The 227,994-nt window shown below is 69.3% G+C and carries 207 protein-coding genes, 2 tRNA genes, 2 pseudogenes and 1 riboswitch (2 of these 212 only partly in view); of the genes and pseudogenes, 85 read left to right on the forward strand and 126 right to left on the reverse strand.

Annotated features, from left to right (window positions below):
- The 7 genes in view from H7694_RS10420 to H7694_RS10450 are tightly spaced (at most 21 nt apart) and all read right to left on the reverse strand, a layout consistent with a single transcriptional unit that may run on beyond the window.
- Positions 1 to 57, reverse strand: partial view of a pilus assembly protein TadG-related protein gene (locus tag H7694_RS10420; RefSeq protein WP_193596445.1) — the 5' portion only. The gene continues 378 nt to the left of window position 1, outside the view; 57 of the gene's 435 nt are visible here — the first part of the coding sequence; it begins with the start codon at positions 55 to 57; the stop codon falls past the left edge of the window.
- Positions 54 to 491 (reverse strand): TadE family protein, encoded by a 438-nt coding sequence (locus tag H7694_RS10425; protein WP_193596446.1) that lies wholly within the window; start codon positions 489 to 491, stop codon positions 54 to 56. Before H7694_RS10425 ends, H7694_RS10420 begins: the two co-directional genes overlap by 4 nt.
- Positions 492 to 501: 10 nt before the next feature.
- The gene (locus tag H7694_RS10430) at positions 502 to 903 is read right to left on the reverse strand and encodes a TadE/TadG family type IV pilus assembly protein (protein ID WP_193596447.1); all 402 of its coding nucleotides are present in this window, start codon (positions 901 to 903) and stop codon (positions 502 to 504) included.
- Between the two features lie 8 nt (positions 904 to 911).
- Positions 912 to 1,097 carry a hypothetical protein gene (locus H7694_RS10435; protein WP_193596448.1) on the reverse strand — a complete coding sequence of 62 codons (186 nt, stop codon included), beginning with the start codon at positions 1,095 to 1,097 and terminating at the stop codon, positions 912 to 914.
- A gap of 21 nt (positions 1,098 to 1,118) precedes the next feature.
- Positions 1,119 to 2,057, reverse strand: a complete 939-nt coding sequence (locus H7694_RS10440; RefSeq protein ID WP_193596449.1) for a type II secretion system F family protein — start codon at positions 2,055 to 2,057, stop codon at positions 1,119 to 1,121.
- On the reverse strand, positions 2,054 to 2,911 hold the full coding sequence (locus tag H7694_RS10445; RefSeq protein ID WP_193596450.1) for a type II secretion system F family protein: 858 nt from the start codon (positions 2,909 to 2,911) through the stop codon (positions 2,054 to 2,056). Before H7694_RS10445 ends, H7694_RS10440 begins: the two co-directional genes overlap by 4 nt.
- Positions 2,908 to 4,050, reverse strand: coding sequence for a CpaF family protein (locus H7694_RS10450; RefSeq protein ID WP_193596451.1), 1,143 nt, complete (start codon positions 4,048 to 4,050; stop codon positions 2,908 to 2,910). Before H7694_RS10450 ends, H7694_RS10445 begins: the two co-directional genes overlap by 4 nt.
- Before the next feature lie 107 nt (positions 4,051 to 4,157).
- Here H7694_RS10450 and H7694_RS10455 point away from each other — a divergent pair.
- Together H7694_RS10455 and H7694_RS10460 are read left to right on the forward strand one after the other, a co-directional pair.
- Positions 4,158 to 4,239 (forward strand) — tRNA-Leu (locus H7694_RS10455).
- 67 nt (positions 4,240 to 4,306) lie between these two features.
- Positions 4,307 to 5,098 carry a DedA family protein gene (locus tag H7694_RS10460; RefSeq protein ID WP_193596452.1) on the forward strand — a complete coding sequence of 264 codons (792 nt, stop codon included), beginning with the start codon at positions 4,307 to 4,309 and terminating at the stop codon, positions 5,096 to 5,098.
- Between the two features lie 145 nt (positions 5,099 to 5,243).
- On the opposite strand, the gene H7694_RS10465 is transcribed toward H7694_RS10460, so the two are convergent.
- Complete coding sequence (locus H7694_RS10465) at positions 5,244 to 6,101, reverse strand: Ku protein (RefSeq protein WP_193596453.1); 858 nt, start codon at positions 6,099 to 6,101, stop codon at positions 5,244 to 5,246.
- A 67-nt stretch (positions 6,102 to 6,168) separates the two neighbouring features.
- On the opposite strand from H7694_RS10465, the gene H7694_RS10470 reads away from it, so the two are divergent.
- Entirely contained in the window at positions 6,169 to 8,661 is a 2,493-nt protein-coding gene (locus tag H7694_RS10470; protein WP_193596454.1) for an ATP-dependent DNA ligase, read from the forward strand.
- Positions 8,662 to 8,803: 142 nt separating this feature from the next.
- Here H7694_RS10470 and H7694_RS10475 read toward each other — a convergent pair whose 3' ends face one another.
- From H7694_RS10475 to H7694_RS10500, 6 genes are all read right to left on the reverse strand, one after another.
- Positions 8,804 to 9,724, reverse strand: coding sequence for a cation diffusion facilitator family transporter (locus H7694_RS10475; RefSeq protein WP_193596455.1), 921 nt, complete (start codon positions 9,722 to 9,724; stop codon positions 8,804 to 8,806).
- 96 nt (positions 9,725 to 9,820) lie between these two features.
- The gene (gene rdgB, locus H7694_RS10480; RefSeq protein ID WP_193596456.1) at positions 9,821 to 10,414 is read right to left on the reverse strand and encodes an RdgB/HAM1 family non-canonical purine NTP pyrophosphatase; all 594 of its coding nucleotides are present in this window, start codon (positions 10,412 to 10,414) and stop codon (positions 9,821 to 9,823) included.
- Positions 10,414 to 11,172, reverse strand: a complete 759-nt coding sequence (gene rph, locus H7694_RS10485) for a ribonuclease PH (RefSeq protein ID WP_193596457.1) — start codon at positions 11,170 to 11,172, stop codon at positions 10,414 to 10,416. Before rph ends, rdgB begins: the two co-directional genes overlap by 1 nt.
- Before the next feature lie 20 nt (positions 11,173 to 11,192).
- Positions 11,193 to 12,104 (reverse strand): glutamate racemase, encoded by a 912-nt coding sequence (gene murI, locus H7694_RS10490; RefSeq protein WP_227468068.1) that lies wholly within the window; start codon positions 12,102 to 12,104, stop codon positions 11,193 to 11,195.
- An 11-nt stretch (positions 12,105 to 12,115) separates the two neighbouring features.
- Positions 12,116 to 13,051 carry an N-acetylmuramic acid 6-phosphate etherase gene (gene murQ / locus H7694_RS10495; RefSeq protein WP_193596458.1) on the reverse strand — a complete coding sequence of 312 codons (936 nt, stop codon included), beginning with the start codon at positions 13,049 to 13,051 and terminating at the stop codon, positions 12,116 to 12,118.
- A gap of 40 nt (positions 13,052 to 13,091) precedes the next feature.
- Positions 13,092 to 14,567 carry a glycoside hydrolase family 3 protein gene (locus tag H7694_RS10500; RefSeq protein WP_193596459.1) on the reverse strand — a complete coding sequence of 492 codons (1,476 nt, stop codon included), beginning with the start codon at positions 14,565 to 14,567 and terminating at the stop codon, positions 13,092 to 13,094.
- An 85-nt stretch (positions 14,568 to 14,652) separates the two neighbouring features.
- Here H7694_RS10500 and H7694_RS10505 point away from each other — a divergent pair, with 85 nt between their 5' ends.
- Positions 14,653 to 15,972 (forward strand): nicotinate phosphoribosyltransferase, encoded by a 1,320-nt coding sequence (locus tag H7694_RS10505; protein ID WP_193596460.1) that lies wholly within the window; start codon positions 14,653 to 14,655, stop codon positions 15,970 to 15,972.
- 85 nt (positions 15,973 to 16,057) lie between these two features.
- Here H7694_RS10505 and H7694_RS10510 read toward each other — a convergent pair whose 3' ends face one another.
- The 3 genes from H7694_RS10510 to H7694_RS10520 form a co-directional block, all read right to left on the reverse strand.
- Positions 16,058 to 16,324 (reverse strand): DUF3039 domain-containing protein, encoded by a 267-nt coding sequence (locus H7694_RS10510; protein WP_067201268.1) that lies wholly within the window; start codon positions 16,322 to 16,324, stop codon positions 16,058 to 16,060.
- A gap of 89 nt (positions 16,325 to 16,413) precedes the next feature.
- Complete coding sequence (locus tag H7694_RS10515) at positions 16,414 to 17,979, reverse strand: hypothetical protein (RefSeq protein WP_193596461.1); 1,566 nt, start codon at positions 17,977 to 17,979, stop codon at positions 16,414 to 16,416.
- The gene (locus H7694_RS10520) at positions 17,955 to 19,166 is read right to left on the reverse strand and encodes an ABC transporter ATP-binding protein (protein ID WP_193596462.1); all 1,212 of its coding nucleotides are present in this window, start codon (positions 19,164 to 19,166) and stop codon (positions 17,955 to 17,957) included. Before H7694_RS10520 ends, H7694_RS10515 begins: the two co-directional genes overlap by 25 nt.
- 58 nt (positions 19,167 to 19,224) lie before the next feature.
- On the opposite strand from H7694_RS10520, the gene H7694_RS10525 reads away from it, so the two are divergent.
- The 8 genes from H7694_RS10525 to H7694_RS10560 all read left to right on the forward strand — a co-directional run bounded on the left by H7694_RS10525 (position 19,225) and on the right by H7694_RS10560 (position 26,126).
- Positions 19,225 to 19,851 (forward strand): hypothetical protein, encoded by a 627-nt coding sequence (locus H7694_RS10525; RefSeq protein WP_193596463.1) that lies wholly within the window; start codon positions 19,225 to 19,227, stop codon positions 19,849 to 19,851.
- 303 nt (positions 19,852 to 20,154) lie between these two features.
- Positions 20,155 to 20,847, forward strand: a complete 693-nt coding sequence (locus H7694_RS10530) for an NTP transferase domain-containing protein (protein ID WP_193596464.1) — start codon at positions 20,155 to 20,157, stop codon at positions 20,845 to 20,847.
- Between the two features lie 109 nt (positions 20,848 to 20,956).
- The gene (locus tag H7694_RS10535) at positions 20,957 to 21,943 is read left to right on the forward strand and encodes a hypothetical protein (protein ID WP_193596465.1); all 987 of its coding nucleotides are present in this window, start codon (positions 20,957 to 20,959) and stop codon (positions 21,941 to 21,943) included.
- Between the two features lie 78 nt (positions 21,944 to 22,021).
- Entirely contained in the window at positions 22,022 to 22,327 is a 306-nt protein-coding gene (locus tag H7694_RS10540) for a hypothetical protein (RefSeq protein ID WP_193596466.1), read from the forward strand.
- Positions 22,328 to 22,435: 108 nt separating this feature from the next.
- Positions 22,436 to 22,981, forward strand: coding sequence for a hypothetical protein (locus tag H7694_RS10545; RefSeq protein WP_193596467.1), 546 nt, complete (start codon positions 22,436 to 22,438; stop codon positions 22,979 to 22,981).
- A 26-nt stretch (positions 22,982 to 23,007) separates the two neighbouring features.
- Complete coding sequence (locus H7694_RS10550; RefSeq protein ID WP_227468069.1) at positions 23,008 to 23,814, forward strand: hypothetical protein; 807 nt, start codon at positions 23,008 to 23,010, stop codon at positions 23,812 to 23,814.
- A gap of 483 nt (positions 23,815 to 24,297) precedes the next feature.
- Complete coding sequence (locus H7694_RS10555) at positions 24,298 to 25,896, forward strand: acyl-CoA carboxylase subunit beta (RefSeq protein ID WP_193596469.1); 1,599 nt, start codon at positions 24,298 to 24,300, stop codon at positions 25,894 to 25,896.
- Positions 25,893 to 26,126 carry an acyl-CoA carboxylase subunit epsilon gene (locus H7694_RS10560; RefSeq protein ID WP_193596470.1) on the forward strand — a complete coding sequence of 78 codons (234 nt, stop codon included), beginning with the start codon at positions 25,893 to 25,895 and terminating at the stop codon, positions 26,124 to 26,126. Before H7694_RS10555 ends, H7694_RS10560 begins: the two co-directional genes overlap by 4 nt.
- A gap of 330 nt (positions 26,127 to 26,456) precedes the next feature.
- Here H7694_RS10560 and H7694_RS10565 read toward each other — a convergent pair whose 3' ends face one another.
- From H7694_RS10565 to H7694_RS10580, 4 genes are read right to left on the reverse strand one after another with little or no spacing between them, the layout of a single operon-like run.
- Positions 26,457 to 27,458 carry a hypothetical protein gene (locus H7694_RS10565; RefSeq protein WP_193596471.1) on the reverse strand — a complete coding sequence of 334 codons (1,002 nt, stop codon included), beginning with the start codon at positions 27,456 to 27,458 and terminating at the stop codon, positions 26,457 to 26,459.
- Positions 27,455 to 28,693 (reverse strand): sensor histidine kinase, encoded by a 1,239-nt coding sequence (locus H7694_RS10570; RefSeq protein ID WP_227468070.1) that lies wholly within the window; start codon positions 28,691 to 28,693, stop codon positions 27,455 to 27,457. The genes H7694_RS10565 and H7694_RS10570 overlap by 4 nt, the downstream gene beginning before the upstream one ends.
- On the reverse strand, positions 28,683 to 29,345 hold the full coding sequence (locus H7694_RS10575) for a response regulator transcription factor (protein ID WP_193596472.1): 663 nt from the start codon (positions 29,343 to 29,345) through the stop codon (positions 28,683 to 28,685). Before H7694_RS10575 ends, H7694_RS10570 begins: the two co-directional genes overlap by 11 nt.
- A gap of 31 nt (positions 29,346 to 29,376) precedes the next feature.
- Entirely contained in the window at positions 29,377 to 30,585 is a 1,209-nt protein-coding gene (locus H7694_RS10580) for a class I SAM-dependent RNA methyltransferase (RefSeq protein WP_193596473.1), read from the reverse strand.
- Between the two features lie 34 nt (positions 30,586 to 30,619).
- On the opposite strand from H7694_RS10580, the gene H7694_RS10585 reads away from it, so the two are divergent.
- Entirely contained in the window at positions 30,620 to 31,267 is a 648-nt protein-coding gene (locus H7694_RS10585) for a Maf family protein (protein WP_193596474.1), read from the forward strand.
- A 112-nt stretch (positions 31,268 to 31,379) separates the two neighbouring features.
- Entirely contained in the window at positions 31,380 to 33,164 is a 1,785-nt protein-coding gene (locus H7694_RS10590; RefSeq protein ID WP_193596475.1) for an acetyl/propionyl/methylcrotonyl-CoA carboxylase subunit alpha, read from the forward strand.
- 61 nt (positions 33,165 to 33,225) lie between these two features.
- Here the strand turns inward: H7694_RS10590 and H7694_RS10595 are convergent, their stop codons facing one another.
- The gene (locus H7694_RS10595) at positions 33,226 to 34,668 is read right to left on the reverse strand and encodes an NAD(P)H-quinone dehydrogenase (RefSeq protein WP_193596476.1); all 1,443 of its coding nucleotides are present in this window, start codon (positions 34,666 to 34,668) and stop codon (positions 33,226 to 33,228) included.
- 64 nt (positions 34,669 to 34,732) lie between these two features.
- Between H7694_RS10595 and H7694_RS10600 the strand changes: the two genes are divergently transcribed.
- From H7694_RS10600 to H7694_RS10610, 3 genes are read left to right on the forward strand one after another with little or no spacing between them, the layout of a single operon-like run.
- Positions 34,733 to 35,566 carry a purine-nucleoside phosphorylase gene (locus tag H7694_RS10600; protein ID WP_193596477.1) on the forward strand — a complete coding sequence of 278 codons (834 nt, stop codon included), beginning with the start codon at positions 34,733 to 34,735 and terminating at the stop codon, positions 35,564 to 35,566.
- A 5-nt stretch (positions 35,567 to 35,571) separates the two neighbouring features.
- A complete protein-coding gene (locus tag H7694_RS10605) occupies positions 35,572 to 37,239 on the forward strand; it encodes a phospho-sugar mutase (RefSeq protein WP_193599179.1) in 1,668 nt (555 codons plus the stop codon).
- The gene (locus tag H7694_RS10610; protein WP_193596478.1) at positions 37,236 to 37,502 is read left to right on the forward strand and encodes an HPr family phosphocarrier protein; all 267 of its coding nucleotides are present in this window, start codon (positions 37,236 to 37,238) and stop codon (positions 37,500 to 37,502) included. Before H7694_RS10605 ends, H7694_RS10610 begins: the two co-directional genes overlap by 4 nt.
- 25 nt (positions 37,503 to 37,527) lie before the next feature.
- On the opposite strand, the gene H7694_RS10615 is transcribed toward H7694_RS10610, so the two are convergent.
- Positions 37,528 to 39,444, reverse strand: coding sequence for a BglG family transcription antiterminator (locus H7694_RS10615; RefSeq protein ID WP_193599180.1), 1,917 nt, complete (start codon positions 39,442 to 39,444; stop codon positions 37,528 to 37,530).
- Positions 39,445 to 39,598: 154 nt separating this feature from the next.
- Between H7694_RS10615 and H7694_RS10620 the strand changes: the two genes are divergently transcribed.
- From H7694_RS10620 to H7694_RS10645, 6 genes are read left to right on the forward strand one after another with little or no spacing between them, the layout of a single operon-like run.
- Positions 39,599 to 39,922 (forward strand): PTS sugar transporter subunit IIB, encoded by a 324-nt coding sequence (locus tag H7694_RS10620; protein WP_193596479.1) that lies wholly within the window; start codon positions 39,599 to 39,601, stop codon positions 39,920 to 39,922.
- Positions 39,919 to 40,197, forward strand: coding sequence for an HPr family phosphocarrier protein (locus H7694_RS10625; protein WP_193596480.1), 279 nt, complete (start codon positions 39,919 to 39,921; stop codon positions 40,195 to 40,197). Before H7694_RS10620 ends, H7694_RS10625 begins: the two co-directional genes overlap by 4 nt.
- Complete coding sequence (gene ptsP, locus H7694_RS10630) at positions 40,194 to 41,849, forward strand: phosphoenolpyruvate--protein phosphotransferase (RefSeq protein ID WP_193596481.1); 1,656 nt, start codon at positions 40,194 to 40,196, stop codon at positions 41,847 to 41,849. The genes H7694_RS10625 and ptsP overlap by 4 nt, the downstream gene beginning before the upstream one ends.
- Positions 41,850 to 41,893: 44 nt before the next feature.
- A complete protein-coding gene (locus H7694_RS10635) occupies positions 41,894 to 43,981 on the forward strand; it encodes a PTS mannitol transporter subunit IICBA (protein WP_193596482.1) in 2,088 nt (695 codons plus the stop codon).
- Positions 43,978 to 45,135: a mannitol-1-phosphate 5-dehydrogenase gene (locus H7694_RS10640; protein ID WP_193596483.1), complete on the forward strand. Its 1,158-nt coding sequence runs from the start codon at positions 43,978 to 43,980 to the stop codon at positions 45,133 to 45,135. Before H7694_RS10635 ends, H7694_RS10640 begins: the two co-directional genes overlap by 4 nt.
- Before the next feature lie 54 nt (positions 45,136 to 45,189).
- Positions 45,190 to 45,909: a TSUP family transporter gene (locus H7694_RS10645; RefSeq protein WP_193596484.1), complete on the forward strand. Its 720-nt coding sequence runs from the start codon at positions 45,190 to 45,192 to the stop codon at positions 45,907 to 45,909.
- Positions 45,910 to 45,917: 8 nt separating this feature from the next.
- Here H7694_RS10645 and H7694_RS10650 read toward each other — a convergent pair whose 3' ends face one another.
- From H7694_RS10650 to H7694_RS10690, 9 genes are all read right to left on the reverse strand, one after another.
- A complete protein-coding gene (locus H7694_RS10650) occupies positions 45,918 to 46,784 on the reverse strand; it encodes a carbohydrate kinase family protein (protein WP_193596485.1) in 867 nt (288 codons plus the stop codon).
- Between the two features lie 10 nt (positions 46,785 to 46,794).
- On the reverse strand, positions 46,795 to 47,910 hold the full coding sequence (locus H7694_RS10655; protein WP_193596486.1) for an adenosine deaminase: 1,116 nt from the start codon (positions 47,908 to 47,910) through the stop codon (positions 46,795 to 46,797).
- Between the two features lie 17 nt (positions 47,911 to 47,927).
- A complete protein-coding gene (locus tag H7694_RS10660) occupies positions 47,928 to 49,247 on the reverse strand; it encodes a thymidine phosphorylase (protein ID WP_193596487.1) in 1,320 nt (439 codons plus the stop codon).
- Positions 49,244 to 49,642 (reverse strand): cytidine deaminase, encoded by a 399-nt coding sequence (locus tag H7694_RS10665; protein WP_193596488.1) that lies wholly within the window; start codon positions 49,640 to 49,642, stop codon positions 49,244 to 49,246. Before H7694_RS10665 ends, H7694_RS10660 begins: the two co-directional genes overlap by 4 nt.
- 8 nt (positions 49,643 to 49,650) lie before the next feature.
- On the reverse strand, positions 49,651 to 50,925 hold the full coding sequence (locus tag H7694_RS10670) for an ABC transporter permease (RefSeq protein ID WP_193596489.1): 1,275 nt from the start codon (positions 50,923 to 50,925) through the stop codon (positions 49,651 to 49,653).
- Positions 50,922 to 52,205, reverse strand: coding sequence for an ABC transporter permease (locus H7694_RS10675; RefSeq protein ID WP_193596490.1), 1,284 nt, complete (start codon positions 52,203 to 52,205; stop codon positions 50,922 to 50,924). Before H7694_RS10675 ends, H7694_RS10670 begins: the two co-directional genes overlap by 4 nt.
- A complete protein-coding gene (locus H7694_RS10680) occupies positions 52,202 to 53,728 on the reverse strand; it encodes an ABC transporter ATP-binding protein (protein ID WP_193596491.1) in 1,527 nt (508 codons plus the stop codon). The genes H7694_RS10675 and H7694_RS10680 overlap by 4 nt, the downstream gene beginning before the upstream one ends.
- Positions 53,729 to 53,824: 96 nt before the next feature.
- On the reverse strand, positions 53,825 to 54,931 hold the full coding sequence (locus H7694_RS10685; protein ID WP_193596492.1) for a BMP family lipoprotein: 1,107 nt from the start codon (positions 54,929 to 54,931) through the stop codon (positions 53,825 to 53,827).
- Between the two features lie 148 nt (positions 54,932 to 55,079).
- Positions 55,080 to 56,192: a mannose-1-phosphate guanylyltransferase gene (locus H7694_RS10690; protein WP_193596493.1), complete on the reverse strand. Its 1,113-nt coding sequence runs from the start codon at positions 56,190 to 56,192 to the stop codon at positions 55,080 to 55,082.
- Between the two features lie 151 nt (positions 56,193 to 56,343).
- On the opposite strand from H7694_RS10690, the gene sdhC reads away from it, so the two are divergent.
- The 7 genes from sdhC (at position 56,344) to H7694_RS10725 (ending at position 62,420) form a co-directional block, all read left to right on the forward strand.
- Positions 56,344 to 56,778 carry a succinate dehydrogenase, cytochrome b556 subunit gene (gene sdhC, locus H7694_RS10695; protein ID WP_227468071.1) on the forward strand — a complete coding sequence of 145 codons (435 nt, stop codon included), beginning with the start codon at positions 56,344 to 56,346 and terminating at the stop codon, positions 56,776 to 56,778.
- Complete coding sequence (gene sdhD / locus H7694_RS10700) at positions 56,778 to 57,221, forward strand: succinate dehydrogenase, hydrophobic membrane anchor protein (protein ID WP_193596495.1); 444 nt, start codon at positions 56,778 to 56,780, stop codon at positions 57,219 to 57,221. The genes sdhC and sdhD overlap by 1 nt, the downstream gene beginning before the upstream one ends.
- Before the next feature lie 19 nt (positions 57,222 to 57,240).
- The gene (gene sdhA, locus H7694_RS10705) at positions 57,241 to 59,046 is read left to right on the forward strand and encodes a succinate dehydrogenase flavoprotein subunit (RefSeq protein ID WP_193599181.1); all 1,806 of its coding nucleotides are present in this window, start codon (positions 57,241 to 57,243) and stop codon (positions 59,044 to 59,046) included.
- A gap of 2 nt (positions 59,047 to 59,048) precedes the next feature.
- The gene (locus H7694_RS10710) at positions 59,049 to 59,807 is read left to right on the forward strand and encodes a succinate dehydrogenase iron-sulfur subunit (protein ID WP_193596496.1); all 759 of its coding nucleotides are present in this window, start codon (positions 59,049 to 59,051) and stop codon (positions 59,805 to 59,807) included.
- Positions 59,808 to 59,907: 100 nt separating this feature from the next.
- Positions 59,908 to 60,753, forward strand: coding sequence for an exodeoxyribonuclease III (locus H7694_RS10715; RefSeq protein WP_193596497.1), 846 nt, complete (start codon positions 59,908 to 59,910; stop codon positions 60,751 to 60,753).
- A 9-nt stretch (positions 60,754 to 60,762) separates the two neighbouring features.
- A complete protein-coding gene (gene trpS, locus H7694_RS10720) occupies positions 60,763 to 61,770 on the forward strand; it encodes a tryptophan--tRNA ligase (RefSeq protein ID WP_193596498.1) in 1,008 nt (335 codons plus the stop codon).
- Between the two features lie 230 nt (positions 61,771 to 62,000).
- A complete protein-coding gene (locus H7694_RS10725) occupies positions 62,001 to 62,420 on the forward strand; it encodes a hypothetical protein (protein ID WP_193596499.1) in 420 nt (139 codons plus the stop codon).
- Between the two features lie 52 nt (positions 62,421 to 62,472).
- Here H7694_RS10725 and pth read toward each other — a convergent pair whose 3' ends face one another.
- Positions 62,473 to 63,054: an aminoacyl-tRNA hydrolase gene (gene pth / locus H7694_RS10730; RefSeq protein ID WP_193596500.1), complete on the reverse strand. Its 582-nt coding sequence runs from the start codon at positions 63,052 to 63,054 to the stop codon at positions 62,473 to 62,475.
- 118 nt (positions 63,055 to 63,172) lie between these two features.
- Positions 63,173 to 63,790 (reverse strand): 50S ribosomal protein L25/general stress protein Ctc, encoded by a 618-nt coding sequence (locus H7694_RS10735; RefSeq protein ID WP_193596501.1) that lies wholly within the window; start codon positions 63,788 to 63,790, stop codon positions 63,173 to 63,175.
- A gap of 186 nt (positions 63,791 to 63,976) precedes the next feature.
- On the opposite strand from H7694_RS10735, the gene H7694_RS17795 reads away from it, so the two are divergent.
- Complete coding sequence (locus H7694_RS17795) at positions 63,977 to 64,102, forward strand: hypothetical protein (RefSeq protein ID WP_264674903.1); 126 nt, start codon at positions 63,977 to 63,979, stop codon at positions 64,100 to 64,102.
- Between the two features lie 29 nt (positions 64,103 to 64,131).
- Here the strand turns inward: H7694_RS17795 and H7694_RS10740 are convergent, their stop codons facing one another.
- The 3 genes from H7694_RS10740 to H7694_RS10750 are packed head-to-tail and all read right to left on the reverse strand — an operon-like array spanning position 64,132 to position 67,403.
- Positions 64,132 to 65,148, reverse strand: coding sequence for a zinc-binding dehydrogenase (locus tag H7694_RS10740; RefSeq protein ID WP_193596502.1), 1,017 nt, complete (start codon positions 65,146 to 65,148; stop codon positions 64,132 to 64,134).
- 56 nt (positions 65,149 to 65,204) lie between these two features.
- On the reverse strand, positions 65,205 to 65,972 hold the full coding sequence (locus tag H7694_RS10745) for an SDR family oxidoreductase (RefSeq protein WP_193596503.1): 768 nt from the start codon (positions 65,970 to 65,972) through the stop codon (positions 65,205 to 65,207).
- Positions 65,973 to 66,014: 42 nt separating this feature from the next.
- A complete protein-coding gene (locus H7694_RS10750; RefSeq protein WP_193596504.1) occupies positions 66,015 to 67,403 on the reverse strand; it encodes a GntP family permease in 1,389 nt (462 codons plus the stop codon).
- A gap of 135 nt (positions 67,404 to 67,538) precedes the next feature.
- On the opposite strand from H7694_RS10750, the gene H7694_RS10755 reads away from it, so the two are divergent.
- The gene (locus H7694_RS10755) at positions 67,539 to 68,231 is read left to right on the forward strand and encodes a FadR/GntR family transcriptional regulator (RefSeq protein WP_193596505.1); all 693 of its coding nucleotides are present in this window, start codon (positions 67,539 to 67,541) and stop codon (positions 68,229 to 68,231) included.
- 67 nt (positions 68,232 to 68,298) lie between these two features.
- Here the strand turns inward: H7694_RS10755 and H7694_RS10760 are convergent, their stop codons facing one another.
- A complete protein-coding gene (locus tag H7694_RS10760) occupies positions 68,299 to 69,753 on the reverse strand; it encodes a gluconokinase (protein WP_193596506.1) in 1,455 nt (484 codons plus the stop codon).
- Between the two features lie 141 nt (positions 69,754 to 69,894).
- Between H7694_RS10760 and gndA the strand changes: the two genes are divergently transcribed.
- A complete protein-coding gene (gndA, locus tag H7694_RS10765) occupies positions 69,895 to 71,346 on the forward strand; it encodes an NADP-dependent phosphogluconate dehydrogenase (protein ID WP_193596507.1) in 1,452 nt (483 codons plus the stop codon).
- A 120-nt stretch (positions 71,347 to 71,466) separates the two neighbouring features.
- On the opposite strand, the gene H7694_RS10770 is transcribed toward gndA, so the two are convergent.
- A complete protein-coding gene (locus H7694_RS10770; RefSeq protein ID WP_193596508.1) occupies positions 71,467 to 72,174 on the reverse strand; it encodes a BBE domain-containing protein in 708 nt (235 codons plus the stop codon).
- 3 nt (positions 72,175 to 72,177) lie between these two features.
- Complete coding sequence (locus H7694_RS10775) at positions 72,178 to 72,699, reverse strand: FAD-binding oxidoreductase (RefSeq protein ID WP_193596509.1); 522 nt, start codon at positions 72,697 to 72,699, stop codon at positions 72,178 to 72,180.
- A 164-nt stretch (positions 72,700 to 72,863) separates the two neighbouring features.
- Between H7694_RS10775 and H7694_RS10780 the strand changes: the two genes are divergently transcribed.
- Positions 72,864 to 73,598: a response regulator transcription factor gene (locus H7694_RS10780; RefSeq protein ID WP_193596510.1), complete on the forward strand. Its 735-nt coding sequence runs from the start codon at positions 72,864 to 72,866 to the stop codon at positions 73,596 to 73,598.
- Positions 73,599 to 73,606: 8 nt separating this feature from the next.
- Positions 73,607 to 75,151: a sensor histidine kinase gene (locus H7694_RS10785; protein WP_193596511.1), complete on the forward strand. Its 1,545-nt coding sequence runs from the start codon at positions 73,607 to 73,609 to the stop codon at positions 75,149 to 75,151.
- Here H7694_RS10785 and H7694_RS10790 read toward each other — a convergent pair.
- The 6 genes from H7694_RS10790 to H7694_RS10815 all read right to left on the reverse strand — a co-directional run bounded on the left by H7694_RS10790 (position 75,145) and on the right by H7694_RS10815 (position 80,661).
- Entirely contained in the window at positions 75,145 to 76,635 is a 1,491-nt protein-coding gene (locus H7694_RS10790) for an FAD-dependent oxidoreductase (protein ID WP_227468390.1), read from the reverse strand. The genes H7694_RS10785 and H7694_RS10790 overlap by 7 nt on opposite strands.
- Before the next feature lie 118 nt (positions 76,636 to 76,753).
- Entirely contained in the window at positions 76,754 to 77,608 is an 855-nt protein-coding gene (locus H7694_RS10795; RefSeq protein WP_193596513.1) for an FAD:protein FMN transferase, read from the reverse strand.
- Between the two features lie 6 nt (positions 77,609 to 77,614).
- Positions 77,615 to 78,067 carry an FMN-binding protein gene (locus H7694_RS10800; protein ID WP_193596514.1) on the reverse strand — a complete coding sequence of 151 codons (453 nt, stop codon included), beginning with the start codon at positions 78,065 to 78,067 and terminating at the stop codon, positions 77,615 to 77,617.
- A gap of 46 nt (positions 78,068 to 78,113) precedes the next feature.
- The gene (locus H7694_RS10805) at positions 78,114 to 79,148 is read right to left on the reverse strand and encodes a ribose-phosphate diphosphokinase (protein ID WP_193596515.1); all 1,035 of its coding nucleotides are present in this window, start codon (positions 79,146 to 79,148) and stop codon (positions 78,114 to 78,116) included.
- A gap of 9 nt (positions 79,149 to 79,157) precedes the next feature.
- Positions 79,158 to 80,588: a bifunctional UDP-N-acetylglucosamine diphosphorylase/glucosamine-1-phosphate N-acetyltransferase GlmU gene (glmU, locus tag H7694_RS10810; RefSeq protein ID WP_193596516.1), complete on the reverse strand. Its 1,431-nt coding sequence runs from the start codon at positions 80,586 to 80,588 to the stop codon at positions 79,158 to 79,160.
- A gap of 1 nt (position 80,589) precedes the next feature.
- Positions 80,590 to 80,661 (reverse strand) — tRNA-Gln (locus H7694_RS10815).
- Between the two features lie 94 nt (positions 80,662 to 80,755).
- Here H7694_RS10815 and H7694_RS10820 point away from each other — a divergent pair.
- Together H7694_RS10820 and H7694_RS10825 are read left to right on the forward strand one after the other, a co-directional pair.
- Complete coding sequence (locus H7694_RS10820; RefSeq protein ID WP_193596517.1) at positions 80,756 to 81,250, forward strand: MarR family winged helix-turn-helix transcriptional regulator; 495 nt, start codon at positions 80,756 to 80,758, stop codon at positions 81,248 to 81,250.
- Between the two features lie 19 nt (positions 81,251 to 81,269).
- Positions 81,270 to 82,235: a pseudouridine synthase gene (locus H7694_RS10825; protein ID WP_227468072.1), complete on the forward strand. Its 966-nt coding sequence runs from the start codon at positions 81,270 to 81,272 to the stop codon at positions 82,233 to 82,235.
- 72 nt (positions 82,236 to 82,307) lie between these two features.
- Here H7694_RS10825 and H7694_RS10830 read toward each other — a convergent pair whose 3' ends face one another.
- The 4 genes from H7694_RS10830 to H7694_RS10845 form a co-directional block, all read right to left on the reverse strand.
- On the reverse strand, positions 82,308 to 82,970 hold the full coding sequence (locus tag H7694_RS10830; protein ID WP_193596519.1) for a methionine ABC transporter permease: 663 nt from the start codon (positions 82,968 to 82,970) through the stop codon (positions 82,308 to 82,310).
- Positions 82,970 to 84,013: a methionine ABC transporter ATP-binding protein gene (locus tag H7694_RS10835; RefSeq protein ID WP_193596520.1), complete on the reverse strand. Its 1,044-nt coding sequence runs from the start codon at positions 84,011 to 84,013 to the stop codon at positions 82,970 to 82,972. Before H7694_RS10835 ends, H7694_RS10830 begins: the two co-directional genes overlap by 1 nt.
- Before the next feature lie 126 nt (positions 84,014 to 84,139).
- Positions 84,140 to 85,051, reverse strand: a complete 912-nt coding sequence (locus H7694_RS10840; protein ID WP_193596521.1) for a MetQ/NlpA family ABC transporter substrate-binding protein — start codon at positions 85,049 to 85,051, stop codon at positions 84,140 to 84,142.
- A 41-nt stretch (positions 85,052 to 85,092) separates the two neighbouring features.
- Entirely contained in the window at positions 85,093 to 85,668 is a 576-nt protein-coding gene (locus tag H7694_RS10845) for a MarR family winged helix-turn-helix transcriptional regulator (RefSeq protein WP_193596522.1), read from the reverse strand.
- Between the two features lie 78 nt (positions 85,669 to 85,746).
- On the opposite strand from H7694_RS10845, the gene idi reads away from it, so the two are divergent.
- The 8 genes from idi to H7694_RS10885 are packed head-to-tail and all read left to right on the forward strand — an operon-like array spanning position 85,747 to position 92,909.
- Positions 85,747 to 86,316 (forward strand): isopentenyl-diphosphate Delta-isomerase, encoded by a 570-nt coding sequence (idi, locus tag H7694_RS10850; RefSeq protein WP_193596523.1) that lies wholly within the window; start codon positions 85,747 to 85,749, stop codon positions 86,314 to 86,316.
- Complete coding sequence (locus H7694_RS10855; protein ID WP_193596524.1) at positions 86,313 to 87,362, forward strand: polyprenyl synthetase family protein; 1,050 nt, start codon at positions 86,313 to 86,315, stop codon at positions 87,360 to 87,362. Before idi ends, H7694_RS10855 begins: the two co-directional genes overlap by 4 nt.
- Positions 87,359 to 88,231 carry a phytoene/squalene synthase family protein gene (locus H7694_RS10860; RefSeq protein WP_193596525.1) on the forward strand — a complete coding sequence of 291 codons (873 nt, stop codon included), beginning with the start codon at positions 87,359 to 87,361 and terminating at the stop codon, positions 88,229 to 88,231. The genes H7694_RS10855 and H7694_RS10860 overlap by 4 nt, the downstream gene beginning before the upstream one ends.
- Complete coding sequence (gene crtI, locus H7694_RS10865; RefSeq protein WP_193596526.1) at positions 88,228 to 89,775, forward strand: phytoene desaturase family protein; 1,548 nt, start codon at positions 88,228 to 88,230, stop codon at positions 89,773 to 89,775. The genes H7694_RS10860 and crtI overlap by 4 nt, the downstream gene beginning before the upstream one ends.
- Positions 89,772 to 90,125, forward strand: a complete 354-nt coding sequence (locus H7694_RS10870; protein WP_193596527.1) for a lycopene cyclase domain-containing protein — start codon at positions 89,772 to 89,774, stop codon at positions 90,123 to 90,125. Before crtI ends, H7694_RS10870 begins: the two co-directional genes overlap by 4 nt.
- Entirely contained in the window at positions 90,122 to 90,451 is a 330-nt protein-coding gene (locus H7694_RS10875) for a lycopene cyclase domain-containing protein (RefSeq protein WP_193596528.1), read from the forward strand. The genes H7694_RS10870 and H7694_RS10875 overlap by 4 nt, the downstream gene beginning before the upstream one ends.
- Positions 90,448 to 91,308: a prenyltransferase gene (locus H7694_RS10880; RefSeq protein WP_193596529.1), complete on the forward strand. Its 861-nt coding sequence runs from the start codon at positions 90,448 to 90,450 to the stop codon at positions 91,306 to 91,308. The genes H7694_RS10875 and H7694_RS10880 overlap by 4 nt, the downstream gene beginning before the upstream one ends.
- Positions 91,309 to 91,328: 20 nt before the next feature.
- Positions 91,329 to 92,909 (forward strand): SDR family oxidoreductase, encoded by a 1,581-nt coding sequence (locus tag H7694_RS10885; RefSeq protein WP_193596530.1) that lies wholly within the window; start codon positions 91,329 to 91,331, stop codon positions 92,907 to 92,909.
- A 17-nt stretch (positions 92,910 to 92,926) separates the two neighbouring features.
- Here the strand turns inward: H7694_RS10885 and H7694_RS10890 are convergent, their stop codons facing one another.
- From H7694_RS10890 to H7694_RS10910, 5 genes are all read right to left on the reverse strand, one after another.
- Positions 92,927 to 94,858 carry a heavy metal translocating P-type ATPase gene (locus H7694_RS10890; RefSeq protein ID WP_193596531.1) on the reverse strand — a complete coding sequence of 644 codons (1,932 nt, stop codon included), beginning with the start codon at positions 94,856 to 94,858 and terminating at the stop codon, positions 92,927 to 92,929.
- A 39-nt stretch (positions 94,859 to 94,897) separates the two neighbouring features.
- Positions 94,898 to 95,140, reverse strand: coding sequence for a heavy-metal-associated domain-containing protein (locus H7694_RS10895; protein ID WP_193596532.1), 243 nt, complete (start codon positions 95,138 to 95,140; stop codon positions 94,898 to 94,900).
- 151 nt (positions 95,141 to 95,291) lie between these two features.
- The gene (locus tag H7694_RS10900) at positions 95,292 to 95,981 is read right to left on the reverse strand and encodes a Crp/Fnr family transcriptional regulator (RefSeq protein ID WP_193596533.1); all 690 of its coding nucleotides are present in this window, start codon (positions 95,979 to 95,981) and stop codon (positions 95,292 to 95,294) included.
- Between the two features lie 45 nt (positions 95,982 to 96,026).
- Positions 96,027 to 97,850: an ABC-F family ATP-binding cassette domain-containing protein gene (locus tag H7694_RS10905; protein WP_193596534.1), complete on the reverse strand. Its 1,824-nt coding sequence runs from the start codon at positions 97,848 to 97,850 to the stop codon at positions 96,027 to 96,029.
- A 44-nt stretch (positions 97,851 to 97,894) separates the two neighbouring features.
- Entirely contained in the window at positions 97,895 to 98,437 is a 543-nt protein-coding gene (locus tag H7694_RS10910) for a DNA/RNA non-specific endonuclease (protein ID WP_193596535.1), read from the reverse strand.
- A gap of 2 nt (positions 98,438 to 98,439) precedes the next feature.
- Between H7694_RS10910 and H7694_RS10915 the strand changes: the two are divergent.
- Positions 98,440 to 98,655: pseudogene (locus H7694_RS10915) on the forward strand (sugar ABC transporter permease); the annotation flags it as partial.
- 267 nt (positions 98,656 to 98,922) lie between these two features.
- Complete coding sequence (locus H7694_RS10920; protein WP_193596536.1) at positions 98,923 to 99,390, forward strand: Lrp/AsnC family transcriptional regulator; 468 nt, start codon at positions 98,923 to 98,925, stop codon at positions 99,388 to 99,390.
- 39 nt (positions 99,391 to 99,429) lie between these two features.
- Here the strand turns inward: H7694_RS10920 and H7694_RS10925 are convergent, their stop codons facing one another.
- From H7694_RS10925 to rsmA, 3 genes are read right to left on the reverse strand one after another with little or no spacing between them, the layout of a single operon-like run.
- Complete coding sequence (locus H7694_RS10925) at positions 99,430 to 100,362, reverse strand: 4-(cytidine 5'-diphospho)-2-C-methyl-D-erythritol kinase (RefSeq protein ID WP_413782916.1); 933 nt, start codon at positions 100,360 to 100,362, stop codon at positions 99,430 to 99,432.
- 52 nt (positions 100,363 to 100,414) lie between these two features.
- A complete protein-coding gene (gene mgrA, locus H7694_RS10930; RefSeq protein ID WP_193596538.1) occupies positions 100,415 to 101,479 on the reverse strand; it encodes an L-glyceraldehyde 3-phosphate reductase in 1,065 nt (354 codons plus the stop codon).
- A 14-nt stretch (positions 101,480 to 101,493) separates the two neighbouring features.
- Complete coding sequence (rsmA, locus tag H7694_RS10935) at positions 101,494 to 102,336, reverse strand: 16S rRNA (adenine(1518)-N(6)/adenine(1519)-N(6))-dimethyltransferase RsmA (protein ID WP_193596539.1); 843 nt, start codon at positions 102,334 to 102,336, stop codon at positions 101,494 to 101,496.
- 93 nt (positions 102,337 to 102,429) lie between these two features.
- On the opposite strand from rsmA, the pseudogene H7694_RS10940 reads away from it, so the two are divergent.
- Positions 102,430 to 103,676: pseudogene (locus H7694_RS10940) on the forward strand (MFS transporter).
- 110 nt (positions 103,677 to 103,786) lie between these two features.
- On the opposite strand, the gene H7694_RS10945 reads toward H7694_RS10940, so the two are convergent.
- The 5 genes from H7694_RS10945 to rsmI form a co-directional block, all read right to left on the reverse strand.
- Entirely contained in the window at positions 103,787 to 104,371 is a 585-nt protein-coding gene (locus H7694_RS10945) for a GNAT family N-acetyltransferase (protein ID WP_193596540.1), read from the reverse strand.
- 22 nt (positions 104,372 to 104,393) lie between these two features.
- Complete coding sequence (locus H7694_RS10950) at positions 104,394 to 105,287, reverse strand: TatD family hydrolase (protein ID WP_193596541.1); 894 nt, start codon at positions 105,285 to 105,287, stop codon at positions 104,394 to 104,396.
- Positions 105,288 to 105,298: 11 nt separating this feature from the next.
- Positions 105,299 to 106,876, reverse strand: a complete 1,578-nt coding sequence (gene metG / locus H7694_RS10955; protein ID WP_193596542.1) for a methionine--tRNA ligase — start codon at positions 106,874 to 106,876, stop codon at positions 105,299 to 105,301.
- A gap of 192 nt (positions 106,877 to 107,068) precedes the next feature.
- A complete protein-coding gene (locus tag H7694_RS10960) occupies positions 107,069 to 107,806 on the reverse strand; it encodes a class I SAM-dependent methyltransferase (RefSeq protein ID WP_193596543.1) in 738 nt (245 codons plus the stop codon).
- Between the two features lie 8 nt (positions 107,807 to 107,814).
- Positions 107,815 to 108,630 (reverse strand): 16S rRNA (cytidine(1402)-2'-O)-methyltransferase, encoded by an 816-nt coding sequence (gene rsmI / locus H7694_RS10965; RefSeq protein WP_193596544.1) that lies wholly within the window; start codon positions 108,628 to 108,630, stop codon positions 107,815 to 107,817.
- Between the two features lie 47 nt (positions 108,631 to 108,677).
- On the opposite strand from rsmI, the gene H7694_RS10970 reads away from it, so the two are divergent.
- On the forward strand, positions 108,678 to 110,258 hold the full coding sequence (locus H7694_RS10970) for a dolichyl-phosphate-mannose--protein mannosyltransferase (protein WP_193596545.1): 1,581 nt from the start codon (positions 108,678 to 108,680) through the stop codon (positions 110,256 to 110,258).
- Positions 110,259 to 110,326: 68 nt separating this feature from the next.
- On the opposite strand, the gene H7694_RS10975 is transcribed toward H7694_RS10970, so the two are convergent.
- From H7694_RS10975 to H7694_RS11005, 7 genes are all read right to left on the reverse strand, one after another.
- Positions 110,327 to 111,241, reverse strand: a complete 915-nt coding sequence (locus H7694_RS10975) for a DUF808 domain-containing protein (RefSeq protein WP_193596546.1) — start codon at positions 111,239 to 111,241, stop codon at positions 110,327 to 110,329.
- Positions 111,242 to 111,314: 73 nt separating this feature from the next.
- On the reverse strand, positions 111,315 to 112,712 hold the full coding sequence (locus H7694_RS10980) for an amino acid permease (protein WP_193596547.1): 1,398 nt from the start codon (positions 112,710 to 112,712) through the stop codon (positions 111,315 to 111,317).
- 190 nt (positions 112,713 to 112,902) lie between these two features.
- Entirely contained in the window at positions 112,903 to 113,544 is a 642-nt protein-coding gene (locus H7694_RS10985) for a GyrI-like domain-containing protein (RefSeq protein WP_193596548.1), read from the reverse strand.
- Positions 113,541 to 115,340 (reverse strand): thioredoxin domain-containing protein, encoded by a 1,800-nt coding sequence (locus H7694_RS10990; RefSeq protein WP_193596549.1) that lies wholly within the window; start codon positions 115,338 to 115,340, stop codon positions 113,541 to 113,543. Before H7694_RS10990 ends, H7694_RS10985 begins: the two co-directional genes overlap by 4 nt.
- An 85-nt stretch (positions 115,341 to 115,425) precedes the next feature.
- Positions 115,426 to 115,998 carry an FMN reductase gene (msuE, locus tag H7694_RS10995; RefSeq protein WP_193596550.1) on the reverse strand — a complete coding sequence of 191 codons (573 nt, stop codon included), beginning with the start codon at positions 115,996 to 115,998 and terminating at the stop codon, positions 115,426 to 115,428.
- A 99-nt stretch (positions 115,999 to 116,097) separates the two neighbouring features.
- Complete coding sequence (locus tag H7694_RS11000; RefSeq protein ID WP_193596551.1) at positions 116,098 to 116,934, reverse strand: aldo/keto reductase; 837 nt, start codon at positions 116,932 to 116,934, stop codon at positions 116,098 to 116,100.
- 48 nt (positions 116,935 to 116,982) lie between these two features.
- Entirely contained in the window at positions 116,983 to 118,173 is a 1,191-nt protein-coding gene (locus H7694_RS11005) for a heparan-alpha-glucosaminide N-acetyltransferase domain-containing protein (protein ID WP_193596552.1), read from the reverse strand.
- A 61-nt stretch (positions 118,174 to 118,234) separates the two neighbouring features.
- Here H7694_RS11005 and hrpA point away from each other — a divergent pair, with 61 nt between their 5' ends.
- Positions 118,235 to 122,296, forward strand: coding sequence for an ATP-dependent RNA helicase HrpA (gene hrpA, locus H7694_RS11010; RefSeq protein ID WP_193596553.1), 4,062 nt, complete (start codon positions 118,235 to 118,237; stop codon positions 122,294 to 122,296).
- Between the two features lie 38 nt (positions 122,297 to 122,334).
- Positions 122,335 to 123,279, forward strand: coding sequence for a quinone oxidoreductase family protein (locus H7694_RS11015; RefSeq protein WP_193596554.1), 945 nt, complete (start codon positions 122,335 to 122,337; stop codon positions 123,277 to 123,279).
- 61 nt (positions 123,280 to 123,340) lie between these two features.
- Here the strand turns inward: H7694_RS11015 and H7694_RS11020 are convergent, their stop codons facing one another.
- Genes H7694_RS11020 through H7694_RS11045 form a run of 6 tightly spaced genes read right to left on the reverse strand, consistent with a single transcriptional unit; the run spans position 123,341 to position 129,675 of the window.
- Entirely contained in the window at positions 123,341 to 124,453 is a 1,113-nt protein-coding gene (locus H7694_RS11020; RefSeq protein ID WP_193596555.1) for an LLM class flavin-dependent oxidoreductase, read from the reverse strand.
- Between the two features lies 1 nt (position 124,454).
- Positions 124,455 to 125,294, reverse strand: a complete 840-nt coding sequence (locus tag H7694_RS11025; RefSeq protein ID WP_193596556.1) for an ABC transporter ATP-binding protein — start codon at positions 125,292 to 125,294, stop codon at positions 124,455 to 124,457.
- Positions 125,291 to 126,214 carry an ABC transporter ATP-binding protein gene (locus tag H7694_RS11030; RefSeq protein WP_193596557.1) on the reverse strand — a complete coding sequence of 308 codons (924 nt, stop codon included), beginning with the start codon at positions 126,212 to 126,214 and terminating at the stop codon, positions 125,291 to 125,293. The genes H7694_RS11025 and H7694_RS11030 overlap by 4 nt, the downstream gene beginning before the upstream one ends.
- Positions 126,207 to 127,124: an ABC transporter permease gene (locus tag H7694_RS11035; RefSeq protein ID WP_193596558.1), complete on the reverse strand. Its 918-nt coding sequence runs from the start codon at positions 127,122 to 127,124 to the stop codon at positions 126,207 to 126,209. Before H7694_RS11035 ends, H7694_RS11030 begins: the two co-directional genes overlap by 8 nt.
- Complete coding sequence (locus tag H7694_RS11040; RefSeq protein WP_193596559.1) at positions 127,121 to 128,155, reverse strand: ABC transporter permease; 1,035 nt, start codon at positions 128,153 to 128,155, stop codon at positions 127,121 to 127,123. Before H7694_RS11040 ends, H7694_RS11035 begins: the two co-directional genes overlap by 4 nt.
- A gap of 2 nt (positions 128,156 to 128,157) precedes the next feature.
- Positions 128,158 to 129,675, reverse strand: coding sequence for an ABC transporter substrate-binding protein (locus H7694_RS11045; RefSeq protein ID WP_193596560.1), 1,518 nt, complete (start codon positions 129,673 to 129,675; stop codon positions 128,158 to 128,160).
- A 119-nt stretch (positions 129,676 to 129,794) separates the two neighbouring features.
- Between H7694_RS11045 and H7694_RS11050 the strand changes: the two genes are divergently transcribed.
- From H7694_RS11050 to H7694_RS11090, 9 genes are all read left to right on the forward strand, one after another.
- Entirely contained in the window at positions 129,795 to 130,535 is a 741-nt protein-coding gene (locus H7694_RS11050; RefSeq protein WP_193596561.1) for an alpha/beta hydrolase, read from the forward strand.
- Positions 130,532 to 131,869, forward strand: a complete 1,338-nt coding sequence (locus H7694_RS11055) for an O-acetylhomoserine aminocarboxypropyltransferase/cysteine synthase family protein (RefSeq protein ID WP_193596562.1) — start codon at positions 130,532 to 130,534, stop codon at positions 131,867 to 131,869. Before H7694_RS11050 ends, H7694_RS11055 begins: the two co-directional genes overlap by 4 nt.
- Positions 131,870 to 131,913: 44 nt before the next feature.
- Complete coding sequence (locus H7694_RS11060; protein WP_227468073.1) at positions 131,914 to 132,969, forward strand: LLM class flavin-dependent oxidoreductase; 1,056 nt, start codon at positions 131,914 to 131,916, stop codon at positions 132,967 to 132,969.
- A 66-nt stretch (positions 132,970 to 133,035) separates the two neighbouring features.
- A riboswitch (TPP riboswitch) is annotated at positions 133,036 to 133,150 on the forward strand.
- On the forward strand, positions 133,145 to 134,923 hold the full coding sequence (gene thiC, locus H7694_RS11065; protein ID WP_193596563.1) for a phosphomethylpyrimidine synthase ThiC: 1,779 nt from the start codon (positions 133,145 to 133,147) through the stop codon (positions 134,921 to 134,923). (Overlaps the previous riboswitch by 6 nt.)
- Positions 134,913 to 136,217: an MFS transporter gene (locus H7694_RS11070; RefSeq protein WP_227468074.1), complete on the forward strand. Its 1,305-nt coding sequence runs from the start codon at positions 134,913 to 134,915 to the stop codon at positions 136,215 to 136,217. Before thiC ends, H7694_RS11070 begins: the two co-directional genes overlap by 11 nt.
- The gene (locus tag H7694_RS11075; RefSeq protein WP_193596565.1) at positions 136,214 to 137,197 is read left to right on the forward strand and encodes a Gfo/Idh/MocA family protein; all 984 of its coding nucleotides are present in this window, start codon (positions 136,214 to 136,216) and stop codon (positions 137,195 to 137,197) included. The genes H7694_RS11070 and H7694_RS11075 overlap by 4 nt, the downstream gene beginning before the upstream one ends.
- Before the next feature lie 2 nt (positions 137,198 to 137,199).
- A complete protein-coding gene (locus H7694_RS11080) occupies positions 137,200 to 138,111 on the forward strand; it encodes an NYN domain-containing protein (protein WP_193596566.1) in 912 nt (303 codons plus the stop codon).
- Positions 138,112 to 138,175: 64 nt separating this feature from the next.
- Positions 138,176 to 138,796, forward strand: a complete 621-nt coding sequence (locus H7694_RS11085; RefSeq protein ID WP_193596567.1) for a DUF4166 domain-containing protein — start codon at positions 138,176 to 138,178, stop codon at positions 138,794 to 138,796.
- On the forward strand, positions 138,793 to 139,746 hold the full coding sequence (locus H7694_RS11090; protein ID WP_193596568.1) for an epimerase: 954 nt from the start codon (positions 138,793 to 138,795) through the stop codon (positions 139,744 to 139,746). Before H7694_RS11085 ends, H7694_RS11090 begins: the two co-directional genes overlap by 4 nt.
- Before the next feature lie 149 nt (positions 139,747 to 139,895).
- Here H7694_RS11090 and H7694_RS11095 read toward each other — a convergent pair whose 3' ends face one another.
- From H7694_RS11095 to H7694_RS11105, 3 genes are read right to left on the reverse strand one after another with little or no spacing between them, the layout of a single operon-like run.
- Complete coding sequence (locus H7694_RS11095; RefSeq protein ID WP_193596569.1) at positions 139,896 to 140,288, reverse strand: PLD nuclease N-terminal domain-containing protein; 393 nt, start codon at positions 140,286 to 140,288, stop codon at positions 139,896 to 139,898.
- 48 nt (positions 140,289 to 140,336) lie between these two features.
- A complete protein-coding gene (locus H7694_RS11100; RefSeq protein ID WP_227468075.1) occupies positions 140,337 to 141,179 on the reverse strand; it encodes a sulfurtransferase in 843 nt (280 codons plus the stop codon).
- Complete coding sequence (locus tag H7694_RS11105; protein WP_193596570.1) at positions 141,176 to 142,105, reverse strand: aldo/keto reductase; 930 nt, start codon at positions 142,103 to 142,105, stop codon at positions 141,176 to 141,178. Before H7694_RS11105 ends, H7694_RS11100 begins: the two co-directional genes overlap by 4 nt.
- 107 nt (positions 142,106 to 142,212) lie before the next feature.
- Here H7694_RS11105 and pgi point away from each other — a divergent pair, with 107 nt between their 5' ends.
- The 3 genes from pgi (at position 142,213) to H7694_RS11120 (ending at position 146,234) form a co-directional block, all read left to right on the forward strand.
- Positions 142,213 to 143,895 carry a glucose-6-phosphate isomerase gene (pgi, locus tag H7694_RS11110; RefSeq protein ID WP_193596571.1) on the forward strand — a complete coding sequence of 561 codons (1,683 nt, stop codon included), beginning with the start codon at positions 142,213 to 142,215 and terminating at the stop codon, positions 143,893 to 143,895.
- A gap of 219 nt (positions 143,896 to 144,114) precedes the next feature.
- Positions 144,115 to 145,464 (forward strand): cytosine permease, encoded by a 1,350-nt coding sequence (locus H7694_RS11115; protein WP_193596572.1) that lies wholly within the window; start codon positions 144,115 to 144,117, stop codon positions 145,462 to 145,464.
- Between the two features lie 158 nt (positions 145,465 to 145,622).
- Positions 145,623 to 146,234, forward strand: a complete 612-nt coding sequence (locus tag H7694_RS11120; protein ID WP_193596573.1) for a flavodoxin family protein — start codon at positions 145,623 to 145,625, stop codon at positions 146,232 to 146,234.
- A gap of 100 nt (positions 146,235 to 146,334) precedes the next feature.
- On the opposite strand, the gene H7694_RS11125 is transcribed toward H7694_RS11120, so the two are convergent.
- Complete coding sequence (locus tag H7694_RS11125) at positions 146,335 to 146,511, reverse strand: hypothetical protein (RefSeq protein WP_193596574.1); 177 nt, start codon at positions 146,509 to 146,511, stop codon at positions 146,335 to 146,337.
- Positions 146,512 to 146,661: 150 nt separating this feature from the next.
- A complete protein-coding gene (locus H7694_RS11130) occupies positions 146,662 to 147,777 on the reverse strand; it encodes an acyl-CoA desaturase (RefSeq protein WP_319805281.1) in 1,116 nt (371 codons plus the stop codon).
- Between the two features lie 221 nt (positions 147,778 to 147,998).
- Here H7694_RS11130 and H7694_RS11135 point away from each other — a divergent pair, with 221 nt between their 5' ends.
- The 3 genes from H7694_RS11135 to H7694_RS11145 all read left to right on the forward strand — a co-directional run bounded on the left by H7694_RS11135 (position 147,999) and on the right by H7694_RS11145 (position 150,706).
- On the forward strand, positions 147,999 to 148,379 hold the full coding sequence (locus H7694_RS11135; RefSeq protein WP_193596576.1) for a VOC family protein: 381 nt from the start codon (positions 147,999 to 148,001) through the stop codon (positions 148,377 to 148,379).
- Positions 148,380 to 148,659: 280 nt separating this feature from the next.
- A complete protein-coding gene (locus H7694_RS11140) occupies positions 148,660 to 149,085 on the forward strand; it encodes a hypothetical protein (RefSeq protein WP_193596577.1) in 426 nt (141 codons plus the stop codon).
- A 286-nt stretch (positions 149,086 to 149,371) separates the two neighbouring features.
- Positions 149,372 to 150,706: a HEPN domain-containing protein gene (locus H7694_RS11145; RefSeq protein WP_193596578.1), complete on the forward strand. Its 1,335-nt coding sequence runs from the start codon at positions 149,372 to 149,374 to the stop codon at positions 150,704 to 150,706.
- A gap of 182 nt (positions 150,707 to 150,888) precedes the next feature.
- Here the strand turns inward: H7694_RS11145 and H7694_RS11150 are convergent, their stop codons facing one another.
- Complete coding sequence (locus H7694_RS11150) at positions 150,889 to 152,166, reverse strand: helix-turn-helix domain-containing protein (protein ID WP_193596579.1); 1,278 nt, start codon at positions 152,164 to 152,166, stop codon at positions 150,889 to 150,891.
- Between the two features lie 207 nt (positions 152,167 to 152,373).
- Between H7694_RS11150 and H7694_RS11155 the strand changes: the two genes are divergently transcribed.
- The 5 genes from H7694_RS11155 (at position 152,374) to H7694_RS17800 (ending at position 155,565) form a co-directional block, all read left to right on the forward strand.
- Positions 152,374 to 152,679: a hypothetical protein gene (locus H7694_RS11155; protein WP_193596580.1), complete on the forward strand. Its 306-nt coding sequence runs from the start codon at positions 152,374 to 152,376 to the stop codon at positions 152,677 to 152,679.
- 147 nt (positions 152,680 to 152,826) lie between these two features.
- A complete protein-coding gene (locus tag H7694_RS11160) occupies positions 152,827 to 153,336 on the forward strand; it encodes a hypothetical protein (RefSeq protein ID WP_193596581.1) in 510 nt (169 codons plus the stop codon).
- A 97-nt stretch (positions 153,337 to 153,433) separates the two neighbouring features.
- A complete protein-coding gene (locus H7694_RS11165; RefSeq protein ID WP_193596582.1) occupies positions 153,434 to 154,657 on the forward strand; it encodes an IS256 family transposase in 1,224 nt (407 codons plus the stop codon).
- Between the two features lie 390 nt (positions 154,658 to 155,047).
- Positions 155,048 to 155,431 carry a hypothetical protein gene (locus tag H7694_RS11170; protein ID WP_193596583.1) on the forward strand — a complete coding sequence of 128 codons (384 nt, stop codon included), beginning with the start codon at positions 155,048 to 155,050 and terminating at the stop codon, positions 155,429 to 155,431.
- A gap of 2 nt (positions 155,432 to 155,433) precedes the next feature.
- A complete protein-coding gene (locus tag H7694_RS17800; RefSeq protein ID WP_264674904.1) occupies positions 155,434 to 155,565 on the forward strand; it encodes a hypothetical protein in 132 nt (43 codons plus the stop codon).
- A gap of 85 nt (positions 155,566 to 155,650) precedes the next feature.
- On the opposite strand, the gene H7694_RS11175 is transcribed toward H7694_RS17800, so the two are convergent.
- A complete protein-coding gene (locus tag H7694_RS11175) occupies positions 155,651 to 156,955 on the reverse strand; it encodes a hypothetical protein (protein WP_193596584.1) in 1,305 nt (434 codons plus the stop codon).
- A 442-nt stretch (positions 156,956 to 157,397) separates the two neighbouring features.
- Between H7694_RS11175 and H7694_RS11180 the strand changes: the two genes are divergently transcribed.
- Complete coding sequence (locus H7694_RS11180) at positions 157,398 to 157,952, forward strand: hypothetical protein (protein WP_193596585.1); 555 nt, start codon at positions 157,398 to 157,400, stop codon at positions 157,950 to 157,952.
- A 260-nt stretch (positions 157,953 to 158,212) separates the two neighbouring features.
- Here the strand turns inward: H7694_RS11180 and H7694_RS11185 are convergent, their stop codons facing one another.
- The 3 genes from H7694_RS11185 to H7694_RS11195 form a co-directional block, all read right to left on the reverse strand.
- The gene (locus H7694_RS11185; RefSeq protein ID WP_193596586.1) at positions 158,213 to 158,563 is read right to left on the reverse strand and encodes a sulfate permease; all 351 of its coding nucleotides are present in this window, start codon (positions 158,561 to 158,563) and stop codon (positions 158,213 to 158,215) included.
- An 81-nt stretch (positions 158,564 to 158,644) separates the two neighbouring features.
- Positions 158,645 to 162,130, reverse strand: a complete 3,486-nt coding sequence (mobF, locus tag H7694_RS11190; RefSeq protein ID WP_193599184.1) for a MobF family relaxase — start codon at positions 162,128 to 162,130, stop codon at positions 158,645 to 158,647.
- A gap of 205 nt (positions 162,131 to 162,335) precedes the next feature.
- Entirely contained in the window at positions 162,336 to 164,579 is a 2,244-nt protein-coding gene (locus tag H7694_RS11195; RefSeq protein WP_193596587.1) for a glycoside hydrolase family 2 protein, read from the reverse strand.
- 75 nt (positions 164,580 to 164,654) lie between these two features.
- Here H7694_RS11195 and H7694_RS11200 point away from each other — a divergent pair, with 75 nt between their 5' ends.
- On the forward strand, positions 164,655 to 165,932 hold the full coding sequence (locus H7694_RS11200; protein WP_193596588.1) for a helix-turn-helix transcriptional regulator: 1,278 nt from the start codon (positions 164,655 to 164,657) through the stop codon (positions 165,930 to 165,932).
- A 24-nt stretch (positions 165,933 to 165,956) separates the two neighbouring features.
- Here the strand turns inward: H7694_RS11200 and H7694_RS11205 are convergent, their stop codons facing one another.
- The 21 genes from H7694_RS11205 to H7694_RS11305 all read right to left on the reverse strand — a co-directional run bounded on the left by H7694_RS11205 (position 165,957) and on the right by H7694_RS11305 (position 194,490).
- Positions 165,957 to 167,453, reverse strand: a complete 1,497-nt coding sequence (locus H7694_RS11205) for an MFS transporter (protein ID WP_193596589.1) — start codon at positions 167,451 to 167,453, stop codon at positions 165,957 to 165,959.
- Between the two features lie 132 nt (positions 167,454 to 167,585).
- A complete protein-coding gene (locus H7694_RS11210; protein ID WP_227468391.1) occupies positions 167,586 to 168,584 on the reverse strand; it encodes a Gfo/Idh/MocA family protein in 999 nt (332 codons plus the stop codon).
- 244 nt (positions 168,585 to 168,828) lie between these two features.
- Entirely contained in the window at positions 168,829 to 169,863 is a 1,035-nt protein-coding gene (locus H7694_RS11215; protein ID WP_227468076.1) for a LacI family DNA-binding transcriptional regulator, read from the reverse strand.
- 19 nt (positions 169,864 to 169,882) lie between these two features.
- On the reverse strand, positions 169,883 to 170,416 hold the full coding sequence (locus H7694_RS11220) for a gluconokinase (RefSeq protein ID WP_193596592.1): 534 nt from the start codon (positions 170,414 to 170,416) through the stop codon (positions 169,883 to 169,885).
- Positions 170,417 to 170,423: 7 nt separating this feature from the next.
- Positions 170,424 to 171,662, reverse strand: a complete 1,239-nt coding sequence (manD, locus tag H7694_RS11225; protein WP_193596593.1) for a D-mannonate dehydratase ManD — start codon at positions 171,660 to 171,662, stop codon at positions 170,424 to 170,426.
- Positions 171,663 to 171,682: 20 nt separating this feature from the next.
- Positions 171,683 to 173,596 (reverse strand): beta-glucuronidase, encoded by a 1,914-nt coding sequence (gene uidA, locus H7694_RS11230; RefSeq protein ID WP_227468077.1) that lies wholly within the window; start codon positions 173,594 to 173,596, stop codon positions 171,683 to 171,685.
- Positions 173,529 to 174,938, reverse strand: coding sequence for an MFS transporter (locus H7694_RS11235; protein WP_193599186.1), 1,410 nt, complete (start codon positions 174,936 to 174,938; stop codon positions 173,529 to 173,531). The genes uidA and H7694_RS11235 overlap by 68 nt, the downstream gene beginning before the upstream one ends.
- Before the next feature lie 4 nt (positions 174,939 to 174,942).
- The gene (locus tag H7694_RS11240; protein ID WP_193596594.1) at positions 174,943 to 175,764 is read right to left on the reverse strand and encodes an ATP-binding cassette domain-containing protein; all 822 of its coding nucleotides are present in this window, start codon (positions 175,762 to 175,764) and stop codon (positions 174,943 to 174,945) included.
- Positions 175,761 to 177,548, reverse strand: a complete 1,788-nt coding sequence (locus tag H7694_RS11245; RefSeq protein WP_193596595.1) for a dipeptide/oligopeptide/nickel ABC transporter permease/ATP-binding protein — start codon at positions 177,546 to 177,548, stop codon at positions 175,761 to 175,763. Before H7694_RS11245 ends, H7694_RS11240 begins: the two co-directional genes overlap by 4 nt.
- Before the next feature lie 29 nt (positions 177,549 to 177,577).
- Positions 177,578 to 178,519 carry an ABC transporter permease gene (locus H7694_RS11250; protein ID WP_193596596.1) on the reverse strand — a complete coding sequence of 314 codons (942 nt, stop codon included), beginning with the start codon at positions 178,517 to 178,519 and terminating at the stop codon, positions 177,578 to 177,580.
- Positions 178,520 to 178,572: 53 nt separating this feature from the next.
- Entirely contained in the window at positions 178,573 to 180,135 is a 1,563-nt protein-coding gene (locus H7694_RS11255) for an ABC transporter substrate-binding protein (protein WP_193596597.1), read from the reverse strand.
- A 136-nt stretch (positions 180,136 to 180,271) separates the two neighbouring features.
- Positions 180,272 to 181,627 (reverse strand): mannitol dehydrogenase family protein, encoded by a 1,356-nt coding sequence (locus tag H7694_RS11260; protein WP_193596598.1) that lies wholly within the window; start codon positions 181,625 to 181,627, stop codon positions 180,272 to 180,274.
- The gene (gene uxaC / locus H7694_RS11265; protein WP_193599187.1) at positions 181,624 to 183,030 is read right to left on the reverse strand and encodes a glucuronate isomerase; all 1,407 of its coding nucleotides are present in this window, start codon (positions 183,028 to 183,030) and stop codon (positions 181,624 to 181,626) included. Before uxaC ends, H7694_RS11260 begins: the two co-directional genes overlap by 4 nt.
- Before the next feature lie 193 nt (positions 183,031 to 183,223).
- Complete coding sequence (locus tag H7694_RS11270; protein WP_193596599.1) at positions 183,224 to 184,702, reverse strand: glycoside hydrolase family 43 protein; 1,479 nt, start codon at positions 184,700 to 184,702, stop codon at positions 183,224 to 183,226.
- Positions 184,703 to 184,788: 86 nt separating this feature from the next.
- A complete protein-coding gene (locus tag H7694_RS11275; RefSeq protein WP_193596600.1) occupies positions 184,789 to 186,585 on the reverse strand; it encodes a family 43 glycosylhydrolase in 1,797 nt (598 codons plus the stop codon).
- A 67-nt stretch (positions 186,586 to 186,652) separates the two neighbouring features.
- Complete coding sequence (locus tag H7694_RS11280; RefSeq protein WP_193596601.1) at positions 186,653 to 187,519, reverse strand: sugar phosphate isomerase/epimerase family protein; 867 nt, start codon at positions 187,517 to 187,519, stop codon at positions 186,653 to 186,655.
- A gap of 2 nt (positions 187,520 to 187,521) precedes the next feature.
- Positions 187,522 to 188,355, reverse strand: a complete 834-nt coding sequence (locus H7694_RS11285; RefSeq protein WP_193596602.1) for an SDR family NAD(P)-dependent oxidoreductase — start codon at positions 188,353 to 188,355, stop codon at positions 187,522 to 187,524.
- Positions 188,356 to 188,443: 88 nt separating this feature from the next.
- Positions 188,444 to 189,241, reverse strand: a complete 798-nt coding sequence (locus H7694_RS11290; protein ID WP_193596603.1) for an SDR family NAD(P)-dependent oxidoreductase — start codon at positions 189,239 to 189,241, stop codon at positions 188,444 to 188,446.
- 2 nt (positions 189,242 to 189,243) lie between these two features.
- Positions 189,244 to 190,473, reverse strand: coding sequence for a family 1 glycosylhydrolase (locus H7694_RS11295; protein ID WP_193596604.1), 1,230 nt, complete (start codon positions 190,471 to 190,473; stop codon positions 189,244 to 189,246).
- 38 nt (positions 190,474 to 190,511) lie between these two features.
- Entirely contained in the window at positions 190,512 to 193,175 is a 2,664-nt protein-coding gene (locus tag H7694_RS11300) for a family 78 glycoside hydrolase catalytic domain (protein ID WP_227468078.1), read from the reverse strand.
- 19 nt (positions 193,176 to 193,194) lie between these two features.
- Positions 193,195 to 194,490: an MFS transporter gene (locus H7694_RS11305; RefSeq protein ID WP_227468079.1), complete on the reverse strand. Its 1,296-nt coding sequence runs from the start codon at positions 194,488 to 194,490 to the stop codon at positions 193,195 to 193,197.
- 155 nt (positions 194,491 to 194,645) lie between these two features.
- On the opposite strand from H7694_RS11305, the gene H7694_RS11310 reads away from it, so the two are divergent.
- Complete coding sequence (locus H7694_RS11310) at positions 194,646 to 195,287, forward strand: TetR/AcrR family transcriptional regulator (protein WP_227468080.1); 642 nt, start codon at positions 194,646 to 194,648, stop codon at positions 195,285 to 195,287.
- Positions 195,288 to 195,298: 11 nt separating this feature from the next.
- Here H7694_RS11310 and H7694_RS11315 read toward each other — a convergent pair whose 3' ends face one another.
- Entirely contained in the window at positions 195,299 to 196,537 is a 1,239-nt protein-coding gene (locus H7694_RS11315) for an MFS transporter (RefSeq protein WP_193596605.1), read from the reverse strand.
- 180 nt (positions 196,538 to 196,717) lie between these two features.
- Here H7694_RS11315 and H7694_RS11320 point away from each other — a divergent pair, with 180 nt between their 5' ends.
- Positions 196,718 to 197,548, forward strand: a complete 831-nt coding sequence (locus tag H7694_RS11320) for a DeoR/GlpR family DNA-binding transcription regulator (protein ID WP_193596606.1) — start codon at positions 196,718 to 196,720, stop codon at positions 197,546 to 197,548.
- Here the strand turns inward: H7694_RS11320 and H7694_RS11325 are convergent.
- On the reverse strand, positions 197,539 to 200,229 hold the full coding sequence (locus H7694_RS11325) for an alpha-L-rhamnosidase (protein WP_193596607.1): 2,691 nt from the start codon (positions 200,227 to 200,229) through the stop codon (positions 197,539 to 197,541). The two genes, H7694_RS11320 and H7694_RS11325, sit on opposite strands and share 10 nt — an antisense overlap.
- Before the next feature lie 138 nt (positions 200,230 to 200,367).
- On the opposite strand from H7694_RS11325, the gene H7694_RS11330 reads away from it, so the two are divergent.
- The 3 genes from H7694_RS11330 (at position 200,368) to H7694_RS11340 (ending at position 203,486) form a co-directional block, all read left to right on the forward strand.
- The gene (locus tag H7694_RS11330) at positions 200,368 to 201,729 is read left to right on the forward strand and encodes an MFS transporter (protein ID WP_193596608.1); all 1,362 of its coding nucleotides are present in this window, start codon (positions 200,368 to 200,370) and stop codon (positions 201,727 to 201,729) included.
- Positions 201,730 to 201,911: 182 nt separating this feature from the next.
- The gene (locus H7694_RS11335; protein ID WP_193596609.1) at positions 201,912 to 202,847 is read left to right on the forward strand and encodes an alpha/beta hydrolase; all 936 of its coding nucleotides are present in this window, start codon (positions 201,912 to 201,914) and stop codon (positions 202,845 to 202,847) included.
- Between the two features lie 78 nt (positions 202,848 to 202,925).
- Entirely contained in the window at positions 202,926 to 203,486 is a 561-nt protein-coding gene (locus H7694_RS11340; RefSeq protein WP_193596610.1) for a MarR family winged helix-turn-helix transcriptional regulator, read from the forward strand.
- A 92-nt stretch (positions 203,487 to 203,578) separates the two neighbouring features.
- Here H7694_RS11340 and purU read toward each other — a convergent pair whose 3' ends face one another.
- The 11 genes from purU to H7694_RS11395 form a co-directional block, all read right to left on the reverse strand.
- Complete coding sequence (gene purU, locus H7694_RS11345; protein ID WP_193599191.1) at positions 203,579 to 204,412, reverse strand: formyltetrahydrofolate deformylase; 834 nt, start codon at positions 204,410 to 204,412, stop codon at positions 203,579 to 203,581.
- A 249-nt stretch (positions 204,413 to 204,661) separates the two neighbouring features.
- Positions 204,662 to 205,195, reverse strand: a complete 534-nt coding sequence (locus tag H7694_RS11350) for a hypothetical protein (protein WP_193596611.1) — start codon at positions 205,193 to 205,195, stop codon at positions 204,662 to 204,664.
- On the reverse strand, positions 205,188 to 205,463 hold the full coding sequence (locus H7694_RS11355; RefSeq protein WP_193596612.1) for a hypothetical protein: 276 nt from the start codon (positions 205,461 to 205,463) through the stop codon (positions 205,188 to 205,190). The genes H7694_RS11350 and H7694_RS11355 overlap by 8 nt, the downstream gene beginning before the upstream one ends.
- Positions 205,464 to 205,552: 89 nt before the next feature.
- Entirely contained in the window at positions 205,553 to 205,759 is a 207-nt protein-coding gene (locus H7694_RS11360; protein ID WP_193596613.1) for a DNA-binding protein, read from the reverse strand.
- Between the two features lie 31 nt (positions 205,760 to 205,790).
- Complete coding sequence (locus H7694_RS11365) at positions 205,791 to 207,104, reverse strand: tyrosine-type recombinase/integrase (RefSeq protein ID WP_227468082.1); 1,314 nt, start codon at positions 207,102 to 207,104, stop codon at positions 205,791 to 205,793.
- A 360-nt stretch (positions 207,105 to 207,464) separates the two neighbouring features.
- A complete protein-coding gene (gene nrdF, locus H7694_RS11370) occupies positions 207,465 to 208,445 on the reverse strand; it encodes a class 1b ribonucleoside-diphosphate reductase subunit beta (protein ID WP_193596614.1) in 981 nt (326 codons plus the stop codon).
- Positions 208,442 to 209,257, reverse strand: coding sequence for an NUMOD3 domain-containing DNA-binding protein (locus tag H7694_RS11375; protein WP_227468083.1), 816 nt, complete (start codon positions 209,255 to 209,257; stop codon positions 208,442 to 208,444). The genes nrdF and H7694_RS11375 overlap by 4 nt, the downstream gene beginning before the upstream one ends.
- Before the next feature lie 11 nt (positions 209,258 to 209,268).
- Positions 209,269 to 211,413: a class 1b ribonucleoside-diphosphate reductase subunit alpha gene (gene nrdE, locus H7694_RS11380; RefSeq protein ID WP_193596615.1), complete on the reverse strand. Its 2,145-nt coding sequence runs from the start codon at positions 211,411 to 211,413 to the stop codon at positions 209,269 to 209,271.
- On the reverse strand, positions 211,410 to 211,856 hold the full coding sequence (nrdI, locus tag H7694_RS11385) for a class Ib ribonucleoside-diphosphate reductase assembly flavoprotein NrdI (protein ID WP_193596616.1): 447 nt from the start codon (positions 211,854 to 211,856) through the stop codon (positions 211,410 to 211,412). Before nrdI ends, nrdE begins: the two co-directional genes overlap by 4 nt.
- Positions 211,857 to 211,910: 54 nt before the next feature.
- Positions 211,911 to 212,144 carry a glutaredoxin-like protein NrdH gene (gene nrdH, locus H7694_RS11390; protein ID WP_193596617.1) on the reverse strand — a complete coding sequence of 78 codons (234 nt, stop codon included), beginning with the start codon at positions 212,142 to 212,144 and terminating at the stop codon, positions 211,911 to 211,913.
- Positions 212,145 to 212,590: 446 nt separating this feature from the next.
- A complete protein-coding gene (locus H7694_RS11395; protein WP_193596582.1) occupies positions 212,591 to 213,814 on the reverse strand; it encodes an IS256 family transposase in 1,224 nt (407 codons plus the stop codon).
- A 155-nt stretch (positions 213,815 to 213,969) separates the two neighbouring features.
- On the opposite strand from H7694_RS11395, the gene H7694_RS11400 reads away from it, so the two are divergent.
- Complete coding sequence (locus tag H7694_RS11400) at positions 213,970 to 215,184, forward strand: MFS transporter (protein WP_193596618.1); 1,215 nt, start codon at positions 213,970 to 213,972, stop codon at positions 215,182 to 215,184.
- An 88-nt stretch (positions 215,185 to 215,272) separates the two neighbouring features.
- Complete coding sequence (locus tag H7694_RS11405; protein WP_193596619.1) at positions 215,273 to 216,433, forward strand: acyl-CoA dehydrogenase family protein; 1,161 nt, start codon at positions 215,273 to 215,275, stop codon at positions 216,431 to 216,433.
- 46 nt (positions 216,434 to 216,479) lie between these two features.
- Here H7694_RS11405 and H7694_RS11410 read toward each other — a convergent pair whose 3' ends face one another.
- The gene (locus tag H7694_RS11410) at positions 216,480 to 216,752 is read right to left on the reverse strand and encodes a metal-sensitive transcriptional regulator (protein ID WP_193596620.1); all 273 of its coding nucleotides are present in this window, start codon (positions 216,750 to 216,752) and stop codon (positions 216,480 to 216,482) included.
- Positions 216,753 to 216,786: 34 nt separating this feature from the next.
- Between H7694_RS11410 and H7694_RS11415 the strand changes: the two genes are divergently transcribed.
- The 3 genes from H7694_RS11415 (at position 216,787) to H7694_RS11425 (ending at position 218,712) form a co-directional block, all read left to right on the forward strand.
- Positions 216,787 to 218,088 carry a DUF445 domain-containing protein gene (locus H7694_RS11415; protein WP_193596621.1) on the forward strand — a complete coding sequence of 434 codons (1,302 nt, stop codon included), beginning with the start codon at positions 216,787 to 216,789 and terminating at the stop codon, positions 218,086 to 218,088.
- Between the two features lie 127 nt (positions 218,089 to 218,215).
- Positions 218,216 to 218,452 (forward strand): hypothetical protein, encoded by a 237-nt coding sequence (locus H7694_RS11420; protein ID WP_193596622.1) that lies wholly within the window; start codon positions 218,216 to 218,218, stop codon positions 218,450 to 218,452.
- Positions 218,449 to 218,712 carry a hypothetical protein gene (locus H7694_RS11425; protein ID WP_227468084.1) on the forward strand — a complete coding sequence of 88 codons (264 nt, stop codon included), beginning with the start codon at positions 218,449 to 218,451 and terminating at the stop codon, positions 218,710 to 218,712. The genes H7694_RS11420 and H7694_RS11425 overlap by 4 nt, the downstream gene beginning before the upstream one ends.
- Positions 218,713 to 218,764: 52 nt before the next feature.
- Here H7694_RS11425 and H7694_RS11430 read toward each other — a convergent pair whose 3' ends face one another.
- Complete coding sequence (locus tag H7694_RS11430) at positions 218,765 to 219,409, reverse strand: SDR family oxidoreductase (RefSeq protein WP_193596623.1); 645 nt, start codon at positions 219,407 to 219,409, stop codon at positions 218,765 to 218,767.
- Between the two features lie 157 nt (positions 219,410 to 219,566).
- On the opposite strand from H7694_RS11430, the gene H7694_RS11435 reads away from it, so the two are divergent.
- Positions 219,567 to 221,939, forward strand: coding sequence for a LamG-like jellyroll fold domain-containing protein (locus H7694_RS11435; RefSeq protein ID WP_193596624.1), 2,373 nt, complete (start codon positions 219,567 to 219,569; stop codon positions 221,937 to 221,939).
- Between the two features lie 73 nt (positions 221,940 to 222,012).
- Here H7694_RS11435 and H7694_RS11440 read toward each other — a convergent pair whose 3' ends face one another.
- From H7694_RS11440 to hutH, 4 genes are read right to left on the reverse strand one after another with little or no spacing between them, the layout of a single operon-like run.
- Complete coding sequence (locus H7694_RS11440; protein ID WP_193596625.1) at positions 222,013 to 222,912, reverse strand: agmatinase family protein; 900 nt, start codon at positions 222,910 to 222,912, stop codon at positions 222,013 to 222,015.
- Positions 222,893 to 224,095, reverse strand: coding sequence for an imidazolonepropionase (hutI, locus tag H7694_RS11445; protein ID WP_193596626.1), 1,203 nt, complete (start codon positions 224,093 to 224,095; stop codon positions 222,893 to 222,895). Before hutI ends, H7694_RS11440 begins: the two co-directional genes overlap by 20 nt.
- Positions 224,096 to 224,125: 30 nt before the next feature.
- Positions 224,126 to 225,898, reverse strand: a complete 1,773-nt coding sequence (hutU, locus tag H7694_RS11450) for a urocanate hydratase (RefSeq protein ID WP_227468085.1) — start codon at positions 225,896 to 225,898, stop codon at positions 224,126 to 224,128.
- Complete coding sequence (hutH, locus tag H7694_RS11455) at positions 225,891 to 227,447, reverse strand: histidine ammonia-lyase (protein WP_193596627.1); 1,557 nt, start codon at positions 227,445 to 227,447, stop codon at positions 225,891 to 225,893. Before hutH ends, hutU begins: the two co-directional genes overlap by 8 nt.
- Before the next feature lie 52 nt (positions 227,448 to 227,499).
- Here hutH and H7694_RS11460 point away from each other — a divergent pair, with 52 nt between their 5' ends.
- Positions 227,500 to 227,994 carry the 5' portion of an IclR family transcriptional regulator gene (locus H7694_RS11460; RefSeq protein WP_413782943.1) on the forward strand. Its footprint extends 300 nt past the window's final position, so 495 of the gene's 795 nt are visible here — the first part of the coding sequence; its start codon is at positions 227,500 to 227,502; its stop codon lies beyond the right edge, outside the window.

Consider the following 227,994-nt stretch of genomic DNA (forward strand, 5'->3'; position numbering starts at 1 on the left):
CAGGATGCTGCCGTCCTCATCCCCCGCGAGAGTGCGGAGATGACGGGTGAGTCTCATCCGCTCCCCCACAGTCTCGACACCCTCTGCGCGGACTGGGCCTCGACGGGGATCGCGGCGATCCTGTCGAGGCCGAACAGCGGCGGCATGAACGGCAGGCTCACCCGCGCGCTCACCGTGACGATCACGGTGCTCCCCGCGTCCGGGCAGACTGCGGCCGCGGGGCGGCAGGTGATCGTCACGTCCACGGCATCCTCGTCCATGTCGTACTCGCGGATCACCGAGGCCAGCACGGCGTCGCCGCGGGCGCCGGCGGTCGCGGCATCCGGCGCCTGCCCGATCACCCGCGCGGTGTGGCGCGCGGCGGCCTCGGCCCCCAGGGTCTGCTGCTGCACGGCGCCGAGCGCCAGTACGAGGTAGACCAGCGGCACGAGCATCAGCAGGCCGACGGTGATGAACTCCAGGGCCGCCGAGCCGGTGTCGTCGGCGAGCATCCCGGGTCGTTCAGTCGTCTCCGAAGGTCTCGACGGGCGCACGGGCCTCCACCTCCATCCCGAAGGGCACCCCGATCAATCCGAGCACGGGCAGAGTGGTGCGCACGCGCACGACGACGCTCTCGTGGCCGAGACTCGTATCCTGTCCGACCGCGACGTCCTCGGCGTAGGCGTCGCCCACCGCGCGGGTGATCACCGTGCGCGTCCGAGCCGCCCCCTCCTGCAGCGAGGTGTCGGCGAGCGCCGCGTAGTGGGCACCCTCCACCGCTGCGTCGTGCACGACGTTGCGTACGTACACCGCGAACGCGACCTGCAGCACCGCCAGCGTGAGCGCGGTCAGCAGCGCGCCGACGAGCACGAACTCGACGGGGCTGGACCCTCGCTGATCGGCGAGCGGCGGCGGCAGGCGCATGGCGGGTGTCAGATCCCGGAGACGCGCGAGATCGCCTGCTCGAACAGGTCGACCAGCGCGGGACCCGCGACCGCCCAGATCACGACCACCAATGCGGCCGTCATCAACGTCACGAGCACCCATCCGGGCACGTCGCCGCGCTCGTCCTCTGCGAGCGTCCTGCCGGCCGCGAGCCAACTTCTGATCTTCGTCATATCCGTTCCTTGCGTCAGGGCTCAGCTGAGGCCGAGCCGGAGGATGAAGAGCCCCGGGTACACCGCGAAGAGCACCGAGAGCGGGAGGATGAGGAACACGAGCGGCATGAGCATGAGGATCTCCTTGTGTCCGGCCTGCTCGATGAGGGTGCGCTTGGCCTCGTCCCTGGCGTCTGCGGCCTGGGAGTGCAGCACGCCGGCGAGGGGTGCGCCGTGCTCGAGCGCCGCGATGATCTGGTCGACTGCCCGCGAGAGTCCTGGCAGCTGCAGCCTCGTAGCGGTCTCGCCCAGCGCGTCTGCCAACGGCGAGCCGGTGTGCACGGCGAGCACCGCCTGCCGCAGCTCGGCGGTCAGCTCGCCCGTGCCGACACCCGAGACGCGCCGCAGTGCGTCCAGCAGCGACTCCCCCGCCGACAGGCACAGCGCGAGGAACTCGAGGGTGGTCGGCAGCTCGTCGGCGAGTCGGTCGCGACGGGATCGCGCCCGCGCGGTGAGCTGCATGTCGTAGCCGGCGGCGGCTCCCGCTCCGGCGAGCAGCGGCAGCAGCACGGCGGGCGGGGTCATGCGTCCGGCGACGGCGAGCACGACGACCAGCAGCGCGCCGGCCAGCAGCCCGGCGACACCCCAGGCGAGCTGACGACCGCGGAAAGCCGCAGGCGTCTGCGTGGCCCCGGCCTGCGCGAGTCGCTGGGCCAGCGCGTCGCCGCCACCCAGCATCCGCTCGAACCGGCCGCGAAGCCGATCCCACAGCCGACGACCGTCGACCGGCATGACTCCGACGCGGGGCAGGATGCCGGCCGGCAGCGCCTCGTCGTCGACCACGTCGCGCACGTACGGCGCGATGCGCCGCTCCAGCGGCAGCGCGCCCCAGCGCGGCAGCGCCGAGAGCACGCCCAGCACGCCGAGCCCGAAGGCGCCGCCGAGCAGCACCGCGAGCGCGAGGTCGGTGATCACCGTCATCCGAACCACCTCTCGGGCTCGGGGAGCCGGCCGATGCGCAGCATGATCCGGTAGGCGAGCACCGACACCACCGCGCCGATCACGATCACCAGCACGCCCTCGGCGCTCGCGTAGGCCTCGCGTCCCTCCGGACGCATCGCCAGCAGCGCGAGGATGACCCACGGGGCGACGGCGCCCAGCACAGCTGCGCCGCGGATCCACGACTGCCTGGCCTCGACCTCGCCGCGCAGCGCGGCATCCGCTCTGACCGATGACGACAGCGCCCTCAGCACCCCGGTCAGCTCGGTGCCGCCCACCTGCCTGGCCATGCGCAGCGTCTCGATGATGCGGTCAGCGATCGGGTCGGCGAGGGTCTCCTTCAGGCGGTCGAGGCTCGTCTCGAACCGTCCTGTCGCCCGCAGGTCGCGGGCGAACACGGCGAACGCCGGGCGGATGGCCGGAGGTGCGGAGTCCGCCAGACTCGCCACCGCATCCGGCAGCGAGAGCCCGACCCGGATCGCGGCCACGAGCAGGTCGCACACGTCGGGCCACAGCTGGCGGCGCGCCTTGCGCAGCCGCAGTCGGCGGCCGCGCAGGTACAGCACGGGGGCGGCGGCGCCCGCCAGCGCGGCGAGCACGGCGAGAACCGGCAGACCGGTGACCAGCCAGGCGAGGGATGCGGCGACGAGCGCGAGCGCCGTCATCACCACGACGAGCGTGCGGGCGGAGGCCCTGGAGTGTCCGGCCTCCTCGAGCAGTCTGCGGAGCCTCCCTCGCCGCGGGGCGCTGGCCGTCCGCTCCCGGGGCGGCCACAGCCACGGGGATGCGCACAGCAGCAGCCCGGCTCCGAGCAGCGCTCCCACCAGCAGCGTCATACGGCTCCGCCTGCCCGGTGGACCGTCGTGCTGAGGATGCGGCCGTCAAGGACTTCGCCGGTGGGTGCGATGACCTCTGTCACCCGGCGTGAGCCGTCGGGATCGCGCCGGCAGTGCACGACGTAGTCGATCGAGGTGGCGAGCGCCGGTGCGATGAACGCACGATCGATGTTGCGACCGGCGAGCAGCGGCAGCAGCGCGAGCTTCTCGAGCGCCTCCTCGGCGGAACTCGCGTGCACGGTGCCGGCCGCAGGCACGCCGGTGTTCAGCGCGAGCACGAGGTCGAGTGCCTCCGCGTCGCGCACCTCGCCGACGACGATGCGGTCGGGGCGCATGCGCAGCGCCTCCTTCACCAGGCGTCGCAGTGTGATCTCCCCCGTGCCCTCCAGGCTCGCCTGCCGCCCCTGCAGGGCGACGACATCGGGCCCCTCGACGGCGAGCTCGAACGTCTCCTCGACCGTGATGATCCGCTGCCCGTCCGCGCAGGAGGCCAGCAGCGCGCCCAGCAGCGTGGTCTTCCCCGCGTGCGTGGCGCCCGAGACGATGATGCTGCCGCCGTCGCGCAGCGAGCGGTGCAGCAGATCCGCGATCTCCGCCGGCACCGACCCCTGCTCGACGAGCGAGGCCAGGGTGCGGTGCTGGGGCAGGAACTTGCGGATGTTCACAGCCCACGATCCGCGCACGACATCCGCGATGGCGACGTGCAGGCGCGAGCCGTCGGGCAGGGACGCGTCGACGAACGGCTGGCTGACGTCGACGCGGCGGCCGGTGGACTGCAGCATCCGCTCGACCAGATCCCGGACGATCGCATCCGTGAGCCGCAGATGCACACGCTCGGTCGTGCCGCCGCGGGCGATGAAGATCCGATCGGGACCGTTCAGCCAGATCTCCTCGATCTCGGGATCATCCAGCAGCGGCTGCAGGGCGCCGAAGCCCGACACCGAGGCGAGGACGTCGCGGACGAGGGCCGCCTCGTCGTCGATCAGCGCCTCGCCGCGCTGCAGCGCGAGGTCGTTGTGCCGCCGCACCTCGGTCTGCGCGATGTGCCGCGCCTGATCGGGATCGGCCGACGGATCCGTGCGCTCGAGACGCAGGCGCCGCCGCACCCGCTCGGCGACGACGAGGGAGGGATGGGACACGCGGGCATCATGACAGAATCCGTGATCCGCGCGTCAGAGTTATCCACAGGCACTCGGGGCAGATCTACGGAAAACCCGTGCGGCGCCGTCGATAGACTGACTCACGCGCGGGAGTGGTGGAATCGGTAGACACGCAGGATTTAGGTTCCTGTGCCCCAGGGCGTGTGGGTTCGAGTCCCACCTTCCGCACAGACGCCGCTCGTGCCCCCGCACCTCGGCGCGCAGCACCGCCGAACAACGAACGACGGGAACCACCTTGCTCCAGACGATCATCCAGGCGCCGACGGCACTCATCCCCTGGCTGGACCCCGAGACGATCATCAGCGCCGCCGGCCCCTGGGCGCTGCTGGTGGTGTGCTTCATCGTCTTCGCCGAGACCGGTCTGCTCATCGGGTTCCTGCTGCCCGGCGACACGCTGCTGGTGATCTCCGGGCTGCTGTCGCACCCGATCGGGCAGTCTGAGCACGGCGTGTTCGGACTGAGCGTCTGGGTGGTCGCGCTGCTGATCGGGCTGGCGGCCTTCGTCGGCGGTGAGGTCGGGTACTTCATCGGCCACAAGGGCGGACCCGCGGTCTTCGAGCGCAGGGAGTCCGGGCTGTTCAGCCGCAAGAACGTCGAACGCACCAATACGTTCTTCGAGCGGTTCGGCGGCATCACGGTCATCCTCGCCCGCTTCGTGCCGATCGTGCGCACCTTCGCGCCGGTCGCTGCGGGTGTCGGGCACATGCCGTGGAAGCGCTATTCGCTGTACAACTTCATCGGTGCGGTCATCTGGGGATTCGGGCTGACCATGTTCGGCTACCTCATCGGCTTCATCCCGCCGGTCGCCGAGTTCGTCGAGAACTACATCGACCTGATCCTGCTCGCCGCCGTCGGCGGCACCGCGCTGGTCACGCTGTGGCACTACCTCAGCGAGCGCCACAAGGCGAAGAAGGCCGCGGCTGCGGGAACGGACGTCGACACGGATGCCGCCGAGGCGCGTGAGCTCAAGCTCGACGCCGAGGTGTTCGACCGTGCCCCCGACATCGACGGCGACGGCGAGCGCTGACAGCCGCTGGGCCGCCTGCGCTTCGCGCGGGAATCTGCGCTTCGCGCGGACGGAATCCCTGATCCGATCCGCGTCAAGCGCATTTCTCCGCGCCAAGCGCACGGCATCCGCCCCCGACGCAGTCGAACTCAGCCGGTCTTAGGACTCAGCCGGCCTTCTTCTTGCCGCCCGACTTCTTCCCGGACTCCTTCGCATCGGAGCCGCCGCCCTTGCGCGCAGCCTTCGTGCGCTCGACGCTGGCGCGCAGCGCCTCCATCAGGTCGATGACCTCGCCGCCTGCACCCTCACCCTCCTCGGCGAAGGTCTCGGCGACGTCGAAGGTCTCGCCGGCCTCGATCTTCGCCTCGATGAGCGTGCGCAGCTCCTTCTGGTACTCGTCGATGTACTCCTCGGGGTCGAAGTCGCTGGAGTAGCTCTCGACGAGCGACGCCGACAGCTCGAGCTCCTTGGCGCTGACCTTCACATCCTCGTCCAGCGCCGGGAAGGCGGCCTCGCGCACCTCGTCGGCCCACAGCAGCGTCTGCAGCACGAGCACGTCTCCGCGCACCCGCAGGGCTGCCAGGCGCGTCTTCTGCCGCAGCGTGAACCGCACGATCGCCGTGCGGTCGGTCTGCTCGAGCGTCTTGCGCAGCAGCACGTACGCCTTGGGCGACTTCGAGTCGGGTTCGAGGTAGTACGGCCGGTCGAGGGTGAGCAGGTCGATCTGGTCGCTCGGCACGAACTCGACCACGTCGATCTCACGGCTCTTCTCCGCCGGCAGCGCCGCGAGATCGTCCTTGGTGAGCACGACGGTCTGCCCGTCGTCGTCGACGTACGCCCGGTCGATGTCGGCATAGGCGACGGTCTGGCCGCACACCTCGCAGGTGCGCTGGTACCGGATGCGGCCGCCGTCCTCGTCGTGCACCTGGTGCAGCGAGACGTCGTGGTCCTCGGTGGCCGAATACACCTTGACCGGCACGTTCACCAGGCCGAAGGTCACGGCGCCCTTCCAGATGCTCCTCATCACACCAGTATCACGAGCCACACCCCGTCGGGCCAGCCTCTTGACCCTCGCCGACTAATCTGTGTGCATGGCAGCGAGCGGGCGGGTCGTGCAGGTCGACGGCCGTCGCCTGCGCGTCACGAACCTCGACAAGGTCGTCTACCCCGAGACCGGCACCACCAAGGGCGAGATCCTCGCCTACTACTCGCGCGTCGCCCCGGTGATGCTGCCGCATCTGCGGGGACGACCGGTGACCCGCAAGCGCTGGGTGGACGGCGTCGGCACGGCAGAGCATCCCGCCGAGAGCTTCTTCACCAAGCAGCTCGAGCAGGGCGCCCCCGACTGGGTGCGACGGATGCCGATCGAGCACTCCGACGGCCCGAAGGACTATCCGCTCGCCGATGACGTCGCCACCCTGGTGTGGTTCGCGCAGATCGCCGCGCTCGAGCTGCACGTGCCGCAGTGGCGGTTCACGCATTTCGGCGGGCGGGGACGGCCAGACCGCCTGGTGCTCGACCTGGATCCAGGCCCCGGTGTGGGCTTGCCCGAGTGCGCGGAGATCGCGCGGGTCGCGCGCGGCATCCTGACCGGTATGGGACTGGAACCGCTGCCGGTGACCAGCGGCAGCAAGGGTATCCATCTGTACGCGAGGCTGCCCACCACCGATGACGGCACCGGGCGCCAGACCAGCGACGAGGTCTCGGCGGTCGCGAAGGAGCTGGCCCGGCTGATCGAGGCCGACCATCCCGACCTCGCCACGCACGTCATGGCCAAGTCCGCCCGCGGCGGCCGGGTGTTCATCGACTGGAGTCAGAACAGCGCCTCGAAGACGACGATCGCGCCGTACTCGCTGCGCGGACGCGCCCGTCCGTGGGTCGCCGCCCCGCGCACCTGGGAGGAGCTCGACGACCCCGGCCTGCGGCATCTCGAGTTCGCCGAGGTGCTCGACCGGGTGGACGCCGGGATCGATCCGTTCGCGGCGCTCGCGCCGCCCAGCCCGGCGCTTGCCGCCTACCTCGCCAAACGGGATGCCGCGAAGACCCCCGAACCGATGCCGAGCACGGCATACGTCGGTTCGGGCGGGGCGCCGCGCTTCGTCATCCAGGAGCATCACGCCAGCCGCCTGCACTACGACCTGCGCATCGAGCGCGACGGGGTGCTGTTCAGCTGGGCGGTGCCCAAGGGCGTGCCCGAGACGACCGAGCGCAACCATCTCGCGGTGATGACGGAGCCGCATCCGATGGAGTACCTCACGTTCGAGGGTGAGATCCCGCGCGGCGAGTACGGCGCGGGTTCGATGACGGTGTGGGACACCGGCACCGTCGCGCTGGAGAAATGGCGCGATGACGAGGTCATCGGCACCTTCACGGGACAACCGGGCGGGCGGCTGGGCGCGGCACGTCTCGCGCTGATCCGCACCGAGGGCGAGGGTGAGAAGTCGCAGTGGCTGCTGCACCGCATGAAGGATCCGGCCGCTCGCCCGGTTCCTGAGCGCCCTTCGTCTCGCCCGGTTCCTGAGCGCCCTTCGTCTCGCACGGTTCGGGAGCGCCCTTCGTCTCGCTCCGCTCCCTCAGGAGCCGAGGAGCACGAAAGCGCCGTGCCGCCACCGCGGATCGAGCCGATGCTCGCCGAGGCGGGCACGCCGGCGCTCGCCCGATCGCTGGGCCCCTCCCCCTGGGCCGAGGTCAAGTGGGACGGCATCCGCGCCATCGGCACCTGGCAGACCACAGCATCCGGCGGCCGGTTCACGCTGCACACCCGCAACGGCAACGACGTCACCGCCCGGTACCCCGAGCTCACCGCCGACGGCGCTCCGCACCTGCCCGCGACCGGAGCCGTCGTCGACGGCGAGATCGTCGCCTTCGACGCGCAGGGGCGGCCGAGCTTCGCGCGGCTGCAGCAGCGCATGCACCTCACTCGCGGGCGCGACATCGAGCGTGAGGTGGTGCGTACCCCGATCGTCTACCTGCTCTTCGACCTGCTGCACCTCGACGGCCACGACCTCACCCGCGTGCCGCTGCGCGAGCGTCGCGAGCTGCTCGAGCAGCTCGCCGCCGGCCTCGACGCGCCGGTGCAGGTGCCGCCGGTGTTCGAGGATCTGGATGCCGCTCTGGAGCTGAGCCGGCAGCACGGGCTCGAGGGCGTCGTCGCCAAGGACCCCCGCTCGTCATACCGTCCCGGTCGTCGCTCGTCGTCCTGGCTGAAGCTGAAGAACACGCGCACGCAGGAGGTCGTGATCGTCGGCATCCGGCCCGGTCAGGGCAACCGGCGCGAGGGCATCGGCTCGCTGCTGCTCGCCGTGCCCGGTGACGACGGCGCACTCGCCTACGTCGGGCGCGTCGGCACCGGATTCAGCGATCGGATGCTGCGCGACCTGGCCGAACAGCTCGAACCGCTGCGGACGATGAAACCCGCGCTGGAGGTACCGCCCCCCGACGCTTCCGACGCGCTGTGGGTGCGTCCGGAACTGGTGGGCGAGGTCGAGTTCGCGAACTGGTCGCCCGGCGGCATCCTGCGGCATTCCCGCTGGCGCGGACTGCGCCCCGACAAGTCCCCCGGCGACGTGCGCCGCGAGCCCTGAGCCTGCCTGGGCCCCTGAGCCCGTCGAAGGGCCTGGGTCCCTGAGCGGGGCCCACGCGGCCAGAGGCTCCGCGCAGCGCGGAGCGGTGCGTGGAGGGGCCGTGGGGAGCGAAGGGCCTGGCCTGTCGAAGGGGCCAGAGACGTCAGGCGTGCGCGGCCTCGCAGTCGTCGTGATCCGCGGGCTCGAGCTGGAAGGTCGAGTGCTCGACGTCGAAGTGCTCGGCCAGGCACGACTGCAGCTCCTGCAGCAGCTGAGACGAGCGCCCTGCGGCCAGCGCCGCCGGATCGACCTTGACGTGCGCGGTGAACACCGGCGCGCCGCGGGTCAGCTGCCACACGTGCACGTCATGCACGTCGACGACTCCGGGATACACCTTCAGGTGCTCACGGATCTCGCTGACGGCCATGCCCTTGGGGGCCGACTCGGCGAGCACCGAGAAGACCTCGCGCAGCAGGGAGACCGCCCGCGGCAGGATCATCACCGCGATCAGCAGCGAGGCGATCGCGTCGGCGGGCATCCATCCCGTGGTCACGATCACGATCGCGGCGATGATCACCATGACCGAGCCGATGAGGTCGCCCATCACCTCGAGGTAGGCGCCCCGCACGTTGATGCTGGTCTTCTGCGCGCGGCTGAGCACCCACATCGAGACCGCGTTGGCGATCATGCCGACCACTGCGACGACGAGCATGAGGGGACCCGCGACCTCGACCTCGCCCGGATCGACCAGCCGCTGGATGCCCTGCACCGCCACGACGACCATGAGCACGATGAGGATGATCGCGTTGATCAGCGCCCCGAAGACCTCGGCCCGCTGGTAGCCGAAGGTGCGTCGATCGTCGGCCGGGCGTGCGGCGACCGCCGTGGCGATCAGGGCGACGACCAGCGCCGACGAGTCGGTGAACATGTGCGCGGCGTCGGCGAGCAGCGCAAGCGAGCCGGAGAGAATCGCGCCGATGACCTGCACCACCATGACGGTGGCGGTCAGGCTCAGCGAGATCGTCAGCAGGCGCCGGTGGCCGGCGTCGCGGAGTCCCCCGGGGGCGGGTGCGTGATCGTGCATGCCTCCAGGCTAGGCCGATGTCCCGGCCCCGAAGGCCCGTGTCCCGCAGTCGGGAACGGTAACGGTTCTCAACATCGCGGGTGAGGCGATCGGATGCTACAGATCGGCGAGCAGCGGGATGAGCGCCTGGAACGCGCGGGCGCGGTGCGACTGGGACTGCTTCTCGGCATCCGAGAAGTCGCCGACCGTGCGCTCGGCCGCCGGATCCTGCCCGTCGGGGATGAAGATCGGGTCGTACCCGAACCCGCCGGCGCCGGATGCCGTGCGCGCAAGACGCCCCGGCCACACGCCCTCGACGATGTGCTCGGCACCGTCGGCCGCGACCAGCGCGATGGTCGAGCGGAACTGCGCGGCGCGGTGCGGGTCGGCGATGTCGTGCAGCTGATCGAGCAGCAGCTCGAGGTTGGCGGCGGCATCCTTGCGCTGCCCCGCCCAGTACGCCGAGAACACTCCGGGCGAACCACCCAGGACGTCGACGCAGATGCCGGAGTCGTCGGCGAGCGCGGGCAGGCCTGTGTGCGCGGCGGCGGCGCGGGCCTTGATGAGCGCGTTCTCGGCGAACGTCACGCCGTCCTCGACGGGCTCGGGTCCGTCGTAGCCGACGACCTCGAGATCGGGACGGGTCGCTGCGACGATCTGCTGGAACTCGGCGACCTTGTGCGGGTTGTGCGTGGCGAGGACAACTTTCATCAGGCCTGGGCCCCTGAGCCTGTCGAAGGGTCCAGTGCCGCGAGCTGGTGCTCCTTCAGGGTCGCGCAGCCGTTCACGCCCAGTTCGAGCAGAGCGTCGAGCTCGCGCTTGTCGAACGGCGCACCCTCGGCGGTGCCCTGCACCTCGACGAACAGGCCGCGGCCGGTGACGACCACGTTCATGTCGGTCTCGGCGCGTACGTCCTCGACGTATGCCAGGTCGAGCATGGGCTCGCCGTCGATGATTCCCACCGAGACCGCGGCGACGGTGTCGAGCAGCGGCGTGGAGTTCTTGCCGATGAACTTCTGCGCCCGGCCCCACTCGATGGCGTCTGCCAGGGCGACGTAGGCTCCGGTGATCGCGGCGGTGCGGGTGCCACCGTCTGCCTGCAGCACGTCGCAGTCGATGACGATGGTGTTCTCGCCGAGCGCCTTGGTGTCGACCACGGCGCGCAGCGCCCGGCCGATCAGGCGCGAGATCTCGTGCGTGCGCCCGCCGATGCGGCCCTTCACGCTCTCGCGGTCGTTACGGCTGTTGGTGGCCCGGGGCAGCATCGCGTACTCGGCGGTGACCCAGCCCTTGCCCTTGCCGGTCAGCCAGCGCGGCACCCCGTTGGTGAACGAGGCCGTGCACAGCACCTTGGTGCCGCCGAAGCTGATCAGCGCGGATCCCTCGGCGTGCGCGGACCAGCCGCGCTCGATGGTGATCTCGCGGAGCTGATCGGGGCGTCGGCCGTCGGCGCGGACGATGTCTGACATGGGGTCCTCTCGGGTGGGGTTCAGGAGCGGTCGGCGGGCGCCGGGTCGACGGAGTCTGAGTCGGAGTCGGTGACGGCGGGTTCGGTGACGTCGGAGTCGAGCCCCGCCTCAGACAGGTCGGGCAGCGTGATGACGCCGGTCTGCACGAGTTGCACGTCGCGCACCTCCCGGCCCATCAGGCGGTTGGCGAGCACGGTGAAGTCGTCGGCGGACTGGCCTGTCGCCTCGTACACGTAGGCGGGCACGGCGTCGGGCGAGGCGAGCAGGTCACGGCGCACGAGCTGGCGGTACACGTCGGCGGCGGTCTCATCGTCGCTGGAGACCAGCGAGACGCCGTCGCCCATCACGTAGCTGATCGCACCGCGCAGGAACGGGTAGTGGGTGCATCCGAGCACGAGCGTGTCGACTCCGGCCTCCCGCAGCGGCGCGAGGTACTCCTCCGCGACCGCGAGCACCTCGGGGGTGCCGGTGATGCCGGCCTCGACGAACTCGACGAAGCGCGGGCAGGCGGCCGTGAACACCTCCAGGCGCTCGTTGACCTCGAGCATGTCCTGGTAGGCGCGCGAGCTGATGGTCCCGACCGTGCCGATCACGCCGATGCGGCCGTTGCGGGTGGTCGAGACCGCCCGCCGCACGGCGGGGCCGATGACCTCGACGACCGGCACGTCGTAGCGTTCCCGCGCGTCGCGCAGCATCGCGGCGGATGCCGTGTTGCAGGCGATCACGAGCATCTTCACGCCCTGCTCGACGAGGGTGTCGAGCACCTCGAGGCTGTACCGGCGTACGTCGGCGATGGGCTTTGGCCCGTAGGGCGAGTGCGCGGTGTCGCCGATGTAGAGGAAGGATTCCTGCGGCAGCTGAGCCCGGATGGCGCGGGCGACCGTGAGCCCGCCGACGCCGGAGTCGAAGATGCCGATGGGCGCGTCGTTCATGATGCTCAAGCCTAGCCCGCGGCTCCCGCGCCCCGGGTCGCGGCGAGCGCCTGGCGCAGGTTCCCGCCGGCCGCATCCAGAGCGCGGCGGGCGGTGTCGGCATCCGCGCCCGTCTCGACGATCGCGATCGCGAGCTTCACCGACCCGGATGCCGACTGCAGCGCCCGCGCCGCCTCGGCGGCGTCGCAACCCGTGGCATGCATGACGGTGCGCTCGGCGCGGGCGCGGAGCTTCTCGTTGGTGGACTGCACGTCGACCATGAGGTTGCCGTACACCTTGCCCGACTGCACCATCGCCAGAGTCGAGAGCGTGTTCAGCACGAGCTTCTGCGCGGTGCCCGCCTTCAGCCGGGTGGATCCGGCGACCACCTCAGGGCCGGTGACGACCTCGATCGGCGCGTCGGCGAGCCCCGAGATCTCCGCGTCCCGGTTGCTGGCCACGCTCACGGTGAACGCGCCCTGTGCCCGGGCGGCGCGCAGCGCGCCGACGACGTACGGAGTGCGTCCGGATGCCGAGATACCGACGATCACGTCATCCGGACCGAGCTCACGGCCGGCGCTCTCTCCCGCGCGGACATCGTCCTCGGCGTTCTCGATGGCGCGGTGCAGAGCATCCGCGCCACCCGCGATGAGCCCGGTGACCAGTGCGGGATCGGTGCCGTACGTCGGCGGGATCTCGCTGGCATCCAGTACGCCCATCCGCCCCGCCGTGCCGGCGCCGATGTACACCAGGCGCCCGCCGCGGCGCAGCCTGCCCACGATGCCGTCGACGGCCCGGGCGATGCTGTCGCGCTCGGCGGCGACGGCCTGCGATGCGACGACGCCCTGCTCGGCCATCAGCGCCACCTGATCGGCGGTGGCGAGCAGGTCGAGCTCGGCGAATGCCGGGTCGACCGCCTCGGTCGAGAACGTCTCGAGGGCGGATCGCAGGTCATCGCGGTCGGTCATGGTTCCTCTTCCTGATCGGTTGGTGCGGCAGCGGGCGTCTTCAGCGTGCCGGGCCCAGCAGTGCGCGGCGCGCAGCCCTGGCCGCCACCAGGCTCGCAGCGGATGCCGTGATCACGCCTCCGGCTCCGGCGACCGGGAGTCCGACGTTCACGGCCGGGATGTCGGGCCTGACGGCGCGGATGCGGTCGAGCGCCGCACGCTGTGCGGCATCCGCATCGAGCCGGTCGACGAGCACGACGGCCTGGTCGGCGCCCGCTGCCGCGGCGTCGATGCGGGCATCCGTCGCCGTCTCGGGCTCGAGCCGCACGAAGGCGCCGCCGGCGGCGATCGCGAGGGCGACATGGGATGCCGCGCTGTCGACGGCGAGACTGGACGAGCGACGCAGATCGATCACCGTGGTCGGGATGTCAGCGAGCGGGGCGATCTCACCGTCGATGCGCAATGCACGGTCGGAGATCGCATCGCCGTCGAAGGGCGTGCCGATGACGTCTGCGATCGGGGCACGCCCGCGGACCGCCTCGGCCATCGCGGCCACGCGCCTGGCAGCCTCCTCGACCCGCGACCGGGGCAGCTCTCCCGCACGGATCGCGGCGACCACCGCGTCCCTCGCGGATCGGTAGTCGCGCTCATCCTGGTCCGGCAGCATCGCCGCGCCGGGATTGGTCGGGTTGCCGATGCAGAAAAGATCGGCGCCCGCGGCGAGCGCGCGAACGGCTCCCCCGCCGATGCCGATCGTCTCGCGGATGGCGGCCATGTCGAGCGCGTCGGTGACGATCACGCCTTCGAAGCCCCGCTCGCGCAGCCCGCCCAGCACGAGCGGGTTGAGCGTCGCGGGAACGTCTCCCCAGTGCGACGCGCAGATGTGGGCGGTCATGATGGCTCTCACGCCCGCGCGCACCGCCGCGTCGAACGGCGGGAGGTGCACCCGCTCGATCTCGCCCTGATCGAGTGCGATCCGTGGCAGGTCGTGGTGCGAGTCGGTGTGGGTGTCGCCGTGCCCGGGATAGTGCTTGGCGCACGCGGCGAGCCCGGTGGACTGGATGCCGTCCACCGCCGCGGCGACGTGCCGGGAGACGAGTTCGGTCGTGGAGCCGAATGCGCGCACTCCGATGACGGGGTTGCGCGGGTCTGTGTTGACGTCGGCGACCGGGGCGATGACGACGTCGGCGCCGATCGCATCGACGCGGCGTCCGATCTCGCGGCCGGTCGCGCGAGTGGCATCCGTATCGTCGAGCATCCCGAGCTCGGCCGCTCCCGGGACTGTGGAACCGGTGCGCGTCTCGAGGCGCGTCACGCTGCCGCCCTCCTCGTCGATGCCGATGAGGGCGTGCGGGGCGATGCGGTGGATATCGGCGCTCAGCGCCGCAGTGTCGCCGTCGAGGTTCTGGGCGAAGTAGACGACGCCGGCGAGTCCGTCACCGAGAGCTTCCGCGAGCCATCCGGGCACATCGCCGCCGAGGAATCCGGGCCACAGCACTCCGTTGACCAGCCGCTCCAGCTCGTCGGCGTGTGCCATCGTCGGCTCCTCCTGCATCTCGGTTGCCGATTCTCCCGGCACGCTGATCAGTATTCCCGATCCGCCGCCTGGATACACTGGCCGGATGAGCTCCGCGTTCCTCACCGACCGCTACGAACTGACCATGCTCGCCGCGTCGCTGCGCGACGGAACAGCCGCGCGACCGAGCGTCTTCGAGCTGTTCTCGCGGCGGCTCTCCGGCGGTCGCCGCTTCGGCGTGGTCGCAGGCACCGGCCGCCTGCTCTCGCTGCTGCGCGAGTTCCACTTCGGCGACGACGAGCTGCGGTTCCTGCGCGACAACGACGTGGTGGATGCCGAGGCGCTGCGCTACCTGGAGAACTACCGCTTCACCGGAAGCATCCGCGGCTACCGCGAGGGCGAACTGTACTTCCCCGGCTCCCCCATCCTCACCGTGGAGGGCACCTTCGCGGATGCCGTCGTACTCGAGACGATCGCGCTGAGCGTGCTCAATCACGACTCTGCCGTGGCGACGGCCGCATCGCGGATGAGCATCGCTGCCGGTGATCGCCCGCTGGCCGAGATGGGATCGCGGCGCGCGGCCGAGCAGTCCGCCGTCGCCGCCGCCCGCGCCGCCTACATCGCAGGATTCGGCGCGACCAGCAACCTCGAAGCGGGCCGCCGCTGGGGCATCCCTACCATGGGCACCGCCGCGCACTCCTGGACGCTGCTGCACGACAGCGAGGAGGACGCCTTCCGCGCGCAGGTGGAGAGCCTGGGCGTGGAGACCACGCTGCTCGTGGACACCTACGACATCCGCACGGGCGTCGAGACCGCGATCCGCGTCGCCGGCACCAGGCTCGGCGGCGTGCGCCTGGACTCCGGCGACCTGCCGATCGTCGCGGGCGAAGTGCGCGCGCACCTCGACGAGCTGGGCGCCACCGAGACGCGGATCACCGTGACCAGCGACCTCGACGAGTACGCGATCGCCGCGCTCGCCGCCTCACCCGTGGACTCGTACGGAGTGGGGACGTCCGTGGTCACCGGATCCGGGTACCCGACAGCCGGGATGGTCTACAAGCTCGTGGCCAGACAGGATGCCGCAGCTGGCTGGGTGGCCGTGGCCAAGGCGTCGGCCGACAAGGGCTCGAAGGGCGGCCGCAAGTCGGCGTTCCGCAGCATCCAGGACGGCGTCGCCGTCTCGGAGACGATCAGCGTCGCCGACGGCTTCGAGCAGGTCCACGCGACCTCAGACCACCCGGGTTCGCGTGCACTGCAGGTCACGCTCGTCGACAACGGCGACATCGATGCGTCCTACGAGGGCGCGTCGGGTACGGCATCCGCTCGGGAGCACCACCTGCGCGTGCGTGAGGAGCTGCCGGTGCGCGCGCTGGCGCTCAGCAAGTCCGACCCGGCGATCCCGACGGTCTTCGTCGACGTCGCCTGACCGGTCCCTCTCGGCCCCTGGAGCTCTCGAAGTGCCTGGGTCCCTGAGGCTCTCGAAGGGCCTCAGCCCCCTCGCCTGACCGCTGTTACGCGACCATGCTCTCGTAGATCTCCTTGCAGGTCGGGCAGATCGGGAACTTCTCGGGGTCGCGCCCCGGGGTCCACTTCTTGCCGCAGAGAGCGCGCACCGGCTTGCCGGTGATCGCGGACTCGAGGATCTTGTCCTTCTTCACGTAGTGCGAGAAGCGCTCATGGTCGCCGGGCTCGAGGTTCTCCTCGCGGAGGAGCTCTTCGAGTTCGCGATCAAGTGTTGCCACGCCACCCTGATCGGGGCTGTCCAGCGGAGTACTCATGCCGTGATTCTAGTCGCCGTACGGCCGCCGGGATCGGTCGTCTCAGCATCCGGTCCGGTCATCTCAGCATCCGGTTCGGTATCTCAGCATCAGGTCGTCTCGACGAACTCCATCAGCCGCTCACCGCTGCGCTCGAAGATCGCCGCTCCGATCGCCGCGCCGCCGAACAGCACGAGAGTGCCCGTGATGGCGCCGGTCCAGAACGCGGCGGGCGCGTGCTGATCGCCCTCGACCATGGTCAGGCCGAACAGCCACAGCGTGGGCGCGCTGAACAGCAGCGCTCCGAGGAAGGTGCCGGCCGCTCCGAACGATCCGTGCGCCGACGAGCGCTGCGGCTGCTGGAACGGGCTGTCGCCCGGCCGAGACACGGCGTACGGCGCGACCACCGACGCGATGCTCGACATCCCGAGCCCCGTCAGCAGCAGCGCCGCCGCGACGCCGATGAGCGGCAGCAGCAGATCCCATCTGCCGATGTAGGCCAGCGTCACCGACACGGCGACAGCCAGCACCGGGATCGACACCAGCAGCACGGGGATCAGGCGTCCCAGCCGGTCGGGCAGGCCGCGCACTCCGCTGGCGATGTGGATCCACAGCGCGGTCGAATCGTAGGCGACGTCGTTGTGCGGCAGCCAGCCGAAGAACAGCGCCATGAGCGGCACCGGTACGAGCGCCGCGATCCACAGCGGGACCCCGGCGACCATCAGCGGGAAGACGGTGAGCACCCCGGCGATGGGCACGACGATGATGTTGACGATGTAGCGCCGGTCGCGCAGCCAGTACACGAGGCTGCGAGCGCCGATGGCGCCGAACGCGTTGCCCGGCAGGGATCCGAACCACCCGAGTCCGGAGCGCTCGCGGGTCGCGTAGGGCCGCTCGGTCGTGGTCAGCAGGCGGCGGACCAGGTACGCCCACAGCGCGAGAAGCCCGCCCACCGTGGCGAGGGCGATCAGCCCGCTCGCCCAGGCTGCTGCCGTCTCACCCGCAGCGACATGGAAGAGGAAGGCCTGCGGCGCCGCCAGTGGCGAGAAGCCGATGATCGAGCGGGCGGCGTCGACGCCCGCGGGCACCTGACCATCCCACTCCAGAGATGCGAAGTAGGCGGCGACGGGGAACGCGACGACGATCACGGGGATGGTGAACAGCACGGTCAGCTCGCGCGAACGGCGCTCGGGCAGCGCGATCGCGCTGACCGCCATGCCGATCCGCGCGGCCAGCACGGTCGAGATCACACCGACGATGCCCGCCAGCACCGCGACCGGCCAGGGCGCGCCGGCGCTGACGGCGGCGATCACGAAGCAGGTGCTGACGGCGATGAGCGCGAAGCTGGGCACGCTGACCAGGGCGGCGAGCGCGAGGATCCACGGCATCCGCTTCTCGTCCACGCCGAACGGCGCGAACCGGCGCGGGTCGAGCTGGTCCGGGGTGCCGATGATCATGGGCGCCAGGAAGAAGGCGACGAAGGCGGCGGCGGCGCTGAGCACGGTGACGGTGCGGGCGGTCGCGAGCGGCGCGGCGCCGAGGCCGAGCACGGCGATGCAGACCGAGACGGTGACGGCGATGGTTGCGAGCAGGGCGATCGCGCTGCGACCGGGACGCTCACCGCGCAGGGCACCCGCGAGCAGGTCGAGCCTCAGTCGGAGAACGTGTGCAACCACTCCAGCCCCTCCACTTCTCCGCCGGTGCCGGACAGCTCGACGAATCGCGCTGCCAGGGTCTGGCCTGCCCGCACCTCGTCGATGGTCCCCTCGGCGAGCACCTCGCCGCCGACGATGACCGCGACGCGCGAGCACACCCGCTCGACCAGGTCCATGCCGTGGCTGGAGAGGATCACCGTGCCGCCGTGCGCGACGTACGAGCGCAGGATGTCGAGGATCACCCCGGATGAGACCGGGTCGACCGCCTCGAACGGCTCGTCGAGCACGAGCACCCGCGGGGAATGGATCAGTGCGCCGGCGAGCATGACCTTCTTGGTCATGCCGGCCGAGTAGTCCGACACGACGCGGCTGAGTGCCTCGGTGAGGTCGAAGGCGCGCGCGAGGTCGGCGACGCGCTTCTCGATCACGGCGCGGTCCAGGCGCCGCAGCTGCCCGTAGTAGTGCAGCAGCTGCCGCCCGGTGAGCCGGTCGAAGGTGCGCAGCCGGTCGGGCAGCACGCCCATGACGCGCTTGGCGCCCAGCGGATCGGCGCGCTGGTCGATGCCGGCGATGTGCACGGTGCCCTCATCGGGGCGCAGCAGGCCGGCGATGATCGACAGCGTCGTGGTCTTGCCGGCTCCGTTCGGGCCGACCAACCCGTAGAACGTGCCGGCGGGGACCGTGAGGTCGATGCCGTCGACGGCATGGGTCTCGCCGAAGCGCTTGACGAGCCCGCGGATGCGGATCGCGTCGGTGCGCGGCGCGGAATCCTCGTCCGTCGCCTCCGGCGCGGGGACGCCGGATACGGCGTCGTCGAGTGCGGTGGCGTCCGCGGATGCGGTGTCGTCGGATGCTGTGGCATCCAGAGCCGTTTCGTCGATCGCGATGTCGGCCCGTGCAGCGTCAACGGGTGCGGCTTCCTCCGCGGCAGCCTCGTACGGCGCCGTCGTCGTGATCGCGGCATCCGCTTCCGCCTCTGCGGACGTCGCGTCCTCTCCAGCCGTCTCGGCGACCGCCGGTTTCCCGGCGACATCCTGCGCAGGCTCGGCTGCGGCCGGGCCTGTCTCGGCAGCGGCATCCGGGACGACAGGCGGAGCGGCTGCCGCCCTGGCGGCAGATCCGCGTGGAGGACGCGCCTCGGTCGGCGTCGCGGCGCTGTTCGACGCCGCCGTCAGCCGACGCGCGGGAGCCGTCGATTCATCGGTCACGGATTGAACATCGAGCTGCTGGACCGGGGCGATCGACGATGCATCCACGGCATCCGTCGTGCTGGCTGCTGCCGTCTCAGCGGGGGCGGGCTTCGTCGTGCGCTTCGCGGGGGTCTTCCGGGCGGGCGCGGGTTCCGGCGAGGTCGTCTTCGCGGCAGTGGTCCGCTTCGCCGGCGTCTTCCTGGCCTGTGCGGACTTCTCACCGGATGCCGTCGCGGGCGTGGCCGTCTTCTTGGCCGCCGCGGTCGACTTCGCTGAGGTGGTCGACTTCGCTGAGGCGGATGACTTCGCGGACGCGGATGAATTCGCGGCCGAGGCGGTCCTCTTCGTCGCAGTGGCCGTCTTGTCCGCGTCGGCGCTCTTGGCGTCGGCCTTCACTGCGGTGGATGCGGCCGCGGCCTTCTTCACCGCCGCCGTCTTCGCCGCGCTGGTCGTGGCGGTGCGCTTAGCGGCGGCGGTCTTCGACTCGCTCGCTGCGGACGCGGCCTTCTTGGCCGCGGCGGTCTTCGCCGCCGTCGACTTCGCGGCAGCCGACTTTGCGGCGGGTGACTTCGCGGCGGGTGACTTCGCGGTCGCCGGCTTCGCGGCGGGCGACTTCGCAGGAGACTTCTTCGCCGCAGGCTTCTTCGCAGCCGGAGCCTTCTGGGTTTCAGGCGCCTTGACGGCATCCGCATACTCGTTCTGAGTGTTCTCGATGCGGTCGTCTCCAGAGGCGAGATCAGCAGTCACAGGTATACGGTATCAAGCAGATAACGATCATCCCGCGACGGCATCCGCACTGCGTAACAGGCGGCGTGGCGGCGCGACGATCGACCTCGAAGCGGAGGGTGCAGACCCTGAGCGGAAGGTGTGCAAACGATCACGAAACGGCAACGGCGACGCCGCAGCCCCGGATGCTCACAGGTGCCATCACTAGCATTGCCCTGGCACGAAGAGGTGTCCCGTCGATGAATCGACAGTGAACACAAGTTCTTTCTAGGAGAAAATCGTGACTCTTCAGACCGTCATCCTGGCCGCAGGCATGGGCTCGCGCCTGGGCCGTGCGCTGCCCAAGCCGCTCACCGAGCTGAGCGACGGCCGCACGATCATGCAGCAGCAGCACGACAACATCCGCAGCGCCTTCGGGTCCGAGGCCCGCATCACCGCCGTCGTCGGCTACCGTGCCGAGACCATCATCGAGGCGTTCCCGACCGCGAAGTACGTGCACAACGAGCGTTACGACGTGACCAACACCTCCAAGAGCCTGCTGCGCGCGCTGAGCGTGACCGGCAAGAGCGGCGTGCTGTGGATGAACGGCGACGTCGTCTTCGACCCGCGCATCCTGGGCCGTGCGATCGAGTTCATCGAGCGCGATCAGTCGTTCGTCACCGTCAACACCTCGAAGGTGAGCGACGAAGAGGTCAAGTACACCGTCACCGCAGAGGGCTTCATCAAGGAGCTGTCGAAGACGGTCAAGGGCGGCCTAGGCGAGGCCGTGGGCATCAACTACATCTCGTCGGCCGACAAGGCGGCGTTCGTGCGCCAGCTGCAGCGCGTCGACGACCAGGACTACTTCGAGCGCGGTCTCGAGCTCGCGATCGCCGAGAACGGACTGCTGCTCGAGCCGATGGACGTCTCCGACCTGTACGCGGTCGAGGTCGACTTCGCCGAGGACCTCGAGCGCGCCAACCTCTTCGTCTGACCCTCTGGATCCCTGAGCCCGCTGGGTCCCTGAGGCTCTCGAAGGGCCGCCTCCCCCTCCGGGAGGCGGCTTTCGGCTTTCTCGCGGGCACCGCGCATAGGATCACCGCATGCCCGAGAAGGTCCACAAGCTCCACATCCTCCCGGACGAGACCGCGCCGAGCGCGCCGGTCCCGCCCGCAGGCGGCGAGCGCCCCTTCTCCGTCCGCGGCATCGAACGGGTTCTCGCGGTGCAGCGTCCGCTCGTGGTCGCGCACATCCGCAGTATCCGTCTTCGGTCTCCGGATGCGACGCCGCAGCAGATCGTGAGCATCCTCGAGACCCGGTATCTCGCCGCCGTGACGACCGGCGGAGCCGCGGTCGGCGCGACGGCGGTGATCCCCGGCATCGGCACAGGCGTCACACTCGCGCTGTCCGGCGTCGAGACGGTCGGCTTCATGGAGTCGACGGCGCTGTTCGCGCAGTCGGTGGCCGAGGTGCACGGCATCGCGATCGAGAACCCCGAGCGGGCCCGCGCGCTCGTGATGACACTCATGCTCGGCAAGGAGGGCGTGGATCTCGTCTCGCAGCTGGCGAGTCAGGCGGCGGGCAAGGGCGGAAACCGTGCGTCTTACTGGGGCGAGCTGGTGACGAAGTCGCTGCCGCGTGCGGCGATGGGCCCGCTGGTGGACCGGCTGAAGTCGGCGTTCATCCGGCAGTTCGCCTCGCGCGGCGGGGCGTCGTTCATCGGCAAGGCGCTGCCGTTCGGCGTGGGCGCGGTGATCGGCGGAGCCGGCAACCACCTGCTGGGCCGTCGCGTGCTGAACAACTCGCGTCGCGCCTTCGGTGCAGCGCCAGCGGTGCTGCCGCCCGAGCTCGAGCCCGTTCCGGGCAGTGAGAAGCTCGAACGGCGGATGCTGGACGGCGCACGCGTGGTCGGTGGCGGACTCGTGACCAGTCTCGGTCGAGGAGCGAGCGCGGTGGGTCGCGGTGCGGGCGCGTTAGGCCGCGGCATCGGGGCGGCGGGGCGCGGGATCGGCGCGAAGCTCGGCCGGTCCCGGGATTCGGATGCCGATGGCGATGGCGATGGCGATTCGTCCTCCACATCCGAGGGCTGAGGGCGACTTCTCCACAGCATCCGCCGTCGAGGTCGCTGCAGGCCCGTCCGCGTCGGCGCACGTCCTCAGCATGGTGGGATGCTGCACCCGATCGACCCGTCCCAGTCGCCTCCGCCGTCCGCCTACTGCGTGCCGTGGGTGATCACCCGGCGTGACCGCGCGCATCCGGTGGTGATGAACGCGGGGCGCGAGGCCGTCGACTTCGTGCGCGTGCTGCGCAGCGACGCATCGCAACAGGAGCTCGTCGACCTGTGGGGCCAGGTGCTGCCCGCCGAGACGGTGGAGCTGTGCCTGTGCGAGTCCGACCTCGACGCCGTCGTCATCACGATCGCCTGGTTCCGCCAGCACGACGGCCTCGAGTACGTCTGGCGTTTCGTCGTCTGATGCTTGGGTCCCTGAGCCTGTCGAAGGGCCTCGGGCTGTCCCTCTCGTGGGTACAAGGCCTGTGGAAAACTCCTGCGCGGAACCGCCGGTTCGGGCTACCGTGGCCGGGTGACTCTCGCCGCATCGTCCGTCCGCGCCATCGGGGTGCTGTCCACCGGGCTGCTGGCCCTCGGAATGCTCGCCGCCTGTGCCCCAGCGCCGGAGCCTGAGCCGGAACCGACAGAGACCGCCCTGTTCTCATCCGATGAGGAAGCATTCGCCGCGGCCGAGGAGACGTATCGGGCATACACGGATGCGCAAAACGATGCTCGCCAAGGCGATGCGGACCCTAACGACTACCTGGTCGGCAGTGCTCTGGAAGGCGCAATCGATGGGAAGCGTGCGCTCGAAGAGGCCGGTCTGCAACTCGACGGTTCGGTCGGGCTCGCAGAGTTTCGGCCGATACCGGAGTCGATCGATCCAGGTCGCGAGGAGCTTGTCGCCATCGTGTGCCTCGATCTTACGGCGCTGCGAACGCTGAACGATCAAGGTGAAGACGTCACCCCAGCGAACCGGCCCGACGTCATCGCCATGAATGTCACCATGCGCTGGACGAAGACCAGCTACATGATCTCCGAAGAGCGCGACGAGGATAACGCACAGTGCGCCGCTTAGCAGCTCTTCTGAGCGCGGTGATCGTATTGTCCGGCACGGTAGTGCTGACCGTCGCGGCGCCTGCTCATGCTGGCGACACCTGCACGGCCGAGGTCAAACAGGCCCTCGGATACTGCCCGACTGGTACCACGAATGGCGACTTCGTCGAGGTAATAGCTTCCAAGTCGTCGCGGGGGCAAGGGGGCGGCAAGCACGCCACCCCCGTGGTCAACATCGACAACTACACCCCGCCGCCTCCGCCGCCCTCGCCATTCGAGGTGTGTCTCGACGCGTGGGAGAAGAACCGCTCCTGCTACGCACCGCTGGAGCCGACCGAACCGGGAGAAGAAGCTCCGGAACCGGTGGAGATTCCCCCGATCACGATCACCGACCTCGCGTCCTTCGCTCCGGAAACCAGCCTCCTGACGGGAGAGCCCGAGAACCTCGGCGTCGCAGGGCTCCCCGCGAACTTCGTCGCCACCGCCGAACAGCACACCCAGCACGGCACGCTCTTCGGCTTCCCGATCAGCGTCCGGTTCACCCCTGCCGCCTTCACCTTCCACTACGGCGACGGCCAGACGCTCACCAACGACACCGGCGGGCAGAGCTGGGAGGCGCTCCGCCTTCCGCAGTTCACCCCGACCGACACCAGCCACACGTACACGGAACGCGGCACCTACACCGCTCGCGTCGACGTCGCCTACACCGCCGAGATCGACCTCGGCGGTGGCTGGTTCTCCATCACCGGTGAGCTCACCACGACCGGCGCCGGCCAGGACATCCGCATCTACGAAGCGCACACTGCGCTCGTCGCCCACACCTGCACGGAAGATCCCGACGGACCCGGCTGCTGAACGTCCGGGGGCTGGGGCCCTTCGACAGGCTCAGGGACCCAAAGTGGGTACGGCCCTTCGAGAGCCTCAGGGACCCAAAGTGGGTACGGCCCTTCGAGAGCCGCAGGGACCCAAAGTGGGTACGGCCCTTCGACAGGCTCAGGGACCCAGCGCGGGTACGGACCTTCGACAGGCTCAGGGACCCAGCCTGAGCACACGACGAGGGCGGAGTGAGGTCTCCCGGAGTGAGCATCGGGAGGGGCCCGCGCAGCGGGAAGGAGCCCGCTCTGCGAACGAAGGGAGACCTCACGCAGCCCGGGCACTCACCAAAACCCCGGGACCCTTCGGCAGGCTCAGGGGCCCAGCGGCACGACTCCGGCCCTTCGAGAGCCTCAGGGACCCAAGCCCGAGAGCCTCAGGGACCCAAGGCGAGAGGGCATCGCCAAAGGAACGACGGAGCCGTTGTGGACGACATCCAACGCCTCTCCGGCACCCGGCGATAGGGTGGAATCCGTGACGGACACCCCTGACCTCTCGACCACGGCCGCCAAGATCGCGGACCTCCGCGCCCGCTTCAACGAAGCAGTCGTCGAGCCGGAGAAGATCGCCCAGCAGAAGCAGCACGCCAAGGGCAAGATGACCGCCCGCGAGCGCATCGAGCTGCTCGTCGACAACGGCAGCTTCGTCGAGCTCGACGAGTACGTGCGCCACCGCACCACCGCGTTCGGCATGGACCGCAACCGCCCGTACGGCGACTCGGTCGTCACCGGCATCGGTACGATCCACGGCCGCACGGTCGCCGTCTACTCGCAGGACTTCACCACCTTCGGCGGCTCGCTCGGCGAGGTCTCGGGCGACAAGATCATCAAGGTCATGGAGTTCGCCCTCACCAGCGGCATGCCCGTCATCGGCATCCTCGACTCGGGCGGAGCCCGCATCCAGGAGGGCGTGCTGGCCCTCAGCAAGTACGGCGAGATCTTCAAGATGAACACCCGCTCCTCGGGCGTCATCCCCCAGATCTCGATCATCATGGGCCCGGCCGCGGGCGGCGCCGTCTACGGCCCCGCCCTCACCGACTTCGTCATCATGGTCGACAAGACCAGCCAGATGTTCGTCACCGGCCCCGACGTCATCAAGACCGTCACCGGTGAGGACGTCGGCATGGAGGAGCTCGGCGGCGCCTACACGCACAACACCCGCTCCGGCGTCGCCCACTACCTCGCCGAGGACGAGGACGACGCGATCGACTACGCGCGCACCCTGCTCGGGTTCCTTCCCGACAACAACATGGCCGAGCTGCCGGCGTACGCCTCGGCCTTCGAGTTCGAGACGACGGATGCCGATCACCGCCTGAACACGATCATCCCGGACTCCCCCAACCAGCCCTACGACATCCACACGGTCATCGAGCACATCGTCGACGACGCCGACTTCCTCGAAGTGCAGCCGCTGTTCGCGCCGAACATCGTGATCGGCTTCGGCCGCATCGAGGGTCGCTCGGTCGGCATCATCGCCAACCAGCCCTCGCAGATGGCCGGCACGCTGAACATCGAGGCGGGTGAGAAGGCCAGCCGCTTCGTGCGCTTCTGCGACGCCTTCTCCATCCCGATCGTCACCCTCGTCGACGTGCCCGGCTATCTGCCGGGCACCGACCAGGAGTGGACCGGTGTCATCCGCCGCGGCGCCAAGCTCATCTACGCCTACGCCGAGGCCACCGTCCCGCTGGTCACCGTGATCCTCCGCAAGGCCTACGGCGGCGCCTACATCGTGATGGGCTCCAAGCAGCTCGGCGCCGACGTGAACCTCGCCTGGCCGACGGCCGAGATCGCAGTCATGGGCGGCCAGGGCGCCGTGAACATCCTCTACCGCGGCGAGATCAAGAAGGCCGAGGAGAACGGCGAGGACGTCGCCGCGGTCCGCACCCGCCTCGCCAACGAGTACACCTACAGCGTGACCTCCCCCTTCCTGGCCGCCGAGCGCGGCGAGATCGACGGCGTCATCGAGCCGGCGAACACCCGCGTCGCCATCGCCAAGTCGCTGCGCGCGCTGCGCGGCAAGCGTGCCGAGCTGCCGCCCAAGAAGCACGGGAACATCCCGCTGTGACCACCGAAGACACCGCCGGCGCCGAAGAGGCGCCACGCATCGAGATCACGCGGGGCACCCCCGACGAGGAGGAGCTCGCCGCCCTCATCGCGGTCGTCACCGACGCCTATATGCACGAGGCCGAGGAGGCCGTGGCCGAGGAGCCGCACGTCTCCGCGTGGCAACTCACGCGGCGCGGCCTGCGCCGTCCGCTGCGCCGCGACATCCCGTGGGGCCGGTTCTCGGGCTGATCCCCCGCCCGAGAGGCGTGCTCGGATTCGGGCGGATTTGTCCCCCGAAATACCTACAGACACGGCCCTTGCGAGTCGACAGACTGTTATCAACGCTTCGCGTTAGGCGGCTGCTCTGTCCCAGGGTAGACAGACGCATCACCGCCCCCTGCGGGACAGTTTTCGGGTAGCTGTTCCGCACTGGCGAGGGGCGGGCGGCTTCGCCGCCCCTCGCCCACTCTCACTCCCCGCCCCGCGCGGGTGAAGTCGAGACCGTCGCCGCCGAGCAGGCGTCGCCGAACAGGTAACCGCCGAGCGGATGCCGCTGAGCAACTCATGCCGCGACGCGACTCACTCCGCGACGCGACGGATCTCGTGCCAGAGGTCGACGGCGTCGTCGTCGTGCGCTCCACCGGCCGCCCGGCCCACGATGGTCACGGCGATGTGCTCGTCACGCCCGGCACGGATGATCACGCGGTTCGAGCGTGCCCGCGACAGCACGGCGGCGAGCTCATCGCGGATCTCGTTCAGCCGCGACTCCTCGGTGCCGTCCAGCCCGCCCTCCTCGAACACGGTGACCACGATCCCCCGCAGCCGGGCATCCGAGATCGCACGCCGGACGGCGTCGTTGAGCAGGCTCGCCCCGCGCAGCTCATCGCGCAGCGTGCCCTCGGCGAGACGCGCATCCAGACGCTCCTGCTCGGTCAGCTCACCGTGCGCGGCGACCGTGCGCGTGAGCACCGGTCCCGCGATCGCCAGGGCGCGCTGCGCACGCACCCGGCGCTCCCGCTGCCGCACGAGCTGCGTGGCGTGCCACGCCGACACGGCGCGCTGGATGTCTGCCAGCCGCTCGGTGTCGCGCACCGCCCGATCCCAGAACAGCACCAGCAGCTGCGCCACCACGACCCAGGTGATCGACCCGACCAGGCCCAGCGTGAACGCCTGCCCGATCCCCAGCGACAGCGACGCGGCGACGATGAGGATCGCGAGGATGCTCCAGCCCGCGAGCGGACTGCGGCGCACGATGCACACGACCGCCAGCAGACCTGTCGCACCGATGTACCAGGTCGCGAACGGGGCGCTGCGCATCGGGGGCTGCAGCGCCAGGCTGACCAGCAGGGGCACCGCCGCGCCTGCGAGCAGCGCGAGGACCACAGCGCCGATCGGCATCCGCACCTCGCCTGTCGGCGAGGCGAGCACAGCCGTGAGGATCGCTGCGAGATAGATCGCGATCGCGCCGACCATGAACAGCGGGGCGGTGGGCTGCTCGATCCACCAGATCGCCCGCGCCGCGAAGTACAGCGCGAACCCGAGAGCCAGGGCGGTCGTGATGCTGCGGACCGTGCGTCTCATGACGGCTCCCAGCTCAGCTCGACGATCGTGCCCTCGGCATCCGAGCGGATGTCGGAGCTGCCGGCGACGGCCGCCATGCGCGCGACGATCGAGGCGCGGATGCCGAGGCGGTCCTCGCCGATGGCATCCGGATCGAAGCCGGGGCCGGCGTCGATCACGGTGAGGGTGAGACGGTCGGCGTTCGCGGACTCGGCGATGATGTGCAATCCACGGCCGCCCGCGTGCGCGAGTGCGTTGCCGATGGCCTGCCGCCCCGCGAGCACCATCGCCCGTGCAACGCGGCCGGGGACGGCGGCGGGGCCGCCGCGCTCCTCGACGACGGCATCCGCCCCCTGCTCGGAGAGGGTGCGACGCAGTTCGGCGACGATCTGCGAGCGGTGCACCGGTTCGTCGTTGCCCTCCTGGGCGATCGACGCCTCGGTGTTCGCCAGGCGCGTCAGCGCCTCGCGTGCCATGGCCACGGCGAGCGTGCGCTCGCGCTCCGATCCGGCGCGCTCCGCGGCGATCAGCGCGGCGAGCACGCTGTCGTGCATGAGCGCCGCCATCGCGACCCGCTCCTCCTCCGAAGCGGATGCCGCCGCCGCGGCGGCGTAGGACTCCACCGCCTTCGCCCTGGCGTCATCGACGCCCGCAGCGATCTGGCGGAACATCCACGCCAGCGAGATGATCACCATGCCGAGGATGACCGTGAACGATACGTCGAACCCGGTGGTGATCCAGTACCCCTGCGTGAAATCGCCCTGCTCGAGACGCACGTAGCCGTACACGAGTGGCACGCCCAGCGCCCACGCGAACTGCAGCCGCGGCGGGAACGCCAGCATCGCCGCGACCACGCCGATGTTGACGAGGAAGAAGATCCAGGGCTGATTCGACGCCTCGCCCGCCGACCGGTCGACGACGACCGGCCAGAGCAGCAGCGCCAGCACGTACACCACGGCGAAGGTTCCGCTCGCCTGCCTCACCCAGCGTCCGGCCACGCAGGCCGCGATCATCCACAGCAGGGGCCCGAACACCATGATGAGGATCGCCAGGTGCGGGGCGTCCAGCCGGTTCAGGCGCGTGATCGCCCCGAGCAGCGCCTGCACGCCGAGCGCGGCGGATCCGATCGCCCCGACGATGGCGAGGATGCGCTCCATGCGCTGCCCGGTGAAGCGCTCCAGGCCGACCCCGACCTCGCCCGGCGAGGGGATGCTGTTCCAGGCCTCCCGGATGCTGCGGGCAGCCTCATCCGGCACTGGTGACCCCGTCGGGCGCGACGATGCCGTCCTCCATCGCACGACGCAGCAGGTCGACCTTGGTCGGCGCGGGGCGCCCCACCTCGACGTACTTCACGCGGATGCGGGTGATGTTCTCCTTGGCGGTCGAGTACGCGACGCCGAGCCGCTCGGCGACCGCCTTCAACGGCAGCCCCGTCGCGTACAGTCGCAGCACCTCGCGCTCGCGGGTCGACAGCTGGGCGTCGGCGAACTCACGGTCGCCGTCGACCGCACTGGCCCATTCCACGTTGTTCAGCGCGTCACCGCGGGCGACCGTGCGGATCGCATCCAGCACGTCGTCGAGTGCGGATGACTTGCTCACCACGCCCGCCGCACCGGCCACGAGCGCCTCGCGCACGGCCGCGGGCCGGTCGGCGACGCTGTGGATCACGACGCTCGCCCCGTCGGCGACGAGGGTGGCGACGTTCTCGGTGACGGTCGTACCGTCGCCCAGCGTCAGATCGAGCACGACCACGTCGGCCGGGGCCGCTCCGCTGGCGGCGCGCCAGGTCAGATACTCCTTGACAGTCGCCCCCGAGAAGACGACGTTCTGCTCGCCGTCGCGCATACAGGCGGCTTCGAGGCCCAGACGAACGGACTCGTGATCGTCGATGAGGGCGACTGTGCTCATCCCGTCAGCCTACCCAGTGCCCGTCGCCGGCTCAGCGCGTGAGCAGCGCGACGGCCTCGAGGTGGTGCGAATGCGGGAACAGATCGAAGGCTCGCAGGGATGCCGTCTGCCAGCCCAGCTCGCGGAACGTGCCGAGATCACGTGCCAGGGCGACGGGATCGCACGCCACGTACACGACGGCCTCGGGTTCGAGCGCGTGGATGGACTCCACGACCCCGCGTCCCGCACCCGACCGCGGCGGGTCGAGCACGACAGCGCCCGCCCTGGTGCCGTCGGGGAGCCCGGAGAGGAACCGGTCGACCCGCGCGGTCACCGCCTGCGCGTCCAGATCCGCGAGGTTCTCCGCGGCGTACGCGGTCGCACGGCGGTCCGACTCGACCGTGACGATGTCGGTCGCGCCCTGCTCACCGAGCGTGGCCGCGAACAGGCCGACACCGCCGTAGAGGTCGAAGTGCGTGGCGTCCTCGTCGACGCGGCCCGCGAGCGCCTCGGCGACCGCCTGCTGCAAGGTCTCGGCCGCGCGCGGGTGCACCTGCCAGAAGCCACCGGCGTCGACCTGGAATCGCCGGCCGCCTGCCCGCTCGAACACGGTCTCCTGCTTGCCGCGGCGGGCGCCCTCCGGTCGGGGCAGCACGCGTACCCGGCCATCGCCCGGCTCGACGAGGTCCACCCGGCCCGGCTTCTGCGCACGCAGCGCGAAGGCGGCCTCCGCCACCCCCGGACGCGCCAGCGGCAGCGTGGCGACGTCGATGACGCGGTGACTACGCGCGGCATACGGCCCGACGCGGCCGTCGGCGTCCACGTGCAGCGAGACCCTCGTGCGCCATCCGGTGCCGTCGCCCTCGTCGACCGCGGTGACCTCCGGGGCCGTCAGGCCCGGCCCCGCGAACTTGTCCAGCGCCTCCTGCAGCACCCGGCGCTTCAGCATCCGCTGCTCTCCCAGTTCGATGTGGCCGAGGTCGGCACCGCCGACCCGGTCCTCCGGGGCGCGCGAGACGTCGGCCTCGGCCCACACGTGCGGGCGACGGTGCGGCGACGCCTCGAGCACCTCGAGCGTCTCGGCACGCCAGAAGCTGCGCTTGTCAGCACGCTCATCAGGGTCGGTGATGCGCACCCGCACGCGCTCACCCGGGATCGCGTCGGGGACGAAGACGACCCGCCCCTCGTGGCGGGCGATGAAGGTGCCGCCGTGGGCGATGCCGGTGATGTCGAGGTCGAGCGTGGGCTGCCGGGAGGTCATCGTTCCAGGATCCCACACCGGATAGCGTGGGTTCATGCGCGTCTGCCTGGCCTCCACCTCCCCCGCCCGCCTCATGCTGCTGCGGCAGGCGGGCATCGAGCCGCTGACGCTGGCTCCCGAGGTCGACGAGGATGCCGTCGCCGCGGCCGCGGAGGCCGAGCGCGGCGCACCGCTGCCGCCGGACGAGCTCGTGCTGCTGCTGGCACGCGCCAAGGCCGCCGATGTCGCCCGGCGGCTGCCCGAGCGGCATCCGGACTTCGACGGGATCGTCATCGGCGGTGACTCGATGTTCGAACTGGACGGGCGGGTGCATGGCAAGCCGTACACGGCCGAGGTCGCCCGCGAGCGCTGGGAGCGGATGCGGGGAACCACCGGCGTGCTGCACTCGGGCCACTCGGTCTTCCGGGTGCGCCCGGATGCCGCAGCCACCGAGGCGACCGCGGTCGCGGAGGCGCGCGTCACCTTCGCTGCGGACATCAGCGATGCCGAGCTGGACGCGTACATCGCCAGCGGCGAACCGCTGCTCGTCGCCGGCGCCTTCACCGTCGACAGCCTGGGCGGGGCGTTCATCACCCGCGTGGAGGGCGACCCGTCGACGGTGGTCGGCATGTCACTGTCGACCCTGCGCACCCTCGCCGCCGAGCTCGGCGTCACCTGGACCGATCTGTGGACGTCTCCCTGAGACTGACGAACCGCCAGCACCACGCGGTACGTGACCTCCCGACGACAGATCCGCGTGTTTCTTGTGGAGAGTCGTCAAAAATGTGAGGCCCGCACTCGTTAGGCTGGCATTCATGCCCCAGATCGAATCGGCACCCCTCTCCAAGGTCCTCATCGCGAACCGCGGCGAGATCGCCGTCCGCATCATCCGCGCCGCGCGGGATTCCGGGATCTCCTCGGTCGCCGTCTACGCCGATCAGGATCGCGATGCCATGCACGCCCGCCTGGCCGATGAGGCCTACGCGCTCGACGGCTCCACCAGCGCCGAGACCTACCTGCAGATCGACAAGATCCTCTCCATCGCCCGCCGCTCCGGTGCCGACTCCGTGCACCCCGGCTACGGCTTCCTCGCCGAGAACGCCGAGTTCGCGCGCGCCGTGATCGCCGCCGGGATGACCTGGATCGGCCCCTCCCCCGAGGCCATCGAGGCGCTCGGCGACAAGGTCACCGCCCGTCACGTCGCCGAGAAGGTCGGCGCCCCGCTCGCACCGGGCACCCCGGGCCCTGTCGACACCGCCGAGGAGGTCGTGACCTTCGCCGAGCAGGTCGGCCTGCCGATCGCCATCAAGGCCGCCTATGGCGGCGGTGGCCGCGGGCTGAAGGTCGCGCGCGAGCTCGACGAGGTCGCCGAGCTGTTCGAGTCCGCCACCCGTGAGGCTGTCACCGCGTTCGGCCGCGGCGAGTGCTTCGTCGAGAAGTACCTCGACAAGCCGCGTCACGTCGAGACGCAGTGCCTCGCGGATGCCGCGGGCAACGTCGTCGTCATCTCCACCCGCGACTGCTCGCTGCAGCGCCGCCACCAGAAGCTCGTCGAAGAGGCGCCCGCGCCGTTCCTCACCGACGAGCAGAACGCGCAGCTGTACTCCGCGTCCAAGGCCATCCTCAAGGAGGTCGGCTACGTCGGCGCCGGCACCTGCGAGTTCCTCATCGGCGCCGACGGCACCGTGTCGTTCCTCGAGGTGAACACCCGCCTGCAGGTCGAGCACCCGGTCTCCGAGGAGGTCACAGGCATCGACCTGGTCCGCGAGCAGTTCCGCATCGCCGCCGGTGGTCTCATCGGCTACGACGACCCGACCCCGCAGGGCCACTCGTTCGAGTTCCGCATCAACGGCGAGGACCCGGGCCGCGGCTTCCTGCCCCAGCCCGGCCCCATCAGCGTGTTCAAGACGTTCGGCGGCCCCGGTGTGCGGCTCGACTCGGGCGTGACCGCGGGCGACACCGTCTCGGGCGCCTTCGACTCGCTGCTGGCGAAGATCATCGTCACCGGCCGTACCCGCGGCGAGGCGCTGGAGCGCTCGCGTCGCGCCCTCGACGAGTTCGAGGTCGCAGGGATGCCCACGGTGCTGCCGTTCCACCGCAAGGTGGTGCGCGACCCGGCCTTCACCGCGGAGAACGGCGAGTTCGGCGTCTACACGCGCTGGATCGAGACCGAGTTCGTCAACGACATCCCCGCCTGGGACGGCGAGCTCGACGATCCGGCGCCCGCGCTCGGCCGCCACACGGTCGTCGTCGAGGTCGGCGGCAAGCGCCTCGAGGTGAGCCTGCCCGACCGGGTGACCGCGCCCGTCGCCGGCACCGCCGGCCGCCCCGTCGCCGTGCCGCCCTCGCGCCGTTCGCACGCCGCGACCGCCAACGCGGGTGCCTCCGGCGACGCGGTGAAGTCGCCCATGCAGGCCACCATCGTCAAGGTCGCCGTCGAGGAGGGCCAGGAGGTCGTCAAGGGCGACCTGGTCGTCGTGCTCGAGGCGATGAAGATGGAGCAGCCGCTGCAGGCACACAAGGACGGCGTCATCCGCTCGATCGACGCCACTCCCGGCGCGACCGTCTCGGCCGGGCACCAGCTGCTCACCATCAGCTGACCGGAGCTATATGAGAAGAGGGGCCGCGCACGCGCGGCCCCTCTTCTCTAGTCTCAGAGTCTCAGATCACCATGTGCATCGCGCGGGTGGCGTCGGTGATGCTCGTCGACAGCGACGGGTAGGCCGCGAACACGCGCGAGACCTGGTCGACGTTCAGCCGTCGCTCGACGGCGATCGCGAGCGGGTAGATCAGCTCGGATGCCTTCGGTGCGACGATCACGCCGCCGATCACGGTGCCCGAGCCCTTGCGGGCGATCACCTTCACGAAGCCGTCCTTGATGCCCATCATCTTCGCGCGCGGGTTCGCCGCCAGCGGCAGCTTGAACGCCACACCCTCGACCACGCCGTTCTCGATGTCCTGCTCCGAGAAGCCGACGGTCGCGATCTCGGGAGCGGTGAAGATGTTGGCGGTGATCCGGCGCAGCTCGAGCGGGATCACGATGTCGCCGAGCGCGTGGAAGACCGCGGTGCGGCCCTGCATCGAGGCGACGGACGCCAGCGGGAAGAAGTTCGTGCAGTCGCCGACCGCGTACACGTTCGGCACCGAGGTGCGCGCCACGCGGTTCACGCGCACATGACCGGACTCGGTCAGCTCGATCCCGGCCTCCTCCAGGCCGATGCCGGCGGTGTTGGGGATGGAGCCGACCGCCATCAGGCAGTGGCTGCCCTCGACGGTACGCCCGTCGGCGAGCGTGACGGTCACGCCGTCGCCGGTGCGCTCGACCTTCTCGGCGCGGGCCTTGGAGAGCACCTGCATGCCGCCGCGCTTGAACACCTGCTCGAGCACCTTGGCGGCATCGCGATCCTCGCCCGGCAGCACCTGATCGCGGCTGGAGACCAGCGTCACCTTGGCACCGAGGTTCATGTAGGCCGAGGCGAACTCGGCACCCGTGACGCCGGAGCCGACGACGATGAGATGCTCGGGCAGCGCCTTCATGTCGTACAGCTGAGTCCAGGTGAGGATGCGCTCGCCGTCGGGCTTGGCCGAGTCGAGCTCACGGGGCGCTGCGCCCACCGACACCACCACGGTGTCGGCCTCGATGCGGTCGAAGTCGGTGCCGCCCGGCCCCGTGGCCACGACGATGGCGTTCGGCCCCTCGAGCCGGCCGTGGCCGGACAGGATGCGCACGCCCGCCTCGAGCAGGGTGGCCCGCATGTCCTCGGACTGCTGGCCGGCCAGGGCGAGCAGCCGCTTGTTGACGGCGGCGAGGTTGATGGCGATCTCGGGCTTGAGCGGCTTGCCGTGCTCGCCCTTCGCGAAGAACTGCACGCCCAGGTCGCTGGCCTCGGCGATCGCGACGGCGGCATCCGCGGTGGCGATCAGGCTCTTCGACGGCACCACGTCGGTCAGCACCGCGGAGCCGCCGACTCCGACGCGCTCGACCAGGGTCACCTCGGCACCCAGCTGCGCGGCGGCGAGGGCTGCCTCGTAGCCGCCGGGGCCGCCGCCGAGGACGGCCACACTCTGCCTGTTCGCGAAGGGAGTCTGAGACATGGACTCCATTCTTCCGTACTGGCAGCGGTCTTCCGTACTGGCAGCCGGGCCCGCACGTTCCTAGAGTGGACACATGCCAGACACTTTCGCGCACCCCCTCGACGACCCGAACGCGAACCCGTTCGACGTCGCCGCCCGAGCCGCCGATGACATCGCGCGGCTGACCGGGGTCGACCATCACGACATCGCCCTCACGCTCGGTTCGGGCTGGGGCAAGGCCGCCGAGCTCATCGGCGAGACCATCGCATCCGTTCCCGCCACCGAGGTCACGGGGTTCTCCAAGCCCGCCCTCGAAGGGCACGTGGGCACGCTGCGCAGCATCCGCACCCCCGGCGGGCGCAACGTCCTGGTCATCGGGGCGCGCACGCACTACTACGAGAGCCACGGCGTGCGCCGCGTCGTGCACAGCGTGCGCACCGCCGCCGCCACGGGGGCGAAGATCATGGTGCTCACCAACGGCGCGGGCGGCGTGCGCGAGACCTGGACGCCCGGTCAGCCGGTGCTCATCAGCGACCACATCAACCTGACCGCCGACTCCCCGCTCGAGGGGGCCACCTTCGTCGATCTCACCGACCTGTACGCGCAGCGTCTGCGCGACATCGCCCGCACCGTCGACCCGAGCCTCGACGAGGGCGTGTACACCCAGTTCCGCGGCCCCCACTACGAGACCCCGGCCGAGGTGCAGATGGCCAAGGCCATCGGCGGCCACATCGTCGGCATGTCGACGGCCCTCGAGGCGATCGCCGCCCGCGAGGCGGGCATGGAGGTGCTCGGGTTCTCGCTCATCACGAACCTCGCCGCCGGCATCCAGAAGACCCCGCTCAGCCACGACGAGGTCATCGAGGCGGGCCGTCAGGCGGAGCCGGTGATCTCGGCCCTGCTCGCCCGCGTGATCGAGGCGCTGTGAGCACCGTGGCGGGTGAGCGCCTCACGCAGGCGCGCGCCTGGCTGCGGCAGGATCCGGATGCCGAGACCCGCGACGAGCTCGCCGGTCTCATCACCCGTGCGGCCAGCGGCGACACCACCGCGATCGCCGAGCTCGACGACCGCTTCTCGACGCGGCTGTCGTTCGGCACGGCGGGGCTGCGCGGCGCACTCGGCGCAGGCAGCAGCCGGATGAACCGGGTTCTCGTCGCCCAGGCTGCGGCCGGCTTCGCCGGGTACCTGCTGCAGCGCTCGGGCAGCACGCCGACGGTCGTGATCGGCTACGACGGGCGCCGCAACTCGCGCCGGTTCGCCCTGGACTCCGCCGAGCTGTTCGCCGGCGCCGGACTGCGCGCGATCCTGCTGCCTCGGCTGCTGCCGACGCCGGTGCTCGCGTTCGCCGTGCGCCATCTCGGCGCCGACGCCGGGGTCATGGTCACCGCCAGCCACAACCCCTCGCAGGACAACGGCTACAAGGTGTACCTGGGCGGCGCGGATGCCGGCTCGCAGATCGTCGCCCCGGCGGATGCCGAGATCGCCGCGCACATCCAGCGCGTGGCCGATGCCGGCGACGTGGGGCTGCTGCCGCGGTCGGAGGGCTACGAGATCGCCGGCGAGGACGTGGTCGACGCGTACATCGCGGCGACCGCAGAGGTCGCCCGCGCCCCGTTCGGGGTGCAGGAGATGCGCTGGGTGTACACGGCCATGCACGGCGTGGGCTGGGAGACGTTCGCCCGGGTGCTCAAGAGCGCCGGGTACCCGGCCCCGCGCGTCGTCGACGAGCAGCGCGATCCGGATCCGACGTTCCGCACGGCCTCGTTCCCGAACCCGGAGGAGCCGGGTGCAATGGATCTCGCCTTCGCGCGCGCCCGCGCCGTCGATGCGGAATTCATCCTCGCCACTGATCCCGACGCCGACCGGCTCGCGGTCGCGATCCCCGACGAGACCGTCGAGGGTGGCTGGCGCCGCCTGACCGGCAACGAGGTCGGGCTGCTGCTGGGCCGCCGGGCCGCGCAGGCCGCTCAGGGCGCGCCAGGAGCGTCGCTGGCCTGCTCGCTCGTCTCCTCCCCCGGGCTGGCCGCGGTGGCCGCGCACTACGGCCTCGGCTTCCACGAGACGCTGACCGGTTTCAAGTGGATCTCGCGCGCCCCGGGCATGGTGTTCGGCTTCGAAGAGGCGCTCGGCTACCTCGTCAACCCCGGCACGGTGCGCGACAAGGACGGCATCTCGGCCGCCATCGCCATGCTCGGCCTCGCGGCCGACGCCCGCGTGCGCGGCACGAGCATCGCCGGGCTCCTCGCAGAGATCGGCGAGGAGATCGGCCACTTCGCGAGCGGCCAGGTCTCGATCCGCGTGGACGACCTGTCGGAGATCGCCGACACGATGCTGTGGCTGCGCACGCAGCCGCCTGCGGCATTCGGCACGCGCGCCGTGACCGGCGCCGAGGATCTCGCCGCAGGCGGCTCCGGCGTCCCGGCCGGCGACGTGCTGCGCTACCGGCTCTCCGACGGCTCGCGGGTGATCGTGCGTCCCAGCGGCACCGAGCCGAAGCTGAAGGTGTACCTCGATGTCACCGCGGCATCCGCCGCCGAGGCGACCGCTGCGGTCGCCGAGCTCGAGGCCGCCGTGCGGCAGCTGCTGGCGGAGCGGGGATGACCACGCTGCGCAGGCGGGTGAGGGTCGGCGTCGGCGATGGCGCGCACGCGCGCCCCGTCGCCGAACTCGCCCGCCTCGCGCAGGCGCACGGCTCGCCCGTGCTGCTGTCGACGGATGCCGGTGAGACGGCCGAGCTCTCCAGCGTGCTCGCCGTGATGGATCTCGCGATACGCGCCGGCGACGAGGTGACCTTCGAGGTCGCCGACTCCCCCGGGGCCCCGGCACTGCTCGACGCGATCGCGGCGGTGCTGCGAGCCCGCTGACGGGCCCCGCCTGATCGGGCGCTGCTCAGCCGTCGATCACGGCGACGAGCTCGTCGAGGAACGTGTCGAAGCCGGTCGAGCGGCGCACGATCCGCTGCACGCTGTCACGTTCGCTGAACACCTCGACGAACTGCTCGAACACGGTCTGGAACGCAGCCCGGTCGCCCTCGCTGAACGCGGCGAGCGCGACGACCTGCACGCGTCCGCTCCCCCAGGCGACCGAGCCGTCGGCGATGCCGATCGCGATGGCGGTGCGCTCAGCGGTCATCTGCAGGGCGTGGGGCACGGCGAGCGCGTCGGTGAATGCGGTCGACGACATGCGCTCGCGCAGGATGGTGTTCTCGACGTAGTCCTCGCCGATGCGGCCGGATGCCGTGAGCAGGGCGCCGAGGGTGCGGATGATCTGCTCCTCGCCGACGTCGGGCACCGGCACGAGGAACGCGTCGGCGGAGAAGTAGCGCTGCAGCTCCTCACGCAGGCGGCTCAGCCGCCGTGCCCGGCGGATGCGGGCGGCGGCCTGCTGCACGCGTTCGATGTCGGCCTCGGCCAGGAACGGGGTGATCCGCACGATCCGCTCGTCGCTGCCGGCGACCGGCACGGTGCTGAGCACCAGGTCGGTGTCGAGCGACGCCCAGTCGGGGTCGACGCTGGTGTCCACGCGCACGACCTCGATCAGCCGGCCCAGCGACCGGTCGACGCTCGAGCGCAGCAGGTCCTGCAGTTCGCGGTAGCCGGGGCAGACGATCGTCGCGGAGAGGATGGCATCCGCCGCCCTGCTGCGCTCCAGCCGCCCGCCCACGTGCATGGCGATGTAGGCGATCTCGTCCTCCTGCAGCGGGGCGCCCAGCCGGTCATGCAGTCCGCTGGCGATCGAGACGGCCACGTCGAAGATCATCGGATACGACGACTTCAGCGACTGGGTGAGCGGGTTGCGGGTCCACGCCTGCTCGCGCGAGCGCAGCAGCAGGTTCTGCACGTGCAGCGCGAGCCGCTCGATGAAGGCGTCGTCGACGAGGTCGACCTGGTAGTCGTGCGCGGCCTGCTCGATCTCGGCGCGGACCGCGTTCACGACCTCGGGGTCGACTCGGCTCGGCGCACGCCGCCGGCCCGGCTCACCCGGGGTGACGACGCGGGTGAGCACGAGGTTCGCGAGGTGCTCGCGGTCGCCGTCGCCGAGTGCGACGCCGAAGTGCTCGGCGGCCAGCCTCACGATGGTCTCGCCGACCGCGGCGACGGCGTCGTCGGCGGCATCCGCGCGCTGTTCCAGGGCCCGCCCCACGGCGACGCGCTCCGCCGCGATGGTGATGTGCAGCAGCACGTCGCTGATCGCGAGCTCGTTGACGTAGTACCCCAGCTCACCGAGCTCGCGCACGAGATCCGCCTTGAACGGGCCGACCGCGCGGGCAGGCACCGCCTCGGGGGCGAGCGCGCGCTGCAGGGCGTCGGCACGCAGCGGCCCGGCATCCATCTCGTCCTGCGCGAGCCTGCTCAGCAGCCGGCGCAGCGACTGCTCGTCACCGCGCAGCCGCACCACGTCACGGTCGCGCTCCAGCTGCACGCCGCCGCCGTCGAGCAGCGCGCGCACGCGTGCCAGATCGTTCTCGAGCGTGGTCTCGCTGACGTGCAGTGCCAGCGCGGTGTCGTACACGTCGATGCCGTCGGCCTCATCGATCAGGGTGCGGGCGAGCCGGTGCAGGCGCGCCCGCGGGGTGCCGAGATCGTCGGGCCGGCCGGCGGCATCCGCTGCCCCCGCGCCCGCGCGGTATCCGGCGGGACCCGACTCCACGGCATCCGAACCGGGGGTGCGGGCGTTCAGCGCCGCGACATAGGAGCGGATGCTGCGCGGGGTCACCCCGAGCTGATCCGCCAGACTCGCCGCGGTCGCCCAGGAGTCCTGCCGCAGGAGCACGGCGAGAAGCCGATCCTGGCGCTGACGCGACATCCGTCCGCCCTCCTCGTCGATGACCCGGGTGCTCTCCCATGATGCCAGCCGCGCCACCGGCATGCGCGGAAGGCCACGTTCCGCAGGGGCGGAAGGAACCTTGCTGGAAGGAACCTGTGAGCCGCCGACACACTGAGGGTGGAAAGGAAGATCGATGCGGATTCTCGTGGTGTGCGGCGCCGGGGCGTCGAGCACGTTCGTCGCACAGCGACTCGCCCGCGCGGCGACCCAGGCGGGACTCGCATGGTCCACCGAAGCCGGCACCGAGCACACCGCGCTGTCGGCGGTCGGTGTCGACGTCGTGCTGGTCGGTCCGCATCTCGCGGATCGCGCCGAGAGCATCCGCACCGCCCTCGCCGGGCACTCCCGCGTCATCGGCCTTCCCGACGACGCCTTCGCCGACCTCGACGGCAGCCGCACGCTGCTGCTCGTCCGCGACGCGCTTGCCGCGCCGCACGACCGGAAGGAAATCCCATGACCGCTCTCACCCGCACCGTGCGCGTCGGCTCTTCGCACGGTCTGCACGCCCGCCCCGCCAAGCTCTTCGCGCAGAAGGCGAAGGAAGCCGGCATCCCGGTGACCATCGCCAAGGATGCCGGCAAGGCCGTGAACGCCGCCAGCATCCTCGCTGTCGTCGCCCTCGGGATCGACTTCGGAGATCACGTCGTGCTGAGCGCCGAGGGCGCCAACGCCGAAGCCGTGCTCGACGAGCTGGTCGAGGTGCTCACCACCGATCACGACGAGGACGCATGAGCATCCTGCGCGGGGTCGGGATCGGACAGGGCGTCGCCTCGGGCCCGGTCGTGCGGATGGCCGAGGCGCTGCCCGCCCCGGAGAAGACCGACAGCACCGCCGGAGCGGACGCCGAGCGCGCCCGCGTGCGCGAGGCAGTCGCCGCCGTGGCCGCCGATCTGCAGCAGCGGGCGGACGCCGCGGGCGGCGCGGCGCAGGAGGTGCTCGAAGCCCAGGCGATGATCGCAGAGGACCCGACGCTCATGGACGAGGTCGACGCCCGCATCGACGATGGGGCGACGGCCGAGTGGGCCGTGCACGACGCCTTCGCCGGCTTCCGCGCCACCCTCGAGGCAGTCGGCGGTTACCTCGGCGAGCGCGCCGCCGATCTGGAGGACATCGCCCAGCGGGTTCTCGCGCACCTGAACGGCGTCGCAGCCCCCGGCGTGCCCGACCCCGGTCACCCGTTCGTGCTGGTGGCCCGGGATCTCGCGCCCGCCGACACCGCGCTGCTGAACCTCGAGCAGGTGCTCGCGCTGGTCACCTCCGACGGCGGCCCCACTTCGCACACCGCGATCCTGGCCCGCGAGAAGGGCATCGTCGCCGTGGTCGGCGCCGCCGAGGCCGCCGCACTCGCCAACGGGGCGACCGTCATCGTGGACGCCGCAGCCGGTACGGTCAACGACGCTCCGACCGAGAGCGAGCTGGCTTCGGTCGCGGAGCGGATCGCGGCGCGCGCCGCCGAGGATGCCGCACCCGCGGCGCCCGGGGCCCTCGCGGACGGCACACCGATCAGCCTGCTCGCCAACCTCGGCAAGCCCGGCGACGCGGCGGATGCCGTGGCGCGCGGTGCGGAGGGCGTGGGGCTGTTCCGCACCGAGTTCCTGTTCCTCTCGGCGGCGCAGGCGCCCACCATCGCGCAGCAGCAGGCCGCGTACACCGAGCTGCTCTCGGCATTCGAGGGCAAGAAGGTCGTCGTGCGGCTGCTGGACGCCGGCGCCGACAAGCCACTGGCGTTCCTCAACGACGCGCACGAGGAGAACCCCGCCCTGGGGTTGAGAGGACTGCGCGCGCTGCGCGCCAGCGAGGACATCCTGCGCGAGCAGCTCACCGCCCTCGCACAGGCGGATGCCGCCACCTCGGCCGACCTGTGGGTCATGGCGCCCATGGTCACCACCGTCGAGGAGACCGCGTACTTCACCGCCCTCGCGCGCGAGTTCGGCCTGAAGACGGCCGGGGTGATGGTGGAGGTGCCGGCGAGCGCACTGCTGGCCGACCGGGTGCTCGCGCACGCCGACTTCGCCTCGATCGGCACGAACGACCTGACCCAGTACACGATGGCGGCGGACCGGCTGCTCGGCTCGGTCGCCTCGTTCCAGGACCCGTGGCACCCCGCGGTGCTGCGCCTGGTGCGCGAGGTGGGCGAGGCGGGAGCCCGCACCGGCAAGCCGGTCGGCATCTGCGGCGAGGCCGCCGCCGACCCGCTGCTGGCCGTCGTGCTCGTGGGGCTCGGCGCGACCAGCCTGTCCATGGCACCCGCGGCGCTGGCCGACGTGCGCCGCTCGATCGCGCAGCACACCCTCGACGACGCCAGGCGCATCGCCGCGGCCGCCCTCACCGCCGACGACGCAGCCGGCGCCCGTGCCGCCGCGCAGGCCGCAGCTCCGAACTGAATCCCCTGTCCATCGACGACACCCGAAAAAGAAAGAGAACAATCATGACGACGACGTCAGCACCAGGAGCGGGCCTCGGCAGAGCCCGCGTGCACGTGCAGAGGTTCGGCACGTTCCTCTCCGGCATGATCATGCCGAACATCGCCGCCTTCATCGCCTGGGGCTTCATCACGATGCTCTTCATCTCCGCCGGCTGGCTGGGCGGATGGCATCCCGTCTCCGACCTGCTCGGCGGATTCGGCGACGCAGGCCAGATCAACTGGCCCGGCGCCATGACGGCCCTCGCCCAGGCTGAGGACGGCACGACCTTCCAGCAGTACGTCGGCCTGGTCGGCCCGATGATCACCTACCTGCTTCCGCTGCTCATCGCGAACACCGCCGGCCGGATGGTGTACGGCGAGCGCGGCGGCGTGGTCGCGACGATCGCGACCATGGGCGTGATCGTCGGCACCAGCATCCCGATGTTCCTGGGTGCGATGATCATGGGCCCGTTCGCGGCCTACGTCACCAAGTGGATGGACCGCATCTGGGAGGGCCGGATCAAGCCGGGCTTCGAGATGCTCGTGAACAACTTCTCGGCCGGCATCCTCGGCATGCTGCTCGCCATCCTCGGCTTCTTCGTCTTCGGGCCGCTGATCATCGGCCTGAGCGCCATTCTCGGCGGCGCGGTCGGCTGGCTCGTCTCGCTGCAGCTGCTGCCGATCGCCTCGGTCATCGTCGAGCCGGCCAAGGTGCTGTTCCTGAACAACGCCATCAACCACGGTGTCTTCACCCCGCTCGGCATCGAGCAGGTCACCGAGGCGGGCAAGTCGATCCTGTTCCTCATCGAGGCCAACCCCGGCCCCGGTGTCGGTCTGCTGCTGGCGTTCACCTTCTTCGGTGTCGGCCAGGCCCGCTCGTCCGCTCCGGGCGCCGCGATCATCCAGTTCCTCGGTGGCATCCACGAGATCTACTTCCCGTACGCGCTGAGCAAGCCGGCCACGATCCTCGCCCTGATCGCCGGTGGCGCCACGGGCGTGGCGACCAACATGATCTTCGGCGGTGGCCTGGCCTTCCCCGCAGCCCCCGGAAGCATCATCGCCGTGACGGCTGCCGCGTCGAGCCCCGCCGCGGGCGGCATCGGCAACCTGCTGATCGTGTACCTGTCGGTGGTGCTCGCAGCGACCGTGACCTTCCTGATCACCGCGGTGATCCTGCGCGCCTCGCGCAAGCGCGACCTCGCCGCAGAGGCGGCGGGCGCCGACACCTTCGGCGCGGCGATCTCGCAGACGCAGGCGAACAAGGGCAAGGAGTCCAGCGTGCTGGGCAGCCTGGGCGGCGCGACCGCCGGGGCCGCGACCACCGCGGTCGCGACCGCGCCGATCCGCTCGATCGTGTTCGCGTGCGACGCGGGCATGGGCTCCTCGGCGATGGGCGCGAGCGTGCTGCGCAACAAGATCAAGAGCGCCGGCATCGACGGCATCACGGTCACCAACGCGGCGATCGCGAACCTCGACGGCTCGGCCGACCTGGTCATCACGCAGCAGCAGCTCACCGACCGCGCACGCGCGAAGTCGCCGGGCTCGATGCACCTCTCGGTCGACAACTTCATGAACTCGCCGAAGTACGACGAGGTCGTACAGCTCGTCAGCGCGCAGGCGCAGGCTCCCGCAGGCGCGGCCGACGCCGGCGCCGCTTCCGCCGCGGCCACCGGCAGTGCCGGTGTGCTGACCCTCGACCGGGTGCGCATCCACTCCGGATCCGCCACCCGTGACGAGGCGCTCAAGGAGGCGGCCGACGCGCTCGTCGCGGCAGGCGCGGTCACGCCCGCGTACCTGCAGGCGATGCACGACCGCGAGCAGTCGGTCTCGACATTCATGGGCAACGGCCTGGCCATCCCGCACGGCACCAACGACGCCAAGGATGCCGTGCTCGGCTCGGCGCTGAGCGTGGTGCGCTACGACGGCGGAGTCGACTGGGACGGTGACCGCGCGACCTTCGTGATCGGCATCGCCGGCAAGGACGGCGACCACCTGCAGATCCTGTCGCAGATCGCCGAGCTGTTCTCGGACGAGGACGACGTGGCACGGCTGAACGCCGCCGCCACGCCCGAGGAGCTCTACGAGCTGCTGTCGGCGGTGAACAGGGCATGAAGGCCGTCCACTTCGGCGCCGGCAACATCGGCCGCGGCTTCGTCGGTCTGCTGCTGCACCAGGGCGGCTACGAGCTGGTGTTCTCCGACGTCGCCGCCCCGCTCGTCGACGCGATCAACGCGTCAGACAGCTACACGGTGCACGAGGTGGGCGAAGGCGGCGGCGACACGGTGGTCACCGGGTTCCGGGCGATCAACAGCGCCCAGGACCCGGAGGGCCTGATCGCCGAGATCGCGGATGCCGATGTGGTGACCACTGCGGTCGGACCGACCGTGCTGCGGTTCGTCGCCGCCCCCATCCTCGACGCCCTGCGGCGCCGGGATGCGGGGGCGGCACCGCTGCAGATCATGGCCTGCGAGAACGCGATCGGCGCCACCGATCTGCTCAAGCAGGAGATCATCGACCGCGCCGGCGAGGATTGGGAAGGCCTCGCCGGGCGGGCGGTGTTCGCCAACACCGCCGTCGACCGGATCGTGCCGGGGCAGCCCTCAGGCGCCGGCGTCGACGTCACCGTCGAGCCGTTCTTCGAGTGGGCGATCGAACGAGGGCCGTTCGGCGGGAACCCGCCGCACATCCCCGGCGCTCACTTCGTCGACGACCTGGCGCCGTACATCGAGCGCAAGCTCTTCACGGTGAACACCGGCCACGCCACCACCGCGTACCTGGGCGCCCAGGCCTGCATCGAGCGCATCTCCGACGCACTGGCCGACCAGGCGATCGCCGGCCGGGTCGCGGCGACGCTCGAGGAGACCTCGGCGCTGCTGGCTGCCAAGCACGGCCTCGATCCGCAGGAGCTGGCCGAGTACCGGGCCACGATCCTGCGCCGCTTCGCCAACCCGGCTCTGCCGGACACGGTGTGGCGGGTGGGACGCCAGCCGCTGCGCAAGCTGTCGCGGCATGAGCGCTTCATCGGCCCGGCGGCCGAGGCCGCCGAGCGCGGCCTGTCCGTCGATGCGCTGCTCGTCGCAGTGGGCGCCGCCCTCGCATTCGACGACGCCGAGGACGAGCAGTCCGTCGACCTGCAGCGCCGGCTGCGCACCGACGACCCGGAGGTGCTCGCCGCCGAGGTCACGGGGCTGCCGGCGCAGCATCCGCTGTTCCCGGCCGTCCGCGCGACGTTCGCCGCCCGCGCGGCGGAGGTGGCCGGGTCCTGATCGACTAGGCTCCCTGGGGACCTTCCGACCCGCGGATGGTCTCCAGGGAGCCGGATGCTTGTCGTCACCGCGATCGCGACCGTGATCGCCGCGATCATCCAGCGGGTCACCGGCCTCGCCTTCGTGCTCGTGCTGATCGGCCCGATCGTGCTCGCCTACGGCCCCGTCGAGGGCGTGACGATCGCGGTGTCCCTCGCGGTGGTCGCGTCGCTGTTCGCCGTTCCGGGCGCCTGGCGCGACGTCGACTGGTCGCGCACCCTCTGGCTGCTCGGCGCGGGACTGGCCGCAGCACCGCTCGGCGCGCTGACGGCATCCGCTCTGCCCGAGCCGCTGCTGCTCCTGCTCATCGGGCTGATCGGTGTGATCGCCCTCAGCGCGCAGCGTCTCGGCCCGATCGCACGGCACGTGCGCGGGCGCCCCGGCGCGATCGGCGCCGGCGCCGTGGCCGGGTTCATGCACGCCTCCAGCGGATTGTCGGGGCCTGCACTGGCGTCCTTCGCCCTGGGCGACGACTGGCCGCAGCGCCGGTTCGCGGCAAGCGCGCAGATCGTCTTCCTCGGCTACGGTCTCGTGTCGGTCGCGCTGCGTGGTCTGCCCAGCACGCCCGCGCCCGACCTGCTGATCCTGGCCGCCTGCACCGCCGGAGGGATGCTGCTGGGTGCTCTGGCGGCACGTCGCGTGCCGCTCGTCCTCGCCAGACGGGTCATGCTGCTGTGCGCGTGGGCGGGTGTGATCGTCGTCCTCGGGCGTGCGATCGCGTCGCTGCTCGGCTGAGCGGGAGGTCAGCTCCGCGCCGGATCCAGCACGGGATCGAGGAGCGGATGCAGGTGCCGGGTGGTCAGCACCTGCGAGGCGGCCTGCGCGCCGGCATGCAGCGCGGCGGGCACGGCGGCTCCGCCGAGCACGGCATCCAGAACCCCGGCGAGGAACGCATCGCCGGCGCCGTTGGTGTCGATGACCTCGACCGGCACCGCGGGCACGCGGTGCACGTCGCCGGCGGCATCCACCGCCACCGCGCCGTCGGCGCCGAGCGTGCACACCGCGAGCGAGGCACCGGCGTCGATCCGCGAGCGCAGGAACGCGACCGGATCGGCGAGCTTGTCGGCGTTGCAGAAGACCGCGTCGGCTGCCGCGAGGAACGGACGGTGGAACTCGGCCTCGCCGTCGTAGTCGTGCACGTCGACCCAGATCGGCCGTCCCGTGCTGCGGGCGAGTGGCAGCAGCCGCAGCGGCTCGGCGGCGAGGTCGAGCACCAGCACGTCGGCGGACGCCATCGCCGCGACGAGCTGCTCGTCATGCGCGGCATCCGCTTCCGACGGCGCGGCGAGGTAGAGCGAGACCCGCTCCCCCGCCCGGGTCATGAGGTTCAGGTGCTGCTCGGTCACCGCGGCGTCGCGCCAGCGCGCGTTCACGCCCGCAGCCGCCAGTGCGTCGCGCACCCGCAGCCCCGGCTCGTCGACGGCGCTGAGCGCGTACAGCAGCGTCTCGCGTCTGAGTGCGGTCAGCGTGAGCGCCTTCCCCGCGCTGGTGCCGCCGATGGTCTGCCAGGACTCCTCGGCGAACTGCATGTGCGGCACCGGCTCGGGCAGCCGGTCGAGCACGACCAGCGAGTTCCACGAGGCGGGTCCCGCGATGAACACCGAGCTCATAGTCGGCCGCTCAGCGCTCAAAGCCCTCGCCGATCATCTCCACCAGCTCCTCGCGCTCCTCGACGGGGAGGAAGGCGGCCGAGGCGGCGTTGAACTGGAAGGCCTCGAGGTCGTCGAGGTCGTAGCCGAAGGCATCGACGAGCAGCGCGAGCTCGCGCGTGAGCGAGGTGCCGCTCATCGTGCGGTTGTCGGTGTTGACGGTCACGGCGAAGCCCAGCTGGTAGAGCAGGTCGAAGGGGTGGTCGGCGAGCTCGTCGCCCCACGGCGCGATCGCCGCGGTCTGCACGTTCGAGGACGGCGACATCTCCAGCGGGATCTCGCGGTCGCGCACCCAGCGCGCCAGGTCGCCGAACTGCACCTGCACCTCGTCGCCCTCGCGCTCGATGATCTGCAGGTCCTCGGCGACGCGGACTCCGTGTCCCAGGCGCAGTGCGCGGCCGTCGATGAGCGCGGAGCGCACGGACGCAGGCCCCGCCGCCTCACCGGCGTGCACCGTCACCGGCAGGAACTCGGCGGCCAGGTGGTCGAAGGCGGCGCGGTGGCGGGATGCCGGGTGGCCGTCCTCGGGCCCGGCGATGTCGAACCCGACCACGCCGCGCTCACGATGGGCCACGGCCAGCTTCGCGATCTCGAGCGACCGGTCGGCGTGCCGCATCGCGGAGAGGATCTGGCCGACGCGGATGCTGTAGCCGGCGGCATCCGCCTCATCCTCGCCCTCCTCGATGCCGCGCTGCACGGCGGCCACTGCACGGTCGAGGCTCAGGCCGCCCGCGAGGTGCTGCTCGGGCGCCCAGCGCACCTCGCCGTAGATCACGCCGTCGGCCGCGAGGTCGGCGACGTACTCCCGCGCCACGCGGGTCAGCGCCGCCTCGGTCTGCAGCAGCGGCAGGACCAGGTCGAAGCCGGTCAGGAACTCCACCAGCGATCCGGAGTCGCTGCGGTCGGCGAACCAGCGGCGCAGGCCGGCGGCATCCTGCGCCGGCGTCTCGACGCCCGTGGCGGAGGCGAGTTCGAGGATCGTCTCCGGGCGCAGCCCGCCGTCCAGATGGTCGTGCAGGGAGATCTTCGGCAGGGCGCGCAGCGAGACGCCCTGCACCTTCCTGTCGCCGTTCGGCTCGATGCTCATGGTGTCCTCCGGTGGGGTCAGGCGGTGATGCGCTCGCGCACGATCGGGGGCCGCTGCAGATGGGTTGCTGAGCCTGTCGAAGCATGGCCGACCTCGTAGGCGCCGTCGAGCGCCTGCAGGGCGCGGGCGAAGCGGGCGTCGTCATCGGCCGACAGGGTGAACAGGGTCTGACCCGCGCTCACCCGGGCGCCGGGCTTGACGGCCAGGTCGATGCCGGCGGCGTGGATCACCGGGTCCTGGGCGCGGGCACGGCCGGCGCCCAGGCGCCAGGCCGCGACGCCGAACGGCAGCGCGTCCATCCGCGTGACGACGCCGTCGACCGCCGAGCGGACGACGTGGGTCTCGCGAGCGGTGGGCAGCGGCGCATCGGGGTCGCCGTCCTGCGCGCGGATCATCGCGTTCCAGCGGTCCATGGCGCGACCGTCGTCCAGCGCCGCCTCGACATCGGCATCCGGCTGTCCTGCCAGCGCGAGCATCTCGCGGGCGAGGGCGACCGTCAGCTCGCGCACGTCGCCCGGCCCGCCGCCGGCGAGCACCTCGACCGACTCGCGCACCTCGTTGGCGTTGCCGATCGCAAGACCGAGCGGCACGTTCATGTCGGTCAGCAGCGCGGTGGTCGCCACCCCCGAATCGGTGCCCAGGGCGACCATGGTGCGCGCCAGTTCGCGGGCCCGGTCGATGTCCTGCATGAACGCCCCGTTGCCGAACTTCACATCCAGCACCAGCGCGTCGGTGCCCTCTGCGATCTTCTTCGACATGATGCTCGAGGCGATCAGCGGGATCGCCTCGACCGTGCCTGTCACATCGCGCAGCGCGTAGAGCTTCTTGTCGGCGGGGGCCAGACCCGAGCCTGCGGCGCAGATGACCGCGCCGACCTCGCCCTGCATCTGCGCGAACATCTCGTCGTTCGACAGCGCCGCCCGCCAGCCGGGGATCGACTCGAGCTTGTCGAGCGTGCCGCCCGTGTGGCCCAGGCCCCGGCCGCTCAGCTGCGGCACGGCGACGCCGAAGACGGCGACCAGCGGCGCCAGCGGCAGCGTGATCTTGTCGCCCACGCCGCCCGTGGAGTGCTTGTCGACGGTGCGCTTGCCGAGATCGGCGAAGCTCATCCGCTCCCCCGTCGCGATCATCGCATCCGTCATCACGCGGATCTCGTCGCGCTCCATGCCGCGCTGGAAGATCGCCATCGCGAACGAGGCCATCTGCGCGTCGGAGACGTACCCGCGGGTGTACGCGTCGATCATCCACCGCAACGCCGCCTCGCCGACGGCGCCGCCGTCGCGCTTGGCGCGGATGACGTCGACGGCGTCGAACGGCTCGATCACCGGTGCATTCATCGGGCGTCCTCCAGATCGCGCGGCCCGAACGCGTCGGGCAGCACCTCGTCGATGGTGCGGATGCCCGACACCGTCTCCAGCAGCATCCCCGGGCTGGCGTGCTCGAACAGCAGCTGGCGGCATCGGCCGCAGGGCATGATCGTCTGCCCGTCGCCGTTCACGCAGGTGAAGGCGACCAGGCGCCCGCCACCCGACATGAAAAGATCGCCCACCATGGTGCACTCCGCGCACAGCGTGACCCCGTAGGACGCGTTCTCGATGTTGCAGCCCGAGACCACGCGGCCGTCGTCGACGAGCGCGGCCGCACCCACCCGGTAATGCGAGTACGGCACGTACGCCCGGTGCATCGCCTCCGTGGCGACCTGACGCAGATCGTCCCAGTCGATGTCGGTCATGCTCCTCCTCAGGACTTGATGTAGGGCTGGCCGTCAGCGGCGGGTGCGCGGGACTTGCCCACCAGCCCGGCCACGGCGAAGATCGTCACGACGTACGGCAGCATCAGCATGAACTGGCTCGGCACCGGCGAGCCGATGACACTCAGCACGCCCTGCAGGTTCGTCGCGAAGCCGAACAGCAGCGCTGCCAGGGTCGCCTTGATGGGATCCCACTTGCCGAAGATGACGGCGGCCAGCGCGATGAAGCCCGCGCCTGCGGTCATCTCGGGGTTGAACCGGGGAACCGAGACGAGCGTGTAGAACGCACCGCCCATACCCGCGATGGCACCGGCTATGAGCACGTTCATGTAGCGCGTGCGTGCCACGTTGATGCCGACCGTGTCGGCCGCCTGCGGGTGCTCGCCGACCGCGCGCATGCGCAGACCCCAGCGGGTGCGGTACATGCCGAACCAGACGACGAAGACGACGACGTACATCAGGTACACGACGATCGTCTGGCGGAACAGGATCGGCCCGAGGATCGGGATCTCGCTCAGCAGCGGCAGCGGCAGCACCGGGAACGGGGTGACGGTGTTCATGGTGGCCTGGTTCGGCGCGAGCACCTGGCGGAACAGGAACGTGGTCAGGCCGATCACGAGCACGTTCAGCACGACACCGACGATGACCTGGTCGACGTAGTAGGTGATGGCGAACACGCCCAGCACCAGCGCCACGAGCACGCCCGCTGCCATCGCGGCGATCAGACCGACCCACGGCGACCCGCTCAGCGAGCCGGCGATCGCGGCGGTGAAGGCGCCGGCGAGCAGCTGCGCCTCGATGGCGATGTTCACCACGCCGGCGCGCTCGCCGATCACGCCGCCCAGGGCGCCGAAGATCAGCGGCGTCGCCAGGGCCAGCGCACCACCGAGCAGGCCGACCATCGGCAGGGTGCCGGTGCTCCCGGCAGCCGCCCAGGCGAGGAAGCCGAAGATGACCGCGACGACGAGCACCGCGGTCAGCCACAGCGGAACGGTGCGCCGGCGCGAGACGAGCACGAAGGCGACGGCCGCGATGATCGCACCGATCACGACTGCGGCCCAGGCCGTACCGGTGCCCGGCACGACCAACTCGGGCAGCTGGATCGCGTCGCGGCCCGATGAGAACCGGAAGGTGGCATCGCCCGGACGAGGGACGAGGATCGGCAGCAGCGCGAATAGCACGGTGACGACGGCGAGGATGACCGGGGTCTTCCACGACACGACGGTCACGGCGCGCGGCTGCGCGTCGAGGGCGACGGCGCTCATGCCGACACCTCCTTTCCTTCTGCAGCCGCGGCGCGGCGCTGGGCGGCGCGACGCTGACGGCGCGAGGACGTGCCCGGCTGAGGCAGGCCGAACATGGCACGCACGAGCGGCGGAGCGGCGATGAACAGCACGATCAGCGACTGCACGACGAGCACGATCTCGATCGGCACGCCCTGCGACGCCTGCATCGTGAAGCCGCCGGTCTTGAAGGCGCCGAACAGCAGGCCGGCGCCGAGGATGCCCAGCGGACGGGAGCGGCCGAGCAGGGCGACGGTGATCGCGTCGAACCCGATGCCCGCGTCGATGCCGCCGCTGAAGCCCTTCGGCTCGGTGCCGAGCACCTGGCTGACACCGGCGAGGCCCACGAGGGCGCCGGCGATGACCATGACGAGGAAGTACGACCAGCCCACCGAGATGCCGGCGGTGCGCGCAGCGGCGGGGTTGATGCCCACCGCGCGGAACCGGAATCCGAGGCTCGAGCGCTCCAGGATCATCCAGGTGACGGCGACGGCCACCAGCGCGAGCAGGAAGCCGAGGTGCAGCTTGTACATCGGCCCGGCGATCAGCGGCAGCACCGCCGACTCGGCCATCGGCGCGGTCTTCGGGTTGTTCGAGCCCGGCGCCTGCAGCACGCCCTGCGTGGCGAGCATCCAGGCCAGCAGGTAGACGGCGATGTGGTTGAGCATGATCGTCACGATCACCTCGTGCGCCCCGGTGCGCGCCTTGAGCAGGCCGGCGATGCCGGCCCAGATCGCGCCCGCGACGATTCCCGCGAGGATCGCGGCGATCATGTGCAGCGGGAACGGCAGGTCCCAGGTGGTCGCCACGTATCCCGCGGCGGCGGCCGCCATCAGCATCTGACCCTGACCGCCGATGTTGAACAGGCCCGCCCGGAACGCCAGGCCGACGCCGAGACCGGCCGCGATCAGCGGAGTCGCGAACTTCAGCGTCTCGGTCAGCGGCCGGATGCCGATCGCGAAGGAGTCGGCGTTGAAGTTGTAGATCGAGCCGCGGAACAGCGCGGCGTACGCCCCGCCGACCGCGCTGCCGATGGCCGAGAAGGTGTCACCGGGGCGCTGGAAGAAGTACCCGGCGGCGGCCTGCACGTGGTCGTCGGTCGCGGCGATCATGATCGAGCCGACCAGGATCGCGGCCACGACCGCGAGCAGCGAGATGATCGCGTTCCCGGCGACGATCCGGTGCATCGCCTCGCGCCAGCGCGAGGGCGGCGGCGTCTCGGCACCGCCGCGCGGCGGTGCCTGTGTCTGTGCGGCGGTCATGCCTGCACTCCTTCGTTCACGGCGTCGCCGGTGATTCCTGCCATCATCAGGCCGAGCTTCTCGCGCGGGGTGTCACCGGGCACGATCCCGACGACGCGGCCCCGGTACATCACGAGGATGCGGTCCGCGAGGGCTGCGACCTCGTCGAGCTCGGTGGAGATCACGATCACGGGGATGCCCGAGTCGCGGGTCTCGACGATGCGCTTGTGGATGAACTCGATCGATCCGACGTCGACGCCGCGGGTGGGCTGGGCGGCGACGAACAGCGACAGCTTGCGGCTCAGCTCGCGCGCGAGCACCACCTTCTGCTGGTTGCCGCCCGAGAGGCGCCCGGCGTGCTGGGTGGGCCCCTGCGTGCGGATGTCGAACTCCTGGATCTTCTCGCGCGCGAACTCGTCGAGCGCGCCCAGCTGGAGCATCCCCCCGCGCACGAAGGGCTCACCGCCCGACCGGTCGAGCATGAGGTTCTCGGCGATGGTGAACTCCTTCACCAGCCCGTCGACACCGCGGTCCTCGGGGACGAAGCCGACGCCGGAGTCGAGGATGTCGCGCACCGAGCGGCCGCGCAGCTCCTCGCCGTCGAGGCGGATGCTGCCGCGCACACGGTCCTGCAGGCCGACCAGCGCCTCGGTCAGCTCGGTCTGCCCGTTGCCCTGTACGCCGGCGATGGCGAGCACCTCGCCTCCGCGGACCTCGAAGGAGACGTCGTCGACGAGCACGTTGCCGACTGGGTCGGTGACGGTGAGTCCCTCTACGACGAGGGAGTTCTCCTGCAGGTTCGGCGCCTCCTTGTGCACGGTCAGCTCGACCGCGCGGCCGACCATCAGCGAGGCCAGCTCGGCGTTGCTCGCGGTGGGCGATGCCTCGCCGACCACCTTGCCCAGGCGGATGACGGTGATGCGGTCGGCGACCTCGCGCACCTCGCGCAGCTTGTGCGTGATGAACACGATCGCGGTGCCCTGCGCCTTGAGCAGGCGCATCGTCGCCATCAGCTCGTCGGTCTCCTGCGGGGTGAGCACGGCGGTCGGCTCGTCGAAGACGAGGATGCTGGCGTCGCGCGAGAGCGCCTTGATGATCTCGACGCGCTGCTGCACGCCGACGGGCAGGTCCTCGACGACGGCATCCGGGTCGACGTCGAAGCCGAAGCGGTCGGAGATCTCGCGCACCTTCGCGCGGGCGGAGGCCAGGTCGAGCCGGCCCCCGAAAGTCGTGGTCTCATGCCCGAGCATGACGTTCTCGGCGACGGTGAACACGGGCACGAGCATGAAGTGCTGGTGCACCATGCCGATGCCTGCCGCCATGGCATCCCCGGGGCCGGAGAAGTGCTGCACCTTGTCGTCGATGAGGATCTGCCCCTCATCGGCCTGGTACAGGCCGTACAGCACGTTCATCAGCGTCGACTTGCCGGCTCCGTTCTCGCCAAGCAGGCTGTGGATCTCGCCCGGTTGGACGGTGAGATCGATGTGGTCGTTCGCCGTCAGCGCGCCGAACCTCTTCGTGATGCCGCGCAATTCGAGCTTCATGTGTCGATCCTATTCATCGCGGGTGACGTCGCCCAGACTGCGCCGGGCAGACGACAGCGGGGAGGCCGGTGGCGGCCTCCCCGCTGTGCAGTGACCTCAGTTGCTGAGGTAGGAGGTGACGGTGATGGTGCCGTCGATGATCTCCTGCTTGATCTTGTCGACCTGGCTCATCAGCTCGGCGTCGACCTTGTCCTCGAAGTTGTGCAGCGGCGCGATGCCGACGCCCTCGTTCTCGAGCGTTCCGATGTAGGCGTCACCGCTGAACTCGCCGTCAGCGCTGGACATGACAGCCTCGTACACCGAGATGTCCATCGCCTTGAGCACCGAGGTCAGCACGACATCCTGCGTGGTCGGGTCGGTGTTGTAGAGGTCGGCGTCGACGCCGACCAGCGCGACGTCGCGGCCCGACTCGGTGATCGCCTGCAGAGCCGACTGGTAGATCGGACCGCCGACGGGCATGATGACGTCCACGCCCTGGTCGAGGATGTTCTTGGCGACGGTCTTGGCATCCTGGTTGGCCTCGAAGCCACCCGTGAACGAGCCGGTCTTGCCGTCCCAGCCGATGACCTGCACCGAGGTGCCGTTCTCGCTGTTGTAGTGGTCGACCCCCTGCTTGAAGCCGTCCATGAAGATGGTCACCGTCGGGAACTCCATGCCGCCGAAGGTGCCGACCTTGCCTGCCTCGGAGTAACCCGCCGACAGGTAGCCGGCCAGGAACGCGGCCTCAGCCGTGTTGTACAGCAGCGGCTTGACGTTCTCGGCGTCCTTGTTGCCGTCGAAGTCGTTGTCGGCGGCGTCGTCGACGAGGATGAAGTCGGTGTCGGGGTTGGCGTTGGCCGCATCGACCGTCGCCTGCGACAGCGCGAAGCCGACCGCGACGATCGCATTGCAGCCCTCGGAGACCATGTTGTCGATGTTGGGGCCGTACTCGGTCTCGGCGTTCGACTCGGCCTTCTTGACCTCGACGCCCAGCTCGTCGGCGGCCTTGACGACACCCTCGTAGGAGAGCTGGTTGAACGACTTGTCGTCGAATCCGCCCGCGTCCGAGACGATGCAGGGGATGAAGTCGGAAGCCGCCTCGCCGCCGCCGCCGTTGTTGTCACCGCCGGGTTCGGTGGGGGCCTGGCCGCAGCCGGCCAGGGCGAAGATCACGCCCGCGGCGATCGTTGCGCCGACGAGCTTCTTGGTGGTGGAGATGGTCAACTCATGCCTCCCTCAGCGTGACCGCGGCCATCGCGGATCGATCAAAGTTACCGGTTGTTTCGACGTTTTTGCGTCCTCGTCCAGGCTGTGCTGGGGAAAGGTTACAAAGCCGAAACCAACCCGGCGGATGAGCAGAGGGTAGCGCTCATCAGAGCACGTCGCCCCTGCCGGTGAGCTTGAGCGATTCGACGACGCCCTTCACGCGCTGGGCGTGCTCGACCGTCGTCACCAGCAGCGCGTCCTCGGTGTCGACCACGACGATGTCCTGCACGCCGACCAGGCTGATCACGCGGGAGGTCTGGCTGACGAGGATGCCGCTGGCGGCGTCCGAGAGCACGCGCGCGTTCGGCCCGAGCACCGCGAGGTCGTTCTTGCGTCCGTGGGTGATGAGCTTGGTGAGCGAGGCGAAGTCGCCCACGTCGTCCCAGTCGAAGTGCCCGGGGATCACGGCCAGCCTCCCCCGCGCGGCGGCGGGCTCGGCGACCGCGTAGTCGATCGCGACCTTCTTCAGGTTCGGCCAGATGCGGTCCACGGCCGGGCCCCGCAGGTCGCGGTCGTCCCAGGCCTCGGCGAGTTCGAGCAGCCCCGCGTGCAGCTCGGGCTCGTTCGCCGCCAGCTCGTCGAGCAGCACGCTCGCCTTGGCGATGAACATGCCGGCGTTCCAGAGGTAGTCGCGATCCGCGAGGTACTCGCGTGCGGTCTCGAGGTCGGGCTTTTCGACGAAGCGCTCGACGAGCGTCGCCTCAGGCGCCCCTTCGACCACCAGCTCGCCCGCGCGCTTGATGTAGCCGAAGCCGACCGAGGGCTCGGTCGGCGGGATGCCGATCGTGACGATATAGTCCTGCCGCGCCACCTGCACCGCCTGCTGCACGGCCCATTCGAACACCTGCGTGCCGCGGATGACATGGTCGGCGCTGAACGAGCCGATGATGACGTCAGGGTCGCGACGGTGCAGCACGGCCGCGGCCAGGCCGATCGCCGCGGCCGACTCGCGCGGCTCGGACTCCAGGAAGACATTGGCATCCGTGATGCCGGGCAGCTGCCCCTCGACGGCGGCGCGATGCGCGCGGCCGGTGACGACGGCGATCCGGTCGGCCCCGGTCAGCGGCTCGAGGCGATCCCAGGTGTCGCGCAGCAGCGAGTGGCCGGAGCCGGTCAGGTCGTGCAGGAACTTCGGCGCGTCCGCGCGCGAGAGCGGCCAGAGCCTGCTGCCGATGCCGCCGGCCGGGATCACTGCGTAGAAGTCGTCGATTCGCCCCATGCGCTCCAACCTATCGGCATGCTCGCACCCGCTGCGGACCGCGCTAAGGGTCGCCTTCGTCGCACCCAGCGTTCTGACAGGAATAGGATGGATGAGGTCGGGCGTGCCCGGATGCACGGACCTGACGACGCATAGGAGCAGGGAGGACGACGTGTCCACGAGCACACGCTTGACACCGTCGATTTCGGAGACGACCTCGAAGTCGCCACGTGGCACGCTCTACCGGGGCAGTCATGGGATGTGGTCCTGGGTGCTGCACCGCATCACGGGGGTGGCGATCTTCTTCTTCCTCCTGGTGCACGTGCTCGACACCGCGCTGATCCGCGTCTCGCCCGAGGCGTACGACGCGGTCATCGGCACCTACAAGAACCCGATCATGGCGTTCGGCGAACTCGTGCTGGTCGCCGGCATCGCGTATCACGCGTTCAACGGGCTGCGCATCATCCTGGTCGACTTCTGGTCGAAGGGCGCCAAGTACCAGCGTCAGCTGTTCTGGATCGTGATCGGCGTGTGGGTTGTCGTCATGGCCGGCTTCGCGCCGCGCCACCTGTCGCTCGCATTCGCCGGCTTCGGAGGGGGTCACTGATGTCGACGCAGACCGTCGCACCCGTCGCGCGCCGTCAGCGCGGAGTCAACCTCGAGAAGTGGGGCTGGCTGTTCATGCGCGGCTCGGGCGTGCTGCTCGTCGTGCTGATCTTCGGCCACCTCTTCGTCAACCTCATGCTCGGCGAAGGCGTCCACCAGCTCGACTTCGCGTTCATCGCCGGCAAGTTCGCCAACCCGTTCTGGCAGTGGTGGGACGTGCTGATGCTGTGGCTCGCACTCATCCACGGCGCCAACGGCATGCGCACCATCATCAACGACTACGTCACGACCGAGAAGGCGCGCGTCGTGCTCGTGTGGGCGGTCGGCCTGGCCGCGGCGCTCCTGATCATCCTTGGCACTCTCGTGGTGTTCACGTTCGACCCCTGCGCGGGCGTCCTGGAGGACGGCTCGATGTGGGAGACCTGCCAGGCGCTGGGCAAGTAGACAAAGAAGGCAGATGACTGTGACAACGCAGACCCCTGACTCCGTCGTGCGCGACGGTGTGCACTACCACGAGTTCGACATCGTCATCGTCGGCGCCGGCGGCGCCGGCATGCGCGCCGCGATCGAAGCGGGCCCCGGTGCCCGCACCGCGGTGATCAGCAAGCTGTACCCGACCCGCTCGCACACCGGTGCGGCGCAGGGCGGCATGGCTGCGGCGCTGGCGAACGTCGAGGACGACAACTGGGAGTGGCACACCTACGACACCGTCAAGGGCGGCGACTACCTCGTCGACCAGGATGCCGCTGAGATCCTCGCCAGGGAGGCCATCGACGCGGTCATCGACCTCGAGAACATGGGGCTGCCGTTCAACCGCACCCCCGAGGGCAAGATCGACCAGCGGCGCTTCGGCGGCCACACCGCCGAGCACGGCAAGACCCCCGTGCGCCGCGCCTGCTACGCGGCCGACCGCACGGGTCATATGATCCTGCAGACGCTGTTCCAGAACTGCGTCAAGCTCGGCATCAACTTCTTCAACGAGTACTACGTGCTCGACCTGATCACGGTGAAGGATGCCGCGGGCGCGACCCAGGTCGCCGGCGTCGTGGCGTACGACCTGGCCACGGGCGAGCTGCACGTGTTCCACTCGAAGGCCGTGATCTTCGCCACCGGCGGGTTCGGCAAGATCTTCAAGACCACCTCCAACGCGCACACCCTCACCGGTGACGGCGTCGGCATCGTGTGGCGCAAGGGACTGCCGCTGGAGGACCTGGAGTTCTTCCAGTTCCACCCGACCGGCCTCGCCGGCCTCGGCATCCTTCTCACCGAGGGCGCCCGCGGTGAGGGCGCGATCCTGCGCAACGCCTCGGGTGAGCGCTTCATGGAGCGCTACGCCCCCACCATCAAGGATCTCGCACCGCGCGACATCGTGGCGCGCAGCATGGTGCAGGAGGTCGCCGAGGGCCGCGGCGCCGGACCGCACCGGGACTACGTGCTGCTGGACTGCACGCACCTGGGCGCCGAGGTGCTCGAGACCAAGCTCCCCGACATCACCGAGTTCGCGCGCACCTATCTGGGTGTCGACCCGGTCGTCGAGCCGGTGCCTGTCATGCCGACCGCGCACTACGCGATGGGCGGCATCCCCACCAACAACGACGCCGAGGTGCTCGCCGACAACAGCACCGTCGTCCCCGGGCTGTACGCCGCCGGTGAGTGCGCGTGCGTCTCGGTGCACGGCTCGAACCGCCTGGGCACCAACTCGCTGCTCGACATCAACGTCTTCGGCAAGCGCGCCGGCCGCAACGCAGTCGAGTACGTCAAGACCGCCGAGTTCGTGCCGCTGCCCGAGAACCCCGCCGGGTTCGTGCACGACATGATCGAGGGTCTGCGCTCCGGCAACGGCACCGAGCGCGTCGCCGTGCTGCGCAAGAAGCTGCAGGACGAGATGGACAAGGGCGCGCAGGTGTTCCGCACCGACGAGTCGCTCACCCACGTGCTGGGCGTCATCGAAGAACTGCGCGAGCGCTACAAGAACGTGCACGTCGACGACAAGGGCCGCCGGTTCAACACCGACCTGCTCGAGGCCGTCGAGCTGGGCTTCCTGCTCGACATCGCCGAGGTCGTCGTCTACGCCGCGCGCAACCGCAAGGAGAGCCGCGGCGGCCACATGCGCGACGACTACCCCAAGCGCGACGACGAGAACTACATGGTTCACACCATGGCCTACCTGGTCGGCGACGCGCACTCGGCCGACGCCACGGATCACATCAAGCTGGACTGGAAGCCCGTGGTGATCACGAACTACCAGCCGATGGAGAGGAAGTACTGAGCATGTCAACCGCCGTCGCCGAAGCACCCGTGAACGACTCGGGCGTGCAGTCCTTCCTGGTCACGTTCAACATCCGCCGCTTCGACCCCGAGGTCGACTCGGAGCCGCGCTGGGTGGACTACGACGTCGAGCTGTACCCCACCGACCGCGTGCTCGACGCCCTGCACAAGATCAAGTGGGAGCTCGACGGCTCGCTGAGCTTCCGCCGTTCGTGCGCCCACGGCATCTGCGGCTCCGACGCGATGCGCATCAACGGGCGCAACCGCCTGGCGTGCAAGACCCTGATCAAGGACCTCGACATCTCCAAGCCGATCTATGTCGAGGCGATCAAGGGCCTGCCGCTGGAGAAGGATCTCATCGTCGACATGGAGCCGTTCTTCGCCTCCTACCGCGAGGTGCAGCCGTTCCTCATCGCGAACTCCACCCCTGAGAAGGGCAAGGAGCGCCTGCAGACGATCGCCGATCGCGCGATCTTCGACGACACCACCAAGTGCATCCTGTGCGCCGCGTGCACGTCGTCATGCCCGGTGTTCTGGACCGACGGGCAGTACTTCGGCCCGGCCGCGATCGTGAACGCACACCGCTTCATCTTCGACTCGCGCGACGACGCGGGCGATGTGCGCCTGGACATCCTGAACGACAAGGAGGGCGTGTGGCGCTGCCGCACGACCTTCAACTGCACCGAGGCGTGCCCTCGTGGCATCGAGGTCACCAAGGCCATCGCCGAGGTCAAGCAGGCCATCCTTCGCAACGGTCGCTGACCCCTCTGCGGTCTTCACGCGCGCCCGGCTGACGAGTTCAGCCGGGCGCGCAGCCGTTCGTGCGGACGGCGATGTCCGTGCCCGTCGTTAGGCTGGAATCATGCCTCACCTGCGTATCGCCTCGGTCAATGTCAACGGGATCCGCGCGGCGGTCCGCAACGGGATGCACACCTGGCTGGATGCCGCGGACGTCGACATCCTCACCCTGCAGGAGGTCCGTGGCCAGGACGAGCACCTCGAGGATGCATTCCCCGGCTGGTCGATGCTGCACGACCCCGCCACGGCCAAGGGCCGTGCGGGTGTCGCGGTGCTGAGCAGGAATCCCGCCGTCTCCTCCCGCACGGCGCTGGGCGCGGATGACTTCGACTCGGCCGGGCGCTGGCTGGAGGCTGATTTCGAGATCGGTGGACGGCCGCTCACGGTCGTCAGCGCGTACGTGCACAGCGGGGAGGCCGACACCCCCAAGCAGGACGAGAAGTGGAAGTTCCTGGACGCGATGACCACGCGCCTGGGCGAGCTGGCCGCCGATGACGCACTCGCGCTCGTCACCGGCGACCTCAATGTCGGTCACCGTGAACTCGACATCCGCAACTGGCGCGGCAACCGCAAGAAGGCGGGGTTCCTGCCCCGCGAGCGCGCCTACTTCGACCGCTTCCTGGGGGCGGCGGGCACCTCGATCGCGGGCGTCGACGGCACCACCGGCCCCGGCCTCGGCTGGATCGACATCGGCCGCACGGCCCACGGCGAGGTCGACGGCCCGTACACGTGGTGGTCCATGCGCGGACAGGCATTCGACAACGACAGCGGCTGGCGCATCGACTACCACCTGGCGACCCCCGCCCTCGCTGCCCGCGCCACCGGCTACACCGTCGCCCGTGCCGCCAGCTACTCCGAGCGGTGGAGCGACCACGCCCCGGTGATCGTCGACTACACGTACGAACAATAGGATTGAACGGTGACTCAGAAACCACGCCTCTACTCAGGAATGCAGCCCTCCGCCGACTCCCTCCAGGCCGGCAACTACATCGGGGCGCTCCTGCAGTGGCGTGACATGCAGTCCTCCTTCGACGCCTTCTTCTCGGTGGTCGACCTGCACGCGATCACCGTGCCGCAGAAGCCCGACGAGCTGCGCGAGAAGACCCGCCGCACGGCCGCGCAGTACATCGCCGCCGGCATCGAGCCGTCGAAGTCGACCCTGTACGTGCAGTCGCACGTGCGCGCGCACGCCGAGCTCGCCTGGATCCTCAGCACCATCACCGGCTTCGGCGAGGCCGGCCGGATGACGCAGTTCAAGGACAAGTCGGCCCGGTACGGTCAGGACTCCACCTCGGTGGGCCTGTTCACCTACCCGGTGCTCATGGCGGCCGACATCCTGCTGTACCAGAGCGAGCTCGTGCCGGTCGGCGACGATCAGAAGCAGCATGTCGAGCTGACCCGCGACCTCGCGGAGCGCTTCAACAAGCGTTTCGGCGAGGCCTTCACGATCCCCCAGCCGGTGATCCAGAAGGACACCGCGCGCATCTACGACCTGCAGAACCCGACCGCGAAGATGTCGAAGTCGGCCGAGAGCGACGCGGGTGTGCTGTGGCTGCTGGATGACCCGGCCAAGTCGGCGAAGAAGATCATGCGGGCGGTGACCGACACCGAGGGTTCGGTGCGTTACGACCGCGAGAACAAGCCGGGCGTCTCGAACCTGCTGACCATCTACGCCGCCCTCACCGGCCGCCAGATCGGCGCCATCGAGGACGAGTACGCGGGCCGCGGCTACGGCGACTTCAAGAAGGGCCTGGCCGAGGTGGTCGTGGAAGAGTTCGGGCCGGTCCGCGAGCGCGCGAACGCGCTGCTCGACGACCCGGCAGAGCTCGACCGGCTGCTCGCCGTGAACGCGGCCAAGGCCGACGAGGTGGCGGACGCCACTCTGGCGGACGTCTACGACCGCGTCGGCCTGCTGCGTCGCGTCTGACCGCCCGTGCGCCCCGTCCTGAGGAGGATGCCGTGACCGATCAGCCGTTCCCCGCTCCGGGAGGCGCGGCGCCGGGAAACCCCGCGTCGGGAAACCCTGCACCCGGTGGTCCTGCGACCGGAAGGCCTGCGTACGGAAGTCCCGCGCCCGCCGGTTCCGTACCGGTGCCGCCGGCGCCCGCTCCGCCGCCCGGATCGTACGCCGTTCCCGTCGGCGGCTACCCGGCGGCGATGGGCGCATACCAGGTGCCTTCCGCCGCCCCGGCGTCATCGAAGCGGACGGGGGCGTTCGCCCTGATCGCATCCCTGCTCGCCGCTGTCGTCGCACCGATCATCGCCGGCATCCTCGCCGTGCGGATCGGCACCCAGGTGCTGATCACCGACGTCGTGAGCATCTCCGGTGAGATCGTCTACGCGGCACTGTCGCCGGTGCGCACCGAGGTGCTGTGGGTGGAGATCGTGTTCTGGGTCGCGACGATCCTCGGCATCCTGGCACTCGTGCTCGGCATCGTCGCGATCGCGCGGCGCCGGGGCCGCGGCATGGGCATCGCGGCGGTCGTCCTGGCCGTCGTCGGCCCCGGTGGCTTCTTCCTCGCCGTCTCGCTGCTGTACGGGCTCGGCAACGGCATCGGCTTCGCCGGCTCGTTCTGAGCGCGTCACCGATTCTGAGCGCGTGAGCCGCTGAGCGGCTCACGCGTCCCGGTCAGCTGCGGGAGTGGTGCTTCTGCTGGGCCGCGACCAGTCCCTCGTCGACGAGCTGCTCGACCGCGTCCGCGGCATCCGAGATGAAGATCGGCAGCGTCTTCTGCTCGCTGCCGCCGAACGGTGCGAGCACCCAGTCCGCGGGGTCCTGGCGCCCCGGCGGCCGGCCGATGCCGGCGCGCACGCGGGGGAACTCGGGGGTCGCGAGGGCGCGCGCGATGTCGCGCACGCCGTTGTGACCGCCGTGACCGCCGCCGATCTTGAGCCGGATGCTGTCGAAGGGGATATCGAGCTCATCGTGCACGACCACGACGCGCTCAGGGTCGACCGAGTAGAAGCGCGCGAGGGCGGCGACAGGCGTGCCCGACACGTTCATGTAGGTGTTGAGCTTGGCGAGCACCAGCTTGTCGCCGCCGGGCCGCAGCCAGGTCTCGACGACGCGCGCACCGGCCTTATGCTCGCGGAACCGCTCGCTGCGCCGCTCGGCCAGCTCGTCGACGACCATCTGGCCGATGTTGTGCCTGGTCGCGGCGTAGCGCGGGCCGGGGTTGCCGAGGCCGACGATGAGCCAGGTGGACGCCATGCGGTGATCCTCTCACGGGATGCGGACGGTGCTGCGGGCGGGTGCCGGCCGTGGTGCCGGCGGGGATGAAGAAGGGGACGCGATGTGCTCGCGTCCCCTTCTCCGAATCCTCAGCAGATCACTCTGCGGCGGCTTCCTCGGCAGCCGGAGCGGCCTCGGCTGCAGGAGCCTCCTCGGCGCTCTCCTCGGCGACCTCGGCGGCCGGCAGCGAGACGGCGACGAGCAGCAGCTCGGCGTCGTCGACCAGCGCGGCACCCTTGGGCAGCGTGACGTCACCGGCGGTGATGTGCGAGCCCTCCTCGAGGCCCTCGACGGAGACCTCGACGTGCTCGGGGATGTGGGTCGCCTCGACCTCGAGCTTGATGGTCGCGACGTCGACGGTCACGATGGTGCCCGAGAACGACTCGCCCGAGACGACGATCGGCACCTCGACGATGACCTTCTCGCCCTTCTTCACGACGAGCAGGTCGATGTGCTCGATGATCTGGCGCACCGGGTCCTTCTGCACGTCCTTGACCAGGACGAGCTGCGACTTGCCGTCGAGCTGCAGGTCGATGACGGCGTTGGCGCGGCGGATGATCAGCGAGACCTGGTGGCCGGGCAGCGCGACGTGCACCGGGTCGGTGCCGTGGCCGTAGATGACCGCGGGGATCTTGCCCTCGGCGCGCAGGCGGCGGGCGAAGCCCTTGCCGAAGCTGGTGCGGACGTCGGCGACGACCTTGTTCTCATCGGACATGTTGTTCTCCTTCAGACGCGCGGGATGGGCCGCGCGGTGGTCATGGGTTTCGGCACCCTCGGACGCACACGAGAGGCGAGACCACCGGGCTCACATCACCGCGTCGATCACGGATGAGCGCACGCGCGCGTCATCCCTCGCCGAGGAACGTCTCCATGCTACCGGAAACCTCGATAGGCTGTTTGCATGATCGATGCCGCCTTCCTCTCCCACGTCACCTTCTGGGTCATCGGCGCGATCGCCGTCTGCGGCGTGGTCTCGTCGTTCGCGGCGATGTTCGCGATGGGTCGCTCGAGCTACCGCAAGGACTGATCAGCGGGCCGGCGTCGCCCGGCCGGAGCTCAGGCCTCCGGCCAGACCGCGACGACGACCTTGCCCGAGGCGTCGGAGTTCTTCGCCGCCTCGAACGCCGCCGCCGTGTCATCGGCGGCGAACTCGTGCGTGATGACCTGCTCGATCTCGGGACGGTCCGCGAGCAGGCGCACCGCCGCGTCGATCTCGTCCTTGAAGCGGAACGTGCCGCGCACGACCAGCTCCTTCGAGATGAACGGCGCGAGGTTGACGGGGCGCGGCTCGTTCGGCACCATGCCGACCTGCACCACCGTGCCCGCGGGGCGGGCGGCGGCGAACGCCGTGGAGACGGATGCCGCGACGCCGGAGCACTCGAAGACCACGTCGAACGTGTTCGCCGGCACCTGCTCCGCCGTCACGTCGTAGGTGCGCTCGGCACCCAGCTGCGCGGCACGCGCGAGCGGACCCGGCAGCACGTCGGTCGCGGCCACGCTCGCCGCGCCCGCGGCGACGGCTGCGGCCACCGTGAGCAGCCCGATCGGCCCGGAGCCGGTCACCAGCACGCTGCGGCCGGCCAGGTCGCCGGCTTTGCTGAGCGCATGGAGCGCCACCGCGAGCGGCTCAGCCAGCACGGCGCGGCGCACGGGAAGAGCTGCGGGCAGGGCGCGCACCATGTCGCGCTCGACGATGAGCAGTTCGCTCAGGCCGCCCTGGGTGTGCGGCCAGGTCGACGCGCTGCCGAGGTAGGAGCCGCCCGCCCACAGGTGCGGGTCGTCGGGGAAGCGCTCATCGGCCTCGCCGAAGCGGGCCGGGTGCACCGTCACCGGCATCCCCTGCTGCCACTCCCCCGCCGGGTCGAAATCGATCCGGCCCGATACCTCGTGCCCGGGGATCAGCGGCTCGCGCACGACGAAGGCACCGTTGGCGCCCTCGTAGTAGTAGTGCAGGTCCGAGCCGCAGATGCCGACGTAGTCGATGCGCACACGCACCTGGCCGGGTCCCGGCTCGGGCGCCGCGCTCTCGCGGATCTCCAGGTTCTGCTTCTCGACGATGTACGCGGCGCGCATGGCTCCTCCGATGCGTCAGGACGCCGGCGGGCGTCGGGTGTGGATGACGAGTGGGATCACACGACGGCGGTCATGCCGCCGTCGACGAAGATGTTCTGCCCGGACACGAAGCTCGACGCGTCCGAGGCGAGGAAGAGCAGCGCGCCGGTGAGCTCGTCGAAGGAGCCCCATCGTCCGGCAGGGGTGCGCTGCGTCAGCCAGGCGCTGAAGGCCTCGTCCTCGACGAGGGCGCGATTCATCTCGGTGGCGAAGTAGCCCGGCGAGATCGCGTTGACCTGGATGTTGTGGCGGGCGAGGTCGGCCGCCATGCCCTTGGTGAGCTGGGCGATGCCGCCCTTGGTCGCCGAGTACGGCGCGATGGTCTGCCTGGCCAGCTGGGACTGCACCGAGGCGATGTTGATGATCTTGCCCGAGCCGCGCTCGACCATCGCCGGCAGCAGCGGGCGGCTCACGTAGAACGCGCTGGACAGGTTGGCGCCGATCAGGGCATCCCAGTCGTCCGTGGCGAACTCCTGGATCGGCGCCCGGCGCTGGAGGCCGGCGTTGTTGATCAGGATGTCGGGTGCGCCGTGCTCGGCGACGAGGTCGCCGAGCACGGCAGCCGACTCCGCAGCATCCGTGACGTCGAAGCGCAGCGCGAGGGCCTCGCGGCCGCTGCGCTCCTCGGCCACCGCGCGAGTCTCGGCGATGGCGGCCTCATCCCGGCCATGCACGATCAGGCGGGCGCCGGCGTCGGCGAGGGCCAGGGCGAGGGCACGCCCCAGGCCTCGCGACGAGCCGGTGACCAGCGCGAGACGGCCGGTGACGTCGAAGAGCGGATGCATTGGTGTCATCTCCTTGGGTGACTGATCAGATCGGGTGACGGATCAGATGAGCGAGCCGATGAGGTACACGACCAGGACGAGCACGAAGGCCACCACCGATTCCAGCGTCTGCTGGACGGTCCAGGTCTTCAGCGTGGTCTTCACGTCCATGCCCATCAGGCGCCCGACCAGCCAGAAGCCCGAGTCGTTCACGTGACCGGCGAACACCGAGCCTGCTGCGGTGGCCAGAGTGATGGCCGCCACCTCGAGCACGTTGAAGTCGGCTACCAGCACGGCCGGGGCGATCAGGCCCGCGGCGGTGACCAGCGCGACGGTCGCGGAGCCCTGCGCGATGCGCAGGATGACGGCGATCAGGTAGGCGGCGACGATGACCGGCAGGCCCAGGTCGGACAGGGTGTCGGAGAGCGCGTCGCCGATGCCCGAGGCGCGCAGCACGGCGCCGAACATGCCACCGGCACCGGTGATCAGCACGACCGAGGCGATCGGGCCGAGCGAGGAGTCGATGATCTTCTCCAGCGCGGTGCCGTTCTCGCCCCGGCGCCAGCCGAGCACGATGGTGGCGACGATGACGGTGATGAGCAGGGCGATCGACGAGTTCCCGATGAGGATCAGAGCCTGTGCCCACGCCTGGGTCGTGTCGACAACACCCATCGAGCCCAGGGTGCTGAGGCCGGTGTTCAGGAAGATGAGCACCATCGGCAGCAGGAGCAGCATGATGACGGTCGACACCTTGGGCGGGTTGACCGGCTGGTCCTCGTCGACGTCGCCGAACAGCAGCGGCACGGGCAGAAGGTTGCGGGAGGCGACGAACTTACCCCAGACGTAACCGGAGATGTACCAGACGGGGAACACGATCACGAGGCCGACGAGCATGACGACGCCGAGGTTCGCGTCGTACGCCTCGATCGCGGTCACCGGGCCCGGGTGCGGGGGCAGGAAGACGTGCATGACCGAGAAGGCGGCGGCCGCCGGGATGCCGAACAGCAGCACGTTCGCGGAGGAGACACGGCGGGCGATCGCGAAGATGATCGGCAGCATCATGATCAGGCCGGCGTCGAAGAACATCGGGAAGCCGAGGATCAGCGAGGCGATGCCCAGGGCGAACGGCGCGCGCTTCTCACCGAAGATCTGCACGAACCGCTCGGCGAGCGCGTGCGCGCCACCGGAGTGCTCGATCAGCCGGCCGAGCATGGCTCCGAGGCCGACCAGCAGGGCCACGGTTCCGAGCGTGCCGCCGAATCCGCCGATCATCGTGGTGGCGACACCCGCGATCGGGATGCCTGCCATGACGGCGGTGAGCAGCGAGACGAGCACAAGCGTGATGAACGCGTGCACCTTGAACTTGATGATCAGCAGCAGGATGAGCGCGATCGCGCCGGCTGCGATGAGCAGCAGGGGCCCCGCGTCCAGCGTCTGGGTCCAGTCTTCCATTCGTTATCTCCATTGACAGCGGGCCGAGGCCGATGGCCGCGTGCACCCGCGGGATAGGATTCAAGCGCTCGCGTGCGCGCGAGCATCTAAAGGTAACATCTTTAGAACTCAATGGTCGTACTTTAGTGAGGTCACGTGACTGCGGTGTCGCACGGATCCGTGCTCGACGAACTCGGATCCGAGATCGCCAACGGTGTCATTCCGGCGGGCACGGTGCTCACGCTCGCCACTCTGGAGACCCGCTTCGGCGTTTCGCGCACCATGGTACGGGAGGCCGTGCGCGTTCTCGAAGCACTCGGGATGGTCTCCTCCCGCCGTCGAGTCGGCCTCACCGTGCTGCCCGACGAACAGTGGAGCTCCCTCGACTCCCGTCTGATCCAGTGGCGCCTGACCGGGGCGCGCAGCCACCAGCAGTTCGTCGCCCTGACGGAGCTGCGGCTGGCGATCGAGCCCGTGGCCGCACGTCTGGCGGCACTGCGCGCCACGCACTCGCAGCGTCAGCAGTTCGCCGACCTCGCAGCGACCCTGCAGCGACTGGGCGATGCGGGCCTGGGCGACAGCGAGGAGTACCTCGCCGCCGACATCGCCTTCCACGATCTGCTGCTCGATGCCAGCGGCAACCTCATGCTCGCGGCGATCAAGACACCCATCGCCGAGGTGCTGCGCGGCCGCCATAATCTCGGGCTCACGCCGGGTGACCCGCGTGCCGAAGCGCTGCACAACCATGTCGGCGCCGCCTCGGCTGTGCTGCGCGGCGACAGCGATGCCGCCGAGCAGCATGCCCGCCGCTACGTGCTCGCGGTGCTCGACGAGGTGCACACCGGCTGAGCACCCGCTCGGCCGTCGCTGCGCGGGCGGCTCTGGGACCGGCGACTCCGGCGCGTGCGCGGCGGCCTCAGCCCAGCAGTGCGAGCGATCCGGCCGCGCCGATCTCGGTGCCGGGCGAAGTGCGTGCATAGGCGTCCAGGTAGCGCTCGAACTCGAGCCGGTACCCCTCGGCACGCGCCGGGTCCGGCACCAGCATCCGCGGTTCCTCGCTGCGCAGTCCGGGCTGGTCGTCGTCGAGTCCGAGGTGGCGCAGCGCCAGCCGGGTCGCCCCGACCACCGAGGCATGCTGCTGCGATGACACCTGCATCTCGATCTGGAACACGTCGGCGGTCAACTGCGCCCAGAACGGCGAGGACAGCACTCCGCCCGAGATGAGCACGCGCCGCGGCGGGCCGTTCAGGGCGGCGAGCTCCTTGTAGCAGTGGTACAGCGAGAAGACGATGCCCTGCAGCACGGCCTGATAGAGATCGGCACGGGTGTGCTCGGGGCGCACCTCGAGGAAGCCCCCGGCGCGCTGGTCCTGCCAGCCGGGTGAGCGCTCGCCGAACAGGAACGGCAGGAACACCGGCAGTGCGGTGCGCTCGGGGTCGAGCATCGGCTCGATCTCGGCGAAGGTCATCTCGGTGCCGAACAGCAATCCCTTGGCCCAGTCGACGCAGTTGCCGCATCCGCTGGTCGCGGCCCCACTGAGCCAGCCGAACGGCGACCGGTACGCCCAGGTGCCCATGGTCGGGGAGAAGGCGGGATGCGCGGTGGTGTAGCGCAGCGCTCCGCTGGTGCCCATCGAGAAGGTCATGTCGCCGACGCCGTAGGCGCGGTCGCCGACCTGGCTGAGGCCGCCGTCGGGCCCGGGGATCATCACCGGGATGCCGGCTCGCACGCCCAGCAGGGTGGCGACCTCGGCGACCAGCGGTGCGCTGGTGTCGCTGGAGACCAGCCGTGGCAGCACGATGCCCTCGATGCCGAGAGCCGCTCGCACCTGCGGGTCCCAGTCGTCGCCGTCGGTGGCCAGCAGGCCGGTGCCGGAGGCGACGGTGCGGCTGGTCCAGATCTCCCCCGTCATGCGGGCGAACGTGAGGCTCCCCTGGTCGAGCACCAGAGCGCCGGCGATGTCGACGCCGGTCTCGGCGAGATGAGCGATCTTGAAGGCGGGGAAGATCGCGTTGACCATGCAGCCGGTGCGCTCGTAGAACCAGGACGTGAATGCGGCATCCTCGCGGTAGCGGGCGGTGAGCTCGCGGGCGCCGGTGTACGGCCATTCGTACACCGGCGTGATGGCCGACAGGTCGGGCCGGCGCAGCGTCAGTCCGTGCCAGGTGCTCGACAGCGCGATGGCGTCGACCGCGACACCGGCCGCCGCCTCGCGGCCGAGCGCCATGAGCTGGGTGAAGACGCTGTCGCCGTCGCGCACCACGCCGTCGCCGTCGAATCGCCGCGTCGTGACGGCGACCTGCTGCGTGTCGGTGTCGAACAGCATGGTCTTCGCCGAGGTGGTGCTGGCCTCCAGTGCGAGAACGATCATGGCTCTTCCTCCCTGGCCCCGCAGGGGCCGCGTCAATAATATGATCATTTCCATCGCAGTCGTCATCAGGCCCGGGAAGGCCCTCTCACTGCGGGTAATCTGAAGCCGAGAGCAACACACGCAAACGATCCAAGGAGCAGGATGAGCGACACCGCCAGCGCGAACATCGGAGTCGTCGGACTCGCCGTCATGGGCTCGAATCTGGCCCGGAACCTCGCGAGCCGCGAGGGCAACACGGTGGCGATCTTCAATCGCAGCTATGAGAAGACGCAGGCGGTGCTGGATGCGTTCCCCGAGGCGGGCTTCATCCCCGCCTCGACCTATGAGGAGTTCGCCGCTTCCCTGCAGAAGCCACGCACGGCCATCATCATGGTCAAGGCCGGCGCGGGCACGGATGCCGTGATCGACGAGCTCGTGCGGGTCTTCGAGCCCGGCGACATCATCGTCGACGGCGGCAACGCCTACTTCCCCGACACGATCCGCCGCGAGAAGGCGGTGCGCGAGACGGGCATCAACTTCGTCGGCGCCGGCATCTCGGGCGGCGAGGAGGGCGCACTGCTCGGCCCGAGCATCATGCCCGGCGGCTCCGACGAGTCATGGGTGACCCTCGGCCCGATCCTGCGCTCGATCGCGGCCGTCGCCGAGGGCGAGCCGTGCGTCACGCACGTCGGCCACGACGGCGCCGGGCACTTCGTGAAGATGGTGCACAACGGCATCGAGTACGCCGACATGCAGCTCATCGCCGAGGCCTACGACCTGATCCGCCGCGGCACCGGCCGCACGCCGGCGCAGATCGCCGAGATCTTCGCCGAGTGGAACAAGGGCGAGCTCGAGTCGTACCTGATCGAGATCACCGCCGAGGTGCTGCGTCAGGTGGATGCCGCCACCGGCCAGCCGCTGGTGGACGTCATCCTCGACCAGGCCGGCGCCAAGGGCACCGGTGCCTGGACGGTGCAGACCGCCCTGTCGCTGGGCGTGCCGGTCTCGGGCATCGCCGAGGCGACCTTCGCACGCTCGCTGTCATCGCACCCCGAGCAGCGCGCCGCCGCTGCCGGTCTCCCGGGCCCGGACACCGCGTTCACGGTCGACGACGAGGAGGCGTTCATCGAGGATGTGCGCCTGGCGCTGTACGCGTCGAAGATCGTCGCGTACTCGCAGGGCTTCGACGAGATCCGCGCGGGGGCGGCCGAGTACGACTGGAAGATCGACCTCGGCGCCGTGTCGAAGATCTGGCGCGCCGGCTGCATCATCCGTGCCCAGTTCCTCAACCGCATCGCCGACGCGTACGCGGCTGAGCCTGAGCTGCCGGCGCTGCTGACGGCACCGTACTTCGCCGAGGCCCTCACCCGTGCCCAGGCCGCCTGGCGCCGCGTCGTGGTCGCGGCGGCGCAGGCCGGCATCCCCTCGCCGGCGTTCTCGTCGTCGCTGTCGTACTACGACGGCATCCGCGCCGACCGTCTGCCCGCCGCCCTCGTGCAGGGTCAGCGCGACTTCTTCGGCGCGCACACCTACCGCCGCATCGACAAGGAGGGCACCTTCCACACCCTCTGGTCGGGCGACCGCACCGAGGTGGAGGCCCAGGACACCCACTGACGGGTACAGGACACCCACTGACGGGTGAAGAGGAAGGGGCCCGGGAGACCGGGCCCCTTCTGCGTGTCCGGGCCCCTTGTGCGTGTCCGGGCCCTGCGTGTGCGACCGTGTCGGGGCGCGTCAGACGATGTTGTGGTTGCGCCGGAAGAGGTTCTGCGGGTCCCACTGCGCCTTCAGTCCGCGCAGCCGCTCGTACCCTTCCTCGGTGAACATCGCGCGCACGACCTCGGGGCGCTCGGAGTCCAGGAAGTTGCCGTACTGGGCCAGCCGCCCCTCGAAGAGAGCGTCGGTCTCGGCGAGGATCGCCGCCCGGGTCGCGTCGTCGATCATGCCGGGGATGTCGAAACCGCCCGCCAGCACGAACCAGGTCGCGTCGCGGCCGGGGAACGCGGTGTCCTCCTGTGCCACGTCGCCGAAGGCGCCGCCCATCGAGCGGAGGAACAGCACCGAGAACTGGTGGGCGGCGCGGAACTCCAGCAGCCGGTCGATCCGCTCGTCGTCCAGTTCGCGGAACAGCCCGTTGCCACCCAGGAATCGCGGGACGACGGCATCCGGGTCCGCCGGACGCGGGTCGTCCATCAGGATGTCGCGGTAGGCCGGGGTGGACACGTCGCCGACGATTCCGTCCAGATCGATCACCGGGGCGAGGGTTCGCTCCAGTGCTGCCGGGTCGGCATCCGCCCACACCGCGGCGAGCCTGGCACCGGCCGGAGCGCTGGGGTCCATCGGCGGCACGTCCATGTACGTCACGGTCAGCTCGCGCGGCGCGTCGCGCAGGATGTCGCGCAGTCCGCGCAGCAGGGCGCGACGATCGGCATCCGCTCCCACCAGCTACTCGCCGTAGGCGATGCCGGGCAGCGCGTGCGCCTGGAAGTCGAATCGCGTCACGATGCCGAGGTTGCCACCCCCGCCGTGCAGCGCCCAGAACAGCTCCGGGTGCTCGGTCGCCGAGGTCTCGACGATGCCGCCGGTGGCCGTGACGATCTGCGCGCCGACGAGCTGATCGGCCGCGAGCCCCCAGGCGCGCACCATCCAGCCGATGCCGCCGCCGAGCGTCAGGCCTCCGACCCCGACGCTGCGCGTGTCGCCCGAGCTGATCGCCAGGCCGTGCTGCGCGAGCTCATCGGCCACGACGCCCCAGGTGGCGCCTCCTCCGACGCTCACCAGCGGTCCGGCGACGTCGATGCGGTCCAGTGCGGACAGGTCGATCCGCACTCCCTCCTCGGGCCCGCGCGACCAGGGTCCGTGGCCACCGCCGATCACGGTGACGGGCTGTCCGCCCGCCTGCGCCTGCCCCACCAGGGCGGCGACATCTTCTGCGGTCTTCGGCCGCGTCGTGTTCGTGGAATCCATTGGGACACGCTAACCCCGGCCACCGACATCGCGACAGGGCGGGAACAGATCATGTCCGATCCGCGTCCGGTGACTGACGCAGCGCCCGCCGGCCGACACCACCTCACAGAATGCGCATAGCATTCTCCAAGCATTCGGCGCACCTGGGCGCGCACAATGGGCGCATGAGCACTGAGCACCCCGACCTGCGCCGCCCCGACGGATCGCCGCTGCGCATTCTCGCCGTCGACGATGAGCCGATGCTCACCGATCTGCTCGCCATGGCGCTGCGCATGGAGGGATGGGAGGTGCGCACAGCGGGCTCGGGGCTGGAGGCGCTGCAGGTCGCCCGCGAGTTCGAGCCCGACGCACTCGTGCTGGACGTCATGATGCCCGACCTCGACGGCGTCGGCGTGCTGCGCCGGCTGCGTGAGGCCGGCAACCTCGTGCCCGTCGTCTTCCTCACCGCGAAGGACTCCGTCAGCGACCGCATCGCCGGGCTCACCGCGGGCGGCGACGACTACGTCACCAAGCCGTTCAGCCTCGAAGAGGTCATCGCGCGCCTGCGCGCCGTCATCCGCCGTTCCGGACACGGACGCGTCGAGGACGAGCAGTCGATCCTGCGCGTGGCCGACCTGTCGCTCAACGAGGACAGTCACGAGGTGTTCCGCGGTGACGACGAGATCGAGCTGACCGCGACCGAGTTCGAGCTGCTGCGCTTCCTGATGCGCAACGAGCGCCGCGTGCTCTCGAAGGCGCAGATCCTCGACCGGGTGTGGAGCTACGACTTCGGCGGCAAGTCGTCGGTGGTCGAGCTGTACATCTCGTACCTGCGCAAGAAGATCGACGCGGGCCGCACGCCCCTGCTGCACACCGTGCGCGGGGTGGGGTACATGATCAAGTCGCCGCAGCAGCCGTAGGAATCACCATGTCCGCTCGTCCGGTGAGCCTGCAGGCGCGGCTGATGGCCGCTGTGATCGGGTTCGTCTCCCTCATCCTCGTGGTCGTCGCGGTGATCACCAGCGCGACCCTCGGCACCACGCTCGAGCAGCGACTCCAGGAGCAGCTCAGCGGCTACTCCGCCGTGACGAAGCGCTGGGTCATGTCGGCCGAGCCGGCGGCCGCGCTGATGGGCGAGACGCTGACCGCCGAACGTGTGCTCACCGGCCAGCGGGTGCCCGCCGGGCTGCTGCTGGCGGTGCAGCCACGCGACGACGTCGCCTCCGGCGTGATCGTGACGGCCGACGGCGGCAGGCGCCTGAGCGACGGCGCCCTGTTCGAGCTCACCGAGGCGCTGAACGCCGGCAGCACCTCTGCGGTCACCGTCGCGGGCGGCTCGTACCTGGTGACGATCTCGCAGACGCCGGACGGCACGGTCGTGGTGACCGGCCTCTCCCGCGCCGAGATCCAGCACACCCTCGGAACCCTGTTCACCGTGATCGCCCTGGCGACGCTCGGTGGCCTGCTGCTGCTGGCGCTCACGACCGCGCTCACGATCAGCATGGGGCTGCGTCCGCTGCACGCCGTCGCGGCGACCGCCACCCGGGTGGCCGGTCAGCCGCTGGACCGCGGAGAGGTGAGCATCACCGAGCGCGTGCCCGACTACGAGGCCGACCCGCGCACCGAGGTCGGCCGGGTGGGCGTCGCCCTGAACACGCTGCTCGACCACGTCGACACCTCGCTCGCCGCACGTCAGCGCAACGAGGAGCGGATGCGGCGATTCGTCGCCGACGCCAGCCACGAGCTGCGCACCCCTCTCGCCTCCATCCGCGGATACTCCGAGCTGTCGCTGCGGGCCCTGCGTCAGGGCGGGCCGGGCGACGCCGCGGCATCCGACACGCTGGAGAGCACCACCACGGCGCTGGAGCGCATCCAGGCCCAGTCGCTGCGGATGACGCGGCTCGTGGAGGATCTGCTGCTGCTGGCGCGGCTCGACGAGGGGCAGGAGCTGCGCAGCGGCACCGTCGATCTCACCCAGGTCGCGGTCGAGGCGCTGATGGATGCGCAGCCCACCGCCCCCGGGCACACCTGGGACCTCGCCGTGCCCGAGCATCCCGTCACCGTCGCGGGCGACGCGGGACGCCTGCACCAGGTGCTCGCGAACCTGCTCGCCAACGCCCGCACACACACGCCCGCCGGTACGACCATCACGCTGTCGCTGGAGGAAGCAGGCGCCGACGCCGTGCTGCACGTGCACGATGACGGACCCGGCATCGATCCCGGCGTGCGCGACGAGCTGTTCTCGCGGTTCGCGCGCGGGGACGTCTCCCGGGCACGTCAGACCGGCGGCACGGGACTCGGTCTGGCGATCGCCAAGGCGATCGTCGACGGCCACGGCGGCACCATCGAGGTCGACAGCGAGCCGGGAGACACGACGTTCACGGTGCGCCTGCCGCTCGCACCTGAGAAGGATGCCGGTGGCGAGACCGGAACCAGCGCGGCGACCGGCGAGACGGGAGCAGAGACTCAGTAACCCGCGAACGCGTCGGTGGTCAGGCTGCGGGCCTTCTGCAGCGCCGGGGCGAGATCGGCGATCAACCGCGGCGGGCCGGAGATGAACGCGTTACGCGCCGCGATGTCGGGCACGACGCGCTCCAGGCCCGCGGCATCCAGCCGTACGCCCTGTGCCCACGTCCAGTTCGGGGCGAGGCTGGTCGGCTCGTCACGGGTGAACACGATCGCCCGCACCCCTGTGGCCTCGAGCTCGTCGCGGAACGCCAGCTCGGCCGCCTCGGAGGCCACGTAGATCAGCACGACGTCGCGCTGCACCCCGAGCGACTGCATCTGCCGCAGCTGCGAGACGAACGGCGTCACGCCGATGCCGGCCGCCACCATGAGCGCCGGCGCACCGCCTCGTGGCAGCACGAAGTCGCCCCAGGTACCGGTGACGGCCAGCACCGCGCCCGGCTGCGCGGCCGCGAGCGCCCGCTTGTAGCTGGAGGGATGCTTCTGATCGCCGTCCTTGTAGGCGATGCGCAGCGTGGGCAGGTCGGCGGGCGCCGAGACGAAGCTGAACTCGCGGCGGGTGCCGCGGGCGTCCGGATGCCGGTGCGGCACGTCGAGCTCGAGGTACTGGCCGGGCAGGAAGCGCAGCCGCCCCCGGGTGCGGAAGGTGAGCTCCTGCGCGGTGGGCGTCACGAAGCGGCGCTTCTCGAGCACGAGCCGCACCGAGCCGCGCAGCGCGAAGGCGAAGGCCAGCAGGTTGCCGATCAGCAGCGCCCGCTCCTGGCCGAGTGTGAACAGGCCGCCGATCGCGATCGGCCAGCCGGCGAGGATGCCGACCAGCGCGGCCACGCTGAACTGCTGCCACCGGCGCGGCGGCAGCGTGAGCGGCTCGGAGAGCATGAATGCGCCGAGGAAGAGGAACGGGCTCTGCGCGAGCGAGAACAGCACGGCATCCGCCAGTTCGAACGCGAGCCCGGCGGCCTGCAGCTGCACCGCCTGCCGCACCACCGAGACCCCGACGGCCACGAGCAGGAACACCAGCACGATGCGCACCTTCTCGGTGCGCCACAGCACCGCCAGCCCCAGCACCGCCACGGCGACCGAGAGCACCGGCGTGCCGACCCACCACGACGAGAACGATCCGAGCCCGAAGATCGTCACGACCGCGGCGCCGAAGGCGGCCGGGTTGAGGATGTGCCTGCCGCGCCACGCGATCAGGTACTTCGACAGGCTCGCCACGGCGCCGGCGAGCGCATTGCCGGCGAGTCCGGCGACGGTCAGCGACGGCTGCAGCACGAACAGCAGGATCAGCGCTGTGACCAGCGACGACTCCAGGCGCCACGGCAGACGCAGGATGCGCTGGGCCGCTGCATCCACCGCCGAGATCACCACCGCGAGCACGGCGAAGGAGGCCAGGATCTCCACGGCGTTCGGCATCCCCGATCCGGTCAGGGACAGGACGATGGCGATGGCGGCCAGGGCGGCCAGGGCGAACAGCACGAGACGGTACATCGAGATGGCGCCGAGGACGGCGAGAACCCGCTGCCGCAGCGCAGTGAAGGTGACGGTCACCCCTCCACTCTTCCGCATCCGGCTATGACCGGGGCGGATGACGGCCTCCGGCGCCGTCTCAGACCGTGAACAGCTCGCCGTCGAACCCGCTGGACCACTCGGCGCGGCCGTCGGTGCTCATCCGCACCCAGTCGACGCCCCAGTTCTCGGCGAGGGCCGCTCCCCCGTCGAAGAACAGCGCGGTGGCGACGGCATCCGCGTGCATGGCGTCGTCGGCGAGCGCCCAGGTCGCCGCCCACGTGCGCACCGGCACGCCCGTCCGGGCGTCGAGCACGTGATGCAGTCCGTCGCCCCAGGCGCGGCGGTTGATCGCCGAGGCGCACAGCGCGCGGCCGGCCACCTCGACCACCCCGATCGCCGACGTCGTGTCGTAGGGGTGCTCGAGCCCCACGCGCACCGACCCGCCCCGCACGCGCAGGTCTCCCCCGGCGTCGACGATGACCCGGCCGTCCACCCCGGTGAGGGCGTCCGTGACCAGGTCGACCAGGCGCCCCTTGCCGAGCGCTCCGACGTCGATGAGGGCCGGGGCGTCCAGGGTCAGCTCGGATGCCGTCCAGCGCAGCATCCGCTCCCACTCCGGCGGCGCCGCCTGCGGCGCACCGGCGTGCAGCGTGAGCGCCGCGTCGTAGCCGAGCGCCTCGAGTCCGGCGCCGATGAGCGGACTGACCGCGCCGGCGGTGGCCTCGGTGAGCTCGCGGTACGCCTCGAGCATGGCCGGGGCATCCGGTGGCGCGGCCACGGTGCCCGGCCGTGCGCGCAGGCGCGAGACGACGGAGTCGTCACGGAAGCGCGACCACGCCGCGTCGAAGTCCGCGACGATCGCGGCCACGTCGCCCTGCAGTTCTTCGCCCAGCGGAGCGTCGGTCTCGATCTCCCAGGGGGTGCCGATCGCGTCGAACCGCCAGAGGGTCATGGCGGGCTACTCCGCGGCGTCCCTGACGGCCGCCTCGTCCTTGATCTTCACGACGGCCTGGTCGAAGCCGCCGCTGGTCAGCGACGAGCCGGCGACGCGGTCGACCTGCAGCTCGTCGAGCTTCTTCCCCACCACGACATCGGCGATGCCCGCGATGAACTGGCCCTGGTACTTCGTGGTCTCCGGGGCGATCGGGTCGCCGACGACCTCGACGTCGGTGACGACGTCGTCCTCGAGGGTGAGGGTCACCGAGATCGTCTCGACCGTCTCGGGGGTGCGGTACGCGCCCTCGGCGGTGTAGGTGCCGTCGGTGTACGGCGCGGTCGCGTCGGTGCTGGTCGGGGCCGGGTCGGACTTCGCGGTGCCGGCCTCGGCGGAACCCGAGCAGCCGGCGAGCAGGAGCGCGCCCGCCACGCCCGCGAGGGCGGTACCGGTGCGCAGCGCGGGATGCGTGTTCATGCTCCCAGCTTGCGGCATGAGGCTATGCGCGACCCGGATGCCGTTCTCAGGCGTCGCCGCCGAACATGCTCGTGACCGAGCCGTCCTCGAAGACCTGACGGATCGCGGTCGCCAGCAGCGGCGCGATCGGCAGGATCGTGAGCGACTCCCAGCGACGCGACTCGCTGAGCGGGATCGTGTCGGTGACGACGACCTGATCGATCGCGGCATCCTGCAGCCGCTCGGAGGCCGGGTCGCTGAACACGGCATGCGTGGCGGCGACGATCACCTTGCGCGCGCCGTTCTCCTTCAGCGCCTGGGCGGCCTTGACGATGGTGCCGCCGGTGTCGATCATGTCGTCGACGAGCAGGCAGGTACGACCGTCGACGGTGCCGACGATCTCGTGCACCGAGACCTGGTTGGCGACCTTCGGGTCGCGACGCTTGTGGATGATGGCCAGCGGTGCGCCGAGGCTGTCGGACCAGGTGTCGGCGACCCGCACACGGCCCATGTCGGGCGAGACGATGGTGAGGGTCTCGCGGTCTTCGGCGGTGAGCGTGCCCTGGAAGTGCTCGAGCAGCACGGGCTTGGCGAAGAGGTGGTCGACGGGGCCATCGAAGAAGCCCTGGATCTGCGCGGCGTGCAGGTCGACGCTCATCACCCGGTCGGCACCGGCGGTCTTGAGCATGTCGGCGACAAGGCGGGCGCTGATCGGCTCGCGGCCGCGGCCCTTCTTGTCCTGACGGGAGTACGGGTAGTACGGGGCGACGACGGTGATGCGCTTGGCGGATGCGCGCTTGGCGGCGTCCAGCATGATGAGCGTCTCCATGAGCCACTCGTTCACCGGCTCACCGAACGACTGCACGATGAACAGGTCGCAGCCGCGGATCGACACCTCGAAACGGGCGTAGATCTCACCCGATGCGAAGGTGCGGTGCTCGACCGGCGCGATCTCCTGCCCGAGGGCGGCGGCGACGGCGGCGGTGAGCTCGGGATGCGAGCGGCCTCCGGCGACGACCAGCCGCTTCTTCGTCTTCGCGATGAGACCGGGGGCGACCCCGTTCGCGCGATCCAGTGCAACCGTCTTCTTCTTGTGCCCCATCCGAGCCGCCTACTCCGCCGTTCGTTCGCGCGCGGCGGCATCCGCCGCGCCGGTTCCTGCTCTGTTCTTCTCGACCCACCCCTCGATGTTGCGCTGAGGGGCGACGCTCATGGCCAGGGCACCAGCGGGGACGTCCTTTCGGACGACGGCGCCTGCACCGGTCTTCGCACCAGCTCCCAGCCTAACGGGCGCGACGAGCACCGTGTGCGAGCCGGTGTGCACCTCGTCACCGATCTCGGTGCGGTGCTTGTTGACGTCGTCGTAGTTCGCGGTGATGGTGCTGGCGCCGAGGTTGACGCCGCGGCCGATGGTCGCATCGCCCACGTACGACAGGTGCGGCACCTTGCTGCCCTCGCCGATCTGTGCGTTCTTCGTCTCGACGTAGGCGCCGATCTTGCCGTGCGCCCCCAGCACGGTGCCCGGGCGCAGGTACGAGAACGGTCCGACGGTGGCCTCGGCGCCGACCACGGCGAGGTTCGCGTCGCTGCGGCGCACCACGGCGTCCTCGCCGATCTCGCAGTCCACCAGGGTGGTGTCGGGGCCGATGGTGGCGCCGGAGGCGATCACCGTGGCGCGCAGGATCTGGGTGTTCGGCAGGATGGTGACGTCGGGGGCGAGCTTGGCGTCGTCGTCGATCCAGGTGGTGGCGGGGTCGATGATGGTGACGCCCTCGCGCTGCCAGCGCCGCACGATGCGCTCGTTGAGCACCCGGCCCGCCTCGGCGAGCTGGGCGCGGTCGTTGACGCCGAAGGTCGAGGCGACGTCGGGGGCGAGCTCGGCGGCCACGGGCTCGGCGGCGCCGCGCAGCAGGCCGATCACGTCGGTGAGGTACATCTCGCCCTGCGCGTTGTTGCGGTCGACCTGCGCCAGGAAGGTGCGCAGCGCCGCGGCGCGGAAGACGTAGACGCCGGCGTTGATCTCGGTGACCGCGGCCTCGTCGTCGGTGGCGTCCTTCTGCTCGACGATGCGCTCGACGACGCCGTCGGCGCCGCGGATGACGCGCCCGTAGCCGGTCGGGTCGTCGAGGTGCGCACTCAGCAGCGTGGCGGCGGCGGATGCTGCGCGGTGACCCGCGATGAGCGTCTCGAGGGTCTGCGACTCCAGCAGCGGCACATCGCCCGAGAGCACGAGCACGTCGCCGTCGAAGTCGGCGGGCAGGGCGTCGAGCGCGACCTGCACGGCCCGGCCGGTGCCGGGGATCTCGTCCTGGTCGACGACCACGGCATCCGGGTACTGCTCGACGAGGGTGGCGATGACCTGCTCGCGCTCGTGCCGCACGACCACCTCGATGTGCTGCGCGCCCAGGGCGCGCGCGGTGCCCAGCACATGGCCGACCAGCGGCCGGCCGCCGATCTCGTGCAGCACCTTGGGCAGGCGCGACTTCATGCGCGTGCCCTGTCCTGCGGCGAGGATGATGATCGCGAGCGTGTTCTCCGTCATGCTCCGCCGCCAGGATTCGAACCTGAACCTCACAGCTCCAAAGGCTGTCGTGCTGCCGTTACACCACGGCGGACCGCGGCGCCCCGGCGGGCGCCGCGCATCAAGTCTGCCACGCCGCCGCCTGTGCGACCGTCGGGCCGCAGGCCGGGGTGCGGGATGATGGGGGGATGAAAGAGGCGGATGAGGTCGATCGGATCGTCAGCGCGTGGAACGTGCAGCGCCCCGACCTGGATTTCTCGCCCCTCGAGGTGCTCTCGCGCATGGACCGGCTCTCGCGGCAGCTGGACCGCGCCCGCCGCGAGGTGTTCCACCGCAGCGACATCGAGCCGTGGGAGTGGGACGTGCTCTCAGCGTTGCGTCGCGCGGGCGACCCGTTCCGGCTCTCACCCAAGCAGCTGCTGCAGCAGACCCTGGTCTCGAGCGGCACCATGACCAACCGCATCGACCGGCTGGTCGGCCGGCGGTTCGTGCGCCGTGAGGCGGATCCGGTTGACGGGCGCAGCGTGCTGGTCATCCTCACCGACGACGGCAAGGTGCGGGTGGATGCCGCGATCACCCGCCTGGTCGATGCCGAGGCGGAGCTGCTGCGTGCGCTCCCTCGCACCGATCGCGACCGGCTGGCGGGGCTGCTGCGCAAGCTCAGCCTGAGCTTCGACTCCTGAACGCCGTCCTGCGATGGCGATGAGTTCTCCCCTCCCGGTGCGCGACGGCGTCGGCGCCACGCGGCTGCACGTGCCGCTGACCGGACCGTGGCCGACCATCGGCGCGTACATGGCGGAGCGGTTCTTCCACCTCGACCCGGAGCGGCTGCTGCGGCGGTTCGACCGTGGTGAGATCGTGGCACGCGACGGCTCGGCGCTGAGCCGCGAGACGCCGCTGGGCGCCCACGAGTTCGTCTGGTACTACCGCGAGCCGCCCGTGGAGCGTGAGATTCCGTTCGAGATCGAGGTGCTGCACCACGATCGCGATCTCGTCGTCGCCGACAAGCCGCACTTCCTGCCGACCACCCCCGGCGGCAAGTATCTGCAGAACTCCGCACTGGTGCGGCTGCGCAATCTGCTCGGCATCCCCGAGCTCACCCCGATCCACCGGCTTGACCGGGCGACCGCGGGCCTGCTGATGTTCTCCACCCGCCCCGTCACCCGCGGCGCCTACCAGCTGCTGTTCGAGCGCCGCGAGGTCGAGAAGGTCTACGAGGCGGTCTCCGCGCTGCCCGCCGGCTGGGATCCGGCATCCGCCGCCCTGGCGGGACGGCCGTTCCCGATCGTGTTCCGCAACCACATCGAGAAGCTGCGCGCGCACGTGCGCGTGAAGGTCGACGATGCGCGCGAGCCGAACTCCGAGACGCTCATCGAGCTGATCGATGCCGACGACCACGTCGTGCACACGCTGCTGCGGCCGCACTCGGGAAAGATGCACCAGCTGCGCGTGCACCTCGCCGCGCTCGGCGCCGGCATCCTGAACGACGGGTTCTACCCCGAGCTGCTGCCGGAGGCGCCGGACGACTTCACCCGGCCCCTTCAGCTGCTCGCGCGCGAGCTGCGGTTCACCGATCCGCTCAGCGGTGCGCCGCGTGAGTTCATCACGCGGCGCACGCTGCAGCAGGCGCCGGGCCCTTCGACCGGCTCAGGGACCCAGGCGGGGTGAGGCTGAGGGACCAGGCGGGGTGAGGCTGAGGGACCAGGAGGGGTGAGGCTGAGGGACCAGGCGGGGTGAGGGTCAGCGGCGCATGATGACGCGCGCCAGCTTGGTTCCGAGCAGCTGCACGAGATGCACGAACACGACGATCAGCACGATCGCCGCCCACATCACGACGGGCTCGAACTGGCGGAAGCCGTAGACCTGCGCGAACGCGCCGAGCCCGCCACCGCCGATGAGACCCGCCATGGCGGTCATGTCGATCAGGGCCACGACGATGAACGTGTAGCCGAGGATGAGCGGGCCGAGGGACTCGGGGATGGCGACCGTCAGCAGGATGCGCCAGGGCCCTGCCCCCATCGCGCGTGCGGCCTCGATCACGCCCGGCGAGACCGACACGAGGTGCTGCTCGACGATGCGCCCGATGGCGAACGAGGCCGCCAGGCCGATGCCGAAGGCTCCCGCGTTGATGCCGATGCCTGTGCCGACGAACAGGCGCGACAGCGGCATGCCGACCGCCGCGATGAAGATCACGAACGGGATCGGCCGGAAGAAGTTCACGAACAGGTTGAGCACGCCGCTGATGACGCGGTTGGGCAGCAGCCCGCCCGGGCGGGTGACGTACAGGCCCATGCCGATGATCGTGCCGAGCACACCGGCCATGACCAGCGCGAACGCCGTCATGTACAGGGTCTCACCCGCGGCCTTCCAGAACTCGGGCAGAAGTTCGATGAGACGGTCCATCAGCGTGCCTCCTCGTTCTCGATCTCGGTGACCTCGGCGTGCTCCCGGATGCGCGCCAGCGCCGCGTCGATCGCCGCGTCGGCGCCGCGGATGGCGAGGGTGAGATGGCCGAAGGCGCGGCCGCGGATGTCGTTGATGCCGCCGTAGACGAGCTCGAACTCGAGCCCGGCCTGGGCGAGGTCGAGCAGCACCTGCGCCTGCGAGGAGTCGCCGTCGCGGAACGAGAAGGTCACCAGCCGGCCGGCGTGGCGCTCGCGAAGTGCCGCGCTCTCCGCCGGCGACGGAACGCCCTTGATGACGGTGCCGACGAAGCGCTGCGAGGCCGGGTTCTGCGGGCGGGAAAAGACCTCGAAGACGTCACCCTGCTCGATCACGCGCCCGCGCTCCATGACGGCGACCTTGGTCGCGATGGTCTGGATGACGTCCATCTCGTGCGTGATGACGACGATGGTGACATGCTGCTCCTCGTTGACGCGCTTGAGCAGGTCGAGCACCTCGTGCGTGGTCTGCGGGTCGAGGGCGCTGGTCGCCTCGTCGGCGAGGAGGATCGCGGGGCGCGTGGCGAGCGCGCGGGCGATGCCGACCCGCTGCTTCTGCCCGCCGGAGAGCTGTTCGGGGTAGGCCCGCGCCTTGTCGGCCAGTCCGACGAACCGCAGCAGCTCGTCGACGCGCTCCTCGATGTCGGCCTTGGACCAGCCGGCGAGCTTGAGCGGATAGGCAATGTTCGCCCTGACCGTCTTCGAGGCGAAGAGGTTGAACTGCTGGAAGATCATGCCGATGCCACCGCGGACCTTGCGCAGCTCACGCTCGGACAGGGCGGTGATGTCGATCCCGTCGACGTGGATCGTGCCGCTGGTGGCGGGTTCGAGTGCGTTGATCAGCCGCACGAGCGTGGACTTGCCGGCACCGGAGTATCCGATGATGCCGAAGACGTCGCCCTTCTGGATGTCGAGGGTGACGTCGTCGACGGCGGCGACGACGGCGCCGTCGCGTCCGCTGGACGCGTACGTCTTGGTGACGCCGGCGAGGCTCACGATGGCCATGGGTGCGCTCCGGTGGGTGTGTCGGACGGGGGAAGCGAGGCTCGGATGCCCTGGCACGGGAATCGGGCGGCGCGAAATCGCGCCGCCCGATTCTCTCGCATCCGGATGTGAATGCGGTGCGTCAGATCACTTCTCGACGGCGGTGTCCTCGAGAACCTTCTTCAGCGAGGCCTGCAGGTCTGCGGCCGGGGTCTGCAGCAGCACCGCGGTGTCGCCGGAGGCCTCGAGCAGGCCCGCCTGCACGTCCTCGTCGGTCTGGAAGATCTCGACGAGCCTGAGGTAGGTCTCGTTGTCCACATCATCCGCGCGGGCGGCGAAGATGTTCACGTACGGCAGCGCGTTCGGGTCGGACGGGTCGTCCTGGGCGATGGCGTCCTCGAAGCTCAGGCCGGCGTCCTCGACGAAGTCGTTGTTGATGATCGCGGCGGCGACGTCGGGAAGCGCGGTCGGGATGAGCGCGGCCTCGAGAGCGGTGACCTTCACCTTCGACTTGGCGGTGTCGACGTCGGCGAGGTCGCTGACGATGGTGCCGCCGCTCTTGAGCTCGACCAGGCCGGCCGACTGCAGCACCAGCAGGGCACGCGCCTGGTTCGACGCGTCATCCGGAACGGCGACGGTCTCGCCCTCGGGGATGTCCTTCACATCGTCGTACTTCTTGGAGTACAGACCCAGCGGGTAGATGGCAGTCGCACCGATCGGCTGCAGGTCCTCGCCGGAGGCGGCGTTGTACTGCGCGAGGTACACGATGTGCTGGAACTGGTTCAGGTCCAGCTCCCCCTCGGTCAGCGCCGGGTTCGGCTGCTCGTAGGAGCCGAAGTCGATGAGCTCGACGTCGATGCCCTCGGCCTTCGCAGCCTCGACGAAGGCGGGCCACTGCGGGTCGCCCTTGCCGACCACGCCGATCTTGACGGTCTCGGCAGCGCCGTTCGCGTCGGAGCCGGCGGTCTCAGAGCCGCTGTTCGACGCGCATCCGGCGAGGGAGGCGATCAGCGCGGCCGCTGCTGCTGCGGCTGCGATGGTGGTGATTCGGCGGGACATGATGTTTCTTCCTCTCGTGGGGACTCAGAAACGCTATGCGCCTATACAGGTTCCGCCCGAATCGCGTCGTCATATGACGTCACAGCCGTCGCCTCGAGGGCGTCGAAGAAGTCCGCGACGACCGCCCGCTCCTCCGGAGAGAGCGCCGCGACGACGTCGAACCGCCGTGCGTGCGCGCGTCCGACGGTCTCGCGAGCGGCCACGCGCGTGTCATCGGTGATCTCGATCGTGAGGCTGCGGCGATCGGTGGGATGCGGCAGACGCCGGATGTGGCCGCCCCTCTCCAGCCGATCCAGGAGCTTGGTCGTCGACGCGGTCGAGATGGCGAGGTGCTCCGCGATCGATCCGGGGGTGACGACCACACCCTGCCGCTGCGCGGCGATCAGCAGCCGCAACGCCCGCATGTCGGTCTCGCCGAGCTTCATGTAGCGCTGCGACGCCTCGCTCATGCGCCGCTCGGCTTCACGCCAGCGCCGCATGCCATCGAGCACACGGAGCACATCGGCCAGCGTCGACGGTGACAGGTGCGAGCGCCGGACGAGCTGTTCGTCAGGGTCGTTGCGCGCAGGATCGTGCAGCACGACGCGACTCTGCGCAGGACGATCTTCATTCGCCATGGCTGAATTCTACAGATCGGACTTGATACTTCCATAGTAGATAGCTAGCCTAGCTAGCTAAGTGGAAGGCGGATGCTCATGAATACGGTGGATCTGCGAGAGCGAGTGGTCCTGCTCGACGAGCAGGGTCGGGCGTGCGGCGCAGCCCCCAAGGACGAGGTGCACCACAGGAGCACGCCGCTGCACCTGGCCTTCTCCTGCCACGTCGTCGACGAGGCGGGGCGTGTATTGCTCACCCGCAGAGCACTCGGCAAGGCGACGTGGCCGGGCACGTGGACGAACGCGTTCTGCGGCCACCCGCAGCCCTTCGAGGACGTGCCGGATGCCGTGGTGCGCCGTGCCGCCCACGAGCTCGGGCTGGGTGTCGCGGATATGCGGCTCGCACTCCCCGACTTCCGCTATCGCGCGGTGGATGCATCGGGGATGGTCGAGAACGAGATCTGCCCGGTGTACATCGCACGGGCGATCGGGGCGCCGGCGCTGAACCCCGACGAGGCGATGGACGCCCGCTGGGTGGAGCCGGAGGATCTCGCCTCCGCGCTGGAGACCGCCCCCTGGGCCTTCAGCCCCTGGCTTTTCCTTCAGGCGCAGGAGCTCTCGGGCGCCGACGGAAGGGTCACCGCCCTGGCATGGCGGTCCGGGTCGTGAGCGTCGACACAGCCTTCGGCATCCGCGGCCTGGAGGAGACGATCGACAGGTTCTTCGCGGAGCGCATCCTGCGCGCCGAAGAACTCGGCGGCGGGTACGCGCAGCTGTGGAGGTTCGCGCATGAGGCGACCACCGGCGGCAAGCGCGTGCGTCCGCGGCTGCTCATCCTCGCCCACGAACGACTGGGCGGCGGCGACACCGAGTCCGCGCTCCGCGCCGGCGCCGCGTTCGAGCTGCTGCACACCGCGCTCCTGCTGCACGACGACGTCCTCGACGGGGATCTCGTGCGGCGGGGCCGCCCGAACCTCGCCGGCCGCTTCGCGTCGGAGGCCATCGATGCCGGCCACGGCGCCGGCACGGCGCGCGAGTGGGGAACCGCCTCGGCCACCCTCGCCGGAGACCTGCTCATCAGCGGCGCGCACGCGCTCGCGGCCGGCATCCCCGGTTCTGCGGGCGATGCCGTGCACCGCATCATCGACGACGCCCTCTTCGTCACCGTCGCAGGAGAGCACGCCGACGTCGGGTACGCAATGGGGGTGATGGATGCCGCCGAGCACGACATCCTGCGCATGATGGAGCACAAGACCGCCGCCTACTCCTTCGCGGGCCCGCTGCAGGCGGGCGCGGCGCTCGCCGGCGCCATGGAGTCCGCCTGCGCCGACCTCGGCCGCATCGGGAGCGCCCTCGGCGTGCTGTATCAGCTGCGCGACGACCTGCTCGGCGTCTTCGGCGACGAGCGGCGCACCGGCAAGTCCGCCCTCGGCGATCTGCGCGAGGGCAAGCGCACCCTGCTGATCGCGTTCGCCGAGAACACGCCGCAGTGGTCGCAGGTGGCGCATCTGTTCGGCCGCGCTCCCCTGGATGTCGCGGACGCCGAACTGCTCCGCAGCGCTCTGATCGCCAGCGGCGCTGCGGAACGGATGCAGGCCCTGACTGACGCCCAGCACGACCGGGTGCGCTCGATGATCGAGCAGGCCGCCCTGCCCGCCGCGCTGCGCAAGGCGCTGCAGCGGACCGCGACGATGTGCGCGGAGCGCACGGCATGAGGCCTGCGCAGGGCCTTGAGCTGTACACCCGCACCTCGCGGGCGATGTCATCGCGCGTGATCCGCGCGTACTCGACGTCGTTCGGCCTGGCCAGCAGGATGCTGCCGCGCAGCGTGCGAGCGGGCATCGCCGACGTGTACGCCCTCGTGCGCATCGCGGACGAGATCGTCGACGGCCCGGCGGCCGAGGCAGGACTGGATGCCGCGCGGACGCGCCACCTGCTCGATGAGCTCGAACGCGAGACCCTCTCGGCCCTGGAGACCGGCTTCAGCGCGAACCCGGTCGTGCACGCATTCGCCGCCACCGCGCGTGAATGCGGTATCGATGCGGCGCTCGTGCGTCCGTTCTTCGCCTCGATGCGCATGGACACCCTCGGTGAGATCCGCTTCGACGATGCTTCCTACCGGCGTTACATCCACGGCTCCGCCGAGGTGGTCGGCTCGATGTGCCTGCGGGTCTTCGCGTGCGAGGGGCGCGGAGTGCTGATCGACGAACAGCTGGAGGAGGGCGCGCGCCGGCTCGGCGCCGCGTTCCAGAAGGTCAACTTCCTGCGTGACCTCTCCGACGACGTCGGCCGGCTGCACCGCGCGTACATCCCGGGCATCGATCCGGCACACATCACCGACAGACAGAAGGATGCCGTGGTCGACGAGATCGCCCAGGACCTCGCGATCGCACGCCTCGCCATTGCGCTCCTCCCGCCGCGCTCGCGCCGTGCCACCAGTGCCGCGGCGGCGCTGTTCGGCGCGCTCAACGAGCGGCTGCGCGCGACGCCCGCGGCCGAGCTGCGCCGCAGTCGGGCATCCGTGCCGCTCACCGGGAAGCTGTGGATCGTCACCCGTGCCGCCGCCGGACGGACGGCGGCGTGAGCGTCCGCGAACGCGCCGTCGTCGTCGGCGGCGGGATCTCGGGGCTCGCCACCGCCGCACTGCTGGCACGCGAGGGCCTGGACGTCACCCTCGTGGAGGCGCGCTCCGAACTCGGCGGCCGGGCGGGGCGCTGGAACCACGCCGGGTTCTCGTTCGACACCGGCCCCTCCTGGTATCTGATGCCGGAAGTGTTCGATCACTTCTTCCGCCTACTGGGCACCTCGGCCGCCGAGCAGCTCGACCTCGTCCGGCTCGACCCCGCCTACCGGGTGTACTTCGAGGGCGAGCAGGTGCCGTTCGACCTGCCCGCGGAGGGCGCCCGTGATGCGCTGGTCGGCCTGGATCCGGCATCCGGTCACCGTCTGGACGCCTACCTCGCGTCCGCCGCAGAGACCTACCACCTGGCGACGTCGACGTTCCTCTACAGTACGTACCAGTCGCTGCTCCCGCTGCTCGGAGCGAAGGTGCTGCCGCGTCTGCCGCGGCTGGCCCGGCTGCTCACCGAACCGCTGGATCGCCGGATCCGGCGGCACACCGGGGATCGGCGCGTGCAGCAGGTCCTCGGTTATCCGGCGGTGTTCCTGGGCACCTCCCCCGCCGCTGCACCGGGCATGTACCACCTCATGAGTCATCTCGACATCGGCCAGGGCGTGCTCTACCCGCGCGGCGGCTTCGCCGCCGTGATCGACGCGATAGCCCGCCTCGCCATGCAGGAGGGCGCCGTGCTGCGCACCGGATGCCGAGCGCGACGCATCACGGTCCAGGGCGGCGCCGCCACGGGCGTCGAGGTCGAGCTTCCCGGCGGTGGCACCGAGCATCTCCCCGCCGACGTCGTCGTCTCCACGGCAGACCTGCACGTCACCGAGCATCAGCTGCTCGAGCCGGCGCATCGCAGCACGCGCGACGCGTGGTGGGAATCGCGCGACCCCGGCCCCGGTGCGGTGCTCGCCCTGCTGGGAGTGCGCGGGGAGCTGCCCGAGCTCACCCACCACACGCTGCTGTTCACCCGAGACTGGGAGCTCGGTTTCGATGCGATCTACGGCTCGTCGCCGCGCATCCCCGACCCGGCATCGCTGTACGTGTGCCGTCCGAGCGCCACCGACAGCGTGGCCCCGGCCGGCCACGAAAACCTGTTCGTGCTGATCCCAGTCCCCGCCGATCCCGCGATCGGAGCCGGAGGGCTCGACGGCGGCGGCGATCCGGCCGTCGAGCGGACCGTCGATGCCGCGATCGCGCAGCTCGCCGCGTGGTGCGGCATCCCGGATCTGGCGTCGCGGATCGTCCTGCGGCGCAGCATCGGACCGGCCGACTTCGAGCGCGACTTCGGCGCCTGGCGTGGCGGGGCCCTGGGCCCAGCGCACACCCTCCGCCAGAGCGCGGTGCTGCGCGGGTCGAACGCGTCCCGCACGGTCGACGGCCTGCTCTACGCCGGGGCGACCACGATCCCCGGGATCGGGCTGCCGATGTGCCTGATCAGCGCCGAGCTCGTCGTCAAGCGCCTGCGCGGCGACCGGTCGGCCTCTCCCCTGGCGGAGCCGCTGTGAATCTGATCCACCTGACCGCGCTGCTGGTGTCACTGACCGGCATCGTGCTGCTGGATGTGCGACACCGCCTGTTCCTCGGGCGTGCTCCAGGGCGGGCGCTGCTCGTGCTCACGATCGGGACCGCGTTCTTCCTGCTCTGGGACCTTGCCGGCATCGGCCTGGGTGTGTTCTTCCGTGCCGAGAGCCCCTACGCCACCGGCATCCTGCTCGCCCCCGAGCTGCCGCTCGAGGAGCCGGTGTTCCTGCTGTTCCTCTGCCAGCTGACCATGGTGCTGGTCTGCGGCGCCGAGCGGATGGTGCAGCGGCGGCGGCGCAGCCGGCGCCCCTCCGGAAGGGAGGAACCGCGATGACCTATCTGCTGCTGTGCGGTGTCTTCCTGCTGATCGCCGGTGCCGCCGCGCTCCTGCTGTGCCGCGGGCGCCGCGGTCTCTCCTCGGCCGTGCCGGCCATCACGGCGGCAGTTCTCGCCGTGCTCACCGCGGTCTTCGACAACCTCATGATCGCGGCGGGGCTGTTCGCCTACGCCGACGAGCACATCTCCGGACTGCGCATCGGGCTGGCGCCCGTCGAGGACTTCGCCTATCCGCTGGCGGCGGTGATACTGCTGCCGGCACTGTGGGCGCGGCTGCGACCTTCGGACGCCCCGCCCACCTCCGATACCGGGGAGGCACGATGATCCGTGACCTTTTCGTGGTTTCCCGCCCGCTCAGCTGGATCAACACCTCCTATCCGTTCGCCGCCGCCTACCTGCTGACCACCCGTGAGGTCGACCTCGTGTGGGTGCTCGGCACCGTCTTCTTCCTCATCCCGTACAACCTCGCGATGTACGGCGTCAACGACGTGTTCGACCACGCATCCGACCTCGCCAACCCGCGCAAGGGCGGCGTCGAAGGCGCCCTGCTGTCACCGTCGCGGCATCGCACCGTGCTGTGGACCGCCGCTCTGAGCTGTCTCCCGTTCGTCGTCGCGCTCGTGCTGCTCGCTCCTCCCTCAGCGACGGTGATCCTCGCCGTGAGCCTGTTCGCGGTCGTGGCGTACTCGGCGCCCCCGTTCCGGTTCAAGGAGATCCCGTTCCTGGACTCGGTCACATCGAGCGTTCACTTCGTCAGTCCGGCCATCTACGGCGTCGCCGCCGCCGGCGGGGCACCGACGTCCGGGCTGATCGCGGTGCTCGGCGCCTTCCTGCTCTGGGGCATCGCGAGCCACGCGTTCGGCGCGGTGCAGGATGTCGTGCCCGACCGGGCCGGCGGGATCTCGTCGATCGCGACGGTGCTGGGCGCCGCACGCACCGTGCGGGTGGCGCTGACGTGCTGGACACTCGCCGGCCTGCTCATGCTCACCACCGGCTCCCCCGGTGCGTTCGCGGCGCTGCTCGCGCTGCCCTACATCGCGGCCGCCGCACCCTACGCCCGCGTCACCGATGAGGACTCGGCGCGCGCGAACCGCGGCTGGCGGCGGTTCCTCTGGATCAACTACGCGTGCGGCTTCGCCGTGACGATGCTGCTCATCCTGCACGCGATCCGCACGGCATGACAGGACGAGAGGAGCGGGACATGGACGAGGGCACCGCGTATGAGGACGCGCAGGCCGACGCGCTCAGCGCACCCACCGGCGCCGAGGAGGCGCTGCGCGCCCCTGCGCGCGCCGACGGTGCGGCACGGCGCGTGCTCATGCTGGGAGCGACCGGCTACATCGGGGGCCGGCTGGTTCCGCGGCTGCTGAACGGCGGCTACCGCGTGCGGCTGCTCACGCGGTCTGCGGGCAGGATCGATCCGCTGCCCTGGGCGAGCCGTGTCGAGATCGTCACCGGTGACGCGACCGATCCGGATGCCGTGAACGGTGCCATGGACGGTGTGGACGTCGTCTACCACCTCGTGCATTCCTTGGCCTCCGGTGACGACTTCGCGCGCCTGGACCGCACGATCACCGAGAACGTCGCGCACGGCGCCGCCCGCGGCGACGTCGGACGCATCATCTACCTCGGCGGGCTGCATCCCGAGGGCGTCGAGCTGTCGCGGCACCTCGCCTCGCGCAAGGAGGTCGGTGAGATCCTGCTGGGCTCCGGCGTACCGACCCTCGTGCTGCGCGCGGGCGTCGTGATCGGCTCGGGGTCAGCCTCGTTCGAGATGGTCCGGCACCTCACCGAGGTGCTTCCGTACATGCCCGCACCGCGATGGGTGCGCAACCGCATCCAGCCCATCGCCGTTCGCGACGTGCTGCACTACCTGCTCGCGGCCGCGCGGGTCGATCGCAGCATCAGCCGGGCCGTCGACATCGGCGGCCCCGACGTGCTGCGCTATGGCCAGATGATGAACGGTTACGCCATCGAAGCGGGCCTTCCGCAGCGTGGCATCGCCGCGCTGCCCGTGCTCACGCCGCGGCTGGCCTCCCTCTGGGTGGGGCTGGTCACTCCGGTCCCTCCGCGCATCGCGCGGCCGCTGGTCGAGTCGCTGCAGCATCCGTGTGTCATGCGCGACCATGCGATCGACGGGATCATCCCCCGTCCCCCGGACGGGCTCACCGGCTACCGTGCCGCCGTCCGCCTGGCGCTCGGCCGGATCGAGATCGATGAGGTCGAGACGAGCTGGGTCGATGCGACGGTGTCGCGCGCCCCCAGCGATCCGCTGCCGAGCGACCCGGACTGGGCGGGACGGACGGTGTTCACCGACCGGCGTCGCCGGGCCACCTCCGCCGGGCCGGATGCCGTCTGGCCGGTGATCTCGCGGATCGGCGGGGAGAACGGCTGGTATTCGGCGCCGTTGCTGTGGGCGCTGCGCGGGTGGGCCGACCGTCTGATGGGCGGTGTGGGGCTGCAGCGCGGCCGCCGTTCGCGTACGCGGCTCGCGAAGGGCGACGCGGTGGACGTGTGGCGGGTCGAGGCGATCGAACCCGGACGGATGCTGCGCCTGCGGGCCGAGATGCGCGTGCCCGGCAGTGCCTGGCTCGAGCTCGGCGTCGACGCCCGGCCAGGCGGAGCGGAGTACTGGCAGCGCGCGGTCTTCTTCCCGCGCGGCCTGTCGGGCCGGCTCTACTGGCTGGCGATGCTGCCGTTCCACGGGCTGATCTTCACCGGGATGGTGAGCCGCATCGTCGCCGATGCCGAGAGCGGCCGGCTCAGCCGTTCCGACCGGTGACATCGAGTGCCGAGCAACTAGAACGGTTCCGCGCGAATCGCGTCAGCTGACGCCACAGCGCGCTCACGAGCGACCGCAGTACCGCGAGTCGGCGACGCTGCACCCTCGCGCGCCGGGCGCAGCAGCAGCATCGCGATGGCCGACACCGCCAGCACGGAGGCCTCGTGCACGAGCATCCCCAGCGACATCGTCACTCCGCCCAGGAACACGCCCAGCACCAGCAGCGCCACGGTGATCAGCGCGATCGCGATGTTGATCCGCATCGTACGAACCGTACGCCTGGCCATCCCGAATGCGTAGGGCAGGCGCAGCAGGTCGTCGGCCATCAGGGCGATGTCTGCAGTCTCGATCGCGGCGGGTGATCCGGCTGCCCCCATCGCCACGCCCACGTCTGCCTGGGCGAGGGCGGGGGTGTCGTTGACACCGTCGCCGAGCATCGCGACCGTGCGTCCGCGGCGCTGCAGATCACGGACGAGGTCGAGCTTGTCCTCGGGCATCATGCCGGCGTGATGGGCTGTGATGCCCAGCTCGGTCGCGACGCCGCGTGCCACGGCCTCGGCGTCGCCGGTGGCCATGATCACCTCGATCCCGCGCCGGCGCAGACGTGCGACCGCCTCAGCGGCGTCTGTCCTGACGGTGTCGGCCAGGGCGAGGATGCCGACGGTGCGGCCGTCCACGCCGACGAACATCGCCGTGCGGCCCTGCTCGTGGAACGGGCGCAGCAGTGCGGCATCCGGTTCGTCCGCCATCAACGCTGCCGCACCGACGCTGACGGTGCGGCCGTCGACGTCGGCCCGGATGCCCAGGCCCGTCACCGGCTCGGCGTGCGCGACCGGGGCCACGGCCAGGCTCGCGGCGGTCGCGCCCCGGATCACGGCGTCGGCGAGCGGATGCTCGGATGCCGTCTCGGCGCGGGCCGCCAGCAGCAGCACGTCATCGCGGTTCACATCGGCGGCGAGCGCCACGACGTCGGTGAGTTCGGGCCTGCCGTGCGTGAGGGTGCCGGTCTTGTCGACGACCAGCGCGTCCACACGCGCTGCGGTCTCGAGATGCTCGCCGCCCTTGATCAGCACTCCGTCCATGGCGCAGCGGCCGATGCCGGCGACGATCGACACCGGGATCGAGATGACCAGGGCGCCCGGGCAGCCGATCACCAGCAGGGTGAGCGCGAGTTCGACGTCGCGGGTGATGAGCCCGGCGATGAGCGCGCCGATCAGCACGCCGGGGGTGTAGTACTTCGAGAAGCGCTCCAGGAAGGTCTGCGTGCGCGCCTTGTCATCCTGCGCCTCTTCGACCCGGTGGATGATCGAGGCGAGCGCGGAGTCGCCACCCACGCGCTCGGCCACCACGCGCAGCATGCCCGACCGCAGCCAGGTGCCCGCGTACACGGCCGAGCCCGCGGCCTTCTCCGCCGGCAGTGATTCGCCGGTGATGGTCGCCTCGTCGACACCCCCGGTGCCCGCCACGACGTGGCCGTCGACGGGCACCTGCTCGCCGTTGCGGACCACGACCACGTCACCGGGCACCAGCTCCCACGCCTCGACGGCAACCTGCTCCTCGGTGCCGTCATCACCGGCACGCAGCACGGTCGCGGTCTGCGGCGCCCCGTCGACCAGATCCGAGAGCGCACGGCGGGTGCGCTGCAGCGTGGTGCGCTCCAGCGCCTTGCCGAGCGCGAAGAGGAAGGTCACGGCTGCGGACTCCCAATGGTTCTGCAGGAACAGCGCACCGGTGGCCGCGACGACGACGAGCAGGTCGATCGAGACCAGCCTCATCCGCAGCGCCCGCCAGGCAGAGACGGCGATCGGAGCACCCGCGATGAGCGCGGCGAGGATCATCAGCGCGTCCAGGCCGCTGATCAGCGCCGCGGCGATCAGCGCCCCCGAGAGCACGACCGTGCCCCACAGTCGGCGGAATGCGGAATGCCAGATCCTCTTCGCCCTGCTCATCGCGGTTCTCCTCTCGTGCCTCGCTCCGGATCGCGCGCGTCAGAATGCCGAAGGCGTGGAGTGGTAACCGGTCTTGGTGACCGTCTCGACGAGATCCCGCACCGTCGCGCGGAGGGTGTCGTGCTCGACGACGATGCGTCCGGAGGCGAACTTCACCTCGGCGGTGGCGACACCGTCGAGCTCGGTCAGCGCGGACTCGATCTTCTGCACGCAGGACGGGCAGGTGAACTCGTCCGAACGCAGGATGGTGGTCTTCAGCGTGGTGCTGGTCTGAGTGGTCATGATGGTGTCCTCTCCCGTCCGTCCGGCAGGGCGCCGGATCTCCTGACACCACCGACGGTAGGCGGGCGCGGCGGAGCGCGCCTTGACGCAGGTCAAGCCGCTCGCGGCGACCGGTCAGCGGCGGACGGTCAGCGGCGGTCAGCCGCGGCGGTCAGGCGCGCGCGTCCACGCGGCGGGAGAGATCCATCAGCGTCTCCGGGTCGACGATCACCAGCCCGCCGGCGTCGCCGTCGGCGATGATCCCGGCCTCGCGCAGCCGGCGCAGCTGACGGCTGAGCGACTCGGGAGAGGTGTCGAGCAGCGAGGCGATGTCCTTCTTCGCCATGGGCAGCCGCACGGCGACCCCCGCGGGCCCGGCGGCGCCCGGCAACTCGAGCAGGTAGTCGGCCAGCCGGGCCGTGACATCCCCTGAGATCACTGCGGCCAGGCGATGCTCGGCCTCATCGAGCCTGCGACTGACGGCCTGCAGCATCCGCATCCCGATCGAGGGATGCCGATTCACCAGGCGGGCGAAATCGGCATGGCGGAACACGCACATGCTCGCGGGCTCGAGCGCGGTGATGCGGTCGGAGAACGGACGTCCGGTGAGGAACGACGATTCGCCGAGGAACTGCCCTGGACCGAGCACGCGCAGCACCTGCTCGCGGCCTTCGGCGTCGACGCGAGACACCTTCACCGAGCCGGTGTGCACCACCAGCAGCAGCGGATCGCCGCGTCCGTCGCCGATGACCTCGCCCGCAGCGAAGCGCGTGGGCGTCGCGAAGGCCGCCACGCCCACTTGCTCGGCGTGATCGAGCCCCTGGAACAGCGGTACGCGTGAGACGCACAGATCCTCGGCCATCGACGGGAACCTCCTGCCCTCCGATGCTACCGGGATGCTGCCCGCTCAGCCGAGCTGCTCGGTGAGCTCGAACCAGCGCAGCTCGAGCTCCTCGACCTCGTCCTGCTGCGCCTGAATCGCCTTCATCTTCTCGCCCAGGCCCGCGTAGTCGGACTGGTCGTGGTCGGCCAGGGCATGCTTGGCCCGGTCGATCTGGTCGTTCAGCTTCTGCATCCGCCGTTCCAGCGCTGCCAGCTCCTTCTCGGCCGTGCGACGGGCGGCGCCGTCCAGGCCCGGCGCGGTCGGGGCGGCGGATGCGGCCGGGGCCGCACTGTCAGCGCTGCCCTCCAGCGCGCGCAGGCGCAGATACTCGTCGATCCCGCCGGGCAGGTGCCGCAGCCGGCCGCCCATCACGGCGTACTGCTGGTCGGTGACCCGCTCGAGGAAGTAGCGGTCGTGGCTGACCACGAGCAGCGTGCCCGGCCACGAGTCCAGCAGGTCCTCGATCGCGGCGAGCATGTCGGTGTCCATGTCGTTGGTGGGCTCGTCGAGGATGAGCACGTTCGGCTGGTCGAGCAGCACGAGCAGCAGCTGCAGCCGGCGCTGCTGGCCACCGGAGAGATCCTTGACCTGCGTGGAGAGCTGAGCCGAGGTGAAGCCGAGCCGCTCGAGCAGCTGGCCGGGCGTGAGCTCGGTGGCCTTGGAACCTTGGCCGAAGGTGTACGAGGTGCGCAGCCCGTTGATCACGGTGCGCACCGGGTCGTTCCAGTGCTTCTCGAGTTCGTCGATGCGCTGGGTCAGCGTGCGCACCTGCACGGTCTTGCCACGCTTGACGCGACCGCTGGTGGGCTCGACGGTGCCTGCGACGAGTCCCAGCAGGGTGGACTTGCCCGCCCCGTTGACGCCGAGGATGCCGGTGCGCTCCCCCGGCGCGATGCGCCACTCGACGTCGCGCAGGACGACACGCTCCTTCGGCCCTTCGACAGGCTCAGGGACCCAGGGGTAGGCGACGCCCGCGTCGAGCAGGTCGACGACGTCCTTGCCGAGGCGTGCGACGGCCAGCGACTGCAACGAGACCGAGTCGCGGATGGGTGGCACGTCGGCGATCAGGGCGTTCGCCGCGTCGATGCGGAACTTCGGCTTGCTGGTGCGCGCAGGGGCGCCGCGGCGCAGCCACGCGAGCTCCTTGCGGGCGAGGTTCTGCCGCTTGGCCTCGCTGGCCGCCACCATCCGGTCGCGTTCCACGCGCTGCAGGATGTACGCGGCGTACCCGCCCTCGAACGGCTCGACGATGCGGTCGTGCACCTCCCAGGTGGCGGTGCAGATCTCGTCGAGGAACCAGCGGTCGTGGGTGACGACCAGCAGAGCGCCGGCGTTCTTCGCCCAGCGGGTCTTCAGATGCGCGGCGAGCCAGGTGATGGCCTCGACGTCGAGGTGGTTGGTGGGCTCGTCGAGGGCGATGATGTCCCAGTCGCCGGCCAGCAGCCGCGCGAGTGACACGCGCCGGCGCTGCCCGCCGCTGAGGGATGCCACGGACGCGTCCCAGTCGAGATCGGCCACGAGCCCGGCGATGACGTCGCGCACCTTCGCGTCGCCCGCCCACTCGTGCTCGGGGGTGTCACCCACCACTGCGCGACCGACGGTGAGGTCGTCATCGAGCGTGTCGGCCTGGTCGAGCACTCCGATGGTCGTGCCGCCGCGCACGGTCACGCGCCCGCCGTCGGGTTCGCGGCGCCCGGCGAGCATCCCGAGCAGGCTCGACTTGCCGTCGCCGTTGCGTCCGACGATGCCGATGCGGTCGCCCTCCTCGATGCCGAGCGTGACGGAGTCGAAGACGATGCGGGTGGGGTACTCGAGGTGGAGCCCTTCGGCTCCGAGAAGATGTGCCATGTCCTTACCAGGCTAGGCGACCGCCGGCGGCGCCGGCGACGAGGTCAGAGCCTGATGTCCGAGAACGCGCGCAGTCGCTGCCACGGTCTCGCAGTCGCGGCCTGTCCCAGCACGTCGGCCGCGGCGAGCTGATCGAGATCGAGCCCGGTGAGGCCGGCGATGTCGGCCACCGGCACCTGATAGGTGCGGAACGGACCGAGATCCGGGATGCCGCCCGCGGCCGCACCCTGCTCCATGTCGCTGTTCGCCTGCGCGGCGCGATCGCCCCACACCGGATCGCGGCGCCGCACGAGATGCCCGCGGTCGAGGTCGTTGCGGGCGTAGACGTCGGGGCCGGCCTGCCAGTCGGCCGGGATCCTGTCATCCAGACGCCAGTCGTCGCCGCGAGGCACGTCGACGAGCGCCGCACCGTCGATATTCACGGCCGTGACACGTGCGAGGCGCCGCTGCCTGTCGAGCACGACGGAGAAGTGCACGTAATCGAGCCGGACGGCCTCAGCGGCCTCGTCCTCGGCGGCCGGCAGGGGCACGCCGATGCCGAGGAAGCCTTCGTCGTAGCCGAATGCCGCTGCGGTTCCGGATGCCATGCGATGCCATCGCCGCGGCGTTCATCGGCGGCGCGGCCGTGCAGGGCGGCGTCGGACGCATCGTGGGCGCGATCACCGGCGGTCTCATCATGGGTGTGCTCAACAACGGCATGTCGCTGATGGGCGTCGGCACCGACTCGCAGCAGTTCATCAAGGGCATGGTCCTGCTGCTCGCAGTCGCCTTCGACGTCTGGAACAAGCGCCGCCAGCGCACCTGAGCGCTCACGCCGGACAGACGAGGAGCCCGGTGCATCGTCCCTCACGGGGATGATGCGCCGGGCTCCCGGGATTTTCGCCCGCCGTCGACGCTCGATCGGCGGCTCGTGACCGCTCTCCTGAGTGCCCACCGATCCTCACTCGTGGTTCGAATCGGTCATATGACCCACTGATCTCATCATGAGGCATGCTGCACGCGCCATAGACTGTGATTCCATTGATCGATTCGATCAATGGAGATGAGTCACGGGAAAGCGACGGTGATCGATATGACCAGCCTGGATGAGACCGATCGGCGCATCCTCGCCGTGCTCGATTCCGATCCGAGACGGCCGGTCGCCCTGATCGCCCAGGACCTGGGTCTGGCCAGGGGCACGGTGCACGCGAGGCTTGCCCGTCTGGAGTCGGCCGGATGCCTGCGTGCGAACAGCTCGCGAGTGCTGCCGTCCGCGCTCGGACGAGGCGTGTCGGCTTCCATTCAGGTGGAGCTGGATCAGCACCAGATCGGTGACGCGATCGAGGCGCTCAGCCGGGTTCCCGAGGTGCTGGAGTGCTTCGCGCCCGCCGGCGACACCGACCTGCTGCTGCGCGTGGTGGCCACCGATCCGGATGACCTGTATCGGGTCGCCGAGGTGGTGCGCCTGTGTCCGGGCATCCTGCGCACCTCGACGAGCCTGTTCCTGCGCGAGGTCATCCCATATCGCGTCAGCGAACTGCTCAAGGCTTCCGCGCTCTGAGGGCCCCGCGCCTCGAAGGCTTCCGCACCTCTGGACGGGTCAGCCCATGATGCGGGCGCCTGGCACCGGCCCGTGCACGTGCAGGGCCTCGCGGCCCGTCGCCCGCAGTTCGTCCTGCACGGCGCGGGCGGCCTCAGGCCCCTCGCACAGGAACGCCGTGGTGGGCCCTGAGCCCGACACGATGCCGGTCAGTGCGCCCAGGCGCACGCCGTCCGCGAGCGTCTGCTCGAGATCGGGGCGGTCGACCACCGCCGCGGCCTCCAGGTCGTTGAGCATGACGGGTGCGAGCTCGCGGGCATCCCCTGCCCGCAGCGCCTGCAGCACCGCGGCGGGCACCTCGAGCATCTCCGTCGGGTCGTCGGCGAGCGCCTCGCCGTGGGCGCGCAGCCGGTCCAGCCGCCCGTACACGGCCGGAGTCGACAGCCCCTGGGCACTGAGTACGAGCACCCAGTCGAACCGTCCGCGGGCAAGCGCCGGGGTGAGCACGTCGCCGCGGCCGGTGCCGACGGCGGTGCCGCCGTGCAGCGCGAAGGGGACGTCGGCGCCGAGTCGTGCGGCGAGGTCGTGCAGCCCGCGTGGGCCGAGGTCTGTGCCCCACAGGGCGTCGCAGGCGACGAGCGCGGCCGCCGCATCCGTCGATCCCCCGCCCATGCCACCCGCGACGGGCACACCCTTGCGGATGTCGAGGTGCACGCCCTGCGTCACCCCGGTGGTCTGGGCGAGCAGCTTGGCCGCGCGCAGCGCGAGGTTGCGGTCATCCGTGGGGACTCCGTCGATGTCCACATCGCCCGACACCTCCAGCGTGAACCCGTCGGAGGGATGCGCGTAGACGTCCTCGTACAGCGAGACCGCCTGGAAGACGGTCGCCAGGGCGTGGTAGCCGTCGTCGTGGCGGGGCCCCACCCCGAGATAGACGTTGATCTTGCCGGGAGCGCGCACGTGCACGGCATCCTGACGTCGTGCCATGCTCACTTCGGCTCACTCCGTTCGCTCGGTGCACCGCGCAGGCGGCTGCCGATCGGGGTCACAGGTCGGACGAGACCGACCAGAGGTTCACGTCGATGCCGTGCGAGAGCCCGTCGATCGCGGTGAGCTCCTCGTCCGAGAAGTCCGGGCCGTTCACGGCCGCGATGTTCTCGTCCAGCTGCTCGGGCCGCGAGGCGCCGATGAGTGCCGAGACGACCACCGGGTCGCGCAGCGTCCACTGCAACGCCATCTGGGCGAGCGTCTGGCCACGGTCGGCGGCGATGTCGTTCAGGCCGCGCAGCACCGCCAGCGCCTCTTCGGACAGCGGGCGACTCGAGAGCGATCGGCGCTGCTGCGCCCGCTCGGCGGTGCCGTCGGCGAGGTACTTGCCGGTCAGCAGCCCCTGGGCGAGCGGGGTGAAGGCGATCGCGCCGAGGCCCGCGCCGCGCAGGGTGTCGGTGAGCCCGTCTTCGACCCAGCGGTTGAGGATCGAGTAAGAGGGCTGGTGGATGACCAGCGGCGTGCCGAGGTCACGCGCGACGGCGACCGCCGCCTCGGTGCGCTCGGCGCTGTACGACGAGATGCCGACGTAGAGCGCCCTGCCCTGGCGCACCAGCGTGTCCAGTGCGCCGATGGTCTCCTCGACCGGGGTGAGCGGGTCGACGCGGTGCGAGTAGAAGATGTCGACGTAGTCGAGGCCCATGCGGCTCAGCGACTGCTCGGCGCTGGCGAGGATGTACTTGCGGCTGCCGAGGTCGCCGTAGGGACCGGGCCACATGTCCCAGCCGGCCTTGGACGAGATGATCAGCTCGTCGCGGTACGGCGCGAGGTCCTCGGCGAGGATGCGGCCGAAGTTCTTCTCGGCCGAGCCGTACGGCGGACCGTAGTTGTTGGCGAGGTCGAAGTGCGTTATGCCGCTGTCGAACGCGTGACGCAGCAGCGTGCGCTGATCGTCGAGCGGGATGTTGTCGCCGAAGTTCCACCACAGACCGAGCGAGATCGGCGGCAGGAACAGCCCCGACGAGCCCACCTGGCGGTACTCGAAGCGCTGATAGCGGTCGGGTGCTGCCGTGTAGGGCCGGTGGATCTCGGGGACGTCGGGCCGGAATCGGGGATCGCTCACCGTGCCAGGTTAGCTCAGCCGCCGACGCGCGCGATCCGGTGGTAATCGTCGACCGTGAGGTCCTCACCGCGGTCCGTCGGGGCGACGCCGGCGGCCTCGAGCACCGCGGATGCCGCGGCGGACCCGCCGAAGAGGCCCGACAGCGCCTGGCGCAGCATCTTCCGGCGCTGGTTGAACGCAGCATCCACGATCGTGAAGGTGCGTCGGCGCTCGTCGTCGTCGCCGCGCGGGGTCTCGTCGCGGACGAACCCGACCAGCAGGCTGTCGACGTTCGGCACCGGCCAGAACACCTGCCGCGACACGGTGCCGGTCAGCCGCCACGGGCCGTACCAGGCGGCCTTCACGCTGGGTGCGCCGTAGATCTTCGACCCCGGCTTCGCCGCGAGACGCTCGGCGACCTCGGCCTGCACCATCACCACGCCACGCTGCAGCCCGGGAAAGGTCTCGAGGAAGTGCAGCAGCACGGGCACCGAGACGTTGTAGGGCAGGTTGGCCACGAGCACGGCCGGGTCTCCCGGCAGCTCGGTGACGGTCATGGCGTCCGCGTCGACGACGGTCAGCGCCCCGTCGGAGACGCCGTGCTCGGCGGCCGTGCGCGGCAGCCGGGCGGCGAGGCGGTGATCGATCTCGACCGCGGTGACGGATGCTCCGGTCTCGAGGATCGCGAGGGTCAGCGAACCAAGGCCCGGACCGATCTCGACGACCCGCTCCCCGGGCTGCACGTCGGCGGCCTGCACGATCTTGCGCACCGTGTTGGCGTCGACGACGAAGTTCTGCCCCAGCTTCTTCGTCGGGGTCACATCGAGTTCGGCGGCCAGACGGCGGATCTCGGTGGCCCCGAGCGGAGTGACGGTCATCCCCCCATTCTCCCGCATGCCACCCTGACACCGTGGCAGGGCCATAGGATCGGCCGGGTGACCGGATTGGGAGAGCTCATCGCGCCGCGCCGCATGGGACGTGACTTCCGCTGGCTGATGACGGCGGCATGGACGAGCAACATCGGCGACGGCATCGCCCTGGCCGCCGCTCCCCTGCTGATCGCGTCGATGACCTCGTCGCCGCTGCTGGTCGCCTCCGGCGCCATGCTGCAGTTCCTGCCGTGGCTGCTGTTCGGCCTGCACGCCGGCGCGATCGCCGATCGCGTGGAGCGACGGATGCTGGTCATGCTCGCCCACGGCATCCGGGCGGTCATCGTCCTCGCCCTGGTGGCCTTCCTCCTGACCGGCACCGCGAACATCGCCATCGTGCTGGCGGTGGCGTTCCTGTACGGCACCGCCGAGGTCTTCGCCGACACGACCAGCAGCACACTGCTGCCGATGATGGTGAAGCCCGCCGATCTGGGGGCGGGCAACGCCCGGCTGCAGGGCGGTTTCCTCGTGGCGAACCAGCTCGCGGGTCCGCCGCTGGGCGCCTTCCTGTTCGCGATCGGCACGTTCTGGCCGTTCCTCGTGCAGGTGCTGGCCGTCTCGGCCGCGCTCGTGCTCGTCTCGCGGATCGCGCGGCAGCCGGTGCCCGGGCGCGAAGATTCGAAAACCCCGGGACCTTCGACAGGCTCAGGGGCCCAGGACAGGAAGCCGCACGTCGGCCACGACATCGCCGAGGGCGTGCGGTGGGCGTGGCGCAACAAGCCGGTCCGGACGCTGATCATCATCATCCTGGCGTTCAACGTCACCTGGGCCGCTCCGTGGGGCGTGCTCGTGCTGTACGCGACCGAGCATCTGGGGATGGGGCCGGTCGGATTCGGCGCGCTGACCACGGCATCCGCTCTGGGCGGTCTGCTCGCGACGCTGAGCTTCGGCTGGCTCGAGCGGCACGTGTCCTTCGCGACGCTCATGAAGATCTGCCTGTCGCTCGAGGTCGTCATGCACGTGGCGTTCGCGCTGACCACGAACGGCGCTGTCGCCCTGGCGATCATGTTCGGCTTCGGGGCCTATGCGTTCGTGTGGGCACGATCTCGACCACCGTCCGCCAGCGCCTGGTGCCGCACGAGCTGCAGGGCCGGGTCGGCTCGGTGAACATGGTGGGCGTGTTCGGCGGCATGGTGATCGGTCAGGCACTCGGCGGTGTGATCGCACAGCTGTGGGGGCTCACCGCGCCGTGGTGGTTCGCCTTCGGCGGCGCAGCGCTGACCCTGCTGTTGATGTGGCGGCATATCTCGCACATCGCCGCCGCGAAGCCGGTGATCGACGAGGAGTGACCGTCCTCATCGGGCGCAGAACCCGTGCCGCCGCCCCGAACCCGTCTATATGGCGCTATGTGCCGCTATTGCGCGGGTTTTACGGGACGTAGCGACATATAGACGGAGCCCTATAAGCGCGCCAGGCGGGCATCCAGTCCGTTGCGCACGGCCGGCCACTCGTGCGGAAGGATCGAGTACACCGCGGTGTCGCGCAGCGACCCGTCGGCGAGGATGCGGTGGCTGCGCAGCACGCCGTCGAGCTTCGCCCCGAGCCGTTCGATGGCCGCACGCGACTGCCTGTTAAGGAAGTGCGTCATCAGGGTGACGGCGATCGCGTCGCAGGCGTCGAACGCGTGCGCGAGCAGCAGCCGCTTCATGGCCGGGTTGACCTCGGAACGCTGGGCTTCGGCTCCGATCCACGTGTGGCCGATCTCGACGCGGCGGTTCGGCTGGTCGATGTTGCACAGCGAGGTCACGCCGACGATCCGCCCCGTGGCGAGCCGGCGCACGGCGAACGGGTTCATCGTCCCCGCGTCGCGCAGCGCGAGCCTGCGTTCGATGTCGGCGGGCACCATGCCACGCTCGGGCACCGAGGTGTACCAGGTGTGCGTGAGCGTCGCGGCCTCGCGGGCCAGGTCGTCTGCGTGGTCGTGGGCGAGCGGTTCGAGCCGCACCCGCCCGTCATCGAGGGTGATGTCGTCGAGGAAGCGCACCCGGTCAGAATAGCGGCCGACGTCAGCCGAACGCGCCGTAGACGGCCAGGGTGTTCGCGGCGAGCTGCGCGCACAGTTCGTCGAGGTCGACGTCGAGTTCGGCGGCCATGAAGCGCACCGTGATCGGCACGAGGTAGGGCGCGTTGGGGCGCCCGCGCAGCGGCACCGGGGTGAGGAAGGGCGCGTCGGTCTCGACGAGGATGCGGTCGAGCGGGGTGACCGCCAGCGCGTCACGCAGGTTCTGCGCGTTCTTGAACGTGATGTTGCCGGCGAACGAGAGCCAGTACCCGGCATCCGCGGCGATCCGCGCCATCGCCTGATCACCCGAGAAGCAGTGGAACACCGTGCGCTCGGGCGCGCCGACGCGGGTGAGGGTCTCGAGGACGTCGTCGTGCGCGTCGCGGTCGTGGATCTGCATGGCGATGCCGTGCTTCTTCGCCAGCGCGATGTGCGCCTCGAACGACTCGTGCTGCGCGGGACGGCCATCCTCGCCGGTGCGGAAGTAGTCCAGGCCCGTCTCGCCGATCGCCCGCGTGCGCGGGTGGGCGGCGAGCACGTCGATCACCGCGATCGCCTCGTCGAGGCGCCCCTGCGCCTTGTAGGTGGGGGCGTCGTTGGGGTGGATCGCGACAGCCGCGAGCATACGGGGATCGGATGCCGCGGCATCCACCGCCCATCGGGACGACTCGATGTCGCCCGAGGCCTGCACGACCCCGGCGATGCCGACCGCCTGTGCGCGGTCGAGCTGCTCGGTCAGCGTCAGCCCCTGGTTCCCTGAGCTGGTCGAAGGGCCGTCGGTGATCTCCAGATGCGCGTGGTTGTCGTACACCGGCACGGTCAGCGGCTCAGGTGCCGCCGGGTACCGCAGATCCTTGCGCCCCTCGGTGGAGCGCTCGCGCACGTAGGTGTCGGCCATGTCGGGCGGGCTCAGACGGTCTGCTCCACGCGCGGGAACAGCGGCGCCAGGGCCGACACCGTCGTGCCGGGCGTGAGGATTCCCCAGGCGCCGGCCTCGCGGATCGGCTGCGCGGTCAGCGCACCCAGCGAGTCCTCGACGCCCAGCGCCTCCCACAGCTTCGCGGTGGACTGCGGCATGACCGGCGAGAGCAGCACGGCCAGCGCCCGCAGGCCCTCCGCGCAGGTGTAGAGCACGGTGCCCAGGCGGTCGCGCTGGTCCTCGTCGCGTGCCAGCGCCCACGGCTCGTTCTCGGTGATGTAGTGGTTCAGCTCGTCGACGATGGTCCAGATCGCGTCGATCGCCTCGTCGAGGCGGAAGTTGCCGATCGCCGCGTCCGCGGCGACGACGGCATCCGCCACCGTCTTCTGGATCTCCAGGTCGCGCGCCGTGTACTCGGCGGCCTGCGGCACCACACCGTCGAAGTACTTCTCGATCATCGCGATCGTGCGCGAGGCGAGGTTGCCGAAGCCGTTCGCGAGCTCGGCCTGGTAGCGGGCCGACAGGTCCTCCCACGAGAACGAGCCGTCCTGGCCGAAGGCGATCGCCGAGAGGAAGTAGAAGCGGTACGCGTCCGAGCCGAACACGTCGGTGATCTCGGTGGGCGCGATACCGGTGAGCTTCGACTTCGACATCTTCTCGCCGCCGACCAGCAGCCAGCCGTGCGCGAAGACGCCCTTGGGCACATCCAGCCCCGCCGCCATCAGCATGGCCGGCCAGATCACGGCGTGGAAGCGCAGGATGTCCTTGCCGACCACGTGGTAGCCGGGCCAGCGGCGGTCGAAGGTGTCCTGGTCGGCGCCGTAGCCGATCGCGGTGGCGTAGTTGAGCAGCGCGTCGACCCACACGTAGATGACGTGCGACTCGTCCCACGGCAGCGGGATGCCCCAGTCGAAGGTCGAGCGCGAGATCGACAGGTCCTTCAGCCCCTGGCTGACGAACGAGACGACCTCGTTGCGCGCCGAATCGGGGCGAACGAAATCGGGCTCGGTCTTGTACAGCTCGAGCAGGCGGTCCTGGAACTCGCTGAGCTTGAAGAAGTAGTTCTTCTCCTGCAGCAGCTCGAGCGGCTTGGAGTGGATCGCGCAGACCTTCAGCCCCTCGAAGGGACCGGTGCCGTCGACGATCTCGGACTCGGGCTTGAACTCCTCGCAGCCCACGCAGTACAGCGCCTCGTATTCGCCGGCGTAGATGTAGCCCGCGTCGTACAGCTTCTGGAAGAACACCTGCACGTTCGTCTCATGCCGCTCCTGCGTGGTGCGGATGAAGTCGTCGTTGGCGACGTCGAGGGTCTTCAGCAGCGGGAACCAGCTCTCGCCGACCAGCTTGTCGACCCACTCCTGCGGGGTGACGTTGTTCGCCGCGGCGGCGCGGAGCATCTTCTGGCCGTGCTCGTCGGTGCCGGTGAGCATCCAGGTGTCATCGCCCGCCTGGCGGTGCCAGCGGGCAAGGGTGTCGACCGCCACCGTCGTGTACCCGTGGCCGATGTGCGGCACATCGGAGGGGTAGTAGATGGGCGTGGTGATGTAGAAGGACTCGCCTGCGGGCATGCTGTCGATTCTAGGCGGGAAGCGGGAGTCGAGTTGTTCCGTGACCTCGTGGGAGAGTCCGGACGTCCGGACGTTTCGGGTCGGGCATACGGACGTTCCCTTCGTTCGCAGAGCGGGTGCCCTCCCGCTTCGCGGGTCCCTCCCCGATGCTCACTCCGGGAACGTCCTCCTGCCCTCTGCGTTCTGTGCGAGTCATCCTCGGCGATCCGGGGTGGTGGATGGGGTGGCGTGGCGTCGGCGACGGACAGCGGTCAGCGCGGCGTGGGGGCGGGAGCTGATCTCGTCTTGGGTGCGGGCGCGACGCTCGGCTGCGGTGACGGTGAAGCCTGCGTCGCGAAGCAGTTCGGTGAGCGCCACGGCGGTCCAGAAGTAGGCGGTCGTGACGGCATGGGCGAACGGCTCACGTGGAGTGCCGTCGAAGAACCCGATCAGGATGCTGCCGCCCGGACTGAGCACGCGCAAGAACTCGGAGAGGACGAGCGGGAGATCTTCGGGCGGAGTGTGGATCAGCGAATACCAGGCGAGGATCCCGCCGAGCGATCCGTCTTCCATAGCGAGCTCCGTGAACGAGCCGTGCGCGAACTCGAGGTGCGGATGCCTCGCCTCGGCGTGTGCGATGAACCGCGCCGAGGCGTCGATGCCGATCACGTCGCGGCCTCGGTCATGCAAGAAGCGGGTCCACAGCCCCGGCCCGCATCCGGCATCCAGGATCCGCCCGGCGACGGCATCCGCCCACCCGCCGATCTGATCGCCGTCTCGCTTGGAGAGCTGCTCGACCTCGCCGGCGAGCGCGATGTACTCCGCCGCCCGCGCGTCGTAGGCGGCGGCGACCGCAAGGTCGGCGTGCGCTTCGCGCGGAGAAATGCGCTTCCCGCGGATGAATTCGGCGGATGCGTCCGCGGGACGCGCATTTCTCCGCGGCAGGCGCATGGCCCCGCTCATCGCGCGGCGAGTGCGGCCTGGTAGAGGTCGCGGGACGACAGGCCGGTCGCGGCGGCGACCTCGGCGCAGGCATCCTTCAGGCGCGTGCCGGAGGCGACCAGCGCCTGCACCTGCGCGAGGGCGTCCTCGGCCGAGATCTCGACGGGCGCGGCGCCCGAGACGACGACGACGATCTCCCCCTTCACCCCCGCCTCGGCCCAGGCGGCCAGCTCGGATGCCGTGCCCCGGCGCACCTCCTCGTAGAGCTTGGTCAGCTCGCGGCACACGGCGATGCGGCGGTAGGCGCCGAACGCGTCGCCCATGTCGGCCAGCGAGGAGGCCAGGCGCGACGGCGACTCGAAGAACACCATCGTGCGCGGCTCGGTGGCAAGCATCCGGAGGGTCTGACGCCGTTCCCCCGGCTTGCGGGGCAGGAATCCTTCGAAGGTGAACCGGTCGGTCGGCAGTCCCGAGATCGCGAGCGCCATGAGCACCGCGCTGGGTCCGGGGATCGCGGTGACCGTCACGCCCGCGTCGACGGCGGCTGCGACCAGCCCGTAGCCGGGATCGCTGACGGCCGGCATGCCCGCGTCGCTGACGACCACGATGTCCTGTTCGGCGGCGAGCGCGACCAGCTCGGCCGCCTTCTGCTTCTCGTTGTGGTCGTGCAGTGCCACGAGCCGAGGGCGGTTGCCGATCTTCAGCGCCTGCAGCAGGCGCTGGGTGGTGCGAGTGTCCTCAGCGGCGACGACCTCGGCGTTCTCGAGCACCTCGATCAGCCGCCTGGACGCGTCGCCGAGGTTGCCGATCGGGGTCGCCGCGAGGATGATCACCTGCCCAGCCTAGGCGTGCGGACCCACGGATTGCCTAGGCTGGGCAGGTGACGTCGCCCGCGCCCCTCCTGCCGCCGCTCGACGCCCGCACGACCCTGTGGGAGCGGATGCGGGATCGCGCCATGTCGAGCCCGGCCGGTGCGCGCCTGGCATCGTGGCTCGCCCCCGCGCTGCTCACACTGCTCGCCGCCGTGCTGCGTCTGGTGAACCTCGCGCATCCGCACGACATCATGTTCGACGAGACGTACTACGTGAAGGACGCCTGGTCGCTGTGGAGCCTCGGTTACGAGGGCAAGTGGGGAGAGGGCGCCGACGCGCAGCTGCTGGACGGCGACGATTCGGCGCTCAGTACCGACGCGTCGTTCGTCGTCCACCCGCCGCTGGGAAAGTGGCTCATCGCCCTCGGGATGGCGGCGATGGGTCCCGGTTCGAGCTTCGGCTGGCGGGTGACGACCGCGATCCTCGGGTCGCTGACGGTCCTCGTGGTCTATCTGATCGCGCGCGAGCTCACCCGGTCCCGCACGGTCGCGACGATCGCCGGCGGCCTGCTCGCGATCGACGGACTGGGCATCGTCATGAGCCGCATCGCCCTGCTCGACGGCATCCTCACCTTCTTAATCACCCTCGGCGTACTGTTCGCGGTGCTCGACCACCGGCGGACGATCCCGCGCCTGGAAGCGCTCGGCGACGAGCGCAGAGGCGACCCGGGCGAAGGCGACGACGCACCGCGCATGATCGGTCCGGTGCTGTGGGCGCGGCCGTGGCTGATCGCCGCAGGCATCGCGCTGGGCACGGCATCCGCGGTGAAGTGGTCGGGACTGTACGCGCTGGCGGTCTTCGGGCTGTACGCGGTCGTGACCGATGCCCTCGCCCGCCGCCGCGCGGGCATCGTGCTGTGGCCGACGGATGCCGTGCTGCGGCAGGGCCCAGCATCCTTCCTGCTGATGGTCGGCCCGGCGCTGGCGACCTACCTGGTGTCGTGGACCGGCTGGCTGGTCACCGCCGGCGGCTACGACCGCCAGTCCGACCCGAATCCGCTGGTGGCGCTGTGGAAGTACCACGAGTCCGTACTGGGGTTCCACGTCGGGCTGGCCAGCCCGCACCCCTACGCGAGCCCGGCCTGGCAGTGGCCGCTGCTGCTGCGCCCGACCGCGATCTGGGTCGGCGACGACCCGGCACCCTGCGGCACCGACCACTGCATCGCGGTGATCTCGTCGGTGCCGAATCCGCTGATCTGGTACGCCGGCGTCGCCGCCGCGCTGTACCTGCTGTACCGCTTCGTGCGCGGGCTGGTCGAGCGCTCCCCCGTCGGCCCGGTGCTCACCCTGCCGCTGGTGGGCCTGCTGGCCACGTACGTGCCGTGGCTGCTGGTCGGCAACCGCACGATCTTCCAGTTCTACACGATCGTCATGGTGCCGTTCCTCGTGCTCGCCCTCGCCATCGCGCTGCGCGAGTTCGCCGGCCCTCGCACGGCACCGCTGCACCGCAGGCAGGCCGGGCAGCGCACGGTCGCGGTGTACCTCGGCGTGACCGTGCTCGTCTCGGCGTTCTTCTACCCGGTGTGGACCGGCATGAGCGTGCCCTACCCGTTCTGGCTCATCCACAACTGGCTGCCTGGCTGGATCTGACCCGCCCACGCGGCACCCGGTTCACCGCATACTGGACGGATGCTTCCCCAGGGTGGTCCGACAGGGTGTCAGTGCGCCGCGGCGGCCGTGCGGTGACCCTCGTCGAAGGTCGGGCGCTTGCCCACGATCCGCCCGATGCCCAGCACGATGCCGACGACGATCAGCCCGACGATCATGCCGGCGACGGCCGACAGGGCCGTGTCGCCCAGCCACGCGATGAACCCGCCGAGCGGGGCGAGCAGGTCGTGAACGCCGTGCAGCAGCTCCTCCAGCCAGTGCACCCCGACGGTGCCGAGGTTGACGAGCACGAGGTGACCGCCCACCCACAGCATCGCGACGGTGCCGATCACGCTGATCACCCGGAACACGGCCGGCATGGATCGCACGATCCGCGTGCCGGTGTGCCGCACCCGGCGCACCGGGTTCTTGGCCATCCGCAGCCCGATGTCATCGATCTTCACCAGCAGCGCCACGGCGCCGTACACCACACCGGTCATCATCACGGCGATGACCGCCAGCACGCCGAGGGTCTGCCAGATGTCGAGTCCGCGGTCGAGGCTCGCCAGCGAGATGAGCATGATCTCGGTCGACAGGATCAGATCGGTGCGGATCGCACCCCACACCAGCCGGTTCTCGTCGCGCGCGCCCTCGTCTTCGTGTCCGTGCCGGAAGCCGAACCACTCGAGCACCTTCTCCGCCCCTTCGAAGCACAGATAGGTGCCTCCGACGATGAGCAGGAACGGCAGCACCCACGGCGCGAACGCCGTCAGCGCCAGGGCGATCGGGATGATGATGAGGAACTTGTTCGCGATCGAGCCCAGCGCGATCTTGCCGACGACCGGCAGTTCGCGTGCGGGTGTCAGCCCATGCACGTACTGCGGGGTGACGGCCGCGTCGTCGATGACGACACCGGCCGCCTTCGCCGAGGCCTTCATGGCGGCGCTGAGGATGTCGTCGACGACGGCGAGCAGACCAACGGACATGCGATTCCCCCCGGGGCGGTTGCGGCGAGTGCGCCGGTTCGAGGGGTAAGACTACGGGATCGCGGGCCGGATGCTATCGCGCAGCCGAGCTCGGCACGCCGGGGCGGGACAAGGGACGGGTCAGCCGGGCGATCCCGAGCAGCACGATCGTGAGACCGACGGTCAGCAGCAGCTGCGTGCGCGCGGTCGCATCGATCATCGCGAGCGCCACGACCCCGCCAAGCAGCGCCAGGCAGGCCCACGACAGCCACGGGAAGCCGGGCATCCTCACCGGCAGGCGCTCGCCCTCCCGGTCGGCACGCGAGCGCAGGATGAGCTGCGCGACGGCCGTCGCGGTCCAGATGACGATGACGGTCGAGCCGACGACGTTCAGGAGCGCACCGAGCACGACCTCCGGGAACGCCCAGTTCAGGCCGACCGTCACGAAGCCGAACGCGACCGAGGCGAGCACGGCAAGGTAGGGGACGCCCTTCTCACTTGTGCGGGTCGCCGCCAGCGGGGCGAGCCCGCGCTCGGAGAGCGAGTAGACCATGCGCGAGGCGCCGTAGATGTTCGCGTTCATCGCCGACAGCAGTGCGATCACGACGATCGCCGACATGACCAGTTCGACGCCGGGCACGCGCAGCGTGGCGAGCACGGCTGAGAACGGACCGTCGATCACCTCGGGGGCGTTCCACGGCAGCACCGTGACGATGACGAAGATCGAGCCGATGTAGAAGATCAGGATGCGCACCATCACCTCGCGCACGATGCGGCGGATGTTGCGCACCGGGTCATCCGACTCCGCCGCGGCGATCGCCACGACCTCGGTGCCGCCGAAGGCGAACACGACGATGAGCACGGCTGCGGCGATGCCGGTGATGCCGTGGGGTGCGAAGCCGCCGTGGTCGATGAGGTTGCCGGTGCCGGTGGCGGGAAGCCCGGGGATGAGACCGAGGATGGCGCACGCCCCGACCACGAGGAAGGCGATGATCGCGAACACCTTGATGGCGGCGAACCAGAACTCGAATCGGCCGTAGTTGTTCACGCCGAACAGGTTCACCGCGGTGAGCGCGACGACGAAGACGAGCACCCACGCCCAGGCGGGGATGCCCGGCGTCCAGCCCGCGATGATGCCTGCCGCGCCGGTCGCCTCGGCGGCGATGACGACGACGAGCTGAAGCCAGTAGAGCCAGCCGACCGCGCTGCCGGCGCTGCGGCCCATGGCCCGCTGCGCGAACGAGCTGAACGCGCCCGAGCTGGGGCGGGCGGCGACCATCTCGGCGAGCATCGACATGACGAGGATGACGATGGTGCCTGCGACGAGGTACGAGACGAGCACGGCGGGTCCGGCGATGCTGATCGCCTGCCCCGAGCCGACGAACAGACCGGCGCCGATCGCGCCGCCGAGGCCCATCATGGAGATCTGCCTGCGGGTGAGTCCGGGGTGCAGCCCCTTGCTCGTCGTCGTGATCGCAGGCGCCTCGAGCATGGATGGACCTCCTCGTCCGGTCTCCGGTGCACGACCTCCCGGTCGCACGAAGCGCAACACTAGGTCGCGCGGGGGCGAGGTGCAATCTGTTCCGCGCGGAGGGCGCATCCTGCGCACCCTCGACACGCTCGACCCACAGGGAGTGCGCAGAATGCGCAGGTCACCGCCTGGGAGCTCAGCCGTCCTCGATTCAGCCGGCGAGCGGGACGACCGGCTGGCGCAGGATCGTCCGCAGCCTCTCCGGCGCCACCCGGCGCGGGTCGCTGAGGTAGATCTCGTGATGCCGGCCGCTCAGCCGCAGCCCGGCATCCGGGATGACCTGCTCGTGCAGGCGCCGCAGCACCTCGGCCTCGTCGTCGTACGACCCCAGGTGCAGGGTCTGCACGCAGGTGCCCTCGGCGAGCGTCTCGAACCGCACATCATCCAGGCCATCGAGCGGCGCACCCGCGCCGGCCTGCGCGACCGCGAGGTCGAACAGGTCGCGCTCGATCCAGTCGGGTGCGAGCACCATCGTCGTCCAGTGCCAACGCGACTTGTCGCGGCGGGAGGTGAACGCGCGCATGTCGTCGGCCCACCACAGCCCCTCCAGCGGCGGGACGACGTAGTCGCGCCCCAGCTGACGCGCGCTGGCGAACTTCAGCTTGTACGCCACCGGGTACAGCGCCTCGAGCGCCCGCGCGTAGTCCGGTGAGGTGTTCGGGTCGCCGTGCCCGTCGATCATCAGGTAGCGGTGCTCGGGCACGTCGATCACCCGGAACTCGCCGGCACGAGCCCGGTAGCCGTCCAGTGTGCGCTTGAAGTCGACCTTGCCCGCCGGCGCCTGCTCGCTCACAGCGCGTCACCCAGCGCGAGCAGCGCTGCCGGGTCGGCGGTGGGCAGGCGGCAGACGAAGTCACGGCAGTCGTAGGCGACGTCCGCCGCGCCGTCCTTGCCCTCGAAGAGGGTGAAGCCCGCGGCGGCGAACCGGCGGCACTGCTCCGGCGTCACCACGACCGCCACGTCAGCACTGGTCTGCCGCGCAGCATCCGCAAGGGCGCCCTCGCGGCGCGGGACGACGGCCACGACCTGCCGCGGCGGCTGCACGAGCCCGGCGGCAACCCGCAGCGCGGCGGCATGCGCGAGCGGATGCTGCTGCGCGCGGCCGGCGACGCTCGAGATCAGCTGTTCCGCCAGCTCACGATGCTCGTCCCCGGCGCCCAGCCGCCAGGCGGTGAGGTGCGCTGCGGCCAGCGCGGCCGTGCCGGACGGCAGATCGCCGTCACTCTCGTCTCCGGCGGCGGCGATGCCGTGAGCGGCGAGCACCGGATCGTCGAGCACGGGTGCCGTGAGCACCTCGAGGCCACGAACGGCCCAGTCGGCCTCTCCGGTCGCCTCGGCCAGGGCGAACAGCCCCTCCGCCAGCAGGCCCAGGTCCGCCGCCGTCGCGACCGCAGCGGCGGCCACGCCGTCGAGCGACGAGCGCACCACTGCACCATCCCCCTCACCGTCACCGCCGCGATTGGTGCGCAGCACATGCTCCGCGGCGTCCGCGGCCGCCTGCACCCACGCCGGTTCGCCGAGCACGGATCCTGCCCGCGCGAGCGCGGCGATGGCCAGTCCGTTCCAGCCCGTGAGCACCTTCCCGTCGACGGCAGGCGGCTCGAGCCCCTCCCGGCCCTCGGCATCCCGCCGGTAGTACCCGCCCTCGCTGCGCTCACCGTCGATCCACGACTCCGAATCCTGCGCGGCGGCGAAACCGCCGCCGCGCAGGCGCAGCACTCCCAGCAGGAACCCCGCGACCCCGCGGACGACCTGCTCGCGCCCGGCGTCGAGCGCGACCTCGAGCAGCTGCGCGTTGTCGGTCAGCATCCGCTCGTAGTGCGGCACGGTCCAGTCGCGCTGGGTGGCGTAGCGGAAGAACCCGCCGTCGACGTCGTCGCGCAGCTGGGAGGCGGCCATGGCGTCGAGCGCGCGCTCGACCGCTGCGGCGCCGCCGGCGAGCGGATGCTGCAGGAGCCGCAGCACGGTGGCCATCGGGAACTTCGGCGCACCGCCGAAGCCGCCGAACAGCCGGTCCTCGCGTTCGATGATCGTGGTCGCCGCGGCGCGCAGCGCCTCGGCATCCGGCAGTTCCGAGCTCTCGCTGCTCGCCGCGGCGCGCAGCGCGTCGGCGACGGCATCCGCCGATTCGAGCACCTCGGCACGCCGATCGGTCCACGCCTCCCGCACCGCGGTGAGCACGTCGCGGAACGCCGGCATCCCGCCGCGGGCCTGCGGCGGCCAGTACGTGCCGGCGTAGAACGCGCGCCCCTCGGGGGTGGTGAACACGGTCAGCGGCCAGCCGAGGTTCTGCGTGAAGGCGGATGCCGCGGCCATGAACGCCGCGTCGACCTCGGGATGCTCCTCGCGGTCGATCTTGACCGCGACGAACCCCGCATCCATCTGCGCGGCCGTCGCGGTGTCGGAGAACGATTCGCGCGCCATCACGTGGCACCAGTGGCAGGTGGAGTATCCGATCGAGATCAGCAGCGGCACGTCGCGCCGCCGCGCCTCGTCGAACGCCTCCGCGCCCCAGGGACGCCAGTCCACGGGATTGTCGGCGTGCGCGCGCAGATACGGGCTGAGCGTGTCAGCCAGCCGGTTGGTCATGACCCCACGCTACGCCGCGAGACCGACATGCGAACAGGCAGCCGCGGAACCGTCGGCAGGCGCCGCAGCTCGTCGGCAGCCGCCGTCAGAAGGCGGCGAGCGCCCGCGGGTCGGCGACCGGCGCGTAGCCGAGCAGCGGAAGTGCGCGCTCGGCGGCGAGCGCGATCCGCGAGCGCAGCGGCTCGGCGGCGACCTCGTAGCCGTCGAAGTCGGTGTTGCTGGCGTACACGCCGATGGGCAGCGTCAGCGCCTGGAAGAACGCGAACAGCGGACGCAGCTGGTGCTCGATGATCAGCGCGTGCCGCTCCCCTCCCCCGGTGGCGGCCAGCAGCACGGGCTTGCCGACCAGCGCGTACTGGCCGATGAAGTCGAAGAGGTGCTTGAACAGGCCGGTGAACGAGGCGCGGTACACGGGGCTGCCGACGATGAGCAGGTCGGCCTCCTCGATCGCCCGCAGCTGATCCTCGACCGTCGGCGGCAGGTCGTCGCGGCGCAGCGCCCCGGCCAGCCCCGGCCCGATCCGGGTCAGCTCGATGACCTGGACGTCGACATCCACGCGGTGGGCAATCGCCGCGGCGATGGCGCGCAGCAGTGCCGTCGTCTTGCTGGGCTCATGCAGAGATCCGGAGACGGCGACGACACGGTACGGGGAGGTCATGCATCCGACGGTACTGAGCACGACGCCCCGCGTCACGGATCGTGAAACGGGGCGTCATGCGGCGGAACCGGGCGACACGGATGCGCGCCCGGCGCGCGGTCAGTTCAGGTCGTTCGGGTGCGAGCCGACGCGGCCCGAGCGGTCGAGCGGGTCGAGGGCGTCGATCGCGGCGATCTGGGCGTCGTCGAGCTCGAAGCCGAACACGTCGATGTTCTCGCGCATGCGCTCGGGGCGCACCGACTTCGGGAAGACGATGAAGCCCTTCTGCAGGTGCCAGCGCAGTACGACCTGCGCGGGCGTGCGGCCGGTCGCCGCCGCGGCGGACGCGACCGCCTCAGTGCCGAACAGGTCGTACTTGCCCTGGCCGAGCGGACCCCACGACTCGATGCGCACGCCGTGCGCGGCGGCCCACTCGGTGATCTCGCGCTGCTGGTAGGCGGGGTGCAGCTCGATCTGGTTCACGGCCGGGGTGACGCCGGTCGCCTCGACGATGCGCTCCAGGTGCGGCACGAGGTGGTTGGAGACGCCGATCGAGCGGGTGAGACCCCGCTCGCGGATGCCGATCATCTTCTCCCAGGCGTGCACGTAATTGTCGTTCTTCGGGGTCGGCCAGTGCACCAGGTACAGGTCGACGGCGTCGAGGCCCAGCTTCTGCAGGCTCTCGTCGATCGCCCGGTCGGGCTCGTCGCCGTCGTGGCGGTCGTTCCACAGCTTGGTGGTGACGTAGAGCTCGTCGCGCGCGATGCCGCTCTTGGCGATGGCCGCGCCCACGCCCTCTTCGTTGCCGTAGACGGCTGCGGTGTCGATGTGGCGGTAGCCGGCCTCGAGGGCCTCGCTCACTGCGCGCTCGGCCTCGTCGGCGGGCACGAGGAAGACGCCGAAGCCGAGCTGGGGAATCGTTTTTCCATCGTTGAGTTCGAGAGTGGGGATCGTCATCCCGCCAGCTTAAGGGGTGGGATGAGAAGTTGTGATGACAGGCCGGATTCAGCGTGCCGGAAGCGTCGGCCGCGGCGCGGGAACGGATGCTGCGATGCGCGCGACCCAGGCCGTCAGGCGCTCCAGCGGGCCGCGCCCGTAGGCCGCAGACCACAGCGTCGTCACGGCCAGCAGCATCACGGCGCTGGCGAGCCAGACGCCGTTGCTGCTGATGAACCCGGCGGGCCCCGCCATCACCGCATAGGAGATGACGTGCGCGGTGTATGCGCTCAACGGCATGGACCCGAGCGCCGCGAACGGCAGCAGCACCGGTCGCAGCGGTTGCGCCAGCAGCACGCACGCCGCGGTGACGGCGACGGCGATGCCACCGGCGGCGAGGATGTCGGCGGTGCCGCCGGAGTGCGGGGCGACCGACAGCAGGGCGCGGACGATCGCGCCTCCCGGATCGAGCGCCGCGACCTGATCGAAGTAGCCGTCCCAGCCGCCGCCGGCGAAGCCGTCGGGTGACGGCGGGCCGTAGATCGTCCACGCCCCATCGGCCCGCGGGATGCCGAGGGCGCGGCCGAGCGCCCCCAGCAGGTGGCCGGCCACAGCGACGACGGCACCGGCCGCGAGCATCCGCCACGCCGCGCCGGCCTTGCCGATGCCGATCCGCCCGAGCGCCATTCCCGCCAGCGCATACGCGAGCCACACGGTGATCGGGTAGGCGCCGTGCAGTGCGAAGCCGATCCCCTGCCCGGACGGGCCGAGCGTCAGGATCGACAGCACCGCGACGAGTGCAGGACCCACCAGTGCGAGCCCACCGGCGATCGTGAGCAGCTGCCAGGCGCGCAGCCGCAGCACGGGGATCAGCGCGATGTAGAGCACGCCGTACAGGGTGAGGATCACGGCGATCGGGGTGTTCAGCACCTCGAGCAGCAGTCCGATCATGAAGATCGTCGCCCCGCGGCCCACCAGGCTCAGGCGCAGCGCAGGCAGCTGCTGCGGGTCGGGGCCCGCGGCCCTGCCGGTCATCAGCGCGACCGAGACGCCGGCGAGCACGGCGAAGAGCACCGACGGGTGACCGTGCACCACACTGCTCCAGCTGCCCGGGTCGGCGATGTCGAAGCTCTCGGCCGTCTCACCCAGGTGAGCGCCGATCATGCCGAGGATCGCCAGCGCCCTGGCGACGTCCAGTCCCATGATCCGCGGCGGGCGACCGAAATCGCGCAGCCAGTCGACAGGCGTCGCGTTCGTCATGAGGCGATCCTGCCAGAACCGCGAACCGGCCGACCAGCAGATCGCAATACGATGGAGGGCTATGTCTTCCCAGGGGGCTGATTCCTCGCCCGTGATCCTCTACCCGCCCGAGCTGCCCGTCAGCGCCGCGCGCGACGAGATCGCGGCCGCCATCCGCGACCACCAGGTCGTGATCGTGGCCGGTGCGACCGGATCGGGAAAGACCACCCAGCTGCCGAAGATCTGCCTCGAGCTCGGCCGCGAGCGCATCGCGCACACCCAGCCGCGGCGGCTGGCGGCCCGCACGATCGCCGAGCGCGTCGCCGAGGAGTTGCACGTCGAGCTCGGCGGCATCGTCGGCTACAAGGTGCGCTTCACCGACCAGGTGTCGGATGCCACGCGCATCGCACTGATGACCGACGGCATCCTGCTCAACGAGATCCACCGCGACCGCCTGCTGCGCCGCTACGACACGATCATCATCGACGAGGCCCACGAGCGCTCGCTGAACGTCGACTTCCTGCTCGGCTACCTGCGCCGGATCCTGCCCGAGCGGCCCGATCTGAAGGTGATCATCACCTCGGCGACCATCGATCCCGAGAGCTTCGCGGCCCATTTCGCGGATGCTGCCGGCGAGCCCGCCCCGATCATCGAGGTCTCCGGCCGCACCTACCCCGTCGAGATCCGCTACCGGCCGCTCGTCGACGAGAACGAAGAAGAGTCGGATGCCACGGGCAAGGACCCCGAGGACGAGGTGTCCGCGATCGTCGCGGCGCTGCGCGAGCTCGACCGTGAGGCGCCCGGCGACGTGCTGGCGTTCCTGCCCGGCGAAGCCGAGATCCGTGATGCCGCCGACGCCGTGCGCGGCGCGTACCGGTCGTCGACGGCGCCTGTCGAGGTGCTGCCGCTCTATGGGCGGCTGTCGGCGGCCGAGCAGCACCGCGTGTTCGAGCCCTCGAAGGTGGCCGGTGTGCGCCGGCGCGTCGTGCTCGCCACGAACGTCGCCGAGACCAGCCTCACCGTGCCCGGCATCAAGTACGTGATCGACACCGGCACCGCGCGCATCTCGCGGTACAGCGCCCGCTCGAAGGTGCAGCGCCTGCCGATCGAGGCGGTCTCGCAAGCCTCCGCCAACCAGCGGTCGGGACGCGCGGGCCGCACGAGCGACGGCATCGCGATCCGGCTGTACTCCGAGGACGATTTCGACAGGCGCCCCGAGTTCACCGAGCCCGAGATCCTGCGCACCTCGCTGGCCTCTGTCGTGCTGCAGATGCTCTCGCTCGGGTTCGGCGACATCGCCGAGTTCCCGTTCCTCACTCCGCCCGACTCCCGCGGCGTCAAGGCCGCCCTCGACCTGCTCACCGAGATCGGCGCGGTCGACCCTTCGACAGGCTCAGGGACCCAGGGTTCGAAGGCACCCCGCCTCACGAAGATCGGCCGCGACATCTCCCGGATGCCGATGGATCCGCGGTTCGCCCGGATGCTGGTGGAGGCGTCCCGTGCCGGTTCGCAGACCCTCGCGAGCGTCATGCCGATCGTCGCGGGCCTGTCCATCCAGGACGTCCGCGAGCGCCCCTCGGCGGACGCGCCGCAGTCGGTGCGCGATGAGGCCGACCGGATGCACGCCCGGTTCATCGACCCGACCAGCGACTTCCTCACCCTGCTGAACCTGTGGAACCACCTGCGCGAGCAGCAGAAGGAGCTCGGCTCCAGCGCGTTCCGTCGGATGTGTCGCAGCGAGCACCTGAACTACGTGCGGGTGCGCGAGTGGTTCGACGTGCACCGTCAGTTGCGCACCCTCGTGAAGACCCCTGCCCGGTCGTTGAGCGAGCGGAGCGAGACGAAACGCGTTGAGCGAGCGCAGCGCGTCGAAACGGATCACAGTGCGCCCTCCGCCGACGCGGATGCCGTCCACCGGGCGATCCTGTCGGGCCTGCTCTCCCAGATCGGCATCCTCGACGAACGTACTTCGGCGAATGGGTCCCTGAGCCTGTCGAAGGGCAGCAAGGACAAGCCGAAGCGCCGCATCGCGGAGTACCGCGGCGCCCGCGGCATCCGGTTCTCGATCTTCCCCGGTTCGGGACTCCGCAAGAAGTCGCCGCAGGCGGTCATGGCCGCCGAGATCGTCGAGACCTCCCGCACCTTCGCCCGCACCGTCGCCGCGATCGATCCGGCCTGGGCGGAGGCCCTGGCCGGCGACCTCGCGAAGCGGCAGATCAGCGAGCCGCACTGGTCGAAGGACGCCGGGGCGGCCGTCGCGTACGAGAAGGTGACGCTGTTCGGAGTGGAGATCATCCCGCGTCGTCGCGTGCAGTTCGCGCGCATCGACCGTGCCGGGGCCCGCGAGCTGTTCCTGCGGCACGCACTGGTCGAGGGCGAGTGGGATCCGTCGCGCATCGACAAGCGGGTCAGCGCCTTCTGGCGGTCGAACGCCGAGCTGCGCCGCCGGCTGGAAAAGCTCGAGGAGCGCGAGCGGCGCCGCGACATCCTCGCCGGCGACGAGGCGGTCTTCGCGTTCTACGACGAGCGCATCCCGCACGACGTGTTCGACGTGCGATCCTTCGAGAAGTGGTGGCGCGACGCGCTGGCGCAGACGCCCAAGCTGCTGGTGATGCGCGAGAGCGATCTGCTCGAGGACGATGACCGCGCGGATCAGTCGGAGTTCCCGACGCGGTGGACGCAGGGCGATCAGGTACTCGGCCTCGCCTACCGCTTCGAACCCGGCACCGAGGACGACGGCGTGAGCGTCGTGCTCCCGCTCGCCCTGCTGCAGCAGATCCGCGACACCGGCTTCGACTGGCAGGTGCCGGGGCTTCGCGCCGAGCTCATCACCGGGCTGCTGCGGGCGCTGCCCAAGGCCATCCGCCGCCACGTCATTCCCGCCGCCGACTGGGCGGAAAAGTTCGGCGAGCAGCTCGCAGACGACGGCCCCGAGAAGCACGGCGGTGTGCCGGAGCGCTCGCTCAAGGAGGCGCTGGCGCGGCTGATCCAGCCGCTCGCGAACCAGCCGGTATCGGCATCCGACTTCGACGACGAGCGGGTGCCGGGGCACCTGCGGATGAACTTCCGGGCCGTGGACGAGCGCGGCCGCGTCGCCGGCTCCGATCGGGACCTCGCCACCCTGCAGCAGCGGCTGTCGGATCGGTCGCGGCAGAGCGTCGCCCGCTCGATCGCGAAGAACAGCAGCGACGCTTCGACCGGCTCAGCGACCCAATCCATACCGGCTGCGCTTCGCGGGTCCCTGAGCCCGTCGAAGGGCCCGACCGCCATCGAACGCGACAACCTGACGGACTGGACGTTCGGCGAGCTGCCCGAGGTGCTCGACACCAAGGTCGCCGGCGGCGTCGTGCGCGGGTACCCCGCGATCGTCGACCGCGGCACCTCGGTGTCGGTGCGGCTGGAGGCGACCGCGGATGCCGCGGCATTCGCGACCCGTGACGGGGTGCTGCGCCTGGTGCTGCTGAACGTCCCCTCCCCCGCCTCGTACGTGCAGAACCACCTCACCGCTCCCGAGAAGCTGGCGCTGGCCGCCTCACCGTATCAGAACGTCGCGGCGCTGATCGAGGATGCCCGCACGGCCGTGGTGCGCCACCTGATCGAGGCCGAGGTGACAGGCTCCGCGGCCCGGATCCGCACCGAGGAGGAGTTCCGCCGGGTGCGGGATGCCGTGAACGCCGCGCTCGTGGATCAGCTGTTCGCGTGCGTGTCGCTGGTCGCCCGCATCCTCACGAAGGTCCGCGACGTGGAGCGCGGGATCAAGTCGCAGAACTCGCTCGCGCTGCTCGGCCCGCTGAACGACATCCGCTCCCAGCTGGCCGGCCTCATCCGCCCCGGTTTCATCTCGGCCACCGGCATCGAGCGCCTCGCGCACCTGCCGCGGTACCTGGACGGGATGCTCGATCGCCTGAAGACGCTCGAGAACGACCCCGGCAAGGACCGCACCCGGATGACGGAGTACGAGCGCGTGGCGAAGGCGTTCGAGGATGCCGGTGGCGCCATTCCGCTCCCCGCAGACGCACCCGCCGCGCTCGCCGAGGTGCGCTGGCTGCTCGAGGAGTACCGGGTGAGCGTGTTCGCCCAGCGCCTGGGCACCGCGCAGCCCGTGTCGCCGCAGCGGATCATGAAGGCCCTCGCAGCGCGCTGAGCGGCGCACTGAGCGGGATCTCGGGCTAGCCTGGCTGCATGGCTCGCGCGATCGTCCACACCGAACTCGGCTCCCCTGACGTCCTCCGGCTCGTCGAGATCCCCGATCCTGTCGCCGCCCCCGGCGAAGTGGTCGTGCGGATCGAGGCCGCCGGAGTGAATCCCATCGACATCAAGCAGCGCGCCGGGATCCGGCCGCTGCCCCCGATCGTCGAACCGCGGCACGTCGGCTTCGACGGCGCGGGCGTGATCACCTCCCTCGGCGACGGCGTCACCGGCTACGCGGTCGGCGACCGCGTGGCGATTCATGACACCCGCGGCACCTATGCCTCAGCGCTGCGGGTGCCCGTCGGCAACCTCGCCCGGCTGCTCGACGGTGTCACCTCGGCCGAGGGCGCCGCCCTCGGCATCCCGGTGGGCACTGCCTACCAGTCGCTGCGCTCGCTCGCCGTCCGCAAGGGCGAGACCCTGCTCGTGCACGCCGGCTCCGGCGCGGTCGGTCAGGCCGCGGTGCAGTTCGCGGTTCTATGGGGCGCGACCGTGATCGCCACGGGCAGCCCGGAGCGGCACGATCAGCTCCGCTCGCTCGGCGCGATCCCCGTCGCCTACGGCGAGGGGCTCGCCGACCGGGTGCGCGAGGCCGCACCGCAGGGCGTCGACGTCGCCCTGGACTGCGCGGGCACCGACGAGGCCATCCAGGTCTCGCTCGAGCTGGTCGCCGACCGCAACCGGATCGCCACGATCGTGCGCGGACCGGATGCCGCCGAGTTCGGCATCCGCGCGTTCTCGGGCGGCAGCCCGATCCCGCTCACCGATGAGGAGCTGGAGTGGCGGCGCGAGGCGGTGTCGCTGGCGATCAACCTCATCGAGGCGGGCGACTTCCAGGTCGAGCTGGGCACGGAGCTTCCGCTGGCCGAGGCGGCGCGCGCACACGAGCTGATCGAGCAGCACGCGTCCTCGGGCAAGATCATCCTGATCCCCTGACGCCGGTCAACCCGGCCCCGCCGACGCCGGCGGGGCCGGGCTCAGACCGGCTCAGGCCGGCTCAGGCCGCCGCGCGCGCCTCGTCACGCAACCGGGCGCCCTCGCGCAGCAGCGGGATGAGCTCGCGCCCCCAGTCGCGCACGTCGCCGAGCGGGTCGAAGCCGCGGATGAGGAATCGCGTGACGCCCAGGTCGTAGTACTTCAGCAGCGCCTCGGCCACCTGCTCCGGCGTGCCCACCGGTGCGGTGGAGTTGCCGGCCGGGCCCATGAGCCGCGTGATGCCGAGCCACAGCCGCTCGTCGTGCACATCCCCGCGCTGGGCGTGCTGCTGCAGCAGATCGGCCGACAGCGAGGTCTGCTCGCGGTGCAGCGGCTTGCTGAAGGCGAGCGTGTCACCGGTCGCCGACCGCGCCTTGAGCTCGGCGGCCTCGGCGTAGATCCGATCGGCCCGCGCCCAGGCCTCCTCCTCGGTGTCGGCGATGATGGGCCGGGTCGACAGGCTGAAGTCGATGTGACGACCGACCCTGGCCGCGGCGGCACGGATGGTGCGGATGTGCTCGGCGACATCGGCCAGCGGCTCGCCGAACAGCATGTAGACGTCGGCGCCGTTCGCACCGACCTCGACGGCCCCCTCGGAGAGCCCGCCGAAGAAGATCGGGATGCCGGCCTCGGTAGCGGGCTTCACGGCCGAGAAGGCCCCCTCGAAGCGGTAGAAGTCACCGGAGTAGTCGAACGGGTCGGTCTCGGTGAGCGTGCGACGCAGCACGTCGATGAACTCGCCGGTGCGGCGGTACCGGTCGCCCTTCTCGCTGAAGTCGCCGTCGCGGCGCTGGTCGGCTTCGCTTCCGCCGGAGATGTGGTGGATGGCGACCCGGCCGCCGCCGGTGAGGTGGTCGAGCGTGGCGAGCTTGCGCGCGACGATCGTCGGGGCGACGAAGCCCGGCCGGTGGGCGATGAGCACCTTGAGCCGTTCCGTGGCGTGCAGGGCCGCGGCGGCCACGGCGAAGCCGTCGGGCGAGCTGGCGCTGTAGCCGATCAGCACACGATCGAATCCGGCCTCCTCGTGCGCGCGGGAGAACTCCTTCACGTAGCCGGGGTCGACGACCGGCCCGTCCACGGTCTTCGTCTCCGACCCTGCGGTCGTGGCGATCATTCCGAGCAGTTCGATGGGCATGTCAGCTCCTGACGGTGACGTTGCGGTGGTCGGCGCCCGGGCGGTGGTGCGGGCCCGGACGGTTGGGACGGGGGATGTCGATCACGGGGACCGAATCGATCAGCAGCCGGGTGTACGGATGCTGCGGCTTCGCCACGACCTGATGGGTCAGGCCGTCCTCGACGATGTGGCCGCGGTGCAGCACCACCAGCCGGTCGCTCATGGCCGCGAGCGAGCCGATGTCGTGCGAGATGACGAGCATGGCCAGCTCGTCTCCTCGCCGGCGTCGCAGCGCGATGAGCGCCTGCACCACGCGGTCGCGGCTGGCGGCGTCAAGGGCGCTCACCGGCTCGTCGAGCACCAGCAGACGCGGCTCGACGAGCAGGGCACGGGCGATCGCCGCGCGCTGACGCTGGCCACCGCTGAGACCTGAGGGCAGCCGCTCGAGCAGATCATCGGTGAGGCCGACGGCGTCTACGGCTTCCGCGATGCGCTCGGCCGCCTCGGCCGCGGGGACGCGGGCGATGCGCAGACCCTCGGCGATCGAGTCGGCGATGCGGATGCCGGGATCGAGCGAGCGCAGCGGGTCCTGGAAGACGTACTGCACGGCGCCCGAGCGCCGCCAGCGGCGCAGGGCCCCACCGCGCAGCCGGGTGATGTCCTGGCCGTCGACGAGGATCCGCCCGTCTGCCGCGTCGACAGTGCGCAGCACGGCCTTCGCAAGCGTCGTCTTCCCTGATCCGGATTCGCCGACGACGCCGACGACCTGCCCCGGCCGCACGGTCAGCGACAGCCCGTCGAGCACGCGGACCCGGCCGTAGTCGACGGCGAGATCGGCCAGTTCGAGCGTCGGGGTGGTCATGGCAGGAACCTCTCGAGACCGTATGCGGCGTGCGCGGTCAGCAGCGAGCGGGTGTACGGATGCCCGGGGGCACGCAGCACGCGCGACGTGGAGCCGCCCTCGACGACCTTCCCGTCGCGGAACACGAGCACCCTCTCGCAGACCTGCGCCACGACGGCGAGGTCGTGCGAGACGAGGATGAGGGCGAGTCCGCGCTCGCGCCGCAGGCGTGCGAGCAGGTCGAGCAGCTCGGCCTGGACGGTCACGTCGAGGGCGGTGGTGGCCTCGTCGGCGATGAGCAGGGCGGGGTCGGCGGCGAGCGCCATCGCGATGAGCACGCGCTGCAGCATCCCGCCCGAGAGTTCGACCACGCGCTGTCGCAGCACGAGATCGACGCGGCGGATGCCGAGGTCGTCGAGCAGTTCACGGGCGCGCGCCTTCGTCTGCGCGCGCGGCACCCCGGCGGTGACGCGCAGGGCCTCTTCGAGCTGGGCGCCGACGGGGATCGCGGGGTTGAGGTAGGAGGCGGGGTCCTGGAAGACGGCGCCGACGCGGGTGCCGCGCACCGCGCGCCATTCCCGCTCGGAGGCGGCGGTCAGGTCACGCCCGTCGAGACGGATGCTGCCGCCGGCGACGTCGACGCCGGCGGGGAGGATGCCGAGCAGCGCACGGCACGTGAGGGTCTTGCCGCTGCCGGACTCCCCCACGACGCCCAGCGCCTCGCCGGGTCGCACCGACAGGGAGACACCGTGCACGAGTTCGGTGCCGTCGGTCGCCGAGAGCACGAGTCGTTCGATCTCGGCGAGGGCGGGACGCACGACGCTGCCCTCGTCGAAGGAGGGTGTGAGAGGGATGCCGGTGGGCGAAGTCCGCAGATCGGCGTCGGCGAGCGCGCCGGTGCGAATTCCCGGGGACGGTGCGGCGAGGTCGAGCTCAGGCATCCGCGGTCTCCTTCCTCGTCGATCGGGTTCGGATACGCCGCGGTGCGGCGTCGCCGAGACGATCGCGCACGGCGTCGGCGAGCAGGTTGAGCGCGCCGACCGTGATCACGATGGCCAGCGCCGGCGCCAGCGGCCCTTCGGGACGCTGCGCGAGATAGCCGAGGTCGCTGGCGAGCATCCCTCCCCAGGTCGGGGCGGGCGGCTGCACGCCGATGCCGAGGAAGGTCAGTGAGGCGACGGCCAGCAGCGCGGCTCCGAGGCTGCTGATCGCCGCGATCACCAGGGTCGGTGCCACCTGGCGCCAGACGTGCCTGCCGAGGATCCACCAGGCCGACGCCCCCAGCAGCGTGGCCGCCTCGACGTACTGGGCGTCGCGCACGCGCAGCGTGGCGGCCCGCGAGACGCGGAAGAATCCGGGTGCCAGCAGCAGGCCGATCGCCGTGGTGGCCTGCACGAGTCCGTTGCCCAGCAGCGCGGCGAACACGATGGCGAACAGGATGAACGGCAGCGCGAGCAGCGCGTCGACTATCCGCAGCGCCAGCCACTCGCCGACCCGCGGGAGGAACGCGCTGAGGGCGCCTGGCAGCGCACCGGTCAGCAGGCCGAGCAGGGTGGCGGCCAGGGCACTCAGCAGTGAGGCGGGCGCTCCGGCGAGCAGACGCGCGAGCACATCGCGACCGAGGTAGTCGGTGCCCAGCAGGTGGTCGGGCGACGAGCCGATCAGGGCGTGCGCGGTGTCCTGGGCGAGAGGGTCGTAGGGGGCCAGTGCGGGTCCGGCGACGGCCAGCACGGCCACGACGGCCACCACGCCGAGCGCGAGACGCACGGTCCAGGCGCCGCGGCGGCCGGCGCGCGTTCGGCCAGCGAGCGTTCGGCCAACGTGCGTTCGGCCAGTGCGGATGCTGCTCATGCGGCGCTCCGTCCTGTTCCGGTGCTGCGCCGGATGATGAGGTTCAGCACGATGCCCGAGATCACGACGACCGCGATGGCCACGAGCAGCACGCCCTGCACGACCGGCACGTCGCCCTGCAGCGCTGAGGTGTTCGCGAGGCGGCCGAGACCGGGCATCCCGAAGATCACCTCGGTGATGACCGCGCCGCCGACCAGCCGCGGCACGTGCACGCCCAGCACGCTGAGCGCGGGTGCGGTGGCGTTGGGCAGCGCGTGGCGGAAGACGATGCGGGCGGGGCTCAGCCCGTGCACGCGCGCCCCGACGATGTAGTTCTCCGTGAGAGCGCCCACCAGTGAGGTGCGCAGCTGCCGCGCGATGTCGGCGCCGGCGTCGAGGCTGAGCGCGAGCGAGGGCAGCACCAGGCAGGTCAGCCACGCGCCGGCATCCTTCTCGGGCGGCACGTAGCCGGCCACCGGGAACAGCGGGATCGCGTACGCGAACACGAGGATCAGGGCGATGGCGACGACGAAGGCGGGCACGGTGGTGGCGATCGTGCTGAGCACCGTGACGATGCGGTCGATCACCCCGCCGCGGGTGACGGCGGCGAGGATGCCGAGCCCGAAGCCGCCGAGCAGCGCGCACAGCGTCGCGCCGGTGGCGATCGACAGGCTGACCGGGAACGCCTGGGCGATGCTGTCGGCGACGGGGATCGTCGTGAACCAGCTCGTGCCGAGGTCTCCGGTCAGGGCAGACCCCAGCCAGTCGAAGTACCGCACCAGGAACGGCCGGTCGAGTCCGAACACGTGGTTCAGCCGGTCGATGTCGGCCTGGGTGGCGACCTCGCCCAGGGCGACGGCCGCCGGGTTCGACCCGGATGCCGCGCCCAGGGCGAAGGTCGCGAACGTGGCGAGCACGAAGACCGTCGCCGCGGTGCCCAGCGTGGCGAGCACGGAGCCTGCGACGGCGAGCGGCGCGCGCCGCAGGACGGCGCTTCCGGTCTCGCGGACGCCGGGCTCGTGCTCGGTGCCGGATGCGGCGACGACGGTCATCCTCAGCGCTCGACCTTCACGTCTTCCCAGCGCTGCACGTCGAGCCAGTGCTGGATGCCGGTGATCTCGGCCGGGTGGGCGAGGATGCGCGGCCAGCTGAACAGGAACGTGTTCGGCTGCAGCTTCACTCCGATCTCGACGGCGTGCTGGATCTTCTCGGCGTAGTCGGGTGCGTCGGTGGGCGTCGCCCGTGCGACGTCGATCGCGTCGGTCAGCTCCTGCGGGGTCTGACGGCCGAGGTTCATCAGGCCCTCGGGCCCGTAGAGCACCTCGAGTCCCTGCAGCGGCGACTGGCGGCCGGAGTAGCTGTCCAGCACGAAGGGGTGCGTGCGCTGCACGTAGTTCTGCGCGATCGCGGCGGTGGGCAGCACGTTGAGCGTCACGTCGATGCCCGCCTGCGCCCACTGCGCCTGCAGCACCTCGGCGAGCGCGATGTCGTCCTCGTTGAGCGCCAGCGTGAGCTCGAGCCCGTCGGGGTGACCGGCTTCGGCGAGCAGAGCCTTGGCGGCGTCGACGTCGTGCGTGTAGAGGTCGTCGAGGTCGGCGCTGTGGGCGACGTACCCCTCGGGGAACGGCTGCCAGTTCGGGATGCCGCGGCCGAAGTAGGCCGCGTCGATGAGCGCCTGACGGTCGGTGGCGTGGCTGATCGCCTGGAGCACGCGCTGGTCGTCGAACGGGGCGACGGTGCTGTCGACGTCGAGGGCGCGCACGGTGAGCGCCTTGATCTCCTCGACTTCGAGGCCGGCGGTCTCGGCGGCCTGAGCCTGGGACGGCGGGATGATCGCGACGTCCCACTGCCCGGTGTCCACACCCGCGACGACCGTGGCGGAGTCGGTCACCGGCACGACGTGGAACTCGTCGAGGTGGATGCGGTCGGCGTTCCAATAGTGCTCGTTCTTCTCGAGGTCGGCTCGCGCATTGGGGACGTACTCGGTGAGCTCGAACGGACCCGAGCCCTCGGGCTGCGTGGCGAGGCCGGCGACGTCGTCGAAGGCGATCGGGTTGACGATGAAGCCGGTCTTGCCTGCGAACAGGTACGGCACCTGGTAGTCGGCCTGATCCAGGTGGATGGTCACGGTGTGCTCGTCGTCGACGTCGACGCCGGTGATGATGCGCAGCTGCCCGGCCAGCGTCGAGTTCTCCTGGTCGCGGCCGCGCTCGAGGTTCGCCTTCACCGCTTCGGCGTCGACGGGCGTGCCGTCGTTGAACTCGGCGTCCTCGCGCAGATGGAAGGTGATCGCGGTGCCGTCGGCGCTGTACTCCCAGGTCTCGGCGAGGCCGGGAACGACCTCTCCCTCGGTGTCGAGCTGGGTGAGTCCGTCGTAGACGAGGGCGAGCGCATGAGTGTCCCAGCCGGCGGTCGAGGTGACCGGATCCCAGCTGGTGGGCAGGTTCCATCCCCACGTCAACGACGCGGCGCCGGCGTCGGGCGCGGCGCCCGCCGACCCGCTGCAGCCGGCCATCGCGAGGGTGGCGGCGGAGAGCAGGGCAAGGGCGGTGAGTCGTCGGTGAGAGGTCATGGCAGTGAAGCTAGAAGCGTCACCGGCCGTGTGACAAGCGATGCGAAGCGCAGGGTCACGGGGCGCAACACTTCGACACATCCGGGGATCATCGCGGCCGGATGCCGATGATGGGACGCATGACTTCCGCCCCCGACGCCGTCTTCACGCCGGCCGCCCGCGTCCGCGGCACCCTCGCGCTGGTCGCGGGGCGTGCCGAGAACGCCGCCGTGTATCACCGCTTCGGCACGCGCATCAGCGCCGACGGCTACACGGTCGGCGTGTTCACGGAGACCGACGCCGCGACGGTCTGGCTCGCTGCGCAGGAGGATGCTCCGCGGGTGCTGGCCGGCTCCGACACCGGCGCCGCTGCGGTGCTCGCCGCGCTCACCCGCGGCGACGTCGCCGACGCCGCCATCGTCGCGGGTGTCGTCCTCGACGCCGAGCACACCCCGACGGATGCCGAGCGCACCGCCTGCCCCGTGCACCTGGGCGTGCTCGCGGAGCAGCGCGCGCAGACGGCATCCGCCCTGGCCTCATCGACCGCACCGGCCTCATCGACCGCGCCGGCCGTCTCGACCGACCCGGCCGATGCGCTGCCGCCCGTCGCCGACCTCGCGGCGATCGCCGTGCCCGTGCTCGCCGTGCACGGCGGCGACGACTCCGTCTCGCCGATCGGCCAGGCGGCCGAGGTGCTGTCGGCGATCCCGGATGCCGAACTGGTCGAGACCGTCGGCGGCCTGCACGACGCACTGAACGACCAGAGCCACCGCAGCGTGGCCGCGACCATCGTGCTGTGGCTCGAGCGTCTGCGCTCCGGCGACGTGCACGCCCCGATCGTGCGGAGCCTGTCCGGTGCCCGCGAAGGAGTGACGGCATGACCGGCGGGTTCGCGACGCGCCAGGTGCAGGCGGGCTTCCGCGCCGGCACCCCCGCGTTCGGCGCCGTCCCCCCGTTGCACCAGACTGCGGCCTACGAGTTCTCGTCCCTGCAGGAGGCGGCCGATCTGTTCGCGCTGCGCCGCCCCGGCATCATCTACAGCCGCAACGCCAGCCCCACCCAGCAGTTGCTGGAGGAGCGGGTCACCTCCCTCGAGGGCGGCGTGAGCGCCGTGGCCGTGGCGTCCGGTCAGGCCGCCGTCGCCGTCACGCTGCTGGCCCTCGCCGGCCGCGGCGGTCACATCGTCGCCGCCGACCAGCTGTACGGCGGCACCGTCGACCTGCTGCAGGACACCTTCGCCGACTTCGGCATCCCGGTCACCTTCGTCGACCAGGACGACCCGGATGCGTGGCGGGCGGCGATCACGCCGCAGACGCGGGCCGTGTTCGCCGAGGTCGTCGCCAACCCGATCGCGCAGGTGCTCGATCTGCGGCTCGTGGCCGACATCGCCCACGAGGCGGGCGTACCGCTCGTCATCGACAGCACGGTCGGCACCCCGGCGCTGATCCGCCCGGGTGAGCACGGCGCCGACTTCGTCGTGCACTCGGCGACGAAGTTCCTCGCCGGGCACGGCACCTCGCTGGGCGGTGTCGTCGTCGACCAGGGCACCTTCGACTTCGGCGCCGAGCCCGAGCGCTGGCCGCAGTTCACCGCCCCGTACACCCGCTTCGGCGACCTCGTGCTGTGGGAGCGCTTCGGGCAGGGCTTCGCGTTCGCGGCGCTCGTGAAGTCGAAGTACGTGCACGACCTCGGCCCCTCGCTGTCGCCGTTCAACGCCTGGCAGATCCTGCAGGGCATCGAGACCCTCGACCTGCGCGTGGCCCGCCAGTCATCCAGCGCACTGGCGATCGCACGGCATCTCGAGCAGCATCCGGCCGTCGCCCGCGTGCACCACCCCGGACTCGCGGGCAACCCCTGGCACGATCTCGCCGCGCGTTACCTGCCCCACGGCATCCCCTCGGTGTTCTCGTTCGACATCGCCGGCCCCGAGCCCGAGGCCACGGATCGCATCGCCCGCCTGATCGATGAGCTGCGCGTGTTCCGCCTGGTCGCGAACCTCGGCGACGCCCGCAGCCTGATCGCGCACCCGGCATCCATGACCCATTCCCACCTCACGCCCGCCCAGCGCGCGGCGGCGGGCATCTCGCTGAACACGGTGCGGCTGTCAACCGGCATCGAGGACCCGGCCGACCTCATCGCCGACCTCGACCGGGCGCTCACGATCATCGGCGAGTCGTCGCGCACCGAACCCGAGCCTCAGCTCGCCCGCGCCTGATCCCCGCACCGACCGCACCGCCGACCACCTGCTGAAGGAGCATCATGGCCATCGACCTCGGATACTGGACGCCCGTCTACGGCGGCTTCCTGCGCAACGTCCGCGATGAGGGCCGCATGGCCGCCACCTGGGAGTACATCCGCGAGGTGTCGATGAAGGCCGACCGGCTCGGCTTCCGCACCACGCTCGTGCCCGAGCTGTACCTGAACGACCGCAAGGGCACGGATGCTCCGAGCCTGGAGGCCTGGTCGCTGTCGGCGGCGATCCTCGCCGCGACCGAGCATCTGCGGGTGATGACCGCCGTGCGCCCCGGTTTCCATCTGCCGGCGGTGCTCGCGAAGACGGTGTCGACGCTCGACAGCATCGCGCCAGGCCGCGTCGCGCTGAACGTGGTCGCCGCGTGGTGGGCCGAGGAGGCGCGGCAGTTCGGCGGCGTGTTCCCCGCTCATGACGCCCGCTACGCGCAGGCGACGGAGTTCGTCTCGGTGCTGAACGGCCTGTGGGAGCAGACGCCGTTCACCTTCAGCGGCGACCACTACGCGTTCGACGGCACGATCGTCGAGCCCAAGCCGTCGTCGCACCCGGTGATCTTCGCCGGCGGCGAGAGCGACGCCGGTCGTGAGGCGATCGCCGGCTTCGCCGACGCCTACGTCATGCACGGCGGCACCCTCGACGAGGTTCGTGCGAACGTGGCCGACATGAACGCCCGCTCCGAACGGCTGCACGGCCGGCCGATCGAGGAGTTCGGCATGCCCGCGTACGTCATCGTCCGCGACACCGAGGCCGAGGCGCAGCGCGAGCTCGAGCGCATCACCACGGTCGACCCCGACTCCCCCGGCTACGCGTCGTTCGAGCAGTTCCGGCAGAACTCGAACCTCTCGCTCGAGCTGTCGAAGCGGGAGTACTCGGTGGGCACGCGCGGCCTGCGCCCCAACCTGGTCGGCACGGCCGAGCAGGTCGCCGAGCGCATCAACGCCTACGCGGATGCGGGCATCAGCCTGCTGCTGATCCAGGCCTCTCCGCTCGACGAGGAGCTCGACCGGATCGCCGAGCAGGTGTTCCCGCTGGTGGAGCAGCGGTCCCTGGCGCTTGCCGACTGACCGTTCCTGAAGACATCCGGCGACACTGTCGCCGTCGACCCGCACCCCGGAGGTGTACTCTTTCACGCGAGATCCCACGGGCGCCCCATGGCAGGGGGCTGAGATCGGGCTGACGCCGTCCGAGCACCGTCTGAACCTGTCCGGGTAATGCCGGCGAAGGAAGAAGGAGCCCTGAATGGTGCTGTCTGCTGTCCCCTCCGAGAAGACGTCCGCCGAGAACTACGCGACGCACCGACTCGACCATCTCATCGACGCCGCGCACGGCATCCACGTTCCCGTCACCGCGATCGACCTCGACGACTCGCCGTCGGGTGCGACCAACACTCCGGTGACGGTGTACCGTACCGCGGGGCCCGGCGCAGACCCGACGGTGGGACTTCCCGCGCAGCGCGCGGCGTGGATCGCCGCCCGCGGCGACGTCGAGGCGTACGACGGTCGCGCCAGGGATCTGCTGGACGATGGCCGCGGCGCGATCCGGCGCGGCAGCGCCAGCGACGAATGGGCCGGCTCGCCCCGTACGCCGCTGCGGGCCGCGGCCGGGCGCCGTGTCACGCAGATGCACTACGCACGTCAGGGCATCGTGACGCCCGAGATGCGCTTCGTCGCGCTGCGCGAGGGGTGCGACGTCGAGCTCGTGCGCTCCGAGGTCGCGGCCGGGCGCGCGATCATCCCCGCCAACGTCAACCACCCTGAATCCGAGCCGATGATCATCGGGCGGGCGTTCCTCGTGAAGATCAACGCGAACATCGGCAACTCCGCGGTCACCTCGTCGATCCGCGAGGAGGTCGCGAAGCTGGAGTGGGCGACTCGCTGGGGCGCCGACACCGTCATGGATCTGTCCACCGGCGACGACATCCACACCACTCGCGAGTGGATCCTGCGCAACTCCCCGGTCCCGATCGGCACCGTGCCGATCTACCAGGCGCTCGAGAAGGTGAACGGAGACCACCAGGCCCTCACCTGGGAGATCTTCCGCGACACGGTGATCGAGCAGTGCGAACAGGGCGTCGACTACATGACGATCCACGCCGGCGTGCTGCTGCGGTATGTGCCGCTGACGGCGAACCGGGTCACCGGCATCGTCTCGCGCGGCGGATCGATCATGGCCGGCTGGTGCCTCGGCCACCACCGGGAGAACTTCCTCTACGAGCACTTCGACGAGCTGTGCGAGATCTTCGCGCGCTACGACGTCGCCTTCTCTCTCGGCGACGGGCTGCGGCCGGGGTCGATCGCGGATGCGAACGACGAGGCGCAGTTCGCCGAGCTGGACACGCTCGCCGAGCTCACCAAGCGTGCGTGGCAGTACGACGTGCAGGTGATGGTCGAGGGACCGGGCCACATCCCCTTCCATCTCGTGCGCGAGAACGTCGAGCGTCAGCAGGAGCTCTGCGACGGGGCCCCGTTCTACACACTCGGACCGCTCGTCACTGATGTCGCCCCCGGCTACGACCACATCACCTCGGCGATCGGTGCGACCGAGATCGCCCGCTACGGCACGGCGATGCTCTGCTACGTCACTCCGAAGGAGCACCTCGGCCTGCCGAACCGCGACGATGTGAAGACCGGCGTCATCACGTACAAGATCGCGGCGCACGCCGCTGACCTCGCAAAGGGCCACCCGGGCGCGCAGGCTCGCGACGATGCGCTGTCGAAGGCGCGGTTCGAGTTCCGCTGGCGGGATCAGTTCGCGCTCTCCCTCGATCCGCATACGGCCGAGGAGTTCCACGACGAGACCCTGCCCGCCGAGCCGGCGAAGACGGCGCACTTCTGCTCGATGTGCGGGCCGAAGTTCTGCTCGATGCGCATCTCGCAGGACATCCGCGACGAGTTCGGCGATGTGGCCGATCAGGCGCGGATCGCCGCAGAGGGCATGGCCGCGAAGTCGGATGAGTTCCGCCGGTCAGGCGCCAGCGTGTACCTGCCAACCCCGGAGGTGCCCGCTCGTGCGCACTGACACGTCGACTGCTCAGGCACCCGTCGCGCACCCTGCTCCGGGTCACGGGGCGGCGCGCGCGGCCCGGGGAGCCGTGCTCACGAACTACATCGACCAGTTCGACATCTTCCTGCCCGTGCTCGCCCTCGCGCCGGCGGCGGTGGCGATCTACGGAGCGCCGAACGCCGCCCTCGCCTCGGCCCTGGTGTTCGTCGCCACGCTGATCGGCCGACCCCTCGGCTCGGCGATCTTCGGCCCGCTCGCCGACCGCATCGGCCGCTCGCGCATCACCAGGATCAGCGTCGCCGGTGTCGCCCTCGTGACCTTCGCGATGGCGCTCGTGCCGTTGGGCGCCGGGCATGCAGGGCTCGTCGCCCTCGTCGCCCTGCGCTTTCTGGGCGGGGTGTTCATTGGCGGCGGGTACACCGCGGCGATCCCCCTGGCGATGGAGTGGGCCGAGCCGCGGCGTCGCGGCGCGCTCAGCGGCCTGATCATGGCGATGTCGCCGGCGGCCAACGCGACCCTCGCCGCATCGACGCTCGGACTGCTCGCCATCCTGGGCCCCGACGCCTACGCCGGCTGGGGCTGGCGCTTCCCCTTCCTCGCCGGAGCGCTCCTCACCGCGGCGCTGTTCCTCTATCTCCGTCTGCGCGTCGAGGATCGCGACGAGCCGAGCCCGCCCGCCGCCGGCGTGATCACGGCCGCGGTGCGTGGTTCGCGCGGCACGTTCGTCCGGCTGTTCGTGCTGATGACGGGGCTGTGGCTGTTCACGAACATTGCCGTCGCGCTGCTGACCCCTCAGCTCGGCACGATCATCGGCCTGGACGGTTCGGCGGTGGCGTTCACGATGCTCGTGGCCACGATCGTCTCGGCGGTCGCGATGGTCGCCACCGGCGCCGCCTCCACGCGCATCGGGCGCCATCGACTGCTGTTCTGGTTCGGGGTCGTGGCGGCGGTCGCGGCACCGCTGACGATCCTCGGCGTGTTCCGTTCGTCGGGCGTCGTGCTCGTGGTGCTCGTCGCGCTGCTGCAGGTGATCACCGTGTCGGCGTACGGCCCGATCGGCGCGCATCTCGCCGAGCAGTTCCCTCGTTCGATCCGGGCGACGGGCTACGGGCTCGCATACAGCACGTCGATCATCCTGCCTGCGCTGTACCCGTACTACCTGCCGCCGGTTCAGCAGCTGCTCGGCGTGCCGGGAGCATCCGCGCTGATGCTCGGGATCGGCGGCGTGCTGGTCGCCATCGGGGCGTGGCGACCGCGCGTCATCGATCGCGGTTCGGGTCGGGGGCGCCCACTACGCTGGGACGCATGACCGGTCTTCGTTGGGGAATCCTCGCCACCGGCGGCATCGCCGCCGCCTTCGCATCCGACCTGCGCACCGCGGGTCTCGACCTCGTGGCGGTGGGGTCGCGCAGCCAGGAGTCGGCCGACGCCTTCGCGGCGCGCTTCGACATCCCGCGCGCGCATGACTCGTACGAGGCGCTGGTGACCGACCCCGACGTCGACATCATCTACGTCTCCACCCCGCACCCGATGCACCGCGAGAACGCGCTGCTGGCGCTCGAGCACGGCAAGCACGTCCTCGTCGAGAAGCCCTTCACCCTCAACCGCGCCCAGGCCGAGGATGTGCAGCGTCTTGCCGCCGAGAAGGGCCTGCTGGCGATGGAGGCGATGTGGACCCGCTACCTGCCGCACATGGTGCGGCTGCGCGAGATCATCGCGGCGGGCACGCTCGGCGAGGTCCGCGCGGTGACCGCCGACCACACCCAGCTGCTCTCCGACGACCCGGCGCACCGCCTGAACGCGCTCGAACTCGGCGGAGGCGCGCTGCTGGATCTGGGCATCTACCCGATCTCGTTCATCTGGGATGTGCTCGGTGAGCCGGTGAGCATCCAGGCCTCCGCCCGCCTCATCGAGACGGGCGCGGATGCCGAGGTCGCCACCCTGATGACCCACGCGGGCGGCGCGATCTCGACGAGCCTGTCGTCGTCGCGCGCGGCCGGCCCCAACGCGGCATCCGTCATCGGCACGGAGGCACGCGTCGACATCGACCGCGTCTGGTACAGCCCCACCTCGTTCCGCGTCGTCGGCCCCGACGGGGCGGTCCTCGACGAATACCGCTCCGACGTGCAGGGACGGGGCATGCAGTACCAGGCGCTCGCAGCCGAGCGGTTCGTCCGCGAGGGTCTGATCGAGGGCGACGAGCTGCCGATCGCCGAGACGGTGGCCATCATGGGAACCCTCGACGAGATCCGCCGCCAGATCGGCGTGGTCTACCCGGACGAGGCCTGATCATGGCCGAGAACGCGGGTCGCGTCGCCGTCTACCTGGACTTCGACAACATCGTCATCTCCTGGTACGACCGCGTGCACGGGCGCAACGCGTACGGCAAGGATCGTCAGCGCATCACGGATGACCCCAACGACGCCGCCGTCACCGAGCGGCTGCGTCAGGCGATGATCGAGGTCGGCGCGATCATCGACTACGCGTCCTCGTTCGGCACCCTCGTGCTCACCCGCGCCTATGCCGACTGGTCATCGCCCGTGAACGCCGAGTACCGCTCGCAGCTGGTCGCCCGTGCGGTCGACCTCGTGCAGCTGTTCCCCGCCGCGGCGTACGCCAAGAACGGCGCCGACATCCGCCTCGCGGTCGACGCCGTCGAAGACATGTTCCGCCTGCCCGACCTCACCCACGTCGTGATCGTCGCCGGCGACAGCGACTACGTGCCCCTTGCGCAGCGCTGCAAGCGGCTGGGACGCTACGTCATCGGCGTGGGCGTCGCCGGCTCGACCGCGAAGTCGCTGGCCGCGGCGTGCGACGAGTTCGAGTCGTACGACTCGCTGCCGGGCGTCGCCCGCCCGGTCAAGGCCGAGACGACCACGACCACGACCACGAAGGACAAGTCCGCGACCAAAACCGCCGCGGCCACCCGCAAGGCGAAGGCCGCGGCGAAGGTCGACGACCAGGGCGAGGCGACCGCGCTGCTCGAACGCGCCCTGCGGCTCGGGCACGACAAGGCCGAGGCCGACGAGTGGCTGCACAGCTCGGCCGTGAAGACGCAGATGCGGCGGATGGATCCCTCGTTCAGCGAGAAGGCGCTCGGTTACCGGTCGTTCTCGGAGTTCCTGAAGTCCCGTGACGACATCGCCGAACTCGAGGAGACCGGTCACGAGCGGCTGATCCGGTTGCGCGAGACCTCGTCCTGAACCTCGACCACACGGCGGGGCGGTGACCGGAGTGCGGCGCATGCCCCGCCGATAGGATCGGGGCATGCGCCACATCCCCCAGTCCCCGTACCTGCGGGCGCTGGGAACGGATCGCACGAGACTCCACCCGGGGCTGTCCGCCTACTTCTCCGCCCTCCCGGCGGGCCACGTCGGCATCGGTGAGGGCGTCTTCGAGCGGGTCGGTACGCCGCGCCGCTGGCTCTGGCCGGTGCTGCGGATGCTGCAGCGGCGCGGAGCCCTGGTGGCGGGCTGGCATGAGCAGCTGCCGTTCACGGTGCGCAACCGCACCATCGCCGGCAAGGCGGTCAGCGCGCGGACGTTCCACCTGCCGGAGGGCGACTGGACGATGCGGGATGCCGTCAGTGCCCGTCCTCGCGGACGCGTGGTCGATCAGATCGGCGAGCCCGCGACGGTCGCCGTCGCCTTCACCGTGTCGGTGGACGGCGACGCCCTGGCCCTGCGGAGCACCGCGGTCGGCATCCGCCTCGGCAGTGTGCGCATTCCGCTTCCCTCTCTGATCGCCCCGGTGGTGCGGCTGCGCGAGAGCGCCGAGAAGCAGGCCGGACGTCAGCGTGTCTCACTGACCATGGACATGCCCCTGCTCGGGCGGATCTACGAGTACGAGGGCACATTCGAGTACCGCATCGAGGACGAGACGGCATGAACCGGGTGGTGATCGGCGGCTCGACCGGGTTCATCGGGCGGCACCTGCAACGGCACTACGCCGCCGAGGGCCGTGAAGTCGTGACCGTCTCGCGTTCCGGAGCCGACCTGACGTGGCATGACCAGGCGGGCATCGACGCCGCCGTCGACGGCGCGGCGCTCGTGGTCGGGCTGGCCGGCAAGAGCGTCAGCTGCCGGTACACGCCGGCGAACCGGGCGGCGATCCTGTCGTCACGCATCGACACGACGGCCGCGCTGAGCGGTGCGATCCGCCGGGCATCCGCTCCCCCGCCCCTGTGGATCAACTCGTCGACGGCGACGATCTACCGGCACGCCGAGGACCGCCCGATGACCGAGGCGGACGGTGAGATCGGCACCGGCTTCTCCGTCGAGGTGGCGAAGGCCTGGGAGCGGGCGCTGTTCGCCGACGATCTTCCCTCCACGCGCAGGGTGGCGCTGCGCACCGCGATCGTGCTCGGCGACGGCGGTGTGCTCGGCCCGCTGCGTCACCTCGCGCGCCTCGGACTCGGCGGCACGCAGCTCGACGGGTGGTGGCCGGTCACAGCCGCCCGGCGCGCGGCCGGCACCGCTCACGTGCCCGGTCCCCGGGGTGGGCGGCAGCGGTTCAGCTGGATCCACGTCGACGACCTCGTCGGGATCATCGACTTCCTCGAGCGGCATCCCGAACTGGACGGTCCGGTGAACGCCTCCACCCCGCATCCCGTCGACAACGCGACCTTCATGGCCGCCGTGCGGCGCGCGCTCGGCGTGCGCTTCGGCCCGCCGACGCCGCGATGGATGCTGGAGATCGGCGCGATGGCGATCCGCACCGAGACCGAGCTGATCCTCAAGAGCCGGTGGGTGCTGCCCGGCCGGCTCGTCAAGGCGGGTTACGCCTTCCAGCGTCCGAATCTGAACGAGGCGCTGCGCGCCTCCCTCCCCGCCCGCTGACCCCCGGGCCGAGCCCCAGCAAGGTGGCTCGCTTGAGCAGGGGCCACACGCCCCCGGAGGCTCCGGCCGGCGCGGAGCGACGGCTGGAGTGGGGCGTGGGGATGGGTCCCTGAGCCTGTCGGAGGGCTGGTCCCGACCCTAGCTCCGCCCTACTCCTGGGTCCCTGAGCCTGTCGAAGGGTCCTCGCGCTCCCGCCTGCGCTTCTCGATCTCCTCGCGCAGGCGCCACTCCTCGATCTCACGGTCGAGGTCGGCGATCTGCTGCTCGGTCGTGCGAGTGTCCACCGGGATCACCGGCGCAGGCGGGGCAGCCGGCGGCCGGGACCGCTCGGGGTGGCTCGGCCTGCGGATCTGGAGGCCGCCCTCCGGGTACTCGCGTCCGATGCCAAACCACAGCATGCTGCCGATGAAGGGCAGCAGCACGACCAGCAGCATCCAGACGAACTTGGGCATGTACTTCACCTGCGCGTCGTCGCGCCGGATGATGTCCACGAGTGCGAACGCCATCAGCGCCAGGACGATCAGCGACAGCACAAAACCCATGGACTCAGAGTAGACGACGCGTGGTGCGCGGGGACCGTGAGCCGGCGCTCATTCGGCGCCGGTCGCGACCGGCCGTCCGGAAGTGTTCGACCAGGCGCTCCACGAGCCGGGGTAGATCGTCACGTCCCGCCCGACGAGTGCACCGGCGAGGGCGAGCTGCGCGGCGGTGATCCCCGACCCGCAGTAGGCGGCGATGGGCGTCTCGCCGTGTGCACCCACTGCGTCGAAGGCCGCTGCGATCTCGGCTGCCGGTCGGAACCGGCCGTCGTCGGTGAGCACCTGCGCGATGGGCAGGCTGCGCGCACCGGGGATGTGCCCGGCGACGGGGTCGATCGGTTCGGTGTCCCCGCGGAAGCGCTCTGCGGCCCTGGCATCGAGCAGCACGCCGCGCTGCGGCCAGGCCGCCGCGTCGTCGGTGCCGATGATCCCGGCCTCAGCAGGTGCGGACAGTTCGACGTCACCCTCAGTGATGGTCACGTCGCCCGTCTCGACCTCGCCGCCGGCGGCCGTCCAGGCCGGCCAGGCGCCGTCGAGCACCCGCACGTCGGTGAGCCCGGCGCGGCGCAGCGCCCACCAGGCGCGCGAGGCGGCCAGCATCCGGTGATCGTCGTAGATCACGACCGGTACGCCACGGCGGATGCCCCAGCGACGGGCGGATGCGGCGAGCGCGGTGTCATCGGGCAGCGGATGCCGTCCCTCGTGCGGTGCACCGTGACGCGACAGCTCGCCCTCGACGTCGATGAACACGGCACCGGGGATGTGCCCGGCGAGGTACTGCTCGCGTCCGTCATCGCGACCGAGCTGCCAGCGCGCGTCCAGCACGTGCACCTCGCCGAGCCGCTCCCGCAGCTCGGCCGCCGAGATCAGCGGATACCCGTTCGCAGTGCTCACGGGATGATGTGCCCGGCGACGCGGAACAGCTCGTACCACTCGGCGCGGCTGAGCTCGACGTCGGCGCCGGCCGCGGTATCCGCCACCCGCTGCGGAGTGGTGGTGCCCAGCACCACCTGCATCTGTGCGGGGTGGCGGGTGATCCACGCGGTGGCGATCGCTATGGGCGCAACGTCGTACTTGGCGGCGAGGCGGTCGATCACGGCGTTGAGCTCGGCGTGCTCGGGGTTGCCGAGGAAGACGCCGTCGAAGAAGCCGGCCTGGAACGGCGACCACGCCTGGATGGTGATGCCGTTGATGCGGCAGTACTCCACGATCCCGCCGCCGTCGCGGACGATGCTCTGCTCCTCGCCCGACATGTTCGCGGCGATGCCCTGTGCGATGATCGGCGAGTGCGTGATCGACAGCTGCAGCTGGTTGGCGATCAGCGGGTGCGTCACGGCGGTGCGCAGCAGATCGATCTGGCGCGGCGTGTGGTTCGATACTCCGAAGGCGCGCACCTTGCCCGCGACGGCGAGTTCGTCGAAGGCCCGGGCGACCTCCTCGGGCTCGACGAGTGCGTCGGGCCGGTGCAGCAGCAGCACGTCGATGTAGTCGGTGCGCAGGGCCTTCAGCGAGCCTTCGACCTGGGTGACGATGTGCTCGTACGAGAAGTCGAACATCTGCTCCGACGGCACGATGCCGCACTTGGTCTGCAGCGTGATCTCGGCACGCTCGGAGGGCGACAGCTGCAGGGCGCTCGCGAAGCGGTCCTCGCACACGTGCATCGCCCCGCCGTAGATGTCGGCGTGATCGAAGAAGTCGATCCCCGCATCGCGGGCCGTGTCGTACAGCTCCCGCACCTCGGCATCCGTCTTGTCGGGGATGCGCATCATCCCGGCGATGACCGCGGGCGCTGTGACCGGACCGAACGGCACTGTCTTCATGGTTCCTCCTGTGTCAGAGGCAACGCTACAGGTCCGGTCGGCGGGCGGCATGGCACTGCGACGACATCGTCGCCCGACGCGGTTCCGCGACCGGCTAGCGTTGTGGCATGACCGCTCCGATCGATGCGACGACCACCTCCGCCTGGGCTGAGCTCACCTCTCTTCGCGAGAGCTTCTCCCCCGATCTGCGCGCCTGGTTCGACGCGGATCCCGGCCGTGTCGAGCGGCTGAGCCTGCCCCTGGCCGACCTGCACGTCGACCTGTCGAAGAACCTCGTCACCGACGAGATCGTCGCCGCCCTGGTGCGCCTGGCTGAGCAGACCGGTGTCGCCGAGCGGTACGCCGCGATGCTGGCCGGCGAGCACATCAACACCACCGAGGATCGTGCGGTGCTGCACACGGCGCTGCGTCGTCCCGCCGGCGCGTCCCCCGCCCTCGTCGTCGACGGGCAGGAGATCGATCAGGACGTGCAGGACGTGCTCGACACCCTGTCGGCGTTCTCCGAGCGGGTGCGCTCGGGCGAGTGGGTGGGTGTGACCGGCAAGAAGGTCACGCACGTTGTGAACATCGGCATCGGCGGCTCCGACCTCGGGCCGGTCATGGCCTACGAGGCCCTGAAGCCCTACGCGGATGCCGGCATCGAGGCACGCTTCGTCTCGAACATCGACCCGACCGACCTCGCGCAGAAGACCGCCGATCTCGACCCCGAGGCCACGCTGTTCATCGTGGCGTCGAAGACCTTCACCACGCTCGAGACCCTCACCAACGCACGCCTCGCGCGCGACTGGCTGTGGGCGGGGCTGGCAGCATCCGGTGCCATCGGCGACGACGAGGCGAGCCGGACGGATGCTGTGGCGCACCACTTTGTGGCCGTGTCGACCGCGCTCGACAAGGTCGAGGAGTTCGGCATCGACCCGAAGAACGCGTTCGGGTTCTGGGACTGGGTGGGCGGCCGCTACTCGGTCGACTCGGCCATCGGACTGTCGCTGACGATCGTGTTCGGCCCCGCCGTGTTCCGCGAGCTGCTCGCGGGCTTCCACGCCGTCGACGAGCACGTGCGCACCACCCCGCTGGGGCAGAACGTGCCGGTGCTGATGGGCCTGCTCAACGTCTGGTACGTGAACTTCCTCGGCGCGCAGTCGCACGCCGTGCTGCCGTACGCGCAGCAGCTCAGCCGTTTCGCCGCCTACCTGCAGCAGCTGACCATGGAGTCCAACGGAAAGTCGGTGCGCTGGGACGGCTCGCCGGTCACCACCGAGACCGGCGAGGTGTTCTGGGGCGAGCCTGGCACGAACGGCCAGCACGCGTTCTACCAGCTCATCCACCAGGGCACCCGGCTGATCCCCGCCGACTTCATCGCGTTCGTGAACCCGGCATACCCGCTCAAGGACGGCGGCCGCGACGTGCACGGGCTGTTCCTGGCGAACTTCCTCGCGCAGACCAAGGCTCTCGCCTTCGGCAAGACCGCCGAAGAGGTCGAGGCCGAGGGCACCACGGGCGCGCTCGTCGCCGCGCGCACGTTCAGCGGCAACCGACCGACCACGTCGATCTTCGCGCCGTCGCTCACCCCGGCCGTGCTGGGTCAGCTGATCGCCCTGTACGAGCACATCACCTTCACGCAGGGCGTGATCTGGGGCATCAACTCCTTCGACCAGTGGGGTGTCGAGCTCGGCAAGCAGCTGGCCCTGCAGATCGCCCCGGCGATCGAGGGCGATGCGGATGCCGTGGCCGCGCAGGATCCGTCCACGAAGGCGCTGCTGTCGTACTACCACGCGCACCGCGACGCCTGACCTCACCGTTTCGCAGCATCCGCTCGAGACTTCCGTTCCGGCCTGAGGCGGAACGGGAGTCTCGTCGTGGCGCCCTGAGACCGCCGGCGTCAGAACATCTCGAGGCCGCGGCGATTATGCACGGTCGCGGATGCCCAGGTTCCTCCCAGAGACGGGTATGGTATACCCAAATACCAAACGGTATACCAAGCCACATTCGCTGACGAAGGACGGCCCGGCATGTCAACGGCAAAGGAAGCATCCACCCTGCTGGATTCGGAGTACGAGCACACGCCTGTGCCCCAGGAGCACCGGAGGAGCTTCGCCTCCGTGTCTGCTGTCTGGTACAGCTTCCCGCTGGTGCTCACCAGCGCCGTCATCGGCGGCGCTGTCACCGCCATGCTCGGCTTCAAGATGGGCATCCTCGCCATCCTGGTCGGCAACCTGATGCTGATGGTGGTCGTCGGATCGCTGAGCTACCTCGCCGGCAAGACCGGCGAGAGCTTCGCCATCTCGGCGAAGCGCACGTTCGGCAAGGCCGGATACGTCGTCGTGTCGGGCCTGCTGTCGACCGTCGTCATCGGCTGGTTCGCTCTGATGGTCGGCCTCACCGGCGACACGATGGCCCGCTCCTTCGGCCAGAACCTGCTGCTGATGACGCTGCTCGGCGGCGTGCTCTACGTGGCCGCGACGTTCATCGGCATCAAGGCGCTGACCATCCTGGGGTACTTCGCCGCTCCCCTGTACGTCATCCTCGGCATCGCCGCCATCGTGATCGCGTTCAACAGCGGCACCTCGGCGATCTTCGAGTACGAGCCGCTCGCCGGCGCCGGCGCACTGTCGTTCGGCGTCGCCGTCACGATGATCTTCTCGACCTTCACCGACTCGGGCACCATGACCGCCGACTTCACCCGGTGGGCGAAGAACGGCAAGCACGGCTTCTTCGCCGCGTTCACCGCCTTCCCGATCGCCAAGTTCATCGCCGAGGGCATCGGTGCGGTGATCGTCGCCAGCGCCTCCGCGCTGGTGGTCAACGCCTCGCAGAACGGTGGCGACTTCATCGGCATCCTGGCCAGCGCCGGCGGCGTCCTGAAGGTCCTGGCCATCATCTTCGTCTTCGTGAACCTCGGCGTCGGCTGCACGCATTGCCTCTACAACGGCGCCGCGGGCTGGTCGCACATGACCAAGAGCAACATGCGCGTGGTCACGCTGATCCTCGGCGCCATCGGCATCGCGGTCGCCCTCACCGGCGTGTGGGCGCAGTTCCAGGGCTGGCTGAACCTGCTGGGCCTGATCGTCCCGCCGATCGCGGCGATCCTGATCATGGACCAGCTGGTGCTCAAGCGTCGCAACGACGAGAGCCAGAAGTGGCAGCCGCTGGCGTTCGTCAGCTGGGGCCTGGCAGCGGCGATCGCCCTGATCGTCGACCGCTTCGCACCTCAGCTGTCGGTGGTCGTCGCGGGCCTGGTGTCGTCCGCCGTCATCTACTACATCGGGCACCTCATCACCAGCCGCAGGACGACCGCGACTCCGGGCGACGGCCCGGTCAACGACGCGATCGATGACTCGGTGGACGTACCGGTCGCCTGATCCGCGTCTTGAACGACCACAGGGGCCCGCGGCCGGAGCGATCCGGCCGCGGGCCCCTCACGTTCTTCCATGCGTGCGGCGGGGCGCGTCGGTAGCGCATCCCCTCGGCATCCGGAACCCCCTCGGCGACCGCCGCGCGCCGGGGATACCGTGCGGGCATGGACGAACAGCTCAGCGCACTTCTGATCAACTGCACGCTCAAGCCCTCACCGGCGGGATCCAGCACGCATGTGCTGGGCGAGCAGGTCCTGAACGCCCTGGCCGAGCACGGCGTCACCGCGGACCGCATCCGAGCGGTGGACCACCGCATCCTGCCCGGGGTGCAGACCGACATGGGCGGCGACGACGAGTGGCCCGAGCTGCGCTCGCGCGTGCTCGCCGCCGACATCCTCGTCTTCGCCACCCCGACGTGGCTGGGTCAGCACTCCAGCGTCGCCCAGCGGGTGCTGGAGCGGCTGGACGCCGAGCTGTCGGAGACCGACGATCAGGGACGGCCGATCCTGTTCGACAAGGTCGCCCTCGCTGTCGTGGTCGGCAACGAGGACGGCGCGCACCACATCGCCGCGATCGTGTTCCAGGCGCTCAACGACGTCGGCTTCACGATCCCGGCGCAGGGGTCGATCTACTGGAACGGCGAGGCGATGCAGAAGACCGACTACCGCGACCTGCCCGAGACTCCCGAGAAGGTGGCGCAGTCGACAGCGACCGCCGCCGCGAACGCCGCGCACCTCGCCCGGATACTGAAGGGCACGGGGTACCCGAAGGGCTGAGCGGGCGTTTCGTCGATGTCCCGAGACACGGAAGGCGGATGCCCTCGGGCATCCGCCTGCCTGCGGTCTCAGGCGAAGCCGTCGTCGCCCCGACGGTCACCTAGTTGCGGTGGTTGTCACACACGCCCGGCTTGAATCCGGGTTGCGGGTTGCCGTTCTGCCCCGGCGAGCACTGCGTGCTTCCCGGACCCGGCGGGTCGGCGAAGGCCGGAGCACTCATCGTGAGGCCTCCGAGGATCAGCATCGCCGTGGCCATCGTCGCTGTTGCCTTGCGCATATTCTCACCCTTCTCTTCGCAGATGATGACCTCCCCGGCACGGTGCCGGCGCGGAGTCATCACCGTTCGAACAGGTGAAGTTACCCGTGCTCTGCGACGATGCGGATGGGGTTCCGCCTGCATCGCCGAGAGGCCATAATGACGCGAACGTCAGGCGCGGCGGTATTGCGCGGTGATCGGGCAGTCGAAGGGATCGCGGGCGGCGAGGCCCACGTGGTTCAGATAGCTGATGACGATGCCGTACGAGCGCAGCAGCGTCGTCTCGGTGTACGGCACGTTCTGGGCCGTGCAGTAGTCGCGCACGATCTCCCGCGCCCGCGCGAGGTGGCGTCGCGACATGCTCGGGAACAGGTGGTGCTCCACCTGGTAGTTCAGCCCGCCCATCAGCCAGGTGGCCCACCAGCCGCCGGTGATGTTGCGCGAGGTGCGCACCTGCTTCGAGAAGAAATCGAGCTTGGCGTCGGGGGCGATGATCGGCATTCCCTTGTGGTTCGGGGCGAAGGTCGCACCCATGTAGACGCCGAAGACGGCCAGCTGCACGCCCATGAACGCGAACGCCATGCCGAGCGGCAGCAGCAGGAACACCGGCACGAGGACGATCGCGAAACGCGCCGCGATCATGGCGAGTTCGGCCCAGCGCCCTTTGACCGGGCCACGCGATGCCAGGTGCCGCACGCTCAGCACGTGCAGGTTCAGCCCCTCGAGAGTCAGCAGCGGGAAGAAGAGCCAGCCCTGGCGCAGCGTGATCCACCGGACGAGGCCTCGCGAGCGCTGGGCGTCCTCGTCCAGGAACGAGATGGTGTCGACCTCGATGTCGGGGTCCTTGCCGACGCGATTCGGGTTGCCGTGGTGGCGGGTGTGCTTGGAGTCCCACCACGAGTAGCTCATGCCGACGATGGCGGCGAGCACGCGTGCGAGACGGAAGTTCGCGGGGCCCGAGGCGAGGATCTGGCGATGCGCGGCCTCGTGGGCGAGGAAGGCGACCTGGGTGAACAGGATGCCGAGCGCCGCGGCGATGAGCAGCTGGAACCAGCTGTCGCCGAGCAGGATGAATCCCGTCACGCATCCGCCGAATCCGAGCAGGATCGCGGTACCGACGAGGATGTAGAACCAGGGCGTGCGGTGCAGCAGCCCGGTCTCGCGCACGACTCGCGAGACGTCCTGGTAGGCGCGCGTCATCGGCGGGAACTCGTCGGTGCCTGCGTACGTCTGGCGGATCGGTCCGAGCGTCGCGGTGGTCGTGTCGACCTGGTTGAGAGTGATGATGTTCTCCTGCCGATCGGGTGCCCTTGAGCTTTCGAAGCCAAGGGCGGATGCCGATCGCTGCTCTCACCCTACGCGGGTGGATATGCGGCGCACGGCATGTCTCGGCGTCCGCATCGGCGCCTGCGAGAGCCGTCTGAGGACGTTCCGGTTGACGGCCGTCGGGCTTATCGTTCTTCGGGTGAGCCACCCGGCTCTCGTTCTCTCGAGGAAGGTGCAGGATCATGGACTGGAAGATCGAGCTGATCTTCGTGCCGGTCACCGATATCGACCGGGCGAAGGACTTCTACCAGAAGGTCGGCTTCCACGCCGACCACGACCAGACGCCGACGGACGGTCTGCGGTTCGTGCAGATGACCCCGCCGGGCTCGGCCTGCTCCATCGCGTTCGGGATGGGGCTGGGCGTCCAGCTCGAGCCAGGGCAGCAGAACACCATCCAGGTCGTCGTGCCGGATGCCGACGAGGCGCTCGCGCATCTGCGGGGGCTCGGCATCGACGCGCAGGGCGTGGAGGAGCTCGCCTGGGGCCGTTTCGTCACCTTCGACGACCCCGACGGCAACACCTGGACGCTGCAGCAGCTCCCCGACTACAGCGGGCAGGGCTGAGGCGACCGAGGGGCGGATGCCGTGCAGCATCCGCCCCTCGTCATCCCGTGACCGTCGTCGCGGTCAGAAGTCCCAGTCCTCGTCGCGACCCGCGGAATCGTGCGGAAAATCTGTGTCGGCGCGATCCTCGTGCCATCTGCGTGCCAGTCGCGCCCAATTCGCATCAGCGAGCGGCTTGACCACGCACTCACAAGCGTAATTGACCCATCGCCGGCGCGATATCCCTGCTGTCGCGGCGTGCGCGCGCCACGTACCTCCTAGGTGGAGAAGGGAGCTCACCATGAGCAATCGCACCACCGGAGCAGCCCGTAGGCACACGGCCGAGATCGCGGAGGAGCAGCGCTGGATGAGCGTCGTCTTCCTGCAGGGCGAAGAAGCCGACATCGTGCTCGACGTGATCGACAAGAGCGGGCCCGACGCGGCAATCCAGCATCTGTCGCTGTGGGACTACGGCCAAGAGACGCGGGATGCGGCACTGGTCAACGGATACGTCTACGACCAGATCCCCCAGAGCCCGACCGACCGGGTCATCCGCGACGAAGCAGCCGGGTATGCCCTGACGTACAACATCCACTTCGGGTACGTGTCGCTCCTCCGTCAGTTCGCTCCCCTCGTCGAAGACGCCCGAGAGTCCGTGGAACCACCGGCTCGGTTCGGATTCGACAGACAGCGGACCGTACGCCGCACGGACGGACTTCGACTGTAGGCCGCAGAACGGCAGCAAGCGAGCATCCGTAAACGGGCAATGCCCGTTTACGGGACCGGCTCGTGCTTGCAGGATTCCTCAGCCATCGGATGAGGTGTCTGGAGTTGACGAGGTGACCCTGATTGGTGCACTCGTTGCACTGGCCGCCTTCGAGGTCGATCCCCACTCGCGAATAGATTTGGTTCCCGGTGCGCATGCGTGGATCGCTCGCCGTCAGGGCAGACTGCGTGCCGCCGGAAAATCTCAAGGCCTGTGCGCAGGGTCACAGAACTCGAAGGAGCGTGCATTGAAGTCCAAGGACCAGAAAGCCGCAATAGTCGCCGCGCTGGAGCTGGCGCGTATGGCGGTGCACAGCACCGAGGCTGACCCGCGCATCGGATGGGCATGGGTCAACCCCAGCTACCGCGCATCGCCATCGAGGGCCTTCACGGGACCGGATGGTTCGATGACCGTCGCGGATGCAGGTATTGCACCGCTCACCGACGCGGTAGAGAACATCCTTCGGATGCCCGGCGTGCGCGAAGTCTGGCGTGACGAAGACGTCTGGACGGTCGTTCTCCAATTGCTCGCTCATGTCGCCGTAAGCCCTCAGGCTGATCTGGATTCTGCCGTCGACCGAATTCTGAGGCCTAAGCCGGTTCGCGTCGTGGCGGCCCTCGCCAACGTGACTTGGCACTCTGCGCCTCAGACAATCGGAGGGATCACGGTCGCCCGGTTGGCATCGGAGAAGGACGCGAAGCATCTGGCCGCGACGCTGAAGCTTGATGCACCATCCACCAATGCCCTCGTGCATCACACGGAACAGCTCACGGGCGAGTTCGGATCGTATGTCGTAGCGACCGCGGCGAGCAACAGGCAAGAGCGTCTGGCATATGACGACTTTGAGCGCTCACTCGAGGACCTAATTGGGCTCACGTTGATGTATTCGGGGCGTCTCGAAGATTACGGGATTCACTCCGGAAGAGGTGCCACCAATCGCCCAGGTGTCCGCGGCCTCGCGCTGGATCGAGGGGCGCTAGGAGCGCTGCTCGGCGAGAAGGGGGCAGGCGAGCTGGGTGCACGTGTTCTGTCTATCAGCGGCTTCGGCAACCGAAACGGATTCCACTGGTTCAGTGCTGACCCGATGCCGATCGACAAGCTGATCGAGGGAGATGAGTGCCGACTGATAGCCGAATTGCTTCAGTCCGATGATGCCCTCGCACAACGGCTTCGTGTGGCGGCGAGATGGTACGCGCGCGCCTTCTGGGCATCGTCCGAAGATGACGCGGCGCTCGCTGTTTGCGTCGCGCTCGATTCGCTGCTGACTGGGAAGGACGCTGCTCCTGGCGCTGTGAGCAAGGGGCGTTTCGCGCTTCTAGAACGCGATCCGGCGCGGCGTCAGGAGCGGTTCAAGCGATACGACCAGGTCTACGGAGTCCGCAATGCAATTGCGCACGGAGGCGGCGCGTCGAGGGCGTTGGCGGATCTCGGAGGATCACGTTCGTTGCTCAGAGACGCACGTTGGGCTGCCGCGCAGTTGGCAGACTTGCGCTCGGTTGTCCTTCCGAAGTCTGATGCAGAACTGAGGGATGCGTGGAACGGCGTTCAGTGGGGAACGATCCCTTGGGCACTCGATTCGTAGATGACCTTCTCAGCGATGCTTCGCGCGGCGGAAGGGCGCCCAAGGGCTCGCGAACGGGGCGGCAGACGTCCGCGGGTGCTCAACGACGACAAGCGCGCGATCATCCGCCTGCGTACGCGGTGATCAATGACCTCTACCCGCGACGTGTCGCCGAAAGCGCACCGACAGGCTGAGGTGGTCAGCTATCGACGACGAGGAAGATCCGTGGTCAGCCTCGCGAGATGCCGGATGCCAGCCTGGTTGAGGCAGTCGGTTGCCACATCGATGACGATGCGGATGAACTCCTTCTCCTCGACCAGTGGATCGATAACCCGATAGACCGGGCGATAGCTTTCACCGAGAGTGGTCGTGGAACTGCCGCCGCGGAGCGGATCCTTGTGTGGTTCAAAGACGAGTCGCTCGTCGCCGGCAGGCGTGTAGTCAGACGGCCGCCAATCGATGCCGATCAGCAGCTCGACATCGCCGCTGGGATCGTTCTCAGCTACGGCTCGGATTAGAGCGAGCAGGGCGGCGACAAATCCCTCGAGTGCATCTGCGGGCAAATGGTTTGGAGGGAGGTGCGTGCCGTCGCCGTAGCGATGGTTGCCGCCCTCCCAGGCGAGTCCGACTGCACCGTCATTGAAGATCGCCGCGTGTGCACGTCGCCACGACTTGGGGTCCTTCGGCGGCACGATCCAGCCCCGGAGAGCCGGGCGGGCCGCATACTGCTCCACATCCGTGAGCGCGTGGTAGTCGCTTTGACACAGCCAATGCCAGGCGTTGCTCTGCGCTTGACCGACGAACACTGCGATGTCGGCCCGCTGTTCAAGTTGCCTGGGTGCGCTCTTCGGAACGCGAGGTCTGGCGACACCCACCAGAACCGCGTTCTCCCGCGGCTCATGGGAAGTAGCCATGTCCTCGAAAAGCGCTTCGAGGAGCTCTCGGTTTCGGCGGCCCGCTTCGAAGCGCGTGCGGTAGGCGGCCTCGATGAGACGCTCGTTCATCCATTGCGTGTCCGCGTTCACACGAAGCGGCGCGCTGAAGCTCTGCTTGTTGCCATCAAAAATCATGTGCGGCCCGTCGACGCTCGCAGGCACCACGATCGCAGCGAGCCTGTCCGAACCAGCGACGTCGATTCTGTACGAGCGCACTCCCAGCACTGGTGGCTGGATCGCGCTGTATGAGACGGCCTGGATCGTCCGCTCGTAGCTCTCGGTGAGTTCACCGGCGTCCACGCGGGCGGATGCAGCCTTCTGGGTCTCATCCACGCCGAAAACGAGCATGCCGCCGCCAGCGTTCGCGAACGCGGCGATGTCCTTCACGATCCCGGAGGACTTGAAGTCCTTCTCGACCGGGAGATGTTTCTTCCAGTCCAATCGATCAGACTCCACGAGGCCCTGGGCGATAGCGACGTCGATCATCTGTTCGGCGAGATTCCCCGGAGGAAGACCCAGCAGCTGGTGCAGCGGCGTGTTCAGCATGCGATCAGGGTATTGGGCAGGGCCGACGGCGCCGCTCGTTCAGGTGGCGTGACGTGCACGCCCTTGCCCAAACGGGGAATGACCCTGGTAAACAGCGTGCGCACGATACGGCACCTTCGAGCGAGCGTGAGCTCATCCTCATACGGGCATGGCGCGCTCGCGGGGGCAGTGCGTGCGCCCTGGTTCACCGCACACAAGGATGGGCACATGGATGCCGAGACTCGACGAACCGCCCAGACACTAGTCGACTTCTACGCCGGCTTCGCCGCGAGCGACGACGAGGCGGAGCAACGCGCCGCCTTCGATACCTCAATGGCGGCGCTGAATGAGGGCGATGCGCTAATTGCGACGATGGACGACGGCGAGCTCACACTCGACTTCACCCGTATTCTGCTGGCGTCGGGAGCGACGCTTCAGTGGCTAATGGAGCGTCTTCAGTCGGCCACCGGCCAATCCGCGGAAGCGCTCACTTTCGAGCTTCGGACGTTCATCGACGGCCTCGCCGACGGCTGACTGCCCCGCGGGGGCGATCCTCCATCGGGCCTTGCACCTTGGTGGCGCCTTCGCGAGCGGTGCCGATTCGAAGTCGCCCCACGCCATGCTGCTCTGGCGCGACACGGATGTCGGAAGTCGCATGCAGGATTCGCTCGGGAGGTCACGATGACAGACGTCGTATCCGCAGCGGGATCCCTCTCGGCTGCGCTCGTTTCAGGAAGGATGACGGAGTCGCAGCTTCGCTGGAGCCGCCGCCATGCCGGCGGGACGGCACTAATCCAATCGCTGCTACCGATCAGTCGGCTGTTGCAGCAGTGGGACATCGCCACGGACGCCGCGACGTGGGCGACGACCGTCGTCAATTGCATGACGACCGTGCAGGCTGAGCGCTCCGCGATGCCGCGGCAGTGGGCGCACCTAGAAAGCAGTTTGCGGGCAGCGCTAGGCGAAGCTAATGGTCTCGGCCATGCTGACAGAATCTCGGTCGACGACTGTCCCGAGTTCTTCAACCCCGACCGCGTTTGGATTGACTTCGCCGCCGACTATTTCAGCCTCGTACTCGCCGGTGTCGGCTATTGGCGCGAAGAGTCGTCAACGCGACGCGCCGGCAAAGTTCGGATCCCTAGTTACGACCGGTGGCTGCAGGAGACGGTGGCGTCCCCTGGGGTGGTGTAGTTTCCGGTGCTGGGTGTCACGTCGTTGACGTGGTGAGCCATCGTGCGATGGTCAGTGAGAACCGACTAAAGCTACTCACAGAAAGACACGACGCACGATGGCTCTTGACCAGTCTGCCCTCCTCGAGCTCCTCGGGGAACTGAAACTCACCGACGTCACCGACCGGATCCGGGTCGCGACCGAAACGCTCTACCAGGAGTTGATCGACGCGGAAGCGGCCGCGTTCATCGGCGCCGCCCCGTTTGAACGCACCCCGGATCGCACCACGCAACGCAACGGCACCCGCCGGCGGACGCTGACCACGACCGCCGGGGAGCTGGATCTGCGGATCCCGAAACTGCGGCAGGGCTCGTTCTTCCCGTCGCTGTTGGAACGGCGCCGCCGGGTCGATCAGGCACTGTTCGCGGTCGTGATGGAGGCCTACGTCCACGGCGTCTCGACCCGGAAGGTCGACGACCTGGTCAAAGCGCTCGGCGCTGACACCGGGATCAGCAAGTCCGAGGTGTCTCGGATCTGCGCGAACCTCGATGAGGACGTCGCTGCGTTCCGCGACCGGCCCCTCGCGGACACCACCTACCCGTATGTGTTCCTCGACGCGACCTACTGCAAAGCACGGGTCGGCCGGCGGGTCGTCTCTCAGGCCGTGGTCGTCGCCGTGGGTATCGCGGCGGACGGGCGGCGGGAAGTGCTCGGGTTCGAGGTCGGGGAGACCGAGTCGCAGCCGTTCTGGACCACGTTCCTGCGGTCGTTGAAGGCCCGCGGGCTGGACGGGGTGAAGCTGGTCATCTCGGACGCGCACACCGGTCTGATCGCCGCGATCGACACCGTCTTCCAAGGCTCCAGTTGGCAGAGATGCCGAGTTCACTTCATGCGCAACGTGCTCACCTCGGTCCCGAAGACCGCGGGGCCGATGGTCGCGTCGATCATCCGCACGATCTTCGCTCAACCCGACACCGAGCACGTGTTCGCGCAGTTCCACGAGGTCGTGCGCATGCTGACACGGTCGCACCCGAAGATCGCGGACATGCTCGAGGACGCGAAGGACGACATCCTCGCGTTCTGCGGGTTCCCGCAGCAGCACTGGCGGCAGATCTGGTCCACGAATCCCCTGGAGCGGGTGAACAAGGAAATCAAACGGCGCACCGACGTCGTCGGCACCTTCCCCAACCCCGCCGCGTTGCTGCGCCTGGCCGGGCACGTCCTCATCGAGCAACACGACGAATGGGACGGCGCCGACCGACGCTACTTCAGCGAGCACTCCATGAAGCTCCTCAACACCACCGAGAAGGAGGTCGCGATCCCCGAACTCGCTGCAGCATAATCACAGAAGCTGATCTCGCACGGTGTTGAGAAACTCCACCACTCAGCGGGACGTCACCCAGGAGACCGGCCGATACTTCCCGGGGCTAGGAACGTGGCCATCCGCTGAAGCGCTGAGGAAGCACCGAGTGGGGCGATCCATCCTTCCCTGATCAACAGTGGCTCGCGGCCGGCCCGGCGGCACCCTCAATGGCGCGCCGAGCGTTGAGGGGCGATCGCGTGCATGCCACGCCTGTATACGAGGACCCCGCGCGCAACGTGTCCGGCGGCCGGTTCCGCTCAGAGACCCGTAGTGTGCGGATGTGACGTGTGACAATCGCCGGCTTTTGGCGAGATGAATTGCCTGCTGAGAGAGATCGCTAGTGCCGTTGCGTCGCCCGACGTGATTGGCATGGTAGGCATCGGGGTTTCGGTCGTCCTCGCGCTCATCGCACTTCGCGTCTCGTGGTCGGCGAATCGACTCACCGCGTCGGCGAATGCTCTTGCCGCACAGGCGATCGAACTAACCCGTAGAGCCGAGCGACGCCGGTTTGGCGAGGCCGTGCAGGGCTACTACGACAGCCGTCGGAAGGATATCTGGAGCGGCAAGAACTGGAACATGCCTCATTACACTCACGACGTCTTGGGCGTGGCGAACGAGGTTCAAGAACCGAACACCGACGTCCTGCTGAAATGGCTAACCGACACAATCGACCGCATTCTCGACGCGGATTCGTATCCGACCCAGGACATCGACCATTGGCATTCCTCCGACAGTCGGACGCCGTTCGGCTGAGGATGACGGTTCCCATTGAGATCGGCCGCTGGATCCACGATCCGGAGAACTACATCCCCGAGCGCTTCATCCTGGAGCACGGCATTGAGGTAGGAATTCGCGGCAACCCGACGCCGTCCGACGCGAAAAGCTAGGCGGGCGATCCTCATTCGGGCAGCCAGGTGAAGAGAGGCAAAGTCGCCTGGCTCAGTTGGTCGTCACCCTGGGCAACCCGCGCCGTCATAGCCGTGTCCCGTCGTTGTGGTTCCAGTCTGGAGGCCACGACGATCGAGCAGCATCGATCCAACCGTTGCCGACTCCGGGCCAGGCGGTTGGTACATCGTCGCCTTGGAAGTAGTATCGACTGGAAGGTTCTCGACCGCCGACCGCCAGCACTGCCCCACTCGGCGTGCGACGCCATGCTCTCCAGACTTGAGCGTCGTCAGCAACCTGCACGACGAATCCGTGATCGGCCGGTAGTCCATGTTTGTCTGCGTCGACTATCCAGTCGGTCAGATGGTCCCAGTACCGTCCACCTTGCCGGTCATACTGGCCGTTCTGGCATGTCCATATCCAGTCGAGACGTTTCTTCGTCACGTCAAACTCGCGGCGGTCGATGTGCAGCCCGTCGCCGTTGACTCCTGACGCACCCGCGTTGCTTGAGAGCGAGCGCAAGCGCGCCGCCTCTTCAACATCGCGTCGGGCAATATCTGAGCGGAACTCCCTCATCCGCCGAAGTCCATCGCGGAACCCTGAAGCACCGGCAACCGAGTTGTACCTCGGTCCGAACTGCGTCAGCAGGCTGAGCCTGAGGCGCGTGCCGATCAAGAAAGCCAGCATGAGCTGCGCCGTGAAGGGCTTCCCAATCGCGCGAAAGCGCGCCCTCACCTTGTCAGTGACGGCGTAAAAGCCGAACACATAGAAGAACGGCAGCAGCGATATCGGCAGCCAGAAGTTGAAGAACAGGGACTGGAAGAACTTGGACCAGTCCGGGGGCGTCTGCATGAGCGAGAGAGTCGTCCAAATCAGGAGGAACGCACCCATCAGCAGTAGGACGGCCTCGCAGAAGCGCTTGACGGGCACCCACTCGGGCCTTGTCGCGGCGAAGGCCGCGAACATCACGAGAAACGCCGCCACGACCTGATACAGAGTCTCCCAGACGAGCGGCAGGGGTGCTGCGTCGAGGTAGACCGTGATCACCGCCGCGAGCGTCAAAGTATCGCGAACGAGCTTGTGCGCCAGCTCACTGCCTGATTTGAAGGACATTGCGCGGAACGTCATTGGCAGCGTGACCGCTGCTGTCAGAAGCACCGCATCCTTCAGTAGCGTCACGTCCCACAAGCCAATGCGCCCGGCGATCCACGTCGAGACCGCTGATGCCGCAACAACGATCACGTACACCCAGACGAGACGCGGCGCGAACGCCGCCTTCAGCACTGCCCGGGTTGACGGAGCCATATGGCGCCTGAACTTCGGCACCACGATCACGACGAGAATAAGGCCGGCGACAATAATGGCCGAGGCCGCTTCCCGTGATGTCAGCACGCGGGCCTCCGTTCTAAATCAGATGGCGCTGGCCACTATAAGGGGGGATGCGGACACTCGGACTCCACCCCAGGCGGCTACCGCGCTGTGTGTCGCCCTGTGTGTGTGCGAGACCGCTGATCATGGCCGCGCGAGGATTTGCGCTGAGTGTTTCGCGTTCTCCCATCAGCGCCGACTGATTCCGCGATGGGAGCTGTGTATACCGCTCGAGCCGGACGGCAATCCTGCCGCCGTCCGAGTTGATTCCGCACCCGTGACCGTGCCCGCCACTTCGCCTGCGACAGCGCGCTCGTTGTGGTGGCGGATGATTTGCGCCGCGCTCTGCAAGGCACCGATCAGCACCAGCAGCGCCATGTTCGCGCCAACCGAGACGCCGGGGTTCGTGGGGCGAGGGCAGGCGAGGGTGAGTGAGGCGGGCGCCGTAGAAGGTTAGGCTCGCGCCATGGATGCGCTCGTGCCTGTTGTCGTCGGCGGGCTCCTCGCGTTGGGCGGCGGGCTCCTGGGCGCATGGATCCAGGGGCGGCGCGAGCACCGCAGATGGATTCGTGAACAGCGGTTCGACGCGTACCAGCGGGCGCTCCGCCTCATCGAGCACATGCGTGGGCTCGGCTTTGATCCGGTGGACGACGTGATCGAGGAGTTCATCGCGCGGGACATGGCGGATTCGCCCGAGGCTGAACGGGACGAGATGCGGGAGCGCATCCGTCACCGGCTTGGCGAGGATGACCTTCGCGGCGAGAAGTTCCGCGCTATGCGCGCGTTGGAACTGGAGCGCGTCGAGGTGACGACGCTCTTGGTGCTCGTCGGCCCGAGCGACGTCGCCGTACACCTGTCGGCGGCGATTTCCGCGATGGCTGACGACGACGAGGACCACTACGACGCCGCTGTCGAACGCCTCGTGGGCGCGATGTGGAAGCCGCTGGGGATCATGAAGCCCTATCGCCTTGCGCTCTCGACCACAGCCCGTCGACCTCGACAGCAAACCCTCGACGCCTGAGCCCGGCGAGCGCAGGCGCGGCTATGCGTTGCGACGGCCTCTAGCCAGTGCTCTCGACTGCGGGCGAGCGTCGAGCGCTGTCCGTCAGCCTCGGTCCTCGCGCGCAAGCCGGTCCTCGCGCGCGCGGAAGCAAGCTCACCTGCTGCTCCCCGCCGGTATCGGCGGAGTCCGCCAGTTTGACCCGTGCAATCACATGAACGTTGAGCGGACGGCTACCGAAACCTCACTGCGGGCCGACGCCATCGTGTCGGTGCGTGGTCTCAGCTGACGGACAACTCCTCGTTCGATGCCACTCCCGCGGCGCGGTAGCGCCGCTCAGCCACCCGCACGCGCACCAGCCGTACCAGCGTGACCGGACCGTTCACCAAGAACTTGAGGGCGTTCCATATGCAGACGAGCACGATGAGATTGATCCAGCCGGGGCCGCCGTCGGCGACCCACTGTGCAAGCGCCGCAGCGACTACGAAGTAGACGACAGCAAGCAGCATTGCGGTTACGCCCCACTTGAGGCCGCGACGGGTGTGCGTGGCGCGGATCAGGATGTTCGTGGGCATGGTCCGCTGGAAGAGCGTGTAGACGCCGCTCACGAACGTGATCAGTAGTTGGAACATCAGCCAGGCCCTCCTCCACATGCGGGGCTTACGGTTGCGCTCAGGCTACGCCCGGCCTTTCGGGGTCGATAGGACCATCCACTACAGGCTGTGAATGGCGCGCGTGCGCGAAGGCGCCCGCTGTGGCTGTGTAGGAGTATCGGCCTTCGACAGCCAGAGCGCCCGATCCCGCGCCATGGCTGCGGCCGCGGCATCCATTCGCTGGTTCGGCGAGGTTGCGGGAGCGCCGAGCGCGTCATCATCGAAAACGCCGTATCGGTCACGATAGGCCGCCACAACGCGGGCTTGGTGCCGCCATGCGCCCATGCGAGCCGGATCGACGGGAACGCGCCCGAGCGACGCGATCCAGTTCGCTTTCGACACCAGCGCCGCTTCAACGAACGCGGCGGCGCGCGCCTCCATCAACTGCGCGCGTTCGTCGAGGGCACGCCGCATCTCGGCATCCATCTCCCCCATCGCCTCCGGGATCAGGCCGGCGATCAACCGGTTCCCACTCCCCCGTGAGCTGCCGCTCGACGGCCGAGCGAGGACTCGCTCGAGACGCTCGTGGAGCACGGCCGCAGCATCCTGAGCATCTTCGAATCCACGTGCGGCGACGATCCGCAGGAGAAGCGTCTCGACACTGTGACCGAGCGCCTCGGCGCGGCGAAGACCCGCGGCCAGGGCACCGAAGGCATCCGACTCGATCGCCGCCCCGGCCACATCAGCAAGCAGCCCGCACGACCGGATGAGCCTCGTCCACCGTCGCCGCTGGGCGGATGCCGCGATCGTGTCGTACTCGGCGGCGAGCTGCGCGATCGATCCCCAGCTCTCCTGCTCGGCCGCGATCGTCTCGTGTGCCGACAGCTCGGCACCGACGTGACCGAGCACGCCTGCGAGGATGTCGCGGGCCGTGGCATCCGGACGCTCACCGGGATGCCGAGCCGAATGATTGTCGTCGGGGCGAGTCGTGACCACGTACGCCATGTTCGACGCTCTCCCCCGTGTCATCGCGACGTACAGGTTCTCGCGCGTCGTCCCGGGCTCGACGACAGCGTGCGCGGTGTCGGTCGTGATCCCCTGCGCACGGTAGGCGGTCACCGCGTAACCGAGGTCGACATGCTCAGCCACATACTCAGCGCGCAGCGTGATCGGCCGGGATCCGGCGCGATCGGTGTTCCGCACACGCAGCGACCCGTCACCGCGAACCGCGACGACCCTCCACCGCGAACCGTTGCGCACCCAGTCAGGTCCGGAGCGCAGGCGGCGGTCGTTCTTACGAGCGATGATGATGTCGCCGGTGGATGCTGCGGACTCATCGCGCAAGGAGGCTTCGGCCGCGGCATCCACCACTCCCGAGAGGATCAGCTCGGCGCGCGCGCGTCGGTTCAGCGCCGCGACTGCTTCGCCTGTCTCGGCGACGAGCACGGACGATGCGCCTGACGCGATGTCGCGGAGCCACGCGCCGTAGGCGGCATCCGTCATCGCATCCGCATCGCCTCCGACAATCCGTTCGTGCGCACCGTAGGCGTCGAGAGCTTGCAGGCGCCCGTTGCGAAGGTCAAGGGATGCCTCCTTCTCCCACGCGTTCCGGAACCGATGGACAGCCGCGAGCTCGGGAGCGTCAGTGCGCGCTTCGACCAGCATCCGGAACGCACCGCCGGCCTCGACGGACTGCAGCTGCGCCCAGTCCCCCACCAGGAGCACCTTCGCGCCCTCGCGTGTCGCAATGGCGCAGATGCGATCGAGCGTCAGCGTGCCGGCGAGGGATGCCTTGTCGATGATGACGAGCTGCCCGGCAAGAACAGCTGCGCGGCCCTGGCCATGCTCGTGCAACCACTTGGCGGTGTTCTCGGTGGCGATACCGAGATCGTCGGCAAGTTCGCGCGCAGCCGCAGCGGACGGGGCGAGCCCGATGACGGAGCCGCGCCCGTGCTCGTGCTCCCACGCGAGACGGAGCGCATGCATCGCCGTCGTCTTCCCCGCACCGGCGGGGCCGACCAGCACATCGAGCGAGCGCCCGGACGTTGCGATCGACTGAAGCGCCGCGCGCTGGTCGTTGCCGAGGACGATTCCGTGATTGCGGCGTGCGCGTTCGGCATGCTCGAGCGTTGCGGCGTTGACCACCTGCGCGTCGGTCGCGTGCGATGCGGCGAGCAGTCGCTCCTCCGCGTCCAGCAGCGCAATCGACGAGTAGCGATCTGCGTGGCGCGGGCGGAAGACGCTCGTCCCGTCCGCGCGTCGGAACTCGGCCGGCGAGACCGCGAGCTCAGGAGGCGTGAGCTTGACGGAGCGCTGCTGCGCGGCATCCGTAATCATCCCGACGATCGCTTCGCGATCCTCGGTCGCCGCGAAGCGCCAGCCCATCGTCTGTCGCGCGGTTTCGGCGTAGAGGTTCCAGCGGGTCCACGTCGAGCGGCGCTCGCTCGCGCCCTCGACGACTCGCTTCGCGAGTTGATTCAGGATGCTGCGCGACACGTCCTCCGCACGCAACGGGGTCGCCGGGTCGTGGGTGGACACCGCGTCACGCGCCCAGGCTGTCGCGTCGCGGCCGAGAAGCCGGGTGGCCCGGGCCCGCCATTCGTGGGTGAGATCGGCGAGCGAACGGAGTTGCTTCTCGGGACGCGTGGCGAGTGTTGCCTGCAGGCGCAGGCGGATGATCGTCACCTTCGAGGGCACGCGACCGTGTGTAGCAACGTATTCATCGATCAGCTGATCCTTCTCGATGTCGATGTGACGTGAGCGCGAAGAGAAGTCGGTGACGAGCCGCTCGGGTACGGCGGCGATCGCCCAGACAGGGTTGCGGTCCGCTTCGCGGTCGCGCCGTTCCCATTGCACGCCGAGCGCACGGGTCAGGTGGTCAGCGAACACTGCGGTGTGCAGCTCGGATAACGCAACCGTCGCCGCGTGTAGTGGGCGGCCGTCGAGCGAGCGCCACTTGCCGTCGAAGACCGTCCGCACTTTGTTGCTCACCACGACGTGCGTGTGCAGTTGCGGATCGCCCGCGCGGGAGTCGAAATGATCGAAGGCCGCGGCGATGAGCCCTGCTACCTCGACCTGCGCGACTGCGCCGTCGCGGCCCGCCTCTCCGGCACGGGTCGCCACCAGCTCGCGTTCCATGAAGGCGAGCACGTCGCCGATCGACCTGTGGTGCGCGGCAGCGATCGTGGCTTGCATGTTCGCATCGGCGACCGCCCAGAGGACCGATGCGGACTTCGGCAGCGAGAAGGTGAAGTCGTAGCCTGCCACGGCGCGGCGGCGGGTCGGGGGTGGGGCATCTGCAGTCGGCCGGTCAGGCTCTGAAGCGGATGCCGCGTACTCGGGGTATGCGCGGCCCAGCGGCGCTCCCGTCCCAGGGTCGCGGCCCATGCCCAGGAGCAGTTCGAGTTGTGCTTCGGACACCCGCGATCCCGCTTCGATTCTGCCGTCGGCGAGCGCTGGCAGTCCGCTGCCGAGCCAACGTCCCGGTGGCGTGCCGGCCTCGGCGTAGTAACGCGTCAGCGGTGTCGAGAGCGGCCGCTCACCGTCGGCAGCGGCCACCGTGCGGAGCAGGTACTTGTACCCATCCCCCGCACTCATCACCCGCATGGAGACCGACACCCGACACCACCTCTCTCCTCGGTAGGAGAGGTGCGCATCGGCGCCCGCGCGGGCGGTGACATCCGTTGCGGACAAGGCCTGTTCCGCCCTCGATCTGCAAGACGTGTAGTCGTCTGAGTCCGGCCCGCAGCCCCGGCACGGCATCGGGCTCGGCTCAAGGCGCGCCGGCGCACGCCGCCGCCACTGGTGTCCGCTACTTCGCGATGAGGTTAAGCTGTGCGTTCAGCGCGGCGACCTGTTCGATCGGCACTCCGCCGGCCTGCTTGATCAGCTTCTCCACACTCATGCGGTCGACGATCGCCTGCATCGCAGCAGGAATCTCGACTCCACGCCCCACCTCGCCGCGGCTCGTCGACACGGTTTCAAGTACCGACGCGATCACGCGCGCGCCCTCATCGGACTTCTTGATGTCGCCGAGGGAATCACGGATCGAGAAGAACCCGTCAGGGGTGGGCAGCGGCGCGTCGTCGAACCAGTTGGAGATGGTTGTCGTCGACATGACGGAAGACTCGGGAACGGAATCCACCTTGCGCAGGACAATCGTGTCCATCGCCTCGCCGGCGCGCGCGGTGATCTCGTGCTCGCCGGTCAGCGGCACCTCGAACCGGAAGGCGCGTGTGCCGGCGACCACGCCGTGCTCCACGCCGTCGACGACGAGAGTCACCTCGCTCTGGTTCGAGTACACGACGACCTCGGTCACCTCCTCCGCGCGGTCGGCACGACGCCGCCCGGCCACGTGGACGAACGGCTCGGTCGCCCACGCCGCCTTGTAAACGTAGAAGGCGTCCTTCTTCAGCGACCGGTCGAACGAGACCAGGCCCTTCTGGTTGCGCCCGGAGATACCACCCTCGTCACGCCCGGCCGAGCCGAAGTCGGCGAGATTCCACACGTGGGTGGCCCACAGCCACGGCCGCGCCTCGATCATCTCGACCATGTGCTCGTGATAGAGCGCCTGATAGCTCTCGGTGTAGTCGCCCTTCGCGGGGGCGGCTGACTGAAACTGCGCGTTGGCGTCGGCGCCGTACTCCGACAGGCCGATCGCGATCTCGGGGAACGTTGCGTGGAAGTCGTCGAGCCAGCTGTCGTTGTCGGCCGACTCGCCCACGTACCAACCGAAGTAGAGGTTGTACGACATGACGTCGGGCAAGGTGACGAGCGTGTGGTCGGTCTCGAGCAGAAACAGGTTCGCCATTACGGTGAGGCGTGTGGGGTCGAGACTGTGGGCGAGGTCGTTGAGCTCACGGTGCGCGGCTACGACATCGGCGCCGGCGCCGGCGAGCGTGATCTCGTTCGACAGCCCCCAGCAGACGATGCTGGCGTGATGCCGATTCTGCACGATCAGCTCGGTGAGCTGGCCGCGCGCGTTGTCGACCGCTCCCGGCAGGAACACCGTGATCTGCGGGATCTCGGCCCAGACCACCAGGCCGACCTCGTCGCACAGGTCGAAGAACCGCTGGTCGTGCTGGTAGTGCGCGAGGCGCACCGTGGTGGCGCCGATCTCGCGAATGAGGGCGAGGTCGGTCTGCTTGATCTCTTCGGTGATGGCGTTGCCGACGCCCTCGAAGTCCTGATGACGCGAGACTCCGCGCAGCGCGTACTCCTCCCCGTTGAGCAGGAAACCGCGCTGCGGGTCGACTGCGAACTCGCGGCAACCGAACCGCAGTTCGACCGCGTCAACGACCGTGTCGCCGTCGAGCAGCTCGGCGCGCGCGGTGTAAAGGTGCGGGTCGCGCAGTCCGTGCCAGCGGCGCACCTGCGCGATCGTCACCTCAGCAGACGCCTCACCGGCGGTGACCGGGACGACGGCCGCACCCTCGCCGTCGACGAGGAAGCGCACGGATGCCGCACCCGCGGCCGCGCCGACGACCGTCGCTCCCAGAGCGATCTCGGCACGGTCTCCGGCGAGCATCGGTGTGACAGTCAGCCCGGGGCCGCCGTGGTGGTCCAACGCAAAGTGGGTGGCGGCGACGCTGATCTGCACGACGTCACGGTAGATGCCGCCGTAGAATGTGAAGTCGGCCTGCTGCGGATATACCGTCTCGTTCGCGGCGTTGTCGACGACGACCACGACGGTCGCGGCACCATCGACGAGGTGCGCGGTGAGGTCGACACGGAACGTGGAGTACCCGCCGTCGTGACGCGCGAGCAGGTGGCCACCCACAAACACCTCGGCGGAAGAGTTCACCCCGGCGAACTCGATCCAGGTCTCGGCGGCATTCGACTCGGCGCTCACTCGCCGGGCGTACGTCGAACGTCCGCGACGATAATCGCCGCCTGCCTGCCCATCCACGGCATTCCACGTGTGCGGGAGCGAGACCGTCGATCCGGCCTCACGCACCTCGTCCCAGCTCGCCGTGGGCAGCGCCTCGGCAGCGAACGCCCATTCGTCGAGGATGGGGTCGACCCGACGGGGGGAAGCGGTGACGGGCTGCGACATGTGTGGTCTCCTTCGGCGCACAGCGCACCGGCGCGGATGCCGGGCTCCTTTCACGCTAGGGTCCCTTCGTGCTGGATGATAGAACTCGCTACGCAACAACAGCACTCATGCCGCATGAATGTCCAACCGGCGAAAGAGACGATCATGACCAAGGGCACACGAACGGACGCCCTCGACCCGATCATCGAGGCTCTCGGCCAGGTGCTGAGTGCACCCGTGACGATCACGTCCGACATCGCCGGCGCGCTTTCGGGGTTTGAGCACGCGCACTGCCTCGATCCGCAGATTCAGCCCGCCTTCACCGCCGCCGCCCTGCGCGGGTTCGTCGAAGCGATGCCGGCACAGGTCATCCATGAGATCGAAGAGCCCCTGGGCATGGCGGTGGCCGTCGCTCGGTGGGACGACCGCCTGCTCCTCATCGGCCCGTACACCCACGCACAGATGTACCCAGGCACCGCCGAAGAGGTGATGAGCCGGCTCGCCATCCCGACCGCCTACCTGGCGCTCTACAAGCTGTACCGCACCCGGTACGCGATCGTCGATGCGGAATACGTTCACCGCAGCGCCGCAGCCCTGCTGCGTGCAGCCGGCGGCGAAGACGCGCTCGGCGCTCTGCAGCACGTGAAGGCCGAGAGCGGAACGATCACGCCCGGCCACGGAGACGCGCCCCAGTCGGGGTCGTTCGCGGTGATCGAGGAGCGATATCGCCACGAACAGGACTTCATTGATGCCGTCGCCGATGGGGCGACGGACCGCGCACTGGCCGCGCTGCAGGGGCTGTCAGGGATGCCGCGGATCAGCGGCTACCTCACCACGCCGTTCCTCGGCGCGACGATCCTCCGCATCATGGCACGAGTCTCTGCGCAGAAGGGTGGCCTCCCGCCGGTGACGATCGATGCGATCTCGCAGGAGTATGCCCAGCGGCTGCATCGAGTGGGCCACACTTCCGACCCCCGCCAGGTGGTGGGGTTCACCTCGCAGATGGTCACCGATTTCTGCGAGGCAGTGCGGCGCCACCGCCAGCGAGGCTATCCCCCGCTCGTGCGGCGGGTGACCGACGAGATCGATCTCCACCTGAGTGACCACCCGTCGACCGCCGAGCTCGCCGAGCGCCTGGGGGTGTCGACCTCGACACTCGCGCGACGCTTCAAGGAAGCGACCGGCACCACCCTCGCCGGGTACGTCGCCCAGCGGCGGGCCGAGCGGGCGGCACGGCTGCTCGCCACGACCACGCGGAGCGTACGCGACATCGCGATGTTCGTCGGCTACGACGACGCGAACTACTTCGTCAAGGTGTTCCGCGCCGAGTACGGCATGACGCCGACCGCCTATCGCGATCTGCACGCGAGATGACCGAGGCGGACCGAGCCTCCGTCCTCAAACGATCACCTCAGCCGGAGCATCCACCTGCAGTTCGGCCTTGCGGCTCGCGACCCGCTTCTGCACCTCGATCATCTCAACGCGGTCGAGCTTGTACCCGTGCATCGCGATCAGCGTGCAGATCCACCCCAGGATCGGCAGGCCGAAGAACAGCAGCATCGTCATGTACAGGATCTCAGGCGTCGGGCTGTCGGTCGGCTGCGGCATGACCACGCTGAATCCGATCAGCGCGACCGCACCGAGCGCCAGCGTCGATCCGAGGGACGAGATGATCTGGTCCACGACGTTGTATGTGGCCGTCACCGTGGCGGGCAGGAACTTGCCCGAGCGGTCGAGTTCGTAGTCGATGATGTCGGCGCGCATTGCACCCGACGCGACAGTGACGATCATCGTTGCCCCGTTGAGCAGCAGGTAGAAAAGGAAGAACGCGATCGCAAGCGGCAGGCTGCCGAGCACCGAGCGCATGTCGACCAGCAGGCAGAATGCAGCGAGCGCGACGGCCAGGATCAGGCAGATCCACGTCCAGGTCACCGTCGCCGCCTTCGAGCCACGCTTGCCGATGAAGCGCGCTCCGAAGATCGCGAACACGATGCCCGGCAGGATGGCAATGAGGCTGAGGACGGTGCCCAGCTGCATGTTGCCCAGCAGAATGCCCCACATCAGAGTGCCGATGACGGCCTGCGAACGCACCGACTGGGCGAGCTTGTCGGATGCCCCGCTGATCAAGTAGCGCTGGAACGATCCGTTGTGCGCGAGCACGTTCCACATGTCGCGCACCGTGACCGCGGCCTTCTCACGCGTGACGTCGATGTGCGCGAAGCTCTCGGGCCTGTCGACCCGAGACACTCCGATGCAGGCCAGAATCTGAAACACGAACGAGCAGGCCACGAAGGTGAGCGCCGTCTCACTGAGCATCCCCACGGTGAACTCGTTGCCGTGGCGCGGCAGGAACACCACCGTCGAGAGGATCGAGAACCCTGCCGGCACGAGGTACGCGAAGACGGTAGACCACACCTGCACGGTCGGACGCTGCCGAGGGTCGTTCGTTAGGACCGGGCCCGTCATCTGTCCGGCGATGTCGTTCATCGACGACCCGACGATGTAGACGGCGAACAGAGCGACGAAGAACCAGACACCGAGGCCGGCGTCGGAACCCCACACGAACAGCATGAGGATCGCGAACGAGCGGATGACCCACCCCGCGAGCATGAAGAAACGCATCTTGCCGAACGGGAATCGCGCCTTCTCGATGATGAGTGCAAGCAGCGGATCGATGACGCCGTCGAACACGCGTGTCACGGTCAGGATGATCCCGGCGACCGCGACCGCGATGCCGTAGCCGGCGTTCTGCAGATAGCTCATCAGGCCGACCAGAACAAAGAAGATCATCGACGAGCCGTTGTTCAGCTGGGAGAACGCGATCTCCCAGGTGCGCGCACGTCGGTACGCCACGCCGTCGACTTCGCTGGCTGTCAGCTTCGGGTTACGCGCCATCGCGTTCACACTCCTTCGGGGATAGTCTCACAGCCGAACAGGGGAGTCGATGCCATCCCTGTGCCTGAGACGACGGCAATCGTAGGCAGGTCAATGACGGATCAACTAGAAGCGAACCGTCACCAACAGCAACTAATCGGCACTGATGCTCGGAACTTTGAGTAGCTCTGAATTCCGCATCGTCTCGTCTGCCGCATCGAGCGTTGTCGTGATCGCTATCGAGTCGGCGTGTGTGTGCCAGGCGTGCTCGAGTCGTGCACCCGCGATGGCTTCAGTCACCGCCTTGAGCATCGGACCGTAGCCGTTGCCGACGCGCGGATGCTCGACGAGCTCCGGCGATCCGAAGATCCGCTCGACGCCCCCTGCATGGACCCGGGCCCTGGTCCCCGCCCAGAACATGGGATCGAGAGTGATCCATCCCCGCTCGCCGCTGACCGTCGCACTGAGATCGAGGAAGCGCACGCCCGACCACGCGAGATGCGCGAAGGCCTCGGCAAACTCGAACGTGGCGTGCCCCTCGATATCGACGCCGTCCTCGAAGGCGCCGGCCGCCATGAGCGAGAGCGGATCGCCGAGGAACCAGTGGGCGAGTGTGACCGGATAGATGCCGCGGTCACGCAGAATGCTGCCACCTTGGGCCGGTGAGAGAACCCGTTCCCGCGGCTGAAACGGTGTGCCGAAACTTGCGCGAACGCTCGTGATCTCACCCAGGAGACCGTCGCGGATTCGATCGAGCACCTCGACGTGGAGCGGGTTGAACCTCATCCACATTGCCTCCATGGCGAATCGTCCCGCTCGCGCCGCCTCGGCGTACACCCGCCGCGCGTCGGCCGCGCTGGTGGTGACCGGCTTCTCGATCAGGACGTGCTTGCCCGCCTGGAGCGCCTCGATCGCGATCTCCGCGTGCGTGTGAGCGGGGGTCGCGATGTAGACGACCTCGACGTCTGCACGCGCGAAGAGTTCGTCGAGCGTCGCGGTGGCGAAGGGAATGCCGTACCGCCCCGCGAAGCCGTGCGCGCGGTCTGTCGACCTGCCCCATACGGCGGTCACGGTCGCGTCCGACGAGGACACGAGATCGCTCACCACTCGATCCGAGATGTCTCCCGTGCCGATGATTCCCCACCCGAGCATCCTTGCTCCCCTCGATTGGCAACCGGTTGTTACGAGCGACCATACGTGATCTGCTGGACGGGCGCCACCCCAGCGCACCGACCAAGGAGCGCCGGATGAGCCGACACCGAAGAGAGATCCCCCGCGTGATCGTGCCGGGGCGCACGACACTCATCACCCGCTCCGGGCCACGCTGCTGCCTGGCCCCACTCCCACCGAGCTCTTCGACGCGAGTGGGGGTCGAATCGAATAACTGCACCCCAGCTCAGGAGCGTTGCAGCGGCCCCGTGCTGCCGCGGACGATCAGCCGCGTCTCCAAGAGGCTTCCGTCGTCGGGCGCAACGTCGGGGCTGAGCTGGCCGAGGACATTCTCGACAGCCCGCTCCCCCGCGCGCTCGAGCTGGGCTTGCACGGTGGTCAGGGCGGGCACAATCAGCTCGCTGCCGAAGATGTCATCGAATCCCGCGATACTGAGCTGTCCCGGTACGTCAATGCCCGCACCGGCCGCGGCCTGCATGAGGCCGATGGCCATGAGGTCATTGAACGCGATGACCGCGGTCGCCCGGGAAGCCATCACTCGACGGATGGCTTCGCGGCCACCTTCGATCGTCGGCCCATGGGGGCCGATCTCGACGATCCCGACACCGAGCCGCTCGGCCGCGTCGAGCATCGCCTCGAAGCGACGGCGACTGATCCACGACGTATCCGGACCTGCAAGGTAGACGATCGACGAATGCCCCAGGCTGACAATGTGGTCCATCAGGGCATTCACGCCAGTCTCCACATCGGGAAGGACCTCGGCGACATCATCCACGTGGCGGTTGATGAGGACCACCGGCTTACGCGCAGCGAGCTGGGCGATCTTGTGGTCGTCCAAGCGGGTGGTCGCGAGAATGATTCCATCGACGCTCGGAAGCAGGCGAGAGATGGCCTGCGCCTCCGCTTCGCCGGATTCTTGCGATTCCGCGATCACGAGGGTGTATCCCGCTTCCGAGGCCGCACGTTCCGCGCCGCGCACGATCCCGAACACCACGGGATTGGTGATATCGGCGACAAGCAGCCCGAGGGTATGGCTGCGCCCAGTCGGTAGCGCTCGCGCCATCGGATTGAACTGGAAGTCCAACTGCGAGGCTGCCGCACGTATCTTGGCCTCCGTGCTCTCACTGACCCTCCCCGGTTTGCTGAGGGCCCGAGACACGGTCGAGGGGTTCACCCCCGCGAGCTCGGCGATGTCATAGATCGTCGCGGCACCACCACGTCGCTTGATGCGTGCGGAAAGCTCGGGGGGCAGCTCCTCCACTGTCACTCCTGTCGTCGAATCAGGCGCGCTGATGCGCTAACAGCCATTCTTGTGCAGTCTTCACGATGTCATCGATCGACCGGCCGACGTCGATGCTCACACCATGCTCCTCGGACCCCAGCGGTTCGAGCGCGTCGAACTGCGACCGAAGCAGCTGTGGAGGCATGAAGTGCCCGACACGGTCGCCGGCGCGCGCTGCGAGCAGCTCGAAGGATCCCGTGAGGTGGACGAACACCACCGAATCCCCTGCCTGCCGGAGCATGTCGCGATAGACGCGCCTCAAGGCCGAGCACGCGACCACCGGCCGATCCTTTCCGGCGAGCACATCCCGTACTGCAGCCAGCCACGGTCGTCGGTCATCGTCGTCCAGCGGGATGCCCGAGGCCATCTTCTCCACATTCGCCGCAGGATGCAGCTTGTCTGCATCGACGAACGGGAGTCCGAGCCTCGTGGCGAGCGCCGCGGAAACGGTTGACTTGCCGCAGGCTGAGACGCCCATGACGACGATGCGAGGGCGGATGGAGGCATCCACCCGCCCCTCGTGAATCACCATGCGCGGGTCACCAGTCGTGGACGGTGCCGTCGGCGAGGCGGTTGTAGGGCAGGTAGGCCTGCTCGTACGGGTACTTCCCTGCCTCGTCGACGTTGAGCTCGACACCGAGGCCCGGTTTGTCACCGGGGTGCAGCAGACCGTCGTTCCATGTGAAGGACTGCTCGAAGACCTGGTCGGTCTTCTGCCCGTGCTTCATGTACTCCTGGATGCCGAAGTTGTGGATGGAAAGGCCCAGGTGCATCGCGGCGGCCATGCCGACCGGTGAGATGTCGGTGGGTCCGTGCATGCCCGACTTGATCTGGTACATCGCCGCGTAGTCGAGGGTCTTCTTGAGCGGTGAGATGCCGCCCATGTGGGTGACCGCGCCGCGGACGTAGTCGATGAGCTGGTCGCGGATGATGTCCTTGAAGTCCCACGCCGTGTTGAAGATCTCGCCGATCGCGAGCGGCGTCGTGGTGTGCTGGCGCACCAGACGCAGGGCCTCCTGGTTCTCGGCCGGGGTGCAGTCCTCGAGCCAGAACAGGTCGTACGGCTCCAGCGACTTGCCGAGCTTCGCGGCCTGGATCGGGGTCATGCGGTGGTGGCCGTCGTGCAGCAGCGGGATCTCGGGACCGAACTCGTTGCGGACCGCCTCGAACACGCCCGGCAGGTGACGCAGGTACGCGCGGGTGTCCCAGTCCTCCTGCACCGGCTTCGCGCCGCGGCGGGCCGGCTCGTGGTCGTACCGGGCCTCGCCGCCACCGGTGTCGGACGACTGCGACGCGATGCCGTAGATCGCCTTCAGCCCCGGAACACCGGTCTGGATGCGGATCGCCTTGTACCCCTGCTCCAGATGCGACCGCACACTGTCGAACAGCTCAGGCAGCTCCTTGCCCGACGCGTGACCATACGCCAGCAGCCCGGTACGCGACGCGCCGCCGAGGAGCTGGTACACCGGCATCCCGGCGGCCTTGCCCTTGATGTCCCACAGCGCCATGTCGACCGCAGCCGACGCGGCCATGGTGACGGGTCCGCGGCGCCAGTACGCCGAGCGGTACAGGAACTGCCAGGTGTCCTCGATCTTCGACGCGTCGCTTCCGATCAGCAACGGCACCACGTGCTCGGTGAGGTAGGCCACGACGGCGAGTTCGCGCCCGTTGAGGGTCGCGTCGCCGAGACCGGTGTGGCCCTCGTCGGTCGTCAGCTTCAACGTGACGAAGTTGCGGTCGGGGCTGGTCACGATGACCTCAGCCTTTTCGATGATCATGAGTTCTTCCTTTGGTGATGTCAGAATTCGGCGCCGGGCTTGCGACCATTCAATCCGCGCCACCGGCGGCGCAGCGCGAATGCTGCCGACTTGGGCCGGCGGTCGCGCGTGAAGATGCCCTTCTTGTTGCCGCCGACACGGTGCAGTCCGTTTGTCGTGGCGAAGTCAGAGAAGTTCCACACCTGCTCTCCCACGAACTGCGGAAAGCGGTCGAACACGCGGTGGTACATCTCGAGAAAGTCGACCTGATATTCCTCAGTCCATACCTGGTCCCAGACCGAGTGCAGGCCTGGCATCGTGTCTGCGCCGTACTCTGTCATCATGATCGGCTTGCCGGTGCGGTCGATCCATCCCTGGATGTCGCCCTGAAGGTACATCTCTGCGGTCGTCAGGTCACCGGCGTTGATGTACCAGCCGTAATAGCGGTTCATGCTGACTACGTCGAACAGATCGATGATCTGGTCGTTCTGGAAGGTGGCGAACATCACGAGAGAGTACGTCAGTGGTCGCGTGGGATCGAGCTCGCGGGCGAGCTTCACAAGCGGCTCGAAATACTCGCGGGCGCCGTCCTCGTTGGACGCCGGCTCGTTGGCGATGCACCACATCACGACCGAAGGGTGGTTCTTGTCTCGTCCGATGAGCTCGCGGATGTGCTGAGCGTGCGCGGCGTGGGTCGCCGCGCCGGCGTACTGCTCCGAGAACGTGGGGAACGGCGGGGTGCCGCTCAGGCCGCCGACAACTCCCATGTTGAGTCCGACCGCGGCGGTCTCGTCGATGACGACGATGCCATGCCTGTCGGCAAAATCCAGGACGTCTTCGGCGTAGGGGTAGTGCGACGTCCGGAACGAGTTCGCTCCGCTCCACTCCATGAGCTGGAAATCGTGGACCATGTAGGCGTTGTCGTGCCCCTTGCCACGGACGGCGGTGTCTTCGTGCTTGCCATAGCCGGTGAAGTAGAACGGCTCGCCGTTGATGAGGAACTCGTGCCCGCGGACCTCGACAGTCCGCACGCCGACCGACACGGGATACGAGTCGACGACGACGTCGGCGACGAGAGCTTCGACCTCGAGCTCATACAGATAGGGAGCTCCCGGCTTCCACAGGACGACATCGGAGATTTCGAGCGAGCCTTCGGCGCCACTGCCCTCCGCAACGACGGCTCCCGATGCGTCGCGCAGCCGCACCCGGACCTCGGCGTCACCGACGAGTACGACGCGATAGTCGACGACACCGGTTGCCCCCGTGAACGTCGTCACCACCGTGACGTCCTCGACCCGCGTCTCGGGCACGGAGTAGAGCCAGACGGATCGTGCGAGCCCCGCGTAATTGTAGAAGTCGTGGAAGTACACCTGCGTGCGCTTCCCGGTGAGACCGACCTCGATCTTTCCCGGAGGAATCGTCTCGTTCGACAGGTCGCCGCTCACCGCCACCGTGAGGCGGAAGGCGCCCCCGGCCGCGACGTTGTCGGTGATGTCGATGTCGAACGGCGTGTACCCGCCTACGTGCTCCCCGACCAGGGCCCTGTCGACATAGACGCGGGCAGCGTGGGTGGCGGCGTCGAAGCGAAGGAGGATGCGCTCCCCCGACCAGCCGCGCGGGACGCGCACCTCTCGCTGGTAGTAGACCCATCCCACGTGGTCGCGGATCTCCGCGTCGGTGAAGAGGTCGTTGTAGCTTGCCGGCACTGCCGCCTCAAGAGGCGTGTCGAGCCGCGCCTTCCAGGGCTGGTCGTTCAGCCTCGAATCGAGTCCGAATCTCCAAACGCCGTCGAGGTTGACCATTTCGCGGGTGGGAGTGGGAGTGGGCTTCAGCATCGAGGGCCTTCCTGCGCGCTTCTCTGCGATGTACGCATCAAGTGAATCATTTTCAAGCGCGATTGGCAACCGATTGCCGTGCCGGAACTGCTCGCACCTTGGCGACGATGATGACTCCACCCGCGACAGCGAGCGCCGCCGCCGTGAGATAGAGGATCGTGAAGTTCTGCGCACCGCCTCCGACTGTCAGAAGCAGCGGGGCGGCGATCGGTGAGAGCACTCCAGGGATCTTCTGCGAGAACATCGTGATCGCCATGTACCGGCCAGCTTGGGTTTCGCGCTCCGGAAGGACGTCGAGCACCACCGCCTGGCCGACGGCCGAGAAGGCGGCGATCCCGACGGAGCTGAGGAGCACGCCCACGACGATCGACGCAAGGTCGTACGAGAAGGCCGACACTGTCGAACCCGCGCCGAAGAGAAGCACTCCGACGAGAATGATCGGCTTGCGTCTCCCGATCCGATCGCTGAGCCATCCCCCGCCGATCGAGCCGATGAGCGCGGTACCGATGCTGAGCGCCGAGACGAGGGCCTGCACGCCTGCGACGTCGGGAACCGGCATCGACAGACGCTGGGCGATGAAGAACACCGTGAAGCCCGTCGTCAGACTGAGTCCGAGGAAGAACACGAAACGCCCGAGCCAATTCCACGCGAAATCGGGGACGTCCCGCGGGCGGAACAGATAGCTGCGCAGGAGGGCACCGACTGTCAACCGTGATTCGAGGTGCATCTCGCGCGAGTCAGATTCTGGCGCGAACATCACGAAGAGACCGATGAGCACGAGCGCTATCGCCGCGGGGACCGCGAAGACCAATTCGATACTGTCGCGCAGCGGGCCGACGGCGATGATGCCGATCACGGGGGCGATCTGCATCGTCAGGCCGGTGAGGCCCGAGACACTGCCGCGCTGACTGGCGGGAAGCCGATCCGCCTGCCAGTTGCCGACCGATCCCGCCGCCGTCCCCCAACCCGCAGTGCAGAGCACCCAGCCGATCGTCAGCCACAGCAGATCTGGGCCGAGCGCCATCACCGGGACGGACACGACCCCGAGCAGCAGTCCGATCACCGTGAAGGGGCGCCTCCTGCCCCAGCGTGTACGCGTCCTGTCGCTCAGGACTCCGGTGAGCGGGGCGAGTACGAGACTCGCCGCCGAACCGATGCCGAGGATGAGTCCGAGAAGGTCGGCCCGGCCCGGCGCGAGCTGGTCGAGTCGGACCGTCAGCGAGTACGCCATCGGCACGATGAGCGCCATCCCCCCGCCGAACGTCGCTGCCACCAGCAGGACGATCTGTCCGCGTGACACGCGTGCCAGCTCTTCCGACAGCGAGGCGGCGCCCGCTCGCGGCGCCCCCGCGTGCACGGGCTCCGGGGCTTCGTGGGGCCACGTCGTCACTGAGTCGACGGGGTCGCCATCGGTCCTCTCCACGAGAACCTCGGACTCGCCATCGGGTTCGACCGACTCCATCCGCTCAGGGCGCGAGCGCCAGGCGCCGCTGCTCGCGACGTTCGCGTTGCGCGATCGGGTCGGCGACCGGTGCCGCGAGCAGCAGACGCTGAGTATACGGGTGCTCGGGCGCCAGCGTGACTGTGGCGGCCGGCCCCGTCTCGACGAGATCCCCTCGGTAAAGGACAGCGACACGATGGCTGATGTGGCGGATCACCGAGAGATCATGCGAGACGAAGAGGTACGCCACCCCCGTCGAGCGCTGGATGTCGATGAACAGATCGAGCACGCGCTCCTGCGTGCTGAGGTCCAGCGCGCTGACCGGCTCATCGCAGACGATCAGTTTCGGCTCAGGGGCGAGGGCACGTGCGATCGCGACCCGCTGTCGCTGTCCGCCGGAGAACTCGCGAGGAAGCCTCGCCGCAGCGTCCGCCGGGAGGCCCACCTGGTCGAGAAGCGTCTTCACGCGACTCCTGGCGTCCCGCGCCGTGGCTCCCTGCACGACCAGCGGCTCCGCCAGGATGTCGCCGACGGTGAGCGACGGATTGAGAGAGGTGTACGGATCCTGGAAGACGACCTGGATGTCCTTGGCGAGATGACGTCGCTTGCGTGGCTTGAGCGACGAGATCTCCTGCCCGTCGAAGCGGATCTCACCCCCGGACGGCCGGACCAGCCCGAGGACGGCGCGGCCGATGGTCGTCTTTCCTGACCCGGACTCGCCGACCAGACCGAGAGTCTCGCCGGGGGCGACGTCCAGTGAGACGCCATGGAGCACTTCGACCGGCTTCGCTCGCCATCCGCGCCCGGGGAAAGCGACGCGCAGGTCGGAGACGTCGAGGAGTGTCATTGCGCAGCACCTTCCGTGGGGGCGTCGATCACGGGATCGGTACGCACGGCGTTCTCGTCGAGGATCGCTCCGAGGAGCATCCTCGTGTACTCGTCCTGGGGGTTCTGAAAGATCTCGACCGTCGAGCCGACTTCGACCACGATGCCCTTCTTCATCACCACGATGCGGTCGCAGATGTCGGCGACGACACCGAAGTTGTGTGTGACCAAGAGGATGGCCATGTCGAGCTCGGCCTGGAGGTCCCGCAGAAGGTCGAGGATCTCGGCCTGAACGGTGACGTCGAGCGCGGTCGACGGCTCATCGGCGATCAGCAGGCGAGGCCGACTGGCCACGGCCCCGGCGATGAGCACACGCTGCGCCATTCCTCCCGAGATTTCATGGGGGTACGAGGCGAACGTACGCTCCGGATCAGCGATCCCGCACCGCTCGAGAAGTGCCAACACCCGCGCGCGTGCGTCCTTCTTGGAGACGCCCAGCGCGGCACGCACTCCTTCGACCAGCTGTGCTCCCACTCGGTACGACGGGTCCAGGTTGGACATGGGCTCCTGTGGGATGTAGGCGATGGCCTTTCCCCGCAGTGGGCGCATCTGCGCGTCGCTGCGCCCGATGATCTCTTGCCCGTCGAAGAGGATCGATCCCCGCGTGATCATCGCCTCCGCCGGCAGAACGCCGAGAGTGGCGAACGCGGTCTGCGTCTTGCCAGATCCCGACTCGCCGACCAAGCCGACGACCTGTCCCCGTCCGATCGTCAGAGACACACCGCTCACCACCTCGCGGGGCCGCCCGGCCGGACCGCGGTATGCGATGCCCAGATCGGAGATCTCTACGAGCGCCGACGACTCCCTGGCTACGGTTCCGGCACCCTCGGCAACCCTTTGCCCGGCTCCGACCTTTGCGGGCTTCGGCTTGGATCCTTCGAGGGTGTCGCGCAGCGCGTTGCCGAGGAGGACCAGCGACGCTGTGATGAGTCCGAGCATGAGGCTCGGCCAGAGGAACTGCGTCGGCGCGATGTAGAGGTTGCGGAACCCGGACGAGATCATCGCACCGAAGCTCGGAATCTGGATGGATCCGACGCCGAGGAAGGCGAGGCCCGACTGCACGGCGATCGCGGATCCGGCCATGAACGCCCCGGCGATGATGATCGGACCGCGCACGACGAACAGGACGTGGCGTGAGAGGATCCGGAGGTCTCCTAGGCCCGACACCCGGGCGGCATCGACATAGAGCTCGTTCTTGACACCGACCACCAGGTTCCGCACGATGCGGTAGATCCCCGGCGACAGCAGCACCCCGAAGATGAGCATCGTGAAGCGGTAGTCACCACCCGTCACCGGCATCAGGATGATCAGCAGCAGGATGCCGGGGAAGGTCATGATCAGGTTGAAGACCCACTCGGTCGCCCCCCGCGTGACCTTGCCGAAGTACCCGCCAACGAGGCCGGCGATGACACCCACGAGAAGGGCGACACCGGCTCCGATCAGCGCCGAGATCGCCGCGGTGTTGATCGAGTGCAGGAGTCGGGTCCAGATGTCGCGTCCCGTCTCGTCGGCACCGAGCGGATAGCCCGGTGTCCCCACTGGAGCGTTGACCATCGACAGATCCGGCTCGTTGGGCCCGTGCTGGGTGAGCACCGGCGTGAGGAGGCCGAGCGTGAAGATGAGGATCAGGATGCTGGCGGTGACGATGAACTGCGGGTCCTTGAAGAGCCGCTTCCAGGTTGGAGTCCGCGATGCCGTCGCCGCGTCCTCCAGCGCGACCAGCAGCTCGGTGCTCGGAGTCGTCATCGTCTCCGTCAGGGGTCCGCTCTGGGTACTCAATGGACTCTCGCTTTCGGGTTGAGCCAGCCGTTGGCCAGGTCGGTGGTGAGGTTTACGACGGTGACCAGCAGCACGCCGAAAGCGGCGATGCCCATGATCACCGGGATGTCGCCCTGCAGAGATGCGTTGAAGGCGAAGCTTCCGTAGCCCGGGAGGGCGAAGACGTTCTCGATGATGAGGGCACCGCCGAACATCGAGATGAACTCAAGCGACATCACGGTCAGCGCGGGGCTGCCCGCGTTGCGCAGCGCGTGACGGATCACGATTGAGCTGCTCGAGATGCCGCGAGTGCGAAGGGTGCGGACGTAATCCTGGCGGAGCTCGTCGATCATGCGCCCCCGAACCTGCGCAGCCATGTTCGCGACACCGCCGATCGTGAGGACGATCACTGGGATCGTGATGCTGCGCGCCCAGGCTGCGGGGTCTTGGGCGAGCGGCGTGAAGCCTGTCGCCGGCAACCACTTCAGCTGCACCGCGAAGATGACCACGAGTCCGATCGCGAGAAGAAGCCCGGGCACGATGTATCCGACGAGCGAGATACCCTGCGAGATCTTGTCGACCACGCCACCTCGGGATGCCGACCACACGCCGAGGAACGTCGACAGGATGACGGTGAGGATGAGCGCGGGCACGATGATCGAGAGCGTCACGAGCAGGCGCTGCATCACGGTGGGTGCTACCGGGAGCGACGTATACACCGAGACCCCGAAGTCACCCTGAAGGGCGTGCACCAACCAGTCGAAGTATTGGACGATCGCGGGGCGGTCCCACCCCTTCTCCGCCATGAGCCCGGCCGTCACCTCTGGTGTTGCCGCGGGGCCGAGGATTGTCAGAGCAACGTCTTCGAAGGATGTGCTCAGCAGCATGAAGGTGATGAAGGTGACCAGCAGCGCGAGGATGAGCCCCGCGCCCAGGCGACGTGTGATGTAGACAAGCATGAGCGACTCCGGGTGTATCGGGGGTGCGCCGGCGGCGCACCCCCGATCGGCGGCTATTCGGTGACGGAGAACAGACGGTACGTCGACAGCGTGTTGGCCTTGCCGACGTACGTGATGTCATCACCGGTCGCCCACGTCGCACCGATGAAGACGACCGGTGCGACGAACGCCTGGTCGACGACGTACTCGTTCAGCTCCTGATACGCCGGGAGCGCATCCTCGAACGCAACGGTCGAGTTGATCGTTCCCCACAGCTCGTCGAGGGTCTCATCGGTGTACCCGCGCGGGTTTCCCACTCCGTCAACGGCGAATGTCGTCGCGAGGTCCGCGGTGTCCGAGTTGAAGCCGAGAATCTGGTAGTAGAGCCCGTAGTCACCCGAGCGTGCAGCGCCCTGTGCCTGCTGGGGAGGAACCGTCACCCATTCGAGAGTCAGTCCGATGTCAGCAAACGCCTGAGTGAGTACAGGCTCGACCGTCGTGGTGAGGAACGTGCTGGGAATCTGGAACGTCTCCCCGGCGAAGCCGGCCTCCTCAACGAGCGCCTTGCCTTCCTCAGGGTCGTACTCGTAGGTTCCGTTGAGCGCCTCGTCGTAGATCGCCCCGTACGGACTCGCGAGCTGCTCGGTCGCGATGCCGACGCCGGAGAAGAGCGCCTCGAGCATCGACTCGCGATCGATGGCCATGTTGATCGCCTGACGCACACGAACGTCGCCGAGGGCAGGCCACTTCTCGCCACCGCGATCGAGGATGTTCAGGTAGGTCGCCGCGACAGCATCGTTGACCGTGATGTTCCAGTCGTCGGGGTTCAGCTGACCGACCACCTGAGACTGGACGGTCGCCGCGTTGAGCTCCCCTGACTGAAGCGCATTGAAGCTCGCCGTCGGGTCCTGGATCACCTTCACAGTGAGGGTCTTGAATGGAACGTTGTCCGCGTCCCAGTAGTCGTCTCGCTTCTCGAGCACGTAGGTGCTGCCGGGAACCGTCTTGTCTACATCGAGCGTGAACGGGCCCGAGCCGACCGGGTCGGTCGCGGTGGACTCGGCCGAGAGCGTTGCGGGGTCTCCGATGGCGCCGGGGCCGCTCGAGAGGTTGTCTACGAACTGCGGGTCGAACCGCGAGAACGAAATCACGACGGTGAGATCGTCCGCGGCGACGACGTCGTCGACGGCCGCGAGTCGGCTCTGCACGTTGCCGGGAGTCTCCTTCGATCGGAGCATCGTGGCAACCACAGCTTCCGCATCCACCGGGTCTCCGGAACTGAAGGTCATGCCCTCCCGAAGCCTAAGGGTGAGCTCGGTGCCGTCCTCGTTGTACTCCCAGGTCTCAGCTGCACCCGGCAGGATCTCACCGGTGCCGGGGTCCTTACGGAGCAGCGTGTCGAGGATCGCAGACCAGACGAACATCTGCTGGCCGTCGACGAGCTGGGCGGGGTCGAGAGAGTTCGGGGCACTGACCGCCGCAACCGCGAGGTCCTTCTCTTCGATGGGGGCTGTGGACGTCGTCGGGGACGTCTCTGCGGCGCCGGAGCATCCGGCGAGCACGAGCGATGCCGCGAGCACCGTGGCGCCGAGCGCCGCAAGACGCTGCCCGGAACGGTGGGTCAGGGGACGTGACATGGATCCAGACTCCTTTGTGTGAATGGGACGCAACCGCTTGTCCATTGGACATTCAATGCGGCTAGATTTGTGCGCCTGGCCAGTAAAGCACGGTGAGATGATTATGACAACCGATTGCCACAGTGTGATCGGACCGTTATGACCCGGCGTGAGGCAGAAGGCCCTGTCGAAGGCTGTTCAGGAAGGAAGACACGCTCGTCACGAACGCCGGGTCGGCCGCAAGGCGGGGGCTGATCTGCGCGACGGCGTTATGGGCATCCGTCATCGCTGCATCTGCGGCGAGCCACACGGCGACCGCGAAGGCGCACCCCGAAGCCTCTCGCCCCGCTTCTCGCTCGCGTTCGGCGACCGGGGCGATCCGCAGGCGCATCTTGGTCGTCGAATCCATCGAGATCTGCGCGAGAGCATGGGCGATCGCCGGATTCTCGAATCGCTTCAGGAGTGCGCGCCGATAGTCATCCACGCCGAGTTCCACCGGCAGGTGCCGCTGTGCCTCGTCCCAGAAGTCCTCTACGGCACGCCGGCAGACAGGGTCGTCGACAGCCTGCGACACGAACTCATGCCCGCGGAGGCGACCGAGTCCAGCAAGGATCGTGTGGGCGCCGTTGAGGAGCCACAGCTTGCGGGCCTCCCACGGCTCGAGGTCAGCGGTGAAGCGCGCACCTGCGGACTCCCATTGCGGTCGACCGGCGGGAAAGTCTCCCGAGATGACCCAGTCGCTGAAGGGTTCCGCAACGACCGGGACCGCGTCTCCATAGCGCTCGGCCAGGCGAGTGGCCTCCTCCGCCGAGAGCCGAGGAGTGATCCGGTCTACCGAACTCGACGCGAACGCGACGTTTCGCTCGCACCAGTCAGCCGTCTCGGGCAACGTGCGAGCGAGCGCACGGATCGCACGCGCTGCATGTTCTCCATTGCCGGGGAGGTTGTCGCACGAGAGGATCGTCATCGGCCCGCCACCGGCACGTCGGCGCATGTCGAGCCCCGCGACGAGCCTGCCGAGTGCGGTTGACAGCCCGGATCGGGCGGATTCGTGTCCGTCGCTCAGCGCGACAAGGCGCTCGATATCAGCGCGCACCGCTGGGTCGGCAAGATCCGGGCTGCCGTCGGGTGTGGTCCGATATCCCCCCTCGGTGATCGTGAGGGTCACAACGGCCGTCAGCGGCGACGCGACGTCGGCGACGAACTGCTCGACATCGCTTCCGGGGTGGGCGCGAACCAGGCTCTCGAGAACTTCGGACACGTCCCCTTTCGCCGAGCGTTCGATCAGGGTGTAGAGCCCTCCCTGACGATTGACTGCCTCTGCCAAGTGCATGCTTGTCCCGCTGTAGGCGACGATGCCCCACTCGGACGCGTCACTTGCGTGCGAGGTGTACCAAGCGGTGTGTGATCGGCTGAAAGCGCCGAGACCGAGGTGAACGATGCGCACGGGCGGCGCGGGCCGAAGCCGTCGCAGCCGGCCGGTCGTACGCGAAGATGGGCTGACGGCGCTCACAGCTTGAACACCCGCCGCGGCTGCGGGCCAACGATGTCGTCGATGACTGCGGTCGCCGCTGACTCCGTCAGCCTCCCTTCGCGCACGAGCCGCGCCAGGAAGGCAGCATCCACTCGCCGCGCCGTGTCATGTCGCGCCGGAATCGAGAGGAACGCGCGCGTGTCATCGATGAACCCCGACCCCCGCGAGAATCCCGCAGACTCGGTCACGGCCGAGCGGAAGCGGAGCATCGCGTCGGGGGCGTCCAGGAACCACCATGGGGCACCGATGTACACACTCGGATAGAAGCTCGCCATCGGCGCGATCTCGCGTGAGTACACCGTCTCGTCGACCGCGAAGAGGACGAGGTGGAGCGAGTAAGAAAGGCCGTGCCGTTCGAGCAGGGGCCTGAGCCCGCGGACGAAGTCGGTCTGCCGGGGAAAGTCGTGACCGGTATCCGGCCCGAACTGACGCAGCGTTGCGGTGCTGTGGTTTCTCACCACACCCGCGTGAATCGTCATGACGAGTCCGTCCTCTGCACTCATCCCCGCCATGCGGACGAGCATGTGCCCCCGGAACGCCGCGCGCTGGGAGGCCGTGGCACGGCCGGACACGATGTCGTGGAACAGATACTGCGCCTCGGTGTCGCTCATGTCGACCGTCGCCGGGTCTTCGATCCCGTGGTCGGCGGAAGTCGCTCCGTGGGCGATGAAGTACGCGCGTCGATCACGGAGCGCCTCGAGGTACCCGGCGAACGTCGTCGGCTGACCGGTCGCGCTCAGCAAACGCTCCAGGTCGGTCGAGAACTCCACCGCATCCGGGTCGAGATAGCGGTCCGGACGGAACGTCGGGAGGACGCGACCGGACAGGCCGGAGTCGGTGATCGCGGAGTGGTACTGCAGGTCGTCGAGCGGATCGTCCGTGGTTGCGAGAACGTCGATCCGGAACCGCTCGAACAGAGCTCGCGGTCGGAACCCGGGCTCGCCCAAGCGACGCTGGACGGTGTCGTAGACCGCATCCGCGGTCGCCGCCGACAGCGGCGTATCGATCCCCAGGACGGAGTGCAACTCGTCCTCGATCCAGTGCCCCGACGCCGTCCCCGCGAACAGATGCCAGCGCTCGGCGAACGTACGCCAGGCCTCGCGCGGATCGACCGCGGCGCCACCGACGCCGAGGTCGCCGAGATCGACTCCAGATGCGTGCAGCAGGCGCGTCACGTAGTGGTCGTGAGTCACCAGAAGCGCGGTCGGATCCGCGAACGCGACGTCCCGAGCGAGCCACTCTGCCGGCACATGTCCATGCGGCGACACGATCGGCGCGTCGGCGACACGCTGGTAGAGCGCACGAGCGATGTCGCGCGTGGCCGGATCCACGGGGAGGAGTCGATCAGGATCCCTTGTCTGCACGACGTCGGTGACGCTCATACCGTACCCGCCCGCTGGCGCTTGTGCGTGTGGCTCGCTTCGCAGCAATCGGTGGAACGTGGACTCAACAAGGGGGGTGCCTCCTCGCGGCTTTGCGGGCTGGCGTGTCAGCCACGCATGAGTCAAGCACAGATTCGCGGGGCTGGCAACCGATTGCCCGCCCCGCGAATCTGTGTGTGAAGCGCTTCGGCGGTTAGGCGTGCCCCGCCCACCCGAGGTCCTCGACCTCGATTCGTCGAACGAGGACATCGTCAGCGAGCGCCTCGACCCCGACCACTCGGCCTGTGAACCCACCAGCCACTTCGGTCGACAGGTATCGTCCGTCGAACTCTGCGAGCACATGAAGTTCACCGTGCGCCCGATACCCCAGACGCAGCAGATCGGGGCCGCGCGGTGCCCCGCGTTCGACGTCAGGCTGGACGGACTGGATCTCGAGCGTGACATCATCCGCGATCTCGGCCGAGGCGAGGACCTGGTCGACCGGGCCGATCACCGCGCGTGCGCGCACAACGCCCGACTCGCGCTCGACGATCGCCTGGTGGGAATCGTCCATGCGCACGGACAACGCGACGTCGCCGACGGCATCGACTCGAGCTGCCCACGTCTGGCACTCCACTCGCACCGCGAGCAGGTTCTCCGCCGCGCGCGACGCCACTGCGCGCCCGCGACGGAGCCTCAGCCCCGCACCGTCCGGAGCAGTCTCTGTGAACGACCCCGGGTCTACGCCTGGGGCGATCCAGCGAGGGTGGAAGGTGGTTCCCGAAAAGTCGTCGACGAAAGATCGCGACGTGTCGTGGACATCGAACGCAGCCTCGTCCACGAAAGGCCAGTCATCCCTCCACTCGACCCCTGCGAGGAAAGTCTCACGGCCGTTCGTATGCCAGCGCGGGAACGAACCCCGGGGCCGCGTGCCGAGGAACACGATCGCCCACGTGCCATCGGCCCGCTCCACCAGGTCGGCGTGCCCGGTCGACTGAACTGCGGCTCCCGTGCTGCGGTGAGTCAGGATCGGGTTGTCGGGATGAGGCTCGAAGGGTCCGTCGGGGCTCTGCGAACGCGCAACGGTCACCATGTGGCCGGGGCCCGTCCCCCCTTCTGCCACGACGAGGTACCACCAACACCCCCGCCGGATCAGGTGCGGACCTTCCGCGTGCGCCCCGCCGGTGCCCCGCCATATCTCTCGCACCTCGGAGAGAACTGCGCCTGTGTGCGGATCGATCACGGCCTGGGAGATCCCGCCGCGAACCACATCGCTCCACGTCAGACGGCACAGTCCGGCCTCGTCCCACGCGAGGTCCGGATCGATGCCGACCAGCCCGGGGACGTAGACCGGGTCACTCCACGGGCCTGCCGGGTCAGCGGCGTGGACGAGCAGATGCCCCCGAGTGATCTCGTGGAGATTGGTCGTCACCATCCAGAACAGACCGTCGTGATGACGCAGCGTCGGGGCATAGATCCCGCCGCTGGCACCGCCGATACCGGCCCTGGTGACGAGCTGCTCCGGACGATCGAGGACGTTCCCGATCTGCTCCCACTCGACGAGATCCCGGGACCGGTGGACAGGCACGCCCGGGAAGTACTCGAAGGTCGAGTTGACGAGGAAGTAGTCCTCACCCACACGACAGATCGATGGGTCCGGATGAAAGCCGGGCAACACGGGTGACGTCGACATGGGGAACCTCCATGGGAATCAGGGCGCATATCGTGCGCTGGTTTGCTGCGCCCCCGTCACGTCGAGCGTGGGCGGCCGGTCATGAGCTACCGGACGATCGGAACAATGGCGCCGCTCGTCACCCCGGCTCCGTTGAATGCGTCCACCGCGACCCAGTACTCGACGCCGGCATTCAAGGCGCCCAGATCGAGTGACTGGTGCGCACCGTGGAGCATCCAGCTGTGGTAGAGCTTGTCGGGCGCGAGTCCCCAACGCACGTTGTAACCCTGCGCACCCGCCGATGCATCCCACTCGATCAGCGCGGACAGCTCACCGGTCCGACGTGCACGCGCGACAGCCGCTGACGGTGCCGGACCGTCCGCACGGCCGAACACGCGCAGCCCGGAGACCGCGAAGTGGGCGCCGAAGGGAAGCCGACCTGCCGTCACACGTACGAATCGGGCCTCGCGTTCGGCGTCAAAGACGACGAGCGCGTGGGGACGGTCGGCGCCGTCCCCACGCGTGTCGAGAACGGTTTCCCAGGACTCGCCGTCCAGGGACACATCGATCCAGAGCTCTGCGGCTTCCGCATCGAGGTACATCGCGCGCCACGAGTGGCCGTAGTCCGCGCCGCCGGGAGCCTCCGGTGCCCGTGCGGCGAGCTCATGGTCGGCGACGTTCACCTGGATGGCACCGATGGACATCGGGCGCTCGAGGTCGACGGTGAGGCTCTCCCCCGTCGCATCGGTGGCTGCCACCCACCAGTCGCGGACATCCTCATCGACGGCCAGCTCGGGTCCGTGCGCCTCGAGCGAGCTCGACGCCGTGGCCCGAGCGCCGTACGAGAGGAGCATCCACGGGGGCGGAGCCCACGGGTCGGCCGGTCCGTCCGGGACGCGGACAGGGTAGTCGGCGAAGTTCTGGTTGCAGAAGAGCACCCCGTCCTCATCGAAGCCCGCGGGGAAGAGTCCCATCCTGCGCTCGAAGATGTCGTTGACGCAGATGCGCATGGTCGCTGCGTGCCACCAGTTGCCGTGGACGTCCTGGAAGGTGCTTCCGTGTCCGGCACCGGTGATGAAGCCTCCGGGCTTGGACGAGAAAGGGCTGAAGGACGAGTACTCGAAGGGGCCGAGCGGGGTGGACCCGGTGTAGTACCCGTCGGCGTAGGTGTTGGTCTGTGTCGCAGGCGCTGCGTACTGCAGGTAATACGTGTCGTCCCGCTTGTTCATCCAGGCGCCTTCGATGAACGGCTGATCGCTCCTGAATTGGGCCGCAAGGCGCTCCTCGGGCGTGCGGGGCTCCTCTTTGCGGTAGTTCTCACCCGTCCGCTCCCAGCCGTGCTCAGCGATGTCGGAAGCGATGAGAGCTTTCGGCTCGGTCGTGGGCAGGAGCGTCTCCGGGTCGAGGACGACCGCCTGAATGGGCGTGACGTTGTCGCAGCCCCAGTACAGGTACACCGATCGATCGTCGTCCTGGTAGAGGTGCGGGTCCCAGAAGGGGAACGTGCCAGGTGAAACCTGCTCGAAGTCGTCAGAGAGAGGCGCGACGCTGCGGAAGAACGGCGAATCCGTCTTGCGGGATGCCGAGATGTACAGGGCACCGTCGATCTCGCGCACGTCCGGCGCGTAGTCGAACGCGGGGAGCTTCTGAGTCGGTGCGAAGTCCCACGTCACGAGGTCGAGCGAATGCCAGAAGCCTGCAGACATCGAAGCGAACATGAAGTAGCGCCCGTCGTACAGCACGATCGATGGGTCCGCCGCTTCGCGGTGGACGCTGCGCCGGGGATCACTGATTCGATGGCCGCCGACAACTCCGGTGAACCGGATGTCCTGGTAGCGGTACGACAAGTCGAGCGGGTTGCAGAAGTGCGCAGGTGCAGCACCTGACGGTCGGGGATCGGTCATCGGAGGCCGGCCTTTCTTGGGTCGTGGTCGGATCGGTGTGTCGTCGTGCGAGGCCGCGTCGGTACCTTCACAGGAGTCTGCGGAGCACCTCGGCGCTCACCTCGGCGCTGCGCAGCGGCGAGCCGTCGATCCAGTTTTTGTGGGTTTCGAGGATGACTGCCTCAACGTTCAGCGCAGTTGCGCGCGCAACGATCGCGTCGATCGGCATGTTGCCGGTACCGAGCTCCACGCTGTCCGCCTTGACGATGGGCGTCAACGTCGGTCCGGCGATACGAGACCCGCGATCGGTGATGTGCAGCAGGCGCACACGTCCACCGAGTTCGTCGAGCAGCCTGAGCGGATCCGCGCCGGCCGTGGCCGCCCAGAAGGCATCGAGCTCGAACCCGACGGCATCCTCGTCCGTCTGGGCGGCAAGCGCGGCGAACGCCGTTGCGCCCGAGGCCAGTCTCCGGAACTCCGCGGTGTGGTTGTGGTAGAGGAGTCGTATGCCGTCACCCGCGAGAGCCCGACCGGCAGTCGTGAGCCGCCGGGCGAGCTGTCCCACCGCGGTCTCGTCGCCGTAGTCGAAGCGGTGCATGCCCGTGACGACGACGTTGCGAGTACCGAACTCGACTGCCCGAGCCACGACGGCGGCCGGCTCAGACTCGATCGTGCCGAGGTCTTCGTGCAGCGCGACAACCAACAGCCCGGACTCCGCGACCAGTCGCGGCCAGTCGAGCCGCCCGCCCCGGCCGACCGGCATACCGGCGACCTTCGTGAGCGCGCGCACGAACAGCGGCGTCGGCCGCGTCATGAAGCCGTTGAGCTCGATCGCCTCGAACCCGGCTGAGGCCAGGCGCGCGAGGGTGTCGCGCGCCCGGTTCTCGGTTGATGCGACCCGGCCGATCTGGATCTGCTGGATCGCGCGCAGCGGACGCTGCCGGGGCGAGGTCATCGTCAGAGCGTCTCGCCGGCGTCGGCGAGAAGGGTGCTGCCGGTCATGATCATCGACAGGTCGCTCGCCGCGAACAGCACGACGCGGGCGATGTCGTCGGGGGTGCCCATGCGGCCGATCATGCTTTTGTTCATGACCTCGAGTGGGGGCATCTCGATGCCTGCGGCAGCGGCCGCCTCCGCGCCGGCCTTGGCTGCGGCGAGGTTGCCTTCGGTGGGGACGAAGCTGGGCGCGACGCCGAGCACGCGGATGCCGAGCGGGGCGAGGTCGACGGCGAGCGACTTCGTCATGCCGAGCGCCGCGTGCTTCGAGCCCACATACGCAGCCATACCGGGGAACGCGACCTGCACGCCCGCCGTCGAGATGATGTTGACGATGACGCCGCCCGATCCGTCGGCCGACATCCGTCGTGCGGCCTCACGCGCACCGAGGAAGACACCGCGGGCGTTCACCGCGAACGTCGCGTCCCACATCTCGTCGGGCATCATCGTGACGGGTGCGTTGGGGAAGATCCCGGCGTTGTTGACCCAGACGTCGATACCGCCGAGCTCGGCGACAGCAAGGTCGGCCGCGGCCGCGACAGATGCCGCGTCTGCCACATCAGCGTGGGTGCTCATCACGCGGACGCCGTATCGGTCGGCGATGTCGACCGCGGCCACAGCAGCCGCATCGGCGTTGAGATCGATGAGCAGAAGGTCGGCGCCGGCTTCGGCAAGCCTCGACGCGATGGCCTTGCCGAGGCCCTGAGCGGCACCGGTGACGACGGCGCGGCGACCGTCGAGCGAGAGCAGATCGGTGAGCGGTCGGTCCGAAACGTCGGCGAAGGGGAAAGACATGGGTGCTCCTTTGCGTGCGGGGAATCAGGGGGTTCTGTCTGGTGCTCGAGGCGGGCGCTGACGAAGGCGACGTCAGCGCCCGCGGTTGTCAGTTGAGCAGTGAGCCCATCTGCTTGGCGATGAGGGTGGTGGCCCGCTTGGGGCTGAGGCGCGACAGCTTGTCCATCGCAGCGGCGTCGCCGCCGATGGTCGCGCGGTACTTGCCCTTGACCACGGCGTCGATGATGACCGCCGCCGCCGTCGACGGCGGCGTCGTCTTGTAGGCGGGCGCGTCTTGCGAACCGTCCGACAGAGCGACGCCGGAGTTCGCGGCGATGTCGGTGCCGATCGCTCCGGGGAAGACGACGGTGACGGCGACGGAGGTGTCGAGGAGCTCCGCGTAGAGGGCCTCGGTCAGCACCTTCACCGCTGCCTTGGACGCGCCGTACACGGCCTGGCCCGGCACGGGTGCGTAGGCACCCATGCTCGCGACGTTCACCAGGGCGGCTTGCGGACGCGAGGTCAGAACAGGGAGGAACGACTTGACCATGTTCATGGTTCCCCAGAAGTTCACGTTCATGACCTTCTCGATCTCCGAGTAGGGCAGGTCGTCGACCTTCACGAACTTCTGGATGACACCGGCAACGTTGATCACGGCGTCGGCCGGGCCGTGTGCCACCGCGACGGCATCCGGCAGCGCCTCGACAGCATCACGGTCGGTGATGTTCACGACGTGGGACGAGAATCGGTCGCCCGCGGTGGCGAGCGTGGCAGTGTTGTCGAGGCCGTCCTTGTTGAGGTCGACACCGGCCACGGATGCGCCGGCGGCCAGAAGCTGAAGTGTCACTTCACGGCCGATGCCGTTGCCGGCTCCGGTGACGACGAAGGTCTTGCCCGAGATCTTCATGGTCAGGCCTCCGTCGGCAGGGCGTTGCGCTGTGCGACCGCGCCGAGCCAGCCGAGGCTGGGCTTGGGGCTACGGACGAATGTGTCGCGATCGACGGCGATGAGGCCGAACGTCGGCTCCCAGTGGCCCCACTCGAAGTTGTCGAGCAGGGTCCAGTGCAGGTACCCGCGGACGTCGATGCCGTCGGCGATCGTGCCGAGCAGCCCCTCGAGTGCCTCACCGGTGTAGCGGATGCGCTGGGTGTCGTCGGCCGTCGCGATGCCGTTCTCGGTGATCACGATCGGCGTGTGCTCGCTGACCTCCCACGCGTGACGCACGGCCATCGCGAGCGAGTCGGGACGGTAGGCGGTGCCGACGAGGGTGTTGTCGGGGTGAGGCGGGTGCGGCACCAGCCCGTTCGCGTCGACCTGCTGGCTCGAGTAGGCCTGCACGCCGACGAAGTCGTCGCCGCGGCTGCCTTCCCAGTAGACGTCTTCCTTGCCATAGCGGATCTGGAGCAGCTTGTCCTCGCCGCCGGGGGCTGCGGTCAGCGCGCCTGCGGCGATGGTCCAGCCGACCTTCGCGTTGGTGCGGGCGCGTACGATCTCGCGTGCCGCGTGGTGGATGCGGGTGAACATGCGGCCGATCTCGGGATCGGCGTACGTGAGGAACTCGCCGTGCGACTTCTTCTTCTCGTCGTCGCCTTCCGCCTCGACGGTGGGGCTGGTCCAGTCGCCGCCCGAGGCTGCGAGGTGGCGCATCGCGGTCATGATGGCGGCCTGCATGTTGGGCTCGTTCATGGTGACGACCCACTCGACCCCGTCGAGGATCGTGCACGCCTGCTCGACGAACGCGCAGAACAGCTCCTGCGCCTCGGGTCCGTCCCAGCCGCCGAGCCCCGCGAACCACTGGGGGGTTGTGAAGTGCTGCAGGGTGACGACCGGGGTCACGCCCTTCTCGAAGCAGAACTCGATCATGCGACGGTAGTGGGCGAGCTCGGCCTTGGAGAAGTATCCGCGCACCGGCTCGATGCGCGACCACTCCAGGCTGAACCGGTAGGAGGTGAGGCCTGCGTCGGCGAGCAGCTGGATGTCTTCGCGGTAGCGGTGGTAGCTGTCCACCGCGTCGCCCGACAGTTCCATGCCCGGCATCATCTGCTCTCGGGCCCACCAGTCGCTGTTGACGTTGTTGCCCTCGATCTGGTGGCCTGCGGTCGCGGCGCCCCACAGGAAGCCGTCTGGGAAGCTGGTCATGTTCGTGCTCTCTTTCGCGTCGATGCGTCGGATACGCGTCACCGGGCGGTGACGGCAGCGGTGAGGGATGCCGGAAGACCGGCGATCTGGTCGAATCGGCCGGGGCCGGCGGCGTGGACAGTGCCGTCGGGGAAGACGACGCGGGCGATGGTGCTCACCGGGATGTCGGCGGTGATGCGGATGGCCTCGCCTTCGACTCGCCACTCGACGGCGATCTCGCCCTGGGGGCCGTCGTGGGTGCCGCGTGCCCAGGTCATGCCCGGCGCGGGCACGGGAGAGATCGTGATCTTCTCCCACGCGACCGAGTCGGCGTCCTGCTGCAGCCCCAACGTGTGGGTGTGGAGGAAGCGGATGACGGCGCCCTTGCTGTAGTGGTTGAGCGAGTCATGGGCGGTGCCGTGCTCGTCGATGCCCTCCCAGTCCTCCCAGATGGTCGTCGCGCCGCGGTCGACCATGTACAGCCATGACGGCGTGGTCCGCTGCCCCAGCAGCGCGTAGGCGAGGTCGGCGCGCCCCGCATCCGCGAGCACGGGGAGCAGGTCTCCGGTCGCGAGGAAGCCGGTGGCAAGGTGCGTGTCGTTCTCCTGGATCAGCTCGACGAGCCGCTCGACCGCGGCCGCACGCAGGTCGGCGGGGACCAGGCCGAACGACAGAGCGCGCACATAGGCGGCCTGGGTGTCGGTCGCTGTCGTGCCGTCACTGTTCAGGTAGCCCAGACGCCAGGCGTCGGCGACCTTGTCGGCGGTCTCGGCGTAGCGCGCAGCATCCGTCTCGTGTCCGAGGATCTCGGCGATCCGGGCGAGCGTCGCGGTCGACCGGTGCAGATAGGCGGTACCCACCTCGCCCTTGTCGGCCATGAACCACGCCATCGGATTGTGCTTGATCGGGTCGACGCGGTTGCCGTCGGCGTCGCGTTCCTTGGGCTCGGTCCACTCGCCCCAGTGGAACGTGCCGTCCCAGAGGTACTGCTCGAACGACTCCGGCTCGGGCGACGCCTGCACCCGGGCGTGGTGGCGGGTGGTGCGGGCCTTCTCGAGCGCCCACTCCACCCAGCGCACCATGGCGTCGTAGTTCTCGGCGAGCACCTCGCGGTCGCCGTACGAGAGGTACATCTCCCACGGCACGGCGACGATCGCGTCGCCCCAGCCCGACGAACCGGTCATCATCGCGAACTGGTCGTCGAGGTGGTGCTTGATGCGACGGCCGTCCGGAGAGAAGTTCGCGATGCGACCGTCATCGAGCTGGTCGTCACGCACCGAGCGCAACCACTTGCGGGTGAAGCCGAGCACGTCATACAGGCGCGTCGCGGTGGGCGCGAACACCTGGTAGTCGCCACTCCAGGCGAGCCGCTCGCGGGTCGGGCAGTCGGTGGGGACATCGACCGCGTTGCCGCGGAAGCTCCAGTCGGCGATCTCGTGCAGCCGGTTCAGATCCTCGTCGCTGCTGGCGAAGGTGCCGGCTCGGGCGAGGTCTGTCTGAACGATCTGCATCGTGATGGACGTCGGGTCGAATCCTGCGCCCCGACGGCTGAGGCGCACGTACTGGAAGCCGTGGACGGTGTGACGCGGCTCGAACACATCGCCCGCAGCGCCGGCGATGACCTCGTCGCGCTGGACGAACGCCTTGCGCCCCTCAGGCCGCTCGGAGTCGAGGTGCGCCGTCGACAGGTCGCCTGAGGCATCCACATACTCGCCGTAGTCGATCTCGGTGCGCGTACCTGGAACGCCGAGGTCGTTGAGACGAACCCAGCCCGAGGTGTTCTGCCCGAAGTCGACGACCCAGACTCCCGGTCGGATCTCGCGCGATGAGACCGGCGCGCGGGTCTCCACGACGCGCACGGGCGGCGCGGGCGACCACTCGATCGCAGGCGCGTCGGCGACCGCTCCGACACGGACCGGCTCGCCCGCCTCGATGTCGAGCGTGAAGTCGACGGTCTGGCCGTCCATCAGATCCGCACGTGTCAGCGTGGACGGGACGCTGACCCACTCTTCATCGGTGCAGATGACACGGACGGTTCCGTCTTCGAGGGTCGCGTGCAGCTCGGCGCGCGCGCCGAGCACGGTCCCCCATCCAGCCGGGAGCCGGAAGGCACCGACCTGCCCGCGGTACCAGCCGTCGGACAACTCGATCTCGATCACGTTCACACCAACGGCGAGAGACCCCGTGACGTCGTGCGCCTGCGCGTACAGGGTGCGATCGTACGAGGTCGAACCCGGCGCCAGCTCGTCGGTGCCGACGCGTTGACCATTGACAGTAGCGGTATAGAGACCGAGCGCCGTCGCGTACAGACGTGCGGTGACGACTCCGTCGGGAAGCGTGAACTCCCCGCGCAGGACGTGCGCGCGCCGTTTGCCGTAGCCGGCGTCGACCGACTCGACCGGCGACACCCAGGCGGCACGCCAGTCTTCGTCGAGGAGGCCGACCTCGAACGAGGCCCAGTCCGACCACGCGGCATCCGTCTCGGCATGGCGCACGCGCCAGCTCACCCTGGTAGCGCTGGACAGCGCCTCGAACGGCCAGTCGATGAAGCGATGGCCGACCGTCTCGACGGTCCTCGACTCACCCCCGTCCACGCTCGACTCGATCTCGAACCGGTCGTTCTCCCCCGCAGCCTTCCACGAGAGTCTCGGGGTGGGGCCGGTGACGACGAAGTCGTCTCCCCCGCTGTCGACGGTGAGGGCGTACGGAGCGCTGCGCAGCATGTTGGTTCCTCCGGACCGGTCAGCGGACCGACTTGACCTTGAGCAGGATGATGAGGCCGCCCACGAGGGCGAAGACGGCGCCCGTGAGGTAGAGAAGCGTGTAGTTCTTCACGTCGCCGACCGCACCGATGGTGATGACGACGCCGGCGATGAGCGGCGCGATCGCACTCGGGATCTTCTGGGCGAACTGGACGAGGGCCATGTAGCGCCCGACCTGATCGCGCTCGGGGATGATCGCGTAGACGATCGCCTGGTCGACGGTCGCGAACACGGCGATCGCGAGCTGCATGAGCAGCGCACCCACGATGATCTGAGGCAGCGACCACGCCGTTGCCTCGGTGATCGCACCGAGGACGAACAGCAGGGCGGCGATGAGCACGAACAGACGTCGGCGCTTCAGCTTGTCCGAGAGGAAGCCGCCGGCCAGTGCGCCCACCGCGGCGGCGAGGACTCCGATCATGCCGACGGTGGCGACGATGCCGCCCACCTCGCGCACCGGCAGGTCGAGCCGCTGGGCATAGAAGAAGGTGCCGAACGTCGTGTTGAAGTACAGGCCGATGAAGAAGACGAATCGGCCGAGCCAGTTCCAGGCGAAGTCGGGGTACTTGCGCACGTTGAAGCCGTAGCTGGCGAACACCGACTTGGCGGTGACGTGGGCCGCAGGAGGGAGGTCCTTCGAGCTGCCCTCGGGCTTGATCAGCGGGAAGATCGCGAGCATGACCGCGCCGATGACACCGGGAACGAGGAAGACGAGCGTGGTGTTGGACGACACCGCGTACGCCACTCCGATGCCGACAACCGGCGCGATCTGGGTCATGAGGCTGGTCAGGGCCGACACCTTGCCGCGCTGGCTCTCAGGGAGCTTGTCGGCCTGCAGCAGCTGCAGCGGCGCGCCCGCGATGGACCAGCCCGACATCCCCAGCACCCAGCCGGCACCGACGACGAGCAGGTTCGGCGCGAGTGCGATGACGACCAGGCCGACGATGCCGATCACGATGCCCAGATAGACGAAGGGCGTTCGGCGCCCCCAGCGTGAACGGGTGCGGTCGCTCCAGATCCCGATCAGCGGGCTGATGACGAGGTAGGCCGCCTGCGCGGTGCCCGTGATGTAGCCCAGGACCTCTTCGTGCCCTGGCGCCAGTTCTGAGATGCGTATCGCGAGCCCGTAGGAGAGCGGCACCATCATGGCCATCGAGACGCCGAAGCTCGCCAGCATGAGCCAGAAGATGTATGAGCGGCTCATCGGCGTCTGCGGCTCTGCCGTCGACGCCTGGGGAGCAGTGGCCTGTTCGGCCGCCGACACACTGTTGGTCACCGTGACTCCTTCATCGTGCGATCCGATCCCGCGGCTGCGCGCGATCGAGGGCGAGCATGCTCGCCAAATGTAACCGACGTGGTTATCTTTGATGAAAGAGTAACCACCCTGGTTACGTTTAGCAAGCTACGTCTCGAAGTGGAAGACTCAGGAAGATGGAGATGAAGGGCATGGATGCCTCGACCGCGCCGACCGCGTCCGTCGACGCCGCTCCGCGACGGCGCGGACCGTACTCGTCGACCCCGGCTCGGCGCGCCCAGATCGTGCGCGCGGCTCTCGCGAGCATCGCCGAGCACGGTTACGAGCGCGCGTCCCTGCGCGACATCGCAGCGCGCGCCGACGTCACCCATGCCGCGCTCCTCCGACACTTCGCGAGCAAAGATGCCCTGCTTCTGGCCGCTCTCGCTCAGCGCGACGCCGACGACGAAGAATTCGCGCGTCACATCATGGAGTCGGACGTGCCCGCCGAACGCGTGCTGTCAGGCGTGCTCGAGAACGAGTTCGCGCACCCCGAGCAGGTTCGCAACTGGCTCGCGATCACCGTCGCGGCCACGAACCCCGATCATCCTGCCCACGAGTTCTTCCTCGCGCGCCGCGAGCGCATGCGCTCCCACCTGTCGAGCAGACGATTCGGCACAGACGAAGACGGCGAAGAACTCAGCGCCGACGACAAGGTGACGATGCTCATGGCGATGATCGACGGCCTTCGCATCCAAGCACTCATGGACCCCGGCCACGACATGCTGCCGCTGCTCGAGGTGTTCATGCGCCTGATCGCGAGCCCAGGCGCCGACTGAGGATGAGGTCGTCACTCGGCAGGCGTCCGACTCTCGATCAGCGGAGCCGCCGGCCGATGCCGGATGCGCCGATTCAGGGTCTCGGACATGACGAGGCCGAGGGCCACAAGGAGGAGGAGGAAGAACGGCAGGATCCACATGCCAGTCCAGGCGGACAGCCCACCGAACAGTGGCGGCATGATCGTCGACCCGGTATAGGCGGCGGCCATCTGGATGCCGATGATGGCCTGCGAGTTCCCCGCTCCGAAGTTCGCCGGAGTGGAGTGGACGATCGCGGGGTAGATCGGCGCGCAGCCGAGCCCGGCGATGACCAGCCCGGCCAATGCCGGCACATCCGTCGGAAGGGGAAGCGCCATCAGCCCGATTCCGACACCGACGAGGATGAATCCACCGCGGATGAGTGCGCGATCGCCGATGCGGTCGGCGATGAACCCGCTGAGGAATCGCCCGGCGGTGATCCCCAGCAGGAACAGCGCCCCGAAGGTGGCCGCGAGCGCCGGATCGATGCCGCGTTCTGAGACGAGGTAGGTCGAGGCCCACAGGATTGCGGTGCTCTCGATGGCGCAGTATGCGAAGAACGCGGCGAGGATGAGCAGGACTCCGGGGATGCGAAGCGCCACACCAAGGCGGACATGGCCGGTGGTGGCCCTGCCTTCCGGGCCCGGCTCGTGCGCGCGATGCGCGGCTTCGGGGCGGGCGCGGTCGACCCTCGCCCAGAGGGGCACGCTCGCGAAGAGCGCGACAGTCAGAGCGACCTGGATCAGTCCGACCGTCTGATAGGCGCTCGACCAGCCCTGCCCCGAGCTGATCGCCGCACCCATGATGAACGGGCTGATCGACGCTCCGACACCCCAGAAGCTGTGCAGCCAGTTCATGTGGCGCGCCGCGTAGTGCAGGGCGACGTAGTTGTTGAGGGCTGCATCCACCGCCCCCGCTCCCAGACCGTAGGGGATCGCCCAGAGGCACAGCATCCAGAACGAGTCCGCGAAAGCGAACCCCAGCAGCGCGGATGCCGTCATCCCGACGCTGGCCGCAGTGACAACCCCCACACCGAAGCGCCGGGTGAGTCGTTCGGACGCCAGGCTGGACGCGATGGTTCCGGCGGCGATGATCATCGTCAGGATGCCGGCGAACGCCAAGGGCACCCCGAGGTCGTCGTGCATCACCGGCCACCCCGAGCCGACGAGCGCGTCGGGCAGGCCCAGGCTGATGAAGGCGATGTAGATGATCGCAAGAAGTAGTGCGTACATGGTGTGGTGCTCTCCCCCGCAGTCTGACGGTTCAGGTCAGTGACGGGGCGCGACGGTCGAGACCCCCGACCTTCGGCCGCACGTGGTGCCATGGGCGCCACACCCGGCCGGCCGCTCCGTTGACCGGAACATCAATGTAGAGACCACAATGATCACGTGCGACGATCAGAACGCCTGAGAATGATCATTCGCTCGGTGGACTCTTCTCCCCGCAGCGTCGCGGAACTTGTCGAACTCACCCGCCTTTCGGCCGTGACGGTGCGTCGCGATCTCGCCGATCTCGCGGAGCAGGGGTTGCTCGTGCGTACGCGCGGCGGCGCGGCGCCCGCGGTTCGCCGCGGCGCCGAGTACCCGTTCGGGTTGAGGGAAGCCTCCGAGGCCGACACCAAGCGACGCCTCGCCCGCGCGGCAGCCACGATTGTCGAACCTGGGCACGCCGTCCTGATCGACAACGGCACGACGGCGCTCGCGGTCGCACGCGAGCTCGCAGGCCTCGGCATCACGGCGATGGCATTGTCCCTGCACGCCGCAGCAGCGCTTGCCGCGGTGCCCGGCAATCAGGTCCTCGTCCCCGGGGGGCCGGTCGACACCGACGATCTCGCCTTCACCAGCGCAGGCGCAGCCGACGCGGTGCGCGCGATGCGCTTCGACGTCGCGTTCATCGGCGCGTGCGCCGCCCATCCCGACCACGGCCTCACCGTCGCCACCTGGGGAGACGCACATCTCAAGCGAGCGGCGCTCGACTCCTCGACGGAACGGGTGCTCGTCGCGACTGCGGACAAATTCCACCGGACGGCAGCGCACCGCTTCGGCCGAATCGGCGACATCACCACCATCGTCACGACGGCCGACGCTGCACCATCGGTGCTCTACGATGCTCGGGAATCGGGAGCGCGCATCCTCACCGTCTCCCCCACAGATCCGCCGCACGGGGATGCGCGGCGCCCGGATGCGAGCGCCTCCTCGAGGGGAGGCACGTCGAGGTCCGGACGCTCCACGCCTCACGCGTGACGCGAGCCGGCCGCCTCCCCCTCATGTCGGGCGGGAAGAGGGCGACGAAGCGTATGAGCGCCGGGCCCGAGCACGACCGGCATCGGGTCGTGCTCGGCGGAGAAAAGGGCGGTCGTTCCGGGCGGAATGGTCACCTGGTACTCGACGTCGTCCCCGGCGATGACCCAACGGCTCTCGGCGGGTCCGTAGGGTGTGTCGATCGCGGCGCGCGCAGAGGTCAGGCCACCGCCGACGAGCGGGCGGATAGCGATGACTCGGTAGCCGGGCTCGGCAGGGCTGATGCCGGCGATCCGCTCGGTGAGGAACCGGGCCACGGAGCCGAGTGCATAGTGGTTGTGACTCATCTTGGCCTTGCCCGACTTCGTGTAGCCCTCCCACGTCTCCCACACGGTGGTCGCACCGCGTTCGACCTGCGAGAGCCACGACGGGCTGGAGGTCGCCGTCAGCAGACGCCAGGCAGTATCGACGCACCCCGCGTCCACCAGCACGTCGAGGAGGAGCGGCGTCGAGAGGAAGCCGGTGCCGAGATGGCCGCCGGCCGCGTCGATGAGGCGGCCCAGGCGTCGCGCGGCGGGCGCCTGCTCGCCCTCATCGAGGAGGCCGAAGCTCAGCGCCCGAACGTAGTCGTCCTGACGGTCGGCTCCGATGGTGCCGTCGGCGCGGAGGAAGGCCGCCCGCCACGCGTGACGGACAGCGTCGGCGAGGGCGCGGTAGCGGATCCGATCGTCGTCGCGCCCGAGGACACCGGCGATGTCTGAGAGCGTGCGGGCGGAGTGCTCCAGGTACGCGGTGGCGACGACGGCACCGTTGCGCCTTGCGTCCATCGAGGAACTGATCGCGTTTTCTCCGGGGCGGAGCCACTCGCCGAACTGGAACCCCGTGTCGACGATGAACCGCTCGATCTCGGGGTTGCGAGTTCCGCTCTTCCGCCGGCCCCGACTCGTAGCCTCTGCGGCACGTCGCGCGCATGAGTCCACCCAGGCGGTCATCGAGGCGTACTGATCGGCGAGGATGCGGGTGTCGCCGTAATACCGGTACAGCGTCCAGGGGACGAGCACGGAGGCATCGCCCCAGCCCGCCGCGGTGGTCGCGGACGCGAGATGGCCGTGGGGACCACCCGAGAACTCGGAGAACCCCGAAGGGATCACGACGGGCACAGTCCCGTCCTCGTGCTGCTCGACGGCGAGGTTGTGAAGATAGCGACGGAGGAACCATTGCGCGTCGACGAGAGTCGTGGCTGTGGGGCTGAAGACCTGGATGTCGCCTGTCCATCCTGCTCGCTCGCGCGTCGGGCAGTCGGTGGATGTGTCGACGAAGTTCGATCGCAACGACCAGTCGACGTTCTGCCAGAGCCGGTTGACGCGCGCGTCGGAGCACTCGAACTCGCCGGTATGCCGAAGCGCGGACGAGATCACGACGCCTCTCACGTCGTCGAGGGCGAGGTCAACCGGGAGCCCTCTGATCTCGACGTAGCGGAAGCCGTGGATCGTGAACCAGGGTTGCCAGTGGACGTCATGGCCGTCGAGCACGACCTCGTCGCGCTGATACCAGCGCCCTACCGGCAGCAGGTGAATGTAATCGACGTCGATCGTGCCGTCGGCCTTGATGATCTCCGAATGGGTGAGCGTCACCACGGTGCCGGCGGGGCCGCGCAGGCGCAGCCGCACCACCCCCGCGAAATTCTGCCCGAAGTCGACGATCTGCGCCCCCTTCTTCGTCCGGGTGATGGCGACGGGCGCCAGCTCGTCCACCTGCTGGACCCGCTCGACGCTCTCAGCGATCAGCGCCCGCGAATGAGTGACCAGGTGAACAGGACGGAATCCTTCCGGGGCGGCAGCGGCCACCGCCCACTCCTGGGCGATGCGCAGATCGACTCGCTCGCCCGTCTTCGGATCAGACGTGAGGATCCGGCCCGTTCCACAGGTCCACGTCTCGTCCGTGACGATCACCTGCTCCGCGCCGTCTTCGCATTCGATGACGACCTGAACGAGCCCGGCCAGTCGGTCTCCGTAGATGATCGAGTGATTCTCGAAGCCGTTCGAGCCGCGGAACCTGCCGTCCCCGACGACGAGCCCGAGGACGTTGCGCCCTGTCGCGAGAGCGTCGGTGACGTCGTAGCTGATGTACTCGACCTCCTGGTCCAGCGGGGTCCAGCGAGGGACGAGTGCGGGCCCGGTCATATCCTGGCCGTTCACAAGCAGTCGGTGCCAGCCGAGCGACGAGACATGCGCCGTCGCGCGGACGACCCGACCTGTCACGTCGGCGTCTCCCCGCAGGTAGAGCGTGGTTGCCGGGTCTTTCCGCCCGCGCGCAGGTCCCGCCACCCAAGCGGCCCGCCACTCGTCCTCGCGGAGGATCCCCGTCGCGAACGAGGAGGATGCCCACTCCGACGGCGCGACGGCGTCCGCTGCCCAGGTGCGCACCCTCCAGTGATACGTCGTCGTCGACGTGAGCGGGTCACCGGCGTACCGGATGCCGAAGGGGTCGGTGCCGGCAACTTCGCCACTGGCCCAGACTGTCGCCTCGGGGCCAAAGAGCCGACTGCGCGAGACCTGCAGCTCCCAGGCCACCTGTCCGGGCGCGTCCGCGCCGAGTCGCCAGCTGAACTCCGGGGATAGAGATCCGAGGCCCGACGGCTCGGTACGGCCGTCGGTGCGCAGATCCGTGGGGTTGACAGTCATGGTCTCGTTCTCCATCAACGTTGAGGTATATTGCACTCACGACAATACCTTGCTCACGGCTCGGATGAATCGTGAGTGAATCCGACGGCGCATCGCCGCCTGCCCCCGTGCCCCCACGTGTTCTTCGAAGGAGAAGAAATGACTGCATCCATCCGCTCGGTCCGCACACCGCATCCGTGGTGGGTTGGCGTGGTGTCGGGCATGGCCTCGTTCATCGATGCCGCCGCGATCGTGGGATTCGGTATCGCGATCATCCTGTTCCAGGCGACGCTCGGACTGGACGAGCTCCAGGTCGGGCTGGCGTCGGGAGGATTGACGGTCGGTGTCGCGGTCGGCGCGATGGCGGGCGGACGTCTGGGTGACCGATTCGGGCGCCGACCTGTCTTCACGGTCACGATGGTGATAGTCATCGGCGCGCTGGTCGCGCTGATGTTCGCACCCTCGTTCGCGGTGCTGCTGCTCGGCGCGGTGTTCCTGGGGCTCGGCACGGGCGCCGACCTGCCTGTGTCCCTGTCCACGATCTCCGAGGCGGCCACTGCGGCGAACCGCGGAAAGCTCCTGGGGTTCTCCAACCTCCTCTGGCTCGCCGGCGCCGTCGTCGCATCGCTGATCGGCTCCGCGGTGTCACCGATGGGCTCGACAGGGATCCAGATCCTGTTCGGCTCGCTCGCCGTCGTCACCGCGCTCGTCCTGGTCGGCCGCCTGACGATCCCGGAGTCAGACGCCTGGAGGTCGGCGCACGCCGATCGCCTGGCCGGGCACCGCGTGAGGCCCCGCCCCGGATCCCAGGTGCGTGAGCTCGTCCGCGGGGAATATGCGGCGCCGTTCTTCGCACTCATCGGCTTCTACACACTGACGAACTTGGTGGCCAACACCGCGGGCCAGTACGGCAACTACGTCCTGGTGAACTTCGGCGGGATCCCCCTGTCGACCGCCGCGCTGCTCGGGCTCCCGGTGCTTCCGTTGACCGTGATTGCCTCGCTGTGGTTCATGCGGATCGCCGACAAGCCGGTCCGATTCCGATACTTCACCGTCGGCGCGATCTTCCAGGTCTTGAGCCCTTTGACCTTCGCCCTGTTCGGCGTGGGGATCGTCACTTATCTGGTGAGCGTCGTCTTCACCGCTATCGGAACGGCCTTCGCGTTCGAAGGCATCATGAAGGTCTGGACGCAGCGATCCTTCCCTACGCTGCTGCGGACCACCGCCCAAGGCGCTGTCATCTCGGTCGCCCGCTTCGTCGCCGCGATCGTCGCCGTCATCACCCCGACGCTGCTGTCGGCCGGGCCGAGCGTGCTCTACGGGATCCTCGCGGCTCTCGCGTTCACCGGATGTGCCTGGGCGTGGCTGGTGTTCCGAACGCGGGACGAGCACGACGAGTTCGCCCAGGTCGCGCCAGGCGAAGGAATCGTGGCGCCGCTGGTCGCGGAGACCGGGGACAAGACCCGCAGGAACTCCTCGCCGTCGGCGTCGGAGCGTTCCACCGAACGCTCCGCCAGCTGAGCCCGAACCAGTCCCGTCCACCGCCGAACGATCGAACGATGATGATACGAACAGATCCCCATGCACTCGAGGTCCCCAAAGGCCGGTTGTCGGCTGCCGTCACAGGGCATATTCTGCGAATCCTCATGCGCGTCTCTCCGAACACAGTGACGGAGCGAGCGCGGGCCGCCGAGCCTACCGCAATGATGCCCTTTCCCGATCTCCTCCGGCTGGTCAAGGCTCTGGACGGGCGACTTCCGGACCCGACACCCGAATCCGATCCTGAGCGGCTGCTCGCTCTGCACCCCGGACTCGCGTCCATCGACGTCGAGGATCTGAGGATCCCCGGTCCTCGCGGAGACGTACCCGCGCGCTTCTACAAGCCAGAGGCACCGGCCCGCGCGGGATTCGTCTGGATCCACGGTGGCGCGTTCATCGCGGGCGATCTGGACGGAGCCGAGGCGAACTGGGTTTCGCTGCGTCTCGCGGCGGGTGGCATCGCCGTCCTCTCCCTCGACTACCGGAAGGCTCTCGGCGGCGTGCACTACCCAGTGCCCCTCGACGATGTGGCCGCCGGCTGGGATTGGGCCGTGCGCAATGCCGAGAGGTTCGGCGTCCCTGTTTCGAGCCTCCACCTCGGCGGCGCCTCCGCCGGCGCGAACCTCGCCGCAGGCCTGGCGAAGCGGGTTCGGGATACGCACGGCGCCGCGCGGCCCGCATCGCTCGTCCTCGCCGTCCCGCTCGTACACGCGCGCCATCCTGACCTGAGCGATGAGGACTTGCGGACTATGCGCGCGGGCGCGCCCGGGGCGATCTTCGAGCCCGAGGACATCGTGCACATGGTGAACAACTACGCGGGCACGCGGTCGGTCTTGGCGGACCCCTACGCGTTCGCGGCCAACGGTGACCTCACGAACCAGCCGCCGATGCTCGTGCTCACGTCCGAGTTCGACAGCCTGCGCCCGTCCGGAGAGGCCTACGCTGCGGCGGTGGCCGCCGCCGGCGGAGTGGCGAAGCTGATGATGGTACGCGGTGCGCCGCACGCGGCGCTCGTGAATCTCGAGTCCGCCAGCGGTCGGTTCAGCATCGAGGCCATCGCCGACTGGATCCTCAACGGCAGCCAGGACCCGGATCGCTGATTCGCGCTTGGCGTGGGTCACTCGTCGCACCATAGAGTGCGAGAGAGCACACGCACGACACGCAGGAGACGCGACCCGATGCCCAGACACCGTGATCTGACTGGGCCGGAGGACCTCACACCTGAGGATCTCCGGCCCCTCGTCGGCGGCGAAGGCCCGACGTTCGCGTCGGCGATGTTCGCCATCGGGACGTGGGGCGCCTCCACCGCCTTTCGAGAGCACCTGCTTGCCGCCTCCGACTTTCCCCTTCCCGGTGACGTGCCGGCCCTGTTGGTGATCAATCAGCTCATCTATCGGGGCGTGGCCAGCCCCACCGATCTCGCCGACGCCGTCGACACCGGGCGTTCGAACCTCAGCAAGATCGTCGACCGACTCACCCGCGCTGGCCTTGTCGTCCGCATCGCCAACCCCTACGACAGGCGCAGCGTCGCGATCGCGCTCACGTCGAAGGGGCGCGCGGTCGCCAGCCGCATCATCGATGCCGCAGCATCGCTCAACACGCCCGCCGGCCCCGACTGGACCGCGCAGGACACCGTCGACCTCGAGCGCCTCCTCGTCAAGCTCGCGCGCGCCCTCGACGCCCTGCCGAATCACCCCCTGAGCACGGCCGCTGGCGTCGACCTGGAGCCCGATCACTGACGAGTCGCGGCCGCGGGGATCGTGCTTGGTCTGAGCGCATGGAGTGACGCGATCCCTGGGCACCGAGCCTTGCTGCCCCGGCAAGGCTCGTTCTAGAAGACGATCGTCTGATTTCCGTCGCGGATGACCCGATCTTCGCAATGAGCGAGGACAGCACGAGAGAGTACTTCTCGCTCGACGTATGCACCCTTCCGCTGCAGGTCCGACGCTGTGTCGGCGTGACTGACTCGAATCACGTCCTGCTCGATGATCGGTCCTTCGTCGAGCTCCTCCGTGACATAGTGCGCAGTGGCGCCGATCAGCTTCACTCCGCGTTCCTTCGCCTTCTTGTACGGTCCGGCGCCGATGAATGCAGGAAGGAAGGAATGATGGATGTTGATCACGGGCACGCCGACCTCGCGGAGGAAGTCGGAGGACAGGATCTGCATGTATCGCGCGAGGACGACGGCATCCGCGTTGCCTTTGATGAGTTCGACGATCTTCCTCTCCGACTCGGACTTGTCGGGACCGGTCACGCTCGGCACATGGAAGAAGGGTATTCCGAAGCCGCGCACGTCCTCAGCCATGTCGGTGTGGTTGGAGATGACCATCGGGATGGTCATCGGTATCTCGCCACGACGGTGTCGCCACAACAGGTCCAGCAGGCAGTGGTCGCTCCTCGACGCCAAAATGATCACTCGTTTGGCTTCCGCGCGCTGATTCAACTCCCATGTCATGCCCAGATCCTCCGCCAGCACGCTTTGGAGCTCCGCCTCCAGCGCCGGAATACCGACGACCAGCCCCGGCAGAGTGAACACGGTGCGCTGGAAGAAGCGGCCCCCGTTCGGGTCATCCGTGTGCTGATCAAGCGAGACGATGTTCGCCCCATGCTCCGCGAGCACCTGCGAGACGGCGGCCACTATGCCCGGGCGATCTGCACCGTGCATGACGAGTACAGCCTCATCTGCCCGCGCGCGGCCCGTCGTGGTTTCCTGACGCACGGCGGTCAGTTCTAGGCTCACTTGCTCTTCCTCTCATACGCTGCACGCCAGCGACCATCACGGAGAACGTCGCCCAGGGCTCGAAGAAGGACGATGACGGTTCGTCGTTGAGATCAATCAGAGACTCCTTTAGAGCCATTCCGCGCGCACAGTTCCGTCTCGTGGAACACTCCTCCACCCGCGGTACCCGTCGGCCTAGCGTGAGGGCTGTATGTCGAGGACGACCACAGTCATTTGCGAGGTCTCATTCTCGCGCTCACGGTACTTCGCACGCTGATCGGGCGTAGGCTGCCAGGTCGAATCCCGGCCAGCTTCCCGGGCACGGTCGACCGCTCGGCGACGCGCCTCGGTCGTCCGATCCGGATCCGCAGCCTCACGAGCGCGTCGGCGCTCAGCGATCGCCTCACGATTCCGGTAGTAGTAGTCCCGCTGAGCCTGCTTGTAGGCCTCGGGATGCCTCTCCTTGTACCGCTCACGTGCTTGCTGGCGCTCCTCGGGGTGCTCCTTAGCCCACGCCTTCGCTCGATCGATCCCCTTCTTGCGCCGCGCCTTCTCGTCGCGCTCGCGCTGAGCCTGTTCGCGCATCCGCTCACGATTCTTGCGGCGGATCTCCTCACGGTTTCGGTCGCGGTAATCGGCGTAGTAGGTCGGGTGCGCGTCGTTCCAGGCTTTCCGCTGCGCAGCGAGGCGCGCAGCACGCTCCTCCTCGATTGGCCGCCCGTCAGCCATGATGTTTCGCCGGGAGCAGGTCATCGAGTTCGGCCAGCGCTGTGAACAGCTCCTCGCGCGCCGCTGTTGGGTCCGTGATCGCGCGCTCCAAGAGCGCACGCATGCGCTCCCGCTCGGCGTGCGACACGTCACCGAGCCGCATGAGACACCAGTCGATGTCCTCAGCGATGCTGTAGCTCGGATCATCCACCTCGATGCCGGGGTAGTAGAGGAATGCGAGCACAGCCACGTGCTCCAAGACAGCGTCTGCACGCTCACGATCGCTCATGGCAGGAAGGTGCGCACCGACTGCCCAGACGAGCAACCGCGCTCGGACCCAAGGCGGATCCGAGCGCGATTGAAGGGGAAACTGTCAGGTCAGCGCACGGTCGGAATCTCGACAACGAGCTGTTCGCTGAGCTCGTCGAGGTCGACTCGGATCAGGCACCCGACGCGATAGCCGTGAACGGTTCCGTCGGAGATGCGACGACGAAGCGTCTTGATCGAGATGCCGAATCGGTCGGCAGCGACGGCGAGAGAGACGAGCGATCGCACAGTGCGATCAACCGAGTTGTGGATAGTCATCTGGATTGCCCCTCTCGCATTTCGGCTCATCTCATAGGTGAGCGTGCACGTCCCGGGGCCCAGAATCTGGCCCCGCGAGCGCGGACGCAACGCGTTCACTCATCCTGTCGGCAAGCTCGCGGTCGCGCTCCAGCGTGGCGTGTTGGTAACGGAGCACGACCCGAATGTCGGCATGCCCACCTCGGCGCATCAACTCAGCGAGCGTCGCCCCCTCACGAGCGAAGATGGTGAGCCCAGTGTGACGCAGGTCATGAAACCGGAATCGGTGCGGCAGTCCCTCGACGGCCTCTCGAACATCAGCCCAGAGGAAGCCCCACTTCGTATTCGACAGGGGCACGCTGCCGCGCACCCTTGCGGGAATCAGCGGCGCCTTCGCCTCGGGTGCGACATTGTCGCACAGGTGTGCCTCGAGACGACCAAGCATGAGCTTCGGAATGCTGAGCGATCTTCTCCCGGCGGCGCTCTTCAGGTCGTTTGAGTAGTCACCGGTGTTGGCATTCAGCTGCCGGCGTACGTGCAGGGTGGCGCTGCCATTTGGGTGCCATTCGACATCGCGGCGTTGCAGCCCCAAGCACTCACCGCGCCGCAGTTGGCACCACACAGCAAGCAGCACCATCATCGCCCAGGGTCTTGGTGTCTGCGCGAACAGCGCCTCTACCTGACGCGGGGTGGCGATGTAGTCTCCTTCCTCGTTGTCCTCATCGCGCCGCACCAATTCCTGCTTCGGAACGGAGACTGCCGGTGCCGCGGCGATGATCCCGTCGCGGGCAGCCTGCCGAAGGATCATCATGAGCACGATCAACACGGGCCGAGTGATGCCGTTGAACTTTGACTTCGGGTTCAACGGCGACGGGATCCCGTCGAGCCGGTCGGTCATGATCCGAATCCTGTCCTTGTCGATCTGACGGACGGGCGTGTTCCCGAACTCGGGGATCAGGTACCCATCGATCTTGCTCTTGTACGCGCGGATCGTCCCGATCACACGGCGCTTTCCGCTGTGGTTGGGCTCGACACGGATCAGGGCGATCCAGCGTTCCGCATATTCGGTGAAGCCGATTGAGCGCGCCCGCTCCGCCTCCGCTTCCGAACGCCGCCGCGCAGCGAGCGTTGCCGGCTGCTCCCACTCGTGGCGCGAGATCTTCGTGTGCATGCTGGCGAGCCACGCGCGGGCATCCGTCTTCGTGAGGAACGTGAGCGGCTTGTCGTCCTCGGTGCGCGCGGTGTACGTCTCGCCGTCCGGAGCAGGATACCGAGCTTGCCAGCGGCCGGACGGGAGCTTCCGAAGACTCCCCCACGCCTCCCGACGAGTCGACGACGAATCGTTGTTCCGCGCGGTGCTCATCATGCCCTCCCGTGGTCACGAGCGGACTCACGTGGACACCCGTGCCACTCCGTGCCACTACACGAAGCGGGTTGTACTGAACACCTTCTGATCAGGTCTTTCTCCCGACCGCTGGAGGATGAAGTGGCACGATATGGCACGAGTCCGATGGCACGCCGAAGCCGAATTCCGGATCCTGAGCCACCCCGCTCTCGCCGAGAAGGTGGGCGCGTGCCACCCCCGTGCCACACCGAACGGCCATTCCTGTTCATTGCTGTCCTCCTCTGTCTCTCGAGAGAAGGCACAAAAGAGGCCCGAATCCGCAGAATCCCGCGGTTCCGGGCCTCTCACCAGCCGTTTCAGGCCGGAGTCAGAATCTGGAGGCTAGAAGTCCCAGTCCTCGTCCTCGGTGGCCTCGGCCTTGCCGATGACGTACGACGAGCCCGACCCCGAGAAGAAGTCGTGGTTCTCGTCGGCGTTCGGCGACAGGGCCGACAGGATCGCCGGGTTCACGTTGGTGACCGTGGCGGGGAACATCGCCTCGTAGCCGAGGTTCATCAGCGCCTTGTTGGCGTTGTAGTGCAGGAACTTCTTGACGTCCTCGGTCAGGCCGACGCCGTCGTAGAGGTCCTGCGTGTACTGCACCTCGTTGTCGTAGAGCTCGTACAGCAGCGAGAAGGTGTAGTCCTTCAGCTCGTCGCGGCGCTCCTGCGTCTCGTTCTCGAGCCCCTTCTGGAACTTGTAGCCGATGTAGTACCCGTGCACGGCCTCGTCGCGGATGATGAGGCGGATCAGGTCGGCGGTGTTCGTCAGCTTCGCCTTGGACGACCAGTAGATCGGCAGGTAGAAGCCCGAGTAGAACAGGAACGACTCCAGCAGGGTCGAGGCGACCTTGCGCTTGAGCGGGTCGTCGCCACGGTAGTAGTCGACGATGATCTGCGCCTTCTTCTGCAGGTTCTCGTTCTCGGCCGACCAGCGGAAGGCCTCGTCGATCTCCTTCGTCGAGCACAGCGTCGAGAAGATCGACGAATAGCTCTTCGCGTGCACCGACTCCATGAAGGCGATGTTGGTGTACACCGCCTCCTCGTGCGGGGTGACCGCGTCGGGGATCAGCGAGACGGCGCCGACGGTGCCCTGGATCGTGTCGAGCAGGGTGAGGCCGGTGAACACGCGCATCGTGAGCAGCTGCTCTTCGGCGGTGAGCGTGTTCCACGACTGCACGTCGTTCGACAGCGGTACCTTCTCGGGCAGCCAGAAGTTGCCCGTGAGACGGTTCCAGACCTCGAGGTCCTTCTCATCCTCGATGCGGTTCCAGTTGATCGCCTGCACGTGATCGATCAGTGCCAGCTTCGGAGACGGGGTCATTCTTCTTCCTTGTTCTTCTCGGAGTGGATCGCACGCATGTCGTCGATGCAGTGCCGGCACGTGTCCTTGAACACGCCCTTGTTCGTGTGATGGCGGGTGTGCGCGCTGCGCCGGCTTGACGGCTGTGGCCGCCCTTTCCTGACTGCAGACATCTTCGCTCGGGTCTCGGCGCTGGCGGACTTGCCGTAGTTCGGGTTGTTCTCACCCCGCCTCATCTCCGACAGACGCTGTCGCGCCTCGTCAGTCATGCGGTGCCCGAAGCTCGGATGCTCAGAACCGAACTTCCCGAAGTTTGGATTGTCCGCCCCAGCGTTCATACCCTTCCGGGTGCGAGACCAGTGCGCCTTGAGCTCGTCGGAGTGCGTTCTGCCCCAGCTCGGATGATCGGGGCCTGTCGGGACGTTCACCTTCTTCCGCCCGCGGGCCCGATCGCCGGCAGCTCGGCGCTGCTCCTCGGTCCACACGTATCCACGTGGCCCGAGTCCTCCCTCAGTGAGGTTGAGCAGGCGGTGGCCTTTGCGTCGGAGCTTGGCGATCCAGCGTCGCTCCGCCTCACCCAAGTCCTCCAGGGAGCCGTTGACGACGAGCTCGATGGGCTGGAAATACACGTCCTCGTCCGAGGCCATCTTGCGCAGCCAGTCGTAGAACGGTGTCTTCCTGCCGCGCCGGGCCGCTTTGAGATGCTGGCGGCGACGGAACTCGACCGTATTGGATGTGATCCCGACGTAGCGGTACTCACCCGTCTCGTAGAGCCGGGCCGCGTAGACGACGCCGACGATCGGCGTTACTGCGCGGCCCGGGTCCATGGTCATGACTCACCTGATCACAGCGTGCAGGAGACGCAGGTGTCGAGCTCGGTGCCCTCGAGGGCCATCTGCCGCAGGCGGATGTAGTAGATGGTCTTGATGCCCTTGCGCCATGCGTAGATCTGGGCCTTGTTGATGTCGCGGGTGGTGGCGGTGTCCTTGAAGAACAGCGTCAGCGACAGGCCCTGGTCGACGTGCTGCGTGGCGGCGGCGTAGGTGTCGATGACCTTCTCGTAGCCGATCTCGTACGCGTCCTGGTAGTACTCCAGGTTGTCGTTCGTCATGAACGGCGCCGGGTAGTACACCCGGCCGAGCTTGCCCTCCTTGCGGATCTCCACCTTCGACGCGATCGGGTGGATCGACGACGTCGAGTTGTTGATGTAGGAGATCGAGCCGGTCGGCGGCACGGCCTGCAGGTTCTGGTTGTAGATGCCGTGCTTCTGGATGGACTCCTTCAGCTCGACCCAGTCCTGCTGCGTCGGGATGTGCTTGCCGGCGAAGAGCTCCTTGACCTTCTCGGTCTCGGGCAGCCACGCCTGGTCGATGTACTTGTCGAAGAACTCACCCGACGCGTAGGTCGAGTCGGCGAAGCCGTCGAAGGTCTCGCCGCGCTCGATCGCGAGCTTGTTCGAGGCGCGCAGCGCGTGGAACAGCACCGTGTAGAAGTAGATGTTCGTGAAGTCGATGCCCTCCTCCGAACCGTAGAACACGTGCTCGCGGGCCAGGTACCCGTGCAGGTTCATCTGGCCGAGGCCGATGGCGTGCGAACGGTCGTTGCCGTCTTCGATCGAGCGCACCGAGCTGATGTGGCTCTGCGTGCTGACCGCGGTCAGCGCCCGGATGGCGGTCTCGACGGTCTTGCCCAGGTCGTCGGCGTCCATCGCGAGGGCGATGTTCATCGAGCCGAGGTTGCAGGAGATGTCCTTGCCGATCTGGTCGTACGACAGGTCGTCGCTGTAGGTGGTCGGCGTGTTCACCTGCAGGATCTCGCTGCACAGGTTGGACATGTTGATGCGGCCCTTGATCGGGTTGGCCTTGTTCACCGTGTCCTCGAACATGATGTACGGGTAGCCCGACTCGAACTGGATCTCGGCGAGGGTCTGGAAGAACTCGCGCGCGTTGATCTTGGTCTTCTTGATGCGCGCGTCGTCGACCATCTCGCGGTACTTCTCGGTCACCGAGATGTCGCCGAAGGGCACACCGTAGACGCGCTCGACGTCGTACGGCGAGAAGAGGTACATGTCCTCGCCGTTGCGGGCCAGCTCGAAGGTGATGTCGGGCACGACAACGCCCAGCGACAGCGTCTTGATGCGGATCTTCTCGTCGGCGTTTTCGCGCTTGGTGTCGAGGAACCGCATGATGTCGGGGTGGTGCGCGCTGAGGTACACGGCACCGGCGCCCTGACGCGCACCGAGCTGGTTGGCGTAGCTGAAGCTGTCTTCAAGGAGCTTCATGACCGGGATGATACCCGAGGACTGGTTCTCGATCTGCTTGATCGGCGCACCGGACTCGCGGATGTTGCTCAGCAGCAGCGCCACGCCGCCGCCGCGCTTGGACAGCTGCAGCGAGGAGTTGATGCCGCGGGCGATCGACTCCATGTTGTCTTCGATGCGCAGCAGGAAGCAGCTGACGAGCTCGCCGCGCTGCGCCTTGCCGGCGTTGAGGAAGGTCGGAGTGGCGGGCTGGAACCGGCCCGAGATGATCTCCTCGACCAGGTCGATCGCGACCTGCTCGTCGCCCTCGGCGAGCGCGAGCGCGGTCATGACGACGCGGTCCTCGAAGCGCTCGAGGTAGCGCTTGCCGTCGAAGGTCTTCAGCGTGTAGCTGGTGTAGTACTTGAACGCGCCGAGGAAGGTCTCGAAGCGGAACTTCTTCGAGTAGGCGAGGTCGTTGAGCTTCTGGACGAACTCGAACGAGTACTGCTCGATGACGGCGCCCTCGTAGTACTCCTTCTCGACCAGGTAGTCGAGCCGCTCCTTGAGGGAGTGGAAGAACACCGTGTTCTGGTTCACGTGCTGCAGGAAGTACTCCCGCGCGGCGCGCTTGTCGGCGCCGAACTGGATCTTGCCGTTCGCGTCGTACAGGTTGAGCATCGCGTTGAGGGCGTGATAGTCGAGGCCCTCGTACGCGGGGTTGACCTTGAAGTCAGCCAGTTCGGTCACTGTGTCGTGCTCTGCATGCTCGAGTGCAATGTCCACCATCGTTCCAATCCGTCGCTCACGCGATCGACATCTTCCGGCGTGCCGAACAGCTCGAGTCGGTACAAGTGCGGCACGTGACACTTGCGGCTGATGATTTCGCCGGCGAGGCAGTACGCCTCGCCGAAATTGGTGTTCCCTGCGGAGATGACTCCGCGGATCAGGCTGCGGTTGTGCTCGTCATTGAGGAACCGGATGACCTGCTTGGGAACGGCGCCCTTCTGCTCACCGCCCCCGTAGGTCGGGGTGACGAGCACGTAGGGCTCGTCGATGACGATCTGCTCGTCATTGCGGTACAGGGGGATGCGGCGGCCTGGAAGGCCGAGCTTCTCGACGAATCGCGCGGTGTTGCCCGAGACGCTCGAGAAGTAGACCAGCAGCGGCGCGGAGGTCGCAATTGCACTCATCACTCCACCTCTTCTCGGTCTCTGTGCCTTCGAAGCGTCGAGTCCGCCGGCGTCCTACGCCAGACGGGCTGCGAGCTCGTCGATCTTGTCGGGACGGAAGCCCGACCAGTGGCCCTCGTCGGTGACGACGACAGGGGCCTGCATGTAGCCCAGCGACTTGACGTGCTCGAGGGCCGCAGCATCCTCGGAGACGTCGTGGACCTCGTACTCGATACCCTTGGCGTCGAGGGCTCGATAGGTGGCGTTGCACTGCACGCATGAAGGCTTGGTGTAGACCGTGATCGACATGATTCTGGCTTCTTCCCCTCGGATCTCAGCTCTTAACCCGGCGATCCCTCCGCCGGGACTTCAATACTACATATAGGGACGGACATTGCGACCGACCACTAGGGATAGTAGTTACATCCGTGTAGTTATCCACCGGCTCTCCCCTGGTTAAACACAGGTTCTCCACGATTCCTTCCACAGCCGGCGAGGTCGTCGACGGGCCGCGAACCGCGTGTTCTCGCGGCTTTCCGAGCGGGTCCGCGGAACCATCCACAGGTCGCACGCTAGACGGGGGCCTCCGACATCTCGTGCCCTGTGGAGAACGCTCATCGGCGTGTCGCGGCGTGTCGCGGCATCCGGCCCTGCCGCAGCACCGCATAACACCCGGCCCGGCCCCGTGGCGGCGCCGGGTGACGTCCCGCTGAGTGGTGGAGTTTCTCAACACCGTGCGAGATCAGCTTCTGTGATTATGCTGCAGCGAGTTCGGGGATCGCGACCTCCTTCTCGGTGGTGTTGAGGAGCTTCATGGAGTGCTCGCTGAAGTAGCGTCGGTCGGCGCCGTCCCATTCGTCGTGTTGCTCGATGAGGACGTGCCCGGCCAGGCGCAGCAACGCGGCGGGGTTGGGGAAGGTGCCGACGACGTCGGTGCGCCGTTTGATTTCCTTGTTCACCCGCTCCAGGGGATTCGTGGACCAGATCTGCCGCCAGTGCTGCTGCGGGAACCCGCAGAACGCGAGGATGTCGTCCTTCGCGTCCTCGAGCATGTCCGCGATCTTCGGGTGCGACCGTGTCAGCATGCGCACGACCTCGTGGAACTGCGCGAACACGTGCTCGGTGTCGGGTTGAGCGAAGATCGTGCGGATGATCGACGCGACCATCGGCCCCGCGGTCTTCGGGACCGAGGTGAGCACGTTGCGCATGAAGTGAACTCGGCATCTCTGCCAACTGGAGCCTTGGAAGACGGTGTCGATCGCGGCGATCAGACCGGTGTGCGCGTCCGAGATGACCAGCTTCACCCCGTCCAGCCCGCGGGCCTTCAACGACCGCAGGAACGTGGTCCAGAACGGCTGCGACTCGGTCTCCCCGACCTCGAACCCGAGCACTTCCCGCCGCCCGTCCGCCGCGATACCCACGGCGACGACCACGGCCTGAGAGACGACCCGCCGGCCGACCCGTGCTTTGCAGTAGGTCGCGTCGAGGAACACATACGGGTAGGTGGTGTCCGCGAGGGGCCGGTCGCGGAACGCAGCGACGTCCTCATCGAGGTTCGCGCAGATCCGAGACACCTCGGACTTGCTGATCCCGGTGTCAGCGCCGAGCGCTTTGACCAGGTCGTCGACCTTCCGGGTCGAGACGCCGTGGACGTAGGCCTCCATCACGACCGCGAACAGTGCCTGATCGACCCGGCGGCGCCGTTCCAACAGCGACGGGAAGAACGAGCCCTGCCGCAGTTTCGGGATCCGCAGATCCAGCTCCCCGGCGGTCGTGGTCAGCGTCCGCCGGCGGGTGCCGTTGCGTTGCGTGGTGCGATCCGGGGTGCGTTCAAACGGGGCGGCGCCGATGAACGCGGCCGCTTCCGCGTCGATCAACTCCTGGTAGAGCGTTTCGGTCGCGACCCGGATCCGGTCGGTGACGTCGGTGAGTTTCAGTTCCCCGAGGAGCTCGAGGAGGGCAGACTGGTCAAGAGCCATCGTGCGTCGTGTCTTTCTGTGAGTAGCTTTAGTCGGTTCTCACTGACCATCGCACGATGGCTCACCACGTCAACGACGTGACACCCAGCACCGGAAACTACACCACCCCAGGGGACGCCACCCGGCGCCGCGCGCCGCCCCGATAGTGTTCTCTGGTGGCGGGATATCGGGACCTTCTTCGCACGCCGGGTGTCGGGCGCATGATCGCCGCACAACTCGTGGCGCGCTTCCCCAACGGCATGACGAGCCTGGCCATCCTGCTGCATGTCGAGCAGCAGACCGGCTCCTACGGCGCGGCAGGCGTGGTCCTGGCCGCGGCATCCGTCGGCCAGGCGATCGCCGGCCCCGTGACCAGCCGCTGGATGGGCGCGTGGGGCATGCGACGGGTGCTCTCGCTCACCCTCGTCGTCTGCGTCATCGCCGTGCTCGGCCTCGCCCTGCTGCCGCTGGGCGTACCCGGCTACATGGCCCTCGCCCTGCTCGCCGGACTGTCCACCCCTCCGGTGCAGTCGGCCGTGCGCACGATCTACCCCAAGCTCGTCAACGCCGGCCAGCTGACCCCGCTGTTCTCGCTGGACGCCTCGCTGCAGGAGATCATCTGGATCGTCGCCCCGGTCGTGATCACGCTCGTCTCCACCCAGGTCGGCACCATGCAGGGCCTGCTGCTCGTGGCGGTCATCCTCGTGGTCGGCGGAACCTGGTTCATCCTGTCTCCCGAGGTCGGGCGGGTGCGCATCCCGCGCAGCCGCCGCGCCTTCGGCCGCGTCGTGCTCAAGCCCCCGGTGATGCTCGCGACCGTGATCGGCTTCCTGCTCATCGGCGCCTGCTCGGCCGTCGAGGTCGGCGTGGTCGCCACCTTCGGTCACGGCGGGCTGGAGGCCGGCCTCGTGCTCGCGGTGTTCTCGGTGGGCAGCCTGGCCGGCGGGCTCGCCTTCGGGCACATCCCGATCGGCCCCTGGGCGATGGCAAGGCGACTGCTGATCGTCACGATCGGCCTGGCGCTGACCATGTTCTCGCTGAACGTCTTCTGGATCGGCGGCACGCTGCTGCTGGCCGGCGTCGGCATCGCCCCGGCCCTGGCCGTGCTCTTCGCGATCACCACCGCGAGCGTGAAGTTCAGTGAGACCGCCGAGGCGTTCGGCTGGGCGGGCACCGGGCAGCTGATCGGCGCGGCTGCCGGCTCGGCGGTCGCCGGCTTCCTCATCGACGGCAGCGGCCCCGCGGGCGCCTACCTCGCCGCCACGCTGTTCGCCGTCGCGGGACTGATCGTCTCGGTGGTCTTCGCGCGCGCGTTCCCCGATCTGCGGGATCGCGACCCCAGCCCCTACCCCGACACCGAGACGCTCACCATCCCGGTCGTCGGGCGCTGAACCCGGCCGGCCTCTCCACACAGGCACCGGCACCAGCCCCCGCACCATCTCCCCACCCGCACCGCGCCGGCGGTCGTAGGCTGGGCGCGTGAGCACCTTCGACCCCGCCGCGCACCTTCCCGACGAGCTGCTGGAGCGCATCCGTGAGCGCGCCGCCGTGCACGACCGCGAGAACACGTTCCCCCAGCAGGATCTCGACGAGCTGCGTGAAGCCGGCTACCTGTCGATCCTCGTCCCCGCAGAGCTCGGCGGTGCCGGCCTGGGCCTGGAGCAGGCCGCGCTGCTGCAGCAGCGCCTGGCCACGGCATCCCCCGCCACGGCGCTGGCGATCAACATGCATCTGGTGTGGACGGGCGTGGCGAAGGTGTTCTCCGACCGCGGGGTGCCGGGGCTGGAGTTCGTGCAGCACGGCGCGGTGGCCGGCGACGTCTTCGCGTTCGGCATCAGCGAGGGCGGCAACGACCTGGTGCTGTTCGGCAGCGACACGGATGCCGCGCCGCAGCCGGACGGCGGCTACGCCTTCACCGGCACGAAGATCTTCACCTCGCTGGCCCCGGTGTGGACCAAGCTCGGCCTGCACGGCCTCGACACCACGAGCGATGACGCACCGAAGCTCGTGTTCGCGTTCGTCGACCGGACGGATGCCGTGGCCACCAGCGACGACTGGGACACGCTGGGCATGCGCGCCACGCAGAGCCGCACAACCCGGCTCAACGGCGCGATCGCGCCCGCCGGTCAGGTCGTGCGCCGCATCGATCCGGGTCCGAACCCAGACCCGATCGTGTTCGGCATCTTCAGCGTGTTCGAGATCCTGCTGGCATCCGTCTACACCGGGATCGCCCGGCGAGCGCTCGACCTCGCCGTCGCCGCCGCGCAGGCGCGACGCTCGAAGAAGAGCGGCACGACCTACAGTCAGGATCCCGACATCCGCTGGCGGGTCGCCGACATGGGTCTGGCCTACGACGCGCTGCCTCCGCAGATCGCGGCGCTGGCGCGCGACGTCGATGAGCGCGCCGACCACGGTGCACGCTGGTTCACGCTGCTGTCGGGCGTCAAGCACCGCGCGGTCGTGATGGCCAAGCAGCTGGCCGATGAGGCGATGCTGGTCGCCGGTGGCAGCTCGTACTTCTCGTCGAACGAGCTCTCCCGCCTCTACCGCGACGCCCTGGCCGGGATGTTCCACCCCTCCGATCCCGAATCGGCGCATTCCACGGCGGCGACGTTCTGGCTGGGACCGATCGAGAGCTGACCACGGTCCAGCCGTTCCGCGGGCTCGGGATCGGGTTCGGGACGGCCTACTTGCGCTCGAAGTCGAAGGCCTTCAGCAGTTCGGCGACAGCCGTGTCGCGCTCGTCCCCGCCGTGCTCGAACATGTGCGTGACGTGGGTGCGCAGATGGTTCTCGAGCAGCAGTCTGTTCAGCGACTCGAGGGAGCGCTGCACGGCACGCGACTGCGTGATGATGTCCATGCAGTATTCCTCGTTCTCGATCATCCGCGCGATGCCGCGCAGCTGACCCTCGAGGATGCTTGTGCGGTGCAGAGCGCGCTTCTTGATGTCGTCGATCACCCCTTGAGCCTACTCACCGTGAAAGGATGTCGGCATGTCGCGTAGCACTCCGATGGCGCTGCTCTCGCCCGCCGATCAGGAGCGACTGCGCGGGCTGCGCCGCATGAAGGGGGTCGCCCTCGGCGCCCTCATCCTGATGGCGGTGCTGTTCGTCGTCGCGTTCTGGCTGCAGAACCGGTACCCGTGGCTGGAGTACGTGCGTGCCGCCGCCGAGGGCGGCATGGTCGGCGCGCTGGCGGACTGGTTCGCCGTGACGGCACTGTTCCGCCGCCCGCTGGGCCTTCCCATCCCGCACACCGCGATCATCCCCACCCGCAAGGACGAGATCGGCCGCAGCCTCGGCGAGTTCGTGGAGACGAACTTCCTCGCAGGTCCCGTGGTGCGCGCCAAGCTCTCCACGACCGCCCTGTCGCGCCGTCTCGGGGAATGGCTGCGCAGCCCGCGCCCGGCGACCGACGGCCGCACGCACGCCGAGCGGGTCGCCGCCGAGGGCGCGACGGTCGCGTCGGCGGTGCTGCGGGCGCTCAGCGACGACGATGTGCAGAGCCTGATCGCCGATCTCGCGCGTGAGCACCTCATCGCACCCGACTGGGCCCCCGCCGCGGGCGGCTGGCTGCAGCGCATCGTCGAGACCGATGCGCACCGCGGCGCGGTCGACATGGCCGTCGACAGCATCGCCGGCTGGCTCGATGCGAACGCGCACACGTTCAGCGGCCTCGTGTCGCGCCGCCTGCCGGGATGGGTGCCCCGGCTGGCACACCGCTTCGTCGACGAGACGGTGTACCACGAGGCGGTGAAGTTCGTCGCGGCCGTGCAGGCCGACCCGCGGCATCCCGCCCGTCTCGCCCTCGACGGGTACCTCGCGCGGCTCGCCGACCGGTTGCAGCACGACGATGAGATGCGCGACCGGTTCGAGGGCGCCAAAGCCGCGCTGTTCGACAGCCCGCGGGTGGTCGCCCTGGCCGCCGACGCGTGGAACACCGCCAAGTCCGGGCTGCTCACGGCGCTGGCCGACCCGCAGAGCGGCCTACGCCGGCGCGCAGCATCCGCCGTCGCCGAGATCGGCGACCGGCTCGTGACCGACACCGCGCTGCAGGAGCGCGTGGACGGGTGGGTCACGGATGCCGCGGTCTTCCTCGTCGACCGCTACCGGCACGACATCGCCTCGATCATCACCGACACGGTCGAGAAGTGGGATCCCGCCGAGACGACCGAGAAGATCGAGCTCATGGTCGGCCGTGACCTGCAGTACATCCGGCTGAACGGCACCGTGGTGGGCTCGCTGGCGGGGCTGGCGATCTTCGCCGTCGCGCACGCGATCATCCCCGGTATCTGACCCTCGGCCGAGCGATCCGAGCGCGGAATCCGAGGACCCTCAGGGTACGCCTGCCCCACGGGAACGGCCACCCCCTCCCCCGACCGCCGTCCCACGCGCATGCTGGCAGGTCGACAGAGGAGGAATCATGGCTGAGCCGAACAGCCCCGTGAAGGACGAGAACTACGACCTCGTGTGCGTACTCGAGGCGTCGCTGCGCAACGCCTGGACGATGCAGACGTACATCGCCGATGCCGATGCGGCCGGTGATGCGGAGCTCGCGGACTGGTTCCGCAAGATCCAGCACAACAGTGAGAAGGCGGGCGAGCAGGGCAAGCGGATGCTGCTCGAGCGCCTGCGTGCCGAGGAGGGCGACGGCGAATGAGCATCGCGCCGGCGGAGGGCACCGCGATGGGCGTGTGCGATGTGTGCGGCAACACCTACGACAAGATGATCGCCGTCACCAGCGGCGGCATGGTGGGCAACTTCGACAGCTTCGAATGCGCGATCCAGGCCATGGCGCCTTCCTGTGCGCACTGCGGATGCCGGGTGATCGGCCACGGTGTCGAGAGCGACGGACGCATCTTCTGTTGCGCGCACTGCGCCCGCGAGGTGGGCGAGCACGCGCTGACCGACCGCGCCTGAGCACGGCCCCTCCGCGACCGGCCTAAAGCGAGCATCGCGCCGACCGCCGCGGTCAGTCCGCCAGCGCCTCCGCGATCGGGCGGTCACCGCTGTTGAAGCGGATCGTCCGCCCGACGGTGGCCGGAGTGCGCAGCGTCTCGGCGATCACCGCCGCGACATCCGCACGCGAGACCTCGCCCGAGGTCTCGGCCGTCGCGTCGATCCGCCCGGTCTCCTCGCCGAGCGTCAGGCGGCTGGGGCCGAGCACTGTCCAGTCCAGCGACGTCGCACGCAGGTGCTCGTCGGCTTCTGCCTTCGCCTCGGCATAGGCGTGGAACGGATCGGAAGACGGGATGCCGTGCTGCGGCGAGGAGCCGAAGTACGACACCATCACGTAGCGGCGCACACCCGCATCCTCCGCGGCATCCATGGAGCGCACGGCGGCCTCGAAGTCGACCGCGCGCGTCCGCGCCGGGTTCCCGCCACCGGCGCCCGCCGACCAGACCACCGCGTCGTGCCCCGCGATGAGTTCGGCGAACTCCTCGCGGCCCTCGCGCTCGATGTCGAACACCTCGGGCAGGGCGCCCATCGCGCGCACGTCATCCGCCTGCGCGGCATCGCGGATGACGGCGGTGACCTCGTCACCGCGGGCGGTGAGGATCGGAGCGAGCAGCAGTGCGACCTTGCCGTGGCCGCCGACGATCAGGATCCGTGCCATGACTCCACGCTACCCCGCCGCTCCCCGCACTCGCCCGCCACCCCCGCGCCACCGCCCTGGGAAATGACGCTTGCCATCCACTTCTACATCGTTGTAGATTCTCGGCGACGGCTCACGGTCGAGGCGTCGCCCCGTCCGATGTCGAACAGGAACCGTCATGCGCCGCACTCCCCGCACCTCCCTCGCCGCGGCGGTCGCCGCGGCGATGACGCTCGTCTGCGCCGCCCCCGCGCCCGCCTTCGCGAAACCGCCGGTCACGCACCCCGATCCGCCGCAGTTCCAGAACGTGAGCGTCCACGATCCCTCCGTCGTCACCTCCGGGGACGACCTGTGGGTCTTCGGCTCGCACGGCGCATCGGCGCACACCGACGACCTCATCGACTGGACGCAGCACACCGTCGATCTGTCGCAGGAGGCCGACAACGCCCTCTTCGACGACATCCGCACCGAGCTCGCGGAGACCTTCGAGTGGGCCCAGACCTCCACCCTGTGGGCGGCCGATGTCATCCAGCTCCCGGATGGCCGCTTCGCGATGTACTACAACGCGTGCGAGGGGTCGTCTCCCCGCTCCGCGCTCGGCATCGCCACCTCCGACGACGTCGACGGGCCGTACGAGGACCAGGGCATCCTGCTGAAATCCGGCATGGCGGGAGAGTCCGAGAACCCCGGCGAGGTGTACGACGCGCGCATCCATCCCAACGCCGTCGACCCCGACGCCTTCTACGACGCCGATGGCGACCTGTGGATGGTCTACGGTTCGTACTCCGGGGGCATCTTCATCCTGAAGCTCGATCCCGCCACCGGCGAGCCCCTGCCCGGACAGGGATACGGCGAACACCTCGTCGGAGGCAACCACAGCCGCATCGAGGCGCCGACGATCCAGTACGACGCCGAGAGCGGGTACTACTACCTCTATCTCTCGTTCGGCGGGCTCGATGCCGCCGGCGGCTACAACATCCGCGTCGCCCGCTCCACCTCCCCTGATGGTCCGTACCTGGATGCCGACGGCAACGACATGGCCGAGGTGAAGTCCGACCCCTCGCTTCCGCTCTTCGACGACGCCTCAATCGCCCCGTACGGGGTGAAGCTCATGGGCTCCCACGTCTTCGCCCACGAGCTCGGCGACCCCGGAGCCGCATCCGGCATCGGCTACAACTCCCCGGGGCACAACTCCTGGTATCAGGACCCGCAGACGGGTCGCATGTTCCTGGTGTTCCACGCCCGCTTCCCCGGCAGCGGCGAGTACCACGAAGTCCGCGTGCACCAGATCCTCATGAATGACGACGGCTGGCCGGTGGTCTCGCCCCAGCGCTACGCGGGTGAGACCGCGGGCAAGGTCTACCGCAGCGACGTCGTCGGCAGCTGGCAGCTGGTGAACATGGGCAAGGACATCACCGCCGTGCCCGCCGAGTCCTCCGCGATCTCGCTGACGAAGAACGGGAAGATCACCGGTGCCGCTTCCGGCACCTGGACGCTTGACGATGTGAATGCCGCCACGCTCGTCATCGACGGCGAGACCTACACCGGGAAGTTCGTGCGCGTGTGGGACCCGGCGATGAAGAAGTGGTCCACCGGCTTCACCGCCCTGTCCCCTCACGGTGTGAGCGTATGGGGTCGCCAGGTGCCGACGATGAGCCCGGAGGATGCCGTCTCCGCGGTGATCGCCGCGCTCGATCTCGGCGACACCTCGGCCGTGACCGCCGACCTCGTCCTTCCCACCGAGGGCACGGGCGGATCGACGATCACCTGGTCCAGCACCGATCCTGGCGTCGTGTCGGACGGCGGCGTCGTGCAGCGGCCCTCGGTGGGTGAGCCCGACGCGACCGTCACCCTCACCGCGACCGTGACCGCCGGCGCCGTCACCGAGACGGCGACGTTCGAGCTCACCGTGCTCGCGCGCACTCCAGCGGTGATGGCGGGATCGTGGTCGTTCGAGGGCGACCTGGCCGACGGCGCCGGGCGGCACCCGGCGGCCTCGATGACGGGCGCGCGGCTGGATGCTGCCGGCGGAACGCTCGCGTTCGCTCCGGATGGTGCGGCCGGCAGCGCACTGCATCTCGACGGCGCGAGCGGGGCTCGGCTGCCCGACAGCCTGATCCAGGGCTCGGAGTACACAGTGAGCCTGTGGCTGCGCCCCGAGCGCCTGACCTCGTACACGACGGCCTTCTTCGGCGCCGCGTCACCGGAGTCGTGGGTGAGCCTCGTCCCGCAGGGGCACAGCGGAGTCGGCGGCTCGACGATGCTCTGGTCGGGCACGCAGTGGTACGACGCCGGCACGGGACAGTCCCTGCCGCTCGGCGAATGGTCGCACGCCGCATTCGTGGTGGATGGCGGTTCGGTCACCGTGTACATCGACGGTGTCGAGCGCTTCCAGGGCACCGGGTTCCCCGACGTGTTCGGTGTGTCCGGAGCGCAGTTCGGCATCGGCGTGAACTGGTGGGATGCCCCGTTCGCAGGTGATGTCGATGAGCTGAAGGTGTGGAGCACAGCCCTCACCGATGCAGAGATCGCCGAGCTCGCGACGCCCTGATGCACGGCAGCAGGCCCGGCTGGTCCTCGTCAGAGATGTCCGCACCGACCGCGACTGCGCGAGCAACCGGCTGTCAGCGTGCGGCGAGACCCGCGAGCAGCTCGAGCACGCACAACGCGGCCAGCCGCACGGTACGGCCGTCGGCGGCATCCGCCGTGGCATCCACCTCGGCGATGTCGGCGCTGACCACGCGCGGGTCGGCGGCGAGCGCGCGCACCAGGGTGCGCAGTTCGGCGGCCGCCAGGCCGCCGGGCACGCTCGCCGGGCATCCGGGTGCGTTGGCGCGGTCGACGGCGTCCACGTCGATGTCGAGGTGGATGCGCGCACCGGCGCCGGCGACCTCGAGCGCCTCCGCGGCGACATCGGCGATCCCCCGCCTGCGCACCTCGTCGAGAGTGATCACGCGGATGCCCCAGTCCGCGGCGCGCCGGGCGTAGGCGGCGGAGTTCGCGAAGTCGGCGATGCCGAGCTGCACGATCCGCCGCGGGTCGATGCGCTCGCCCTCCGGGGCGTCCTGCACGAGGCGTCGCACCGGCGAGCCGTTCGAGACGCCGTCGCGCAGGTCGAAGTGCGCGTCGATGGTGATCAGCCCGTCGGCCCCGGCACCGCGGGCGACGGGGTAGGTGAGCGAGTTGTCGCCGCCGAGCGCGACCACCAGGCGCGCGTCGCGGGAGAGCTCGCGCACGCGTTCGGCCGCCCGCTCGACGCCCGCCTCACCGTCCGGATCGGCCACGTCGCCGGCGTCCGCGATCCGCAGCACGTCGTTCAGGTCGAGCACCGGCGGGCCCATCAGCGTCGCGCTGTACCGGGTGAGTGCCTCGCGGATGGCGGCCGGGGTGGCCTGGGCACCGGTCGGCGACAGCGAGGTGCGCCAGGTCGGCACGCCCAGCAGCACGGCATCCGCTCTCGACCCCGGCACCGGCGCAGGCCAGGAGCCGGCACGGGGCCAGAGCTCATCGTGTGAGAGCGCCATGGCGTCCCCTCCCTTCGACGGCGATGCCGTCCTTCCAGACGGTCCGCACCAGCGGCACGCCGGGCCGGTAGGCGAGGTGCACGCGGGTCGGCGCGTCCAGCAGCACGAGGTCGGCCCGCTTCCCCTGCGCGATGGTGCCGATGTCGTCGCGGCGCAGCGCCGCGGCTCCCCCGGTGGTGGCCGCCCAGACCGCCTCGGCCGGGGTCATGCCCATGTCGCGCACGGCGACGGCGATGCAGAACGGCATCGACGAGGTGAAGCTCGATCCAGGGTTGGTGTCGCAGGCCAGCGCCACGGTCACCCCGGCGTCGATCAGCCGCCGGGCGTCGGGGTAGGGCTGCCGGGTGGAGAACTCGACCCCCGGCAGCAGGGTGAGCACGGTGCCGGATGCCGCGAGCGCGGCCACATCGTCGTCGCCGAGGTACGTGCCGTGATCGACGGATGCCGCCCCGAGCTCGACCGCCAGCCGCACACCCTCGCTCGGCCCGAGCTGGGCGGCGTGCAGCCGCGGCATCAGGCCCCGCGCGATGCCCGCCTCGAGCACCCGGCGCGACTGGGCGACGGTGAACGCACCGGTCTCGCAGAACGCGTCGATCCACCGGGCGTGCGGCGCGCACGCGTCGAGCATCTCGCCGACCACGAGGTCGACGTACTCGTCGGCACGCTCGGCGTACTCGGCCGGCACGACATGCGCCCCGAGGAAGGTCACCTCGGGCGTCACCTCTGCCGCCAACCGCACGAGGCGCGCCTCGGTGTCGATGTCCAGCCCGTAGCCGCTCTTGATCTCCACCGTGGTGGTGCCCTGGGCGAGCATCTCGTCACGCAACGCCCGCAGACGAGCACGCAGCTCATCGTCCGTGGCGGCACGGGTGGCGGCGACGGTCGAGCGGATGCCGCCGGCGGCGTACTTCTGCCCCGCCATCCGCGCCTCGAACTCCGCGGCGCGGTCGCCGCCGAACACGAGGTGGCTGTGGCTGTCGACGAAGCCGGGGATCACGGCCCTGCCGGCGGCATCCACCTCGACGAATCCGCCCGGCACCGCGGGTGCGTCAGAGGCGGCGCCGGCCCAGGCGATGCGGTCGTGCTCGATGAGCACGGCCGCATCGTGCACGGTGCCGAATCGGTCGTCCGGCGAGGCGACGTTGGTCGTCAGCTCGCCGATGTTCGTGATGAGCGTGGCCATACGGTCATCCTCTCCCCTGCGCGGCGTGTGTCACAGCATCGGAACCTTCAGGCCCCGCTCCCGAGCGATGTCGCGCGCGTGCTCGTACCCCGCATCGACGTGCCGCATGACGCCGGTGCCGGGATCATTGGTCAGCACGCGGGCGATCTTCTGCGCGGCCAGTTCGGTGCCGTCCGCGACGGTGACCTGGCCGGCATGGATGCTGCGCCCGATGCCGACGCCGCCGCCGTGGTGCAGCGACACCCAGCTCGCGCCCGAGGCGGTGTTTAGCAGGGCGTTCAGCAGCGGCCAGTCGGCGATGGCATCCGAGCCGTCCTTCATCCCCTCGGTCTCCCGGTACGGGGAGGCGACCGAGCCCGAGTCGAGGTGGTCGCGCCCGATCACGATCGGCGCGCTGAGCTCGCCCGAGGCGACCATCTCGTTGAACTTCAGCCCGGCCAGGTGCCGCTCCTGGTACCCCAGCCAGCAGATGCGCGCCGGCAGCCCCTCGAAGTGCACGGCCTCGCCGGCCTTGTCGAGCCAGCGGTGCAGCGCCCGATCCTCGGGGAAGAGCTCGGCGATGGCGCGGTCGGTGCGGCGGATGTCCTCCGGGTCCCCCGACAGGGCAGCCCAGCGGAACGGGCCACGTCCCTCTTCGAACTGCGGCCGGATGTAGGCGGGCACGAAGCCGGGGAAGGCGAAGGCACGATCGAATCCGCCCAGCTGCGCCTCGGCGCGGATGGAGTTGCCGTAGTCGAACACGGCGGCCCCGGCATCCTGGAAGGCGACCATGGCGGCCACGTGCGCGGCCATCGACTCGCGGGCACGACGGGTGAACTGCTCGGGGTCGCGGTCGGCCTCGGTCTTCCAGTCGGCCACGCTGATGCCCACCGGCAGGTAGGCGAGCGGGTCGTGCGCGCTGGTCTGATCGGTGACGACGTCGATCGTCAGCTCTCCGGCATCCTGGCGGCGCTTGAGCTCGGGGAAGACCTCGGCGGCGTTGCCGACGACGCCCACCGACAGCGCCTCGCCGGCCTCCCGGGCCGCGGTCACCCGGGCGACCGCGGCGTCGAGGTCGGTGGTGTACTCATCGAGGTAGCCGTGCTCGACCCGGCGGGCCAGGCGCGACTCGTCGACGTCGACGATCAGCACCGTGCCCTCGTTGAGGGTGACGGCCAGCGGCTGCGCGCCCCCCATGCCCCCGGCGCCGGCGGTGAGGGTGAGGGTGCCCTTGAGCGACTGGGTCGCCGAGCCCGTGGAAGCGCCGAGGGACCGGGCGACGGCGGCGAAGGTCTCGTAGGTGCCCTGCAGGATGCCCTGGGTGCCGATGTAGATCCAGGAACCCGCGGTCATCTGGCCGTACATGGTGAGCCCGAGCGCCTCGAGCCGGCGGAACTCGGGCCAGGTGGCCCAGTCGCCGACGAGGTTCGAGTTCGCGATGAGCACGCGCGGCGCCCATTCGTGCGTGCGGAACACCCCGACCGGCTTGCCGGACTGCACCAGCAGGGTCTCATCCGGCTCGAGCTCGTCGAGGGTGCGGACGATGGCGTCGTACGCCTCCCAGCTGCGCGCGGCACGACCGGTGCCACCGTAGACGACGAGATCCTCGGGGTGCTCGGCGACCTCGGGGTCGAGGTTGTTCATCAGCATCCGCTTGGCGGCCTCGGCGCCCCAGCTCTTGGCGGTGCGCTCACCGCCCCGCGGGGCCCGGATGCGGCGGCCGGGATCGTGCAGCGTGGCCTCGGTGCGGGTGGGCTCAGTGTGGGTGGGCTCAGTGCGGGTGGTCTCAGTGCGGGTGGGCTCAGTGCGGGTGGGCTCAGACATTCACATGCTCCTTCGCGGTGCGCAGGACGGCGCCCGAGCGGACGAGCTCGGTGACGGCCTCGAGGTCGGGTGAGAGGAAGTGGTCGGGCCCGGGGCCGGCGGCCACGGTGCGGACGAGGTCGCGCACGGCACCGGTGGCGGGTCCCGCCTGCAGGGGTGCGCGCAGGTCGAGCGCTCTGGCACCGGTGACGATCTCGATGGCCAGCACCCTGGTGAGTCCGTCGATCGCGCGGCATAGCTTGCGCGCGGCGGCCCAGCCCATCGAGACGTGATCCTCCTGCATGGCGGAGGACGGGATGGAGTCGACGGATGCCGGGGCCGCCAGGCGCTTGAGCTCGGAGACGATGCCGGCCGCGGCGTACTGCGCGATCATCAGCCCCGAGTCGACGCCGACCTCGTGTGCGAGGAACGGGGGCAGCCCGTGGCTACGGGCCGGGTCGAGCGCGCGGTCGGTGCGCCGCTCGGAGACGGATGCCACATCGGCGACCGAGATGGCCAGGAAGTCGAGCACCGCGGCGACCGGCGCCCCGTGGAAGTTGCCGTTCGACTCGATGCGTCCGTCGGAGGTGATGACCGGGTTGTCGATGACGGATGCCAGCTCGCGCTCCGCGATCATCGCGGCGTGCGCCATCGTGTCACGCGCGGCGCCGTGCACCTGCGGCGAGCAGCGCAGCGAGTACGCATCCTGCACGCGCCCGTCGCCGGGCCCCTTGTGGCTGGCGACCATCGGCGAGTCGCCGAGGTAGGCGCGCAGGTTCGCGGCGGACGCCGCCTGCCCCAGCTGCGGGCGCAGGGCCATGAGGTCGGCAGCGAACACGGCATCCGTGCCCAGCTGCGACTCGATCGACATCGCCGCGGCGACGTCGGCGGTGCCCAGCAGCTTGTCGAGGTCGTGCAGGGCGAGCACGAGCATCCCGAGCATCCCGTCGGTGCCGTTGATGAGGGCGAGGCCCTCCTTCTCGACGAGCGCGAGCGGCTCGATGCCGGCCGACGCCAGTGCGTCGGCGGCCGGCATCCGGTCGGATGCCGTGGCGAGGGGCCGCACGATCCGCACCTCGCCCTCGCCCATGGCTGCAAGGGCGATGTGGGCGAGCGGGGCGAGGTCGCCCGAGCAGCCCAGCGAGCCGTACTCGCGCACCACCGGGGTGATGCCGGAGTTGAGCATGGCCGCGTAGGTGTCGACCACCTCGGCGCGCACGCCGGTGTGCCCGGATGCGAGGTTCTGCAGGCGTAGCAGCTGCAGCGCACGCACCACCTCGGTCTCGACCTCGTTGCCGGTGCCGGCCGCATGCGAGCGGATCAGGCTGAGCTGCAGCTGGCGGCGCCGCTCGGGAGCGATGAACGTCGTGGCGAGGGCGCCGAAGCCGGTGGACACGCCGTAGTGCGGGTCGCGGTCGGCTGCCATCCCGTCGACGACGGCACGGGCCGCGGCGACGCGCTCACGGGCGGCACCGGCGATCTCGATGCGGGCGAAATGGCGGGCGACGGAGACGACCTCGGCAGGCGTGAGGGGCGCGTCGCCGACGATGACGGATGACGGATGCTGCATGACTCGATTCCACACCGTGCGCGGGCACCGCGGGAGGGGCGTGTGCGACACTGTGTCTGTGATCCCAGACGAAGCGACGACGGATGCCGGCGTCCCGCGGCCGCAGGTGCCCGCGGCCGACCAGACGCTGCGGATCCTGCGTCATCTCGCGCGGCGCCCCGCGCCGATCGCGGCATCGGCCCTGGCCCGGGATCTCGGCATCCCGCGTTCGACGGTCTACCACCTGCTGGCGACGCTCGAGGAGCACGGTTTCGTCGTACACCTGTCACAGGAGCGTCGCTGGGGTCTGGGGACGAGCGCGTTCGAACTCGCCGGCGGATATGCCCGGCAGGAGCCGCTCGCCAGGCTCGGACGTCCTCTGATCGCCGCGCTCACGGACCGCGTCGGCGAGAACGCCCATCTGGCGGTGATGAGCGGACGGGACGTGCTCTACATCGTCGAGGAGCGGGCTGCTCGTCGTCCTGCTCTCGTCACGGACGTCGGCGTGCGGCTGCCGGCGCACCTGACGGCCACAGGCCGGGCGATGCTCGCTGTCCTCCCCCGCAGC

This window comes from Microbacterium sp. YJN-G, assembly GCF_015040615.1.
Lineage (GTDB): Bacteria > Actinomycetota > Actinomycetes > Actinomycetales > Microbacteriaceae > Microbacterium.

Excerpts from the sequence above, each read along its gene's own strand:
- H7694_RS10895 (WP_193596532.1), bottom strand. The coding sequence starts at position 95,140 with ATGACCACTCAGACCAGCACCACGCTGAAGACCACCATCCTGCGTTCG.
- hutU (WP_227468085.1), bottom strand. The coding sequence starts at position 225,898 with ATGTCTGAGCCCACCCGCACTGAGCCCACCCGCACTGAGACCACCCGC.
- uxaC (WP_193599187.1), bottom strand. The coding sequence starts at position 183,030 with ATGAGCGTCACCGACGTCGTGCAGACAAGGGATCCTGATCGACTCCTC.
- H7694_RS10840 (WP_193596521.1), bottom strand. The coding sequence starts at position 85,051 with ATGTCCCGCCGAATCACCACCATCGCAGCCGCAGCAGCAGCGGCCGCG.
- hutH (WP_193596627.1), bottom strand. The coding sequence starts at position 227,447 with ATGCAGCATCCGTCATCCGTCATCGTCGGCGACGCGCCCCTCACGCCT.
- H7694_RS10690 (WP_193596493.1), bottom strand. The coding sequence starts at position 56,192 with ATGGGGCGAATCGACGACTTCTACGCAGTGATCCCGGCCGGCGGCATC.
- H7694_RS11210 (WP_227468391.1), bottom strand. The coding sequence starts at position 168,584 with ATGCTCGGGTGGGGAATCATCGGCACGGGAGACATCTCGGATCGAGTG.
- gndA (WP_193596507.1), top strand. The coding sequence starts at position 69,895 with ATGAGCGACACCGCCAGCGCGAACATCGGAGTCGTCGGACTCGCCGTC.
- H7694_RS11155 (WP_193596580.1), top strand. The coding sequence starts at position 152,374 with ATGGATGCCGAGACTCGACGAACCGCCCAGACACTAGTCGACTTCTAC.
- H7694_RS10540 (WP_193596466.1), top strand. The coding sequence starts at position 22,022 with ATGCTGCACCCGATCGACCCGTCCCAGTCGCCTCCGCCGTCCGCCTAC.
- H7694_RS10740 (WP_193596502.1), bottom strand. The coding sequence starts at position 65,148 with ATGCGCGCCGCGTACATCGTCGAGAAGCAGAACCTGGAGATCCGCGAG.
- H7694_RS11250 (WP_193596596.1), bottom strand. The coding sequence starts at position 178,519 with ATGCTTGTCTACATCACACGTCGCCTGGGCGCGGGGCTCATCCTCGCG.
- H7694_RS10535 (WP_193596465.1), top strand. The coding sequence starts at position 20,957 with ATGCCCGAGAAGGTCCACAAGCTCCACATCCTCCCGGACGAGACCGCG.
- H7694_RS10885 (WP_193596530.1), top strand. The coding sequence starts at position 91,329 with ATGGACGAGGGCACCGCGTATGAGGACGCGCAGGCCGACGCGCTCAGC.
- H7694_RS11085 (WP_193596567.1), top strand. The coding sequence starts at position 138,176 with ATGCGCCACATCCCCCAGTCCCCGTACCTGCGGGCGCTGGGAACGGAT.
- H7694_RS10910 (WP_193596535.1), bottom strand. The coding sequence starts at position 98,437 with ATGGCATCCGGAACCGCAGCGGCATTCGGCTACGACGAAGGCTTCCTC.
- H7694_RS11355 (WP_193596612.1), bottom strand. The coding sequence starts at position 205,463 with ATGAGCGATCGTGAGCGTGCAGACGCTGTCTTGGAGCACGTGGCTGTG.
- H7694_RS10500 (WP_193596459.1), bottom strand. The coding sequence starts at position 14,567 with ATGGCACACGCCGACGAGCTGGAGCGGCTGGTCAACGGAGTGCTGTGG.
- H7694_RS10675 (WP_193596490.1), bottom strand. The coding sequence starts at position 52,205 with ATGACCGCCGCACAGACACAGGCACCGCCGCGCGGCGGTGCCGAGACG.
- H7694_RS10665 (WP_193596488.1), bottom strand. The coding sequence starts at position 49,642 with ATGACCGACATCGACTGGGACGATCTGCGTCAGGTCGCCACGGAGGCG.
- H7694_RS10430 (WP_193596447.1), bottom strand. The coding sequence starts at position 903 with ATGCGCCTGCCGCCGCCGCTCGCCGATCAGCGAGGGTCCAGCCCCGTC.
- H7694_RS10580 (WP_193596473.1), bottom strand. The coding sequence starts at position 30,585 with ATGACCTCCCGGCAGCCCACGCTCGACCTCGACATCACCGGCATCGCC.
- H7694_RS11115 (WP_193596572.1), top strand. The coding sequence starts at position 144,115 with ATGTCAACGGCAAAGGAAGCATCCACCCTGCTGGATTCGGAGTACGAG.
- H7694_RS11240 (WP_193596594.1), bottom strand. The coding sequence starts at position 175,764 with ATGACACTCCTCGACGTCTCCGACCTGCGCGTCGCTTTCCCCGGGCGC.
- H7694_RS10905 (WP_193596534.1), bottom strand. The coding sequence starts at position 97,850 with ATGGCACATCTTCTCGGAGCCGAAGGGCTCCACCTCGAGTACCCCACC.
- H7694_RS10725 (WP_193596499.1), top strand. The coding sequence starts at position 62,001 with ATGGGCGCATACCAGGTGCCTTCCGCCGCCCCGGCGTCATCGAAGCGG.
- thiC (WP_193596563.1), top strand. The coding sequence starts at position 133,145 with ATGGTGCTGTCTGCTGTCCCCTCCGAGAAGACGTCCGCCGAGAACTAC.
- H7694_RS11325 (WP_193596607.1), bottom strand. The coding sequence starts at position 200,229 with ATGACTGTCAACCCCACGGATCTGCGCACCGACGGCCGTACCGAGCCG.
- H7694_RS10950 (WP_193596541.1), bottom strand. The coding sequence starts at position 105,287 with ATGGCCGACACCTACGTGCGCGAGCGCTCCACCGAGGGGCGCAAGGAT.
- nrdH (WP_193596617.1), bottom strand. The coding sequence starts at position 212,144 with ATGTCGATCACGGTCTACACCAAGCCTTCATGCGTGCAGTGCAACGCC.
- mobF (WP_193599184.1), bottom strand. The coding sequence starts at position 162,130 with ATGCGGGTGATGAGTGCGGGGGATGGGTACAAGTACCTGCTCCGCACG.
- H7694_RS10750 (WP_193596504.1), bottom strand. The coding sequence starts at position 67,403 with ATGGAAGACTGGACCCAGACGCTGGACGCGGGGCCCCTGCTGCTCATC.
- H7694_RS10465 (WP_193596453.1), bottom strand. The coding sequence starts at position 6,101 with ATGAGGAGCATCTGGAAGGGCGCCGTGACCTTCGGCCTGGTGAACGTG.
- H7694_RS10640 (WP_193596483.1), top strand. The coding sequence starts at position 43,978 with ATGAAGGCCGTCCACTTCGGCGCCGGCAACATCGGCCGCGGCTTCGTC.
- H7694_RS10825 (WP_227468072.1), top strand. The coding sequence starts at position 81,270 with ATGAGTTCTCCCCTCCCGGTGCGCGACGGCGTCGGCGCCACGCGGCTG.
- H7694_RS10655 (WP_193596486.1), bottom strand. The coding sequence starts at position 47,910 with ATGAGCATCGAGCCGAACGGCGACAGGAAGGTGCAGGGCGTCTCGCTG.
- H7694_RS10795 (WP_193596513.1), bottom strand. The coding sequence starts at position 77,608 with ATGACCCTCTGGCGGTTCGACGCGATCGGCACCCCCTGGGAGATCGAG.
- H7694_RS11040 (WP_193596559.1), bottom strand. The coding sequence starts at position 128,155 with ATGACCGTCGTCGCCGCATCCGGCACCGAGCACGAGCCCGGCGTCCGC.
- H7694_RS11055 (WP_193596562.1), top strand. The coding sequence starts at position 130,532 with ATGACCGGCGGGTTCGCGACGCGCCAGGTGCAGGCGGGCTTCCGCGCC.
- H7694_RS11030 (WP_193596557.1), bottom strand. The coding sequence starts at position 126,214 with ATGCCTGAGCTCGACCTCGCCGCACCGTCCCCGGGAATTCGCACCGGC.
- H7694_RS11025 (WP_193596556.1), bottom strand. The coding sequence starts at position 125,294 with ATGACCACCCCGACGCTCGAACTGGCCGATCTCGCCGTCGACTACGGC.
- H7694_RS10775 (WP_193596509.1), bottom strand. The coding sequence starts at position 72,699 with ATGGATTCCACGAACACGACGCGGCCGAAGACCGCAGAAGATGTCGCC.
- H7694_RS10600 (WP_193596477.1), top strand. The coding sequence starts at position 34,733 with ATGCCAGACACTTTCGCGCACCCCCTCGACGACCCGAACGCGAACCCG.
- H7694_RS11420 (WP_193596622.1), top strand. The coding sequence starts at position 218,216 with ATGGCTGAGCCGAACAGCCCCGTGAAGGACGAGAACTACGACCTCGTG.
- sdhD (WP_193596495.1), top strand. The coding sequence starts at position 56,778 with ATGTCGACGCAGACCGTCGCACCCGTCGCGCGCCGTCAGCGCGGAGTC.
- H7694_RS10920 (WP_193596536.1), top strand. The coding sequence starts at position 98,923 with ATGACCAGCCTGGATGAGACCGATCGGCGCATCCTCGCCGTGCTCGAT.
- H7694_RS10635 (WP_193596482.1), top strand. The coding sequence starts at position 41,894 with ATGACGACGACGTCAGCACCAGGAGCGGGCCTCGGCAGAGCCCGCGTG.
- H7694_RS10820 (WP_193596517.1), top strand. The coding sequence starts at position 80,756 with ATGAAAGAGGCGGATGAGGTCGATCGGATCGTCAGCGCGTGGAACGTG.
- H7694_RS17795 (WP_264674903.1), top strand. The coding sequence starts at position 63,977 with ATGATCGATGCCGCCTTCCTCTCCCACGTCACCTTCTGGGTCATCGGC.
- H7694_RS11255 (WP_193596597.1), bottom strand. The coding sequence starts at position 180,135 with ATGTCACGTCCCCTGACCCACCGTTCCGGGCAGCGTCTTGCGGCGCTC.
- hutI (WP_193596626.1), bottom strand. The coding sequence starts at position 224,095 with ATGGCCACGCTCATCACGAACATCGGCGAGCTGACGACCAACGTCGCC.
- H7694_RS11150 (WP_193596579.1), bottom strand. The coding sequence starts at position 152,166 with ATGCTGAACACGCCGCTGCACCAGCTGCTGGGTCTTCCTCCGGGGAAT.
- H7694_RS11315 (WP_193596605.1), bottom strand. The coding sequence starts at position 196,537 with ATGTACGCACTACTTCTTGCGATCATCTACATCGCCTTCATCAGCCTG.
- H7694_RS10745 (WP_193596503.1), bottom strand. The coding sequence starts at position 65,972 with ATGCATCCGCTCTTCGACGTCACCGGCCGTCTCGCGCTGGTCACCGGC.
- H7694_RS10960 (WP_193596543.1), bottom strand. The coding sequence starts at position 107,806 with ATGCGCCTGCCGCGGAGAAATGCGCGTCCCGCGGACGCATCCGCCGAA.
- H7694_RS10830 (WP_193596519.1), bottom strand. The coding sequence starts at position 82,970 with ATGGACCGTCTCATCGAACTTCTGCCCGAGTTCTGGAAGGCCGCGGGT.
- H7694_RS10625 (WP_193596480.1), top strand. The coding sequence starts at position 39,919 with ATGACCGCTCTCACCCGCACCGTGCGCGTCGGCTCTTCGCACGGTCTG.
- H7694_RS10615 (WP_193599180.1), bottom strand. The coding sequence starts at position 39,444 with ATGTCGCGTCAGCGCCAGGATCGGCTTCTCGCCGTGCTCCTGCGGCAG.
- H7694_RS10470 (WP_193596454.1), top strand. The coding sequence starts at position 6,169 with ATGGCAGCGAGCGGGCGGGTCGTGCAGGTCGACGGCCGTCGCCTGCGC.
- H7694_RS11340 (WP_193596610.1), top strand. The coding sequence starts at position 202,926 with ATGCCCAGACACCGTGATCTGACTGGGCCGGAGGACCTCACACCTGAG.
- H7694_RS10575 (WP_193596472.1), bottom strand. The coding sequence starts at position 29,345 with ATGAGCACAGTCGCCCTCATCGACGATCACGAGTCCGTTCGTCTGGGC.
- H7694_RS10435 (WP_193596448.1), bottom strand. The coding sequence starts at position 1,097 with ATGACGAAGATCAGAAGTTGGCTCGCGGCCGGCAGGACGCTCGCAGAG.
- glmU (WP_193596516.1), bottom strand. The coding sequence starts at position 80,588 with ATGACGGAGAACACGCTCGCGATCATCATCCTCGCCGCAGGACAGGGC.
- H7694_RS10880 (WP_193596529.1), top strand. The coding sequence starts at position 90,448 with ATGATCCGTGACCTTTTCGTGGTTTCCCGCCCGCTCAGCTGGATCAAC.
- H7694_RS11205 (WP_193596589.1), bottom strand. The coding sequence starts at position 167,453 with ATGGCGCGTAACCCGAAGCTGACAGCCAGCGAAGTCGACGGCGTGGCG.
- H7694_RS10760 (WP_193596506.1), bottom strand. The coding sequence starts at position 69,753 with ATGATCGTTCTCGCACTGGAGGCCAGCACCACCTCGGCGAAGACCATG.
- H7694_RS10595 (WP_193596476.1), bottom strand. The coding sequence starts at position 34,668 with ATGGAGTCCATGTCTCAGACTCCCTTCGCGAACAGGCAGAGTGTGGCC.
- hrpA (WP_193596553.1), top strand. The coding sequence starts at position 118,235 with ATGTCTTCCCAGGGGGCTGATTCCTCGCCCGTGATCCTCTACCCGCCC.
- purU (WP_193599191.1), bottom strand. The coding sequence starts at position 204,412 with ATGCACGGTGCAGATCGCCCGGGCATAGTGGCCGCCGTCTCGCAGGTG.
- H7694_RS11015 (WP_193596554.1), top strand. The coding sequence starts at position 122,335 with ATGGCTCGCGCGATCGTCCACACCGAACTCGGCTCCCCTGACGTCCTC.
- pgi (WP_193596571.1), top strand. The coding sequence starts at position 142,213 with ATGACCGCTCCGATCGATGCGACGACCACCTCCGCCTGGGCTGAGCTC.
- H7694_RS10790 (WP_227468390.1), bottom strand. The coding sequence starts at position 76,635 with ATGTACCGTCTCGTGCTGTTCGCCCTGGCCGCCCTGGCCGCCATCGCC.
- H7694_RS11045 (WP_193596560.1), bottom strand. The coding sequence starts at position 129,675 with ATGACCTCTCACCGACGACTCACCGCCCTTGCCCTGCTCTCCGCCGCC.
- H7694_RS11125 (WP_193596574.1), bottom strand. The coding sequence starts at position 146,511 with ATGCGCAAGGCAACAGCGACGATGGCCACGGCGATGCTGATCCTCGGA.
- rph (WP_193596457.1), bottom strand. The coding sequence starts at position 11,172 with ATGTCAGACATCGTCCGCGCCGACGGCCGACGCCCCGATCAGCTCCGC.
- H7694_RS11060 (WP_227468073.1), top strand. The coding sequence starts at position 131,914 with ATGGCCATCGACCTCGGATACTGGACGCCCGTCTACGGCGGCTTCCTG.
- H7694_RS10680 (WP_193596491.1), bottom strand. The coding sequence starts at position 53,728 with ATGAAGCTCGAATTGCGCGGCATCACGAAGAGGTTCGGCGCGCTGACG.
- H7694_RS11000 (WP_193596551.1), bottom strand. The coding sequence starts at position 116,934 with ATGACGATCCCCACTCTCGAACTCAACGATGGAAAAACGATTCCCCAG.
- H7694_RS11430 (WP_193596623.1), bottom strand. The coding sequence starts at position 219,409 with ATGGCACGGATCCTGATCGTCGGCGGCCACGGCAAGGTCGCACTGCTG.
- H7694_RS11435 (WP_193596624.1), top strand. The coding sequence starts at position 219,567 with ATGCGCCGCACTCCCCGCACCTCCCTCGCCGCGGCGGTCGCCGCGGCG.
- H7694_RS10645 (WP_193596484.1), top strand. The coding sequence starts at position 45,190 with ATGCTTGTCGTCACCGCGATCGCGACCGTGATCGCCGCGATCATCCAG.
- H7694_RS11300 (WP_227468078.1), bottom strand. The coding sequence starts at position 193,175 with ATGCTGCGCAGCGCTCCGTACGCCCTCACCGTCGACAGCGGGGGAGAC.
- H7694_RS11440 (WP_193596625.1), bottom strand. The coding sequence starts at position 222,912 with ATGGCGCTCTCACACGATGAGCTCTGGCCCCGTGCCGGCTCCTGGCCT.
- H7694_RS11275 (WP_193596600.1), bottom strand. The coding sequence starts at position 186,585 with ATGACCGATCCCCGACCGTCAGGTGCTGCACCTGCGCACTTCTGCAAC.
- H7694_RS10890 (WP_193596531.1), bottom strand. The coding sequence starts at position 94,858 with ATGAGCAGGGCGAAGAGGATCTGGCATTCCGCATTCCGCCGACTGTGG.
- H7694_RS11135 (WP_193596576.1), top strand. The coding sequence starts at position 147,999 with ATGGACTGGAAGATCGAGCTGATCTTCGTGCCGGTCACCGATATCGAC.
- H7694_RS11270 (WP_193596599.1), bottom strand. The coding sequence starts at position 184,702 with ATGTCGACGTCACCCGTGTTGCCCGGCTTTCATCCGGACCCATCGATC.
- H7694_RS11105 (WP_193596570.1), bottom strand. The coding sequence starts at position 142,105 with ATGAAGACAGTGCCGTTCGGTCCGGTCACAGCGCCCGCGGTCATCGCC.
- H7694_RS10445 (WP_193596450.1), bottom strand. The coding sequence starts at position 2,911 with ATGACGCTGCTGGTGGGAGCGCTGCTCGGAGCCGGGCTGCTGCTGTGC.
- H7694_RS10440 (WP_193596449.1), bottom strand. The coding sequence starts at position 2,057 with ATGACGGTGATCACCGACCTCGCGCTCGCGGTGCTGCTCGGCGGCGCC.
- H7694_RS10650 (WP_193596485.1), bottom strand. The coding sequence starts at position 46,784 with ATGAGCTCGGTGTTCATCGCGGGACCCGCCTCGTGGAACTCGCTGGTC.
- H7694_RS11020 (WP_193596555.1), bottom strand. The coding sequence starts at position 124,453 with ATGCCCATCGAACTGCTCGGAATGATCGCCACGACCGCAGGGTCGGAG.
- H7694_RS11295 (WP_193596604.1), bottom strand. The coding sequence starts at position 190,473 with ATGACCAGCTTCCCAGACGGCTTCCTGTGGGGCGCCGCGACCGCAGGC.
- H7694_RS11200 (WP_193596588.1), top strand. The coding sequence starts at position 164,655 with ATGATAGAACTCGCTACGCAACAACAGCACTCATGCCGCATGAATGTC.
- H7694_RS10505 (WP_193596460.1), top strand. The coding sequence starts at position 14,653 with ATGAGCTCCGCGTTCCTCACCGACCGCTACGAACTGACCATGCTCGCC.
- H7694_RS10845 (WP_193596522.1), bottom strand. The coding sequence starts at position 85,668 with ATGGCGAATGAAGATCGTCCTGCGCAGAGTCGCGTCGTGCTGCACGAT.
- H7694_RS11005 (WP_193596552.1), bottom strand. The coding sequence starts at position 118,173 with ATGACGAACGCGACGCCTGTCGACTGGCTGCGCGATTTCGGTCGCCCG.
- H7694_RS11075 (WP_193596565.1), top strand. The coding sequence starts at position 136,214 with ATGACCGGTCTTCGTTGGGGAATCCTCGCCACCGGCGGCATCGCCGCC.
- H7694_RS11375 (WP_227468083.1), bottom strand. The coding sequence starts at position 209,257 with ATGACCATGGACCCGGGCCGCGCAGTAACGCCGATCGTCGGCGTCGTC.
- H7694_RS10735 (WP_193596501.1), bottom strand. The coding sequence starts at position 63,790 with ATGTCCGATGAGAACAAGGTCGTCGCCGACGTCCGCACCAGCTTCGGC.
- idi (WP_193596523.1), top strand. The coding sequence starts at position 85,747 with ATGAATACGGTGGATCTGCGAGAGCGAGTGGTCCTGCTCGACGAGCAG.
- H7694_RS10980 (WP_193596547.1), bottom strand. The coding sequence starts at position 112,712 with ATGCTCGAGGCGCCTGCGATCACGACGACGAGCAAGGGGCTGCACCCC.
- H7694_RS10875 (WP_193596528.1), top strand. The coding sequence starts at position 90,122 with ATGACCTATCTGCTGCTGTGCGGTGTCTTCCTGCTGATCGCCGGTGCC.
- H7694_RS11285 (WP_193596602.1), bottom strand. The coding sequence starts at position 188,355 with ATGTCTTTCCCCTTCGCCGACGTTTCGGACCGACCGCTCACCGATCTG.
- manD (WP_193596593.1), bottom strand. The coding sequence starts at position 171,662 with ATGATCATCGAAAAGGCTGAGGTCATCGTGACCAGCCCCGACCGCAAC.
- H7694_RS11245 (WP_193596595.1), bottom strand. The coding sequence starts at position 177,548 with ATGACGACTCCGAGCACCGAGCTGCTGGTCGCGCTGGAGGACGCGGCG.
- H7694_RS11095 (WP_193596569.1), bottom strand. The coding sequence starts at position 140,288 with ATGGGTTTTGTGCTGTCGCTGATCGTCCTGGCGCTGATGGCGTTCGCA.
- H7694_RS11395 (WP_193596582.1), bottom strand. The coding sequence starts at position 213,814 with ATGGCTCTTGACCAGTCTGCCCTCCTCGAGCTCCTCGGGGAACTGAAA.
- H7694_RS10710 (WP_193596496.1), top strand. The coding sequence starts at position 59,049 with ATGTCAACCGCCGTCGCCGAAGCACCCGTGAACGACTCGGGCGTGCAG.
- H7694_RS10510 (WP_067201268.1), bottom strand. The coding sequence starts at position 16,324 with ATGAGTACTCCGCTGGACAGCCCCGATCAGGGTGGCGTGGCAACACTT.
- H7694_RS11330 (WP_193596608.1), top strand. The coding sequence starts at position 200,368 with ATGACTGCATCCATCCGCTCGGTCCGCACACCGCATCCGTGGTGGGTT.
- msuE (WP_193596550.1), bottom strand. The coding sequence starts at position 115,998 with ATGACCTCCCCGTACCGTGTCGTCGCCGTCTCCGGATCTCTGCATGAG.
- H7694_RS11235 (WP_193599186.1), bottom strand. The coding sequence starts at position 174,938 with ATGGAGTCGGTCGAACCCGATGGCGAGTCCGAGGTTCTCGTGGAGAGG.
- H7694_RS11080 (WP_193596566.1), top strand. The coding sequence starts at position 137,200 with ATGGCCGAGAACGCGGGTCGCGTCGCCGTCTACCTGGACTTCGACAAC.
- rsmA (WP_193596539.1), bottom strand. The coding sequence starts at position 102,336 with ATGACCGTCACTCCGCTCGGGGCCACCGAGATCCGCCGTCTGGCCGCC.
- H7694_RS11140 (WP_193596577.1), top strand. The coding sequence starts at position 148,660 with ATGAGCAATCGCACCACCGGAGCAGCCCGTAGGCACACGGCCGAGATC.
- H7694_RS11120 (WP_193596573.1), top strand. The coding sequence starts at position 145,623 with ATGGACGAACAGCTCAGCGCACTTCTGATCAACTGCACGCTCAAGCCC.
- H7694_RS10785 (WP_193596511.1), top strand. The coding sequence starts at position 73,607 with ATGTCCGCTCGTCCGGTGAGCCTGCAGGCGCGGCTGATGGCCGCTGTG.
- H7694_RS10660 (WP_193596487.1), bottom strand. The coding sequence starts at position 49,247 with ATGAATGCACCGGTGATCGAGCCGTTCGACGCCGTCGACGTCATCCGC.
- H7694_RS10565 (WP_193596471.1), bottom strand. The coding sequence starts at position 27,458 with ATGAGACGCACGGTCCGCAGCATCACGACCGCCCTGGCTCTCGGGTTC.
- H7694_RS11320 (WP_193596606.1), top strand. The coding sequence starts at position 196,718 with ATGATCATTCGCTCGGTGGACTCTTCTCCCCGCAGCGTCGCGGAACTT.
- H7694_RS11165 (WP_193596582.1), top strand. The coding sequence starts at position 153,434 with ATGGCTCTTGACCAGTCTGCCCTCCTCGAGCTCCTCGGGGAACTGAAA.
- murI (WP_227468068.1), bottom strand. The coding sequence starts at position 12,104 with ATGAACGACGCGCCCATCGGCATCTTCGACTCCGGCGTCGGCGGGCTC.
- H7694_RS11310 (WP_227468080.1), top strand. The coding sequence starts at position 194,646 with ATGGAGATGAAGGGCATGGATGCCTCGACCGCGCCGACCGCGTCCGTC.
- rdgB (WP_193596456.1), bottom strand. The coding sequence starts at position 10,414 with ATGAAAGTTGTCCTCGCCACGCACAACCCGCACAAGGTCGCCGAGTTC.
- H7694_RS10800 (WP_193596514.1), bottom strand. The coding sequence starts at position 78,067 with ATGAACACGCATCCCGCGCTGCGCACCGGTACCGCCCTCGCGGGCGTG.
- H7694_RS11090 (WP_193596568.1), top strand. The coding sequence starts at position 138,793 with ATGAACCGGGTGGTGATCGGCGGCTCGACCGGGTTCATCGGGCGGCAC.
- H7694_RS11195 (WP_193596587.1), bottom strand. The coding sequence starts at position 164,579 with ATGTCGCAGCCCGTCACCGCTTCCCCCCGTCGGGTCGACCCCATCCTC.
- H7694_RS10975 (WP_193596546.1), bottom strand. The coding sequence starts at position 111,241 with ATGTCCGTTGGTCTGCTCGCCGTCGTCGACGACATCCTCAGCGCCGCC.
- H7694_RS10835 (WP_193596520.1), bottom strand. The coding sequence starts at position 84,013 with ATGGCCATCGTGAGCCTCGCCGGCGTCACCAAGACGTACGCGTCCAGC.
- H7694_RS11180 (WP_193596585.1), top strand. The coding sequence starts at position 157,398 with ATGGATGCGCTCGTGCCTGTTGTCGTCGGCGGGCTCCTCGCGTTGGGC.
- H7694_RS11365 (WP_227468082.1), bottom strand. The coding sequence starts at position 207,104 with ATGATGAGCACCGCGCGGAACAACGATTCGTCGTCGACTCGTCGGGAG.
- H7694_RS10990 (WP_193596549.1), bottom strand. The coding sequence starts at position 115,340 with ATGACCAACCGGCTGGCTGACACGCTCAGCCCGTATCTGCGCGCGCAC.
- H7694_RS11425 (WP_227468084.1), top strand. The coding sequence starts at position 218,449 with ATGAGCATCGCGCCGGCGGAGGGCACCGCGATGGGCGTGTGCGATGTG.
- murQ (WP_193596458.1), bottom strand. The coding sequence starts at position 13,051 with ATGACCGACCGCGATGACCTGCGATCCGCCCTCGAGACGTTCTCGACC.
- H7694_RS10610 (WP_193596478.1), top strand. The coding sequence starts at position 37,236 with ATGACCACGCTGCGCAGGCGGGTGAGGGTCGGCGTCGGCGATGGCGCG.
- H7694_RS11035 (WP_193596558.1), bottom strand. The coding sequence starts at position 127,124 with ATGAGCAGCATCCGCACTGGCCGAACGCACGTTGGCCGAACGCTCGCT.
- H7694_RS10805 (WP_193596515.1), bottom strand. The coding sequence starts at position 79,148 with ATGGGGCACAAGAAGAAGACGGTTGCACTGGATCGCGCGAACGGGGTC.
- H7694_RS11050 (WP_193596561.1), top strand. The coding sequence starts at position 129,795 with ATGACTTCCGCCCCCGACGCCGTCTTCACGCCGGCCGCCCGCGTCCGC.
- H7694_RS10715 (WP_193596497.1), top strand. The coding sequence starts at position 59,908 with ATGCCTCACCTGCGTATCGCCTCGGTCAATGTCAACGGGATCCGCGCG.
- nrdI (WP_193596616.1), bottom strand. The coding sequence starts at position 211,856 with ATGAGTGCAATTGCGACCTCCGCGCCGCTGCTGGTCTACTTCTCGAGC.
- H7694_RS10900 (WP_193596533.1), bottom strand. The coding sequence starts at position 95,981 with ATGGCCGAGGATCTGTGCGTCTCACGCGTACCGCTGTTCCAGGGGCTC.
- H7694_RS11290 (WP_193596603.1), bottom strand. The coding sequence starts at position 189,241 with ATGAAGATCTCGGGCAAGACCTTCGTCGTCACCGGAGCCGGCAACGGC.
- nrdF (WP_193596614.1), bottom strand. The coding sequence starts at position 208,445 with ATGACCCCGTCTCCGAAGCTGGCACTGATCGATCACGTGCAGGCGATC.
- H7694_RS10670 (WP_193596489.1), bottom strand. The coding sequence starts at position 50,925 with ATGAGCGCCGTCGCCCTCGACGCGCAGCCGCGCGCCGTGACCGTCGTG.
- H7694_RS10860 (WP_193596525.1), top strand. The coding sequence starts at position 87,359 with ATGAGGCCTGCGCAGGGCCTTGAGCTGTACACCCGCACCTCGCGGGCG.
- H7694_RS11220 (WP_193596592.1), bottom strand. The coding sequence starts at position 170,416 with ATGGTGATTCACGAGGGGCGGGTGGATGCCTCCATCCGCCCTCGCATC.
- H7694_RS10590 (WP_193596475.1), top strand. The coding sequence starts at position 31,380 with ATGCCCCAGATCGAATCGGCACCCCTCTCCAAGGTCCTCATCGCGAAC.
- H7694_RS10425 (WP_193596446.1), bottom strand. The coding sequence starts at position 491 with ATGCTCGCCGACGACACCGGCTCGGCGGCCCTGGAGTTCATCACCGTC.
- ptsP (WP_193596481.1), top strand. The coding sequence starts at position 40,194 with ATGAGCATCCTGCGCGGGGTCGGGATCGGACAGGGCGTCGCCTCGGGC.
- H7694_RS11170 (WP_193596583.1), top strand. The coding sequence starts at position 155,048 with ATGGTAGGCATCGGGGTTTCGGTCGTCCTCGCGCTCATCGCACTTCGC.
- metG (WP_193596542.1), bottom strand. The coding sequence starts at position 106,876 with ATGCCCGCAGGCGAGTCCTTCTACATCACCACGCCCATCTACTACCCC.
- H7694_RS17800 (WP_264674904.1), top strand. The coding sequence starts at position 155,434 with ATGACGGTTCCCATTGAGATCGGCCGCTGGATCCACGATCCGGAGAAC.
- H7694_RS11335 (WP_193596609.1), top strand. The coding sequence starts at position 201,912 with ATGATGCCCTTTCCCGATCTCCTCCGGCTGGTCAAGGCTCTGGACGGG.
- H7694_RS11360 (WP_193596613.1), bottom strand. The coding sequence starts at position 205,759 with ATGACTATCCACAACTCGGTTGATCGCACTGTGCGATCGCTCGTCTCT.
- H7694_RS10780 (WP_193596510.1), top strand. The coding sequence starts at position 72,864 with ATGAGCACTGAGCACCCCGACCTGCGCCGCCCCGACGGATCGCCGCTG.
- H7694_RS10585 (WP_193596474.1), top strand. The coding sequence starts at position 30,620 with ATGCGCGTCTGCCTGGCCTCCACCTCCCCCGCCCGCCTCATGCTGCTG.
- H7694_RS11350 (WP_193596611.1), bottom strand. The coding sequence starts at position 205,195 with ATGGCTGACGGGCGGCCAATCGAGGAGGAGCGTGCTGCGCGCCTCGCT.
- H7694_RS11185 (WP_193596586.1), bottom strand. The coding sequence starts at position 158,563 with ATGTTCCAACTACTGATCACGTTCGTGAGCGGCGTCTACACGCTCTTC.
- H7694_RS11415 (WP_193596621.1), top strand. The coding sequence starts at position 216,787 with ATGTCGCGTAGCACTCCGATGGCGCTGCTCTCGCCCGCCGATCAGGAG.
- H7694_RS11160 (WP_193596581.1), top strand. The coding sequence starts at position 152,827 with ATGACAGACGTCGTATCCGCAGCGGGATCCCTCTCGGCTGCGCTCGTT.
- H7694_RS11280 (WP_193596601.1), bottom strand. The coding sequence starts at position 187,519 with ATGACCTCGCCCCGGCAGCGTCCGCTGCGCGCGATCCAGCAGATCCAG.
- H7694_RS10475 (WP_193596455.1), bottom strand. The coding sequence starts at position 9,724 with ATGCACGATCACGCACCCGCCCCCGGGGGACTCCGCGACGCCGGCCAC.
- H7694_RS10620 (WP_193596479.1), top strand. The coding sequence starts at position 39,599 with ATGCGGATTCTCGTGGTGTGCGGCGCCGGGGCGTCGAGCACGTTCGTC.
- pth (WP_193596500.1), bottom strand. The coding sequence starts at position 63,054 with ATGGCGTCCACCTGGCTCATCGTCGGCCTCGGCAACCCCGGCCCGCGC.